The sequence below is a fragment of the Aliiroseovarius sp. D2-2 genome, from assembly GCF_055809455.1.
In genome coordinates this window covers 2,635,246-2,864,025 of sequence record NZ_CM147913.1, presented here as the reverse complement: position 1 = coordinate 2,864,025, position 228,780 = coordinate 2,635,246, and the positions used below count along the sequence as shown (strand labels likewise).

Sequence of the window (228,780 nt, the reverse complement as noted above, 5' to 3'; positions counted from 1 at the left end):
CCCCGGCGACGCCCAACATATGTGGGATCGTGCGTTTGAACCCAAAGTTCGCGCCTGAGGCCATAAGCATCAGGTTGTTTGGCCCCGGCGTGATGGACGAAACAAAAGCGAAAGCGACAAGCGCAAGAAGAAGATCATAAGACATGAGGGGATTATTGCAGTAGGGTGGCGCTTTGGGATTGCAAACTTGCGCGAATTCAGGGTTATTCTGCAATCTATGAAGATAAAAGACAAAATAGATCAGCAAATATTGCGCGAGCTGTCAGCGGATGGTCGTCTGCCCAATACGGAATTGGCAGATCGGGTGGGGTTGTCCCCCTCGGCCTGTCTGCGCCGGGTGCAGGAACTTCAGCGGCTGGGCGTGATCGCGGGCTATCGGGCTGTGCTTGATCCAATGGCGATGGGGGTGGGTTTCGTGGCCTATGTGACCGTAGGGCTGAATGACCACACCAAAGCCGCGCAGGAAGGGTTCGAACGGGCTGTGGCGCTTTATGATGAGGTGCGCGAGTGCCACAACATCACCGGCACCGTGGAATATCTTCTGCGGGTCGAGGCTGCAGACCTGATCGCATATAAACGTTTCCACACCGATAAGCTGGGGACATTGCCGCAGGTACATCAGATTGTGACCCATGTGGTGATGGGGTCACCAAAGGATGATCGCGCCTGAATTATTCGGTGCGAAGCATTCTGAACCCAACCAATCCAGCATGGCCCCTTGCCCCTTGTTGGCCGCTTGGGCTATTGATCCCCGAACGAATGAATTAGTCGGAGGTCGCCATGGCTGGCCACTCAAAATGGGCAAACATCCAACACCGCAAAGGTCGTCAGGATAAACTGCGCTCGAAACTGTTTTCGAAACTCGCCAAAGAGATCACTGTGGCCGCCAAAATGGGCGACCCCGATCCCGACAAGAACCCGCGTTTGCGTCTGGCCGTGAAAGAAGCCAAATCGCAGTCAGTCCCCAAGGATGTGATCGAACGCGCGATTAAGAAGTCCCAAGGTGGCGACGCCGAGAACTATGATGAGATCCGGTATGAAGGCTACGGCCCGAACGGTGTGGCTATCATCGTCGAGGCGATGACCGACAATAAAAACCGGACCGCATCGACCGTTCGGTCGACCTTTACGAAGAATGGCGGCAATCTGGGTGAAACCGGATCGGTTGGTTTCATGTTCGATCGCAAGGGCGAGGTGATCTATTCCACTGAGGCAGGCGATGCAGACACCGTGATGGACGCCGCGATCGAAGCTGGTGCAGAAGATTGCGAAACCGACGAAGGCGGCCACCGTATTGTTTGCGCGGATACCGATTTGAACGAGGTCTCGACCGCGTTGGAAACCGCCCTTGGTGAGTCGGATTCGACCAAGCTGATTTGGCAGCCGAACATCACAACCGAGCTGGACCTTGAGAACATGCAAAAGCTGATGAAGCTTGTGGATGCGCTTGAGGATGATGATGACGTGCAGCGCGTCACAACAAACTTTGAAGCTTCGGACGAGGTGATGGAGCAGCTTTAAGCAACATCCCATCTGATAAAAGAAAGACCCCGGTCCGTGGAAACGCGCCGGGGTCTCTTGTTTTCGCCGGCTATCCAGTGTCATGTCGCCGGATGACCGCAAACGCCTCCTCTGATCAACGGCCTATGCACGGCATCTTGTGGATGCTGGCGGCAGGTCTGTTTTTTGTGTTGATGAATGCGCTGGTGAAATATGTGGGGCAAGAACTGCCCTCATCCCAAGCCGCATTTCTTCGGTATGTTTTCGGGCTTGTTTTTGTGCTTCCTGCCATCGGGCAACTGACCAAGATCAAATTCCCCAAACGGGTGTGGCAACTGTTTGTGCTACGCGGGGTGGTCCACACGGGCGCGGTGCTGTGCTGGTTTTACGCCATGACCCAAATCACCGTGGCCGAGGTCGTGGCGATGAACTATCTGACCCCGATCTACGTCATGCTGGGCGCGGCTGTGTTTTTGGGTGAAAGCTTTTCGACCCGGAGGATGCTGGCTGTTGCTGCGGCCTTCCTTGGCGTGCTGATCATCCTGCGACCGGGACTGCGCGAGCTTGGGGGCGGTCATATCTCGATGGTGTTCACAGCGATCTTTTTGGGGGTTTCCTATTTGATCGCCAAACGGTTGGCGCAAGATGCGACTGCGGGTGTGGTGGTGGCCATGATGTCGCTAACCGTGACGATCGGGCTGGTGCCAGCAGCCTACATGGTTTGGGTGCCACCCACCTTGGTTCAGATGGCGTGGCTGGCTGTCGTGGCGTTTTTTGCCACCGCTGGCCACTATTCCATGTCGCGCGCCTTTGCCGAGGCGCCTGTATCGGTCACTCAGCCTGTGACCTTTGTGCAAATCATCTGGGCAGCTGCCACCGGCGCGATTTTCTTCGCAGAACCGGTGGATTTCTGGGTGGTGGTCGGCGCGGGTGTGATCATGGCGGCAGTCACTTATATTACGTGGCGCGAGACTATTCTGAAACGCCGCGTGACGCCGAACCCGAACGAGCCGAAGGGGTGATTAGTCGTGTATCCATTCGCGCACTTCGACACCCTTGGCTCTTAGGGTCAGTATCTGTTTGTAGTGCTCGGATTCTTCCCACTGTGCTTCGATATTGAGTTCTCTCAGGTTAGGCATCATTAACAGTGACGCGTAGTCTAACGGTTGAGGAATCCCAAACTCTAAAACCTCTATCGTCGGTTGGCCGCGTAGAGGGGTTAGGTTTTGTTTGTTTAAGCCATAGATTTGCAACTCCTTCAGTTTTGGAAGAGAAACGATTCCTTGAAGTTCGATGGATGTTTCGGCGACAAGTATTAGAACCTCTAATTGAGTTAGCTGACCGATAGGTGTGAGGTCTGGATTCTGCAGCCCCGACAAGTGCAAATGTTTCAGGGATGTATGTGAGGAAAGATTTGGTAGCTTTCCCAGTTTTGCAGTGCCAAATTTGAGATGTTTGAGCCAAGTCATTGGCGCCAACGCGCCGATCTCGTGAGACCTGACGTTGGGGAGTATGATCGAATTAACATGCTCAAGCTCAACAATGTCTGCGTAATTCTCAAGCTTTGCATTGGCTAAGTGAAGTGTAGTGCAACTAGTTTGCGCACACTTTTGCAGAATTCGCTCACCTTTGATCTCGAGAACTCGATCTCGTTCGGTTGGCTGGTGAGTTGTTTGGCATGCTTGTAGAATCCAAATGACAGTAATCGAAAAAGTAATTAGTCGTAGTGTCTTCAAAACACACCTCTCAAAGCGCATCGGGAAAGGACGGCGGCAATGTAGCCGCCGCCCATCAAAATCACTCAGACCAGCTTACCCCAGTCAAATCATTCGCCTGTGTGGGCGCGTTTTCCCACAACCCGTTGATCTTGGCATTCGCCACACCGGTTTTCGCCAGCTGGAACAGGTATCCGTTCACATAGTCATCCGCGATGATCTGTTGGGCCTGTTTGTTCAGGTCCGACCGCATGGCGGGGTCTGATGTGACCGACAGCTTCTCGATCAACGCTTGGAAATCTGCGTTGTCATACTGGAAATAGTATTCCGGACGGGCATAGATATTGATGTCCGCGGGTTCCGTATGACTGACGATGGTCAGGTCGAAATCCATGCCTTTGAACACCTGTTCAATCCACTGCGCCCATTCGAGGTTCGAAATCTCGGTTTTGATCCCAACCTCGCGCAGTTGGGCGGCAATGATCTCGCCTCCGCGACGGGCATAGGCTGGCGGTGGCAGCATAAGGCGCAAGGTCAGATCGGCCGCCCCGGCCTCGGCCAGCAGGGTTTTTGACATTTCGGGGTCAAAGGCCGAATTGCCGGTCAGGTCAACATAGTCCGGGTTATGCGGCGCAAAATGGGTGCCAATGGGCGTGCCATAGCCATGCATAGCACCGTCAATGATGTCCTGGCGGTTGATCGCGTGGGCAATCGCCTTACGCACGCGCACATCCGACAGAGGCCCGGATTTGTTGTTGGTGGATAGAATTGTCTCGCCCTCGGTCGAGCCGACGATCACGTTAAAGCGCGGATCGGCTTCAAACTGGCCCAGAGTTTCTGGTGCGGGGAAGTTCGGGAAGGCGTCCACGTCACCCGCCATCATGGCAGCAAATGCCGCGTTCGGGTCCGAGATGAACTTGAACGTCGCGTTCGCCAGCGCAGGCGCGTCGCCCCAATAGGCGTCGTTGCGAGTGATCGTCACGTGGTCGCCTTTGGCCCATTCAACGAAGCTAAAGGGGCCTGTTCCAACAGGATTTGTCGCTGCGTTTTCGATGCTTTCAGGTGCTACGATAATCGCATCGCCCCAAGCCATATTGAAAGGGAAGTTGCCGTTGGGTGCGGTTAGCTTCACCTGCACCGATGTCGGGCTAACGGCCGTTACACTTTCGATGTCCTTGAACAGCGCTTTCTGGGCATTGGTCGAGCCCTCAGCCCGCGCACGATCGATCGAGAACACCACGTCCTCTGCATCAAAGGCTGATCCATCGTGGAAGGTCACACCTTCACGAAGCGTGAACGTGTAGGACAACCCGTCCTCGCTGACGTCCCAACTGCTTGCCAAAGCGGGCAGCACCGCGCCATCAGGGCCGAACCGTGTCAGACCCTCGTAGATATTTGCATAGACAACTTCGTCGATGGCCGCAGCGGCCCCTGCGGTTGGATCAAGGTTTGGCGGCTCAAGCACCATTCCCAGCGTGATCGCATCATTTCCAGCCAGCGCGGTGGTTGCCATCAACGCCCAAGCGCATGCAGTAAGTTTAAGGTTGGTCATCGGGGTCCTCCTCTTCCCGTTTCGCGGGATATGCCCCATGAAACGCGGGAAATTCCCTTAAGGCAAGGAAAGAACGTTTCGTTATCTCCCCTTTGATTTTCTGCGTCGCAGCATTATATTGGCGAGAAGCGAAGTGGATCAGGGAGGGGAAACCATGAGCGCCTCGGCCAAAGTAACAGCACCGACGCCGTCGGATATTCGTAGTCGCAAAGGGGGCACGCCGCTGGTGGTGCTGACTGCCTATGCGACGCCCACCGCCCAGATGATGGACGCCCATTGTGACATGGTTCTTGTGGGCGACAGCGTTGGCATGGTTGTGCATGGCCTGCCTGATACGCTGGGCGTGACAATGGACATGATGTGTCTGCATGGTGCTGCTGTTAAGCGCGGTCTTAAGCAATCGATGATGATCGTGGACATGCCTTTCGGGTCCTACGAAGAAAGCCCAGAGCAAGCCTTTCGCAATGCGGCCCGTTTGATGCGCGAAACAGGGGCTGCGGCTGTTAAGCTTGAGGGCGGTGTCTCTATGGCGGAAACCATCCGCTTCCTGACAAGTCGCTCGATCCCTGTCATGGCCCATGTGGGTTTGACGCCGCAGGCGATTAACACACTTGGTGGCTACAAAGTTCAGGGTCGTGGTGAAGACCGCGACCGTGTAATGGGAGATGCGAAAGCCGTGGAGGAGGCAGGAGCCTTTTCGGTCGTGCTTGAGAAAGTTCCTGAAAGCCTTGCGAACGAAATTACCGAAGCAGTTTCGATCCCTACCATCGGCATCGGCGCCTCTGCACAATGTGACGGGCAAGTGCTGGTTGTGGATGACATGCTGGGCTTGTTTACAGCATTCAAACCGAAATTCGCCAAGCGATACGCAACCTTGGCCGAGGATGGCGAAAAAGCCATTGCTGAATACGCGGAAGAAGTGCGAAACCGCAGCTTCCCGGCGCCTGAGCACGTCTTTGCAGATGAGGTCAAAAAGAAATGAAGATCATCCGTTCCAAGGACGAGTTGCGCACCCTGCGCCGCAGCTGGATTTTCAAAGGAGAGCGCGTGGCCGTCGTGCCCACGATGGGCGCTCTGCATGCCGGCCATCTGTCTTTGGTGGAAGAGGCAAAGAAGCACGCTGACCGTGTTATCGTCACGATCTTCGTGAACCCAAAACAGTTCAACAATCCGGGCGACTTGGATAACTACCCCCGAACCGAAGAAGACGATGCAGAAAAGCTGGCGCCCTATGGCGTGGATGCGCTGTATGCGCCCACGCCTGATCAGATTTACCCCGAAGGCTTTGCGACCAATGTTCGTGTGTCGGGCCTGACCGAAGATCTGGAAGGCGCTCATCGTCCCGGCCATTTCGATGGTGTCGCAACTGTGGTCTCAAAACTGTTTTTGCAGTCACGCGCGGATGTGGCCTGCTTTGGTCAGAAAGACTATCAGCAGATGTTGTTGGTGCGTCGCTTGTCCGAAGATTTGGACATCGAGACCGAAGTGATCGGCTGCCCCACGATCCGTGAAGACGATGGGTTGGCGATGTCATCGCGCAATGTGCATCTCAGTCCAAAGGAACGCAAAATCGCGCCCGTGATGATCAATGCGATGCGCAAGGCGGCAAAGGCCATTCAGCGCGGCGCTGAGGTGCGTGTTGTTTTGGACAGTGCAGTGGCCCAGATCGAAAACGCGGGCTATCAGAAGGTCGAGTATCTGGAACTGCGCGACGCCGAGACTTTGGCCCCCGTTTCGGATTTGAAACGTCCCGCTAGGCTGTTGGCCGCCGCAATGTTGGGTGAAGTCCGCCTGATTGATAATATCGAGGTTTAGTCAGCGCTGCCCGTGATCGGCACGATGTTCTTTGCGGATCACCAGCTTTAGTCCGGACCAGACCGCGTCCACCGCACAGACCTTCACATCAACCAAAGTGGTTTTCAGGGCTGTGTCACGTATGGCGTCCTCGGCCATGTCCGTGGGCACCTTGGATGCTTTCTTGGGCCAAGACATCCAGATCATGCCATCCTTGTCGAGCGCTGAAAGCAGCTGGGGCAGGGCGGCTTCGAAAGTTGCGCGATCATCGGTGAACATGTGGATCACGTCATATGGACCCATAAGACCTTCGGGCGTTGTATCGTCCACGGCAATGAACGCGCGGCTGGTTGTAAGGTAATCTTGTGCGGCAGGACGATTTACCCAAGCAACGCGTTGCCCGTCCTTAAGGCCAAGTTTCTTTTCAAGTGGAGTGCCGGAATAGCCTGTCATGTCGTCAGGATATGTCCTGCCAGCCCCAGCGCAAAGCCCAGAATAGCGCCCAACGGGGGTGTCCAGTTACGCTCGATTGGAAGTTCAGGTGCGATGTCCTGAAACATCAAATACAAGATGCCGCCGGCCGAGAAGAGCATCAGCCAGCCAAGGATCACCGGGGCGGCTGAAAGCATCGTCATGCCGATCATTGCAGCAATCGGACCCATTGGAACAAGCAACGCGAACAGGGCCAGTCGCTTGCCGCGTGGCATTTGGCTACCTGCTTCCAGCTCTCTGTCTGCGTTGAAACCTTCGGGTAGGTTTTGTGCGCCGATTAGGGCAGCCAGCAGTACGGCAAGTTTAGGTTCGGCCGTTATCACCGCCCCCAGTGCAATGGTTTCGGGGATGAAGTCCATCAACATGGCCATGAATTGCGCACGTGAACCGCCCGTGCGTGACATGGCGATGTCGACGATCAGCGCAGCAAGTGCACCCAATAGTAAGGGTGCAAGTGCAGGCAAGCCGGAAACACGATCGAGCCCTTCAGGGATAAGAACAAGTGCAACGGCCGACAAAAGCGCGCCAGCGCCAAACGCCATGATCCAATGATTGGCCTGATCACGAAGCTTTCCGGGAAACAGGCCATCAAACCGCGCAAGCCAAGCCCCAAAAGGAATGGCCGCCCCGGCAAGGGCGGCCAATAAGATTGCATCGCTAAGGCCCTGCATCACAGGTGACGTTCGACCATCATTTTCTTGATCGAAGCAATCGCCTTGGCCGGGTTAAGGCCTTTCGGGCAGGTCTTCGAGCAGTTCATGATCGTGTGGCAACGGTAAAGCTTGAAGGATCTTCCAGCTCGTCAAGACGCTCGCCAGTGGCTTCGTCGCGGCTGTCGATGATCCAGCGATAGGCGTGCAGCAGAGCGGCTGGCCCAAGGTATTTGTCGCCATTCCACCAGTAGCTCGGGCAGGATGTCGAGCAGCTGGCGCACATCACGCATTCATAAAGACCGTCGAGTTTCTTGCGATCCTCAATCGACTGCTTCCACTCTTTCGCGGGGCGGTTGGTCTTGGTCTCAAGCCACGGCATGATGGATGCATGCTGAGCGTAGAAATGTGTCAGATCAGGGATCAGATCTTTCACAACCGGCATGTGCGGCAGCGGATAGATCTTCACGTCGCCCTTGATCTCGTCCATCCCGTAAATACAGGCCAGAGTGTTGATCCCGTCGATATTCATCGCACAAGAGCCACAGATGCCTTCACGGCACGAACGGCGGAAGGTCAGGGTCGGATCAACCTCGTTCTTGATCTTGATCAGCGCGTCCAGAACCATCGGCCCGCAGGCGTCCATATCCAGAAAATAGGTGTCGACCCGCGGGTTTTCACCGTCATCCGGGTTCCAGCGATAGATCTGGAACTTGCGGACGTTCGAACCCTCGGGCTTCGGCCATGTTTTACCAACGCGGACGGTTGAGTTCTTGGGGAGTTTGAATTGTACCATCTTCTCTTCTCCTTAGAACGTCCGCGCTTTGGGCGCGATTTTCTTGAGGTTGATACCGCCTTCGGCCTCGGTCGACAGCGGGTCAGTGATGACCGGACGATATGTCAGGTCAACCTTGTTGCCATCAACGCGGCTGACGGTGTGAACACGCCACTTCTTGTCGTCACGATCCGGGAAGTCCTCGTGCGCGTGCGCGCCGCGGCTTTCTTCGCGTGCTTCTGCACCGTGAATGGTTGCCAGAGCGTTCGGCATCAGGTTTGCCAATTCCAGCGTCTCCATCAGGTCCGAGTTCCAGACCAGCGAACGATCGGTGACGGCCAGGTCGTCCATCTTGGCGGCGACAGCGGTCATCTTCTCGACGCCTTCTTTCATGGTCTTGGCGGTACGGAAAACGGCGGCGTCAGCCTGCATGGTCTTCTGCATCTCAAGACGAAGCTCGGCGGTGGGCACAGTGCCCTTCGCGTTGCGCAGACCGTCGAAACGATCAAAGGCAGCATCAACCGAAGGCTGGTTCAGCACTGGGTTGGCGCTGTCTGCGTCCACAACCTTACCGGCGCGGATCGCGGCGGCGCGGCCAAAGACCACAAGGTCAATAAGCGAGTTGGAGCCAAGACGGTTCGCACCGTGCACAGACGCACAGCCCGCTTCACCAACGGCCATCAGGCCAGGCACGACAGCGGTTGGGTCTTTCGCGGTCGGGTTCAGCACTTCACCCCAATAGTTCGTGGGAATGCCGCCCATATTATAGTGAACGGTCGGCAGAACCGGGATCGGTTCCTTGTTCACATCAACACCTGCAAAGATTTTGGCGCTTTCCGAGATGCCGGGCAGACGCTCGGCCAAGGCTTCGGGGGGCAGGTGGTCTAGATGCAGGAAGATGTGATCACCCTCTGCGCCCACACCGCGCCCTTCGCGGATTTCCATGGTCATGGACCGGGAAACATAATCGCGTGGCGCAAGGTCTTTATACTGGGGCGCGTAGCGCTCCATAAACCGTTCGCCTTCGCTGTTCACCAGATAGCCACCTTCGCCGCGTGCACCTTCGGTGATCAAGCAGCCCGAACCGTAAATGCCGGTCGGGTGGAACTGAACGAACTCCATATCTTGCAAAGCCAGACCTGCGCGCGCCACCATGCCGCCACCGTCGCCGGTGCAGGTGTGGGCCGAGGTGGCCGAGAAGAAAGCGCGTCCGTAACCGCCAGTGGCCAGAACGACCATCTTGGCGTTGAAGACGTGCATGGTACCATCATCAAGCTTCCAGCAAACAACACCCTGACACTCGCCATCTTCTGACATGATCAGGTCAATGGCGAAGTACTCGACATAAAACTCAGCGTTATTCTTCAGCGACTGGCCATACAGCGTGTGCAGGATCGCGTGACCGGTCCGGTCAGCGGCAGCGCAGGTCCGCTGCACGGCAGGGCCTTCACCAAATTCAGTGGTGTGGCCACCAAACGGGCGCTGATAAATCTTGCCCTCTTCGGTGCGCGAGAATGGAACGCCGTAGTGCTCCAGCTCGTAAACCGCTTTGGGGGCTTCACGTGCAAGGTATTCCATTGCATCCGTGTCGCCCAGCCAATCCGAGCCCTTTACGGTGTCGTACATGTGCCACTGCCAGTTATCCGGGCCCATGTTGGACAGGGACGCGGCGATGCCGCCCTGCGCGGCCACGGTGTGCGAGCGTGTCGGGAAGACTTTGGTCACACAAGCGGTGCGCAGACCTTGTTCGGCCATGCCAAGCGTGGCCCGAAGACCGGCGCCACCGGCACCGACCACGACCACGTCATATTCGTGTGTTTCGTATTCGTAAGCTGCCATTTGGGTTGCTCTCCGGTCTTAAAAGGCGATGCGGGCAAGGCCATACAGGCCGATTGCCAAAATTGTGTAAGCCAGCGCTGTGCAGACGATCACAAGGACCTTCTTCGTCACACCGCGCGAGTAGTCCTCGATCACCACCTGAATGCCGTGACGGAAGTGAACCATGGCGGTCACAAGAGTCATGGCGGCAATGATGGCGGGGAAGGGGCGTTGGTAATAGGCGATAGCCTCGTCATACGGCATGCCAAGCGCGTGGCCAAAGGTCAGCGCGAACAGCGGCATCAGAATCAGAAGGCCAACAGCCGAAATAGCTTGGCCCCAGAAATGCGCGGTGCCGGATCCGGCGGACCCTTTGCCTACGGCGCGTTTGCGGTCGGTAAGATAGCTCATGTTTGTCTCCCTTACACGATCACGGCGACAAGGATCGCCAGAATGACGGACCCGAAGATGACCCCAAGGCCCATCTTCTCAGCCGTTTCAACTTCAAGTCCTAGGCCGATGTCCCAAACTAAGTGACGAAGGCCGGACAGTGCGTGATAGCAAAGCGCCCAAAGCGCCAGGAACATGACAATGTCCCCGATGAACGAGGTCATCAGACCGTTCACGATATCATAGTAACCAGCACCCATCGCGGCGGCAAAGAACCACCAAACGACCAATACCGCAGCACCAAGCAGAGCCACACCAGTGATCCGTGCAAAGATCGAGGTGATGGAGGTCAGCTGCGGGCGGTATACTTGCAGATGCGGGGAAAGAGGGCGGTTGCCTCTGTTCACGTCGGCCATGGCGGCCTCCTTCTGTCTATTTCGACTTTAACGACAGGAATAGCGCCCTTTGCGACCAAGAGTCACGCGAGTTCCGCAGCATTTATGATGAATTTTGCGCTAACAGAGACGAAAACGGCACGTTGTGATCACGCAATTTAGAAATGTGATCACAATCCGGTCGCGATGATACTCCGAGTGAAATTGTCGGAGATTAGTCCTGATTGTGGAGTTGGTTAACGGCAATCCCAGCAGGAAAGAATGGATATCGAACAAACGAGGGCTTGTTATAGAACTTCGGTGAAACGGTCAGGAACGCTCAGGCGCACTTCCTCGTCAACTTTTCCGAAGGTCATGGTCCATCCGGGCGCGTTGATTTTAGTTCTGGGTTCTCGGATCACGTTGTTGCGCATTGCATCCCAAAACTGAGGGACCGCCTTGTCCAGTTCAAGGATTGGCATCGCGGCAGACTGTCGATTCCGGTTCTGATACCGTTTCATATGCTTGGACCAAAAACCCTTAGAACGTTGATGTGCAGCATCTAAGTGCGGATTATCCACGAAGCTGGCAAGTCTCAGCCGACCGATTTCTTCATTAATAGTTCGATCAGCAAAGTGTAGGTGCACCAGATAGGCATCCTGCGCGAGCATTGGATAGTGGCTGGAATAATGGAAACCGGCTGCGAACTCAATCTGATCTGAAACGATCACGGGTTTGCAGAATTGATAGCGGCATCGTGCGAGATTGCGCTGTGCAAAAATCGGGCGGTCCATATCCAAGGGGCCGGCCTCTGGTGCGTCTAACAAGTCCAGATTGAACGGTTTCAGCGATCGGTTTAGCCCGCGATTGGCTTCGACATAATCAATAAGCTGCCCGCCCTTGGCAGGATCAATGATAACCATTTCATCGACGTCGCCAACGATTACAGTTTTGAATTCTGCCAAAAGGAATGACACTGTACCCGCTGCGAGATCAGACTTGCGACGCGCAAAAAAGGCATCGACACGGCTACGGGGCAACCCAAAAATTCTGCAGCCTTCTGCCACACGGGACACCATCGGATCCTCGCCGTGGGCAAACACAAATAAGTTCTCACGGCCAAGTTGCTTTCCGTAATACTCAACCCACTTTTTCAGATAGGCTTCCTCGTTCCAGACGAAAGTCACAACTGCAAGAGGTTTGCGTGTATCATTCTCGATGATCGGCGGGGCAGTTGGTCGAGCCATTTGGCCAAGATGCATATGCTTGCTAAGGCTTACAGCCCGTGAAGCAAGACGTTTCCATTGGGTCATGTGGCGAGTCCCGTTTTCAAGTCGATAAATGAGTTTTCGGGTGATGTGTGCCAGAACCGATGAAACTTGACCACAGACCAATCCTAAAAAGGAAACTCGAGAACGGTCTTTTATAGGGCGTCGGCCAATTGATGCGAGTAACAACTGATACTACTCGCAGATCAATCCATGCGTCACCTATTTCGGCATCAACGCCCAATAGTCCAGATCCAGCATAACTTCGGGCAGGTATTTCCCGTCTTCGCCCTTCAACGCAAATTCCGGCGCGCCGTGTTTTACGGCCACCAGGCGTAAACGGACCGCTCCGACACCGGGCGCGTCTGTATCCGCCTTGTCCAGAACCTCGGACCAAGCACGGATAGTATCACCCGAGAAACAGGGGTTCGCGTGTGCACCGCCATTCAAGCCGACGATCATCTGTGCGTTGGCAAGGCCGTTAAAGGACAGCGTACGCGCCATCGAAATCACGTGCCCACCATAAATCAAGCGTTGCCCATCGGGGCGGAAAGTGGCGTCGAAATGCACTTTGGCCGTGTTCTGCCACAAGCGGGTGGCCATCATATGCTCGGCCTCTTCGACCGTCACACCATCCACGTGGTCGATTTTCTCGCCGACCTCGTAATCACCCCAACGATGAGGTTCGCCGGCCAGGGTGAAGTCGTAGTCTTCGAATGACAGCCCTTCGGGGATCGAAAGATCACCTACATCAAGCGCGCCTTTCAATTCTGGGATCACAGTCTCGGGTGCAGGGGCGTCCAGATTTCCTTTGCGCACCATCACCCAGCGCACATATTCCATCACCGGCTCGCCCACTTGGTTGAACCCACGCGTGCGTACCCAAACAACACCCGATTTACCGTTGGAGTTCTGCTTCAGCCCGATCACCTCGGATTGCGATCGCAGCGTGTCGCCGGGATAAATGGGTTTCAACCAACGTCCCTCGGCATAACCAAGGTTCGCAACAGCGTTCAGAGAAATGTCGGGGACGGTTTTCCCAAACACGACGTGAAACGCAATCAAGTCATCAATCGGAGAGCCTTCTAAGCCGCAAGCCCCAGCAAATTCGTCCGAGGAATAAAGCGCATGCCGGGCGGGGTAGAGCGCATGATAAAGCGCGCGTTCGCCTTCGGCCACTGTACGCGGTACGGCATGGTCGATCACGTCGCCCAGCTTGTAATCCTCGAAAAAACGTCCGGGGTTGGTCTTAGCCATCAAAGCTCTCCAATTTTATGTCGGGGTTGTGTGCTGGGCAATTGTGCGATGCCCAGCTCACCAATTTGTGCGTTTGCGCCGTGTCACCAAACGCGGTGACGAATTCAGATACCACGGCGCGCAAATGCTTCATGTCACGTACCAAATGGGCTGGGACCGACCAGACCATGAATGTAACCAATGATCACCAGCAGAAGGATTGAGATGGCAAAGAACATGGCGTCTTTCGCAATCTTCCCTTTGGGATTTAGCTGCCAATCTGGTTCTGCGCGGTTGATCACGATCATTTCAAGAACGGCCCAAACCGTCAGCGCACCGAACAAGATCAACGAGGCTTGGTCCGGGTTAACCATCATATGAGCCACGGCCCAGATGATGAAGCCGGTCAGCATTGGGTGGCGCATCTTGTAAAACAGCGCCCCTTTCGACGGTCCGGGGCTGGTGAAATACAAAGCGATCAGCACCAGCAGATTATTCAGATGCTTCAATGCGGGTGGGTAAGTCCAGAAATCGTTGCTCTCGATGAGGCGGTAGCCGATCACCATTAGGACAATACTAATGACTATCAGGATTGCTGAGAAACCCTTTGCCCGTTGACCCATATTTGCATGTGGGCCGGGTAGGGCGCGTTTCCAGAAGTGGCCTACATACCATAGTACAAGGCCGAAAATTAGAAGTGTCATAGCTAGAGTCCTTTGACAGGGGCGTCAGCCCTCCATCGCGGTGATGGCATCGGCTTTGGCCAAAATGGATTTTGCCGTCTCAACATGCAGGTTTTCGACGATTTTACCATCCACAACAGCGACGCCTTGGCCGGATGCTTCTGCTTCTTCGAAAGCAGCGATTTGGCGCTGGGCCAATTCAATCTCGGCCTCGGACGGAGCGAAGGCTTCATTTGCGATTGCAAGCTGCGCGGGGTGGATCAGCGTTTTGCCATCCATGCCCATGTCGCGGCCTTGATCGCATTCGACTTTTAAGCCCTCATCATCCTTGAAAGCGTTATAGACCCCGTCAATGATCACGACCCCATGGGCCTTGGCGGCGATCAAGCACATATGCAGCCCACCCATCATGGGCAGACGGTCAGAGCGGAAGCGGGTGTTCAGCTCTTTCGCCAGATCGTTTGTGCCCATGACAAAGCCCTTTAGGCGGGGATGCGCTGCAATCTCAGCGGCGTTCAACATGCCGATGGGGGTTTCCATCATCGCCCACAGATCCACATCCGGGATCAGCGCGGCCAGTTCATCCAATTGCGCGGCGGAGCCTACTTTCGGCATCAGGATAGCGTCGATGTCTGCGCCCACGAAGGCCGCCACGTCATCCTTGCCCCATTCTGTGTCGAACCCGTTGATGCGTACGATCTTAGCGCGGTTGCCATAACCGCCTTTGTCGATCTCGGCTTTCAGAATGGCGCGTGCTTCAACCTTGGCCTCCGGCGCTACTGCGTCCTCAAGATCAAAAATGATGGCGTCAGCTTGCAGGCCACGGGCCTTTTCCAACGCGCGCGCTTTCGAGCCGGGAATGTAAAGGACGGAACGATAGGGGCGTGTGGTCATGATTCTGTGTCTCCGCAATATTGTTGCGCAAGGGATCACATTTGCGCACCAAACCGCAAGGTAAACTTTGCCGCAACGCAGAAATTTTTCGGACTTCATCGTCAATTGGGCTTCGTGATCGGCACGTTAACCACTTCTTTGATTTCAGGGCGCAGGCTTCCCTGACAACCGCCGAGTGACGGAAGGGTCCACAGTTGGCCACTGATGCAATGGAATGCAGCTCGCGCGACACGGAACACGGCCCTGATGCCCCGGTACGCCGGATGGCCCAGCAGATCGGCCCATTTGAAAGGACAGATCCATGAAGCAGGATATACTGGCCCTTAGTCTGGGTGTCGCCGCGATCCTTCTGTCAGCAGGACAGCTGCAAGCCCAGAACGCGAGCCGCTGTGCGGATCGAACGGCTGTGATGCAACGCTTAACCGAAACCTATGGCGAAACGCGGCAATCCATCGGGCTGGCGTCGGACCGTCAGGTGGTCGAGGTCTTTGCCTCACCTGAAAGCGGCACTTGGACCATCACGGTCACCACGCCGCAGGGTGTAACCTGTCTAATCGCTGCTGGCCGCGGATATGAGCAACTGAATGAAGAGCTGATACCAACACGGCTGGGAAAACCGGTTTAGGTCAGCCCTTCCCAGATCAGCTTCGTCCCAGTGAGAATCAAGAACAGATAGGTGAAGCCAAAAAACAGCCGCTCTGACATCTTGTGGTGCAGATGCACACCTATCCAGACACCGATAACGGCAAAGGGGATCAGCAAAAGATCAGCCTTTGCCGTTTGCCACGTGAAAATCCCCAAGGCGAAGTAGGGGACAAACTTCATCAGATTGATCGCCCAAAAACTGATAACCGTAGTGGCTTGAAACGTCGTTTTGTCTAACCGTCGCGATAACAGATAGACAGCGGCAGGCGGTCCCCCTGCATGGCTGATAAAACTGGTGAAGCCAGCGATCATACCCCAAAAAGCGCCAACCGGACCGGTCATGGGGTTTTGGGCAGGGGGGATCCAGCCCCTTGCGCGCGCCATTTGGAACAGGACGAATCCGACCGCAATCAACCCGATCAGCAATCGAAACACGTCGGGATTGGCAATTGTATAAAGCGCGGCCCCTATCGCCACGCCCGGTGCAGCCCCAAGTATCAGCGCCCAAGCGGACGGGCTGTCCCACTTGCGCCAATAGGGCTTTAGGGCAGTCACATCCATGAGCATCAAAAGCGGAAGCATCAGTCCGATAGCCGCACCTGGTTCCAGAATCAGCGCAAGCAAAGGAGTCGCCGCAAAAGCGGCACCAGAGCCGAAGCCACCCTTCGAAATCCCGGCAAAGATCACCGCCGGGATTGCAAAGGCAAAGAAAGTGAGGTCCAAAACCTCGGGCATCTGAAATCCTTCAAAAGTCTGGAAAATGGGCGCTTTAGCGCTACCGTCTGTCGCATTCTGTTGCAAGCCCAGTGTGATGCCGCAGCGCAGCGCCCTTGCGCGAAAGGCACTTTAGGACTAGGCATGCGCCCGAAAACAACTGATCGGAGATCACACTCATGGCCAGACCCAAGATTGCGCTTATCGGTAGCGGCATGATCGGTGGCACACTTGCTCACCTTGCTGCACTCAAAGAAATGGGCGACGTCGTCCTCTTTGATATTGCAGACGGCATCCCACAGGGTAAAGCACTCGACATCGCGGAAAGCGGTCCTGTTGAAGGGTTCGACGCAGCCCTTTCGGGGACCACCTCATATGCAGATATCGCTGGTGCCGACGTTTGTATCGTGACCGCTGGCGTTCCGCGCAAGCCGGGCATGAGCCGCGATGACCTGCTGGGCATCAACCTGAAAGTCATGAAATCGGTCGGCGAAGGCATCAAAGAAAATGCCCCGAACGCATTCGTGATCTGCATCACCAACCCGCTGGACGCCATGGTTTGGGCGCTGCGCGAGTTCTCGGGCCTGCCGCACAACAAGGTTGTGGGTATGGCTGGCGTGCTGGATTCAGCCCGCTTCCGCCACTTCCTGTCGGTCGAATTCGACGTCTCCATGCGCGATGTGAATGCATTCGTTCTGGGTGGACACGGCGACACGATGGTTCCGTTGCCCCGTTATTCGACTGTTGGCGGCATTCCTTTGCCTGACCTCGTCAAGATGGGTTGGACCAGCCAAGAGAAACTGGACGCGATTGTTCAGCGCACCCGTGACGGTGGCGCTGAAATCGTTGGCCTGCTGAAAACCGGCTCGGCTTATTACGCCCCAGCGGCCTCGGCGATTGAAATGGCTCAGGCTTACCTGAACGACCAGAAACGCGTGCTGCCTTGTGCAGCTTACGTTGATGGCGCTTACGGCCTTGACGGTTTCTATGTTGGTGTTCCGACAGTGATCGGCGCCAACGGCATCGAGAAGGTCATCGACATTGATCTGAGCAAAGATGAGCAAGCCATGTTCGACAAATCTGTCGACGCGGTGAAGGGTCTTGTCGAAGCCTGTAAGGGCATCGACAGCTCACTGGCGTAAGTCAGCAATCTAAAAAGTATTGAGTGCGCCTCCAGTTTTGGGGGCGCATTTTTTTGTGTGGGCCAGATCAGACCCTGACGGCCTAAGATCGAATTGGTGATCCTTTCAACTGGCATCTATTGGTCGAGAGGCGCACACGTTCTATGTAGTGTCGGTTTCGCCAATTTGAGATTCGCAAATGAGATGCAGAGTGGCAATTTGGCTTTTTGTGATCACACTTTTTGCGCTGTGATCACAAAATCTGCGAGATTGGACGAAAATCAGCCATTTTGTTAAAAAACATTTCAGCCTTCTGTTTCACTTGTGCATCTTGTCCGGGACCCATTGGACCAACTGGATAGGATGATTTCATGAACATTCATGAATACCAGGCGAAGGCCCTTCTGAAATCCTACGGCGCCCCCGTTTCGGACGGCCGCGTTGTATTGAGAGCAGAAGACGCCAAAACAGCCGCAGGTGAACTCGACGGACCGCTTTGGGTGGTCAAAGCCCAAATTCACGCAGGCGGTCGCGGCAAAGGTTCCTTTAAGGAAGCTGACGCTGGCGAAAAAGGCGGTGTGCGCCTGACCAAATCGGTTGAAGAAGCCGCTGAGGAAGCCAAGAAAATGCTGGGCCGCACCCTTGTGACCCACCAAACCGGCCCCGCTGGTAAGCAAGTGAACCGCATCTACATCGAAGCCGGTTCCGGCATCGAGCGTGAGCTTTATCTTGCTCTGCTGGTTGATCGCCAGACCTCGCGCATTTCGTTTGTCTGCTCCACCGAAGGCGGCATGGACATCGAGGAAGTGGCCGAGGCCACCCCCGAAAAGATCCTCAGCTTCTCGGTTGATCCGGCAACGGGTTACCAAGGCTTCCACGGCCGCCGCATCGCGTTTGCGCTGGGCCTTGAAGGCGCACAAGTCAAACAGTGTGTCGCCCTGATGGGTAAGCTTTACAAAGCGTTCACCGCAAAAGACATGGAGATGCTGGAGATTAACCCGCTGATCGTGTCAGACGCCGGTGACATCAAAGTGCTGGACGCTAAGGTCAGCTTTGACGGCAACGCGCTTTATCGTCATTCCGACATCTCGGAACTTCGTGACGTGACCGAGGAAGACGCGAAAGAGCTGGAAGCCTCGAAATACGATCTGAACTACATCACTTTGGACGGCGAAATTGGCTGCATGGTGAACGGTGCAGGTCTGGCGATGGCCACCATGGACATCATCAAGCTTTACGGCGCAGAGCCTGCCAACTTCTTGGACGTTGGTGGCGGTGCGACCAAAGAGAAAGTGACCGAAGCCTTCAAGATCATCACCTCGGACCCCAACGTGAAGGGCATCCTTGTGAACATCTTCGGCGGTATCATGCGTTGTGACGTCATCGCCGAAGGCGTGGTTGCAGCCGTGAAAGAAGTGGGCCTGAAGGTTCCGCTGGTCGTACGTCTGGAAGGCACCAATGTGGAAGCCGGAAAAGACATCATCAACAACTCAGACGTTGATGTGATCGCTGCCGACAACCTGTCGGACGGTGCAGAGAAAATCGTGAAAGCGGTGAAGGGCTGATGAAAGCAACCATCGCAATTCTTTCCATCTTCCTGACCGCGACATCTGCGAATGCCAAGAGCCTAGCAGATCGTGCAGCGGAGGTTTTCGAGAAAGCGTGTCTTTCTAAACCTGTGCTGGCGCTTGGGAATGGATCGAATGCCGGGGATGGAGCTGCTGCTGTGAACCACGTGGGTGATGTATTCGCTCAGTATGACGCAAAGGGTACAGCTAAGGGTTTGGCTGGAAGGCCAACTTACAAGCTGAGCAGTTCGCGGACACAAGGCAAATTTTCTTGCCATGTAAGTTCAAAACATCTTACGGCACGCGACGTTGTCAAACGGTTCAACCGCTTAGTGAAAATCGCAGGAAGTGGAGCTAAACCAACATTTATAGGACCGGCAAAGTTCGATGATAACCCTACGCGGTTCATCAAAGGCAAGCGCGCGGAATTCGAAAGTGAGGGTCGCAAGCTGCAGCTTGAGCTCTTTTACTACAAATCTGCAAAAGGTCCTGTTGGTTCTCTCTTCTTGACGCTTGAGCATAAGGCTTCTCGTTAATTCGAGGCCGCAACTAAGGAGACTACCACATGGCAGTCCTTATCGACGAAAACACCAAGGTGATCTGTCAGGGCTTTACCGGCTCGCAGGGGACCTTTCACTCGGAACAGGCCATTGCGTATGGCACCAAAATGGTCGGCGGTGTAACGCCGGGCAAAGGTGGCATGGATCATCTGGGCCTTCCGGTTTTCAATTCGGTTCACGAAGCCAAGCACGTCACTGAAGCCAATGCTTCGGTAATTTACGTGCCGCCGCCCTTCGCAGCGGACTCGATCCTTGAAGCGATCGACGCTGAGATGGAACTGATCGTCTGCATCACTGAAGGCATTCCGGTGCTGGACATGATGCGCGTACAGCGCGCGCTGGAAGGCACGGCTTCGCGTCTTGTTGGCCCGAACTGCCCCGGCGTGATCACCCCCGGTGCTTGTAAAATCGGCATCATGCCCGGCCACATCCACAAACGCGGCAGCGTTGGTGTTGTGTCGCGCTCGGGTACGCTGACTTATGAAGCTGTGAAACAGACCACCGATATCGGTCTGGGCCAGTCGACAGCTGTTGGCATCGGCGGCGACCCCATCAAGGGCACCGAGCATATCGACGTGTTGGACATGTTCCTGGATGACGATGAAACTCAGTCGATCATCATGATCGGTGAGATCGGCGGATCGGCAGAAGAAGAAGCTGCTGAATTCCTGGCGGACCAGAAGAAAAAAGGCCGCTGGAAGCCGGTCGCTGGCTTCATCGCTGGCCGTACGGCGCCTCCGGGACGCCGCATGGGCCACGCTGGTGCTATCGTTGCTGGTGGTAAAGGCGGTGCCGAAGACAAGATCGAAGCCATGCGTGCTGCTGGCATTGTGGTGGCAGACAGCCCCGCAACGCTGGGCGAGGCCGTACTGAAGGCCATCGGTTAATAAGACGACCCTCTCGCGCCCCTGAAACACGGGGCGCGCGTTTTCAAATACTCAGGTGATCCCATGAACGACCAGAGCCCCAACGACATCTTCCATGCATCAAGCTTCATGCAAGGGCACAATGCCGAGTATCTCGAGCAGCTTTATGCCCAGTATGTGAAAGATCCCAATGCGGTTGATGCCGCATGGCATGCGTTTTTCGCAGAGCTTGGGGATGATGCCCGTGACGTAACCGCCGAGGCCGCAGGCCCCAGCTGGGCGCGCGGTGACTGGCCCCCGATGCCGGACGGCGACCGGGTGCATGCTCTGGACGGTCAATGGCCTGAGGCTCCTGCCGAAGAAGGCAAGGCGGCTGCCAAGAAGATCGAAGCGAAGGCCGAAGAGAAGGGCGTTAAACTGTCCGACGATCAGGTCAAACGCGCGGTTCTGGACAGTATCCGGGCGCTTATGATCATTCGGGCTTATCGAATCCGGGGCCACTTGGCTGCTGATCTTGATCCGCTAGGCATGCAAGAGAAATCCTCGCATCCCGAGCTGGACCCGGCCTCATACGGGTTCACCGACGCCGATATGGATCGCCCGATTTTCATCGACAATGTTTTGGGTCTTGAGGTTGCCTCGATCCGCCAGTATCCTTGAGATCGTGAAACGCACTTATTGCGGCACCTTTGCGCTGCAATACATGCATATCTCGAACCCGGAAGAAGCCGGTTGGCTGAAAGAACGTATCGAAGGGTTCGACAAGGAAATCCGGTTCACGCAGGAAGGTCGTAAGGCGATCCTGAACAAGCTGGTCGAGGCCGAGGGCTTCGAGAAGTTCCTGCACGTCAAATACATGGGCACCAAGCGCTTCGGCCTTGATGGTGGCGAAGCGCTGATCCCAGCGATGGAGCAGATCATCAAGCGCGGTGGTGCGCTGGGTCTGAAAGACGTTGTAATTGGCATGCCGCACCGTGGCCGCCTGTCGGTTCTGGCCAATGTGATGCAGAAGCCTTACCGCGCGATCTTCAACGAATTCCAAGGCGGAAGCTTCAAACCCGAGGAAGTCGACGGGTCGGGCGATGTGAAATACCACCTTGGTGCCTCGTCAGACCGCGAGTTTGACGACAACAAAGTGCACTTGTCGCTGACCGCGAACCCCTCGCACCTAGAAGCCGTGAACCCGGTTGTGCTGGGCAAGGTTCGTGCCAAGCAAGAACAGATAAACGATGCGGATCGTGATCAAGTTTTGCCGATCCTGTTGCACGGTGATGCGGCCTTTGCTGGTCAGGGTGTTGTGGCCGAAGGGTTCGGCCTGTCGGGTCTTGTTGGACACAAAACCGGCGGCACGATGCATATCGTGGTGAACAACCAAATCGGCTTCACGACCGCGCCGCATTTCTCGCGTTCGTCGCCTTATCCGACGGATATTGCCTTGATGGTGGAAGCCCCGATCTTCCACGTGAATGGCGATGACCCGGAAGCCGTGGTGCACGCCGCCCGCGTCGCGACTGAATTCCGCCAGAAGTTCCACAAAGACGTGGTTCTGGACATCTTCTGCTATCGCCGGTTTGGTCACAACGAAGGCGACGAGCCGATGTTCACCAACCCGCTGATGTACAAAAACATCAAGAAGCATAAGACAACGCTTCAGCTCTATACCGAACGGTTGGTCAAAGACGGCCTGATCCCGGAAGGCGAAATCGAAGATATGAAGGCGGCTTTCCAAGCACGCATGAATGACGAATTTGAGGCCGGCAAGGACTATAAGCCGAACAAGGCCGACTGGCTGGATGGCCGTTGGTCGCATTTGGACACCAACAGCGACGAATACCAGCGCGGCAAGACCGAGATCGCGACCGAGACCTTTAACGAGGTGGGTCGCGCATTGTCGACCGCGCCGGACGATTTTCCGATGCATAAGACTGTCGGACGTCTTCTGGATACCAAAGCCAAGATGTTTGAAAGTGGCACCGGGTTTGACTGGGCCACGGCCGAGGCTCTGGCATTTGGTTCGTTGTTGTCGGAAGGGTTCCCTGTGCGTTTGTCCGGTCAGGACTGTACGCGTGGAACGTTTTCGCAGCGCCATTCGGGCCTAATCAATCAGGACACCGAGGAACGTTATTATCCGCTGAACAACATCCGCGAAGGTCAGGCGCATTACGAGGTCATCGACTCGATGCTGTCGGAATATGCGGTGTTGGGCTTTGAATATGGTTATTCGCTGGCTGAACCCAACGCGCTGGTGATGTGGGAAGCCCAGTTTGGCGACTTCGCCAACGGTGCCCAGATCATGTTCGATCAGTTCATCTCGTCCGGTGAAAGCAAATGGCTGCGCATGTCTGGTCTGACCATTCTTCTGCCGCATGGCTTCGAAGGGCAGGGGCCGGAACACAGCTCGGCGCGTCTAGAGCGTTTCTTGCAGATGTGTGGTGGCGACAACTGGATCGTTTCAAACTGTTCGACCCCAGCCAACTATTTCCACATCCTGCGTCGTCAGCTGCACCGGGGCTATCGTAAGCCGCTGATCCTGATGACACCAAAATCGCTTCTGCGTCACAAACTGTGCGTGTCGGATGCCAAGGACTTCACCGAAGGTTCCAGCTTCCACCGCGTTCTGTGGGATGACGGCGACCGTGATAACGGTACCGGTCGTTCGGATGCCAAGCTGGTGAAAGACGATAAGATCAAGCGCGTCGTCATGTGCTCGGGCAAGGTCTATTATGACCTGCTGGAAGAGCGTGACAAACGCGGCATCGAAGATGTCTATATCCTGCGCCTTGAACAGTTCTATCCGTTCCCAGCCATGTCCTGTGTGAAAGAGCTGGAACGCTTCAAGCAGGCGGAAATCGTCTGGTGTCAGGAAGAACCGAAGAACCAGGGATCGTGGTCCTTCGTCGAACCAAACATTGAATGGGTGCTGACACGCATCGGCGCGAAACACACGCGTCCGATCTATGCCGGCCGCCCCGCTGCTGCCTCGCCTGCTACGGGTCTGGCATCTGCACACAAAGCACAACAAGCAGCGCTGGTGGATGCCGCGCTGACCATGGAAGGGAAATAAGCCATGAGCATTGAAGTACGTGTCCCCACGCTGGGCGAAAGCGTGACAGAAGCCACGGTCGCAACATGGTTCAAGAAACCCGGTGACGCCGTTGCGGTAGACGAGATGCTCTGCGAGCTGGAGACCGACAAGGTCACCGTCGAAGTGCCGTCCCCTGCCGCTGGCGTGATGGGCGAGATCGTTGCCGCTGAAGGCGAAACCGTTGGCGTTGACGCTCTGCTGGCCATGATCGGTGAAGGCGAGGGCGCTGCCCCAGCCCCGGCCGCCGCCAAAGCTGCCCCTGCTGCTGCGCCCGCTGGCGACGCGGGACAAGCCGTTGATGTGATGGTCCCTGCGCTGGGCGAGAGTGTGTCGGAAGCCACTGTTTCGAGCTGGTTTAAACAAGTTGGCGATGCGGTCGCGCAGGACGAAATGCTCTGCGAGTTGGAAACCGATAAAGTATCGGTTGAAGTGCCTGCGCCCGCCGCTGGTGTGTTGACCGAGAATCCTTGCACCAGAAGGCACCACCGTTGACGCGACTGCCAAACTGGCTGTCTTGTCGTCAGGCGGTGCAGTGGCCGCCGCGCCAGCGTCGGCACCTGCCGCAGCTGCTGCCCCTGCGGCGGCTGGCAAGGACGTGGAAGACGCACCGTCCGCCAAGAAAGCCATGGCCGAAGCTGGCTTGAACCCCTCCGACGTGCAGGGCACTGGCCGCGATGGCCGTGTGATGAAGCATGACGTAGCTGCCGCCTTGGCCGCACCGAAAGCCGCAGCACCCGCTGCTGCCCCGGCCGCCCCGCGCGCTGCGGGTGATGCATCGCGCGAAGAGCGTGTGAAGATGACGCGCCTGCGTCAGACCATCGCGCGCCGTCTGAAAGACAGCCAGAACACTGCCGCCATGCTGACCACCTATAACGAGGTGGACATGACGGAAACCATGTCGCTTCGAAAAGAGTACAAAGACCTGTTTGAGAAAAAGCACGGTGTGCGTCTGGGCTTCATGTCCTTCTTCACCAAGGCGTGCTGTCACGCGCTGAAAGAAGTACCCGAAGTGAATGCCGAGATTGATGGCACCGACATCGTTTACAAGAACTACGTGAACATGGGTGTTGCTGCTGGCACGCCCACGGGCCTTGTGGTTCCGGTGATCAACGATGCCGACAGCATGTCTTTCGCCGAGATCGAAAAAGCAATTGCCGAAAAGGGCCGCAAAGCCCGAGATGGCAAGCTGTCGATGGACGAAATGCAGGGCGGCACGTTCACCCTGTCAAACGGCGGTGTCTATGGCTCGCTCATGTCCTCGCCGATCCTAAACCCCCCGCAATCGGGTATCCTTGGCATGCACAAAATCCAAGACCGCCCCATGGCGATCAACGGAGAGGTTGTGATCCGCCCGATGATGTATCTGGCGCTGAGCTATGACCACCGCATCGTTGACGGCAAAGGCGCTGTGACCTTCCTTGTGCGCGTGAAAGAAGCGCTTGAGGATCCGCGCCGGTTGTTGATGGATCTGTAAGGACAATCATCCACAGTGCTAGTTTATCCGCCAGTATCAGCAAGGGAGCGAAAGACGGCTCGTTTACGGTGCCTTCTTTTGCTTCCGCTCTTTATTTATTCCGTGGCTCATAGCCTTGCTCAGTTGCTCTTTGAGCAAGATGGGCTTTGGATTCCATGGTGTGGGGGCATTTACATGGGCATCTTTTATAACGATTCTTACGGTCTTTACCTTTAAGATTGAACTAATGGTTGCTGCCTTCCATATGAAAGTTCTTAGGGGGATCAACATGGTGCTTTTGGTGTCACTGGTGCTTTGTGTGCCGTTGTTTGTCTCTGCGGCAAACGCTGCTCACTATCATTTTCGCCATGAAGACACGGTTTTGCTAAAAGCAGCGGCTATGGCCAATGTTCCCTTCATGGGCCTAATGCTGGCTGGGTGTTTCTTTGGTTTGCGCGATCCATACTGGCCAGCGGCTTATCGAAAGCTCTTCAAAGAACGCCAAGGTCTAGCTTGAAGGCAAAAACCAGACAACGAAGCAGGTTTATCAGGGCCGAACGAACGCCTACTGGGAAAGGAAGCTAACATGGCAACTCATGTACTCTGGCAAGCCGATGTGGCCGATTTCGACGCTTGGTACACGGTTTTCAAAAAGGACCGGTTCAACCGCAAAGCCGTCGGCATCCGCGAGCTGCATGTCTGGCGCGACCCTAATCAGAAAAATCACGCGGTTGCGCTTTTCCAGGTCCTTGATCTTGAACGAGCCCGTGCGTTCTTCGAGTCCGAAGAACTTGCGATGCATATGGAACGCGATGGTGTGATCAATGTGAGTGTGAAGCTGCTGACCCCGGTTTAAGGGGCGAACCGCAAAGGTTTTCAGTTTCAATGCGAATACGCAAGTTGCGCAGATACGGCAGTCGGCCAGCGCATGGCGAAGAAAGAAGGATAGAGAGATATGGCAGACTATGACGTAATCATCATCGGTGGCGGCCCCGGCGGCTATGTATGCGCCATCCGTTGCGCTCAGCTGGGCCTGAAGACCGCTTGTGTCGAAGGACGCGAGACGTTGGGCGGCACTTGCCTGAATGTGGGCTGTATCCCCTCGAAGGCGCTGCTGCATGCGTCCCACAGCTTGCATGAGGCCGAGCATAACTTCGCCAAGATGGGTCTGAAGGGCAAAAGCCCCTCGGTCGATTGGAAAGAGATGCTGGCCTATAAGGACGACGTCATTGGTCAAAACACCAAGGGCATTGAGTTCCTGTTCAAAAAGAACAAGGTCGACTGGCTGAAGGGTTGGGGATCGATCCCCGCTGCCGGTCAGGTGAAGGTGGGTGACGAAATTCACACTGCCAAGAACATCGTGATTGCGTCTGGGTCCGAGCCATCGAGCTTGCCTGGAGTTGAAGTGGACGAGAAAGTCGTTGTGACCTCGACCGGCGCGCTTGAGCTGTCGAAGATCCTCGCAAGATGATCGTGATCGGCGCGGGTGTCATTGGCCTTGAAATGGGCTCGGTCTATGCGCGTCTGGGGTCGGAAGTGACTGTGGTTGAGTTCTTGAACGAGATCACGCCGGGCATGGACAAAGACATCCAGAAGACGTTCCAGCGCACGCTGAAAAAGCAGGGCTTGAACTTCATCATGGGTGCTGCCGTTCAAAACGTGGACGCGAAGAAAACCAAGGCGACGGTGAACTACAAGCTGCGCAAGGATGACAGCGAACACGCGATTGACGCCGATGTGGTGTTGGTTGCCACGGGTCGCCGTCCGTTCGTGGATGGTCTGGGTCTGGAAGCCGCTGGCGTGAAGATGACCGAGCGCGGTCAGATCGCCACCGATCACTGGAAGACGTCAGTGCCCGGCATCTGGGCCATTGGCGACGTGACCGAGGGCCCGATGCTGGCCCACAAGGCTGAAGACGAAGGCATGGCGGCTGCAGAAAGCATCGCTGGTCAATCTGGCCACGTGAACTATGACGTGATCCCCGGCGTCATCTACACCTCGCCCGAGGTCGCATCGGTTGGCAAGACCGAGCAAGAACTGAAAGAGGCTGGCGTCGATTTCAAAATCGGCAAGTTCAGCTTCATGGGCAATGGCCGCGCAAAGGCCGTGTTCCAAGGCGACGGATTTGTGAAAATCCTTGCTGACAAAGCCACCGACCGCGTGTTGGGCGTGCACATCATGGGCCCTGCCGCCGGCGAGCTAATCCACGAGGCCTGTGTGCTGATGGAATACGGCGGATCGGCCGAAGATCTGGCCCGCACCTGCCACGCTCACCCCACATTCTCGGAAGCGGTACGTGAGGCGGCTCTGGCCTGTGGGGATGGCCCGATCCATTCCTGAACGCCACGGAATACAGTTGCAAAGAGCGTCCACTGGGCGCTCTTTTTTTGTTCTGACGTTGTTTTCCGACAAAAATACTCAGAAGTGATCTGGAACTGTCCCTCCGTCGTATCCATCTTGGGTAGTTCAACAGGAGGAGTGCATGGAAAAAGTTATTGGCGTGGATGCAACGCTTGCATCTGGCATTGTTTTGGCCACGGCAGCCGTGGCGGGGTTGGCATTTGAAAACACAGCGGCGCTTCGACCGCTGTATGACGCAATGCTAACCACACAGGCCACTTGGGCCATTGGCGACCTTAAGGTCTCCAAGCCGCTTTTACTTTGGATCAATGATGGCCTTATGGCCGTCTTTTTCTTGCTTGTCGCACTAGAGATCAAACGCGAGATCCGTGAAGGAAGCTTGTCTAGTTGGCAGCAAGCCTCGTTGCCGGTCTATGGCGCGATCGGGGGTATCGTTGTGCCCGCGCTGGTCTTCTTGGGCATTGTCGGGATCGACAGCGCGGAAGCCAAGGGATGGGCCATTCCAGCGGCCACAGATATTGCGTTCGCCCTTGGTGTGCTAAGCTTGTTCGGTGATCGAGTGCGTGCACGTCTAAAAACTTTTCTGCTGACATTGGCTGTTGTGGATGATCTTGCCGCCATTGTGATCATCGCCCTTTTCTTCACATCCAGTTTGTCACTTTATGCGTTGTCTATCGCAGCCCTGTGTTTGGTGGTCTTGGTGACAATGAACGTTCGGGGGGTCTTCAATCTGACGGCCTACCTGCTGGTGGGTTTCATTTTGTGGTTGGCGGTCCTGAAGTCGGGGGTTCATGCGACCTTGGCTGGCGTTGCGCTTGGCTTTGCCATCCCGCTGTCCCCGAATGCCAAAGGTCGTTCGTTGGCTAAAAGCCTAGAGCATGATTTGCATCCAATCGTTAGCTTTGCAATCCTGCCCCTGTTTGCGTTCGCCAACTCAGGCGTGCCGCTGACTGGTCTTTCGGCTGAAACGCTTTTGGCACCTTTGACGCTTGCCGTAGCCGCGGGTCTTTTCGCCGGCAAACAGATCGGCATTTTTGGGTCTGTTGTTTTGGCTGAAAAGCTAAACCTGTCGTCGCGCGCGGACGGAGTGTCGTGGCGGATGCTGTATGGTGTTGCCTGTCTCGCCGGGATTGGTTTTACGATGTCGTTGTTCATTGGCGGTTTGGCGTTCGACACGGTCGACGAGCAGAATATGGTGCGGTTGGGTGTTTTGACTGGGTCGCTGTTGTCGGGCGTGGTCGGTGCGGTTTTGTTGTGGAGTGCATCTTCACCAAAGGCGGTAAGCTGGCTTCACAAATACGACACTGACAATCAATCACGCAAAGGAAAATCAGCACAGATTTGAACCGCTTCATAAGCCAATTGATGTCCACGTGTGGCAAACTTAGTTGAATTTGCCACACGCCGGCACACGTCAAACTTTTTTGATTGATGCAACCACATGCAAAAATACTACTTCCATGTGAAATTTTCGGATATGAGCGGCTAGAATGACATCAGGGCATGAGCATGGGGCAGCCCTGAACGGCAAATAAATGGTACACGAGTCGGAACGCAGGAAAAATGGCAATGAAAAGTTTTCTAAAAAGGGCATTGGGTCGAGGCGGCAATGGGCTATCCCCAACGCAGGCATTTCGTGCATCAACGTCTGACAAATTGTTTGAAGGCGACGATAAGTTATTCAAATCACTTGCATCGGAATGCCGTACATATTTCGAATATGGGTGTGGAGCGAGCACGCGCTGGATTATGGAGAATACAGACGCAAATATCCACGCAACGGACACCAGCGGAGCCTGGATCAAAGCGGTCTCTCAGCAAGTGCCAGCAGATGCAACTGATAGGGTCAATTTGATTCATGTTGATCTAGGACCATTGATGAAGTGGGGGCGCCCAACGACCTACACTCAAAGACACAAGTTTTCCGACTACACGGACCAAATGTGGAAACAGAGCGATACAGCACCGGATCTGGTTCTCGTCGATGGGCGCTTCAGAGTTTGCTGCTTTCTAACATCGTTGAGAAATGCAAAGCCTGGAACCAATATTCTATTTGACGACTATATGAACCGGCCCCGCTATCATTTGGTAGAAGAGTTCGCAAAACGCATGAAAACTTGCGGGCGGCAAGCTCTCTTTGTTGCACCAGAAAAAGGCGCACTGGACCTCGCCAAACTCGATGCAGAGATTGCCGCATTTCGATATGTGATGGACTAAAGCCAAAATCGGCTGACCAACTAAACTAGTGAGTTAGGTGGTCACCCGCCCAGCATCTTCAGGCTCTGTGTGACGTCGGTGCGTACCGCCAACCTAAGCGCGGGTTCGTCCCCGGCAGCAAGGGCGGAAAGGATCATGCGGTGGTGCCGTTGCAAGTCAGATCGCTGTCCTTTGGCGTATAGTGCCCGCATGGTGGGACCAAGCTGTAGCCACACGGTCTCGGCCATAGCTAGGATCGCCGGGGCCTGGGCGCGCAGATAGATTGTGCGGTGAAACTCAAGATTGGTGCGCAGGTAGCCACTGGCATCCTGATTGGCGACGCATTCTGATACACGCGCATTGATCGCGCGTAGACGGTCGATCAGGGTCATGTGGGCACGGGGCAGGGCGCGGGCGGCCAGTTCGGGCTCTAACAGGGCCCGCAGCGCGGCCAGCTCTTCTATTCGCTCAGCGGACAGGTCTGGCGCGGTGACGCGGCCAGAGCTTGACAGTGTTAACGCTCCTTCCGCTGCAAGCCGCCTTACAGCTTCGCGTGCAGGGGTCATTGAGACGCCGTATTCGCCTCCAATACCGCGAATAGTCAGGCTTTCACCGGGATCCAGTTCCCCGTGCATAATCCGGGCGCGTAAGTGGCGATAGACCCGTTCATGGGCGCTGGTGCTGTCAGGGGTTTGACGGGCTTGGTTTTGCATACCCTAACTGTGATCACAAAATTCCCGAGGGTCAATCACGAAAGCGAAAACGGTGAAGGGCAGTGCCGTGATCCCTTAACCATTTCCTTGGCGCGTCGTAGTTCGGAAAGATCGCATCCACTTGCGCCCAGAAAGCCTGAGAATGGTCCATGTGGACCAGATGCGATACCTCGTGGGCGGCGACATAGTTCAGTACTTCGGGTGGTGCCATGATAAGGCGCCATGAATAGCTGAGATTGCCACGCGAGCTGCAGGACCCCCAGCGGGACCGCGTATCGCGCAGGGTTATTCGCCCATAAGACCGACCGACCATTTCCGCGTAGTGATCACTGGCAGCAACAAGTGCCGCGCGTGCATTTTCTTTCAAAAAGGCCTCGAGCCGGATAATGTCATGTTGCGGAGAGTGCGGGGGTAGAAGCAACTTGTCCTGATAGGCCTCGACAACTCGAGCCTGCCCGCGAGCCAGCGACAGATCTATACCCCGAAATGGCAGCGTTGATCCGATCTGCGGAACCTCAGAGGGTGCGGTTTGCGCAAGATGCCCACGGATCCAGTCAAGACGCTCTTGTGCGAACTGCAGCACCTCGTCCTGGTTTGAACCGAATGGCGCAGTAAGCGTCACGCGCCCATCCAGTCTTGAGACACGCAAAGAAAGCCTGCGCGCACGTTTCGAAACTCGCAATTCAATCGCGACAGGATCTGGGGCGCCCAGATTCAGCGTTGTATTTTCGGTCAAACGGTGGCGCGAATTGCGAAAGAACATGCCCTTCATTGCGGCCTGAATGCCTAGAAGGTCAACCCTTTGCTGCAAAAGGCTTTGACACCCCCGCATCATTGTGGCAGTTGCCTGAAATCTCAGACGAGTAAGTATGAACGGAAAGGGTTTCAAATGCCCAAAGCTGAATGGGGCGTCAAACGTGTCTGCCCAACGACTGGAAAACGCTTTTACGATCTGAACGCCAATCCGGTGGTCAGCCCATATTCGGGCGAGATCGTGAATGTGGAGACCGGAAAAGGGTCGCGCACGATGGTTGCCGACAAAGAAGACAAAGCTGTCATGAAGGACGATCTGGTCGAAGACGCAGATGAAGTTCTGGAAGACGATGATGACGCATCCGATGTCGATCTGGGCGATGACGTTCTGGACGATGATGACGATGAAGAAGTGTCGTTGGAAGAGATCGCCGATATGCCGGCGAACGACGACGACTAAACGTCAAATAATTTTGTGCAAAGGCGCATTTTGTGGGTTGATCCCCTAGGCGCCTTTGCATAAATACCGCGCACGGACAGCATATGTGCTGTGTCGCATGGGGCCTTAGCTCAGTTGGTAGAGCGCTTGCATGGCATGCAAGAGGTCAGCGGTTCGACCCCGCTAGGCTCCACCAAAACTCTTTCCCAGATTAGATAATGGTTTGAACTGGTTGCGTGGTATCCGCTTACCGTTCGCACGTCTTGTCACCATTTTGCATGCAGTCCTGTGTCACTCGATTTGTGTGACAAATGTGATGAAAGCTTAAAAGGCAGCAATGCTGCCCGAACAAGCGAATGCTTGGAAAGGCAACTGTATTCATTGCTTACAGCCGAAGTGGCGAACGGAAAACATCGGCTACTGAATCTCTGGAAAATATCCAGAAGGAGATAGCGGTATATCCATCTTGCTTTTCTCGTCGTGAGTAAAGAGCCTGATTGTAGGCCCTTCGAGTCCACCTTTGCGACCAGTTTGCAGGAACCTTAGCACCTGATTGAGGGCAAGCTCTCCTTGTTGCACGGGGTCGTCGAATGGAACCGCCAATACTCTTCCGTTCAAGATGCTGCGCATGATCGTATGACTGATATAGGTCGAAACCAAATCCACATCGGCGTTCATGTCCGTAACCTTGCTTAAGCCAACGGTCGACTCCACTGCAGGCGCGCTGCCTATCAACAGGTCGATATCGGGAATGGTTGCGAAGGCGTCTTCGACTGCCTTGAGCTGCTGACGCAAGCCGGTATCTGCGCTGAACACACCGACGATCTCGATGCTGCTGTCCGATAGCCCTGAACGCAGGCCCAGCTCAAGCGGCGGGGCCCATCCGGATTCCACTGGACCGGAAATCAGAACCGCGCGTTTTGGCGGCGAACCAAAGGGATGCCTCAGAGCCAGATAATCCCCAAGCACCTGCCCCATTTGCTGCCAATCAACACCGATCCGCCCCGAGAGATCTTCACTGTGCAGTTCATTTACTAGCCCGAAGACAGGTAGCTTTTGCGAGACGCCACGGATTGTTGCCAGCATATCTGGATGGTCAGAGGAAACGGCACCGATGAGAATCGCATCGACCTGCCGTGCGGCACATTCGTTCAGCTGAGAGATTTGACTGTCCCGAGATTGATAGCCACCTGCCTCGAAGAACATCAGATCCAGCGAGTTTCCTTGCGCCTCATGCTCAAGCCCATAGCCCACACTCAGCCAGTATTCGTCCTTGAAATGCGGGACCAGAACACAAATTGAAAGTTCAGCTTCGTTGGTCTGAGCTTTCACGTCCTCGGCAGATAGACCGACCGCAAACGAAAGCCCGATGATTGCAGTTGCAATCCGCCGCGCGTAGGGTCGCGCTATGCGACGCCAGTCTTTTGACAAGAAATTAATGCTCGTTTTTTCGCTCATGGGCTTTCTGGCCGTCATGGTGGGCATCGCAGCTGTAGGCGTCAACCGCTATCTCATTCAATCCAACACCCGCCTCATAGAAGAAAATGGCCCGGTGATGGAGCTTTCCGGCAGGGTCGCGGCCGAGGCTGGCCTAGTACGCTCGCTGGCGACGTCATTTGTACAGGCCGATACACAAGCGACACAGGAAGAGCTTGCCGAGGCACTAAGACGGACGGTTGTGCGCATTCAAGACGGAATGCGCTCGTTGGAATCCATCGTCACAGAACCGTCGCCTGCCGGGGAACGGCCCGACATCGTCGCAATCGTTGTCAGCTTGGCGCAAAATGCACGCGACGCACTTGAGTTGACCACCTTGGTCCACGAGATCACGGCAACGTCTGGTCAAACCGGACGGGAGCTTGCCGCTTTGCTAGAGACAGAGCTTGATCTTGCCCGATTGAAAATCACCGCCACGATCGCCGATCTGTATTCCGAACATCAATCGGATGGGCGCGCCGAGCTTGACCGATTGGCTGATCGGGATTTCTTCGCGTTCGACAGGATGACCGAACTTTTACGCGCCTCAGAGGCGACACGCCTTACATTACAAGAGGTTCATCTTCTAAACACGCCAATGGACGTTGAAGAAGCAGGTAACCTGGTCAGACAAAATCAGGCGCTGTTCTTGCGCCGCATTCCTTTCCTGCCGACGAAGGCGGGTCGCGCAGAAGCGCGCAGGCTATTGCAGATGCAAAGTGACGTGCTTGAAGCCGGCGGGTTGCTCGATTTGTCAATACGTAGGCTGACCCTACGCGCGACGGTCGAAGCCGACAGCGCACGGCTGCTCGATGCGGTCGACGGACTATCGCGGCACGCGCAGATCGTGCGACGCGACGTGCAAGCCGCAAGCCTTCAAAGAATCCAACACAGCAATAAGTTGACCGGACGTTTGGCCAATGGACTGTTGGTTCTGGTGCTGCTGTCCGGGGTAGTGGCGGCGTTAAGCTGGGGTTATGCTCGGCGCGAGCTGATCACGCGACTTCGGCTGGTCGCTGACCGAGTCGTCGACCTGGCACGCGAGCGTTTCGGCACTCCGATCGAGATTACCCGTCATGACGAAATCGGGCGCATGGAAAAAGCCATCAATGTTTTGCGCCGCCGAACTATGCAGGCTGCCGAATTGCGCAGTTCACTCGAGGATGCGGTGCTGGCACGGACCGGGGAAGTGGTGCAAGAGATGAAGGCCTCGGATGCTGCCCGGACCGAGGCTGAAGCCGCCAACCGCAGTAAGTCCGAATTCCTGGCGCGGATGAGCCACGAAATTCGCACGCCACTGAACGGCGTGATTGGGATGCTCGACTTGCTATTGGCCGAAGTAGATGACGATGCTCAGAAAGCGCGCATCAACACGGCACTCGTATCAGCGCGCGAGCTTTTGGAACTTAGCAACGACATTCTGGTCTATTCCGGAAGCGAACCATTGGCTGCGCGCACCAGCCCGGTTCACTTCAACCTACGTGACTTTGCGGGACAGCTTAACCACCATTTGACGGGGGATGCACAGGTCAAGGGATTGGCGGCCTCAGTTGACCTTTCCTCGGACGGTCCTCCGGTTCTGTTAGGTGACGTTGTGAAGATCAGGCAGGTTCTGACCAATCTAATTTCTAACGCGGTAAAGTACACAAACGAGGGGGCGATCTCGCTGTCGATCGAGTGTGTGCCGACGGGGGGTGATGGTCAGATGCTCTTGTCCTTTGTATTGCAGGATACTGGCGTCGGTATGTCCAAGGACTTTCTGATACGCGCCTTTGATCCCTATTCCCGCACCGACGAAGCCAAAAGCAGCTGGATCGAAGGGGCAGGGCTTGGACTGCCCATTTCGCGCAATTTGACCGAGGCAATGGGAGGAGCGCTTAAGGTGGAAAGCGAACCCGGTGTCGGAAGCCGCTTTACCCTTAGCTTGCCCGTCATCGCCGGAGATCCCGAAAAGATCGAGCAGCATACGTTTGCCCCCGTCGGGGATGTCGGAAAAACGGTGCTGGTCATCGAAGACCACCCGGTCAATCGCATCGTCGCCCGCGGCTATCTTGAGCGTTTGGGGTGCCAAGTGACTGAAGCCGAGACCGGACGGGCCGCCCTTGCTGCGGTAAGGGAAAACCAATTTGATCTGATCCTTGTGGATCTGGGTTTGCCTGACATCAGTGGCGAAGAGGTTATCAAACGCCTTGCCCCCCTTCCTGAAACAACGGTGGTGGCCGCGTTGACGGCCCATGTCATAGAAGACAGTGTGACTGAACGTGAACGGTTGGGCGTGCGGCGAATTCTGGCAAAGCCAATCTCTCCTCGCAGGTTGGTGGATCTGATCGAATTGTTGCCTCAGGAACCAGAACCTGAAAACACAGGGGGCACCATGTTCGACGCCGTATTGCAAAGCATTCAAGACGATATTTCCGATCTCGGGATCGAAACGACAACGCAGGTTCTGTCAGAGCTTCAGACTGACATTCCGCGCACCATCGATCAGATCGAGGCAGCGGATGCTGATGAAAAGAAGCGGTTGGCGCACCGTCTGAAGGGCGCGGTGTCCAACTATCGGCTTGAGGCACTTTGCGATGCTCTTGCTGAACTCGAAGACACAGAGGGTGAAATCCCGTCAAAGCAGTGGGCGCATCTGTGCAAAACCGCGAAGGATGCGGAAGAGATGCTGAGCGCAGCTAATGAACAGGCCGGAATTCAGACAGTTTCGGGATCGACGAAGCGATAACCTTGCCCGTGGACGGTCAAAACCCAATCGGGATTGGTTGCGTCTTCTTCAATTTTTTTACGCAATCGACCAACCACCACATCAATGGTCCGGTCGCTGGCCCGCGTATGCTGACGACCAAGCAGTTCGTCGATACGAATGCGACTGAGCGTCACGCCGGGGTTATCAGTGAGCGCCTTCAAGACGCCGAACTCTATCCCGGACAATGTCTCTGACCGCGACTGACTGACCAGACGGCGACGAATACGGTCAAACCGCCAAGGTCCAAACGTGTCGATCGGTGGCGCCCCCTCGGGTGCTTGCCCTATATCGCTGATCCGAACCAGTAGGTTTTTGACACGCGCAGCAAGCTCGCGCTTATCGAAGGGCTTGGTGACATAGTCATCTGCGCCCATCTCTAGACCAACGATTTTGTCGACCTGATCGTTGCGTGCAGTCAGAAGGATGATTCCGATCTTGGACAAGGCGCGCTGCTCGCGTGTGATCGTCAGCCCGTCTTTGCCGTCCAGATTGATATCCACCAGCAGCAATTCGGCGGGATCGTATTCCAGCAGGTGTTCCATCTGCTCGGCGTCTTCGGTTTCAGACACACGATAGCCCAGCTGGCGCAGATACCCTGCCAACCGCATGCGCGAAACCCGGTCGTCTTCGACGATGACGATGTGCTGTGTCATACGCTCAAGTTACATTCATTTACAAATTTACACAAAGCAAATTGCTTGGAGTCAACGTGGCGGAACCCTCGTAGGCACACACTCGTCCCGAGATTGTCCAAGGAGGAAACCCAATGACACTCCAGAATCCAACCCGCCGTGCGTTCCTACAAGGGGGCGCTGCTGCATTCGGCGCGACATCCTTGTTCGGGACCACCGCGCTTGCTTCGATCGACCCGAACTCGTTCTCGGGTCGTACATTCCACGCCAGCCACTATGGCCCGTTCGAAGCCGTCGTGCGTGACGGGAAACTCGTCGGCATCAACACTATGATGGAGCTGGATGCCCGCCCGACCGAGATGCTGACCTATGGCGTCATGGACCGGACCTATGACAAAACCCGCGTCAATTACCCGATGGTGCGCAAATCCTACTTGGAAGGCTGGGAAACCGGCGACATCAAACCCGAACTTCGCGGCAAAGAAGAATGGGTTCGCGTCGACTGGGATACTGCATGGTCCCTTGCGGCCAAGGCACTTCTGGACACCGCCACAAACCATGGCAACGAAGCGATCTTCAGCTCGTCCTATGGCGGCTGGTCGAACGCAGGCGTGTTCCGCCCCAACGTGCTTCAGGGCCGTCTTTTGAACCTCATGGGTGGCTGCACCAACACCGCTGGCGACTGGTCTGCCGGTGCAGGTCAGGTTGTCATGCCGCATATCATCGGTGACATGGAAGTCTATTCCGCTCAGTCTGCATGGGAAACTATCCGTGACGAAACCGAAGTATTCGTGTTGGTTGGTTGTGACCCGATCAAAAACAACCGGATCGAATACCGCGTTGCGGACCACGGCATGTATGCCCACTGGGAAGAGATCCGTGACAACGGCGTGAAGTTCATCTCGATCAACCCGCAGCATACGGCAACCGACGAATACCTCGGTGCTGAGCGTACTGCGATCGTCCCCAACACCGACACCGCGCTGTTCCTGGCCATGGCCTATCACGCGCTTGAAAACGGCTGGGACGACAAAGAGTACATGGCGAAATATACGGTCGGTGCCGACAAATGGATTGCCTATGTGAAAGGTGAAACCGACGGTACACCGAAAACCCCGGCATGGGCGTCGAAGATTACCGGCATAGAAGAGCAGCAGATCAAAGATCTCTGTGAAACCATTGCCACCTCGAAAACTGCCATTGCAGGTTCGTGGGCCATCCAACGTGCGCAGCACGGTGAAATGGCATACTGGTCAATCGTCAATTTCCAGGCGCTGTTGGGTAAAATCGGTAAGCCGGGTCAAGGCGTTGGCTTCAGCTGGCATTATGGCAATGGCGGGATGCCCCAAGGTGGCAACGCCACGCCGGTTGGCATGAGCCAGGGCCGAAACTTCATCAAGAAAGTGGTGCCTGCTTCGCGTATCACCGAGGCGCTGGAAAACCCGAATGTAGACTTCTTTTACAATGGGCAGACCAATACCTATCCCGACATCAAGATGATCTTCAACGCGGGCAACAACTTCATGTCGCACCAGCAGGATACCAACCGGCTGATCCGCGCGCTGCAGAAAGTCGAAACCATTGTCTGCGTAGACGTCTGGTGGACGGCAGCAACCCGTTGGGCCGACATCGTGTTCCCGGCTTCTTCGACGCTGGAACAGGACGATATCACTTCGGGCGGCACATACTCGAACGATCGTGTTTACGCGATGAAGAAGGTGATTGAACCAGTTGGGGACAGCAAACCGGACTACGAGATCTTCGAGGGTCTGGCCGACAAACTGGGGCTTTGGGCACAGTTCACCGATGGCGAAGACAAGATGTACCACATCAAGCTCGCCTATGAAGCATCCGGCGCCGCGAAAGAGATCCCGTTCGAGGAATTCTGGGAAAAAGGCTATGCCCGTATGCCGGTGCCCGCCGAGGCCCGCAAATGGACCCGCCACGGAGCCTTTTACGAAGACCCCGAGGCGACCCCGCTGCACACAACCTCGGGTAAGATCGAGATGTTCTGCGACACCATCGCTGACATGGAGCTTGATGACTGCCCCGGTATGCCGATGTGGATGGAGAAACACGAATACCTCGGCAACGCCAAAGAAGGCCAGCTGCACGTCGTATCACCCCACCCGTGGTTCCGCCTTCACAGCCAGATGGCGAACTCGGAACGGCTGCGTGACCTCTATATGGTACAGGGTCGCGAACCGGTGCGGATCAACGCTCAGGACGCTGCGGATCGTGGCATCGAGGATGGCGATCTGGTCGAGCTTTACAACAAGCGCGGCACTGTCATCGCTGGCGCGGTTGTCTCGGACGGCATCATGCCGGGCGTGGTCTCGATCTATGAAGGGGGCTGGCCGCAGCTGGACAGCAAAGGCCGCGACAACTCGGGGCTGGCAAACTTCCTGACTTCGACCCAGCGTGCCTCGGGTTTGTCGGAAGCCACCACGGCCAACACCACGCTGATCGAGATGCGCAAATGTGAAGACCCGGAAGGTCCGAACATGGCGTATCACCCGCCAGCAATCATCGACGACATGGACGTCGCCGCGGTTGATGACGACAAGCTTGGTCTTGACCGTCTCGAAGCCCTGACGACTGCGCTCTATGCCGACATGACACCGGGCGAGAAGATGTTCTTCGAACGCTGTACGGTCTGCCACGCTCCGCGTGAAGTGACCCACTACACGCAGCAGCAGTGGAAAGGCATCGTGCCCTCCATGTTCGAACGCGCCGGTCTGGAAGACAGTGAACGCGAGATTGTCATGGAATACCTGATGCTGAACGCGGCGGATGCCAAGTAACAAGACCAGAGAGGGCGGCGTTGCTGCCCTCTCATTCCTACACCTGCCAAGAGCAGAATGAGACTGAAAGAGCCTGAGGACACAATGCTGGACAAGATGCAAGTTAAGGGGTGTGGATGCGACAGCGTCAAGCAGCACCTTATGCCGCTTGATGCCGCCATTTCACTGGCTCTGGACGGGATCAAGCCCGTCGCCGAGACTGAAGAAGTGACCATCTTCCAATGCGCCGGGCGCGTTGCCGCTGAAACCGTGGTGGCTGCCGAGGCGATGCCCTTCTTCGACAACTCCGCCATGGATGGTTTTGCCGTCAATACAGCGGATCTTCTGAATTCAAATCGCTTGCCGGTCTCGTCCGAGATTGCAGCAGGTGATGCACCATCCGACCTGAAACCCGGCACCGCCGCGCGCATTTACACCGGCGCGCCGATCCCTTCCGGGGCGTGTGCTGTCGTCATGGTCGAAATGGCCACCGTAACCGGTGAAACCGTAGGATTTTCCGTAGCGCCACGCGACGGAGACAACGTTCGCCGCGCCGGCAGCGACCAACCCAAAGGGGCCGTTTTGGTGTGCTCGGGTCAGCGCATCGCCGCGCGTCATGTTGGACTGCTTGCCGCCAATGGCATCGAAACCTGTGCGGTGCGCAGGCGCATCCGGGTTGGCGTCTTCTCAACGGGTGATGAACTGGCGACACGCCAACGCCGTCCGGGCCAGAATCCACGACGCGAACCGTCCGATGCTAATGTCGCTTTGCACGCAATTGGGCGCTGATGTGACGGATCTTGGCACCCTGCCTGACGATCTGAACAAGACCACCAATGCCTTCGAAGACATCCGGGACCGGTTTGACCTAGTGCTGACATCCGGCGCGGTTTCGATCGGAGGGCGTGACCACATCCGCGAGGCACTTGTTGCAGCGGGCGGCACGCTAGACGGCTGGCGCGTGGCGATCAAACCGGGCAAACCCGTTGCCTTCGGGCGACTGGGGCGCACCATCGTGACCGGATTGCCCGGCAACCCATTCGCGAGCTTTGTGGGCTTCCATCTGTTCGCTGCACCTCAGATTGCGCGGCTTTCAGGTGCCAGCCCCTCGAAGTTTGCACCTAACCGCGCCTGCTCGGGCTTCGATTGGGCGCGTAAGGCAGGGCGTGCAGAAGTCTTTCCTGTGAAGCTCACGGAACACAGTTCGGAAAGACTGCCGATACTGAAACGCCTTGGCGCTAGCGTTTCGGCCACGCTCTTTCCCCTGGCCGAAGCTGACGGTTTGGCCATCGTCCCGGCTGAAACCGACAGTGTCGCGCCAGGGGATTGCCTGCACTGGCAACCATTCTGTTCCGCAGGAGATTTACAATGACCTATCCCATGCTTGCCGCCATCCGCTTTGACACCGGCGACATTGACAGCCTTCTGGCTGATGTCGCAGCGACTCTATTGAACAATGGCTATCGTGTGCGGGGCGTGCTGCAATCCCGCGGAGAGATGCGAGGAGAGTGTCACTGCGCAGATATGGATCTGCATGCCATCGGCAAGGCACGGACCTTCCGGATATCGCAACCTCTTGGAAACGGCTCGCACGGATGCCGGTTGCATCCCGGCGCGCTTGCCGAATGTGCGGCCTATCTGCAAACGGAAATGGATCAAGGCACGGACCTTTTGATCCTGAACCGATTTGGGCGCGGTGAAAGTGAAGGGCGCGGTTTTCGTGATTTGATCGGCCAAGCCTTGATGCGGGGCGTTCCCGTGCTGAGCGCAGTGCGCCCGACATATGAAGCCGAATGGCGTGTGTTCGGAGAGGGTCTGTCCTGTGACCTTCCGATGGATCAAAGCACCATTTTGACGTGGTTCGATGATGTGAACGAGGCCCGTCATGCCGCTTGATGCCCGCACCCCTCAAACCCTGTCCGACAGCTTCGGGCGCAAGGTAGACTATTTGCGTCTTTCGGTGACGGATCGCTGCGATCTACGGTGCACCTATTGCATGGCTGAACGCATGACATTTCTGCCCAAACGCGAGCTTCTTTCGATCGAAGAGCTTGAGAAACTGGTGGGCGCCTTCATCGACCTTGGCGTGCGCAAGGTGCGGCTAACTGGTGGCGAACCCCTTGTCCGCCACGGGATCATGTCGCTGATCGAAACACTTGGCCAAGAGGTGGCAACTGGTCGGTTGGGTGAATTGACGTTGACGACCAATGGCACACAGCTCTCACGGTTTGCGCCTGCACTTGCCGCCAACGGCGTGCGCCGGATCAACGTCTCGCTTGATACGCTCGACCCCGAAAAGTTTGCTAATGTCACACGCCGGGGCCGTCTGTTTCAAGTTCTGCGAGGCATCGAGGCCGCGCGCGCAGCAGGGCTGCACGTCAAGATCAACACGATGGCACTACGCGGGTTCAATGACGCCGAAATCCCGGATCTTGTGGACTGGGCGTTGGAACGCGATTGCGATGTTTCCTTCATCGAAGTGATGCCAATGGGCGACGTCGGCAGCGAAGACCGGCTTGGGCAGTTTTGGCCACTTAGCGAGTTACGCACCATGCTGGAGAAACACTTCGCCCTGCGCGACACACCCTTCAGCACTGGCGGACCCTCGCGATATTGCGATGTACTTGGCACCCAGCAACGCATCGGGTTTATCACGCCGATGAGCCACAATTTCTGTGCAAGCTGTAACCGGGTTCGGGTGAACTGTCGTGGAGAGCTGTTCACATGCCTCGGCCGCGAGGATCCTGCGATCTACGGCCTGCGCTGCGCGATTCTGATGATGTTTTTGACGTCCACAGGGCGATCCGTGACGCATTGTGGTGCAAGCCAAAGGGCCACAATTTTTCTTATGGCGCGGATGACGTCTCGGGCGGTGTGTCGCGCGGAATGAACCACACAGGGGGATGACCATGGCTGTCTATGATGTTGTATATTTTGCGTGGGTTCGGGAACGGATCGGTCTGCCAAGCGAGAAAGTTGAGAGCACGGCGCTAAACGTATCAGACCTGATCAAAGAGCTTTCTGCACGCGAACCCCGCTATGCTGCGGCTTTTGCGGATCCGTCAGCCATTCGTGTCGCGCTGGACCAGGATCTAGCGCAGTTCGATGCCTCGCTTGAGGGCGTGAGCGAGGTGGCGCTCTTCCCCCCGATGACGGGAGGCTAAAATGCTGGACACCCCGCTTTCCGAAGGGCGCTATGCGGGCAGCACGTGCATCACTGAGTTGCTATGGCCAACGGCCGCAATGGACCCATAAGAAGACCTTGATTGTAGGTTGAAATCGACCCTTTGTCACTTCCTGGTCACCGCAATAAAACTTGGCGAGTTTCAACCAAACCCAATGAAATTTGACCTTTCACCGAGTTCTTCGGTCATTCTTAGATCGAGCGATAAATTCCAGTTCCGTTTGTTTTTCATCAATCACCTCAACTGGCCAGACAACCTAATCTCGCCCATGGCATGCAAGAGGTCAGCGGTTCGACCCCGCTAGGCTCCACGCCCTATTTAGAAGGCGAGCACCCCCAACCCCGCGGCCATTAGAACGGCCCAGATTTCACCTTTTTTCAGATACATCAGGACGAAGCAGGACAGACTGAAAATGGATGCCGTTGCCAAGAGGTTTGACGCCTCACTGGCGATCCCTATTAGAAGCGAAAGAGCAGCCGAGATGATCATTCCGAACACGGCCGTGCGTATGCCCGCTTGTGCGGCTTTGAAACGCTCCAAATGTCGGAAACGCTGCAACTGGTGCGAGGCTAGAATGATCAGGGCAGCCGGAGGCATGAATATTGCAATCGTCGCAATCACGGCGCCGGCGAGGCCCGCGACTTTATACCCGATGAATGTTGCGCTGATTAAAATGGGTCCGGGCGTTACCTGCCCGAGCGCAATACTTGCTGCGAAATCTTCGATGGTCAGCCAGCCGTGAATACTTACGACGGCCTCTTGAATCATTGGGATGAAAATATATCCGCCCCCAAAGAGCAGCAGGCTCATGCCGGAAAACACTGAAAACAACTGGACAAGGATCGAAGTGACATTCAATTGAGGAAGAAACAGAAACAGGCTGATGCACATCGTTAAAAACAGAGCGACGACACGTGACCCGATGCCAAATGTTGGTTGATGGCGCGTGTTTTCGGCCAGGCTATCCGCATCGGTTGACTGATGTCGCAGGATACCCACGGCCGCTGCGAACGCGAAAATTCCGATCACGATCCAGATGCCTCCGACGGTCAAAAGCAGGATGGCCGCAATTACCGCCATGGCAATGTCAACCGGTCCCTGAAGAGCCTTTTCGCGCATTTTCAGGCCCGCATTCAGGATAATCGCGGCAATCGCGGGCAGAACTCCGGCCAGCGCTTTGTCCGCAACAACCATCGTTCCCCAGGACAGGTAAAGGGCAGCGAAGCCTACCATCAAAAGGAATGATGGTAGGATCACCGCCACGGTGCATACCGCACCACCAAGCGGGCCGCGGATCTTGTCGCCGACATATGCGACGACATTCACCGCGACGGGTCCCGGAAGCAGCATCGCCAAGGCGACACCGTCCATGACGTCTTCATCCTCAATCAGACGGTGGTTCCCAACGATCTCGGACCGAACAACCGAGATCAGCGCCATATATCCGCCCCACGAGATGCACCCAATTTTGAAGAAAATTAGAAACAATTGAGCGAGCGAGATTTCCCCGGCAAAGGTGCTGGCTGACTTATGCGACATGGCGTTTTGCGTTGCTGTTGGCGAGACGTTCCTTGATCTCTTGCATCACCGAAGCCTGAGCCTTTCGTTTTTGCAAGTCATCGGGGTTCGCGTTTTCGAGAGCTTGCACCTTAAGGCTCTGGTTCTCATCGTCAAAATCGCTCATCAATGGGTAACCCATCTTATCCAGAGTATCGCCTGCGACGGCTTCGAACACCGCGATGTCATGTGGGCGCATCTCGCGCATGAACTTGTTTGTGTTCTGCGACATGACCGGTTTTTGCACATTAGACCACATCTGCCCGGCCACAGATGTGCTCGCAGCTTCGCGGGATTTATGGAACTCTAACATGTCGGGATAGAACTGGGTGTTCATAAAGTTGCACAACCGATAAAGCTCTGTTTCTGGACGCGTGATTAGATCGGAATATGCGACCGATATGAAGCGGTCGGCTGGTAGTTTCCGACCAAGTTCCAGTGCTTTCTCCTGTTCTGCACGCCATTGCTTTGCGATGTGATAGAACGACTTTTCGCCCACGATCGCCTTACGGAACGACAGTGCTGCATCCCGACCATCACGATGCAGGTGGATGAACTTGGCATTCTCACCGCCAAAGCGGTCAATCTCATCCGCGAAGTGAACGTTCGCTAGGGATTTGCACACCCAGTCCGTTGCCATGTTGTGGTGCGTCAGAAGGTTGTGGATCTCAAAATAAATGGCCACGAGTGAGTTCTCCGAGCAAGCTTGCTCCAAGGCTGCGCGATCAATCTGGTCAAGTTTCCAACTGACCGGGTTGGTCTCGACGAGCAAACAAACATCATCAACCAAGCGCGAGAACGCTTGTGGATCCTGCAAGTCGCCATAGTCGGCCAACAATGGCCAGAGTCTTTCCAGAATATGTGGCGGGTGAGGGGCAACAAGTTCGGGTGATTGATTCAACATGATACGCAGTAGGTTCGAACCAGACCTTTGCGTCCCGATCATGAAATATGGCATCTGCAGCGCTCCGTTTTGGGCCACCTACTCTGTTGTTTCAGAGTTGTGGCGGTAACTTCGATGATCAACTAAAGCGTGTAAATTATTTACGTTTCGTTAACGCAGATGAAAGGCCGTTTAACCTTAGGAGCCTCCTTTCTGCATGATGTGAAATTGGGAAAACCATCTGCGTAGTGAAAATATTAAGTAATCCACCCCAATCTCCGAAAGCGAACTCGCAAATGCATCGGCAGAGATGTTGATCGACTACGGACAACGTCCAAAGGGGCACACATGATCAAAAATATATTTCACTCATCATTTGGTGGCATATTTGGCGTGATGACCTTGCTGTGGCTAAACGCATCGCCACTTATCGCGCAGACCTACACATTCGGCATCGTTCCGCAATTCGAAGCGCGAAAGCTTGCACGGATTTGGGAGCCGATAATCAGCGAAATCGAAAAGCGCACTGGCTATGATTTCGAGATTGTCGGCGCTCCCCGGATCCCAGAATTTGAAACCAGCTTTATGAATGGTGAATTTGATTTCGCCTATATGAACCCGTATCACGCGATCATTGCCGCCCAAACACAGGGATATCAGCCGCTCATTCGGGACGGGGGTCGCGAACTGTTCGGCATTCTGGTTGTACGCGATGATAGTGAATATCAATCGGTTGAAGAACTAGAAGGTCAAACCATCGCGTTCCCGGCGCCGAATGCACTTGGTGCTTCGCTGTTGATCCGTTCCGACTTGACCAATCAACGAAATGTCGAGTTTTCACCGATGTACGTGTCGACACATGGGTCGGCATACCTAAATGTTATTCTGAACCAAGCTGCGGCAGCTGGTGGGGTGATGGGGACGTTCCGTTCGCAACCGATCGAAATATCCGAACAGCTGCGCGTCCTCTACAAAACCACCCGTGTCCCGCCACATCCCATAGCCGCTCATCCACGTGTTCCGGAGGAAGTAAAAAGACAGGTAACGCAGGCCTTTCTTGATCTCTGGAAAACTGGATATGGTCGTGAGTTGCTTGAACGCGTTCCGATCCGCGAGGTGATCGAAACAAGTCTGAAAGACTACACCGAATTGCAAGGAATGGATTTGGATGCGTTCTTTGTTGAATGACTCCCAACTTGTGGCGTCTGCCAAAGCGGCAATTGCCTCGGTTTTGGCACGCGTTCGCTTCAAGCTGCGCAGCCGCTTTGTGGCCCTGCTTGCCTGCATGATGTGCATGTGTGTACTGGGGCTGTCCTATATTTGGGAGCCGCGTTTGACTCGCGAGATGACAGTATCGCAGAATCCGGAATCTGGATCAGAACGTCGAAATTCTGTCAGATGCGCTTATCCCGTTTCTTCTGCAAAATCAGATCGGTGCAGTCTTCGAGACTCTTAGCAGCATGCAGGCGCGATACCAGAATTGGGAAACCGTTATCCTTACAACGCCTGATGGCACACGGCTGTATCCCCTGTCTAAGGCCGACCCGGTGGCCAAGCCCGACATAATTCAGACGTCGCGGGCCATCTCGTTCGAAGGAAAAGAGCTGGCGGCGCTTTCTGTTCGTGTTGATATCTCCGACGATCTCGGGCAGATCCGCCGGCAAGTTCGATATCTTACAATCCTGATCGCAGTATTCTTCCTTGGGGCGCTTGTAGTGGTCGGCGTTCTTCTGGAGCATTGGGTTGTGAAACGAGCAGCCCTGCTAGCTTCGGCAGCTCAACAGCTAGCCCGAGGCAACTATCAAGCCAAAATTCCACCCAGTTCAAAGGATGAAATCGGCGATCTGACTAATAGTTTTTCCACGATGCGGACGACCATCAAAGAAAACGAACAAAGCCTGATCGCATCTCGTGACGAAGCCCAGGCGGCGGCAGAGGCAAAATCACGTTTTCTGGCCACCATGAGCCACGAGATCCGCACACCCTTGAATGGGGTTATTCCGATTGCCGAACTTCTGTTGGAACAAGAGCTACCGAAAGAGCAGGCACAACTAATCGAAACGATACAGGAATCCGGAAAAGCGCTTAAATCGATCATTGATGACATCCTGGACATCACAAAATTGGACGAGGGAAAATTCGTCCTTCACAGCGATGAATTCTCAATCAGTAGCTTGGTTCAGAACGTCGTTGGTATCTTTCAAGTTGCGGCAAAAAACAAAGAGATTTCACTTCATTTTTCGGTGCAGGAAATTTGCCCCAAAATCGTCATGGGCGATGCAAATAGGTTGCGCCAAGTTCTGATAAACCTCGTTGGGAATGCTATTAAGTTCACTTCAGAAGGTGGTGTGACATTGCGCGTTACAACACCCGCTGGTCACACTTCTCCTAACTGCACCATTTGCTTTGAGGTTTCCGATACCGGAATTGGAATTTCGAAACCGGATCAAACTCAGGTCTTCGAACGGTTTGTTCAAGTGGATAATCGTAGCAATCGCGAATACCAAGGCACGGGTCTAGGACTGTCTATCTGCAATATGCTGGTGGCAGAAATGGGTGGCGAGCTATCGGTAGATAGTCGTGAAGGCGAAGGCAGCCGTTTTTACTTTTCGTTGCCGTTTAGCTCAGTTGAAGTTGAGAAAGAAACCAAAGCAGATTCTAGAGGCCAACCAGAATACTGTTTCGTTACCTCATCAGCCACAGGCAGCACCATCCAGTATTTTGGTGGTAGATGATAGTAAAACAAACCTAAAGATCGCCAAGGTTATTCTACGTTCTCTCGAACACGATGTAACCACTGCCGAAAGCGGCGAAATCGCCATCAATCTATTGAGAAAAGAGCAATTTGATCTAGTCTTTATGGATGTCAACATGCCGGGGATTGACGGGCTGGAAACGACGCGCCGTATTCGTAACGGGTCACAACAAATGTTCCAAACTCCAATTATCGGTTTGAGTGCGAGTGCCTTTTCAGAAGATATAGAGAACTGTTTGGCAGCCGGCATGAACGGCTTTCTAGCCAAGCCTCTATCGAAAACTGACTTGGTTGAGACACTATCCAAACATCTAAATCAAACTTGCAGGTCGTGATTGTCCATCGTCAAATCTTGATTGGGCCCAAACCCGACATCGAAAACGGCGAAAAATCAGCCTGATTTGGCTATTTATCTGATCTTTGACGTCGACGTGCCTATCCAGCTTTTGCACCATAAGCACCAGTTTGCGTGGAACTCTCAAACTACCTGGTGAATCCCTTCTACGGATGTTTGGTGTGGTGAACCTTTTGGTGCTGAATTTGTCGAAGTATCATCCCCTTTGATCACGCTGAAATCACCGCGCTGGCTTTGGAAACATCGCCGCTGAATATGAAATACATGGTTTCGAGGAGCCGGATGTGACTGAGGATTTGGCGCGTCTCTACTACATCTTCACAGTAGACCGCTCTTCAGTTGTTGTCCTTTTGAGATGCGCTTCGAAAAGAGATGCTGGCGGTGCCGAAACTCGATTCTCGATCAAGAGCTTTGCTTGACAACTAAAGATAGGATTACGGTCACGTGCGGCAGTGTTTTTGTGTCTGATATGGGCCACTATCTGATGCCGTCGCACGGGTGAAATCACCCTGTTTGTCACTCACCGATCACCATTAAAAAGCTAAACGGCCCTCAATAGGATTCAGCGAAATTGAACTGCTCACCCCAGTCGCCACATGCCCCGTGAACCCGCATTTTGTTTCATTCTCAGGCGTATCTGTCATCCCCCCCCCCCACCGGGCCTGGCAAATTGATCTCGCCTAAAACATGCGCATCTTGTAACCAATTCGCATGCAGTCCTGTGTCACCTCTATCTCACTCGATTTGTGTGACAAAAGTGAGGAAGGCCAAAGAGTAGAATTCGAACGGATCACAGCTATTGGCGGCTTCGAGCCCAAATTACAGGATGCTGAGTGGTGCCCCAATGGTTGCTTATCTAGCTACTCTACCCACGCGGCCTCCAGGGGCTCTCAAGTTTCAGCGGCAATATGATCGATCAGAAGACGTGTGAGCGAGCTACGGCGGCTGGTGTCGGGCCAGACACCATAGGTGCCTAGATCGGGGATCTTCCAATCTGGCAACAGTTCAACAAGGGCTCCGGATTTCAGGTCAGCGTCAGCAACCGATACAGGCAGTCGCTGGACGCCAAGGCCTGCGCATAGGGCTGATCTCAACGCCGCGAAGTTATCGACAAGAACGCGACAACGACTGGTGGACAGCACTTTTTCCGAACCTCCTTTGTGTAAGACGATTTGATCCGTCAGCATTTCCATAGAAACAAAGTCTGCCCCCTTTAGGTCTTCTGGCTCTCGGAGTTTGGGGAGGTCGCGCAGATAGGACGGAGCACAGACCAGCTTGCGCCCGAAACTGCCTAAGCGCCGCGAGCGCAAAGCAGAGTCTGGCAACTCTCCCATGCGCAAGGCCAGATCGATCCCTTCCGAAACTAGATCAAAGTTGCGATCGAGATATCGGACTGTGACTGCGACCGCCCGATGTTTGTTGGTGAAACCCCAAATCGCTTGTTCGTATGAGCTACCCGCCATGAACGCCGGTAAGGTAATGGTCAGTGCGCCCGCAGGTTCGTTGCTGATGTCTACGATGCTGTTCAGCCCGTCTTCTGCTGCAGTCATCATGCGTTGGGCATGATCCAGCAGGCGCTTGCCTTCATTGGTGAGCGAGAGAGAGCGGGTTGAGCGGTAGAACAGCGTGATACCCAGTCGATCCTCAAGCTTGGTCACATGTTGGCTGATCCCCGAGGTGGCCAAACGTAGCTGTCGCCCAGCCGCTGAAAAACTACCGGTTTCTGCGACAGTTGCAAAGATTGCCATCGCACGCAGGTCATCAATCATCTTTCATCCTGACTGAATAATGATTTCATTAACTGCCATGTTATTGAAAGGCGCTGGAATAGCTAGCTTGGTTTTACGAAAGGACGACCAATGATCATATCCACCAGCCGCTTAAACACCCAGTACGGCTTTGACTACCTTGAAGAGCTTTGCGCACATTTTGCGAAGCGAGTGCCGGTTCGCGCTGAAAGGACCAAAGCTCAGGTGACGCTTCCAATCGGGATTTGCGATCTGACAGTCAACGGAACCGAAATGGCGGCCCGCATCCAAACCAGCCCAGATCACGTTGATCGGATGGAAGAGGTATTCGGCGGATGGATTGAACGCATCGCTTTTCGCGAAAACGCACATCTGACGTGGCAGCGCGCCATACTTCCAACAAAGGACTAAACCATGCTTCACAAATCAATCTTGGCCGTAGCTGTAGCCCTATCGGCTGGTGTCGCTTCCGCAGACACCATGTTCACCGTCGCAAACACCTTTCAAGACCCCAAAATGACTGGCGGGGCAGAAGTCTCAACCATTGCCTTCAGTGCCGATGTCTATGCCAATCAGGCAGCTACGATTGGTGCAGAAATTGAGATTGCCAACTTCGTCAATTTCTATGAAATCGACGTGGCAGACGATATGTCCACCCTGATGATGACTGTGAGCGACACAGCACAGCCAGCGAACAACCCGATGCCTGCGGACCGCTTTGATCGCTATTACTTCACCTTCACGGGCGCAGGTCCAGCAGAGGCCGCTATCGACGCTGATGCGTCTACCGCTGCGATTGCTGATGGTGCGACTGTCACGGTCACAACAACAGGCCGCATTGTGGTTGCCTTTGGTAAAGGCGCTGATTTCACGCCGGGCAACAAGTTGGTTATCAACCTTCAATAACGTAACAAGCTGGTCCCAATCTTAGGGCCAGCATCAACGATACGGAAAACTTACATGACCCCCATGACCATTATTGTTGGCCTTTTGTCTGCCTTCTTCCTGTTCGCCAGCTCGATCAAAATTCTCGGCTGGCAGAAGATGATCTTTGAAACGCAGTTGGCGATGTTCATCAAATATGGGCTGAACCGACAGATCATGGCGCTGACCGGCTTCGCTGAGCTCTTCGGCGCGATTGCCATCTGGTTTCAGGGATCATGGGTCGGGACACTTGGCGCCCTGGCTTTGCTTGGCACGTCTGTTGGCGCAATCGGCTGTCACTTGATTTGGGACACTTGGAAAGAAGGCGTTCCAGCGATGATCACCGGCACATTGGCGGCTATCGTGGCTTGGTCCGGTCGGGCTGCTTTGCTTGGTTTTCTAGGCCTCGTCTAACCCAAAACTGGAGAAAACTCATGACGGACAGCATCCGCATTTCAAACGCAAAGGGCCTTTATCTTGAAGGCATTCGCGACGGCAACATGAATGAGGCCTTGGATAAATATACGGGCGACCGCTACACGCAGCATTCAACTGGTGTCCGCGATGGTAAGGAAGGGTTCATTGAATTCTTCACGCCGTTCTTAGAACGCAATCCAGTTCGTGACATTCAGGTCGTGCGCACGATTGAGGACGGCAATTTTGTCTTCTGCCATGTGTATCAGAACCTCGGTAACGGCGAGGCCCAGTGGGTCACTGCCGACATCTTTGACACCGATGATGAAGGACGTATTGTCGAGCATTGGGACGTGATCGCCGAATATAAATGGCCGACCGTCTCTGGTCGTTCCATGGTCGATGGCCCAACTGAGATTGAAGACCTCGATCAGACCGAGACCAACAAAGCCGTTGTGCAGGGATTTGTCGATAACGTATTGATGGGTGGCCGCGCCGACCTTGTGACCGATTACATCTCAACCGCGCAATACGACCAGCACAATCCCGAAGTGGGCGACGGTTTGGAAGGCTTTGGCAAGCACCTCAAACAAGTGATGGAGAGCGGTCAGGCCGCGCAATACGTCAAAGTTCATCACTTATTGGGGCAAGGCAATTTTGTCGTGATTTACAGCCATGTTAAACAGGGCGGCGATGATTGGGCGTTCTTTGATCTGTTCAGGCTCAAAGGAGGCAAGATTGTCGAGCACTGGGATGTTCAGGAAAAGATTGGGCCGAAAGAGACCTGGAACAACTCCGGCAAGTTTTGAAGGGGAAAGGCAACAAAGCCGCCGCTCGGTTGGAACCGATGAGCGACGGCTTTAATCGCATACTGGCCGCGCCCAATGGGGCGCGGCGCACGAGGCCGATCATTAGACTGGCTCGAGCTTCTTGTTGCCGCCGAAGAAGACATCGTACAGCACAGGCGCTGCGACCAGCGTGAGGATTGATGCAAAGGCGAGGCCACCCATGATCGTGACCGCCATTGACACAAAAAAGGCGTCCCCAAGTAGCGGGATCATTCCCATGATTGTCGTAGCTGCGGCCAGAAGCACCGGGCGGAGACGTGATGTGGAAGCTGTCACAATCGCTTCGCGCAATGCGGTCCCCTCCCGACGAACGATGTCAATTTCTTCGACCAATACGATCCCGTTTTTAATCAGCATTCCCGAAAGGCTTAAGAGGCCCAAAAGTGCTGTAAACGTAAATGGCAGGCCAGCACCCAAGAGCCCGAGAGCGGCCCCATTCACTGACATCGGGACAAGTAGCCAGATAATCAGAGGCTGACGCAGGGCATTGAACAGCAGGACTGTGACGAGAACCATGATCAAAATGGTCACGGGCAATTGCGCGCCAAGGCTGGCATTCGCATTTGCAGAGGATTCAAACTCTCCACCCCATTCCATTTTATATCCGGCGGGCAACGACATCGCCTCAATAGTGCTGCGCACTTCCGAGTGAACCTGTGCCGCAGTCTTGTCTGCAGGAATACTTGCACCGACTGTAAGCGTGGGCACGCGGTCTAGACGGCGAATGACCGTATTTTGCGGTTCATATGCGAAACCATCGACAATCTGTTCTATCGGTAGAAGCGATGATCCATCCTGTGTCCCAAGAACCTGATCCATGATCCCAACATCAGAACCGGGTGCAACACGTATCACGATTGGAATTGCACGATCGCCTTCTCGATATGTCCCGACCGCTACGCCATCGGTTGCGAACAAGATCGTGTCTGCTACATCATCCCGAGAGATTCCGGCAGCCTGTCCACGTTCAGTGACGTAGCGTGGCCGCAAGACAAGCTCCTGTTCGCGCCAATCAATCCTTGGCGCCAGAATATTTGAGGACGCTTCCGTCAATAACGCAATCGCTTGATCTGACAGGTTGCGCAGTACTTCGGGATCACTGCCGGAAAAGCGAACTTCGATTGGGCTACCACCTCCGGGGCCAAAGACGAGCCGCTCAGTGCGAAACTCTCCTTCTGGTAAATTCTCGGCTGCAAATGCTTCCAAATCAGCCTGCAACTGTGGAATAGGATCCAGGCTCTCAGTGCGAATGATCAGGTGACCGTAGGCTGGATTAGGTGGCTCGGCACCATAGGTCAGCAGGAACCGGGTCGCGCCTTGGCCGACAAAGGTTGAGACCGCAACAACATCTTTGTGTTCTGCCAAATATGACTCAACAAGCTCCATCTGATCGGCTGTGGTTGCGATGGGTGTTCCCTGCTGCATTGTATAATGCACAAAAAATAGTGGTGTGTTGGAGTTAGGGAAGAACTGCTGTTTTACCATACCAAAGCCGATATAGCAGGCTGCTGTGACTCCAATGAGGGCCGCAAGCACAAGCCAACGCAGCCGCAGTGCGCCGCGCAGAAGGGATGCGTAGCCTTTGAATATCCGCCCACCATAGGGGTCGCTTCCATCATCCAAACCCTGTTTGAAAATGTAGTGGCCCAACAGTGGTGTAACCGAAACGGCCAATACCCAAGACAACAGAAGGGAAATGCCGATAACCGCAAACAATGAGAACATGAACTCACCGGTTGAATCCGGACTCAAGCCGATGCCCGCAAACGCCATGATGCCGACAACCGTTGCCCCGAGCAGAGGAATTTGGGTTTTGCCAGCCGCCTCATCGGCCGCGTCTCGCGAAGATTTGCCGCGACTCATCGAGATCTGCATTCCTTCGGCCACCACGATTGCGTTGTCGACCAACATGCCCATCGCGATGATCAACGCACCGAGCGATATTCGCTCCATCTCAATCGAGAATAGGGCCATGAACAGCAACGTTCCAACCACTGTGAGCAGTAGCGTTGCCCCGACAACAATCGACGCCCGTACGCCCATAAACAGAGCGAGTACAAGCACGACGATTCCAACTGACATCGCGAGGTTGATCAGAAAGCCGGTAGAAAACTCATCAACAACAATGTGCTGTTGATAGATAGGATGCAATTCAACACCATATGGAATTTCTGACTCAAGTTCGGTGAGCAGGACGTCAACACGATTGCCAACGTCGACGATGTTTTCATTGCTGGCACCAGACACTCCGATGGTGAAAGCTGACTTCCCATTGTATCGGATAATTTGCGAAGGATTATCTTGCCGCCCGCGACTGACCTCTGCGATGTCGATTAGGTTTAAAAGATCACCACCGATACCCACGGTCAGTGCGGCGATTTCACTGACAGAATCTGACCCTTCCGCAGGCTGAATTTGAGTGCGTGTCTCACCTATGTTGACCGATCCTGCTTGAGAAATGGAATTTGATGTTGCAAGCGCTTGTCCAATGAGTTTTGGGTCAATGCCCAGCTGAGCACTTAGCCCAAGGTTGGGCTCAACAAAGATCGCCTCGGCAGGCAGGCCCGCGATATCGACGTCTGCGACACCATCAACGGTTAGGATTTCACGCCTGAGAAAGGTTGCCAGTTGGTGCCTTTCAGCGTCGCTGAAGCCTTCGGAAGTGATCGCAAAAAAGATTCCGTATACATCCCCAAACCCATCATCGACGAGCGGCGTCGTCGCCCCATTTGGGAGTTGATTCTGCACGTTTTGCAGACGTTCACGTAATTCGGTCCAGATCGCCGGAAGTTCATCCCCTTTGATCGTGTCTTCAACCAAGACATCGATACGAGAGACTCCAGGTCGGTTGACTGACCTGATCTCATCGACCTCGGCCATACGTTGAATAGCGGCTTCTAGCGGTTCTGACACTTCTTCAGCGACTTGCTGAGCTGATGCCCCGGGGTATTGGGTGATTACCACTGCTTGTTTGATGGTAAATGCTGGGTCTTCCAGTCGACCAAGTGAGTTAAATCCCCAAATGCCACCAAGCAGGCAGGTCAGAATAATAATCCAAGTAAAGATCGGGCGATCGATAGAGGCGAGTGCAATTCTCATCAGATCATCCCGCCTTAGTTCGCGTAGCCAGCAAAGCGGCGGACGGTTTGACCGTCAGCCAGCACTTGCGCGCCAATCCGGACGATTTGCGCCCCGACCTCAAGCCCCGAAACGATCATGAACTGCCCATCACGAGTCGCCATCACGTCCACGACTACCTTTTCGAGCGTACCCTTTTCGTCTTCTGTGGGGATAAACCGCAGGACGCTAGTTGAACCGTCATTAGCGATCTGAATGGCTGTGGCGGGCACGATCAAGCGCGGGACTCCGTCGTTTAGTGTTGCGAGGACTATGACAGAGCTGCCCGGCAAAACGCTGATACCTTCTGGCTGCTCCATCCCCAGAGTCAGTTGGAAGGTCTGCCCAATAGAAGACGCCTCTGCATTGAATTCTCGTATTTCGAGAGGATAAGTCGTGTCGCCGGTTGGAAAGCGTGCAAATAGAGATACAGCCGCATCTTGACCGGCGCGCTGAAACAATACCTCAGGCACGTCAATATCAATGCGCAGCTCTGACATGTCATGCAGTCTGACGACGGGGGCTCCTGCAGTCGTGGTTGTAAAATTCGCAACGTTCCGGCTTGCGACCAACGCATCAAAGGGCGCGCGCAGCGTCGCGTTTTCCAGCGAGCGCTCAGCATTTCGCAATTGGACGCGCGCGACGGCCAGCTGGGTTTCTGCATCTTGTTTGGAAACTTCCGAGGCAGATCCACCAAGGTTATTAAGACGTGCTACCAGCCTCTCTGCTTGCTCAACTTGCAAGGCAGCTTGCTGCTGTTCCAGCTCAAAGGGTTCTGTGTCCAATTTTGCAATTAGCGCATTCTTTGCGATGCCCTGACCCTCTGTCGTAGGAAGCTCGACAATCTGTCCGGATACTTGAAACGCAAGATCAACGGTCTGACGTGCCACAACTTGCCCAAAGAACTGCCTGGTCACACCGTCAGTTTCTGCGCCAACAATCATCAGCTTCGCTGGGCGGACAGGGTCATTCTGTGCAAACAGCGGGTTGCTGATTGCAATGTTCAATAGGGCAAGTAAGGCCAGAATGCGCTTCATGAGTTATCCTTCGCCGTCGGTATAAGTGGGTGTGTAGTTAAAGCGGGCTGCCACGCAAAAACAAGGAGGGCTTCCGAACTCAGTACAATCTTCTGCCCAATGTGCAATATCATTTGGCGCTCGTCACGCACTACGTTGGGTAAGATCAAATACAGGCAAGTGCCACTTATTGGGGTGCCGCCACGCAGCTTCCTGATCAGTGTCCTGATGGTAGCTTTAGACCATGTTTCCTTAAGCCAAGGTGTGCTTTCGACGGCTCGCTTCCCTTGGCGTCAATCACAGCATTCGGCATTTTGGAAACGATATACCTGATGTGATTGGACGGCATTTTTGATGCCTATGGCCGAGCGGCTTTCCCGCCGAAAATCATTTTTCGTTCAGCACCTCAGCTAAAACGCTTACCGCAAGTCGGCGCGCGTCCCGAACGGATGGGATCAGGCCAATAGGGCCTCTGATACGCTCAAGATCTGCCTTCGATACACCAAGTACTTCCAGCTCCAACTTGCGCATCTCTGCCGCGCGTTTACTTCCTTGCGCCCCGATAAAGAACGCCTGTGATAGAACGGACTGGCGCAAAATGGGTGGCTCCCACTCGTGGTCGTGAAAGAACAGCAGGATTGCCGAATGGGCATCCGGTTTCAGGTCATCTGGAAAATGGGCCGAGGTCAAATGGCGCGTTTCGCAACCCGCTTGTGTTGCGATGGCTAAGGTTTCGGTATCTGGGGATAATAGCAGGTTTGGGTAGCCTGCAGATTGAACAAGACCAGAAAACGTGGTGGCTTCGGGCCCTTTGCCGAACACATAGAAGAACAGCTCGGGCTCAATGCAGATGTTGAACATTTCGCCGTTACGACCAGTCGCGATGTCTTCGATGACTGATATCGCGCCCGATCCGAGATCTACCGAAAGCGCAGTCGTCTGCCGGGTGGCATGACGATCGCAGATCGTATCCAGCACGGTGTTTTCGGGTTGCGGGATCAGAGTGATCTCTAACCCCCCGCCACATGGCAATTGGATGTCTTTGTAAGGCGAGCCAAGGCCGTAGAGAACGGTCTTTTGCACACCCTCTTTCAACGCTTCAAGGGCGTGCAGAGCGATGTCTTCTTCGACGCAGCCAGAGGAAAGAGTTCCCACGCGTGTCTTATCTTCAAAAACCGCCATCATCGCGCCCAAAGGACGATAGGATGGTCCCTCAATATTGGTGATGATTGCCAATACGCCCGGCCGATCAGATGCAGCTAACTGCCGGATCGGTTCAATCACCGAGCTTGCATCAAGGGTTGGGACAGCCATGGGACCTCATCTATTTCGCAACTTGTGAGCATAAGGCACGGCAGGCACACCGCAAGCGGTTCCCGCGTGACAGACCTGTGCGCGGGTGCTTAAATGAGGCGAATTCTCTTGATGAGGTGGTGATATGGTTGGCAATCCGGCGAGCATTGATGACACTCTCGCGGGCTTGTCTGACCAAGGCTATGTCTGTGGGCGCGATCTGGGGACGGTTGTTTATCTGTCGCTGAAGCTGGGCAAACCACTGTTTTTAGAGGGTGAAGCTGGGGTTGGCAAAACTGAGATTGCCAAGGCTCTTGCAGCCATGCTTGGCCGGCAGCTTATCCGCCTGCAATGCTACGAAGGGCTGGACGCGGCTTCGGCGATTTATGAATGGAATTTCGCAGCCCAGATGATCGCCATTCGCACTGCAGAGGCATCGGGTGGGGCCAGTCGTGAAGATTTGCAGACCGAACTCTTCTCGCAAGATTACATGATCAAACGCCCGCTGTTGCAGGCGATGGAGCCGCATGCCGAGGGTCCGCCGATTTTGCTTATTGATGAAGTGGACCGGACGGATGAGCCGTTTGAGGCGTTTCTATTGGAAGCGCTGTCCGACTTTCAGGTGACCATCCCAGAGATCGGCACCGTAAAGGCCGAAGAACCGCCCATCGTCATTCTGACATCGAACCGCACCCGCGAGGTGCATGATGCGCTCAAGCGGCGCTGCCTGTATCACTGGGTCGACTACCCTGCGTTTGAACGTGAACTGGCCATCCTTCATTCGCGTGTGCCTGATTGCGCCGCTATGCTTTCGAAAGAGATTGTCACATTTGTACAAGCTCTACGCGGCGAAGACTTGTTCAAGAACCCAGGCGTCGCTGAGACCATCGATTGGGCGCGCTGTCTGATCGCATTGGACGCGGTTGCTCTGTCACCAGAAGTGATTTCGGAAACTTTAGGCGCGCTTTTGAAATACCAAGACGACATCGCCAAGATCGCAGGATCCGAGGCGACACGCATTCTGAACGAAGCGCGCCAGCAACTGGCGCAGGCGTCTTGATCAATGCAGGCTTTGCACGAAACGGAAGGTCGGCTGGTTGAAAACATCGTCCATTTCGTACGTGCGTTGCGAAAGGCGGGGCTGAAGGTCGGCACCTCGCAGGTCAAAAGCGCGATTTCCGCAGTCGCTGCAGCCGGGTTCACACAGCGAGAAGACTATTACTACGCCTTGCGCGCGACGTTGGTGTCACGCCCTGAGCACCTAGAGATCTTCCATCAGGTGTTTCAAATGTTCTGGCGCGACCCGGAGTTTCTTGAACGCATGGTGCGTTCGATGCTGCCTTTGATGCAGGTGATGGCGCAGGAGGACAAGTCTCCCAAGGCCGCCCAGAAGCGCGCGGCTGAGGCGCTGTGGGATGGCGCTTCGGAGCCGCAAGATCAGTCTGAGCGTGATGAGATCGAAGTGGATGCGCAGCTAAGTTGGTCACAAAACGAAATCCTTCGAACCCAAGATTTCGAGCAGATGAGCGTCAGCGAACAGGCGGAGGCGGCCAAGCTGATTCGCGCTATGTCGCTGCCGATTGCGCCGTTGATGACCCGGCGTTTTAAACCATCGCGAATTGGTCGACGCCCAGACACTCGCGCGGTTTTACGTCGCTCATTGCGTAAAGGCGGTGAGATTGATCGACTGTCATTGAAGGTTCCCAAACTTCGCCCCCCCAATCTGGTTGCGATCTGCGACATCTCGGGTTCGATGTCATCCTATTCACGTATGATGATGCATTTCCTCCACGCTTTAACCTGGTCGCCCGCCTCGGATTGGGGGCGTGTGCACGGCTTCACATTCGGCACACGGCTCACCAATGTCAGCCGGGCTTTGGCACATAAGGACGTTGACCAAGCGCTAGAGGCACTAGGCCGAGACGCCCCAGACTGGCAAGGCGGCACTCGGATCGGCGAAGCGCTTTTCCGGTTCAACCGCGACTGGTCACGGCGTGTGCTGGGGCAGGGGGCCGTCGTGCTTTTGATCACGGACGGGTTGGAGCGCGGCGAGACTGATTTGCTGAAGACCGAGGCCGCGCGCTTGGCCCGTTCTTGTCATCGGTTGGTCTGGCTTAATCCACTTTTGCGGTTTGACGGGTTTTCACCGCAAGCAGCTGGCATCCGCACGCTTTTACCCATCGTGGACAGCTTTCACGCCTGCCATTCACTGAACAGCCTTGCCGATCTGGGCGAGGCTTTTTCGACAAGTGGTGACAAGCGTCGTTATCAAGCGTTGCTGCGAACGTGATGATTGAAATTGAAAATTCTTGCTAAGAATCAATCGGTATCTATTATCGGTTGTCATGCACATATCTAATTTCCGCCACCCGTCATGGAGATGACTGGCAGCTATCGCATCGGGGCACCTCGTGAAGCCGTTTGGGCAGCCTTGAATGATGTAGAGGTTCTAAAGCTCTGCATTCCAGGCTGTGAAGAGATCGAACAGACTTCGCCCAATGAGATGACGGCGAAAGTCGTGCAGAAGATCGGACCGGTTAAAGCCAAGTTCGATGGCGCGATTGAACTTCTGAATATCGAAGCACCTGCCAGCTATACCATTCAGGGCGAAGGGCAGGGCGGTGTCGCGGGGTTTGCCAAAGGCGCGGCAGATGTCGTTCTGACCGAGGATGGCGACGAAACCGTGTTGGAATTTATGGCCAAGGCACAGGTGGGTGGCAAGCTCGCCCGTCTTGGCAGCCGTTTGATTGACGCAACAGCTAAGAAGCTGGCCACCAAGTTTTTCGATAATTTTCACAATCATCTAACTGGAACAGATCCGCCGGGAGATTGATCCCGACGGTCATTGAATACGCGGGCAACAAGACCCGTCCTTATAGGGAGGATCACATGACCAACATCAACATGACAGTGAACGGCAAGGCCGTCAGCCGGGACGTCCCCGACGAGACGCTTTTGTCGGAATTCCTGCGCGAATACCTGCGCCTGACCGGCACCCATGTCGGGTGCGATACCAGTCAGTGTGGCGCTTGCGTGGTTCATGTGGACGGCAAAGCCCTAAAGTCGTGTTCGACCCTTGCGGTGTCACTGGATGGTGCGGATGTCACCACGATTGAGGGTCTTGCCAATGGTGGTGATCTTCATCCGATGCAGCAAGCCTTCAATGACAATCACGGCCTACAGTGTGGGTTCTGTACTCCGGGCATGATCATGACCAGCGTCGATATGGTGAAACGCTATAAGGCCGAGGGCAAAGAGCTGACCTCGGACGCGATCCGTGACGAGCTGGAGGGCAATATCTGCCGCTGCACTGGATACCATAACATCGTGAAGTCGGTCGAAGACGCCGCCTCGAAAATGTGAACCAACCGGAGGACAAGAACATGAAAGATGGAATTGGAGCCCCGGTCAAACGCAAGGAAGATAAGCGTTTCACAACCGGAAAAGGCAAATACACCGACGACGTTCGTAACGACAATCAGGCCTATGCCGCCTTCGTGCGCAGCCCTTATGCACATGCGAAGGTGAAGGGGATCGATACCTCAAGCGCCTTGGCGATGGACGGCGTGATTGATGTGCTGAACGGCCAGCAACTGACTGGTGACGGCATCGGCAACATCATCTGCGGATGGGCGATCACGTCGAAAGATGGCAGCCCGATGAATATGGGCGCTTGGTCCGCTTTGGCGACCGAAAAGGTGCGCTATGTCGGTGACGCGGTGGCGGTTGTGATCGCCGAGACGCAAGCGCTGGCCCGGATCGCGGCAGAAGCGGTCGAGGTTGATTATGAAGAACTGCCCGTTGCCGCGCATATCAAAGCCGCGATGGCAGATGGTGCGCCAGAAATTCACGACAACGCGCCGGGCAATCAGATTTACGATTGGGAACTTGGGGACGAGGCCGCGACGGATGCCGGATTGGCCAGTGCCTCCCACGTCACCACGTTGAACATCACTAACAATCGCTTATCGCCGAACCCGATGGAACCTCGATCCGCGGTGGCCACCTATGACGACGCTGAGGAGCACTACACGCTCTACACCACCAGCCAAAACCCACATGTGGCCCGGCTGGTTCTATCGGCGTTCTATAATGTTGCCCCCGAACACAAATTGCGGGTGATCGCACCTGATGTGGGTGGTGGCTTTGGGGCAAAGATTTACATCTATCCCGAAGAAATTACCTGCCTTTGGGCGTCGATGAAGACCAACCGGTCGATCAAATGGACTTCCGATCGGTCCGAGGCCTTCCTGACCGATGCGCATGGTCGTGACCACGTGACGACCGCGCATATGGGTTTTGATGCTGACGGCAAAATCACCGGGTTCAAGATCGACACGCTCGCCAATATCGGCGCGTATATGTCGCTCTTCTCAAGCTCGGTGCCGACGTATTTGTACGCCCCGCTGATGTCGGGCCAGTACAACATCCAGAACATCCACTGCAACGTGCGCACCTACTACACCAACACGGTGCCGGTCGATGCGTATCGCGGGGCGGGACGGCCCGAAGCGACCTATCTGGTCGAACGAATGATGGAGACCGCGGCGCGTGAAATGGGCATGGACCCGGCCGAGCTGCGGCGACGCAACTTCATTCAGGAATTCCCCCATCAGACGCCGGTGCTTATGCAATATGATGCGGGCGATTTCCCGAAGATCCTGAAAATGGCGCAGGACTCGGCTGATGTGGCTGGGTTCCCCTCCCGCAAAGCCGAAGCTGCCAAGCGTGGCAAGCTGCGTGGTCTGGGATACTCGACCTTTATCGAGGCCTGTGGCCTAGCCCCGTCCAAAGCGGCTGGGTCGCTGGGCGCGGGTGTCGGACTTTGGGAATCTGCAGAAGTGCGGGTGAACCCTGTTGGATCAATCGAGATCCTGACCGGCAGCCACAGTCATGGACAGGGCCATGAGACGACCTTTGCCCAAATTGTTGCCGACCGGTTTGATCTGCCTGTCGAAAACGTCTCGATCGTGCATGGCGACACCGACAAGGTGCAATTTGGGATGGGAACCTATGGCTCCCGTTCCGGCCCAGTTGGTATGTCCGCCGTTGTCAAAGCGATGGACAAGGTCGAAGCCAAGGTGAAGAAAATCGCGGCACACACGCTGGAGGCCTCGGAAGACGATATCGTCATCGAAGGGGGTGAAGTGAAAGTGGCCGGGACCGACAAATCCATGGCTTGGCACGAAGTTGGATTGGCGGCCTATGTTGCCCACAATCTGCCGGACGATATGGAGCCTGGACTGAAGGAAACCGCGTTCTTTGATCCGGTCAACTTCTCGTTCCCGTCAGGCGCGTTCATATGCGAGGTCGAAGTGGACCCCGAAACTGGTGAAACAGACATCGTCAGCTTCACCTCGGCCGATGATTTCGGCACGATCATCAACCCGATGATCGTCGAAGGTCAGGTTCATGGTGGTGTCACCCAAGGGATCGGTCAGGCCATGTTGGAACAAGTCGTCTATGACGATGATGGCCAGCTGCTGAACGGGTCTTACATGGACTATGCGATGCCGCGTGCGGCCGATGTGCCGTCCTATTCGATCAGTCACCACGAGGATTTACCAAGCCCGAACAACCCATTAGGGGTCAAAGGCTGTGGCGAGGCAGGGGCCATTGGCGCCCCTCCGGCAGTTATCAACGCAATCACCGATGCCATCGGCACCAACGATCTGGCGATGCCAGCAACCCCGCAGGCGGTCTGGAACGCCATCCAGGCGGCGAAGTAAGGGAGGAACGAACAATGTATCCGACAAAATATACCAAAGCCGCCAGCATCGATGACGCCTTAGCAGCCCTTGCAGCTGGTGAAGATGCCAAAGTTCTGGCCGGTGGGCAGACGCTTCTCGCCACGATGAAACAGCACTTGGCAGCCCCCAGCGATCTGATTGATGTGCGCGCGATTGACGGCATGTCAGGGGTGTCCACGGATGGGGATACGCTTGTGATCGGTGCGGCAACAACCCATGCAGATGTCGCAGGCAATGGCGATGTGCAACGCCTGTGCCCTGCATTGGCATCCCTCGCGGGTGGGATCGGTGATCCGGCGGTACGTTACGCAGGCACCATTGGTGGCTCAATTGCAAACAACGATCCCGCAGCAGACTATCCAGCCGGATTGTTGGCGCTGGGCGCAACCATTGTGACCAATTCACGAGAGATTCTCGGCCGATGATTTCTTCGACGGCCTGTTCACCACAGCGCTTGATGAGGACGAAATAATCACAGCAGTGCGTGTCACAGCGCCTGCCAAAGCAGCCTATATGAAATTCCGCCAACCAGCATCGCTCTTTGCCTTGGTCGGAGTTTGTGTGGCCGATGGTGCAGGTGGCACGCGCGTTGCGATTACCGGCGCGGGCGAAGATGGCGTGTTTCGGCATGAAGGGTTTGAGGCTGCAATTTCGGCCAATTGGACAGCCGCCGCTGCTGAGAGCGTAAGCGTTGATAGCGACGGGCTGATGTCTGATATGCACGGAAGCGCTGACTACCGTGCGAACCTGATTAAAGTCCTGACAAAACGTGCTGTAGATGCCAGTTGAATGAAGCCCCCCCCTCCATCGCAACCCATGTTAGTGGATCGGCGGAGGGGGCCTTCCAATGAGAAATTATACAACGGAGTATTTCACTTCGGTTGTTTTTATCTGAACCGCAGTTGATCTGTGCTGCACACTTCGATGCATTAACCTTAATTGTGGTGTCGATCCAAACATCGCTGTCAATTGACGGCGTTTGCCGGTCTTGAGCCTCCGCAACTAATTCGAAGGTGGATTTCCAAAAGCAGTCCTTGGGGCAGCCGCAGCGAAAAGAGGTTTTGTCTGCCAACGGTGAGTTCAAGTCGGTTGAACCACTATGTCCTGCACTTTTCGCCGCGATGCGAGAGATTGGTGCCGCTGACAAGCAGGCAACTGATCGCTACCCGAACCGCCGGGGTAAGAACACATACATCCCATTTCGACGAAGAGAATGCCCTATGTCGCGCTTCTCACGCGCCGATAGGTGCCTTGAAAATCGAGAAAGCCGCTGGGAGAGGTGGTTAACTCCGCGTCAACACACCCCTAAATATTCCAATTATGACATATATCAAATTCGTATCAAATACAGAGTGATACAGTGAACTCAAGTGCTTTTGAGGGGTAACGAGTGGGATCGTTTTGAAAAAGCGAAGGGGAAACTATGACTTATAAAAAGACTTATTTCAGCACGGTTGCACCAGCAGCCTTGCTACTAACATGTGCTCCGTTGTTGGCGGACACATTGAGTGACGATTTTTTCGTCGGGACATATGGCGACGGATTGATCTATGTCGATACAGAGGAAGGCGTTCAAGAACCTGGAATGAAGGTCGTAACCTTCACCCGAACGCGCATAGACGATGGCTCGGGCGGCCATAGTTTTGTTGACCCCTACGAAGTAATCTTGACTGATTTCACGGGGCTTTCATCGCGCGGTGAGGTTACCAACTGCCTGATGGCCAGCAATCCCGGCGTATACTGCGATTCCGAACAGGGATCTGGCAAACGGATCAAAACCCAGCTGACGGGTCCGAACCCCTTTGGCATCACCATGCGGACAACAGCAAGCGCTGACTACCCGTCGGTCGACTATTTTACGTTTGCCAAAACGTCGAACTACACTGGTGCCCGGATGATCGGTTTCACGGCCGAGTTGCTGGATAAAAATGGCAATTCGATGGGGGATCTGACACCCGAGAAAGCGGTATTGTTCAACTTGGATGCCACCGATATCGGCCTGGGTGCCAAACTGCCCGAAGGGCTTTTCGGGGAAGGTGGTCACGAGGGTGAAATTGGATTCTTTTCGGACACCAAGGCCGGGTTTGCCAGCACGAAGCTTGATGACCGATTGATTTTCGGGGTGCTTTCGAACGCGGAATACACTGCAAATTTCGGCAACGCTTTGCTTGACAATACCATGACGCCAGATGGGTTGTTCTGGGATGACAATGGGGACCCTAGTGATGAGTTTTCATTGGTGGCTTGGAACAATTTGGCCGGGGACGGTTGGACCTATGGCACACTGGCTCTGCCCGCAAATGAAAGCGCAAGACTTGCCGAGCTGGCGTCAGCCCTTGGTGTGAAAGTCGCTGATTTGGGCTATGCGCCAGGTGCAGCTGTTCCGGATAAGATCGTTGCTTTGGCCGAAGAAAACGGATTGTTCGAAACGGACGAGATTGAGGACCTTCGCAACGCAAACCTGAACTTCACAATCACAGTTGGAAGTTTGGATGGCGGTGAGTTTACCTTGTTGTTTACGCCCGCTTTCGCGCCGATTGTCGAACAGGCCACGACGCCTTATCAGTTCAAGCTTGCCGGGCATTTGGACGCTGCAGCCAACGTTCCATACATGGATCTTGGTAATGCTGCGACCTATGGAACTGCCATCACAGATCTTCTGGCTATGAACAAAGCGGATCGTGCCGAGGCCTTGGAAAGAACTGGCTTCAGCTTCCTGCCCGCTTTCTCAAGCCTTGCCTTCGATTTTTCGCGCAGCCAAATCAACACGGTCACAGGTATTCTTCCGCAAACGGGGGATTCCCAAGTCGTCTCGTCGAATGCGGGGGCCGCCAGCAGTTGGGGGCTGGGGGAAGACACCAACTGGCTTCTCAGTGTCGGTGGCGGTCGGTCGTCTTTTGACACCGCCCCAAACAACATTGGGTACGATGCCGAGTTCACCACATTCTCGGTGGGTGCAGAAAAGCAGCTGGATAACGGGCGGTCGTTTGGTTTCCTGATCGGCAGTTCAAGCGGCACCGCCGACGCCTATAACGCGCGGGGCAGCATCGATGCGGACGGCGTGTCTGTGGCCGCATTTGGTCGCGCCAAAATCGGCGTACAGGGAATGATCCAAGGTGTCATTGGCTATCAGGATCTGTCCTTTGACTCGACGCGTTACGTGATGGGGCAAACTGCGACGGGTAGCTCCCAGGGATCGCAAGTGTTTGCTGCCATCAAGGGCGAATATATGCAGACGCAGGGCAACTTGCGGTTCGGTCCGACGGCGTCAGTTGAATACTATAACCTGTCCGTGGATGCCTTCAGAGAAAAGGGAGCCGGTATCTGGAACCTCGATGTTGGTGAGCAGTCAGGAAGCATGTTGCTTGGTTCGCTTGGGGTTCAAGGAGAGTATATGCTGCCCAAGGGTCCTAGAAACACAAAGCTGACCGGTAGCCTTTCCTACACGATGGCCTCTGGTGACGATATGATGGTCGAAAGTGGTTTTGCTGGTCTGCCAGGAGCCCTTCATCCTGTCGCTGGTGTTAATGGAAACTGGGGGGATGTCCAAGTCGGGTTTGAGACTGTTCTTGCCGATCATGGCACCACGCGCACCACGCTGGCAGGCGGCTACTTCGGGTCGTTTGGTAACGGGTACGAAAGCCACAAAATCCACCTTGACCTTAACGCGACATTCTAACTGGAGCATTATCCAAGTGAAGATAGAGCGGCCCCGATTGGGGCCGCTTTTGATTTAAAACTTGCTGGAGTTGTTTCAGGATTCTGTTGGCTCAATCTTTTCCTGAACGTCCCGGTGTTCGACAGTTTTACCGCCACGGCTCGCTTACACTCTCTTGATCGATTACGTCGCCCACTCCTCAGTTGTTACGATGAGCAACAAACTCTCTCTTAGCAAATACCCCTATATGGACCCATGGGCGTTGACGTCAGTAAGTGTCAGAGGGTGTTAACTCTGTACGATTATTCCGACTTAACGTCTGCACGCGTGGTCGCGGCTTCGATCAGTCCTTATCCGGCAGCACCCTGACCTCAAGAAACATCAATAGTCTCGGCGTCATTCTGCGCCATGGTAAAGGATTTCGGCCCATGAGTGTTTGACCCACTCCTTTGCGGCCAGATCATTGGTGGCCATGTCTTCCGTGGGGCGCGCCAAAGGTTTGAAATTTCCCTCAGTATCAGTACCGCGCATAAGCTGAGTTCCAGTTTCCATCACGGTTTGGCGAAGGTGCGGCGGGATGTAGGACTGTATGACGAACCCAATACGGCGGTCAGTGCTACGGTTGGGTTGCGATCTGTGGATCACTTGCGCACTGTCGAGTGACATCTGACCCGGGTGCAATGGCGTCGACACGGCCTTGCTTTCGTCAACATCAGGAATTTCCTGCCCGCAGGGTAAGAATGCTTTCTTCGCCGTAGGTGTCGTTGTGATCTTTGATTTCATGATGGCCGCCGGGGATCATCAGTATACAGACGCTTTTGTAATCGGGGGGAGCGCGCAACCCACGCTGTCATGCCCACAGGCGGCTTAAGCTCCATGTAGCGCGCGTCCTGATGCCAACTGAAAAGCCCGGATCTTTAGGCTCTTTAAAAAAAGATACTGTGCCGAAATTCAGAATACACGGCCCGATCAGGTCTTCGATCGCATCGACCAAATCCGAGTTATGGGCGATCTCATCAAGACAGGTGATGTTCAGATGGGCATTGTTGCACGCCGCACCCTGAAAGGCTTCCGGCCATCACTGTTCTGCGGCTTCCAGTTCTTGGCGCAGGTGCAGTGCCTCTACTTCGGTGAAGACACTAATAGGCGAGACAAAGCCGTCGCGGTGAAAGGCTTGGACTTGAGCTTCCGTCAGCTTCGTTGGCAAGTGTTTTCCCTTCTCATCATTCATTTACAGACTATGCCAAGAATGGCTTCAAGCTGAGTTGGGCGGGGACAGCCTGCCCTTCCACCATGACCGCGTAGTCACCAGTTTCCAGTACGTCTTTGCCTTCGGTAGTTGAGACAAAGCACAGGCCAACAGAGCTGTCTTGCGTGTAAGCAAAGGCACCGCTGGCGACATATCCAACAACCTTGCCGTCACGCAGGACCGGTTCGTTGTGGTGTAGCAACGGGTCAATTTCATTGAGCTTGATGTGGCACAGGAATGGACCTTTGCCTTCGGCTTTTCGTTTTAGATAAGCATCGCGGCCGATGAAGGGGATCGTCTTGTTTGGTTTGCAGGTAAACCCAAGGCCGACCTGGTGCGGCGCTTCGGTGTAGGACATGTCATGCCCCCAATGCAGGAACCCTTTTTCGATACGCAACGCATTGAGCGCCTCACCCCCCACAAGCCTTAGGCCAAGAGGTTCACCTGCCTCCATGAGCACGTCAAACACATGCTCCGCGAAGTCTGGGGTGATGAAGATCTCCCAGCCGTGTTCGCCGGTGTAGGACAGCTGCTGCGCAAAGACGGGTGCGTGACCGATGTGGAAGTGCTGCAAGCTATTGAACGGGAAGGCCGCACCCGACAGATCGATGTCCGTCACGGCAGACAGAAGGTCACGCGCTTTTGGCCCGGCAATAGAAAGCACGCCGTAAGAGGACGTCGCATCGCGCAGGCGGACATCCTCATTGGGCTGGATGTGGCGCGTCAGGTGGTCCCGATCGCGGCGAGTGTGAGAGATTGAGCTCATCACCATGAAGGTGTCTTCGCTGTGGCGCGCCACAGTGACGTCGCTTTCAATGCCGCCACGTTCATTCAGCATCAGCGAATAGGCCACGCGTCCAACGGGCATGGACATATCATTGGTGCAGACCCTTTGCAGGAAGACCTCGGCATCGCGCCCTTCGACCATCAGCTTTCCAAGCATCGAATAGTCAATCATCGCCACGCCTTCACGTGCGGCTTTCTGCTCTGCTTGCGCGTGTTCAAACCAGCTGGGGCGGTGGAAAGAGTAATCGTATTTCGGTTCTACACCGTCAGGGGCGAACCAGCCGGGACGTTCCCAGCCTTGCGCCTCGGCGTAGACCGCGCCGCGGGCTTTCATCGGGTGGTAAAACGGTGTGCGGCGCAGGTTGCGCGCGGCTTCGCGCTGACGGCCCGGCCAGTGCATGGCGTAGGTCAGTACCAGGGTTTCGGGGCAGCGTTCTTGCAGGTATGGGTCGCGCGCCTGCCAATCTTCGATGCGGGCCGGGTCCATTTCGGCAAGGTCCATCGACGGGTGGCCCGCCATGATCCAGTCAGCCAGCGCCTTTCCCGCGCCGGGGCCAGACTGAATGCCGGTCGAGTTGACGCCAGCTAGCACGTAATAGCCTTTCAGGTCAGGCGCCTCTCCAAGCGTAAAGCGCCCATCGTGCGAATAGCTTTCTGGCCCGTTAAAGAATGTGCGAATGCCGGTTTCTTGCAGGATCGGTACCCTGTTCATGCTGAGTTCCAGCACTTCCATCACATCATCTTCGACGAAGGGCAGGCTGTCGAACTCGAAGCTTTCGGGGATGCCATCTTTTGCCCAAGCCTTGGCGTGAAAATGGGCGAACCCAAAAAGCAGTTTGCCCGCGTCCTCCTTCCAGTAGGTGCCATCGCAATAGGACCGCAGCACTGGCAGATCAGAGGGCAGGTCGGGGATTGGTTCGGTCACGAGGTAGTAGTGCTCGCACGCATGCAGCGGCACGCCCACGCCGTTCTGGCGACCCAGTTCACGTGCCCACATGCCGCCGCAGTTGACCACAACATCGGCAGTAATCGTACCCTGATCGGTACGTACGCCCGTGGCTTTGCCGCCTTCAGTTAGGACCTCTTCAACCTTGATGTTTTCACGGATCGTAGCGCCGTGAAGACGCGCGCCTTTGGCCAGCGCTTGGGTCAGGTCAATTGGGTTGGCCAACCCGTCAGAGGGCATGTGGATGCCGCCCAATACGCCCTCGGCGTTCATCAAGGGCCAGCGTTCGGCGATTTCGGCTGTTTCCATGTGGTGCGCTTCGACCCCAAATAGAGATGCGAAATCCGCTTTGCGTTTCAGCTCTGCCAACCGCTCTTCATTAACAGCAATCGAGATTGATCCCGATTGGCGAAACCCCGGGTTCTGGCCAGTTTCTGCTTCGATCTCTTGCAAAAGCTCAACGCCATAGCTGGCGAAAGCTGTTGTCGAATGGCTGCCCTGCAATTGCCCGACAAGCCCGGCGGCATGCCATGTGGTGCCACTGGTCAGTGTTTTGCGTTCAAGCAGGATCACATCTTTCCAACCTGCTTTCGCGAGGTGGTAGGCCACCGAACAACCATGAATGCCGCCGCCAATGATCACAGCCTGCGCGTGGGAAGGAAGAGGTTTGGCCATGAAAAGGTCCTGTTCTACGAAATGTCTGAATTGAAAAGACGGCCAGCGTTTGGTGGGGCTTCGGGCAGCCCGGCAAGCCGCATCATATGCCAAGCGAGTACTTGGTTTGAGGAGATGACGGGCTTGTCGAGTATGGCTTCCGCTTTGGCGATCACTTGCATGGCCCGCAGGCTGGTGCAGGAAACAAAGACGCCGTCGCAGTCGCTCTGCGCCCCGATTTGCAGCACGGCTTTAAGAATGCTGTCGGCGCTGATCCTTGCCACAGTGAAATCATCGGATTGGTCAAAGGTCGCAACCGCGGTTGTTTCAAACCCAGCGGCGCGCAGGTTGGCCTGCATCTGAAGCGTGACATCCACCGGATACGGCGTGACCAAAGCGATCCGCATCAACCCAAGGGCCGACAATGCTGCCTTACAAGCGCTGATCGGATTTGTCGTCTTAACCTCAGGGTGCACGCCCCGGATGAGCGCATCAACGCGGTCTTCCCCGATCATCGTGGCGCCAGATGTGCAGGCGTATCCGATCACATCAAATCCGAAACTCGTTGGCAAAAGCCCCGCGGTGTGCGGAAGATCAGTCGCCATCTGCCGCAGAGTTTCAGGTGTGACGTCCATCGCATTTGGGATGCGGGACGCATAAATCGACACGCCATCTTGTGCACCAAAAATGCCTGCAAATTCATGCTCGATCGTTTGATCGGTTTGCAGCACAATCAAACCCAAACGCGCCCGCGCGCCAAGGCCATCGTCTGTTACAAAGTCGAGTGTTTCGACGTGGTCGTTTCCCGTCATGTTTCAGGCTCCTACGAACTGGGCCTCAGCCCATGTCCGCCCCTTCTTGTTGTGCGAAAAACGAAGTCGCCTTTGGCACAGCAGGCAGCTCCATCTCGTAGGGTGTGCAGCGCACGCGCCCGCTTGCTTCTCCGCGTACCAGCTTGTCAGCGTTGATCGCGTCTTCAATGACCAGCACGCCATCACGCCAGAAATTGTCCTTCTGTTCTTGTGTCAACAAGCCCATTTCAAATTCCTTCTGAAACTGGTATATACCAGATAACTGCCTCAAGTTAACGGGACCGGCTTGCTGCCTGTCAACAAAAAGAAATGCCTTGATCGATCTGGTATATACCAAATACCCTACCAGTCACGGCATGATTCGAGGATGCAGATATTGCTAGACAGTCGAAGCAAAAAGGACGGTAGCGAAGAACCTTCGACGCGCCCTCGTTTTCTTCAGATTGCCGACTATATCCGAGCCGAGATTGCCAAAGGCAACCTGATCGAACACGATATTTTGCCCTCTGAACGCAGCCTTTCAGAACAGTATGGGGTCAGCCGCATGACAGGTCGGCGCGCCCTTGAAGCCCTAGAAACCGAAGGACTTGTCTACAACGCCGACCGGCGTGGACGCTTTGTTTCGCCCAAGCGACTTAGCTATAATGTCAGCAACATGGTCAGCTTTGTTGCAACTGCCCAGACCAGTGATGTTGATCTTGAGATTGACGTAATTGAGACCGCTCAGATCGCTGCCGATAAACGCCTTGCTGCATTACTTGAACAGCCCGAAGGATGCGACGTTGTCAAATACACCCGGCTTTTTCATTCCGGCAACCATCCGATTTTCATCGAAACCGAATATCTGATCGCCGAACGCTTCCCAGGTTTTCTTGACCGTGATTTGCGGCAATCCACGACGCAGATCCTTGAGAAAAACTACGGTACGTCGGCAAACACTGGCGATATCGTGATCCGGATGCGGGGCGTGCAAGCATTCGAGGCGCAGCTTTTGAGCATCGCCGCCAGCCATACGGTGATCGAGCTGGAACAGGTTATCCGCGATGACAAGGGAACCCCGTTTTGTTTTGGGCGTCAGGTTTGGCGCGGCGAGATGGCCGAGTTTTCGGCGCATGCCATTGTCACCCGGCAAGACCAAGGTGAGGGTTGAGGAACAGAGTTGATGTGCAGGTCTTTACACATCTCCAAGGCGCGAGCTGCCGGTCATTCTGTGACCTGTGAATCAGAGGTATCAGGAGGAAGATCACAATACAGGTTGATGAACTCACATATCGTGATTGCAATTTAGTTGAAGCTAAATGCAGTTAATTCTAATTGCCCTGAAGCGAGTAGGTATTTAGCTTTGTAACGCGTTAAAGCGCCAAATAACCCGCTAAACTAGGGAAAATTGCGCGAATAGACCACCAACGGGAGAAAAATATGATTAAGTTTCTTAAGAATGTAAAAGGCATGGCGGCGGTTGCCGTAATGTCAACTGCGTCGGCAGCCTATGCTGATTGCGGTGAAGTTTCGATCACCGAGATGAACTGGCCGTCGTCCCAGATCATTACCCACGTGTCCAAGTTCCTGATGGAACAAGGCTATGGGTGCACAGTCGAATTGGTGCCATCCGCAACCGTAACCGCCGTTGCATCACTGTCAGAAAACCAAGAGCCTGACATCGTGACCGAGCTTTGGCTGAACTCGACCGGCGAAGCCTATGCGAAGTTGAAGGACGAAGGCAAAGTCAAAGAACTTACGCCAGTGTTCAATCCCGGTGGTGTCGAAGGCTGGTGGATTCCATCATACTTGGCTGAAGCACATCCTGAACTAAAAACTGTTCAAGACATTATGGCCAATCCTGACCTTGTCGGCGGTCGCTTCAACAACTGCCCAGTTGGTTGGGGGTGTCGTATTGTAAACGACAACATCATTACCGCCTTGGGTATGCGTGACAAGATGGAAATCTTTGACCACGGATCAGGCGAAACTCTGGCAACCTCGATTGCTGCTGCTTATGACGATAAGGAACCTTGGTTCGGATACTACTGGGCACCGACTGCTGTGCTTGGCAAATACCCAATGACCAAAATCGAAATCGGCCCAATCGACGAAGCTGTCCACAAAGCGAACGCTCAAGCGGACAATGACGCACCTGGCGTATCCGATTTCCCACCAGCACCGGTGTTGACTGTTGCGACGTCGGCTTTGGCTGAACGCGAGCCTGAAATCGACGCGCTGATGTCAAATGTCAGCTTCGACATCGACGTGCTGAACAGTGTACTGGCTTGGGCCGATGAAAATGGCGCTTCGACAGAAGAGGCAGCCGTTTACTTCATCACCAACAACTCGGACATTTGGTCGGGTTGGGTCAATGATGGCGCACGCGAAAAGCTTGCCGCATTGATCAAATAACACTGCAATCACATGGTATCGCCGGGCCACTTCGATGGCCCGGCGACATCCTAAGGTGATTTTCTATTTCCATGAGACGAGCCTGGCTCGTGTCATACACGGCGGAAGGGGCAGTGTATCATGGCGACTTATGACTTCCTGTTTGATGGGCTTGGCCTGCGTGACTGGTGCGATAGCGGAGGCAAAGGCGACGCCCCCAAGTCAATGGCTGAATTGCTGGCGCAAGCTGGTGTAGAGGAAAAGGAATCCGTACTGGATGTTCCTTTCCCGTCATTGGACGAATTGAACCAAGCCTGTGGGTCTTTCGCGCAGTCTCGTGATGTCACAAAGGGTGTGGAGAACGGATTTCTAGCAGCCAAAGATGCGCTGCGCTTTATCCTGGACCCAATCACGCAACCCTTGAGCTGGATGTTGGATTTCGCACTTACGACATTCGAAGTCACGCCTTGGTGGATCATGCTGCCGATCCTTGCTCTGATTGTTTACTACGCCTCAAAATCCGTTCGTCTGGTGGGCTTCGTCATGGTCTGTCTGCTGTTCTTGGCTTTTGTCGATCACTACGATCATGCGATGCAGACACTCGCGATTATTTTTGTCTGTGCCTTCTTATGTGTGTTGATAGGGGTGCCCATAGGCATTGCGATGTCGCGAAACGATCGGCTTCAGCGAATGACGATCCCGGTTTTGGACATGCTTCAAACGCTTCCGTCTTTCGTCTATCTGATCCCGCTGATCTTCCTGTTTTCTGTTACGGAACCAAAACTCTACGGTATCGCCATTATCCTTTATGCCATCGTCCCGGTCATTCGACTGACAGATCTGGGCATCCGGCTGGTGGATACAGAAGTGATCGAAGCTGCTGACAGCTTTGGCATGACCGACCGGCAGAAGCTATTCAACGTGCAAATCCCGCTTGCCCTTCCCAACATTATGGCTGGTGTGAACCAGACCATCATGATGAGCCTTGCGATGGTTGTTATCGCGTCTCTGGTCTCGGCGCCGGGACTTGGTGTGCTTGTGCTTCGTGGCATCCGTAACCTTGAGTTGGGTGTGGGGCTTGTGTCGGGTCTTGGAATTGTCCTTTTGGCAATCATCCTTGATCGCGTCACCAAAGCTGCACTTGACCGTGTCAACGCTTCGCAGAAACACTGATCGGGAAAATCAAATGACCAAAAAAATCAAAGTCTCGATCCGCAATCTGTATAAGATCTTCGGTGCTGACCCACAAAGCGCACTACAGCACGTTTATGATGGAACCTCTAAGGCTGATCTGTTGAAAGAACACGGCCACGTGCTGGGCCTGAAAGACATCAACGTCGATATGTGCGAAGGCGAGATCACCGTGATCATGGGGCTGTCGGGGTCCGGCAAGTCGACCCTGATCCGTCACCTGAACCGTCTGATCGAACCCACGGCCGGGCAGGTCGAAGTCGATGGCGAAGATGTTCTGTCCTATGACGAAGACCAGCTGCGCAACATGCGCCGTGAAGTCATGTCGATGGTGTTCCAGAAGTTTGCTCTTTTGCCTCACCGGACGGTTGCTGAAAATGCGGGGACCACATTGGCTGTGCGCGGTGTGCCCAAAACAGAATACCTGCCCGAGGCCGATAAGTGGCTCGATCGCGTGGGTCTGCACGGATATGGCGGGCAGTACCCGCATCAGCTTTCCGGTGGTATGCAGCAACGCGTAGGCATTGCACGGGCGTTAACTTCGAATTCGCCCATCATGCTGATGGACGAAGCCTTTTCGGCACTTGATCCGCTGATCCGAACCGACATGCAGGACCTTCTGTTGGAGCTGCAAAAAGAGCTGCACAAGACGATCGTCTTCATCACCCACGATCTTGATGAGGCGCTGAAACTGGCTGACCACTTGGTCATCCTGAAGGACGGTTACGTCGTGCAACAAGGCGAGCCGCAGCATATCCTGCTGAACCCGAACGATCCCTACATCGAGGACTTCGTCAGCGACATTAACCGCGCACGGGTTCTGCGTGTTCGGTCGATCATGACACCGCTTGAAGGCAACGTGGTGCCACCAGACGCGCATGGTGAGGTTGACTATGACGATACGTTGGAAAGCATGATCGCGAAGTCAGGCGGAGATACCTCGCACGCCTACATCGTCACCCGTGATGGCAGTCCCGTCGGTACGCTGGAAATGACCAGCCTTGTCCGGGCCTTGGTGCCCCGTATTGCGTCGGAAGCGGGCGCGCGGCAGTACTAACTTGCTTCGGAGGGGCTTCATGCCTCTCCGTTGGCAGTCCGTTCGCTCTTTAAGCTGGTAAACTGAAGCCAATCCATAGCAATTTGCGATCACCGACACTTACCAACTCGAAGAACTGTTCTACGACGAGTCCAAGTCCCTCTATGTGCGCTCATCACAGGAAACGGCCTTTTCAAGGTCGTTCGAATTCTATTGCACAGCGCGCGACAGTGGAAGGTGTCTTGATCAGGCCGTCGCCTCCACAATGCGTAGTGACAGTGGGCAACCGGCTTAAACCTCCAGCCTATTCCCCGTTTCCGGATCGAATAGATGGATATGCCCAGGATCGATCGAAAAGCGCCATGTCGCACCCTTGTCGCTAATCGCGTGCACCCCAGAGAGGCTGACGGTTATGACGTCTGCTGAATTGCTCAACCGACCATGCAAGAGTGTATTTGCGCCCAATGGTTCGGACATCTGAATGTGCGCTTCGATTGGACCTGTCTCGTCGGTGACAAGATGCTCCGGTCGCAGGCCCAACTTGACCTGACGGTCGGGGGTGTGTGCCGGACCGATTGAAGCGTCGCCCATCTTGACCATGCCACCCTCAACTCGGGCGTCGAATACGTTCATTGCCGGGCTGCCGATGAATTGCGCTGCAAATAGGGTGCGGGGGGTCTCATAGACTTCAAGAGGCGTACCGATTTGCTCTGCGATACCACCATTCATCACGATCATACGGTCAGCCATCGTCATGGCTTCTACCTGATCATGGGTCACATAAAGCGACGTGATTCCAAGTTTGTCCTGCAGCTCGCGGATTTCCAGCCGCATCTGGACACGAAGCTTGGCATCTAGGTTCGACAAGGGTTCATCGAAAAGAAACACGGCTGGTTCGCGCACGATTGCGCGCCCCATGGCGACGCGTTGGCGTTGCCCGCCGGAAAGCTCGCGCGGTTTGCGATCAAGAAGCGCTTCGAGTTGTAGAAGTTTGGCGGCGTCCTGAACCTTCGCTTCAATCTGGTCTTTGGGCAGCTTTGCGATCTTCAGCCCGTAGCCCATGTTCTGGCGTACCGACATATGCGGATAAAGCGCGTAGTTCTGGAACACCATCGCAATGTCGCGATCCATCGGCTCTTTGTCATTGGCCCGTGTCCCGTCGATCAAAACGTCACCCGAGGTCACGGTTTCCAGCCCACCGACCATTCGTAGAAGCGTGGACTTGCCGCAGCCGGAGGGGCCAACGATGACGATGAACTCGCCATCCTGAATGTCGACGTCGATCCCGTGGATGACATCCGTCGATCCAAAGCTTTTCTTGATGTTCTTAAGGGTAACTGTTGCCATCTATTTCTCGCTATCGACTAGGCCGCGGACAAAGAGTTTTTGCATCGATACCACCACGATCACCGGGGGGATCATTGCTAGGATCGAGGTCGCCATGATCACGGGCCATTCGGCCACGTCATCGCCGGATGGGAACATCTGTTTGATCCCCATCACGATTGTATTCATTTCCGGATCAGTCGTGATCAGCAGGGGCCAGAGATATTGATTCCAGCCATAGATAAAAAGGATCACGAAAAGTGCTGCAATGTTTGTGCGGCTCATCGGAACTACGATATCCCAGAAGAACCGCATCGGGCGCGCGCCGTCGACGCGGGCGGCCTCGGCCAACTCATCCGGGATGGTTAGGAAGAACTGTCGGAACAGGAAGGTTGCTGTCGCCGATGCAATCAGCGGGAAGATCAATCCGCCATAACTGTTAAGCATCCCGAAACCAGCGACGACTTCGAAGGTTGGAACGATCCGCACTTCGACCGGCAGCATAAGGGTGATGAAGATCATCCAGAAAAACGTCGTTCGCCCTGGAAAGCGGAAATAGACAATCGCGAATGCTGACAGAAGCGAGATGATGATCTTGCCCACTGCGATGCCCATGGCCATGACGAAACTGTTGAACAGCATCGTGGCCACCGGAACATTGACCCCAGAAAAAAGCGCGGCCGAGTAGTTTTCCCAGAACTGATCGCCCGGCCACAGCGGCATGGGGGGCGACACGATTTCGGGCTGTGTGACGGTGGACGCTACAAAGGCCAGCCAGATCGGGAAGAAGATCACCAGCACACCCAAGATCATCAGGATATGGGTCAGCCAGATGCCCGCGCCCCGTTTTTCGACCATGCCACTTCTCTGAGCCATCAGTAGTGCACCTTCTTCTCGACGTACTTGAACTGGACCACGGTCAGCAGCCCGACCACGAACAACAGGATTACAGATTGCGCAGACGACGAACCGAGGTCTTGCCCAACGAAGCCGTCCGAGAAAACCTTGTAGACCAGAATGGTGGTGGATTGCTGCGGACCGCCTGAGGTGATTGTGTGGATCACACCGAAGGTTTCGAAAAAGGCGTAGACCACGTTTACGACGAGAAGGAAAAACGCTGTTGGTGTGATCAACGGAAGCACGATGCCGAAAAAGCGGCGCCAGAAATGCGCACCATCAATGGCAGCAGCTTCAATCACGGATCGTGGCACCGATTGAAGGGCTGCAAAGAAAAACAGGAAGTTATAGCTGATCCGGCCCCAGGCCAACGCGACGACGACAAGCCCCATGGCCTCGCCACCATTCAGCACGTGGTTCCATTCATAGCCCAACTGACCCAGATACCAAGACACCACGCCTACACGCGTGTTGAACATGAACAGCCACAAGACCCCCGCCACAGCGGGTGCCACGGCATAAGGCCAGATCAACATGGTGCGATAGACCCCGGAACCTTTGATCAACCGGTCCGCAATGACGGCCAGAAACAAAGCCGGGATCATCGAGCAGAGCGTCACGAGAAGCGAAAAGATCGCCGTGGTCAAAAACGAGGTGCGATAGAATTTATCACCCAGCAGGAATTCGAAATTGCCCAAGCCTACAAATTGCGATGACAGGCCGAATGGGTCTGGGATGAACAGCGACTGCCAGACAGCTTGCGCGGCCGGATAGAAGAAAAACACTGCTGAAATGATCACCTGCGGTGCGATCAGCACAAGCGGCAAAAGCCAGCCGCGGAATGTAACGCGTTTTTCCATGATGTCTCCAGGTTGGAAACGCAGGCCCCGAGGGGCCTGCATTCAGTCATATCAAAGCTTACTGGTTGGCTTGCTCGAACCGGCGCAGCAACGCGTCGCCACGTTCCTTGGCGCTGTCCATCGCTTCTTGTGCAGTCTTGTCACCAGACCAGATACCTTCCAGCTCTTCATCGATGATCCCGCGGATCTGGTCGAAAGAACCAAGACGAAGGCCCTTCGAGTTGGCAGTTGGCTGTTTGGCGGTCATCTGGATGACAGCAATGTCCGTGCCGGGGTTTTCATCATAGAAACCTGCGGCGCGAGTTGCTTCACCCGCTTCAACCGTGATCGGCAGATAGCCGGTGTCTTGGTGCCATTGCGCCTGCACGTCCGAGGATGACAGGAAGCTTAGGAATTCACCCACGCCTTTGTATTCCTCGGCCTCATGGCCTTCCATGACCCACAGTGATGCGCCACCAATGATGGTGTTCTGGGGGCTTTCTGTAACTGCGGACCAATAGGGCAGCGGGCGGACTTCGAAGGCGAATTCGGCTTCGGATTTGATCCCAGCATACCCAGCAGAGCTTTCGGTAAAGAGGGCGCATTCGCCGGCACGGAAATTAGCGCCGCCTTCATTGCGCCGGCCTGTGTAGACAAATTTGCCATCCTTGGCCCATTCGCCCATCGCTGTCAGGTGTGCCACCTGCGCTGGGCCGTTCAGCATCAGCTCGGTGTCCAATCCTGCAAAGCCGTTGTCTTTGCTGGCGAATGGCACGTCATGATAGGCTGAGAAGTTTTCCAGATGGATCCAGCTTTGCCAGGCAGTGACCATTGGGCAATCTTCGCCGCCAGCTTTCAAAGCTTCCAGCGCGCCGCCAACGTTTTCCCAAGTCGACAGGTCCATGTCCGGATCAACACCTGCTGCTTCAAACGCGTCGCGGTTTACCCACAGGACAGGAGTTGACGAGTTGAAGGGCAGAGACAGCATGTCGCCATCGGTGGTGGTGTAGTAACCCTTGACCGAACCGATATAGGCATCGGGATCGAATGACGCACCACTTTCTGCCATCACCTCGTAGACAGGTTTGATCGCACCCTTAGCGCCCATCATGGTCGCGGTGCCGACTTCAAACACCATCAGTATATGTGGTTGTTCTTTGGCGCGGAACGCAGCGATGCCCGCGTTCAGTGTTTCCGAGTAGTTGCCTTTGTGGCTCTGAACCACTGTATAGTCAGATTGACCTGCGTTGAACGCTTCGACTTGTGCTGCGACAAGCTCTCCCAGACGGCCGGTAAAGGCATGCCAGAACTGAACCTCTGTCTGTGCGGACGCGGCAATGGGTGACAAAGCCGTGGTTGCGGCGATGGCACCGAGTAAGAACTTTTTCATGTTATCCTCCCATGCATCTTTTCGATGCGGTTTTTTTCGACCGGCAAGATGCCGAGTCGGTGAATTCAATGATGACGAGTGTATGAGCACATTTTCATAATTCAAACTGTCAATTTCCCTTATGACCATAACATTATGCTATGCTTCTTGTGCTTTGGTCGGTTAAAAGCGCTTATGTCTGATCGAAAAACACCCCGCTTCCGCCAACTCGAGGCCCTTATGGCGGTGATTGTTAATGGTTCTGTGACATCCGCTGCAGCAGACCTTGGGATTAGTCAGCCAGCGACCAGTCGGTTGCTTTCCGATCTGGCGAAAGAGTTTGACTTCCAGCTGTTTGACAAGCGGGATGGGCGGCTTGTCCCCTCACAAGAAGTACGACTTCTGGAACCTGACATTCGTCGCGTTATTGAATTGATGCGACAGATTTCAGATGTCAGCGCAGACATCACCAAGCGAAAAGCCGGACATATCCGCGTCGCCTGTTTGCCTGGGTTTGCGACAAGTCACTTGCCGAAGGTCGTGGCTGAATTTTTGCGCGATCGGCCTGGGGTCTCGATGACCATCGAACCAGATCGGCCAGAGCGCATTCTGGAATGGATGGTCACCGAACAGTACGACTTTGGCATCACCGATGGATTTTTCGGGCATCCCGCCGTAGAAAGCACCGATGTCAAAGTTCGGACCGTTTGTATTTTTCCCAAGGGGCATGATCTTGAACGACATCGTGAAATACGACCCAAAGACCTAGCCGGTGAAAAGATTATTCACACGAGGAAGGATAGCGTGTTCTTCCAAGGACTAGCGCGCCGGTTCCAGGATGATCAGATCGAACTGAATTCACATATCGAAGTCCGCCAATTCACCGCGGCTTGTGAACTTGTCTGCGAGGGTCTTGGGGTCTCAATCGTCAGTGAACTCGATGCCGCCAAATATGTAGATCGGGGTCTAAGTTTCCGTCCCTTCTATCCTGCTTTGTCACATGGCATTTCACTTGTTCGGCCTACTCACAAAACACCTTCGATGATCACATTGGAGTTTGTGGAGGCTTTTGAAGAGAGCCTGGCACCTTATGTGATCGAGGTTTGATTTTTCCACCTAAGTTCCAAGAACTCAAACCCGTGCTGCCTCCGAAAAGCCGACGAGTCTGTGCATTCCTTCGCGGCATTTCGGTACCCCCTTTTCTTTCTGTCTGCGGACACCCATGTTGTGGCCATTGAAACCACCATAAGTTGGACATGAAATGTCATCTGAAATTTGCGCACGCTCGTCTTTGGAATTTGCCTCTGATCCTGGTGCGGGACGATCAAAATGGGTTGCTGCCGGTCTGTTGCTACTCGTTATTGTTTGGATGGGAAGTGGGGTGGTGTTTTCTTCTGATCCAGAGCCGACCGAAAATGGAACAGAAGATAGGCAAGCTGTCGCGGTGCAGGTGAAACTCTCCGAAGCTGAACCAGTGACACAGCGTTTTGTGGCCAAAGGCCAAGCCAAGCCATATCGCGATACGCAGGTCCGTGCGCAAGCGTCGGGCAACATCGTTTCTGTGGCGTTGAAAAACGGCGCGCATGTTGAGAAAGATGACGAGATTGCACGGATCGACGACACCCAACATCAAAAAGCGCTTACAGCCGCAAATGAGGCACGCGACCGTGCTGCCCGGGAACTCAGCAATGCCAAAACTTTGTTTGATCGCGGCATTGCGACCTCTGACCGGGTGTTTGAGGCTGAGGTTGATCTTGCTGCTGCTGAAAGCACCCTGACGCAAGCGCTTGAAGCACTAGAGGATACGATCCTGACGGCCCCGTTTGCCGGTCAGCTTGAAGAGCTTCCACTTGAAGTTGGAGAATTTGTTGCGGCCGGAGAACCGGCTGCGCGCGTGGTCGATACAACCCCGCTTGTTGTGTCGATTCAGGTGCCTCAACAGTTCCGCAATCGCATGTCTGTTGGTGAACCTGCCCAAGTCGCATTCCTGACGGGTGAGACAGCTACGGGCGAGATCAGATTTGTCGGCACAGCCGCGGATGCCCAAACCCGGACCTTTGTGACCGAGGTTGAGGTTGCCAATTCCGACGGCGCGATTGCCGCCGGCGTCAGCGCTGAAGTTGCAATTGCGACTGGGGAAGTTACAGCGCATTTCATCTCGCCCGCAATCCTGTCCTTGGATGAAAAGGGAACGCTTGGGGTGAAAACGGTGGGCGATGAGGATCAGGTTTCTTTTCACGAGGTCGAGATCACAAGCGCCGGGTCGGGCGGGATCTGGGTGACAGGTTTGCCCGATAAGGCGCGTATTATCACCGTGGGGCAGGGGTTTGTGACTGCGGGTGACAAAGTTGCACCTCAGGAAGCTGCAAAATGACCAGTCTTATTGATTTCGCGTTTGCGCGCGCCCGCGTAATTCTGCTGGCTTTGGTGGCAATTCTGGCCTTAGGCACTTGGGCCTATAATGCCATTCCGAAAGAGGCTAACCCCGAAATTCCTATTCCTGTGGTCTACGTTGTCACGACGCTGGATGGGGTGTCGCCCGAAGACGCCGAACGTCTGTTGGTGAACCCGCTGGAAACTGAGTTGGGGTCAATCTCGGGACTGGATGAGATCATAAGCCACGCGGGCGAAGGCTACGCGTCGGTCCAGATGGAGTTCAACCCGGACCTGCCTGTGGACGAAGCGCTGGACAAGGTGCGAGAGGCCGTTGATTCCGCCAAGGGTGAATTGCCCTCGGATGCCACTGAACCCACTGTGCACGAGATCAACACGGCCCTGTTCCCGATTATGAATATCGTTCTGTCTGGTCCTGTGCCTGAACGCACGCTCAATGACATGGCGACGGTTTTGCAGGACGACATCGAAGCCCTGCCAGGTGTGCTTGAGGTCGATATTGGCGGGACGCGTGAAGACCTGCTGGAAGTTCTGGTCGACCCAACCGTGTTCGAGACCTACAACATCACCTTTGGTGAGCTGATCACTCAGGTGACGCAGAACAATTTGCTGGTTGCCGCAGGATCGATTGACACGGGCGCTGGGCGCATGGTGCTAAAGGTGCCCGGCCTGATCGAGGACGTGCAAAGTGTCATGGACCTTCCGATCAAAGTGTCCAATGGAACTGTTGTAACGTTCTCGGATGTGGCGACCGTTCGGCGAACCTTCAAAGACCCCGAAAGCTTTGCGCGCATCGATGGTCAACCCGCCTTGGTTCTTGAGGTCAAGAAAAGGGTCGGCGCCAACGTGATTGATACGGTGGTAGATGTGCGCGAAGTGCTTTCCGCGTCACAAGAGGCATATCCGGAAACCGTTCGCGTTCAGGTCACATATGATCAAAGCGATGATGTTGTGTCGATGCTGGACGATCTTGAAGCCAACGTCATAACCGCAGTGATCCTTGTGATGATTGTGATCGTCTGGGCGCTTGGTTTCCGTTCGGCGCTTCTTGTTGGCTTAGCCATTCCCGGCGCGTTCCTTGCAGGCGTAACCGCCATTTGGGCCATGGGGTACACGATGAATATTGTGGTCTTGTTTGCTCTGATTTTGGTGGTGGGGATGTTGGTGGATGGTGCCATCGTCACAACGGAACTGGCCGATCGAAAATTGCAGGAAGGCACGCCACCGCGCAAAGCATATGCCTTTGCCGCCAAGCGTATGGCTTGGCCGATTATCGCGTCGACTGCGACCACACTTTCTGTGTTCTTCCCGCTCTTGTTCTGGTCGGGCGTGATTGGCGAATTTATGAAATTCCTGCCGATCACAGTCATGCTGACACTGGGCGCAAGCCTGTTCATGGCGTTGATTTTCATTCCTGTATTGGGCGGGTTGATTGGACGCAGGCAACCGCAGACTGCCAGTTCCAAGGCCGCACTTTTGGCAGCTGAAAGTGGCGACCCCCGGGACATACCCGGTTTCACTGGGGCGTATGTTCGGCTGCTGAACTGGGCCATTCTGCACCCGGCTGCTGTTGTAATACTTGCGGTCGCAGCGCTGTTGGGCGGCTTCGGCGTCTATGGCCAATTCGGCAAAGGGCTGGCTTTCTTTCCAGAACCCGAACCAAGCGCAATGGTGATTGAAATCAGGGCGCGCGACAACTTCTCGATCTACGAAAGGGATGCGCTGGTCCAGAAAGTCGAAGACCGTCTGATCGGGCATCCAGAAATCGACAGTGTTTATGCCAGAACAGTATTGGACAACCGCGATGATCAAGAGGTCATCGGGACGTTGCAACTGCGTATGAATGATTGGGATACACGACGCCCTGTGGCTGAGATCATTCCGGAAATTCGCGCCAGCATGGAAGATGTGGCTGGTGTTGTTGTGCAGGTGCAGACCCAAAGCGAAGGGCCGACAGGGGGCAAGCCGGTACAACTGAAACTGTCATCAGATGATCGTGGTGACTTGGATGCTGCCACAACCAAGGTGCGTGACATCATGGGCAGTATTGGTGGGTTCACGGATGTGACCGATACCCGCGCGTTGCCGGGTGTCGAATGGGCCTTGCGCGTAGATCGGGAAGAGGCCGCCCGCTTTGGGGCTGACATCGCGATCTTAGGTCAAGCTGTGCAGCTTTTGACGCAAGGCGTGGGGGTGGCAACGTACCGACCTGATGATGTGGATGGATCGGTTGATATTCGCGTGCGCTTCCCTGCGCAGGACCGTACCCTTGATGAACTGCAGACCTTGCGTGTGCCGACCGGCGCTGGGTTGGTGCCGATCTCGAATTTCGTGCGTTTTGAACCTGTCCAGCGTTCTGGTCGGATCAGTCATGAAGATCAACAGCGGGTGATCTCGGTCGCAGCCGACATTGCCCCCGGTCTATTGGTCAACAATCAGATCATCGCGCTTAAAGACGCCATCACTCAGGCCGGGTTGCCCGGGGACGTGACCTTTGACTTTGGCGGTGAGGCCGAAGAGCAGGAAGAGGCAATGGTGTTCCTTGTCGGTGCATTCCTGACCGCCATCTTGCTTATGTTCGCGACGCTACTTTTGCAGTTTAACAGCTTCTATCAAGCCTTCGTGGTGATGAGCGCGATCATCTTCTCAATCGCAGGTGTCTTGATGGGCCTGTTGATCACCGGCCGTCCGTTTGGGGTTGTGATGGGGGGGATCGGTGTGATCGCCCTTGCCGGGATTGTGGTGAACAACAACATCGTTCTGATCGACACTTATAATGTGCTTCGAAGCGAAGGTATGTCTCCGCTGGAAGCCGCGCTGCGCACCGGAGCCCAACGTCTGCGGCCCGTCGTGTTGACCTCAATCACAACGGCTTTGGGTTTGATGCCCATGGTGCTGGCACTGACGATCAGTTTCGGAGCCCGGACAATTCAGGTTGGCGCACCGTCATCGCAATGGTGGACCGAGCTTTCAAGCGCAATTGCGGGTGGGTTGGTATTTGCCACGGTGCTTACTTTGATTGTCACACCAGCAATGTTGATGTTGGGCGAGAGGCGTTGGTTCAAGGAAAACCGCCGCGCATCCTGATGGGTAATGCTGATCTGTGAGAAGGCCGTCGCTGCTACAGGCTTAGTGATACCCATAGGACTTTGGCATCTTCTTCGCTGGTTGAGATCAAACCGTGACCCATTTGGGCATCGTAATAGATGGAATCCCCGGTCTTAAGATCTAAGGGGCGATAATGCTCGGTCACAAATGTCAGTTCGCCTGACAGGACGAACATGAACTCTTCCCCCGTGTGGCGCACCCAGTCGTCATATTCTGACACCTCGCGGGCCGTCACGGTCGAGATGTAGGGAACCATCCTTTTCGACGTAAGTTCGTTGCACAAAAGCTCGTGCGTGTAGGTCGGGGTCTTTTTGATCTCACCTTCGCCCGAACGTGTGTGGTCCCTGCGGCCAGAAATGTCTGATTTGGCGGATTGTAGGAACAGCTGCGGGGTCTCAAGCTCAAGCGTCTGCATAAGACGACGGATGATATCAAAACTGGGTCGGGTCTGATTGTTTTCGATCTTCGAAAGCGTCGAACGACCGATCCCAGCGGCGCGCGCTGTATCCTCGAGAGTTTGGCCTTTGGCTTTGCGGGCCTCACGAATCATCCGGCCCATCGCCTCGCCGTCAGGGGCTTCCGCGGGTTCGTTGCTTCCTTGCGGTGTGTTGCTTGTGTCGGTCTCCAAACCAATTTCTCCTGCTATCCCCTTGTTCCTTCGCAGCTTAAAAGCTGCTCCTGAAACTGTCAAAGTATCCCACTGCACACAAAACTTGCCTAACTCAGAAAAGTTTCCTATAGGGAACATGAAGTTTCGAATAGGAAACCAAGCTCGCAAATGGGAATTTGTGAATGCAAAGTTGGAGGCGGAGGGCAATATGTACGACCTTATTGTGATCGGTGCTGGTCCGGGTGGGTATGTCGCAGCAATTCGTGCAGCGCAGCTGGGTTTGAAGGTTGCATGTGTTGAAGGTCGCGGGTCGCTTGGCGGCACGTGCTTGAACGTAGGCTGCATTCCCTCGAAAGCGCTTTTGACCTCATCCGGGAAATACGCCGAGCTTTCGCATATGGCAGCCCACGGCATTGCAGTAGAAGGCGCGTCGCTGGACCTTCCTGCAATGATGGCGCGCAAGGACAAAGTGGTGGAGGACCTCACCAAGGGCATCGCATTCCTGTTTAAGAAAAACGGCGTGGATCACATTGACGGCTGGGCCACCATTCCTGCGCCCGGAAAGGTGCAGGTGGGCGATACCATCCATGACACCAATAACATCCTGATTGCCACCGGGTCTGAAGCCACGCCGCTGCCCGGCGTGACAATCGACGAAGAGAACATCCTTAGCTCGACCGGGGCCCTGTCCTTGGACGCTGTGCCTGAACATCTGGTGGTGATCGGTGCAGGCGTTATTGGGCTTGAGCTTGGTCAGGTCTGGGCCCGTCTGGGGGCCAAGGTCACCGTGGTCGAATACCTTGATCGCATCCTGCCCGGCATTGATGGCGAGATTGCAAAACTGGCGCAGCGCGCCCTGTCCAAACGTGGGTTGAAATTCCAACTTGGCCGCGCGGTGAAATCGGTTGAAGCGGGCGAGGGTGGTCTGGCCGTGACCGTCGAACGTGTGGGCAAAGACTCCATTGAGACGATTGAGGCCGACAAAGTGTTGGTCGCCATTGGCCGTCGCCCTGTCATTCGCGGGTTGGGCTTGGACGTGCTGGGTGTGGATGTGACCGACCGCGGTGTCATTACGGTAGACGCGCAGTTCCAAACCTCGGTTCCCGGCATCTACGCCATTGGTGACTGTGTGCCCGGCCCGATGCTGGCGCATAAGGCTGAAGAAGATGGGGTTGCCTGTGTCGAAGGACTGGCCGGTCTTGCGGGCCATGTGGACTACGAAAAGGTGCCGGGGGTTGTCTACACCGATCCCGAGGTCGCATCGGTCGGCGTCACCGAAGAAGCGCTGAAAGAGGCGGGCACCGATTACATTTCGGGCAAGTTCACCTTTATGGCCAACTCGCGTGCACGTTCTTCGGGCGAAACGGATGGCGCAGTGAAAGTGCTGGCATCGCCAGACGGTGTGCTTCTGGGCGCGCATATCTGTGGTGCCCACGGGGGCGACCTGATTGCCGAGCTGGTTTTGGCCATGGTCAAAGGCGCAACGCTGTCTGAAATCGCCGCAACCTGTCACGCGCATCCGTCGATGGCCGAAGCCGTAAAAGAAGCCTGTCTGGACGCGCTGGGCCGCGCCATTCACGCGTAAGGAGCTGTCGATGAACGCCGTACCCCGCCTTCGCCACCCGGAAAAAGCGCATAAGCCTGACACGGCCATCCCGCGCAAGCCCAAGTGGATTCGCAAGAAAAAGATCGAAAGCGCCGAGTATTACGAGACCCGGCGCCTGATGCGTGACCATGATCTGGCCACCGTCTGCGAAGAGGCCGCGTGCCCCAATATCGGTGAATGCTGGTCCAAGCGTCACGCCACCATGATGATCATGGGCGAGGTCTGCACCCGTGGCTGCAGTTTCTGCAATGTCTCGACCGGGCGGCCTGATGCGCTTGACGCGTTTGAACCGGGACGCGTGGCGGCTGCGGTGAAAAAGCTGGGGCTGCGTCACGTTGTGATCACTTCGGTGGATCGTGATGATCTGGATGATGGTGGGGCCGAACACATCGCGCAGACCATTCGCGCCGTGCGCCATCAAAACCCGGACACCACCGTCGAAGTGCTGACCCCGGACTTTCTAGGCAAAGGCGAGGCCGGGCAGGCGGTGTTCGAAGCAGCGCCTGATGTATTCAACCACAATCTGGAAACGGTCCCGCGTCTATATCCAACCGTGCGACCTGGTGCGCGCTACTATCAGTCGTTGCGCCTGCTGGATGACGCCAAACGCGCCAACCCAGAGCTTTTCACAAAGTCGGGCCTGATGGTCGGATTGGGTGAAACGATGGAAGAGGTGCGTCAGGTGATGGACGATTTGCGCGCCGCAAATGTCGATTTTCTGACCGTGGGGCAGTATCTGCAACCCACCGTTAAACACCACAAAATAGACCGCTTCTGGACACCGGAAGAGTTTGAAAAACTTGAACAAGTCGCGCGTGCAAAGGGCTTTCTTGGGGTGTCCGCTACACCGCTGACCCGCTCGTCCTTTCACGCGGACGAAGATTTTGCGAACTTGAAACAGGCGCGTCAGCTCGCGCTTGCTGCGGGGGCTGGTTGAGTGAGGGGCGAAATGGCACATCAAACGACGATAGCGGGCGGCAGAGTTCTCTGTCCTGGGGGCATGCCCAAATGTGCAGGTTTTGACCTACCTGTTCACAATGACGCCAGCAGCGTCTACCGTGAGATTCCGAAGATCGCCCGGAAATATGATTTTAACCGTCTCGTCGATGCCCCCGTGATCGTTGGTGTCCAGAGTTACGAGATGGGCCCGAACTTCGCCCGCGTTGAGCGCAACGCGTTTTGTACTGTTACAGTCGCATGCGACTGCACCTGAAACCTAAACCACAGGAGGCGCGGCTATGACCGACACCCCCAAACGCACACCGCTTTATGATTTGCACGTCGAACTTGGCGGCAAGATGGTTGATTTTGCTGGCTGGGAAATGCCCGTCCAATACCCAATGGGGATTATGGGCGAGCACAAACACTGCCGCGAGAAAGCCGCGCTGTTTGACGTTAGCCATATGGGACAAGTGATCTTGAAGGGCGACAATATCGGCGAAAAGCTGGAAAGCATCTGTCCGCAGGCCTATGCCTCTTTGAAAGAAGGCAAGGCGCGCTACGGTTTCTTCACCAACCCTGAAGGTGGCATCATGGACGACCTGATCGTCTCGAATGCCGGGGATCATTTCTTCGTTGTCGTAAACGCCTCTATGCGTGATCAGGACATCCCGCACATGGCCGCCAATCTGGACGGTGTCGAAGTGACCGAAGATCTTCGACCGTGCGTTGGTTGCCGTGCAAGGTCCCAAGGCCGAAGACGTGGTGGGTGCGTTGTGTCCTGCTGCCCGCGAGATGACCTTCATGGAAACCATCTTGGCAGATATCGACGGCGTCGAATGCCGCATCTCGCGTTTGGGGTATACCGGCGAAGACGGGTACGAAATCTCGATCCCTGATGACAAAGCCGAAGCCGTTGCCCGCGCCTTCCTGGCCCATGAAGACTGTGAGCCCGCTGGTCTTGGAGCGCGCGACAGCCTGCGTCTTGAGGCCGGGCTTTGCCTTTACGGCAATGACATCGACCAAACAACGTCGCCCATCGAGGCAAGCCTTGCTTGGGCCATTCAGAAACGCCGCAAGGAAGAGGGCGGCTTTCCGGGTGCAGACCGCATTCAACGCGAGCTGGCCGAAGGTGCTGCCAAAAAGCTGGTGGGCATCAAGCCCGAAGGCCGCGCACCAGCCCGCCAGCATGTGGAAATTCAAGCCGCTGATGGCACCACGATCGGTGAAATCACCTCGGGAAGCTTTGGCCCAACCGTTGGCGGCCCAGTCGCCATGGGATATGTGTCTAAGGGACACGGCGAGGTCGGCGAGAAGGTCAACCTTATCATTCGCGGCAAGGCCCAGCCTGCCGAAATCGTATCGCTGCCTTTCGTGCAGCAAAACTACAAACGCTAAGATCAACACCGGGAGCATCCTGACATGACCACCTATTATTCTGAAGAGCACGAATGGATCACTGTCGAAGGCGACATTGCCACCATCGGCATCACCAAACACGCAGCTGACCAGCTGGGCGAGATCGTGTTCGTCGAGCAGCGTGAAAGCGGTGACGATTTCGAAAAAGGCGACGAGATCGGCGTGATCGAAAGTGTAAAGGCTGCGTCAGAACTCTACGCGCCCGTTGACGGCGAAGTGGTCGAAGCCAATGGTGCGCTGGAAGAAAACCCCGGCGCATTGAATGAAAGCCCCGAAGGCGACGCATGGATCTACAAGGTCAAGCTGGCGGATGCCGCACAGCTGGAAGACCTGTTGGATCTCGACGGCTATAAAGCCCTGATCGGCTAACATCACATACCCGCCGGACCACCCGGCGGGTCACTTCGTTTACGCACAAGGATCACAGCATGGCCTTCAAACTAACCGACTACGAAGCCTATGATTTCGCCAACCGCCGCCATATCGGCCCGTCTCCGCAAGAGATGGCCGACATGCTGAAGGTGATTGGTTTCAAAACGCTTGATGAACTGATCGACGCCACGGTTCCCCCCGCCATTCGCCAGAAAGAGTCATTGGACTGGGGCCCAGCCATGTCAGAGCGCGACGCGCTTTTTTACATGAAAGAGGTGGCTTCGAAAAACAAGGTGCTGACCTCGCTTATTGGTCAGGGGTACTACGGTACGACGACGCCTGCGCCGATCCTGCGCAACATCCTTGAAAACCCCGCTTGGTACACGGCTTATACGCCCTACCAGCCCGAGATTTCGCAAGGCCGTCTTGAGGCGCTGTTGAACTTCCAAACCATGGTGTCAGACATGACCGGGCTGGAAATCGCGAACGCGTCGCTTCTGGATGAAGCCACCGCCGCAGCCGAAGCGATGGCCATGGCGCATCGTGGATCACGCTCGAAAGCCAACAACGCGGCTTTCTTCGTCGATAAAAACTGCCACCCGCAGACCGTCGCCGTGATCAAGACCCGTGCGGAGCCTTTGGGCATCGACGTGCAAGTTTCTGACCCCGACGATCTGGATCCGGGTGCGGTCTTTGGTGCGATTTTCCAATACCCCGGCAGCCATGGTCACGTGCGCGACTTCACTGCTGAAATCGCCGCATTGCATGAGCACAAGGCGATTGCCGTTGTGGCAGCCGACATCCTTGCGCTGGCGCTTCTGAAATCGCCCGGCGAAATGGGTGCGGACATTGCTGTTGGGTCGACCCAACGCTTTGGTGTGCCCATGGGTTACGGTGGTCCGCACGCCGCCTATATGGCGACAACCGACAAGCTGAAACGCAACATGCCGGGCCGTATCATTGGTGTGTCCATCGATGCGCGCGGCAACAAAGCGTACCGTTTGTCGCTTCAAACTCGCGAGCAACACATCCGCCGCGAGAAGGCGAACTCGAACGTCTGCACCGCACAGGCCCTGTTGGCTGTGATCGCATCTATGTATGCGGTTTATCACGGGCCTGATGGCATCAAAGCCATCGCGCAATCGGTGCACCGTAAGACCTCGCGTCTGGCCGCTGGTCTGGAAGAAAACGGCTTCAAGGTAGAACCCGAAGTCTTCTTCGACACCATCACCGTCGAGGTAGGCCCGCTGCAGAAAACCGTAATGGAGGCCGCCGTGGCCCGTGGGGTGAACCTGCGTGCCGTGGGTGAAGACCGGATCGGCATCTCGCTGGACGAACAGACCCGCGCCGAAACCATCGAAGCGGTTTGGGGCGCCTTTGGCATCGACAAGAAAGACGATAGTGTCGCCAATCGTGACTATCGCCTACCGGATTACGCGCTGCGTGAAAGCGAGTATCTGACCCACCCGATCTTCCACCAAAACCGTGCTGAGGCCGAGATCACCCGCTACATGCGACGTCTGGCCGACCGCGATTTGGCGCTGGATCGTGCAATGATCCCGCTGGGGTCCTGCACGATGAAGCTGAACGCAACAGTGGAAATGATCCCTGTGACATGGCCGGAGTTCGGCAACCTACACCCGTTCGTGCCTAAAGATCAGGCCCTGGGCTATCACGAGATGATTGACGACCTGAACGACAAGCTGTGCCAAATCACTGGTTATGATGCGATCTCGCAGCAGCCGAACTCTGGTGCGCAGGGTGAATACGCGGGTCTTCTGACCATCCGCAATTACCATGCTGCACGTGGGGAAGGGCACCGTAATGTCTGCCTGATCCCGACATCAGCGCACGGCACCAACCCGGCCACTGCACAGATGGTGGGCTATAAGGTTGTGCCGGTGAAATCGGATGACGAAGGCAATATTGACCTTGATGATTTCCGCGCGAAAGCGACGCAGCACTCTGAGGATTTGGCGGCTTGTATGATCACATACCCGTCGACCCATGGTGTGTTCGAGGAAACCGTGCAAGATGTTTGCCAGATCACCCATGATCACGGCGGTCAGGTCTATATCGATGGCGCTAACATGAACGCTATGGTCGGTCTGTCCCGTCCGGGCGACATTGGCGGTGACGTCAGCCACCTGAACCTGCACAAGACCTTCTGCATCCCGCATGGCGGGGGTGGCCCCGGCATGGGTCCCATCGGTGTGAAGGCGCATTTGGCAGAGCACCTGCCGGGTCACCCGGAATACGGCACTGCTGTTGGTCCGGTGTCGGCAGCGCCCTTTGGATCGCCTTCGATCCTGCCGGTCAGCTGGGCTTATATCCTGCTGATGGGCGGTGCTGGTCTGACACAGGCGACCCGCGTGGCGATCTTGAACGCCAACTACATCGCGGCGCGTCTGCAGGACGGCTACAACATCCTTTACACCTCCAAGACGGGTCGCGTGGCGCATGAGTGTATCCTCGATACCCGCCCTCTGGCGGATGAGGGCAATGTGACCGTGGATGACGTGGCCAAGCGCCTTGTGGACAGCGGGTTCCACGCTCCTACAATGAGCTGGCCTGTTGCAGGCACGCTGATGGTAGAGCCAACCGAGAGCGAACCCAAGGCCGAGCTGGATCGCTTCTGCGACGCCATGCTGTCCATCCGCGCCGAAGCGCAGGACATCATCGACGGTAAGATCGACCCCGAGAACAACCCGCTGAAACATGCGCCGCATACGGTGCTGGATTTGGTGGGCGACTGGGATCGCCCTTACACGCGCGAACAAGCCTGCTTCCCTCCGGGCAACCTTGGGGTGGACAAGTACTGGCCCGTGGTGAACCGCGTCGACAACGCCTATGGCGACCGAAACCTCGTCTGCACCTGTCCCCCGATGGATGCTTACGAAGAAGAGGCATAAATCATTCCCCCGCCCGGACTACAGCGGTTCGGGCGGGGTCTCATAATGTCGTACCAGATAACGGGATGCATCTATGAATATTCAGAACTCTTTAGTGGCCCGGTTTACCGACTTAGCGGCCATCGGACCCATTCAAGGCATCACCATTATCGTGCCCGATCGTAGCCATGTTGCTTTGGCAAGCGTCTTTCGCGATTTCTTCATTTCACTCGACCAGTTTACCAACGCTGAAGAGCCGCGAGATTTCGCAGTCTATTCCTTGGATGGATGCCCAACTCATGAACACGGCTATTGGCGTAATCGAACCGTCGTGTTCTGGAGCGACTTTCACGCGCGCTGGCAACTGACCTCTAAACAACTTCACCGCGCCCACCAACTTCTTCGCCTTTCGCGTCAAAGCGTGCTGGTCGGTGGTGGTGTGTTTGCGTTGTGCCGATCAGAGTTTGCAGGAAGATGCGAAGTTGCTGTGCACCCAAATCTGCGGTTTGTCGCGGAAGAGGAAGGTTTCCTGTGCACCGAAAGCGGTGCGCCGTTTGCGATAGATGGAAACATCTGTAGTGCGACCAGCATTTTCGCTGCATTGCGTCTTTTCCTGAAGCTTTTGGAAGCCGAGATTGGTGGGTTTTCGGCCGCCACCTTCGGTGATTACGTCGGGCTTGAAGTGTCGGGCGAGCCGTTTCAAGGCAAACAAGAACACATCATAAAACGTTATTCCGGTGGGGATCGCATCATCGGAGATTGCGTTGCCGTGATGCTGGAGCATCTGGAAAACACGTTATCTATTGTTCAGATCGCGAAGGTTATGAATGTTTCGTCGCGCCAATTGCAGCGCCGTTTTTCAACTCAGCTTGGTGTCAGCCCGTTGACGATTTATCGCAGTTTGCGCCTTGAACGCGCAAATCAGCTGGTGGAGCAAACCAGCTACTCAATGCACGAAATTGCCGCGGCCACTGGGTTTGGCACACGATCCAGCATGGTGCGTTCGTTCAAAAAGCAGTTCGGGATGTCACCATCGGACGCGCGGGCAAAAATGTTCTGATGCCTGCGACGGTGTTGGTTTAAGCAATATCGGCGCGGGCCCGGATCAGTTCCGCCACGCGTTCTTCATTGTTCTTGGCAATCGATCTATCCGCGTTTTGGCGTGAGTTTTCGAACCCGATCCGGCATTTTCCACCCGCTTGAACTGCGCGGATAAGGGCAGGGGTTTCGTTTTGACCAAAGGCGCAGACGGCCCAATCTGGGGACAAGCCAACTTCGTCAAGCCAGGTCAGAAACGGATTCAGCTCTTCCGGGTCTGATTTCTGATCAACCGCGTAGCGTCCCAGCACAAAGATCAGTTGCAAGTCGGCTGAGGTCAGCAGGTTTTCATCCAAAACGCGCGTCAGCAATTCCGCGTCGGCCACATCATAGAGAATGTGTTGCACGGCGACCCCGCGCTGGTCGCAGTCATTGTAAAAAGCACGCGTAATGTCGTGGCCGTCCCGGCACAGTTCGCGCACTGACGCCGAGACCATCGAGGCTCCGGAACTCAACGCGACGTGACGCTGATGATCTGGGTTATACATTCCAACCGCTTCGGTGGTGATCTGAACTGGGAAACCCGGCATCTCATCGTGAAACAAGGCAAGGGCATCTGCGTAAGCTCTCGCATCCAGAAGATGCTTCCCATCTTTATCGCGCAGATGCAGGTGCAGCCCGTCCACTCCCAGTTCGCGGCATGCCAAGGTGGTTTCCAGGATCTCGATAAGGAGTCATGGGGATGCCAGGGTGATCGGCTTTGGTCAGGCGCGCGCCGTTTGGGGCGAGCATAATGCCGGGGAGCCGTGTCACAAAACTTGCCCCAATGACCGGGCCAGCTTGCCCACCAATTCGTCGATCTGATCATCTGTAATGATGAATGGCGGGGCCAGTAGAACGTGGTCGCCATTCTTACCGTCGATTGTGCCGTTCATCGGGTAACAGATCAGTCCGTTCTCAAACGCCTGTTTCTTCAACCGGCCTGCAATCCCACGATCGGGGGAAAAGGGGGCCTTGGTCTCGCGGTCTGCGACGATTTCCAAACCTCGGAACATACCACGCCCCCGTATGTCACCGATATGGGCATGCTGGCCGAACTCGGCCTGCAGCGCGTCATTCAACCGCTCGCCCATTTTTGCGGCGCGGGCTACCATGCCGCCGGTGGTCAGTTTGTGAACAACAGCGTTGGCAGCGGCGGATGCAATCGGATGCCCCATGTATGTATGTCCGTGTTGAAAGAACCCACTGCCCGACGCAATGGCATCATAGATCTGACCGGTACACATCATCGCGCCAATGGGCTGATAACCCGCGCCAAGACCCTTTGCGATGGTGATGATGTCCGGAGCAATCCCATCATGCTCGCATGCAAACAACGTCCCCGTTCGCCCCATGCCACACATGACTTCGTCCAGTATCAGCAGGATGCCATACTTGTCGCAGATTTCACGGATGCGTTTGAAATACCCCTTCGCGGCAGGGACCGCTCCGGCGGTGGCCCCGACAACGGGTTCAGCCAGAAACCCGACAACGGTTTCTGGTCCAACCCGTAGCAATTCGTCCTCCAGAGCATTTGCAGCCCTTAGTCCGTATTGCTCTTCCGTTTCACCATCACGGCGCAGGCGATATTCATAGCAAGGATCGATGTGGCTGGCCGACATCATCAGTGGGTCAAATGGCTCTCGCCGCCACATGTTGCCGCCGGTTCCCAAAGCACCAAGTGTGTTCCCGTGATAGCTTTGCTTGCGAGCGATGAACTTCGTGCGCTGAGGCTGACCAATTTCGATCATGTACTGGCGTGACAGCTTCAGCGCAGCTTCCACAGCTTCGGACCCACCTGAAACAAGATAGACGCGATCGATTCCCTTTGGCGCGTGTTTGGCCAGCTGGTCAGCAAGTGATTCTGCAGGGTCAGATGTCAAAAATCCGGTATGCGCGAAGCTGAGTCTGTCGATTTGTTCATGCATCGCGCGGGCCACATCTGGGTCAGAATGACCTAGGCAAGACACGGCGGCTCCACCTGAACCATCAAGGTATTTTTTTCCTTGTGAATCAATAATGTAAATGCCATCTCCACGCTTCGCGATCGGTGGATTTGATTTGCAGTGCCGTGGGAAAATATGAGACATGATGCCCTCGCATGTGTCCGATTGAAACTGTTGGCATTGAAACAAAAATGTCAGCAATTGACAATATGTGAAACAAAAGGAACACTAATCTTGTCCAAGCAGGGAGGCACCTGGACGTGAACATGAGCGAAAGCTTCGAAAAGAGGCTTGCTGTGGCATATGGCGATCTGAGTGGTGCTTTACGTGCTGCGGCTGATTACCTTGTGTCCAATCCACTTGATGCCGTGTCGCGACCATTGCGCACCGTATCCGCTCATAGCGGTGTGTCTCCGGCTGCATTTTCGCGCCTGTCTCGGGCGCTGGGCTATCAGAATTTTGATGATCTGCGGGAAGAGATGCGGGTCAATATTGATCGCAAGGTGAACAACTTTGCGGATCGTGCCGGGCAGCTTCAAAGGGAACACGGAGAAGGAAATACGGATTTCGTTCAGTCCCATTTCGTGGCCTGCGAGCACAACCTGAGAAAGACAATGGCGGGGCTGGATCGAGACACAATTCGCGCCGTGGCAGACACTCTGGCCGGGTCGCGGAAAGTTCTTTTGCTTGGCGCATTGGGATCCACAGGTGTCGTCGAATACCTGTCTTATATGGCCAATTTCTGTGCTGATAACTGGATCTTGGCCAACCGTATGGGAGCTTCCCTAGGGGGAGCCTTGTCAGGTCTCGATAAACGTGATGCACTACTTATAGTTACCAAGCCGCCTTTTGCCGTTTCTGTGATCAAGGCAGCTAGGCTTGCGCGTGAGTTAGGGGTTTTTGTTGTGGTGATCACCGATACACACACATGTCCTGCATTGGAATATGCGTCGTCGAGCTTTGTTGTCTCGACCGAAAGCCCTCACTTTTATTCGTCCTATGTCTCAACTGTATTCCTGATCGAAGCCATCGTTGGATTGGTGGTGGGTCGCGCAGGAATTGCGGCACAGGACCGGATAGCCGAAATCGAACTCCATAACCGGCAACTTGCCGAGGTGTGGAGCGAGTAACCAAACATCAATCAAGGGAGATAAATGATGTTTCAAGGTATTAAACTGGCATTTGCAGGGGTTGCTGCCACAGCCGTGCTAGCACCCGCAGCATTTGCAGAAGAATTCATCACCATCGGCACCGGCGGTGTCACAGGTGTGTATTACCCAACTGGTGGTGCCATTTGCCGTCTGGTGAACAAGGGCCGTAAAGACCACGGTGTACGTTGCTCGGTCGAATCCACTGGTGGGTCGGTGTACAACATCAACACCATCCGCGAAGGCGAGCTGGAATTTGGTGTGGCGCAGTCGGATTGGCAGTACCACGCTTATAACGGTACGTCGAAGTTTGAAGATGCAGGTGCATTCCCAGGCCTGCGCGCTGTCTTCTCGGTACACCCGGAGCCCTTCACTGTGGTTGCACGTGCCGACAGCGGCATCAAAACCTTCGAAGATCTGAAAGGCAAACGCGTCAATATCGGTAACCCCGGTTCCGGTCAGCGCGGCACCATGGAAGTTCTTTTGGAAGCACTTGGCTGGACCACTGGCGATTTCGCTTTGGCAACCGAGCTGAAGGCGTCTGAACAGTCGGCCGCTCTGTGTGACAACCAGATTGATGCCATGGTTTACACCGTTGGCCACCCGTCGGGTTCGATCCAAGAAGCAACCACTGCATGTGACTCGGTTCTGGTTGAAGTGTCGGGCGACGTCGTCAACAAGCTGGTTGAAGACAACGCTTTCTACCGTACCGCAACCATTCCGGGCGGTATGTATCGTGGCAACGACGCTGACACCGCGACCTTTGGTGTGGGCGCAACCTTCGTAAGCTCAGACGCTGTGTCGGACGAAGCTGTTTACGCTGTTGTTTCGTCAGTGATGAACAACATCGAAGACTTTAAAGGTCTGCACCCTGCATTTGCCAACCTTGATCCCAAGGAAATGGCAACCGCTGGTCTGTCCGCTCCTCTGCACCCCGGTGCCGAGAAGTTCTATAAAGAAGCTGGCATCATCGAATGATCGCTTAGCAGCAAAAACAATCGAAGGGCGGCGTGCCGCCCTTCGTTTTCTGGATCCGACGCAAGATCGGACGACGTAACAGAATGAACAAGTTTGGTCGCTCTGGTGACCGAGGGAGATTATAAATGTCCACGAAAGAAGAACGCGCGCTTAGCGAAGAGGAGCTACAAGAGCTCGTCGCCGCCAGCGATACGGGTGCTCGAAGCCCACATGGGCCTGTCGGATTGATGATCGCCGCTGTGGCGCTGATCTGGGCGATCTTTCAGGTACTACTGGCCTCACCAGTCGCGCCTTATCTTTTACCCGGTGACCTGATCAACAACTCACGCCAAATCCACTTGGCGTTTGCAATCTTTTTGGCCGCTATGGCCTATCCGCTGTTTAAGTCCAGCCCGCGTGATTACATCCCGTGGTATGACTGGATTTTCGGTGTCGGGGGCGCTTTGCTCGCGATGTACGGCTATTTCTTCTACGAGAAAATCGTCGCAAATGGTGGTCTTGCTGACCAGTCCGATGCGTATTTCTCACTCATTGCACTAGGATTTTTGTTCCTGGCTGCGTACCGGACACTTGGCCCCGTGATGGTGGCCTTGGCTGTCGTTTTCCTTTTTTATGTGTTCTTCGGGTCCTCCGAAGTCGTACCGGACCAGATCCGTTGGGCGGGTGCATCGCTTCGCAAAGCCATGAGCCACATGTGGATCACGTCGGAAGGTGTCTTTGGCATCGCGCTTGGCGTATCGACAAAGTTCGTTTTCTTGTTCGTTCTATTTGGTGCTCTTCTGGATCGCGCTGGTGCGGGCAACTATTTCATCAAAATGGCGTTCGGCGCGCTTGGTCACCTTCGCGGTGGTCCGGCAAAAGCCGCCGTTGTTGGGTCTGCTGCAACCGGCCTGATTTCGGGTTCGTCAATCGCCAACGTTGTGACCACTGGTACATTCACCATTCCGCTGATGAAGCGCGTTGGTTTCTCGGCTGAGAAAGCTGGGGCGGTTGAAGTTGCGTCCTCAGTGAACGGTCAGATTATGCCGCCTGTGATGGGGGCTGCGGCCTTCCTTATGGTCGAATATGTAGGTATCTCATATGTCGAGGTGATTACACACGCGTTCCTGCCGGCGATCATCTCGTATATCGCTTTGGTCTACATTGTGCACCTAGAGGCGGTGAAAACCAAGATGCCGACCATCGGCAACAAGGTTGTGTCGATGGGCAAAACCATCGGTGGAATGTTTGCGTTCTTCGCAAGCTTTGCGCTCTTGTGTTATGCCACCCAGTACCCTGTCGGCTGGATCACATCACTGTTCCCATCGGGGTCAGGTTGGGTCCTGTCGCTGCTGCTGTTCGCGCTCTACATTGCTTTGATTTATGTAGCAGCTCAGGTTCCTGATCTGGAACCAGATGATCCGAATGCAAAGGTGGTTGAACTGCCAGACGTGGCGAAGATCTACAAATCAGGTCTTTACTACCTGCTTCCGATCATCGTTCTGGTTTACTTCCTGATGATCGAACGCAAATCACCCGGCCTGTCGGCCTTCTGGGCGACGTTCCTTCTGTTCGGCATCCTTTTGACGCAGAAATCGCTGAAAGCGATGTTCCGTGGTGAAGGTGATCCGATTGGTCGTATGCGCGAGGGTCTAACCGACCTGATCGAAGGTATGATCGACGGATCGCGCAACATGATCGGTATTGGCCTTGCAACTGCAACCGCGGGTATCATCGTGGGCACCGTGTCTTTGACGGGTATCGGTCAGGTGATGGCAGACTTTGTCGAATTCCTGTCGGGCGGCAATCTGATCCTGATGCTGATCTTCGTGGCGATCTTGTCACTGATCCTTGGGATGGGCTTGCCTACGACGGCGAACTATATCGTTGTGTCGTCGCTGATGGTGGGCGTTGTTGTTGAATTGGGTGCGCAGTCAGGCCTTGTTGTGCCGCTGATCGCTGTGCACCTGTTTGTGTTCTACTTCGGGATTATGGCGGATGTGACGCCCCCGGTGGGGCTTGCAAGTTTCGCGGCGGCAGCTGTGTCGGGTGGTGATGCCATTCGCACCGGTTTCACCGCGTTCTTCTATAGCCTTCGGACCGTGGCACTGCCTTTCGTGTTCATCTTCAATACGGATCTTCTGTTAATTGATGTGACGGTCACGCAGGGGATTATCGTGTTCATCGTGGCCACCATCGGTATCTTGGTGTTCACGGCGGGCACGATGGGCTTCTTCCTGACGAAATCGCGTATCTGGGAAACAGTTGCCCTTCTGGTCGTGGCCTTTGCCTTGTTCCGTCCGGGCTTCTTCATGAACCAGATTCAGCCTCCGTTCACGGAAATCGCTCCTGCTCAGATCGAGCAAGCGATTGGCGATGCCGCTCCTGGTGATCCGCTGCGTGTTGTAATTTCGGGTCCGGACTTTGACACGCTTGAAGTCAAAGATCTGACGGTTGTTCTGAATGTGCCAGAGGCCGAAGGTGGTGCAGCACGTCTGGATGCTTCGGGTATCGCGTTGATGCCAGAAGGGGACGTGATGCGTATCGATGAACCGATGTTTGGAACGCCGTTGTCGGATCAGCTATCGACTTTCGATTTCTACGGGGATGACCCGGTTCAGATTTCGGCTGTCCAAGCACCGTCAAACCAGATGCCAAAAGAGCTGATCTTTATTCCGGCGCTTCTGCTTCTGGGCCTTGTTGCCTTCTTGCAGTCGCGTCGCGCCAAGGAAGAAGAGATCATGGAAGGAGAAACGGCATGACCAAGACCATCCTATGTGCAGTCGACATCAACCGCGTTGATGATGAAAACGCCGTTCTGAAAACTGCGGCCGAGCTTGCAAGCCTGCATGATGCACAGCTTGACGTGATCACCGTCGTGCCAGATTTCGGCATGTCGGTGGTGGGTGCCTATTTTCAGGACCACCACGTCAAATCAGCGCAGAACGACGCAAGCGATCTTCTGAAAGCCATGACGCTCAAATCCTTGGGCGCTGATGCGGACAGCAAGATTCGGCATATCGTCGCCATGGGCACTGCCTATGAAGAAGTGCTGCGAGCAGCCGAACTGAACAAGGCCAACCTGATTGTGATTGGTGCACATCGTCCGGACCTAAAGGACTATCTGCTTGGTCCGAACGCCGCGCGCGTGGTTCGCCATTCAACGGCATCGGTTTATGTTGTTCGTAGCTAAAGCGACGTAAAGGTAAAACATTCGGAACGGGCGCGGTGAAGACCGCGCCCGTTTTGTCTTGGGCTTCTCATTAAGGCACTGTGGATTTAGAAAGACCAAACGGGTGGCAAACCCGCAACCGCAGTCAAGCAACCAAGGATCATGTGGCACCAATGTTTTTCCGGCAAGACATAAGCAGCAAGATCCTGTTGCCGGGCGAGCCGGGTTCGGCGCATGCAAAACATTCGGCGACCTCGGTTAGGCGAATAGTCGTTGGGCTGGGCGACAGTGCAAGTATTCGCACAAGCCAAGTGTCGGACCACCCTATCACCTTGTGGCACCCGGCCGATGGGCGGCAAGTGCTGCAATGCCAAAGTTCTGGTTCGAGCGGTGCCCCCAAAACTATCCAACGCTCGCCGGAAAGCTGGATTGCCAGCTTCGAGATTACGCGTACGCAGTTTGGAGCAGGCCCCGACACTCCCTACGCAGTACTAGGTTCGCCGGGGCATTCTTTGGTTCTGTTTGCCATTCTTGAAGCCCTGCATCTGGGGGCGGATTTGTCGGTCCAGTCGGGTCTGTCGCCACGTGCGCAGATTGCGGAAATGGGCAAGCATGCCGTGCAGGTTCTGTATGCCACTCCCACGCAACTACGCCTGTTGACGAAAGTGGGATCCGCGCCTTTGTCGCAGATGCGCTTGGTTTTCTCTAGCGGTGGAAAACTGGATCGGGATACGGCGGAGGCGGTGCAACGGCTGTTTCCAAATGCCAAATTGCACGAGTTTTTCGGCGCGTCTGAAACCAGCTTCATGACCATGGACACGTTGGACGCACCTCTGGATTCAGTTGGCCAAGCCTATCCGGGTGTCGAAGTTGAATTGCGTGCAGAAGACGGTCGGCTTGTGAAAACAGGGCCCGGTGAACTCTGGGTGAAAAGCCCGTATCTGTTTGAAGGATATGTCGAGGGCGACAGCACAGACACGCGCTGGCAGGACGAGTTCCTGAGTGTCGGCGAGATGGCCCAAATGGATGCTGATGGGTTTCTTTATCTGCTGGGACGTAAGTCGCGCATGATCACGGTGGCTGACAGCAACGTCTTTCCCGAATTGGTCGAGGCCGAGGTTTCCCGGATCACCGAAGGAGCGCGCTGTGCCGTCATTCCCGTACCTGACGCGCTACGTGGTCAGGTGCTTGTCGCTGTGGTCGAGGGGGCGAGCTCTCCTCAAATGACGGCGGCTGTTTTGGATGGCTGCCGCACGCAACTGGGCGTGCATTCAACGCCAAGGCGGGTGATCTATCTGGATGAATTCCCTTTGCTGCCTGCAGGAAAACCTGATTTGCTACTGCTTCAGGAATTGGTGAGGGACGGGGCATGACCCAAGCGTGCATCATAGCAGCCCGGCGCACAGCCGTCGCCCCGCGTGGGGGTGCATTTGCTGCGCTTGATATACACGATCTCGCCGCACCAGTGATCCGCGATCTGTTGGATCAATCGGGTTTGCAGCCTGTGGATGTGGGTGAGCTGATCTTGGCCAATGCCTTAGGGGCTGGGGGAAACTCTGCGCGGATCGCTGCCTTGGCTGCCGGCCTGCCAGAAACGGTGGGCGGCCTGACCATTGACCGTCAATGCTGTGGGGGTCTGGATGCAGTGATACTGGCGCAAGCGATGGTGGTGTCTGGCCAGCAAGATGTGGTGATCGCCGGCGGGGCGGAAAGCTATTCACGTAGGCCCCTGCGATATAAGACTTTCGCTGATGGGCGTGATCCAGAGCCATACGAACAAGCCCAATTCACACCGTGGCCTGAAAGAGTCCTGATATGGCGCAGGCAGCAGATGCGCTTGCACAAGACCTGCAGATCGGGCGGGAGGCACAGGACGATTGGGCGATTGGCAGTCATCAGGCCGCGCTCGCTTCGGATCAGTCTGATGAAATTGTGCCCGTGGCGGGGCTTCATGCGGATGCGTTTACACGCAAACTGACCGGGCGGCTTTGCGAGCGTGCAAAGGTCGTAGCGGGCAATGTCACGTCGGCAAATATGGCCGTCGCGGCCGATGGGGCCGCCTTTGTATTGGTCGTTTCCGACCGCATCGCACGCCGCTTGTCCGTGCCGACTGTGCGGATCGAAGTTGGATCGAGTATCGGCGGCACACCAGATTCTGCCCGGCATCGCACCCGTCGCTGCGATAAAGACTGCATTGCGGAGTGCAAACCTAACACCGAATGACGTGAAGGTTGCCGAGATCATGGAGGCCTTCGCGGTGCAAGCCATTGCCTGCCAACAAGGGGCAGGGTTGCCGCGCGAGATTGTCAATTTGAATGGTGGTGCTTTGGCTCGCGGCCACCCAATCGGCGCGTCCGGTGCTATTCTTGCGGTTAAACTTTATCACGCGCTTCTGCGTGACGGGGGGGCTGGGGTCGCAGCCATTGCCGCAGCAGGGGGGCTTGGAACCGCATTGGTGCTTTCCGCACCTTAGCCGTTATCTTCCGACGAAAACCCGCGAAAACTGGTGAACGCCTCCAGCGCGTCGCGTTCGGTGCGGAACTGGTTGACCGGCGCGCCTTGGTCTTTTTTGCCGATGGCGATCCCGCAGACGACCAGGTCTGTTTCGGGCAATTCCAGTTGGCGGTGGACGATGTGGGCGTAGTTGGCCAGCGCACCGATTCCGGTTGCTCCGTATCCCAGATACCTCGGCCGCCAGAAGCAGCGCCATCAACGACATTCCCAAATCCATGAAGCATCCGCTGCCCATGCGACGATCAATGGTCACCACAATTCCGACAGGTGCGTCGAAGAAGGCATAGTTTCGCGCAAACTGCATTCGGCGCCCCGCCACATCGCGCTTGGCAATCCCCAGCGCCTGATAAAGCGCATACCCAGCGGATCGCTGTCGTGCTTTCAGGTCTGCAGGCATCGTGGCTGGAAAATACGAATACTCAGCGACTTGTGGCTCGTTGTTTTCCAACGCCGTTTGTAAGACGGCCGTAAGTCCATTCAGTTCTTCCCCAGTCAGAACGTGGAATTTGCCGGGCTGAAGATTGGCACCGCTGGGGGCTTTCCGCGCGGCCCGGCAGATCTGCTCCAGGTCGGATCTGGGCACTGGATCAGAAGTGAAGGCGCGCACGGAATGGCGCTGATTTAGCAGAGTTTGAAACGGGCTTGTCATGATCTTGGGTGTGCCTTGCCGGACGCCAAACTGTCAAGAACGGGCGTGACTGCGGTAAATCGCCCCGCAGGAGGGTTAATTGCCCCGGATTCCAGCAGTCGATTCCGATTTATTGACGTAGAGTGAACTTTCCGAGGTGAAAGTGTAAAGGTGAAGTGCCGAATGTTTACATTTCACGAGGTACTGTATTATCAAAATTATCGATAAAAAACAATTAATTGAAGGTTGGGTGTCCAAAAAATTAACAGCCAGGGTGGGGGTTGTTAAACAAATTTACTCAAAATCTGTTGTTTAGATGTGTCTTATCCTCCAGTTTTCAAGGCAAGTGGGGGGCGAAACTCTGATGGTGCGTTCCCAACCCACGCGATCCGGTCGCGTTTGGAGGAAAAGCTGGGAGGAACCTGAATGTCGTCGCAAGCCACGGCTGATAAGACCTATGCTCCGTCTGCGGAGTTTGTCTCGAATGCACATATTGATGCCGCGAAATACAAAGAGATGTATGCCGCATCGATAAATGATCCCGAAGCTTTCTGGGCCGATCAGATGACGCGTCTGACCTGGACCAAGACACCGACTAAGATCAAGAACACCACGTTCGCTCACCCTGATGTGTCGATCAAATGGTTCGAAGATGGCGAGCTGAATGTCTCGGCCAACTGTATCGACCGCCATCTTGAAACCCGCGGTGATCAGGTTGCGATCATCTGGGAATCTGACGATCCCAATCTCGATAAGAAGATCACGTATAACGAGCTCCACCAGCAGGTGTCGAAGCTGGCCAACGTGATGAAGGGCATGGGTGTCAAGAAAGGCGACCGCGTCGTTCTTTACCTTCCGATGATCCCTGAAGCATCTTACGCAATGCTGGCCTGTGCCCGCATCGGCGCAATCCACTCGATCGTTTTCGCTGGCTTCTCGCCCGAAGCGCTTGCAGCCCGTGTTGAGGGCTGTGCAGCCTCGCTGGTGATCACCGCTGATGAAGCCCCGCGTGGCGGCCGCAATACTCCGCTGAAAACCAACGTGGACGCTGCTTTGGATCATGGTGATCTGGGGTCGACCCCGGTTCTGGTGGTTGAACGTACAGGTGGCGACGTGCCAATGGTGGCAGGTCGTGACCATTCCTATACCGCGCTGATGGCAGACGCTTCGGCAGACTGCCCACCCGAAGCGATGAACTCGGAAGATCCGCTGTTCATTCTTTATACTTCAGGATCGACCGGTCAGCCGAAGGGTGTTGAGCACTGCTCCGGTGGGTATCTGCTTTGGGCCGCAATGACCCACGAATATGTGTTCGATTACCATGAAGGTGACATCTATTGGTGTACCGCTGACGTAGGCTGGGTCACTGGCCACAGCTATATCGTCTATGGCCCACTGGCCAATGGCGCGACCACGCTAATGTTTGAAGGTGTTCCGACCTATCCGGACGCAGGCCGTTTCTGGGCTGTGTGTGAAAAGCACAAAGTGAACCAGTTCTATACTGCACCAACTGCACTTCGGGCGTTGATGGCGCGTGGCGACGAATTTGTGACGGGCTACGATCTGTCGGACCTCAAAGTGCTTGGCACAGTGGGCGAGCCGATCAACCCGGAAGCTTGGAATTGGTACAACAAAGTGATCGGCGGCGGAAAATGCCCGATCGTCGACACGTGGTGGCAGACAGAAACCGGTGGTCACCTGTTGACCCCGCTGCCTGGCGCAACCGCAACCAAGCCGGGTTCTGCCACAACGCCTTTCTTTGGTGTTCAGCCTGTGATCCTTGAGCCAACCACCGGCGAAGAAATTCACGAGACCGAAGCCGAAGGCGTTCTGTGCATGAAAGACAGCTGGCCCGGCCAGATGCGCACAGTTTACGGCGACCACGAGCGTTTCGTGGCGACCTACTTTTCCGACTACAAAGGGTACTACTTCACCGGTGACGGCTGTCGCCGCGATGCGGATGGCTACTACTGGATCACCGGCCGTGTGGATGACGTGATCAACGTGTCGGGTCACCGCATGGGCACTGCCGAAGTGGAAAGCGCTCTGGTTGCTCACGCCAAGGTCTCCGAGGCCGCTGTCGTTGGCTTCCCGCATGACATCAAGGGTCAGGGCATCTACTGCTATGTCACCCTGATGGATGGCGAAGAGTATACCGACGAGCTGAAGGTAGAGCTGCGCAACTGGGTCCGTCAGGAAATTGGCCCGATCGCCAGCCCCGACCACATTCAGTGGGCACCGGGTCTTCCGAAAACACGCTCGGGCAAAATCATGCGTCGTATCCTGCGCAAGATTGCCGAAGACGATTTTGGCGCGCTGGGCGATACCTCGACACTGGCCGATCCTTCGGTCGTTGACGATCTGATCGACAACCGCATGACCAAGGGCAACGCATGATGGACGGCGCAACGACAACCGCCGCGCCCGTACTGATCCTTCTCGGGCCTCCGGGCGCCGGGAAGGGCACTCAGGCTCGGATGCTGGAAGACAAGTTCGGACTTGTTCAGCTTTCGACCGGAGATCTTTTGCGCGCAGCAGTCGCGGCAGGGACCAAAGCGGGCCTTGCTGCGAAAGCCGTTATGGAGGCCGGTGAGCTGGTCTCGGACGAGATCGTCATCAACATCCTGCGCGACCGTCTGGCAGATGCAGATTGCGCCAAGGGCGTGATCCTTGACGGTTTCCCCCGCACCACCGTTCAGGCCGAGGCGTTGGACGCCCTGCTGGCGGAAAGTGGACAGAAAATCAACGCAGCCATCAGCCTTGAGGTTGATGACGCTGCAATGGTGACCCGGATTTCCGGCCGCTACACCTGTGGCGGTTGCGGCGAAGGGTATCACGACGAGTTTAAGCAGCCCGCCAAGGATGGCGTCTGCGACAAATGCGGCGGCACGGACATGAAACGCCGGGCCGACGATAACGCCGAAACTGTGGGAAGCCGCCTTGTGGCTTACCATGCACAGACGGCACCGCTTATTGCCTATTACGGGGGCAAGGGCAGCTTGCAAAAGGTCGATGCCATGAAGGCCATCGATACCATTGCGGGCAATCTAAATGGGATCGTTCAGGAGGCGATCACATAAGAAAGGGAAGGATGGGGTCGCATACGCGACCCTGTTGGAGGAACTTCAGAGGGAGGAAGGCTTCATGGCCGATAACTCATCAAACGACGCATATTGGTCCGCCAATTTGCGCATCATCAAGATCAGCCTAGTTATCTGGGCGATCGTTTCATTTGGATTCGGCATCTTGCTGCGTCCGATGCTGTCCGGCATCGCTGTTGGCGGGACCGATCTTGGTTTCTGGTTTGCACAGCAAGGATCAATCATCGTTTTCTTGATTTTGATCTTTAACTACGCATTCCGCATGAACAAGCTCGACCGTGAACACGGCGTAGACGAAGAATAAAGGGGCCAGAAACAGATGGATCAGTTTACGATCAACCTGCTGTTTGTGGGCGCGAGCTTCGCGCTTTACATCGGCATCGCAATCTGGGCCCGCGCGGGCTCTACATCAGAATTCTACGCCGCTGGGCGTGGTGTTCACCCGGTCACCAACGGTATGGCGACGGCTGCTGACTGGATGTCAGCCGCATCGTTCATTTCGATGGCTGGCCTTATCGCCTTCACCGGCTACGACAATAGCTCGTTCCTTATGGGTTGGACCGGCGGCTACGTGCTGCTGGCACTGCTGCTTGCGCCTTACCTGCGTAAGTTCGGCAAGTTCACGGTGTCGGAATTCATCGGCGACCGCTTCTACAGCCAGACAGCACGTATCGTTGCTGTTGTGTGTCTGATCGTTGCGTCTACCACTTACGTTATTGGTCAGATGACCGGCGTTGGTGTTGCATTCGGCCGCTTCCTTGAAGTGGACAACCAAACCGGTCTGTTCATCGGTGCAGCTGTTGTATTTGCTTACGCGGTTTTGGGCGGCATGAAGGGCGTTACCTACACTCAGGTTGCTCAGTATGTCGTTTTGATCATGGCCTACACCATTCCGGCTATCTTCATCTCGCTGCAGCTGACTGGTAATCCGATCCCGGCCCTTGGCCTGTTCGGTGATCACGCAGCATCGGGCGAGCCGCTTCTGGCAAAGCTGGATGCTATTGTGAAAGAGCTTGGCTTTAACGAGTACACTGCGCATCATGCTGACACGTTGAACATGGTACTGTTCACTCTGTCGCTGATGATCGGTACTGCTGGTCTTCCGCACGTCATCATGCGCTTCTTCACCGTGCCTAAAGTATCGGACGCCCGTTGGTCGGCCGGTTGGGCTCTGGTGTTCATCGCACTGCTGTACCTGACGGCTCCTGCTGTTGGTGCCATGGCGCGTCTGAACATCTCGGAAATGATGTGGCCAAATGGCGGCATCACTGGTGAGGCTGTAACAGTTGAGCAGATCGAGAACGACGAGCGTTATGACTGGATGGCAACGTGGCAGAAAACTGGTCTTCTGAACTGGGAAGACAAGAATGGCGACGGCGCAATTCAGTACTACAACGATAAGTCGGAAGCTATGCAAGCAATGGCTGCTGAAAAAGGCTGGACCGGTAACGAACTGACCAAGTTCAACCGCGACATCCTGGTTCTGGCCAACCCCGAGATTGCTAACCTTCCAGGTTGGGTCATCGGTCTGGTTGCTGCTGGTGGTCTTGCCGCTGCGCTGTCAACCGCTGCTGGTCTGCTTCTGGCGATTTCGTCGGCTGTATCGCACGACCTTATCAAAGGTGCGATCAACCCGCAGATCTCGGAAAAAGGCGAACTTCTGTCGGCACGTGTGGCGATGGCAGTAGCAATTGTTGTAGCTACCTATCTGGGTCTCAACCCTCCGGGCTTCGCAGCGCAAACCGTGGCACTTGCCTTCGGTCTGGCCGCCGCGTCGATCTTCCCGGCTCTGATGATGGGTATCTTCTCGACCAAAGTGAACAACACCGGTGCTGTTGCAGGCATGATCGCGGGTATTACTGTAACCCTGATCTACATCTTCCTGCACAAAGGCTGGTTCTTTGTTCCGGGTACCAACAGCTTCACCGATGCTGATCCGCTTCTGGGCACAATTAAGTCGACCTCGTTCGGCGCAATTGGCGCAGCGATCAACTTCACCGTTGCTTACGTTGTATCGGGCATGACCAAGCCTCTGCCGGCTGAGATCAAACAGCTGGTTGAATCGGTTCGCGTTCCGCGCGGCGCTGGTTCAGCTCAGGATCACTAAGATGATCTTGGCGGGTGGCCCGATGCGGCGACCCGCCCCCTTTTAAATTTGTCCCGTCCGGTGTCATATCGGGCGGGACTAACTTTTAATGAAGGCACCGAATATGCCCCTGAGCCAAGATCAGATCTTTCGTTTTCTGAAATCCGTTCACCCCTATGATGCATTGACAGCCGACGTGGTCGAACGGATCGTACCGGTGTTGAACGCCCGGGCCGTGGCGGCATCGGAAGATGTCTATCGCTTCGGTGAAACGCTTCCGGGGGTCTTCATCATTTACGAAGGTGACGTCGAAGTCGCGGACGAGAACGGATCTGTGGTGTCCCATCTTGGATTGCGGAACTCGTTCGGGGAACGTGGATTACTGCGTGACGGACAAGCAGTGACTTCTGCCCGCGCCGTTACCGATACGACTTTGCTGATATTGCCTGCCAAAGAATTTCACGCGCTGATTGCGGCAGAAGACAAGGTAAGGCGCTTCTTTGACCGGTCGCGGTCTGACCGCCCTTCTAAACAAGATCGACAGGACCTTGCGACAACGCAGGTTGATACATTGATGGCGGCCAATCCGGTCACCTGCACCCCAACGGCAACCGTGCAAGAAGCGGCTGTTCTGATGCGCGATCACCGTGTTTCGTCACTTTGCGTGACTGAGGGAGAGGTGCTGACTGGCATTCTGACCACACGCGACATCTCGGGCAAAGTTCTGGCGGATGCAAAGCCCGTGGATACGCCCGTGTCAGATATCATGACACACAACCCTATTACCCTTGCACCGTCAGCCATTGGCTCTGATGTGCTGCACGCAATGATGGAGCGGCGTGTCGGGCACGTCCCAATCGTTGAAGGTGGGAAATTGGTTGGTATTGTCAGTCAGACTGACCTGACCCGCTTTCAGGCCGTCAGCTCGGCCGAACTTGTTCGCGAAATTGCGCAAGCTAATACGCCAGAGCAAATGCGCGAGGTTACGGCCCGCATACCCCAGCTATTGGTCCAGTTGGTGGCTGGGGGCAGCCCACATCAAGTGGTTACTCGACTGATTACAGACATCGCGGATACGGCGACCCGTCGCCTTTTGAAGTTGGCTGAAGATAAATTTGGCCCTCCGCCCGTTCCATATCTTTGGGCTGCCTGCGGGTCGCAGGGGCGGCAAGAGCAAACTGGCGTGTCCGATCAAGACAACTGCATGATATTACACGATGATGTCACTGATGCAGATCGCGAAGGCTATTTCGCAGACTTGGCCAAGTTCGTGTGTGACGGGCTTGATGTCTGCGGATATTTCTATTGCCCCGGCGACATGATGGCGACCAACACCCGCTGGTGTCAGCCGCAGTCGGTTTGGCGTGGGTATTTCGACGGATGGATTGCGAAACCAAGCCCGGAAGCACAGATGCTGGCCTCGGTCATGTTTGATTTGCGTGCAATCTCGGGTGACGAAAGCCTGTTTGAGGGGCTGCAGAAAGATACGCTGAAAATGGCGGCCAAAAACTCGATCTTTGTGGCCCATATGGTGTCTAATTCATTGAAGCATACGCCCCCTCTGGGCCTGTTGCGTGGCTTTGCAACGATCCGTTCGGGCGAGCACAAAAATCAGCTGGATATGAAGCACAACGGTGTTGTGCCAATCGTCGATCTGGGCCGCGTTTATGCCATTCAAGGTAAGCTGAAGGAAGCAAACACCCGGGCCCGACTTGAGGCGGCAATTCATGCGGGCGGCCTAAGTAAGTCAGGTGGGCAGGATCTGTTGGATGCCTATGACCTGATCGCTGACACGCGGCTAGAACATCAGGTTGCAGAAGTAAAAGCCGGCGGAGCGCCAGACAACTACCTGTCCCCGTCTGATCTGTCTGAATTTGAACGCAGCCACCTTCGCGACGCCTTTGTGGTTGTCAAATCGATGCAAAGTGCCATCGGGCATGGCCGCGGAATGCTGGGGTGATGCGCGTGCGTAATACAGGAGGAATGCATGTTCTATGAAATGGTAGCGACGCTTGTCGCGGGCTTCGCTGGGGCGGGAATTGCCCTTCTGCTGAACAAACTAACACGGGGCAGAATGCCAAAGTGGGCAATGCCAGCTGGGGCTGCCTTGTCCATGATCGTGGCCACTGCCGCGAATGAATATGGTTGGTATGACCGCACGCAGCAGTCGTTACCGGAAGGTTTCAAGGTTGTCCAAACCGTTGAAAACCAATCGTTCTATCGTCCGTGGACCTATATTAATCCATTCGTGGAACGGTTCATCGCGTTGGACGAACCATCACTTCGAACCCACACAGCCCAACCCGCATTGCGCTTGGCTGACACCTATTTCTTCGGTCGCTGGTCTGCACCCGAAAAGATGGTGATCTTGGCTGATTGCACGACTGGCAAGCGTGCACCGCTGATCGATGGCGTGTCCTTTGATGCAAATGGAGACGTGAGCGGAATCGACTGGTTCTCGCCGGGTGAGGGGGATCCGCTGGTAACAGCAATCTGCAAGCTAGAGGTGTCTTGATGCAAATTCTGACAAAACTGTCCCTACGATTTCGGATTTTCCTGTTCTTTGCATTTCTGGCTGTGGCCTCGGTCGCACTTGTCATCGCAGCGCTGTTCGTCGGCGCAGCTCGCGCGACGCCTGAAGATGTGACGTCGGGGTTCGTGTTTGCAGGCGTTTTGTCGGGTTTCGGACTGTTGGCACTTGCTGCCGGAGTCTGGTTTCTGTTTGACGAAAATGTTGCGCGTCCAATTGAGCGTTTGGCGACGGGGTTGCGGTCTCGGGCGCATGCAGGCAGCGGCGGGGTGGACACTCATAGTGCCCGCTTTTTGGGGGATTTAGCACCCGCGGCTGAGGCTGTGTCAGAACAGCTGATGAAATCGACGATGGATCAGGCCAGCATTGTGGCTGCTGAAACACAGCGACTGTCGGCAGATAAAACTCGGTTAACGGCGCTTTTGTCTGAAATCCCGGTTGCGATGGTTTTGATCAACCCTGCGCATCAAATTGTTCTGTATGACAAGCAAGCCGCTTCCGTGTTGTCTCAGGTCAGCCCCGCTCGGTTGAACGCATCCATTTTTGACTATTTCCAGAAATCCGCCTTCATGGCGGCGTATGAAAAGATGATTTCGTCCGGGTTGGAGCAGAAATTTACAGACCTTTCCGCAGCAAACGGGCTTGAGTTTGATGCACGTCTAAAGCCCCTAGCCCCCGGCGAAGGTTATCTTCTGATGATCGACGAAGCCCATGCAATGATCGCGCCAGATGAGGGCCGCCCGGTTGTGTTCGACTTCGATCTGATGGAAGGGCAGGCGACCGATGATCTGATGCAGATGAGCTTGCGCGATCTGACTTACGTCGTCTTTGACACCGAAACCACGGGTCTTTTGCCGCATAAAGATGAGATCGTTCAAATCGGTGCAGTGCGCGTGGTGAAAGAAAAGATCGTTCCGGGCGAGGTAATCAACCAATTGGTTGATCCTGAAATGCCAATCCCGCCCGCGTCTACTAAAGTGCACAAAGTTTCCGACCACATGGTGGCCGGTCAGCCGACAATTCGCGAGGCGGGGAAATCACTGCATGATTTTGCGCGCGGCGCTGTGCTTGTGGCCCATAACGCGCCCTTTGATATGGCCTTTCTACGACGTCATGCAGAGGTTTGCGGGGTGGATTGGACCCATCCAATTCTGGACACTGTTTTGTTGTCAGCCGCCCTTTATGGCACGACCGAAGTTCACACGCTGGATGCGCTTTGTGACCGGTTGGGTGTAGTAATCCCACCCGAGCTGCGCCACACGGCCTTGGGCGACGCCCATGCAACTGCTGAAGTCCTTTGCAAGATGCTGGCAATGCTACACTCGAAAGGGATCGAGACCTTGGGCGGTGCCATCACTGAGGCCAAAAAACACAAACGTTTGCTGGAAGATCTGAACTGATTAACGGATGGCAGAGCTACCGGCTTTCGTCGGCATTCATACGCCGTTCAAGCCACCTTACCCCGGCAGAGATGATCAGAACCAGCACCAGATACTCGAGGATCAGCAGGGTATAGATCTCAAGCGGGCGGTATTCGGTTACGACCAGTTCATTGGCCCGGCGGGTCAGTTCCTGCATTCCAATGACAGACGCGAAGGCCGACATTTTAACGATGTAGATGAATTGGTTTGCCAAAGGGGGCAGGATGCGTCTGACGGCTTGCGGCAGGATCACATAGCGCATGGCCTTTGCACGGCTCAGACCAATGGTCTGCGCTGCTTCTGCTTGCCCTTTCGGGACGGATTGAATGCCTGCGCGGAAGATCTCGGCGGTGAAGGCGCTGTCGGAAAGGGCCAGGGTAATCACGGCCCCCCAAAACGGATCGATTGAGATACTGATCCCCATACTCCGCATGACGACCGGCAAGCCGTAGAAAACCCAAAACAGCATCGGAAGCAGAGGGATTGCGCGGATGAACTCGACATAAATCCGGTTGGGCAAACGAAGCCAACGGCTTTGCGCAAAAGCGGGAAGTGCCACCAATAGCCCAAGGATGATGGACGTGACTGCCGCAAGAACCGAGATTTGAATGGTCGAACTAAACCCGCGCATCAGAAAGCGGATATTGGTCCAACCATTTTCAGTTGTTGGGTCGATGACGTACCAACCCCAAGTGCCAGGGGCTGCAGAACAGGCGGTCAGCAGAAACAGAGATGAGATCAGGGCGATTGTTCGAAATTTCATAGCAGCCCCGTCAATGCTTCAAAATCTTGTCGAGGAATTGTGCGAAACGTTCACTTTTTGGCGCTTTGAAGACCTGCTCTGGCTGGCCAATCTCGACGATCTCCCCGGCATCCATGAAGGCGATCCGATCCGCCACTCGTCGCGCAAACCCCATTTCATGGGTGACGCAGATCATTGTCATTCCGTCGGCTGCCAAATCTTCCATAACCTCAAGAACCTCGGCGATCATTTCGGGGTCCAGTGCCGATGTGGGTTCGTCAAACAGCATGAGCTTTGGCTCCATGCACAAAGCACGCGCGATGGCGACGCGCTGTTGTTGACCACCCGACAACTGGGCAGGGCGTTTTCCAGCCTGTTCAGGAATGCGAACGCGCTCAAGGTAACCCCGCGCGCGGCTCTCAGCCTCAGAACGCGGCAGCCCCAACGCCTGAATAGGCCCCAGTGTCAGGTTGTCCAAAACAGACAGGTGCGGAAACAGGTTGAAGCTTTGAAACACCATCCCGATGTCACCGGGTTTATTGGCATCATGCAGATTGATGTCGCCAACCTGATGGGACTCCAGCCCGGATAGAAGACGAACAATGGTTGATTTTCCAGACCCGGAAGGACCACAAATCACCAATTTCTCGCCGGTACCCACGGTCAGAGAAATATCGCGCAAAACCTGAAAGTCGCCGTACCATTTCGATACATCTTTCATCTGCACGGCAGGATCAATTTGTCTTATGTTCTGCACTTGTTCTTCAGGCCGTTTTTTGTTCAACTGATTGTGACGAATGATCCACTCGGGTTTTTGTCCCGTAACCTATATGAACATGAGACCAAATTTATAACCACCAAAAGGACAAGGCGCGATGAACTTTTTGAGAACACTTGGGGCGGGGCTTCTGGCTTTGGCGACACTCACTGGGACGGCATCAGCGCAATCTGCGCTCAGCGACATTCTTTCGGGCGGTGTCCTGAAGGTGGGAACAACAGGTGATTGGAACCCAATGTCGGTGCGCGACCCGGCGACTGAAGGCTATAAGGGGTATGATATCGACGTCATGACCGAGCTGGCCAAAGACCTTGAGGTCAAGCTGGAGTTTGTTCCTACGGACTGGAAGACATTGGTGAACGGCATTGTGGCCGGAAACTATCACATGACCGGATCTGCTTCGATTTCGCCGTCACGTATGAAGGTGGCTGGGTATTCTGACCCGTATATCTCGGTTCAGATTATGCCATTCACAACAACTGAAAAGCTGTCAGGCTTTAGCGGTTGGGATGCCATCAACAAACCCGAGGTCAAAGTTGCAACCACGCTGGGCACATCGTTTGAGAAGATGGTGAAAGAATGGTTCCCAGATGCCGATATCAAAGTGGTCGAGGCACCAGCCCGTGGGTATCAGGAAGTCCTGTCAGGCCGTGCTGATGTCTTCATCACGTCGAACATTGAAGGCGCAACTCTGACAGAAAAATTCCCACAGGTTACAGCCATTCCGGTTGATACTCCGCGTGCGCCCACGCCGATTGCGATGCTGTTGCCACAGAATGATCAGGTGTGGATCAACTACGTGAACAGCTGGATTAAGCTGAAGCAGGAAAAGGGCTTCTTCGACGCAACCGCTGCGAAGTGGGGCCTGAACTAAAGCGTTCAATTGAATTGGAAAGGCCGGGCATCTGACCCGGCCTTTTTTATGGAAGAGGTGCCGTTTGATATAGCTTCACCTTGGTGCCGCCATGATCGATCGGAGGTCCAGGTGGCAGGAACGGCAAGGCGGTAGATTTTGCGAGCCCCCCGTCCGAGGTGATGATCCCAACGCGCCAACCTGAAAACCGTTCGCGAAACACTTTTCCCATCGTGCCGTAAAGCGCGAACAGCAGTTTCTTGTTGCCAATGCGCCCGCCATAGGGCGGGTTCACAATGATCAGACCCGGGGCGATATCTGGGCGTTCAAGATCGCTGATCGAGGCCTCAGTGAATTGGATGACGTCACCAACACTGGCGCTTTCCGCGTTCTTGCGGCCGTTGGCAATTGCGCCTGCATTTCGATCTGATCCGAAAAAGCGTATGGACCCCAAAGACGCAGGGGCGCTTGCGGCGCGTAGGGCTTCAAAGGCAGTGGGATCAAAGCTTGCTAGTTTTTCAAATGCAAAGCTGCGGCTGCGTCCGGGCAGTAACCCTACTGACATTTCAGCGGCTTCAATCAGGAATGTCCCAGAACCGCACATCGGGTCTATCACCGCCTCTTGCCCGTCATATCCTGCTGCTCGCAGAAACAGAGCGGCAAGATTTTCGCGCATCGGCGCTTTCCCAGTGGCGGTCTTGTGTCCGCGCTTGTGAAGGCTTTCCCCTGAGCTGTCCAAGCTGATGGTGACAAGGTTGTCGTCAATCCGAACCTTGATCGTCAAAGCCGCATCTTTTGACACCGACGCGCCCAAGGTTTCAGAAATTGCACGCTCGACCCGTTGTGCTGCACCTTTGTGGTGATAGATTTTCGAACGTTTGCAAACGGCCTCGACCCGAACCGGCACATCAGGTCGCAACACGTCGGCCCACGGGAACTTGCGCGCCCGTTTGTCCAGTTGCGCCATATGAAAGGCCCGAAACTCGCCCAAGCGAACCAAAACGCGCGTCGCACCGCGCAACGTTAGGTTGGCGCGCCATACCTCGGACCAGTTGCCGCGTGTGGTGACGCCTCCGGGGCTGGCTTCAGGTGTCGCAAAACCTGCGGCGCGCGCTTCTTCAGCCAGCACGCCTTCCAATCCGGGCGGTGCAACAAGGAATATCTCAAGATCATCTTTGGTCATGATGCCTTCTATCTCAGCCGCTTCCCCGCGGCGAGCGAAATGCGAAGGCAGTTTCAGCCAAGCTTATCTGTGGGGATCAGCGCAAAGAACTGTCCATCCGACCAGACGCCAAACCAAGATGTGCCGTCATGATCTTCTGCTACGCCTTGTTCAATCAGCCTATAGAAGGATTTACGATCAATGCGTGCCTCAAGGCCGGCGCGGATTTCAACGTAAGGGTTGGGCATGTCGTCAATGTGATCCAATCTGATCGGGTGCTCTGAGCCCGCTAAGACGGTGTCACCCACATGGGTGGTGAAGCGCAGGCATTGCTGTCGATCCTCACCCTCGACATCCATATCGGTGGCAACAAATGGGGCGTCGTCTACGGTGATGCCCCATTTTTCGACCGGGGTGACAAGAAAGAAACGATCGTCTTCTTTGCGCAGGATGGACGAAAATAGTCTTACCAAACCGTCCCGCTTGATCGGATCGCCTTCGTGGAACCAAGTGCCATCGCGGTCAATCCTGATGTCGATCTCGCCGCTGTAGTCTGGGGTCCACAGGTGCACGGGGGGCGGCGCCTTAGCAGAAATCGTTCCAACCGCCTTTGCCAAAGCTTCAGGGGCAGAGGGACGTGTTTTCGCCGATTTTCCTGCACTTGGCGCTTTTGTCATTTGTTCCCCATCTGAATCTGGCCTTTAATGATCCTATTACCCACGCGAAGGAAATGCCATGCAGAACGAAGACTTACTGAGTGATGTCGAAGCCTTGGGCGCGAAACTTGCTGAGGCGCGCAAGATGGTGGCGCGTCGGATCATGGGTCAGGATCAGGTGGTAGTATCTGACGATTGAGGCGATCCTGGCGGGGGGGCATGCGCTTTTGATCGGCCTGCCGGGATTGGGTAAGACGCGGCTTGTCGAAACACTCGGATCAGTCATGGGGCTGGATGATGGTCGCATCCAATTCACGCCCGATCTGATGCCGTCTGATATTCTGGGGGCCGAAGTGCTGGAAGAAAGCGACACGGGTGCGCGGTCTTTCCGGTTTATCAAAGGCCCGGTTTTTTGCGAACTTTTGTTGGCGGACGAGATCAACCGCGCCAGCCCTCGTACGCAGTCTGCGCTGCTTCAGGCGATGCAAGAGCATGAGGTTTCTGTCGCGGGGCAAACGCATAATTTGGGCGAAGTGTTCCACGTGCTCGCCACACAAAACCCATTAGAGCAAGAAGGCACATACCCGCTGCCCGAAGCGCAGCTGGACCGTTTTCTGGTTCAAATCGACGTTGAATACCCAGATCGGGATGCAGAGCGCGACATACTTCTGGCAACTACGGGCACCGAAGACGCCAAGGTGTCCGCAGTGTTCAACAAAACCGATTTGATTGCGGCACAGAAGCTTCTGCGACGGATGCCGGTTGGCGAAAACGTGGTCGAGGCCATTTTGGATCTTGTACGAGCATGTTGGCCCGATGATCCCACAGCCCCGCAGATTGTACGGGACGCTGTAAGCTGGGGCCCCGGTCCACGTGCAACACAAGCTTTGATGCTGCTGGCACGTGCGCGTGCCTTGCTGGATGGGCGGCTTGCGCCCGGCATTGATGACGTTCACGCATTGGCTGGCCCTGTCCTAAGCCACCGAATGGCACTTGGATATTCTGCGCGTGCCGAAGGCGTGGCGCTTTCTGATGTCATCGAACAAACCGTGGCTGAGGTGTTGCAGATCGAGGTTGCGGCGTGACCTCTCAAGACGCCTCTGCCATGCTCCGGCCGCGTGCCGAAGCGCTGGCAGCGCGTCTGCCGCCTTTACTTGTGGCGGCCCAACATCTTGCGCAGTCCATTGAACTTGGGGAACACGGCCGACGGCAATCAGGGCAGGGCGAAGCGTTTTGGCAATATCGGCGTGCGCAGCCCGGCGACCCCGCACATCGTATTGATTGGAGGCGTTCAGCCCGATCGGATAGTCACTATGTTCAAGAGAAAGAATGGCAAGCGGCACATTCGGTTCAGATCTGGATTGATCCCGCATCCTCGCTTGCCTTTGCGTCGGATCCTCAATTGCCACAAAAGCGCGATCAAGCGCGACTGATAGGGTTGGCTTTGGCTTCCCTTCTGTTGCGTGGTGGGGAGCGTGTTGGCCTGTTGGGCGGGGCGCAGCCTCCGGGACGTGGGCGTCTGGCGCTTTCGCGCATGGCGGATCAACTGCTGGCAAGCGGAGTTGATTTTGAACTGTCCCATGCTGCGGCTGTGCCACGCGCGCGGCAAATTGTGTTTTCAGATTTTCTTGGGTCACTGGAGGATACGCGCTCTTTCGTTCTTGCCGCACAAGGCAGGGGTCAGAAAGGTGTGTTGTTTCAGTTGCTTGACCCAATGGAAGAAGCGTTTCCATTCCAAGGGCGTGTTCTTTTTCAGGACGTTTCTGGTGGGTTGTCCCATGACACACGCGAGGCAGCGGATTTGCGCAACCGCTATCTGGAACGATTGGCACGTCGCAAGGCCGAGCTGTCGGATCTGGCAAAGCGTGCCGGATGGCGGTTCCATACCTACCACACGCATCAAGCGCCCAGTTCCGCCTTGCTTTGGCTATGGAACGCAATTGGGGGACCGTTGCGGTGAGTGTGTTTGGCATAGGCTTTGCCGCCCCTTGGTTGCTTCTGGGGCTGCTTGCACTGCCGGTGATCTGGTTGCTTCTCAGGGCGGTACCGCCAGCGCCGCGTAAGCAGGTTTTTCCAGCTGTCACGCTGTTGCTGGGGCTTGAAGACAAAACTGCACAAGCTGATCGCACCCCTTGGTGGCTTTTACTTTTACGACTTCTGGCCGTTGCTGCGCTAATTGTAGGATTTGCGGGTCCTGTTTTGAATCCAGATGACCAATCGACCCGTACGGGTAGGCTGTTGATGTTTGTGGACGATTTCTGGCCTGCCGCATCAGATTGGGCGCAACGCATACAGACCATCGAAACTCAATTGGACAAGGCGCAGTTAGCAGGCCGCCCGGTCGCCGTTGTTTTCGCAAGCAAAACAGCACTGAGTGATGTTGATCGAAGTGTCGACTGGCAAACCGCAGATGTTTGGAAATCGAACCTTACGGGTCTACGTCCGGTGGCTTGGGACGCTGGCTACGCAAAAGCCGAGGATTGGCTTCAGTCGGCACAGGCCGCAGATGTCTTGTGGTTTTCGGACGGGGTCAAACGGGATGGTCGCACAGCGCTGTTATCACAATTCGAACAATTGGGCGCGGTCGAGGTGTTGGAGCCTCCGTCCGCGCGCTTTGGCCTGTTGCCAGCTAAACTAGATGGTGGGGATTTGGTTCTTTCCGTCCTCCGATCGGGCAGCGGGGCTGTTGCTGATTTAACCATCGAAGCGATTGGCCCCGACCCCGAGGGTGTAGAGCGGGTTTTGCTTTCGGCCCCGACACAGTTTTCCGAAAACGCTGACCAGAACGAGCTTCGATTGGCGATGCCCACCGAGCTGCGCAACAGGATCAATCGAATTCAGATCGCGGATCACCGGGCTGCAGGTGCTGTAACCCTTGCCGATGACAGCCTGCGTCGTCGCCGTGTTGCGCTTTTGAACGCTACTGGTGAGCGCGAAGGGTTGGAGCTTTTGTCGCCTCTTCATTATCTGCGTGAAGCATTGGCCACGACGGCTGAGACGATAGAGCTTCCAACCTTGACTGGACTGATTAAAGCCAGCCCGGACGTTGTAGTATTGCCGGATGTCGCCACGTTCTCGGATGCTGATCGTGATGCGCTGACGAACTGGGTTGAACAGGGTGGGCTGTTGTTGCGTTTTGCCGGTCCATTGTTGGCTTCGGCTGATCTAGGGCAAGGCGTTAAAGACGAACTGCTGCCGGTCCGTTTGCGCGCCGGGGGACGCGTGGTGGGCGGCGCGATGAGCTGGGGTGACTCGCGTGCCATAGCTCCGTTCCCAGAAAGCTCTCCTTTTTTTGGCCTGCCTGTTCCAGATGATGTCAGGGTCGAGGCTCAGATTTTGGCCGAACCCGGACCGGACCTTGCGGATTTATCAATTGCCACATTGTCAGATGGAACACCGATCGTAACGCGGCGCGCTCTCGGCGCGGGCCAGGTTGTGCTGTTCCATGTCTCGGCCAATGCAGAATGGTCGTCGCTACCGTTCTCAGGCTTGTTTGTGCAGATGTTGGAACGTCTTGCAGTCTCGTCGCAAGGAAGCGCACGTGACAGTGAGGCTTTGGAAGGTACGACATGGGTGGCAACGCAGGTTTTGGACGCGTTTGGTCAATTGTCGCCTCAGGATTCCGCAGCAGGTGTGCCGGGGACGATGCTTGCAAACCCTGTTGGTCCTGACCTAGCGCCGGGGCTCTATGCAGACGGGGACCGCGTGCAGGCTGTGAACGTGCTGCAGTCTGACAGCACGTTAGAACAGGCAAACTGGCCCGCCCATGTGACGCCAAGCTGGCAGGTTGGGAAGAAGCAGCAAGAATTCGGACCGTGGGTTCTGGCCGCTGCACTGTTGTTGGGGGCACTGGATGTCCTGTTAACGCTGTTGCTGGCAGGGCGTTTAAGGCCAGCCGCGCGTCATGTCGCGATGGGGGCAGTAATCGTGTTTGCTCTTTTGACCGCCATGTCTTCGCTTGAGGCACAGACAGATACCGACCCAAACGTACTTGAAGCCGCAGGCATCGTAACGTTGGCACATGTTCTAAGTGGAGACGCCGAGGTTGATCGGGTCGCGCAGGCTGGACTTTTGGGAATATCAGATCAACTTTTCATGCGCAGTTCGGTTGAACCGGCACCACCTGTCGCGGTCGATATTGAAGACAGCGACCTGTCGGTTTTCCCGATGCTGTATTGGCCGCTGACAGACCAGACACCGATCCCCAGCCCGGATGCGATTGTGCGTGTTAAGCGGTATTTGGCGGCGGGTGGGTTAATCCTGTTCGATACGCGTGATGCCGGGGTTGGGGGCAATTCAGCGACCAGTCGGCGGCTTCGTGCTGTGGCGCTGCCTCTGGGCCTGCCGCTTCTAGCTCAGGTTCCACATGACCATGTTCTTACCCGAAGTTTCTACCTGCTGCAGGAATTCCCCGGTCGCTACCGTGGTCCGGTCTGGGCAGAAGCCCCACCCCCCGATGCCGAACGCGCCGAAGGGATGCCCTTTCGTAACCTCAATGACGGAGTGACGCCGGTCATCGTGGGCGGCAATGATTGGGCCAGCGCATGGGCGATCCGAAACGACGGGCGTCCAATGTTCCCAGTCGGTCGCGGGCAGGCAGGTGAACGGCAACGTGAAATGGCTGTTCGCTTTGGCGTCAATCTGGTGATGCATGTGCTGACCGGAAACTACAAATCCGATCAGGTCCATGTTCCTGCGCTGTTGGAAAGGCTGGGGGAATGAATGCGATGTCCCTTCAGTTCGCCCCCGGACTGCCTTGGCCATTGATTGGCGTGCTTGCGGCGGTGGTGGTGGTGTCAATAGGCGTGGCCCTTTGGCGCGGGCTTTCGGGCTGGGTATTGCGGGCGGTGGCGGCACTTATCGTGTTGGTAGCTCTGTGCGGGCCTTCGCTTCAGGAAGAAGACCGTGATCCATTGTCTGACTTGTTTCTGGTCCTTGTGGATGACAGCGCATCGCAGTCTCTGTCGGATCGGCCGATGCAAACGGCTCAGGCGCGCGATGGTGTATTGGCACAAATCGCGGCCCGTCCCTCGCTTGAGCCGTTGGTTCGCAACCTGTCGGAATTTGCCCCACCAAGCGATACGGAAGCAGATGAAAAAACCCGGTTGATGACAGCGTTGAAACAGGCGCTGGCCGAGCTTCCTGTAAACCGTCTGGCGGGTGTCGTTTTGATCACCGATGGCGTGGTGCACGATCTGCAAAACGCTCCGGGTCTGTCAGTCCCTTTACACGCGTTGGTTACGGGTCGAGACAGCGATTGGGATCGGCGGCTAAGTGTCGTGGAAGCACCCGCTTTTGCCATTTTGGGAGAAGAGGTTGAGCTGCGCTTGAAAATGGAAACGCTAGGCGCCCGTCCAGATGCGCTGCCTCCCGCTGTCTTAAGCGTTTCACATGACGGGCAAGCGATTGGAGAAATCCCGGTGATTGATGGACGGGAAGTCGTAATTCCCCTGACATTGGATCATGCTGGCCGCAACTTAATTCATGTGACCTTACCGGTTGAAGACGGTGAACTGACAGGCCGCAACAATGAGGTCGTGATCGAGCTGAACGGCGTTCGGGATCGTTTGCAGGTTCTTCTGGTCTCGGGCACGCCACATCCCGGAACGCGCACGTGGCGCAATTTGCTGAAATCAGACAGTGCCGTGGATTTGGTTCATTTCACCATTTTGCGCCCACCCGATAAGCAAGATGGCGTGCCTGTAAGCGAGCTAAGTTTGATCGCCTTCCCAACGCAAGAATTGTTCATCGACAAGATTGACGAGTTCGACCTGATCATCTTCGATCGCTATCAATTACGTGGCATTCTGCCTGGCGGTTATCTGAACAGCGTACGCGATTACGTTCGACGGGGTGGTGCGGTTTTGATTGCCGCTGGGCCATCCCTTGCGACCGCTGAAAGCATCGCGCGTTCCGGGCTGGCAGATATCTTGCCCGCCACGCCAACAGGGCGTCTGTTCGAAGAGCCGTTTTTGCCAGATGTGACAGATGATGGTCTGCGCCACCCGGTGACCCGTGACCTTTTACGCCACGCGCCCGAAGGCGGTTGGGGACCGTGGATGCGACATGTCGAAGTGGAACCTGATCGGGGCCACGTGATCCTTTCCGCCACGAACGGATCCCCGCTGTTGGTGGTCGATCGCAGTGACGAAGGCCGGGTGGCGCTTTTGGCCTCGGACCACGCTTGGCTTTGGGCGCGCGGCCATAAAGGTGGTGGTCCGCAATTGGAGCTTCTGCGCAGGCTGGCACATTGGTTGATGCGCGAGCCAGAATTGGAAGAGGAAGCCCTTTCCGCGCGCGCAACCGAGGCTGGCCTTGAGTTAAAGCGCAACACCATGCAATCCGACCTGCCCGAAGTTGTGGTGACGACGCCTTCCGGCGAAGAAATCCCAGTCGAGTTGATGCCGAGCGCTGATTTGGGCGTGTTTGAAGCGGCTCTTGCGACCGACGCCACAGGGCTGTTTCGGGTGACCCAAGACAGTTTATCCACTGTCGTCGTCCGAGGGGCCGCAACTTCGGAAGAGTTCAGCAATCCACTGGCACGTAGCGATCTTGTACTGCCAGTATTGACCGCCACTGGCGGGGCTGCGCGTCGGATTGAAGACGGCATCCCCGCGCTTCGATCAGTGCGCGTTGGGCGTCCTGCACACGGCCGTGGTTGGCTGGGGTACACGCCGCAAGAGGCCTATGTCACAACTGCTATTCGCCTGCGCCCACTTGCGCCTGCGGGTTTGTTTCTGACGCTTGCGGCGCTGGCACTAATCGCCGCGTGGCTGCTTGAGGGGAGAAGCCGAAAGCAGCCCGCCCCGTAATCACTTTGATTCTCGCTTGCGTCGGGGGTGATAAATTGGTTATATTTTTTTACCAATTAACGTTACGAGGTATGCGCCATGCAGATGCCTGCACCAAACAACAGTATTCTGTCGCGGAAGGACCAAATCGTGGCCCGGCTTCAGTCCGCGCTGCCCCAAGGTGCTGTCGTGCATGACCCAATCCAGACCCGCGCCTATGAATGTGACGCACTGACCGCTTACAAATGTCCCCCACTTTGCGTTGTGCTGCCAGCGTCGACCGACGAGGTCTCGGCCATCATGCGCATCTGCTTTGAGGAAGGCGTGCCGGTTGTACCGCGTGGTGCGGGCACCTCCCTTGCAGGAGGCGCGTTGCCAACCGCAGACAGCGTCATTCTTGGCGTTGCCCGTATGACGGATGTGTTAGAGACCAGTTATGAAGACCGCATCATTCGCGTGCAGGCTGGGCGCACGAACCTAGCGGTGACCGGGGCTGTTGAGGAAGATGGGTTCTTTTATGCGCCCGACCCCTCCAGCCAGTTGGCCTGTGCCATCGCGGGCAATATCGCGATGAATTCCGGCGGGGCGCATTGTCTGAAATACGGTGTGACCACCAACAATTTGCTTGGCGTGACAATGGTCATGGCCGATGGCGAAGTGGTTGAAATCGGCGGCGGACATATGGATGCCGCTGGGCTGGATTTGCTTGGACTAATCTGCGGTTCTGAAGGGCAGCTGGGCATCGTGACGGAAGCCACGTTGCGTATCCTACCCAAACCCGAAGGTGCGCGCCCCGTTTTGATCGGCTTTGATAGCAACGAAGTCGCAGGGCACTGCGTGTCCGACATCATCAAATCAGGCATCCTACCCGTAGCGATCGAGTTCATGGACCGCCCCTGCATTCGCGCGACCGAGGCCTTTGCAGGCGCTGGCTATCCCGATTGCGAGGCGTTGTTGATCATCGAAGTCGAAGGCTCTGACGTTGAGATTGACGACCAACTTGCCCGCATCACAGAGATCGCCAAGGCCCACAACCCGGTGGAGGTGCGTGAAAGCAAATCTGCAGATGAAAGCGCCAAAATTTGGCTGGGGCGTAAGTCAGCTTTCGGCGCAATGGGGCAGATCAATGACTACATGTGTCTTGATGGCACGATCCCGGTATCTGAACTGCCGCGTGTTCTCAAACGGATTGGTGAGATGTCGAAAGAATACGGTCTGGACGTGGGGAATGTGTTTCACGCAGGCGATGGAAATATGCATCCTCTGATCCTGTTTGATGCCAACAAGCCGGGTGATCTTGAGAAATGCGAGGCGTTTGGAGCTGATATTCTGTCCTTCTGTGTCGAGGTCGGTGGCTGCCTGACCGGTGAACATGGGGTTGGCGTGGAAAAACGCGATCTGATGACCAAGCAATACCAAGCTGAGGATCTTGAAATCCAAATGGCCGTGAAAGACGTGTTTGACCCAAAATGGCTTTTGAACCCTGCAAAGGTGTTCCCCCTTGAAGCCTCGGAAGGTCGGCGCGGATGACAAAACTGATCCCTCAAAGCGAGCAGGAGCTGGCTGATCTGGTGCGCGCGACCGATGGCCCATTGCGGATCATAGGCGGCGGCACGCGGCCCATTGGACAGGCGGCAAAGGGGCAGGAACTGTCGACCTCGGCGCTTTCCGGCATCACGCTATATGAACCAGGCGCGTTGACGTTGGTGGCCAAGGCGGGAACGCCCGTGGACGAAATCGACGCCGTTCTGAGGGCAGAGAACCAGATGCTGGCCTTTGAACCCTATGATTTGGCAGGTGTCACGCGTGCGAAAGGCGCATCGACCATCGGTGGGGTGATTGCGACCAATGCAAGCGGTGCGCGGCGGGTGCAGGCCGGTGCGGCGCGGGATTTTCTGCTTGGTGTTCGATTTGTCGACGGGCAGGGACAAATTCTGAAAAACGGTGGTCGGGTTATGAAGAATGTGACCGGATACGACTTGGTGAAACTGATGGCAGGCAGTTGGGGCACGCTTGGTGTCCTAAGCGAGGTCAGCCTGAAGGTCTTGCCAATGCCCGAGCATGTGATGACCGTCGGAATTACGGGGCTAAGTGACGACGACGCAATTTCGGCCATGTCGGCGGCGCTGGGGTCCCCGTTCGATGTGACCGGGGCCGCGCATGCCCCAGCCTGTATTGAAGAAGAGCCGTTTACAATGGTCCGCGTCGAGGGGTTTGAGGCCTCGACCCGATATCGTGCTGAGAAGCTGAAAGAGCTGTTCGGGCGCTTTGGCGAGGTGATGATCTCGGACAGCGCAGAGGGCTGGAAAGCTGAGCGCGAGATGGTCGCCTTTTCCCAAACGGTGCGTGGAGCAGGTGGGGCGCTTTGGCAATTGTCTCTGAAACCAAGTGATGCAGCGCCGGTTATGGCCGGGATCTTCGGATCGGTTTGACGTATTATACAGCTACGATTGGGGTGGTGGACGGGTCTGGGTTTGGGCCGGAGGGGATGTGGATCATTCCGCATTGCACGGCGCCCTTCAGGAGAGTGCTGCACGGGTTGGCGGGCATGCGACACTTATCCATAGCGATACCGAACTAGAAGTGCCAAAGTTTCAACCGTTGTCCCCGGTGTTGTCGCGGCTGACCCAAGGGTTGCGGTCAAAGTTTGACCCACGCAGCATTCTTAACCCCGGTCTGATGGGAGCCTGATCTATGCAAACCCATTTCACCGAGGAACAGTTGCGCGATCCCGCAATCAAGCGCGCCAATGAAATCCTGCGCTCTTGCGTGCATTGTGGATTTTGCACCGCGACGTGCCCCAGCTATCAGGTGCTGGGCGACGAATTGGACAGCCCGCGTGGCCGCATCTACCTGATCAAGGACATGCTGGAGGCTGGGCGGCCTGCTGATAAGAAAACCGTCGAACATGTGGACAAATGCCTGTCTTGTCTGGCCTGCATGTCGACTTGCCCATCCGGCGTGCACTACATGCATTTGATCGATCATGCCCGCGCGCATATCGAAAAAACCTACAAACGTCCTTTGTTTGACCGTGTGTTGCGCTGGACGCTGGCGCAGATCATTCCATATCCGGGCCGGTTCCGGCTTGCGATGCAGGGCGCGCGGCTTATGCGGCCCTTGCGCAAGTTCATGCCCGATCCAAGGCTTGCGGCGATGTTGGAGATGGCACCGCCGAAGCTGCCGCGCGCCTCGCAGAATGATCAGCCACAGGTTTTTCCGGCCAAGGGCGTGCGCAAAAAACGTGTGGCACTTCTGACAGGGTGTGCGCAGAAGGCGCTGGACACCGATATCAACGACGCAACCATCCGGCTTCTGACGCGGTTGGGCTGCGAAGTTGTCGTGGCAAAGGGTATGGGTTGCTGCGGCGCGCTGACTCATCACATGGGCAAAGAAGACGCGAGCCATGCGCAGGCTGCTGCCAACATCCATGCCTGGATGGGTGAAAAGCGGGCAGAGGGGCTGGATGCGATCGTCATCAACACCTCTGGCTGTGGCACCACGGTTAAAGATTACGGGTATATGTTCCGAAACGATGCCGCGCTTGCCGAAGATGCGGCAGACGTGTCCAAACTGGCTTGCGATGTAAGCGAGCTTTTGATGGAATTGGACTTGCCCGAAGCCGACATTGGCATGAGGGTGGCATATCATTCCGCCTGTAGCCTGCAACACGGCCAGCAGATCAAAACGCATCCCAAAACCCTTCTTAAACAAGCCGGTTTTGAGGTGGTAGAGCCCGCAGATCCCCATTTGTGCTGCGGGTCTGCCGGGACCTATAACTTGATGCAGCCCGAGATTTCACAAGAGCTGAAGCGCCGTAAGGTGACCAATCTGGAAGCCAAAACACCCCAGATCATCGCGGCGGGCAATATCGGCTGCATGATGCAAATCGGATCGGGTACGGGCATTCCTGTTGTGCATACGGTTGAGTTGCTCGATTGGGCAACAGGGGGGCCACAGCCGCGCAAATTGACGCCGCATGGATAAAATTCCTTTCTCTCGCCCCAATTTTCGCCGTAAACATGTGTGAGAGGGTGGATCAACCGCCCCGACTAAGGCAGTTGAGTATGAAACATTTTTTGGCACTACTGGTCGCAGCCTTATGGCTGGCTGGTCCTTTGGGGGCATCTGACCCTTCACCTTTGCGCACCCTGATGACGGGGGATGACAGCAAGGGCTGGGAAGCCGTTGGTCGTTTGAATATTGGCGGCGGCAGCTTCTGCACGGGTTCGTTGATCGACGAAAACCTGGTTCTGACAGCGGCGCATTGTCTGTTTGATCGTGATACCGGCGAGCGGTTCAAGTTGTCCGAGATCGAATTTCTGGCCGGCTGGCGAGGAGGGCGCGCATCCGCCTATCGTGGAGTCAAACGTGCAGTTGTTCATCCGGGTTACCAGTTCACCCCTTCCGAAAATCCAACCCGAGTGGCCGAAGACCTTGCACTGTTGGAGCTCGACACCCCAATTCGCAAAATGTCTGTTAAGCCCTTCAAGACATTCTCGCGCCCCCGCAAAGGGGCCGAGGTCGGCGTGGTATCCTATGCCCATGATCGCACGGAAAGCCCAGCATTGCAGGAGACATGCAAAGTACTGGCACGTCAGGGCGGTGCCTTGATTCTAAGCTGCACTGTTGATTTCGGATCTTCCGGCGCTCCGGTTTTCGTACTGGAAGGCGGAGAGCCGCGGATTGTTTCAGTGATCTCGGCCAAGGCCATGGTGCGCGACATTCCCGTGTCTCTTGGAACCGATCTGGAAACCCCATTGGCCGAGATGTACGAGATGTTAGCAGCCGGGGACGGTGTTTTTACCCGAGTTGAGACCGTGCAGAAACCGAAGGTCAAACAGTTGGGATCTGGCGCTGCGGGGGCAGGGGGTGCCAAGTTCGTCCGGCCCTAGTACTCTGTCCTATATGAAGCAGATTCTTTCATCATTTGTTGCGCTATTTCTTTTGTCCCACTCCCTTTTCGCGCAAGAGGGTGGCGCGTTGAAACGTCTGACCCTTCGCAGTGATCTTCTTGGATTGGAAGCGGTTGGGCGGCTCGATATGCCCGGGGGATTTTGCTCGGGTGTGTTGATCGCCAGTGATCTGGTTTTAACGGCTGCGCACTGTTTAGAAGATGCAGTTGCGGCGGGATCACTTGATGGCCTCAAGTTTCGGGCTGGTTTGCGGGACGGTCGGCATGTGGCAGCAAGTGCGGCCAAGCGGATTGTGATGCATCCTAGCTACGATACCGGGCCGAACCCGGACTTTCGCAATATTCGCTACGACATCGGCCTGGTGGAGTTGGCAAACCCAATCTCCACAGCAGTTGCAGCGCCCTTTGCCGTAGAGCCCTTGTCGCGCAAAGAACAAAACCTTTCAGTTGTGAGCTATGCGCGTGGGCGCGCTGATGCCCTGTCGCGCGAAGCACGATGCGCAGTCATTGATCGGGACACAGAGCTTATCATTTTTGATTGTGATATCTGGTTTGGATCCTCTGGGGCTCCGGTCTTCAACACATCCGGGCGACGTCCACGGATTGTGTCGTTGGTTTCGGCCGTCACGAACTATCGGGGTAAGAAAGCCGGGCTTGGTATGATGCTGCCAGCGCGCTTGTCCGAGGTGAAGCAGGCTCTGCGTGCAGGCCGGGGCGTGGTTGGCGGATCAACTGTGAAGTCGCGACGCATTGGGGTTGGACAGAAAAGCGGTGGCGGCGCGCGCTTTGTAAAGCCCTGAAGGGCTTGAACCCGGAAAAATCCCACATATCTTTATTCTACGGATGCCGCCTGGCGGGTCCGTGAACTGCCTGTCCCAGAAGGGAAGGCGCTAATGTATGTCGCTTTGTGAAAGGACACCCAATGCGTAATTTTGACCTGTCGCCCCTATACCGTGCCACTGTTGGTTTCGACCAGATTGCTGATCTGATGGACCGGGTTCTGACAAATGACGTCAGCCGTGACAGCTATCCCCCATACAACATTGAAAAAACGGACGAAGATGCGTGGCGCATTTCCGTCGCTGTCGCCGGGTTCACTGATGAAGAGCTTTCGGTAGAGCTGCGCGATAAAGCCCTGTTCGTATCGGCCAAGAAAGCTGAAGAAGACGAACGCACCTATCTGCATCGTGGGATTGCCACCCGCGCGTTTGAACGTCGCTTCCATCTGGCCGATCACGTCCGTGTGTCGGGCGCGGCCCATGAAAACGGCATGCTGCATATCGACCTCGTGCGCGAAGTGCCCGAAGCACTGAAACCCCGCCGGATCGAGATTGCTGGCAAACATGACGTCGAGGCTACGGCGATCGAAGCCTAAGCCGATGTGACCAATGATACGAAGGGCGCGGGATATCCGCGCCCTTTTTTTTAAGCGGGCTGACGTCGTTCTTGCTCAAGCAGCCAGAAGCTCGCCGCCAGAATGATGGCCGTACCGACCCACATTGACCCTGTGGGCAAGAAGCCAAACACGACGAAACCAAGCACCACATTGAACACCAGTTTCAGATGATCGAAGGGTTGTAGGTATGCGGCATCTGCCATGGAATAGGCGCGTGCCAGAACGTGCTGGGCAAAGGCCGTCACCAGCCCCGCACCCACCACCAACCAGATCGCATTGGCAGGCAATGTGAACCCAGTGCTAAGGGCCAACCCGGCGTTGATCGGGCTGAGCAGCAGCAGTAGGTAGATCGTGATCGTTTCTGTGCTGTCACGATGGGTCAGGAACTTCGTCACGACCGAGCTTGCAGCCCACAAACCCGCTGCACCAACGGGCAACAAGGCGGTCAACTGAAAGCGATCCGACCAAGGCTCCAAGATAATCGCACCACCGATGATGCCCAGCAGAACTGCGCCCCAACGATGGACCGACACATGCTCGCGTAGGATCAGACCTGCGCCAAGCGTCACAAAGAAGGGTGACAGCAGGATCAGCGCAATGGCTTGCCAGATTGGCACGTGTGCTAACCCAAGCGTCCAAAGTTGTACGCCCCCGGCGGCCAAAGCCACACGTAGAACCTGCAACCAAATCTGAGAGGTCTTCATCACCGCAGCACGGTGCCGAAACACCCAAGGCAGATAGAACCCCAATGCAATCAGATATTGCCAAAAAGTGACCGAAGGCGCGGACGCCCCCATCTTCATTGTGGCCCCTTGAAGGGCCGTGTTCACGACAGCGAAACTTGCGCCTGCCAGAACCATCAAACCAGCCGCCTTCACAGGCGCGGTCATAGTAAGCTGATGAGCCATTGCGTAGTGTCCTTTCTTCCTTACGCGTTGACCCAAGGCAGAAGGACAAGGCACACGGAAACGCCGCGCGCCTTAGACCATCCTCTTCCATCCGGACTTTAACCGTCGGCTCTGGAGTTGCACCAGATCTGCTGTCACCCCTTGAAAGGGGCCGCTCGCGGGCTTGGAACGCATAACGCTCCTTTACCGCCGGTGGGGAATTTCACCCCGCCCTGAGAATGTCGCCACCCCGGCAGGGGCAGCGATGGGGAAGGTAGGATGGGGTGTGAGGCGGGTCAAGTCTCATAGTATCGTGTTCATGTGAGGCTTGCGTCGAAACCAGCAACCACTATCTGTGTTAGGAACGTTCGCAATTAAATCTGAGCCAGGTCACAGAAATTGAGTGCAGATCCAAACAAAAACCTACGGCTGCGGGATATAGTGGTTGGCCAGATCGTTTTGTGGACCTTTCTTCCATTTGTGGTGCTCGATCTGTTACGCGTGCTAGAGCCTTTCAGCATTGATTTCCTGTTGAACGCGCTTGGCATGTCTCAACGATGGAGCATGGCTATCACCATTCTTGCTTATCCCTTGGCGATTGCCACGATACTTGAATTGATATGGCCGAGGCGTGGGCGCAACACCGATCAGTCTGGGTCATAAATGAAAAGAGGGAACCGGAGTCCCCTCTTGCTTGTTCCCACCAACCGAGAAGAACGCCATCTCGATCGTGTGTTTGTACTGTCCTAGTTGGACAGGCTTTCGGCCAACCGCATGAGCGTGACCGCCTCGGCGCGGTAACCATAGGGGTCATCGCCCTTCGCGCCGTTGGCCAGATTGATCGCGTCAGAGTATGTCCAATCGCCAAGGTACTTATCTTCGCGCAGAAGCTGCCCGAAGCCGGCGACTGCGGCGGCAAACTGTTGCTCGGTACCCGCATCACCAGTGCCCGCAGTAATGGCGGTTTCGATTAGAGTGCTGATATCTTCCCCCGGACGCTTATAGCGCAGCTTCAGGAAGCCAAGCTCCTCGTTGTCGGTGGTGACGGCCTCTGGCGCATAGCGCAGCGCGTCGGTCAGCACGGCATCGGACCCAACCGGGGTGACCTCGTAGATTGCGGTCACTTGGTGACCCGCACCAATTTCGCCCGCATCCACCTTGTCGTTGTTGAAGTCCTCGCGTTTCAACGCGCGGGTTTCATAGCCGATCAGGCGATATTCAGCGACTTGTGTGGGGTTGAACTCCACTTGGATTTTGACGTCATCTGCCAGTGGAAATAGCGCGCCGGACAGCTGATCGACCAGCACCTTGCGTGCCTCACCCAGCGTGTCGATATAGGCGGCCTGACCGTTGCCGTTTTGGGCCAGCGCTTGCATGGTTACATCGTCCAGATTGCCGCGCCCAAAGCCAAGGATCGACAGATATGTGCCTGTGTCACGTTTCTTGGCGATGTGGTCTTTCAGCTGATCTGGATCGTGAATGCCGACGTTGAAATCTCCGTCCGTGGCTAAAAGAACCCGACCCACTTCGCCGTCGTCAAACATCCGTTCGGCGACTTGGTAAGCAAGTTCGATCCCCTCAGCCCCGGCGGTTGAGCCACCAGCATCCAGCCGGTCCAGCGCTGCCAGAATGGTGGTACGCTCAGCCGCTTTGGTCGGCTCCAAAACCTCGCCCGCGCTGCCAGCGTAAGCGACAATGGCGACTTCATCCTCGGGACGCAGTTCAGACAGCATCATCCGCAAGCTTTGCTTCAGAAGTGGCAGTTTGTCGGGGTCTGACATCGACCCGGATGTATCGATCAAAAAGACGAGGTTCAGGGGCGGGCGTTCATCAACCACGTCGCCTTGAATACCGATCTGAACCAATTGCGTGCCTGCGTTCCATGGGGTTTCCATCGTCGAGACCGTCGGCGCAAAGGGATGCAGGCCTTCGGGGGCGGGATAGGCGTAGGGGAAGTAATTCACCATCTCCTCGATCCGTACGGCATCTGGATTGGGCATGTAGCCCGATTTTAGATCTCGCCGCACAACTGCATAGCTCGCCGTGTCCACGTCGATCGAGAAGGTCGAAACGGGTTCTTCCGCGGTGATTTTTAGGGGTGATGGGGCTTCGTTGGCGTATTCTTCACCACTGTTATCGGTTGGCATCGGAAGGACATCCGGTGCGACCTCGTGGATGATGAAGCTTTCGCTGTCCGCAAAAGTTGACGCGTTGGCCCCTAGCGGGGGTTCGGCAATCACTGCCGGAGCCTCCAGGCCAGCTTGAGAACGCAATTGGGCGGACGTGTCATCCCGCGTACGAGCAGGCTGTTGGGCAAGCTTGCCCAAGGCTTCAGGTGCAGGCTCTGGAGCAATCTCACGCTCGCGCAGCACCTCTTCGACCGTCGGTGTCGGGATCATCGTCACCTCTGGCATTTCCACCTGATCAGCATTTGGCATGACCACAAAAACTGCAAATCCAACGGCGACAATCGCAGTTGTTGCGGACAATCCACCGCGTGTATTCAAAGCGTTCAGCATTTTCGAAACTCCTTTTCCAATCACCCCAAATCTTGGGGCCTCGGAAGTAGGACGCGCGTCAGATCGCGATCCTTGGAAGTCGTCGAAATTTTTCATGGCAAGTGCCAGATCGACCTCTTTCTTCGAAGGCTCTGGCGCAGGCGGGGCCGCGCGCAAGGCGGCCTTCAGATCGTCAAGATCGTCGCTCATATCGCGTCCTCCTCTGCCCGCATTTCACGCAGGCGTTTCTTCACTTCGGACATCCGCCAGGCGATTGTCCCTTCAGACAGGCCCAATACCTCGCCTGCTTGGGCTTGTGTCAGTTCTTCACCCAAAACCAGCGCGACGGTATCGCGCAATTCATCGGGCAGGGCGGTCATGGCTTGGCTTAACCAATCCTGCGCCTCGGCTTCCTCACGGATCGCCTCGCGCCGATTAACCTCCCAATCGCCCCAACCATCTGCAGCTTTGGCATGCGTGGCGGTGCGACGGCGGCGATCATGGGCTGCGTTCACGGCAACACGGTAAAGCCAAGTCGTAAAGCGCGCATCCGCCCGGAAGCTTCGCAGTTTGGCGGGCAGGGCTGCGCAGATATCTTGCGTCAGGTACCTCGGCATCCGTTCGATTGCCAGTGAGGCGATAGGTGAACGCAAAAAGCCGATCATAATTGCGCGACAGAAGGGCCGCGAACGCAGCCCTGTCCCCCGTCGCGGCCGCAAGGGCCAGCTGTTCATCCTGTTCCGTCATCATCTTCACATAGAGTAAGACGCGGCCCGAAGGTCAATCCTTGGCGGGGAAATGAGCTTTTTCGAAGTTGGTCTTTCCAGCCGGTGACTGGCCGCTGATTTCGGAACCTAGGCAGATTGCAATTAGTACAGGCTTCCACGAAAGTTCCCACAGTTGTCGACAACATTCCAGTTCGTCTTGATGAAGCCATTTCCGGCGTCCATTTTCAGCTGTACCCATGCGCGAAACCGACCTTCGTTTCTGATCCAACCCTGAACCTCACGTTCCGCTCTCCATTCCGGCTCCTCGGGCGTAATCACCTTGCAACAGTCGGGATTGTTTTGAACGAAGTCCTCTACTGTTTCATAGGTAACATGGTTCTTGCCCTGGTATTCATCTGCAGCTGGTGATCTGGTGTAGGCGCGATAGCTGATAAATGCCGGCGTTTCCGCCAGTTTAGCAATCTCAGAATCGGAATATCTATGCAATTCGCTTACACACACGCCATTTGCATTTAGTGCCAGAAAGCCAACAATGGCGATCGGTATCGACATTAGAAATAAGAATGTCGGTCTCATGGAAGGCATTCACCCCTCAACTCGTAATTGAGGAAAGTTGGAGCACGCCGGTGCTTCGAAGGCAACCCAAACGGTGGTCAAAAAAAACGGAGGGTCGCCCCTCCGTTTTCCTGTTCATTCTGTAGGTCAGATCAGACCGACATGCAGATGTATTTCATCTCAAGGAAATCCTCGATCCCGTGACGCGAACCTTCGCGGCCGAGGCCCGACTGTTTCACGCCGCCGAACGGTGCGGTCTCGGTCGAGATGATGCCAGTGTTCACGCCGACGATGCCGTATTCCAACGCTTCGGCCACTTTGTAAACGCGGCTTAGGTTGTTGGCGTAGAAGTAAGACGCCAGACCAAAAATCGTGTCATTGGCCTGTGCGATCACGTCGTCTTCGTCCTTGAACTTGAACAGCGGTGCCATTGGGCCGAAGGTCTCGTCGGTCGCGACGTCCATGTCGCGGGAGGCGTTTTTGATGATCGTCGGCTCGAAGAACAGGCCGCCGTTTTCGTGCTCCTTACCGCCAAGGATCACTTCGCCACCTTTCGACGTCGCGTCGGCCACATGCTCTCGCACTTTCTGGACTGCGGCGTCCGAGATCAACGGGCCAAGGGCGATGCCTTCGTTCAGACCGTCACCGACGGGCAGGGCCGATACAGCTTTGGCGAAACGTGCGGCGAAGTCATCATAGACGCCTTCCTGCACGTAAATCCGGTTGGCGCAGACGCAAGTTTGGCCGTTGTTGCGGAACTTACAGGCGATGGCACCTTCCACGGCGGCGTCCAGATCAGCGTCGTCAAAGACGATGAAGGGTGCGTTACCACCCAGTTCCATCGAGCATTTCAGCACTTGATCAGCGGCCTGACGCAGCAGGATGCGGCCCACATTGGTTGATCCGGTGAAGGTCAGTTTGCGCACCAGCGGGTTCTCGCAGAACTCTTTCCCGATGTCCGAGCTGCGCGAGCTGGGCACGATGTTGAAGACGCCCGCAGGGATGCCAGCGCGTTCGGCCAAAACGGCAAGAGCGGTGGCGGAAAGCGGGGTCAGCTCTGCCGGACGTCCGACAAAACCACAACCGGCGGCGATGGCCGGACCACATTTGCGGGTGATCATTGCGTTGGGAAAGTTCCACGGGGTGATCGAGGCGACAACACCGATCGGCTGGCGGATCACCATCAGACGTTTGTCAGGTTGGTGGCCGGGGATGGTTTCACCATAGATGCGTTTGGCCTCTTCGCCGAACCATTCGATGAAGCTGGCGCCATAAGCGATCTCGCCCGTGGCTTCCGCCAGTGGTTTGCCCATTTCAGATGTCAGGATCACAGCCAGATCTGCCTGGTTCTCCATCAACAGCTCAAACCATTTGCGCATGATGTTGGCACGGTCTTTGGCGGTGCGCTTGGCCCATTCACGACCAGCTTTGTCTGCCACTTCAATGGCACGGGCGACTTCGGTGCGTGACAGGTCGGCCACCTGAGCGATAACGTCGCCACGGGCCGGGTTGGTCACGTCAAAGGTCGCGCCATCATCGGCGTCGATCCATTCACCATTTACATAGGCGCGGGTTTCAACTAGCGAGGGGTCTTTCAGCAGCTTCTTGAGCTCGGTGGCATTGGCAGCCATGGTCATCTCTCCCAAATCCTGTGCCGACGGGATCGGTGATCCGGTCGGTGATGTCATGATGTTAACATGTTAAGTAGTTTTGGCGCAAGCGCGCCGGTCCTCTTGGATTCGGACATAGCGCATCAAGGTCCGAAATTCATCCCGATTGGATACATTTTTTTGATCATTTTTTGGAGGGTTGCGCGGGCCTTCCTTTGCCCGCGCATGAATTCTTCGAAGATTCTCAGATTTTACCGCAAGATATGAGCGGTCTTGGCATTTCAGAAGACTGGATCAACGCCCGAAATCTTCCAACCCGCGGTGGTCAATTTCAGACAGGAGCGGCTTCATCACCTCTGGATCAGCGCCTGATGCTTGGATCAAAATGCGTCCGTCTACGATGCCCGACAATTCGCCATCTTGATTGAGGTACTTCAGACGGCCGACACGCTCTAGTTTCATGCCCATCAGGCCCGCATTGGCCATCATGCCAGAAAGCGCACCAACCATAGGGTTGTCGGCCATGATGGTGATCGAGAATTCTTCGCTTCCGTCGCTATAGGTGGCTTCAGCGCCTGCGCCCCCGCCAAACATAGCTATCCCAGCGCTCACCTCGGTCGATACCTCGCGGGTCCAGCCGTCAGGGGCTTCGGGCAAAAACTTTGCAAGGTTGGCGGTCTTCATCGACTGCATCAACTGCTTGGCATATTCCAGTTCTTCCAGCGCATATTGAACGTCGCCTTCTTCATAGGCGGTCAGCGCACTTTTTAATGTGTCCGAGACTTCATCAGCCGCCGCGAAGGTAGGCAGCGTAAGCGCTGTGACTAAGGCCAGTTTGGCGAAATGAGACATGTTAAACTCCTAAGTAAATGGCCGCTCAATTGGCCTTTTGTTTAAATGCATTTGCCCAGCAGGGTAATGTATCACCTGCGGCAGGACCAGCCGCATAGACGCCACGCGCAATGGCGCGCGCAAGGCAGGTGGTGGCCGCATGGCCCAATCGGAGTGCATCAAAACCCGGATCGGGCAAGGGTTTCGCGCCAGTCGCCGCAGCAAAGATCAGATCGCCATCAAACGGCGTGTGGCTAGGATGAATGGCGCGCGCCATACCGTCATGTGCTGCCGTGGCAAGGCGCGTTGCCTGTGCCTGCGTAAGATCCGCATCGGTGGCAATGATCGCGATGGTGGTGTTCTCACCAAGGCGCGCTTCGGGGCGGGGTTCATGGGTTGGATCATGATGGCCCATGCCGTGGCCGCCGAACTCGTTGTTCATCTCCCACGGGGCGGACCAAAACTCCGGTCCGTTGCCCATGGTGACAGATCCCAAGGCGTTTACTGCCACCAGAGCCCCCACGGTGATGCCGCACTCCAGCACAAGCGAGGCTGATCCAAGCCCGCCTTTTAGGTTGGCCGTGGTAGACCCGCTGCCCGCCCCCACGCTGCCAAGCGGGAATGTGGTCGCCGCCGAACCAAGAGCCACACGACCCAGAGCCTTATAGGGGTTCTCGGCCCAGTTTTTGTCACCGCCGTTCAGCAGGTCAAACAGGATTGCGCCGGGCACGATTGGTACGCGTTGGTCGCCGACTTGGAAGCCACGCCCCTCGGCGCGCAGTGCATCTGCTACGCCCGAGGCCGCGTCTAATCCAAAGGCTGACCCTCCAGACAACACCAGCGCATCCACCTGTTGCACCAGTTTGTCAGGGGCCAGAAGGTCGGTTTCGCGCGTGCCGGGGGCGCCGCCCATCACATGTACGGCGGCGGTAAAGGGCGCATCGCCAACCAGCACGGTTGCCCCGGTTTTGATGGTGTTGTCTTCCGCGTTGCCCACTCGCAGCCCCGCCACATCGGTGATAAGATTTTTGGCGCCGGGTTTCATCAGATGCACCGCCCGCCATCAACTTCCATCGCCACACCTGTGACCATGCTGGCTTCGTCCGAGCACAGGAAACACGCGGCGTTCCCCATATCCTCGGGGGTTGAGAAACGACCGATGGGAATGGACGAGACGAACTTTGCGCGCATCTCGGGCGTGTCTTCCCCCATGAAGCTGGACAAAAGCGGCGTTTCACCGGCAACGGGACAGATCGCATTCACGCGCACCCCATGCGGGGCGAGTTCCACGGCCATGGTCTTTGTCGCGGTGATCATCCAGCCCTTTGAAGCGTTGTACCAGTTCAGGTTTGGGCGTGGACTTAGCCCTGCGGTCGACGCGACGTTCAGTATGGAACCCGCCCCTGCGGCTTTCATCCCCGGTACGAAATAGCGCGCGGTCAGGTAAACAGATTTGGCGTTCACCGCCAGAACGCGATCGAATTCGCCCTCATCCACTTCCTCCATCGGCTTGGGCAAGTGGGTAATGCCCGCGTTGTTCACCACGATGTCCACATGGCCCCAAAGTTCATGGGCAGCGCGCGCCATTTGGGCCACGCTGTCGTTTGATGACACGTCAACATGATGGGCTGTACCATCGACTTCATTCGCGACCTCGCGTGCCAATTCGTCGTTCAGATCAGCCACCAGAACCCGCGCGCCCTCGGCTGCGAATTTGCGTACGATGCCTGCACCAAAGCCCGATGCCCCGCCGGTTACGATCGCCGTTTTATCCTGAAGCCGCATCACGTTCTCCCTATGACCTCGTGTAGATTGCGCCCATTTTTCGACCCATGCAAGTCAACCGCGCCCAACCTGCCAATCCGTCGCAGAGAGGCTGGCAAACCGTCCAAAGCGTGCAAGCTCTGCATCAAGTTTTCTGTGTCGTGCTGCCCCCCATTGCACACCCGGCTCTGGCCAGAAGCCGATCACAGACAACACGCCCGTCTTACGATCAGCCTTAAGTTCGACCCGGCCAACAAACCGGTCCCCTTCCAGCAAGGGATAGACGTAGTACCCCCAGCGACGTTGCGCCTTCGGAACGAACATCTCGTTTCGGTAATCAAACCCGAAGAGTTTCTCTAACCGCGCACGATCACGGATCGCTGGGTCGAAAGGGTTCAGGATCCGCAGGCGGGATGTGGGGGTGGGTAGGTTTGACAATCGCGCTTCGATATCGGCAGGCGCGTGTGCCAGATAGCTGCCACCGTCAGCTGTCTCGATTTCAACCGGTATCAGGCTGGCGGCGCTGCACCACTCCTTTGCCTCGCGCGCCGGCATGGCGTCCCAAAACCGCCCGACCTCTCCGGTAGTTGCAAAAGACAAGCGATCAATGGCATTTTCGCACAGCCAGTGAACGGCATCTGAATCAGGGACCGGATCATGCTGCGGAAACACGCGCGATCCTAGATCGTAAAACTTCACGAAGTTTTTCCGATGGCAGGTAGCCAGATCGCCCGCATACCACATTTGATCCAGCGCTTTTTTGTGCGGAGGGCGTGCCCACATTTCACGGCTGTCGGCCTTGGTATCGAATGCATGAGTGGACAGCGCGCCTTCGGCTTCGATACGCGCGCGGATCGTGGCGATCTGTTCCTGACCCAACCCGGATTGATACCACTCTGACCGCCCCATGTAAGCGCCCAAGCGGTCAAACTGGCGTCTCCAATAGGGAAGCACGCGCATGTCGATCAGGCTGGCATCATGTGTGAAGTGTTCAAATAGTTCGCGCGCACGCAATCGTTTCCATACCTCGCTTTCGCGTATGTTCTGATTGCGGCTCCACAAGATATGGTTGTGCGCTCGGGTCACGTTTCGGATCGTGTCGATTTGGACAAAGCCCAGCCGCCAGATCATCTCTTGCAAGTCGACCGATCCGGTGGGGGTGTCGGATAAAAGGTTGGTCCAAAGCCACAGGTGACGCGCATGTCGATTGGACAATCGAAGTGGGGTGTTCATGGTCTACCCGTGTTTCGCTGCGATGGTTTTGAGTTGCGAGAAACCGTAAAGCGCCTCGAACCCTTTTTCACGCCCGTGGCCGGATTTACCAACCCCACCAAAGGGCAGTTCGACACCACCACCCGCGCCGTAATTGTTGATGAAGACTTGTCCTGCACGTAGGCGTTTGGCCAGCCGCATTTGGCGTGCACCATCTGCGGTCCAGATGCTTGCGACCAGTCCAAAATCGGTGGCGTTGGCGATCTGCGCGGCTTCGTCTTCAGTATCAAAGGGGATGATAACCTGCACCGGGCCGAAGACCTCGTCGCGTGCGAGTGCGTGGTCGGGGGGCACATCTGAAAACAGGGTCGGGGGAACAAAATGACCACCCTTGGGCACCTCTGCCAGTTGACCTTGGCCCGCGATTTTCAAGTCATCACCCTTGGTCAAAAATCCTTCTACGATTTCCTTTTGTCGTGCTGAGATCAGTGGCCCAACATTCAAATCAGCCTCAGCCGTACCCACGCGCAGGGCGTCATAGGCTGCGCCCATTCGTGCGACCACATCGTCATAGACCCCTCGCTGGACAAGGATGCGCGAACTGGCCGAGCAGGTTTGGCCTGCGTTCTGAATGCAGGCCCCGACAAGAAATGGAAGCGCCGCGTCGAGGTCTGCATCGTCAAAAACCAGTTGTGGCGATTTACCACCCAGCTCCAGCGTAACTGGCACCACGTTTTGCGCCGCAGCCGCTTGTACAAGCCCGCCCACAGGAACGGATCCGGTGAAGCTGATGTGGTCCACGTCTGGGTGCGCGGACAGGGCTGCGCCGGCTTCCTCGCCCAAGCCGGTCACCACGTTCAAAGCGCCCTTTGGCAGACCAGCTTCTTCAGCAATCCGCGCGAAGGCGAGGGCTGTCAGGCAGGCCTCTTCGGCGGGTTTCAGCACGCAGGCATTGCCCATAGCGAGCGCCGCGCCAACAGAGCGCCCAATGATCTGCATCGGGTAGTTCCACGAGACGATGTGCCCCGTCACCCCATGCGGTTCGCGCAGAGTGTAAACGGTGTAACCGTCCAGATAAGGGATGGTGTCGCCCATCACCTTGTCGGCAGCGCCACCGTAAAATTCCATATAGCGCGCCAGAGCGACAGCGTCGTTGCGCGCTTGCGTCATAGGTTTGCCAACATCATGCGCTTCCATTTCCGTCAGCGCGTCAATGCGAGTTTCCACCAATTGTCCAATGCGGGTCAGAATGCGTCCACGTTCGGTCGCGGTCATTCGCCCCCAATCGCCGTCCAACGCGGTGCGCGCTGCTTTAACGGCGGCACCCACATGTGTGGCAGTTCCGCGTGCGATTTTGGCGAAACACTGCCCGGTCGACGGATCTTCGACGTCGATTGTCTGGTCGGTCTTTTGCCAAGTTCCGCCGATCAATACCTCTTCCGAGTTAAACCAAAGACTGTGCATTTAGGCCTCCTTCCACGCGGGCGGAATTTGCGGTGCCGCGTCGATCAGGTTTCGGGTGTATTCTTGGGTTGGAGCATCAAAAACGGTCTCTGTTTCACCTTCTTCGATGATCTTGCCCGCTCGCATCACCAAAACCCTGTCGGTGATGGATCGCACCACGCCAAGGTCATGGCTGATGAATAGATAAGCCAACCCGTGTTTGGTCTGCAAATCTGCGAGCAGGTCCAAAATATCTGCACGGATAGAGACGTCCAGAGCTGAAACTGCTTCGTCCAGAACAATCAGCTCGGGTCGCAGGATAAGCGCACGGGCAATGGCAATCCGCTGACGTTGGCCGCCTGAGAACTCGTGCGGATAGCGGGTCATGGCCTCTTCGGTCAAGCCGACCTCGGCCAGCGCATGGCGTACCCGCCCGCGCCAGTCATCGGGTCGGTTGCCCAACAGATGAAACGGTTCTGCGACCAGCTTCTCAACCGTCCAGCGTGGGTTGAAGCTGCCATAAGGATCTTGGAACACAACCTGAAGCCCGGTGCGACGGGCAGGGTCCATGTCTGGCGTGATGGGCTGACCGTTTAACAGGATTTCACCGGCTTGCAGTGGTTCCAGCCCTAGAATGGCGCGCGACAGCGTCGACTTCCCGCAGCCGCTTTCCCCAACCAATCCAAGAACTCTCACCCCGGTTAAGCGTGAAGCTCACCCCGTCTACAGCGCGAAACTGCGGGGCGGGGCCAAAGATGCGGGTGCGGGGCAGAGGGTAGTCGCGCACGGCGGCGCGGACTTCCAGCAGCGGTTTTTCCTGTGCGGTCGCTTGTCCGTCCGGCTGGTGTTCTGATGCCTCCAGAAGCTGCCGGGTGTAGGGGTGGGACATGGTGCGAAAAAGCGTTTCTGTCTCGCCCTGTTCCACCACATACCCTTTGCGCATGACCGCAACATGATCCGCCATGCCGGCCACCACGGCAAGGTCATGGGTGATCAGTAAAAGCCCCATATTCTCTTCCGCGACCAGTTCCTTTAGCAGATCGAGGATTTGCGCCTGCGTGGTGACATCCAACGCTGTGGTCGGTTCATCTGCGATCAGAAGGTCCGGATGCAGCGCGATGGCCATGGCGATGCAGACGCGTTGGCGCTGACCCCCAGACAGCTCGTGCGGGTATCGGTCCAGCGGGAAGCGATCTTGCGGCAGACCTACGCGGGTCAGCTTCTCGGCCGCGATGCGTAGGGCGTCAGAGCGGGTCGTGTCCGTGTGGATCAGAAGCGTTTCTGCCACCTGATCCCCGATTGTCTTCACCGGGTTCAGGGCCGTCATCGGTTCTTGAAAAATCATCGAGATGCGTTGGCCGCGGATGGCGCACAGCGCGTCTTCAGAAAGGGTTGAAAGATCCTGATCATCCAGCAGAAGCTGCCCTGAGGTCGCGGACCCGCCTGGCAAAAGCCCCATCAGGGCCAGTGCCGTCATGGATTTACCCGATCCGCTTTCCCCCACCAACCCAACCACCTGACCGGGTGCGATGGACAGGTCCACGTCGTGCAGGATGGGTGTGTCATGGATTGACAGCGAAAGGTTGCGGATCTCGATCATTCGCGCGCCCTTCGGATGCGGGGGTCCAGCAGGTCGCGCAACCCGTCCCCCATAAGGTTCAGACCCAGCACCATTGCAACAATCGCCAATCCCGGCGCGATGGCCAGACGTGGCGTGGTGTAGATCATGGTCTGCGCATCGGCGAGCATCCGGCCCCAACTGGCCGTGGGCGGCTGGGCGCCAAGACCCACATAGCTCAGCCCCGCTTCGGCCAGAATGCCTAACGAGAACTGGATGGTGCCTTGCACAATCAGAAGGTTGGCGATGTTGGGCATGATGTGTTCGACACTGATCCGCGCCTTACCTTTGCCAGCTACGCGTGCGGCCATGATGAACTCGCGCGTCCAGATGGTCAGCGCGCCGCCGCGTGCAACACGGGCGAAGACGGGGATGTTGAAGATGCCGATGGCGATGATGGCATTGGTGGCTGACGGTCCAAAGGTGGCCGTGATCAGGATCGCGATGACCAGCGAGGGGAACGCGAAGATTAGGTCGTTGCCACGCATGATCAATTCGTCCAGCCATCCGCCCCGATTGGCGGCGGCGACCAAGCCCAATGGCACGCCAGCCCCCATGCCGATGCCCACTGCCAAAACGGCGACGGCGATTGAGATGCGTCCGCCCTCCATCAACATGGACAGAAGGTCCCGGCCGAAATGGTCCGTGCCCAGCAGATACTCGGCTGATGGTGGCTCGAGTTTGGCCGCGATATTAAGTGCGGTCACGTCATAGGGTGTCCACAGGAATGAAATCAGAGCGGCCGCAAGCAACACGACGCTGAGGGCGGCACCGATCAGAAGCTGGGCGGGCAGACGGGTCATGCGCGCCTCCTGAGCCGTGGATCGACTACCGCATAGGCGATATCCACAAGGAAGGTCACAAGGATCACGGCGAAAACCAACAGCATGACCACGCTTTCAACAACCACAAGATCACGCTGGGTGATCGCTTGAAAGATCAGCCGCCCAAGACCCGGCAGGAAAAACACGTTCTCGATAATGATCGCGCCTGCCAGAAGAAAGCTGAATTGTAGTCCGATAATGGTCAGAACCGGGATGAAGGCGTTGCGTAATGCATGTCGCCGGGTGGCTTGCGCGACGCTCAGCCCCTTGGCGCGTGCGGTGCGCATATAGTCTTGGTGCAAAACATCCAAAAGCGAAGACCGCATGACGCGGGCAAGGATAGAGGCCTGCGGTAAGGCCAGTGCGATGGCTGGCAGGGTCAGTGCTTTCATTGCGGGGCCAAACCCCTCATCCCATCCGGGAAATCCACCTGCTGAAAACCAGCGCAGTTGGACGGCAAAGACCAAAACCAGAAGCATTGCGAACCAGAAGTTGGGAACTGCGATGCCCAGCTGCGTCACGCCCATGATGGCGTAATCCGATCCGTTTCCGCGCCGGCTGGCGGCAATCATGCCAACGGGAATGGCAATGAAGGTGGAAAGGGTCAAAGCGTAAAGCGCCAGTGGCAGCGAGACCTGCAGGCGCTCCAAAACCAATTCGGCGACGGGCACACGATAGGTGTAGGAGATGCCGAAATCACCGGTGATCAAACCACCGATCCAACTTAGGTATCGCGTCACCAGGGATCCGTTCAAACCAAGCTCGTCGCGCAACGCGGCGACGGTCTCTGGTTGCGCGTTTAGACCCAGCATGAAGGACGCCGGATCGCCGGGAATGACCTCGATCATCGCGAAGATCACCAGTGAGGCGACAACAAGGCTTAGGCCAAGCGACAAAGCGCGGGTGATCAGGTATCGCAACATGGGGCGAGCCTAGCTGTCACCAGCTTTCGCGGAAAGCGAAAACACCACGGGTTGGTGTTAGATTTTCACGTCGACCCCGGGCAGCTTCAGGGACTTCATCAGATCGCGCAATTCTTGTCGTGCGGCGACGTTTGAGATGTTCATCTGCCCCATGACACCAATGTCGCGCAGGTCCAGAAGGGTCAGGCCACGGGTGAAAAGTTCGCGGAAAATGACGCGTTCGTTAAAGCCCGGTGCAACCCGGAAACCGATGCGGCGCGACAGAGTCCTCGATCGCGTCCCCCATCTTTTTCTTGTTGTGCATCATCTGAGCACCAAGACGGTTGCGCACAACAATCCAGTCGACGGGTTTCAGCCCAGCTTTTGCGCGCAGCTGGCGGGCATTCCAAACCATTTCGGAATAGACCGAGGGTCCGGTTACATCGCCGGAAGAGGGATCGATATGGGCCAGAAGGTCGAAATCAACAAAGCTGTCATTCAGCGGCGTGATCAACGTATCTGCAAGCGAATGCGCCACTTGGCTCAAGCGTGTGTGAGAACCGGGGCAGTCGATCAAGATGAAATCCTGACTGTTTTCAAGCGACGCAATGGCCATGGCCAGACGGCGATCATAAGGATTTTCACCTTCTTTCAGATCTGCGGCGTCTACCTCGGGAAGGTCATGATATTCAGGGGTTGGTAGATCGACCCCGGCACGTTCCATCGAAACTTTTCGGTTTTCAATGAACCGGCCAAATGTCTTCTGACGTAGGTCCAGGTCCAGTACGCCAACACGGTGCCCCATGCGCGACAGAGACGTCGCCACATGCATGGACATGGTTGACTTGCCTGCACCACCCTTTTCATTCCCGACAACAATTATATGCGCCACGCCTGTATCCCCAGTATCTTGAGCATTTTTTTCTTCCGGCAACTATATGTCGGTTCCACTGCCGGGGGAAGAGGCTGCAGATCCAATTTTGTCAACTGAATTTCAAAGCTGGCCCTATGATCGGCGGCGCCATGCGCTATGGCTTAAGAAACCGGGAAGGAGCGACCATGGAAAAGAAACGTGTACTTGTCGAATTCGGCATGGGTACTTCACTGCGCCGCGAGGACTACACCGAAGCAGCAGCCCGCGCGATCCGCGATGCGTTGTGGCATAACTCGGTCAATATGGCAGAGCTGTTTGGGTTCGAGAAAACCGATATGATCGTGGATGTCGAAGTGGCTGTGCAGGCCCCGGATAAGGTAGATACCAGCCAACTTGCGCGCGACTTTCCGTATGGCAATATCTCGTTTGCGGTGAAGCACGGTGGGCTGGACATTGAAAAGCCCCATGGTGGCACGACAGTGATCGCCAATGTCGCCATTGCCGTGTCGTTCATGATGGAGGCCGCGTGATGGTGGAAAAACGCATAATCCTTGAGATGGGGATGGGCAACGATCTTTACGGTCAAGATTACACCAAAGCGGCGTGCCGTGCGGTGCAGGACGCGCTGCATCATTCGTCGATCACTCTGTTTTCAACGCTTGGGCTGGATCACAAAGACATGCGCGTGTCTGTGACCATCGGCGTGGCGGACCCTGAAAAGCTGGACCTTGAAGTTGTGCGGGCCGAACTGCCCCGCGGCCGGGCCGAGGTGCAGGTGGTGAAGGGCGGGATGAACACTGAAAGTGCCGGGCAGGTGCATGTGGTGGCAACGGCTGCGATTGAAGCATGGTTGCCGGATCAGGCGGGGAAGTGGGTTGCTAGCGTCGACGAATAGTTTGTCGGATGTTCGGTTCAGTGTTAGATCGGTGTTAGCAGAACGCCGGGTTCACGGCGCTGTTTACCTGAAAGACTGACTATGACGCTTATGACGTTTGCTGCTTACGAGCAGCCGTTGAAGTGGATCGCGTTTGGCCTTGGACTGGCCAGCACGATCTCAATCGTTCAAGGGTGGCAACTGGCCGCAATGTGCCTGAGCCTGCCCTTCTGCCTGATCTGGATATACTGCGCATGGCTGCGTACCGAGAGGCAGCTTAAGTACATCAATGTCCTGTTTGCGGCATTGTATATCTACGGCATCACCCGCCACCTAGTCTTGGCGCAATCAGCTTGAAACGAAAAACGCCGCTTCAAAAGAAGCGGCGTTTCTATTTCGAAAGAGGCGTGGTTTAGAAACCAAAGCCTTCGTATTTCGATTTGAACTTCGATACGCGACCACCGGTGTCCAGAAGACGGGTGCTGCCGCCGTTCCATGCCGGGTGTGCCGACGGGTCGATGTCCAGCGACAGCGTGTCGCCTTCGTTGCCCCAAGTCGATTTCATCTGAACGATGGTACCATCGGTCATTTTGACGTCGATCAGGTGGTATTCGGGATGCAGAATCCTTTTTCATATCGACGCTCCTTACGCTTGCTTGGGCTTGTATGTGGTGTCTTCGGCGATACGCGCCGACTTACCGCGACGGGTGCGCAGGTAGTACAGCTTGGCGCGGCGTACACGGCCACGACGTACGACGTCGATCGATTCGATGTTTGTCGAATGCAGCGGGAACACACGTTCCACGCCTTCACCGAAGGAAATCTTGCGAACGGTGAACGAGCCAGCAATGCCAACGCCGTTTTTACGGCTGATGCAAACGCCTTCGTAGTTCTGCACACGGGTGCGCGAACCCTCGGTCACTTTGAAGCCAACGCGAATGGTATCGCCGGCTTTGAAATCGGGGATGTCTTTCCCCAGGGCGGCAACTTGTTCCGCCTCGATCTGTGCGATCAGGTCCATCTGATCTTCTCCTATATGCTTGCGGTTGTTCCGCAAAGTTGGTGCCGTACAAGAGCTCCGCGTCTTCATCGGGTCCGTCACTGGTTTGCACCAGGCGCCCGCGGGAGTGTAGTCCGCCGTTTCTTTGTCATCTTCAACTACGCTTTTAGGATCGAAGAATGTGTCCCACGCAATAAAAAATAGTCCGTGAACCGATTCCGGCCCCAGACGAGCGGTGTATAGGGGGTCGTATCACTGGGAGCAAGTGCTTTCACACCTTGTTTCAAAGAGCTGAATACAAGAAAGCCGTGCCAGAGAATGGCACAGCTTTCGAGGCCTCAACAACCTCGTTTTAAAGCGGGCCTAAGCCACCCGGAGAGGGGAAGTGGTGTCGAGGCAGGCAGGTCGAAATTGGATGACCTGGCTAATAAGCATATTTACGGGACGTTTTGCGGGCATTGTCGTGGTGCGCTTACGTTTGACCGCCTTAAGGGCTTCGATCCGATTTTTCCGTACTGTAGTCAGCATATCCATGTCTTCCACCTCTTCTGATTTTATATTCACTTCAGCGAGAAACGAACAAACGGGCAGCGCCCAAATGGATGCGCAAGCAAGGTGATTGGCTATAACCTTCTTGCAAGAAAGACTTTTTTGAAATGCGTAACGTACTGTCGCACGTGTGAATTCGCCTACAAACACACCTTTCTCGCTTCCCCCAAAATGGCGAGTGAAGACGCTTTCGGTCACATTTTAGGGGGGTGATTGGAAACAATCACATCGGACAGACGGTTACTCTGCTCAGATCGGATACAACCACCTGATTCGCGGTGTTTCACGCTTTCAGCGTTCGCGATCCTCATGTTTGACCCAAAGATCGGGCCTACGCTCGCGCGTGATCTTCTCACTCATCTTGCGGCGCCACTGTTCAATCTTTCCATGATGGCCCGAGGTCAGCACATCCGGGATCGTCCGGCCCCGCCATTCTGCCGGGCGGGTGTATTGGGGATGCTCCAGCATTCCAGCCGAAAAGCTTTCCTCTTCGGTCGACGCCTCGTTTCCAAGTACGCCGGGCAATAGCCGCACGGTGGCGTCCAGCATGGCTTGTGCCGCGATCTCGCCACCAGTCAGGACAAAATCGCCAAGGCTGATTTCTTCGATGTCGTATTCTTCCAAAACGCGTTCATCGACGCCCTCAAAACGACCACACAGGATGGTCATGCCATCACAAGCCGCCAGCCGGCGGGCGGTGGCTTGATCCATAGGTTTGCCACGTGGCGACATGTAGACGATGGGCCATTTGGCGCGATCTGCAGGCACACCGCGCTGGGCCATGTCGATGGCACGGCCCAGAATGTCGGCGCGCAATACCATGCCTGCGCCACCACCCGCAGGCGTGTCATCGACGTTGCGATGCTTGCCTTCGCCAAAGATGCGCAGGTCGATGGGTTCCAAAGCCCATCCCCCGTCTTTCAGGGCCTTCCCGGTCAGGCTTTCGCGCAACACGCCCGGAAAAGCGCCCGGAAACAGCGTGATAACTTTTGCCGTCCACGTGCCTGCAATACGGGGCGTATCCGTCATCAGCTCGCGCGGTTTGAGCGATGCCGACACGGCAATGCGTCCGTGTGAGCGGGGCTTTTTCTCAGGCGTATCAGTCATGGTGCTGGCTTATCCATATGGGTCGGGATTGCCCAGCCCTAACGCGAGGGGCAGGGCGTGCGGGTCACTCGGGAAACACACCTTCAGGCGGGTCTGCAATGATCCGACCCGACGCCAGATCAACCGTTGGCACAGCTTCAAGCGTGAACGGAAGAAGAGCCGTGGCTGAACTGCCGGGCAACCGGATTTCTAACACATCTGATGCACCGTGATTGTGTACGGCATGGACCTTCCCCAGCTCTTGCCCGCCTGTGTCCAACACAGTCAGGCCCACAAGATCGGTGTGATAATACTCATCATCTGGAAGGGTGGGCAACGCATCACGTTGAACAAAGAGCTTCACACCCTTCATGGCATCAGCGTCTTCCTTCGTGCCAACACCATCGATCCTTGCCGAGAACCCATTTTTGATGGGGCGCAGAAGCGTCAGCGAAATGGACTGTTTTCCATCCTCAGACGCCAATGGGCCATAATCACCAATCGCTGTGGGTTCGGCACAAAAGCTTTTGATGCGCACATCACCGTGGACGCCGTAAGACCCCCCGATGCTTCCAACACAAATCCGATCATCACTCATTTTGCACCTATGCAGACACCTTGTTCCATTTTACCACCCCGGGTTTCACATTTATCGCCCAGGATACTGCGTTCAAAAATCATGCCGGCCGCAAAGCCTGCACTGACCAGTATGATCAACTTGACTGGATGAAATAGCAAACCCATTTGGAGTTACCTTTCCTCTAGCGGCAAGGCGCCGCGACGTGTTTCCCATCCGGCCTTTTCAAGCTCGGGACTGTCCGTGACATCTTCAGGCCAGCCTAGGCAAAAGTAGCCAACAAGGCTCCAGCTTTCGGGAACGTCCAGATCGCGTGCAAGCTGTTCGGGGTCCAATATGGACACCCAGCCCAACCCCAACCCGCGTGATCGAACGGCTAGCCAGAAAAGCATGATGGCCGACACCACCGAATAGCGGCGCATCTCGGGCATAGATTTTGCACCAAGTCCTGCGCCTTTGTCAGTCGAGTCGTCACAAAAAATCGCAAGCTGCACCGGGGCGTCTTCCATGCCCGACAGTTTCAGCCCCGAATATAACTGCGCCTTTTCGCCGGAATAGCCCGTCAGAGCCTCGGCGTTGGCGGCTTTGAAATTCTCCAGTGCAGCTTTTCGTGCGCCGTCACTGTTCACCCGGATTAAACGCCAGGGTTCAGACAGCCCCACAGAAGGGGCCATCAGAAATGCGTCGAGGCACCGCGTCAGCAATGCCTCGTCCACAGGATCCGTGCGAAAGCGGCGCACGTCGCGCCGCCAACGCATCAGATTCTTCAAGATCCGACTGAAACTCGTCTGAAAAGGCGTGCATGTCAGAATCCAACCCGCCGGGTTTATTCCTCGGCAGCAGCTTCTTCAGCCGGAGCTTCAGCAGGTGCCTCGGCAGGAGCTTCAGCAGCTTCTTTAGCAGCAGCGGCCTTTTCAGCTTTCTCTTCAGCGCGATCCTTGGCTTTCTGGCCAGGCTCGGCTTTCTTCATGTTGGCGCGTTCTTTTTTCTCAAGAACACCAGCAGCTTCCAGGAAGCGGCTTACGCGATCCGAAGGCTGTGCGCCTTGGTCCAACCAGTACTGAACGCGTTCCATGTCCAGTTTCACACGCTCTTCCGAATCTTTCGGCAGCAGCGGGTTGTAGGTGCCCAGCTTTTCGATGAAGCGGCCGTCACGCGGCATGCGCGAGTCAGCTGCTACAACGCGGTAGAAGGGGCGTTTTTTCGAGCCACCACGGGCGAGACGAATTTTCATAGCCATGAGAGTTTTCCTTTTTACTAGCTATTTGAGAGGGGCAGCGCCCCAGTCATTCCTGATGTTGTTTGTGATGCCTGATGACTTCATCAATGATGAAGTTCAGGAATTTCTTGGCGAATTCGGGGTCCAGATTGGCACGGTTGGCCAGGTCTTCCAGACGTTCGATCTGTTTGGCCTCACGGGCCGGGTCGGACGGCGGCAACGCGTGTTCGGCCTTCAACTTGCCCACGGCTTGGGTGTGCTTGAAGCGTTCGCCCAACGTGTAAATAAGGATTGAGTCGAGCCTGTCGATGGACTCGCGGTGATCTTTAAGGATGTCAGCTGCGCGGGTAGATGTGTCGGTCATGCGGTGGCCTCCTTTTGCAGGGCTAGCGCCCGTTTGGATGGGTGGCGATAGACGCGTTCAATCCCATGAGTGGGGCTGTCCCATTCGGCTTCCAAGGTTGCGCCCATGCGTTGGGCCAACGCAACCGAACGGTCGTTGCCGGGGAAGATGTTGGAACACAGCGGTCCCCAGCCCAACGTGTCATAGGCATAGTCGCGAACGGCACAGGCAGCTTCCAGCGCGTAGCCTTTGCCTTCGGAGCCTTCGAACATGACGTAGCCCAGCTCGGTTTCATTCCAGCCTTCGGGACCCCACAGGCCAACCATGCCAACGGTCTGCCCGTCAGCTGTGTCGAGGAACCAAAATCCGTGGCCTTTCAGGGCGAAGTGTCCAAGGTTCGACGCGAACCAGCGCCATGCGCCGGTGCGATCAAGCGGGCCACCAAAGCCCCAACTGCGCTCTTTCGAGGCAAAGAAGCTGGCGACCAGATCAAAGTCATCTTCGACCGGAACGCGCAATGTCAGGCGGTCGGTGGATAGGGTGGGAATGCCGGAAAGATACGTCATGCGTACGCCTCCGGTCCGCCATCTGCATCAGCTGCCGGGTGGCGCCAGACTTCCATCTTGCCAAAGCCGGGATGGTCGAAATGGCTTTCGAAGTCTGCGCCAAGGCGTTTGGCGACAGCTTTGCTGCCGTCGTTTTCCGGATCAATCAGCGATATGGCACTGGACCAACCCAATACATCATAGGCGTGCAGACGTGCAGCCAATGCGGCCTCGGTTGCATAGCCTTTGCCGATTGCATGGTTCATCAGCGTCCAGCCAATTTCCGGTTCTGGCCAACCCAAGGGGCACCACAGGCCAACATGGCCCAGATAAGTGCCGGTGGCCTTTTCCTCAACTCCCCAAAAGCCATATCCGCGCATCACCCAATGGCCCAACAGCATGGCAACCATGCGCCAAGTCTCGTCCTCGCGCTTGGGGCCACCGACGAAACGCGAGGCATCAGACGCGAAAAACGCCGCCTCGGCTGCCACATCTGCTTCGCAAGGTGCGCGCAGGATCAGGCGATCGGTTTCGAGCCGTGGGATATTGAGCGAAAGCGGGGTCACGTTACTTTTTCTTCCCAAAACCGGACAGGCCGGGGGGAAGGCCTGCGCCTCCCAATCCGGGAAGTTTGCCGCCCATGGCTTTCGCCGCCGCTTCAAGCGCCTTGGGGTCCATCGAGGACGGATCCATGCCCGCAGGCATATCGGGCATGCCGCCGCCTTTGCCGAACATGCCGCCCATGGCTTGTTTCAGCATCTTGCCTTTGCCCATCTTGCCCATCTTCTTCATCATGTCGCCCATCTGGCGCTGCATTTTCAGAAGTTTGTTCAGTTCAGACACTTCCATGCCCGCACCTTTGGCGATCCGTTTCTTGCGGCTGGCTTGCAGGATTTGCGGGTTGGCGCGTTCGCGTTTGGTCATCGACTGGATCAGCGCGATCTGCTGTTTCAGAACCTTGTCGTCCATGCCCGCGTCTTCGGCCTGTTTGGCCATCTTTTTCATGCCCGGCATCATTCCCATGATCCCTTGCATGCCGCCCATCTTGATCATTTGCTCCAGCTGCATTTTCAGGTCGTTCATGTTGAACTGACCCTTCTGGAAGCGCTTCATCATACGCTCGGCCTGTTCGGCCTCGATGGTTTCTTGGGCTTTCTCGACCAGCGAAACAATGTCGCCCATGCCAAGGATGCGACCCGCGATCCGGTCAGGCTCGAAGGTTTCAAGCGCGTCCATCTTTTCGCCAAGGCCGACATATTTGATCGGCTTGCCGGTGACCGCGCGCATCGACAGCGCTGCACCACCGCGACCGTCGCCATCCATACGGGTCAGAACCACGCCCGAGATGCCAACTTTGTCGTCAAATTCTTGTGCAACCTCGACAGCGACCTGACCGGTCAGACCATCGACCACCAGAAGCGTTTCGCGTGGGTTTACAACGGCCGAGACTTCCTCGACCTCGCCCATCAGCACTTCGTCGATGTGCAAACGACCCGCTGTGTCGAGCATATAGACGTCATAGCCGCCCATCGTTGCCTGTTGCTTGGCGCGTTTGGCGATGTCGACGGGTTTTTGGCCGGGAACGATCGGCAGGGTGTCCACGCCAATTTGCGTACCCAACACGGCCAACTGATCCATCGCAGCCGGGCGATAGATATCAAGCGATGCCATCAGCACGCGCTTGCCGTCTTTTTCCGTCAGGCGCTTGGCAAGTTTCGCGGTTGTGGTCGTCTTACCACCACCTTGCAAACCGACCATCAGGATCGGGGCAGGGGGGCTGTCGACCTTCAGTGCACCGGGTTCACCTTCGCCGGTCAGTACGTCGACCAACGCGTCATGCACGATCTTCACGACCTGTTGGCCCGGAGTGACCGATTTGGTCACAGCCTGACCGGTCGCTTTTTCCTGCACTTTCTTGATGAAATCACGCGCGACGGGCAGCGAGACGTCAGCCTCAAGCAGCGCCACTCGCACTTCGCGCAGGGCGGTTTTTACGTCATCCTCGGACAGCGCGCCCTGTTTCGTCAGGCGGTCAAAGACACCGGATAGGCGATCTGACAGGCTCTCGAACATATCTCGGCTCCTTTGCCGTTTCGTTTCCCCTAAGATAGGGGCGGGTTGCGCTTATCCCAAGGCCGAAACCGGGTGTCCAAACGATGAGCGCCCCTGTGGGCGTAACACGCTGACAGGGGGCGATCCCGGCTTGGGCCATGGGACCGGAAGTTTCGCACTTCCGAGATTTGCGGTGGAATTACGGGTTTCGCGGTGCAGAGTCAAGCTACATTGGGTCTGAAAGCCCTTCAAACCACACATTGATTGCATCCGCTGTGCGGCGTGGCCCAGAGCCGTTGGTGTAATAGGATACAACCGGCAGGTTCGGCTTCCCATCCATTATTAAAACGGGTCGATACATGGTGGACCCGTCGCTGCGGGTTTCCTCAAGTTCTGCACCACGAAGCGCGTCTAATGGATAGACATCCTGCGCATATCCCAGCACCGATCGCTTCCGTTTCACAATCTGCCCAGCCTGTACGTCAAAGATCAACTGCACCCGTTTGGCAAAGGCAAGAAAGCAGCCACCCCACGCCAGCGTCCCGATCCCAGCGAACATCATGCCGAATACCCATTCGCCTTGGAACAGCGCATTGACGCCAATTCCAACGAAGATCATTAGCCCAGCGATCATGCTAAGCGACAAGACCCACGGCTTGTGATCAAGGATCAGCATTTCAGATGTATTTGTCAGCGTTTTCATGACGGGCAGAGTAAACGGAAAATCAGGCCGGATAAAGCCATTGGGGTGTTTGACCTGTGTCATGGTAGGGCGCAGGCGCGCAAGGTATTCAAAAGGAAATGCTGAACACTGAAAATAAAGGAGCTTAGTGATGTATAAGAATATTCTAGTGCCCATCGCGTTGGATCACGACCGCGATACGTCTGAAGCCCTGCACATTGCCAAGGCTGTCGCGGCGGATGGTGCTAAGATCACCGCCCTGCACGTCATGGAAGAGGTGCCCGCTTACGTGGCGCAATACCTGCCGGAAGGTCAGCTTGAGAACAATATCCATGAACTTGAAAGCCGCCTGCAGGAGGCGCTGAAGGATTCGCCAGATGTTTCCATCGCGGTGGTTTCTGGGCATGCAGGCCACGCCATTGTGGATTATGCCAAAGAACACAAAGTTGATTGCATTGTGGTGGCCTCGCATCGTCCCGGTTTGACCGACTTCTTCCTTGGATCGACGGCTGCGCGCGTTGTGCGCCATGCACCTTGTGCTGTTCACGTATCACGCTGATTATTCCTCCCTTTAAGCGTGACCGATTGGCGGGCCCCTTGCGGCCCGTCTTTTTTTACCTAAGTTCAGTTGAAGACAGGAGGGTCGATGATGAAATGTCCAGTAGACGGAACCGAACTATTGATGACGGAACGCCAAGGGGTCGAAATCGACTATTGCCCCAAGTGCCGGGGTGTCTGGCTGGATCGGGGCGAATTGGACAAGATCATCGAAAAAGCGACCCCTGCGATCGAGTTGGATGATCCTGACCCGTATGTCGCACCCGTTCCGCCATCGTCAGAGCCCGTTCATCAAGGGGAACCTCGCCGTATGCGGTCACGAGAAGAGATGGAACGTGGGGCCGGGATGGAACCCGGTTCATCGCGAAAGCGACGGCATGATGATGACGACGATGACGATGAGGATTACCGCTACGCCAAGCGCTATAAGAAAAAGCGGCGTAAATCGGTATTGTCCGAGCTTTTCGACATATTTGACTGACCCTGAGGCAAGATCACATATTCATATGTGATCCAATAGCGGCTAGGCTTCTACTTACAAGGAGGAAGCCATGCCCAAAATCAGCAAAGCCCCCGATTACCAAACCGTCATAACCACGTTCGAAATGACACCTGGCACCTGTCAGGATCTTCTGGATTCGCTTCAGGACGCTTATGACAGTTTCATTTCAAAACAGCCCGGATTTGTCGGTGCAGGCCTACACGTGAATGATGCCCAGACGCGCATTGCCAATTACTCGCAGTGGAAGCGACGCGAGGATTTTCAAGCCATGCTTCGCACCGAGGAAATGCGCGAGCGCAATCGCAAAATTGCAACGCTGTGCAAAAGCTTTGAACCCGTCATGTACGACGTGTTTGAAACCTTCAACTAAAGCGTTTCGGGTTTAAACTGGCACAGGCAAAATCCGAAACGCAGTATGAATTAACAATGTTGTGGGCGTTTCGGCACAAACATGTGCCTCAAGTTTATGCAGAAACGCTTTAAGCCATTCGAGGATCCTGATGAAGACATTTACCACCGCAGCCGCCCTTCTTTTGATGGCCACACCTTTGTTTGCCGAAGGGGTTAATATCCGCCCTGATGTGTCTTCGGTCACTGTGGAAACCGAAAACGGTCCTGTAGAGATTGCGCGCAATTCGGATACCGCACATGAACTGTCGGGCGAATGGGCCCGCACATCCCGACCGTGCCCGAATTTCTGTGTCCAACCTATGGTCCCAGCGCCGGGTGTGACACCAATCGGAGAGCTGGAATTGCTTGAAATGCTGCAAGATCCGGACGCGATCGTTGTGGACAGTCGCGTATCGTCCGATCATGAAACAGGCACAATTCCGGGTGCAATCTCAATTCCTTATAACGAGGCGCCAGATCGCTTGGATGAACTTGGCTGCGAAGTTGATTTCGATGGATTTGACTGTGAAGCCGCCAAGCCGGTGGCGCTGTTTTGTAACGGAAACTGGTGCGGACAATCCCCAACTGCGGCCCGCCGCATGATCGAGGCAGGCTTTCCAGCCGACAAAATCCATTACTACCGGGGAGGCATGCATGCGTGGCGTATGCTGGGGATGACGGTCACAGGCGAGAGCTAAACAAGGTCAGGCGAGCCCCCATTGACCTTGGTCGTTGGGACCCCCATTCTTTGCAGGTGTCAGATAATGGCACGTGTTTTGGATCGGGATCATGGCTCGCCACTTTAAACTGTTGAAAACCAGTGTCTTGGTGTTTGGCTTTGCCATTGCCGCGCAAGCGGCGGCGGCCAATGAGCAAATTGGGTCGTTTACCGTTTTCATTGGCAAGCCCGATCTGTCCAATGCCAAAGGGGCCGCTCTGAAGGACCCCGCAAGCATTCTGCGTCAAGATCGCGCGAACTATCATCGTTTTGGTGTGAGCCAGCCTGGTGACGAATGGGACCCCTATTTCGGGTCCAACAAGAGCCGTAAAGGCATCAAAGCCTTGCTCGCAAATGGCTCTATTGGTCCGAAAGCGGCCAAACGGTTCAAAAATGGTGGGATCGTTCTGATCCGCGTCATGGGATCAGGCGGGAAACCGTCAGCGATCAAAGTTTCAGTTCCAAAATAGCAATTGCTTCATTCGCGGTAGGTACGAACACATGCCTCGCGCGCTGCAACAGCAGCCGGGGTAAGCTTGCTGCGATGGGCTTTCAATCGCGCCAACTTCTTTCGAACGTCATCCATGTCTACGGAAACAGGTGTTTCAATCGTGCGGAAACGTGTTCTGGGGCAGGGGAAGGGCTTCCTGTCCTTGGTGCGGCAGATACGGGTTGCGGTGTAAGGAATTGACTGCCGGTGCAGGGCGTATCCACGCGCCAGCGTTTCCTCAAGCGTTTTGATCTGCTTTGAAACGGCCCGGTATTCTGCCGTTTCGCGCGCAACGCATTGTTGTTGTGGTGTTGCACATGCGGAAAGCACAGCCAGCAATGATCCCAGGGCCACCGCACGAAACTTGTTTGCACCAAACATTATGAACTCTCCCGCTACTCGGTATTCTGGTGTTTCGAGCATAGCAGCAAAACTGCACCTACAAAAGCAGATCAGCTTGGGATGGTTGATTGCAATCACATTCAATCCTGCTTGTGTGTGTTGGGTGGTTTCGGTATCCGTGCTCCAAAGGAGCAGATTACATGGCAAGACAGGCGGACGCTTCCAGCGTCGAGATGGACGAACGCGAGAAATCCAAACGTATCGGTGCCTTGTCGGGCCTGTGGCCGTTCATGCGCCCCTACCGTATTTGGATGTTAGCCGCTTTTGTTGCGCTGGTGTTTACAGCCGGCATTTCCCTGATCCTGCCAATTGCTGTTCGTCGCGTTATCGATGGCTTCGGCGAAGCCACGCCGCAGCTCTTGGACAAATACTTCTTGGCGGCACTTGGGGTGGCATCGCTGCTCGCAGTGGGCACGGGGCTACGGTACTATTTGGTCACTCGGTTGGGTGAACGGATCGTCTCGGACATCCGCAAAGCTGTCTTTGATCGCGTCGTGGGAATGAGCCCTGCGTTTTATGAGAAAATCATGACCGGAGAGGTGCTGTCGCGCATCACCACCGACACCACATTGATCCTATCGGTTATTGGCTCGTCTGTTTCTGTCGCCCTACGTAATGTGTTCATATTCGTTGGCGGCATGATCTTGATGTTGTTCACGTCTGCCAAGCTAACAGGGCTTGTGCTGCTGATCGTGCCCGTCGTCATCGTGCCAATCATCGTTCTGGGTCGCCGCTTGCGCGTTCTGGGCCGCGAAAACCAGGAATGGATTGCTAAAAGCTCGGGCAATGCCTCGGAAGCTTTGTCATCAGTTCAAACTGTGCAGGCCTTCACACATGAAGACCTAAATCGCAAAGAATTCTCGGGTTTGACTGAAAATAGCTTCATCTCTGCCAAGCAGCGCATTGGCACCCGTGCCGTGATGACAGTGATCGTCATTTCGCTGATCTTCTCTGGCGTGGTGGGCGTGCTTTGGATTGGCATGCGGGATGTCACAGCCGGAAATGTCTCGATCGGGGCATTGGTTCAGTTTGTGATCTATTCGGTGATGGTTGCAGGTGCCGTCGGAGCCTTGTCCGAAATCTGGAGCGAATTGCAGCGCGCCGCAGGGGCCACAGAACGACTGGTCGAGCTTTTGAATGCGGAAGATCAGGTCAAAGATCCTGAACAGCCCATCGCGATCACCCAGCGTCCAACCGGCGCTTTGTGCTTTGACAATGTGACCTTTCACTATCCAGCGCGCCCCAATCAGGCAGCACTGGAAGAGGTCTCGCTTGATGTTGCTGCGGGTGAAACCGTGGCGCTTGTGGGCCCATCCGGCGCTGGTAAGACGACAATCATTCAATTGATCCAACGCTTCTATGATCCCGAGCACGGCGCAGTGACCATGGATGGTGTTGATTTGCGTGACATGCGGCGTGATGATTTCCGCAAATACGTCGCCCTTGTACCGCAAGACGCGGTGATATTTGCAGCCTCAGCCCGTGAGAACATTCGCTTCGGCCGCCCCGAAGCCTCGGACGCTGAAGTTGAAGCCGCGGCAAAGGCAGCCGCCGCACATGACTTCCTGTCCCGACTGCCAGACGGCTATGACACCTATGTGGGTGAACGCGGCGTGATGTTGTCAGGTGGTCAGAAGCAACGTATCGCCATTGCGCGTGCGATCCTGCGCGACGCACCGATCCTTTTGCTGGACGAGGCGACCTCGGCCCTTGATGCAGAAAGCGAACGTTTGGTTCAGGGGGCAGTCGACGAGCTTGCGCAAGGCCGGACCACGTTGATTGTCGCGCACCGTTTGGCGACCGTGAAGAAGGCTGACCGGATTGTGGTCTTTGATGAAGGTCGCATCGTCGCCCAAGGCACGCATGATGAACTGGTTGCACAAGACGGCCTGTATGCCCGCTTGGCACGCCTGCAGTTCACCGAAGGGCAGATTTAAGACGCGACAGCTTCCGACAAAGCCACTTGGTCTGGAACCGCCGCCAGTTTTCTGCCGCGATGGCGGCTGAGTTACCTTCCGTAAACGTCATTTCCACGTCACGTCAGACTTGCGGGATTTGGCTTTTGCGAGCATGCTTCCCACATAATATACGCCTGTAGAAACAGGCGAAGGGAGGATGACTAATGTTTGAATTTGGCTCGAAGTTTGATCGTGATGCGGTCGAAGCAGAAATGACGTGGGATGCGCGCGATAAGCCGAGCACTCTGTACCAGATGCTTGAACGAACTGCGAAAGCGTTCCCCGATCGGCCTGCGGCCTCGTTTCAAATCACATCTGGCCCGACCGACCCGAAAGAAACTGTGACATGGAGGGAGATGCTTGAGCGATCATGCCAGGCAGCGAACCTGTTTCGGTCATTGGGCATCGGCGAAAACGATGTTGTGGCCTATCTTCTGCCCAACTCGAACGAGACAATTTATACACTGATGGGTGCGGGGTTTGCCGGCATCGTCAATCCGATCAACCCTCTTCTGGATGCTGAGCAGGTCGCAGGCATTCTGAAGGAAACGGGTGCAAAGGTTTTGGTGACGCTGAAGGCCTTCCCGAAATCAGAAGTTGCACAATTGGCAAACGAAGCCGTTGCGATGGCCCCAAATGTCAAAACTGTGCTTGAGATCGATCTGAACAAGTATCTGAAGCCGCCCAAAAGCTGGCTCGTACCGTTGCTACGTCCCAAAAATCCACCGAAACACAATGCGAAAGTGATGGATTTTATTGCCGAAATGAAGCGCCAGAACACGACGCTTGATTTTGAAGACAAAACCGAAGATCGCGTCGCCGCCTATTTCCACACTGGCGGGACCACGGGCACGCCGAAAGTGGCGCAGCACAAAAACTCTGGCATGGTCTACAACGGTTGGCTGGGTGCCAATCTTCTGTTTGACGAAAAAGACGTGATCATGTGTCCGCTACCGTTGTTCCACGTGTTCGCAGTTCACGTGATCTGGATGTCTTGCTTGATGTCCGGAGCTCATTTCGTGCATCCCACCCCGGCTGGATATCGAGGTGAAGGGGTTTTCGACAATTTTTGGAAATTGATCGAACGCTACAAGGTCAGCTTTATGATCACAGTGCCAACTGCAATTTCGGCTATGATGCAGCGCCCAGTGGATGCTGATGTCTCGACCCTGAAAACGGCGTTTTCGGGCTCGGCCCCTTTGCCAATTGAATTGTACAATCGCTTTGTCGACGCCACGGGTGTGAATATCGTGGAAGGTTATGGTTTGACGGAAGCAACCTGCCTTGTGTCCTGTAATCCGCCGGTCGGGGCTAAAAAGGCTGGGTCTGTGGGGGTTCCATTTCCGTATACGGATGTGAAAATTCTGTCCTGCGATGACGCAGGGACAGTTCTGAAAGAACATGGCGTGGATGAAGTGGGTGAAATATGCCTGTCTAGCCCCGGCGTCTTTTCAGGCCACACCTACACGGAAGAAGCAAAGAATGCAGGGCTATTTGCACAAGGCAGCCATTTGCGAACAGGTGATTTGGGTCGTTTGGACGAGGATGGCTATCTATGGATCACCGGTCGTGCCAAAGACCTGATCATTCGCGGCGGCCACAACATTGATCCCGCCGAGATCGAAGAGGTTCTTGCCGGTCACGAAGCCGTGGCCATGGTTGGTGCGATCGGTCAACCGGACAGCTATGCTGGTGAACTGCCTTGCGCCTATGTTGAACTGGTCGGTGGAGCACAGGTCACAACTGAAGAGCTGATGGCCTACGCCAAGAAACACATCCACGAGAAAGCAGCGCAACCCAAGCACGTGGAAATTCTGGACGAGCTGCCGAAAACAGCCGTGGGGAAAGTGTTCAAACCCGATCTGCGCAAATCCGCGATCACGCGCGTCTATGACAAAGCATTGGCAGATGCGGGGCATGCGGCGCATATCTATGAAGTGATCGATGACAAAAAACGTGGCTTGGTGGCGCGCCTGAAAGCAACAGGTGATGTCGACTATGAGGCCGTAAAGCACTGTCTGGGAGAGTTCACACGTCCGTTTGAATGGATGGATTGATCCGCCGAATATTGCCTTCACGAACTATTCAGGGCGGCCAGTTGGTCGCCCTTTTTCTGACCCGGTAAAGCCCAGCTGAGAAGTGAATAGCCCAAAAGGCTAGGTCATGCCGCCCGGTGTCAGTGCAAGATCCGAGCAGAAATAGAAATTTCTGTCAATAGTTCCAAGCAGTTGCCAAAAATGAAGCAAAACCTATGAGTTAGCTTAGGAAGTGGTGCCCGGGGGCGGAATCGAACCACCGACACGAGGATTTTCAATCCACTGCTCTACCCCTGAGCTACCCGGGCACGGGTGAACGTTTCATCGTTCGGGTGGGCGGGTTTTAGACGCGGGGTGCAGCGGTGTCCAGAGGGAAAACGCTGTTTTCGCAGGTTTTTCAGTGCGGCTTCGAAGTTTCCTGTGAAAGCGCCTGAGACATGGCCTCGGCTGCTTCGTCCAGGTCGTCGGGACTGTTCGATGGGACCGCATAAGAGCCGTTCAGCCAGCGGCCAAGATCAACGTCTGCGCATCGTCGAGAGCAGAAGGGGCGATACTTGGGATCGGTGTCTTTTTCGCAGATTGGGCAAGCCATTAGCGGTCCTCCAGACAGCGCGACAGGGGCAGGCGTTCACGTTTGCGTTGCAGTTCAAACAGGCCCAACTGGGTCCAGCCGACCATTGCGGTTTCGATGCCCTCGGCCTTGAACGCTGCGCGAAGAACTTGTTCGATCTGTCGCCGATCTTTCTTAGGGCAGGGGGCGAAATCGACAATGATTTGACCACCCAATCCCCGGCACCTCAGCGCGGCAGGCAAGACGCGGGCTGCAGCGATATTGGCCTTTAGACCTGCCGCCGGGCTGGTGTCGCCGCCAGTGTTCACATCGACAGCCACAAGCGCGCGCGTGGGTTCAACAAACATCGATGCGCCGCCGGTCAACCGTTCATACGGGCCACTGGCATTGGCGATCATCTCGTGCACACCATGACGGTCAAACGCGTCCTTTTTGGTGTCCAGCAGATCGGGTTCAGCCCAGTCCCGCCACGCAAGAGCATGGGGATCGGGGCCATCGACCAGAAGTTCGGGATCACCGTCAGCGTCAGCCAGCACGGCACGGGACAGGTCAAGCATGGCAGCAATATCCGCGGCCACGTCTTCAAGATCAGCCTGAGCTGAAATGGAACGAATGATCAGGCCTTCTTCAGCTCCGTCCATCACCTCGTGGGCTGTTTCCAGAAGTTGTACGCGGATTTCTTCGTCGCGAATGGATCGACTGACATTGATGCCAGGCGCGCCGGGGGTCACGATGGCGTAGCGGCTTTTGAACAGAACTTTTTGGGTGACCGGTACAGCTTTGCCGTCCTCTCCAAAGCCTGTGACCTGCACCAACAAACGTTCACCGGGCTTCAACCCTTTGCCCTGCCTTAAGAATCCAGACTTGCCGTTCGGTAGCCGCAGCATCATACCGCCTTGACCCTTCAGCGGGCGGTCGCAGATGGCGCGAAAGATGGCGCCGGGTTGAACGACGCTTTCGGGTGGCTCGATCAGCAAATCCGTCAGCTTGCCATCAACAATCTGGGCCGCGGCCATACGGCCTTCGTAATGATCAAGCGCAATCACGCTGCCCTTCATGTCTTTGCTCCATATAAGGGGTAACCTGCGGCCACCAGAAGACCAGCAGTTTCCGCGATGGGAAGGCCGACAACCCCGGTATAGCTGCCTTGAATCCATGGAATGAAAGCGCCAGCTGGACCTTGGATGGCATAACCACCAGCCTTGCCTTGCCAATCACCGGTCGCGAGATAGCCGTTGAGTTCTTCATTGGACAGGCGCTTCATTTTAACGTCTGTCACCACATCGCGCGACCATGAGCTTGATGCGTTGCGCACAACCACGGACGTGATCACACGGTGGCGCCGCCCGGATAGGGACATCAGAAATTCGGCTGCTTGGCCTGCATCTTCTGGTTTGCCCATGATGCGACGACCCAATGCGACGGTTGTGTCCGCGCACAGCACGACTTCGTCTGATGCTACGGTCATTGCTGCAGCCTTTGCAGCTGCAATCCGACGGCAATAGCTCAGCGGCAATTCACCCTTCAGCGGCGTTTCATCCACGTCCGGTGGGCGCACGTCATCCGCAACAAGGCCGAGCTGCCCCAGCAACTCGGCCCGTCTTGGGCTTCCAGAGCCCAGAATCAGTTTGGGGCGCGTCATGCGCGACCGCGCTTACTTAAAGCGATAGTTGATCCGACCTTTGGTCAGATCATAGGGGGTCATTTCGACCTGCACCTTGTCGCCAGCCAGAACACGGATGCGGTTTTTCCGCATCTTGCCTGCCGTGTGCGCGATGATCGTATGGCCGTTTTCCAGCTCGACCAGAAATGTCGCGTTCGGCAGGAGTTCCTTTACGACACCGGGAAATTCGAGCAGTTCTTCCTTGGCCATGTTCACTCCTGTGTTTTCACCCACCTATTGTGGGCGCGCTATATGTGGGGGGAAACGTCCCGGTTTTCAAGGGAATTCGATGCTTACGTGACTTTTGCCGGTAAAGAGCTACTTTCGGGCCTTTGAGACAGCTAAAGTTCCGTGTTTGGCCGTCCGAAACGAGCCAAGATACGTTCCTTGATTTGGTCCCGGGCCTGACGATAGTTGACCAGCTTTTCTTCGCGTCGCGTGCCCAGCCCCGTAGGGTCCAAAATGGGCCAGTATTCCACATCGAGGTGAAACACCCGCGTTAGTTCTAGCGCGCGGCGTTGGCTGGCCGGGGACAGGGCAATTACCAGATCGAAACTGGACAAGTCGTCGCCCCATTCCTCCATCTGGTCAAAGCTACGAACGCGGTGGGCCGAAAGTTCAATGCCCAGCTCCTCGCATACCGAGATCGAGAAGCCATCGATGTCCAATTCACTGTGAACACCTGCGGATTGCACATAGATCTCGTGACCATAGAAAGCTTTCATCATCCCTTCGGCCATTGGTGAACGCACAGAATTGTGGTCACAGCAAAACAGCACGGATTGGGGACGATCTGCTTCCAAATTTATCCCCAGTGCAGCACGCAGATAAGGGTGAATAGGCGGCGGGCCGTGTCGATGTCGATATCGGCTTTGCCCTCAAGACGCTCTTGCAGCACGCGCGCGCCTTCGTTGTGAATGCCGCGCCGGGCCATATCAATCGCTTCGATCTGGCTGGGCGGCAGCTTTTTCACCGCGTCAAAATAGCTTTCACAGATTGCGAAATAGTCTTTCACCACCTGCCGGAAGGGTCCAAGCGACAGATGAAATTCGCCCGCTGGATCGCCCGCTTCGGTTTTGGCGTCTACCACCAGCCGTTTTTCACGAATGGCCAAACCCAGATGATAGGGTCCGTCCAGCACGGGCTGATCCCCACGAGAGGCCAACGCAAACGAGTTGTCTTCAAGCAGGTCGAAAATCGCGACTTTGCGCTCCTGCTCGATCTCGGGCGTGGGGGCGGCAAGGCCGGTGTCATCAATATCAATATGGGTGATGCGGTTTAAGGTCATTGTCACTATCTGAGGGTCAATCGTTAAGGGCGTCAAGTCTTGCGCGCACAGACAGGCCGTGGGCTTCAAGACTTTCGGAAATGGCAAGGGTTTCGGCGGCGGGGCCAATTGCGGCCAGCGCGCCGGGGGTCATGCGGGCAAGCGTGGTGCGTTTCAGGAAGTCCATGACCGACAGACCCGAACTGAAGCGGGCAGACCGGGCCGTGGGCAATACGTGGTTGGGGCCGCCAACATAGTCGCCGATGGCTTCTGGGGTGAATTGGCCCAAAAAGATGGCACCAGCATGCACACATTTATCCGAAAGCGCTTCGGGGTCGGCCACGCACAGCTCAAGGTGTTCTGGTGCGATGCGGTTCGACAGCGCGGCGGCCTCGCCCAGATCACGCACGGTGATCACCGCGCCGAAATCGCGCCAACTGGCGCCAGCGATCTGACGACGTTCAAGCGTTTCAAGACGGGCCTCAACGGCTTTTGCGACGCGTTGGCCAAAGGTCTCATCAGTGGTGATCAGGATTGATTGAGCACTTTCGTCGTGCTCGGCCTGGCTCATCAGGTCCAAAGCCAGCCAATCAGGATCGTTATCAGCATCTGCGATCACCAGGATTTCGGACGGACCTGCGATCATGTCGATGCCAACCTTGCCGAACACTCGGCGCTTGGCCGCGGCGACAAAGGCGTTGCCCGGGCCGGTGATCTTGTCCACGGGTGGGATTGTGTCGGTGCCATAGGCAAGTGCAGCCACGGCCTGCGCGCCGCCAATGCGGTAGACCTCCTCCACGCCCGCAATTTTTGCGGCCAGCAATACCAGAGGGTTGGTCACCCCGTCGGGCGTAGGCACGGTGATAGCAAGCCGTTCGACGCCCGCAACTTTGGCTGGAATGGCATTCATCAAAACGGACGACGGATAGCTTGCAAGCCCCCCCGGCACATAAAGACCGGCTGCAGACACAGCAGACCAACGCCAGCCTAGATCAGCGCCGCTTTCATCGGTCCAAAGCTGATCTTCCGGCATTTGGCGGCTGTGATACGCACGAATGCGGTCCGCGGCGAGTTCCAGCGCCGCGCGATCTTCATCCGAAACCTTCGCGCACTCCGCCTCGATTTCCGTCTCAGAGAAGCGCAGCGTTTCCGGCGTCAGGTCCAGCCGATCAAATTTCGAGGTCAGCGCGATGACGGCATCATCCCCACGCGCGCGCACATCCGCAATGATCCCGGCAACTGTGGCGTCCACATCAGGGCTGTCTTCGCGCTTCATTGATAGAAGTTCGGTGAAACGCGCCTCAAACTCGGCGGATGTGCTGTTCAGAAACTGGGGCATGGCGCTCTCCTTTGGTCTGCTCTTAGCCGCAGCGCGGCGAAGGCTCAAGCGGTGCAGAGTCGCGGGTTATTCAGGCAGGTCATGCTCTGGCGCATGTTTCGATGGCGCAATGTAGGGGCGCGTAACATCTTGCAGCGTCACATCCAGCGCCTCAACATCCAGTGCAATGGCGCCATCACCTGCCAGCACCAGCTCAAGACGGCCCATTCCGTCCTCGCCCGGAGCGAATGACAGAGACAAAACCGACAAGATCATGTCCTTGTCGCCCTTTTGAACGCCTTGGCTTTGCACTTTTAGAACATCCGAGATGGAAAGCACCGATTGCACCCGTTCGACGTCGCGGCCACGTGCATCCGCAGCTGGCTTGTCTTCCCAGCGGAAGCGATTGATCAGCAGAGCAAAGCGGCGACGGCCCGCATCCCAAGACATCTCATGTGCCGGGAACACGGCGTCCTGAACCAGCGCGGAAACAACCGCAAGGTCTTCGCCATCAAGGGCAACCAGCTTAAGTGCGGCTTCACCGCCATCTTCGAAACGGGCGTCTTGCATATCGCTCACTCCTTCACGCGCTCGATCTTGGCGCCAATGGATGACAGCTTGCGCACGACTTTCTCGTAGCCGCGATCAAGGTGATAGACGCGGTTGACCACAGTTTCGCCTTCAGCAGCCATCGCAGCAAGGATCAGCGAGACTGAGGCGCGCAGGTCGGTTGCCATCACCGGCGCACCTTTCAGTTTGTCGACACCATGTACGGTCGCGGTGCCGCCATGCACCTCGATATTCGCGCCCATGCGGATCAGTTCCGGCGCGTGCATGAAACGGTTCTCAAATATTGTTTCGTGCAAGGTTGATGTACCATCAGCGGTACAAAGCATTGCCATCATCTGGGCCTGCAAATCGGTAGGGAAACCGGGGAAGGGTTCGGTGGTGACATCCACAGCCGACACACGACCGTTTTTGCGTGCAACCTTCAGGCCTTTTTTGGTTTCTTCCACGTGAATGCCGGCTGCATCCAGCTTCTCGCAGAAGCTTTCAACCAGCGAAATACGTCCGCCGATGCATTCGACCTCGCCACCTGCGATGGCTGGGGCGAGCATATAGGTGCCAAGTTCGATGCGGTCGGTGACAACGGGGTGGGTTGCGCCATGCAGGCGATCCACGCCTTGAATGACAATCTCGGACGTGCCGTCGCCTTCGATTTGCGCGCCCATCTTGCGCAGGCAATCCGCCAGATCCACAATCTCGGGCTCGCGCGCTGCATTGCGCAGCACGGTGGTGCCTTTGGCCAACGTCGAAGCCATCATGATGTTTTCAGTCGCGCCGACCGATGCAAAGGCCAGTTCAATCTCGGCCCCTTTCAAGCCGCGCGGGGCTTTGGCGTGCAGATAACCTTCTTTCAGCTCGATCTCTGCGCCCAGCTTTTCCAGCCCGTGAATGTGCAAATCCATCGGGCGCGCGCCAATGGCGCAACCACCGGGCAGAGACACAACGGCATGGCCCAGACGCGCAAGCATCGGGCCCAGCACCAGATTGGAAGCACGCATTTTGCGCACGATGTCATAGTCCGCCACGTGATTGTCGAGGTTATGGCTTGAAAGGGTCAGCACTTGACCCTCTTGCATCGAAGTAGCTTCAGCGCCCAGGCTTTCCAGAAGCTGGGTCATCGTCTTGATGTCCGACAGGCGCGGCGCATTGGTCAGGGTCAAAGGCTCTTCAGAAAGAATCGTCGCCGGCATCAGCGTCAAACATGCGTTCTTGGCCCCCGCGATTGGAATTTCGCCACGAAGCTCACCGCCACCCGTTACTACAATCGAATCCATCTGCCTGCCTTACCTTTTATTCTGTTTGTTTTCCGCAGCTTCGTCGTCAGACGCAGCACGTGACCGGGCCTGCGCTTTGCGCCGCCCCATGTTTGCTTTCAACGCAGCTTTCAGCCGCGCTTCGCGTTCAGCCCCTTTTTTCCCGGGCTTTTGAGATGACTTGTTCTGCTCCATGGGGTCTTCTGTAACGTGGATTGAAAAAAGGGTCCAGAATACGCTTGCGTCCATCTGAGAATAGGTCTAATCACCCGCCCACGATAGGATGCTGTGGTAGCTCAGTGGTAGAGCGCGTCATTGGTAATGACGAGGTCGGGAGTTCAATCCTCCCTCACAGCACCATCCATTCCCCAGAATACATGATTGACTTCGACCTGAGGCGGGTGCTGAACCTGCGGTCGTCAATCATATCTGCCAACACGGTTTGTGTTGGCAGGGGCTGTTACATAAGAAACTAGCCGACGATCAACTGTTTTAGCTGCAAGGCTTCGTGTTCAACCTCGTTCAAACGATGGGTGATCACGTCACCGATGGTGACCATGCCAATTGGTCCTGCATCACCCATCACGGGCATGTGGCGAAAGCGTCCATCGCTCATCCGTTTCAGGACGGACACCAGTGGATCATCCATGCCGCAGGTTTCAACCTCTTTGGTCATGACGTCTTCGACCAATTGGGGCAGCGTCTGGCCCGGCGCGTCAGCAAGTTTGCGCACGATGTCACGTTCTGACAGGATTCCGCAAAGCGCGCCGGTGTTGTCAGTGACAACCAAAGCACCAATTCTTTTATCCCGCAAAATCTCAACCGCGTGCCCCAGCGTTTCACCGGGTCTGATCGCAATCACATTGCTGCCTTTGCGATCAAGAATGTCACCGACCACAGCCGTTTTTGCCTTAAGATTGCTGGCGGGGTCCTGACTGTGGCTTTGCGATCCTTTGCGGTCCTTGCGCATAGGGGCCTGATACGACGTAGGCATTATCTGCTGTCCTCCCTGAAGTGTTTGCTGTTCGCACACATAGATAGCATAACGCAGCAATTCGAATTCAGGAGACAAAAAATGGTCGCACTTACGCTTTCATCCCCGGTTGCAACGGTGATTTTCGTGTTGGCGTGCGTGTGCGGCTATCAATACCGGCGGGTTTGGAAAGCCGAAGGACCGCGGTATTTGCTTTGGATTTACGGAGTGTTGGCAGCAGTCGGGCTGCTTACATTGGGCTTTGTGCCGTTGGCCGCAGCCCAGTAGTTTCTTTTAGCTTTCGGCCTGCGCCTGTTCCATCATCTTCTTTTTGCGTGGGCATTGCGACAAACGCTCACGCAGAGGGCTGTTTGGATCAATTTCCTTGCTGCAAACAAGGCATTGATCCGCATCGCTGATGGCATTCAGGCCACCACAGCTGCCTTTGATCGTCCGGCCCGCCATGATCACACCAAGGGCCATGCCCAGCATGATGATAAGCAGGACGCCAAAGGTCAGAAGGAAGGTGGCCATGCTGATGCTCCGTTATCTTATGCCGACAAACGCGTGAAGGCGTCGCTTGATGCCGATTTGAACTGAAGTGACGCCGCATCAGTGTCACGTTCGACGAACAGGACAGCCACATCGTGGGTTGCAGCCACTTCCAGACCACGCTCACGGCCCAGAATAAGCATCGCCGTCGCCCAAGCGTCCGCCAACATACCGTTTTCAGCCAAGACAGTGGCCGAAGCGGTGCGGTGCGTGATGGGTTTACCGGTCGCCGGATCAATCACATGCGAATACCGCTCGCCGTCTTTCTCAAAATAGTTCCGGTAATCTCCGGAAGAAGCCAGACCCAGACCCGAAATGCCAACAACGTCAAATACTGCGTTGTTCAGGGTCGCAGGCGTTTCGATGCCAATCTGCCAGGGAAGGCCATTGGGGTTGCGGCCCGACGCGTAGATGTCGCCACCGATTTCAACCATATAGTCGGTGATCCCGAAGGTTTCGAGCGCTTGACCAACACGGTCCGCACCATAACCTTTGCCGATCGCGGCCAGATAAACCTGCGCACCAGTCTGCTTTTTCTGAAGCACGTCGCCATCTACGCTGATCGTGTTGTTGTGTCCCACAGCGGCAAGCGTTTGTGTGACTTCCGTATCGTTGGGCATCGACTGCGCGCCGGGGGCGCCGAAGCCCCACAGCTCGATCAGCGGGCCCATTGTCGTGTCAAACCGGCCGTCGCTGGCGTTGTGCACGGCGTCTGCGGCTTTCATCACGTGCGCCAAAGCAGGTGTGACAGAAACGGGATCAGTGCTGGCAGATGCATTGAAGCGCGAAATCTCGGACTTGGGATTCCAGTTCGACATTTGCTGATTCACCTCAGCCAACGCCGTATTGATTGCTGTCTGCAGTTCAGCTTCGACCGCGCCGCCAGAAGGCTCGATGGCCACAACGTTATAGGTCGTCCCCATTGTCAGCCCTGACAGGTTAAATACACGGGCGGCTCCTTTACACGCGGCCAAGGCCAGCGGCATGAACATTACGGAACGGCGTGAGAATTTGATCAGATCGGGCACTGGATGAACCTCTTTCAGTCTTTGAAGGGTCTGTCATTTGAATTCAGTCTGGCTTGTCTTAGACAATAATGGTCTTTTCAACAAGAAAATGGCATTCACAATGTAAAAAGGCCCTTTCGTCCGCCGCGCACACATTGCATATAGCGGCAAGTCAATCTGAAGAGGTGAACACTGTGCAGCGGTATAGGCTACGCAAAGGATTGAACATTCCGATCTCTGGTGCACCCAGTTCGGATGTGAAGAACGGCCCGAATCCGCAGTCGGTTGCCATTCTTGGAGATGATTACATCGGCTGGAAACCGCGAATCTTAGTCGCGGAAGGTGATGTGGTTGGCGCGGGTACACCGATTCTGTCCAGCAAGGATATGCCGGACGTACAGGTTGTTTCCCCTGTCGCAGGCACGGTTAAGGCCATCAATCGCGGCGCGCGGCGCAAGCTGATCAGCGTTGAGATTGAAGTGTCGAAAGACGCAGCTAAGCCGACTGACTTTTCGAAAGTCGGGGATGCGTCTACTTCCGAAGGGCTGGTGCAGAAATTGTGCGCCGCCGGTCTTTGGACGTCTTTCCGCACACGCCCCTATTCAAAAATACCCGATCCAGCGACTCGCGCAGCTGCGATCTATGTGAATGCGATGGATACCGAGCCTTTGGCCGCTGATCCTGCTGTGATCATCGCCGAAGAGGCTGATGCCTTTGCGAAAGGGTTGGAGGCCATTGCATCGCTGAGCGAAGGCAAAACTTACTTGTGTCAGGCCGACGGCGTGTCCTTGCCGGGGCAAGACATTGCCGGGGTTGAGGCTGCTGCTTTCGCTGGCCCACACCCCGCAGGTCTGTCCGGCACGCACATGCATTTCCTTGAGCCGCCACGCGCAGACAAGATTGTTTGGACGATCGGCTATCAGGATGTGATTGTTATCGGACGCCTACTGTTGACCGGCAAATACGATGCGTCCTGCATCATTTCGCTGGCTGGCCCGGCCTGTGCCAACCCGCGCCTGATCCGCACCATCGCTGGTGCGTCGATGCCCGATCTGGCCGCAGCGGACGCTCCCAGTGATATGCCAGTGCGCATGATCTCGGGCTCGGTCCTTAGCGGACGGGCAGGCGATGGCGCAGATGGCTATCTTGGCCGCTATGCCCGCCAGATCACCCTGATTGAAGAGGACACGAAGCAGATCCCGATGGGATGAATCCGCCCGATGTTCGCCAAATATGCGGTTCAGCCGGTTCTTGGCTCGGCTTTTGCCAAGCGCGAGTTCCCGTTGACCTCGAACATGAACGGCGGTCGCCGCGCGATGGTGCCAACCGGTACGTTTGAAGAGCTGATGCCGCAGGATTTCCTGCCCACGCAGCTTCTGCGCGCACTTTTGGTGATGGACACCGATCAGGCACAAGCGCTGGGCGCGCTTGAACTGGACGAAGAAGACCTTGGTCTTGTCGGTTTTGCCTGTCCCGCGAAATATGAGTATGGGCTGGCGCTGCGCGACAGTCTGACGAAGATCGAGAAAGAGGGGTAGACCTTTGGGCTTGCGTAATTTTTTCGATCGGATCGAACCGAACTTCGAAAAGGGCGGTAGATTTGAAAAGTACTTCCCCATCTACGAGATGGTGGAAAGCTTTCTCTATACGCCGAAGACGGTAACGACCGCCGCACCTCATGCGCGGTCTTACGTCGATATGAAGCGGATCATGACCTATGTGGTGATCGCGACGATCCCGTGCATCCTGATGGCGATGTATAACACTGGCTTCCAGACCAACATGGCAATTGCCGAGTTCGGCGCCTCGGGCTGGCGTGCAGCGATCATCGAGGCATTGGGCATCGGGTTTAACCCGGCCAGCGCCTTCGCCAACATGGCGCACGGGCTTCTGTACTTCCTGCCGATCTACATCGTGACGCTGGTGGCAGGTGGCATCTTCGAGGTGATCTTCGCCACCGTCCGCAAACATGAAGTGAACGAAGGTTTCCTTGTTTCCTCAATGCTTTACGCGCTGATCGTTCCCGCAACGACACCGCTTTGGCAGGTTGCGCTGGGCATCATCTTTGGTGTCGTGATCGGCAAAGAGGTCTTCGGCGGAACCGGTAAGAACTTCCTGAACCCGGCGCTGACCGGCCGTGCCTTTCTGTATTTCGCCTATCCGGCACAACTGTCGGGTGACAGCGTTTGGGTGCCGGTGGACGGGTTTACCGGCGCAACAGCGCTTGCCGTTTCAGCATCGGACGGTTTTCAGGCGCTGGCCACGCGCGGCATCACCTGGTGGGACAGCTTTTATGGCTTCATCCCTGGATCAATGGGCGAGACCTCGACCTTGGCCTGTATCATTGGCCTGATCTTCCTTCTGGCTACAAAGATCGCAAACTACCGTATGGTGGTGGGCTGTCTGGCAGGGATGATTGGCTTCTCACTGCTGCTGAATTGGATCGGTTCTGATACCAACCCAATGTTTGCAATGCCGTGGTACTGGCACCTCGTGCTGGGTGGCTATGCCTTCGGTCTGGTCTTCATGGTGACCGAGCCTGTTTCGGGCGCGCACACCAATATGGGCCGCTATATCTATGGCGCGCTGATCGGCTTCATGGTCGTGATGATCCGCGTCATCAACCCGGCTTTCCCAGAAGGCATGATGCTGGCCATCCTGTTCGGCAACGTCTTCGCACCGCTGATCGACTATTTCGTCGTTCAGGCCAACATCAAACGCAGGGCAAAACGCCATGTCTGATAACGATCTGAACACCAACAAAGGCCCCATACGCCGTTTCCTTGATGCGCCTGCTGACTCGGTTGGCAAAACGGTCTTCGTGGCTGTTGCCCTGTGTCTTGTCGCCTCGATGATCGTGTTGGCCGCAGCCGTGGCCTTGCGCCCGCTGCAAGAGGTGAACGCGCTGAAAGACAAGCAGATCAACATTCTGCAGGTCGCGGGCATCTATGATCCCAACCAAGATGTGCTTGAGTCGTTCCAGGCCTTTGAGCCACGCATTTTGGAACTGGAAACCGGTACCTTCACTGACGCGTTTGATCCGGCCAGCTTTGACGACCGTGATGTGGCGGATGATCCTGCGACCTCGGTTGTGCTGGATGACGACCCGGCAGGCATTGTCCGTCAGGGAAAATTTGTCACCGCCTATCTGCTGCGCGACGATGCGGGCGAGATCGACAAGGTGATCTTGCCGATCCATGGCTATGGCTTGTGGTCGACGCTTTACGGCTTCATCGCGCTGGAAGAAAACGGCAACGACATCTTCGCACTGCAATTCTATGAACACGCTGAAACGCCGGGTCTTGGCGCCGAGGTTGATAACCCGCGTTGGAAGTCGCTTTGGAATGGCAAGAAACTGGCGGATGAGAACGGACAGCTTCAGATCAGCGTCGCCAAGACGGCACCAGCAGCAGGTGCAGATTTCCACATCGACGCACTGGCAGGGGCAACGCTGACCACGGCGGGTGTTCACAACCTTCTGAACTTCTGGATGGGTGAAAGCGGTTACGCGCCCTTCCTGGCAAATCTGAAAGCGGGGGATATCTAATGGCCCATAAACGCAGAGAGATGCTGATCGACCCGTTGGTCGACAACAACCCAATCACCTTGCAGGTACTGGGTATCTGTTCGGCGCTGGCGGTGACGTCATCGCTTCAGGTGGCCTTCGTCATGGCCATCGCGGTGACCTTGGTGACGGCGTTTTCGTCCATGTTCATCTCGATAATCCGCAGTCAAATCCCCAGTTCGATCCGGATCATCGTGCAGATGGTGATCATCGCATCGCTGGTGATCTTGGTGGATCAGGTGCTGAAAGCCTTCGCATACGAAATCTCGAAAACCCTGTCGGTCTTCGTGGGATTGATCATCACCAACTGTATCGTGATGGGCCGGGCCGAGGCCTTCGCCATGAAAAACGGCCCCATAGACAGCTTCATCGACGGTGTGGGCAACGGTCTGGGCTATGGCCTGATCCTGATGCTGGTCGGCGTGATCCGCGAGCTTTTCGGCTCGGGCAGCCTGTTTGGCGTGACCATTCTGGAAACCGTAAACAACGGTGGCTGGTATGTTCCCAACGGCCTGCTGCTGCTGCCCCCGTCAGCGTTCTTCATCATTGGTCTGATCATCTGGGCGTTCCGCACATGGAAACCTGGTCAGGTCGAAGAACGTGAATACGAAATTCAAACGGCCGAGGCACACTAATGGAAGCGCTCCTATCCCTCGCCGTAAAGGCAATCTTCGTTGAAAATTTGGCCCTGTCCTTCTTCCTTGGCATGTGTACCTTCATCGCTGTCTCAAAGAAGATCTCGACCGCCATCGGTCTGGGCATCTCGGTCATGGTCGTGCAAGCGATCACAGTCCCGGCCAACAACTTGATCCTGACCTATCTGCTGGCCCCCGGCGCGCTCAGCTGGGCAGGGTTCGCGGATGTGGACCTGACCTTCCTTGGCCTGATTTCCTATATCGGTGTGATTGCCGCGCTGGTGCAGATCCTCGAGATGGTTTTGGATAAATACTTCCCGCCGCTCTACAACGCGCTCGGAGTGTTCCTGCCGTTGATCACGGTGAACTGCGCCATCCTTGGTGGGTCGCTGTTCATGGTGGAACGCAGTTATGACTTCGCTGAATTGGTGACATACGGCATCTCGTCCGGCTTCGGTTGGGCGCTGGCGATCACCGCGATGGCAGGTGTGCGTGAAAAGCTGAAATACTCGGACATCCCAGACGGCCTGCAAGGGCTGGGGATCACCTTCATCACAGCAGGACTGATGGCGATGGCCTTCATGTCCTTCTCTGGCGTGAAACTGTAAGGGGCAACACATATGGCAACCTTCAGTCTTGGTATCATCCTTTTCACCCTGATCGTTCTGGCGTTGGTCACGATCATTCTGGCGGCCCGTTCGAGACTGGTGTCCACAGGTAACGTGAACATCACCGTGAACGGCGAAAAGACGATTTCTGTCCCTGCAGGCGGCAAGCTTCTGCAGACCTTGGCCGAGCAGAAATTGTTCGTTCCGTCAGCCTGTGGCGGCGGCGGCACCTGCGCACAGTGTCGTGTGAAAATCCATTCTGGCGGTGGGTCGATCCTGCCGACCGAAGAAAGCCACATCACCAAGCGCGAGGCCGCGTGTGGTGACCGCCTATCCTGTCAGGTGGCTGTGAAACAGGACATGGAAATCGAAGTCCCGGAAGAGGTCTTCGGCGTCAAAAAGTGGGAATGCACTGTGCGTTCCAACGAGAACGTCGCGACCTTTATTAAGGCGCTTATTCTGGACCTTCCTGAAGGCGAAGATGTGAACTTCCGCGCGGGTGGCTACATCCAGATCGAGGCCCCAGCACATCAGGTAAACTACACTGATTTCGACGTGGAAGATGAGTATCGCGAAGATTGGGATAAGTTCAATCTGTGGCAATACAAGTCTGTCTTGGATGAGCCGGTTGAACGCGCCTATTCAATGGCCAACTATCCGGATGAAAAAGGCATGATCATGCTGAACGTCCGTGTGGCTTCGCCCCCTCCGGGATCAGAAGGCATACCTCCGGGCAAGATGTCGTCCTTCATCTTCAATCTGAAGCCGGGCGACAAAGTCACAATCTCGGGTCCGTTTGGTGAGTTTTTTGCACGCGAGACCGAGAAAGAAATGGTGTTTGTTGGCGGTGGCGCCGGTATGGCCCCGATGCGCAGCCATATCTTTGATCAGCTTAAGCGGCTGAAAAACAAAGATCGCAAGATCACCTTCTGGTATGGCGCCCGCTCAAAGCGCGAGATGTTCTTTGTTGAAGATTTTGACGAGCTCGCGAAAGAATTCCCGAACTTCACGTGGCACGTCGCGTTGTCTGACGCACTGCCGGAAGATGATTGGGACGGCTACACTGGGTTCATTCACAACGTACTTTATGACGAGTACCTGAAAGATCACCCTGCACCAGAAGATTGCGAATACTACATGTGTGGTCCGCCCATCATGAACCAGTCGGTTATCAACATGCTGCTGGATCTTGGCGTCGACCGCGAAGACATTATGCTTGACGATTTTGGCGGCTAAACACGCGATTAGTTCGCAAGCAGATGCACAAAAAGGCCTTGGGTGGGACACGCTCAAGGCCTTTTTATTTGCTTTCAGGTGTCTGAGCGCGTAGCGGAAAGCCCAGACATGGCCAACCAGATGAGGCTGGCTGGGTTTGTAGGTGAGGAACACATGGTATTTAACTCTCTTGGAGCAGGCGCATTTGAGCGACTGCGACAGCGTGGTCACAGCCGCGTCTTCAAGAAGAAAGATGTGGTGTTCCGGTTTGGCGATCCCGGACTGACGTTGCTGATCGTTGAAGAGGGGACCGCCGAGGTCAGCGTGACAACCGCGCTTGGTCAGAAATCTATTCTTGGATTGGCCGCGCCGGGGGACGTTCTGGGTGATATCGCGTGTTTGGATGGCGGACCGCGCAGCGCCGATGTGGTGGCGCTTGAAAGGCTGGAAACAATTGAAGTTCAGCGCGGCGACGTCTTGCAACTGTTCCGTGAAGATCCTGACAGCGCAATCCTTGTGATCGAAGCCCTTTGCCAGAAGGCGCGCAATGCATCCGAGATGTTCGAAGTCCAAACGATGCAAAGTGGTCAGGCACGACTGGCTGCGTGCCTTCTAAGGCTTCTGGCATCGACCGCGCGTGACAACACGGAACAGAACTTGGTGAAGGCCAGCCAAAGCTGGTTAGGGGCCTATGCTGGACTGACACGAGAGAACGTGAACAGGCAGCTTAAGGCTTGGGCACGTGACGGAATTGCGCGGTTTGAAAAGGGCCATGTCGTGATCGAAGATCGGGCGCGGCTTAAAGAGTTGGCGCAAGGCGACGACTGATAAACAGCTCAAATCATGAGCTTTATTGAAAATCCCCCATAGGTAGAAAATAGTGAAAATGTGAAGTAATTTGCCCAACTGTGATGTGCGTCACAGGTGACCCATAGGCTGCGTGCTATTCAAAAGGGGAAGACGCTGAAAGCTTTTGGGGAAAGTAATTTTAGCACGCTTAGATACTAAAAAGCTCGCTTTGGGTGGCGCTGTTTACGGCGTTTTGGAGTGAGTATTATGCCCGGGTTTCCGGGACGCCTAAGTGTCTTCCCCCGTCAGATGACGGACGGGGTTTGGTCATGCCATTATTGGCTACCGTGAGTGGTGAGGCGCTACGTCAGCTCTGGGAACTCAGGCCCAGAGGCGCCGACACACCAGTTTGAGTTTGCGAAAACTCTGTCCGTATTTCGCGGATGGAGTGGTCCCACTCATACTCTCCTACCTCTTCAGACAAAATTTCAGCCTGATCGAGAAGTGATTGTGACGTTTCCAGATCGCCATTCGCCAAATACGCTTTTGCCAAGGCCGCTTTATAAAATGGGGCGTTCAAACCGGCACCAATCATGCTGGCCTGTTCGACCATCATTTCCAAAGCTGCTGGGGTTTCGACGGTGTGCCCTTGATAGATCTGCACGATAGTCAGCCAAAGCCGACCGTTCAGTGACCAGAACTGCGCTTGTTGTTCGTCCGCAACTTCGATGCCTGCTTGGATTTCACGCGCAGCGAGGTCTAGATGCCCACCCGCAAGCAATGCTTGCCCACCGAAGATGTGAATCCACGGAATCTGGGCGACTGCGCCGATGGATTTCAGATGGTCCTGCGCTATTGCCATCGCCGCCAAAGCACCTTCAAGATCACCTTTACGCGCTAGCACATGCGCGTCAGCTGACAGAACCGACGCAAGTGGGTCCGCGCCAAGCTCTAAGAACAGTCGCCCATGGTCTTCTGTTTTATAGAGCGACTTGAGCATTGCACTGCCAGTGGCCGCCCGATCAAATTGACCTGAATACAAAGCATGCGCAGTTTCATTCACCAACCAAATGACCTTTAGCTCGTCATCTCCGTCCTCGGCCAAGGTTTTCATCATGTCGGCATATTCACCGCTTTCACGAACGCGGCCGTTGATGATGCGGTGTGCAAACAAACCATAAAGCGCAGTCATGCGTTGGCGGTCAGTGCCTTCTGCATGTCCAACGGCGTCTTCCAGAAGCTGATAGCGTTCAAGAACTATTGGGTGCGCAAACCCCATGCGTTGCACGGTTGCACTGGCCAGAAGCGACAAAACTGGAAGGTATTCCACGCGCGATGCTTTTTCTGGGGCGGCCTGGGCCTCCATATCGGTTCGTGCGTGGTCCAGATAGGCCATCGACTGATCAAAGTTCACGGCCATCAGCATATGAATACCAGCGTACATACATGCGGCTGGAAGCTGATCATGATCCCGCGCTGCAATGCGGTGATCCGCGATTAGATGGGGATAGGTCGCACAATAGGCCTGGTCCTGCACCTGCATTGCATCGGCGAATTTCTTGTGAAGGGAACGCCGGCGCTTTCCGGGGATCATTTCATACGCAGCATCACGCAGAAGGATGTGATCGAATGAAAGCCCATCAGCGCGTGGATTGAACATACCGCGAATGGTCAGAACGCGCAGTTCGTCTTCCAAGTTCTGGCGATCGGTTAACAGATGCGCCACATGTTCAGACTTGAACTCGCGCCCCAGTACAGAGGCACATTGAACCACGTCGCGCAGGGCTCCGAACCCATTGATGATCGCCTGGAATGTGGCTTCAATCGTTTGCGGAAGTTGTTGCGCTGCATCGCCAGATCCAAACTGACGGGCGTGGGTGGCCAATGCGGATAGAAACAGCGGGTTTCCTTCGGCAGCTTCAATAATCTGACCGCGTTGTGCGTCATCAAACTCCGGATACGAAGACAGCGCTGCTTGTGCCGCTTCGTTGCTGAGGGGTGCCAGATGAACCGCCTCGATGGATGTGCTGTCGAGCAACGCGTCGATCTTGTCTGACGGGCGGCTGGTGACCACGATACGCTGAGAGCTGCCTTCTGCTTTCAACAAAGATTCAAGCACCGCGATCGTGTCGTCGTCAAACCAGTGCAGGTCATCAAAGGTCAGCGCAGCGCGTCGTGTTTGCGCAAGCCCTGCAAGCGCACGGGTGGCCAACGCAATCCGACGAGACTGTAACTGTTCAGGGGTTAGCAAAACCGGCTGAGCAGCCTGTAAACCAAGAAGACCCGCCATCACCATTTGATCTTGGTCGGCCAAGGTGATCCCAATGGACTTTAGTTTCGCATCCTGATCCGACAGTTCGGATTGGCTTTTCAGGCTGAATTCGTGTCGAAGTGTCTCACTGATCGGAAACAACGCGGATTGCTGAAGGTTTGCACGCGCATCCACTTTGATCACGTTCGAGCCCTTCTGCGCACGATCAAACGCATCCAAAAGAACTGATTTTCCGATGCCAGCTGGGCCGATCAGAGCATGTGCGCGCGTGGCTTCACCTTTCAACAAAGCAAGCTCTTTATCACGCTCCAGCAGTTCTGACTGTTTGGTGTGATCTTCCTCAAAATGGAAGCCAGTGACTTCAATCAACTCAACAGGCTCGTCTATCCCTTTAAGTTTGCGCGTGTCTTGTACAGCCTCATCAAGCCGTGCAAGGCGCGACAGGAAGGATTTGGTCTGCCCCGAAATCACGACGCCGCCGGTTTTGGCCTGTTCCTGCAAACGTGCAGCCCTATTCACATGCAGCCCGGTCAGCTGCGGGAACAAGGTGCCTTGCTGGCCGACCCGACACATGATCTGCCCGGTATCGATCCCAACACGCACTTGCTGCCCATTCACACGCTCAGGCATTGCCTTCGCAATAGAGAGGCCCGAGGCGATCGCGGAAAGGGCTGAATCCTCTCCGTCGTGATCCAGGCCGAAGCAAGACAATACGCCATCACCATAGCGTTGCAGAACACGGCCCCTGTAGGTTTCCACCGTGTCATTCACCTGTTGGTGAAACGCAGCAATGGTATCGTCATAGGTTTCGAGCTCGGTCGAGCTGGCAAATGCAGTCGAGCCAACAAGGTCGATGAACTGAATGGTCAGGATCCGAAGTTCAGGGTTGTCGGTGTTTGCGATGACTTCAGTCCCGCAACTGCTGCAGAACCGCGCGCCCTCAACAAGTGGCTCTGCACATGACAAACAGTTGGTGGCCTGCATTCTTACCTCATCGATCTTTGTCGAACCCACTCCCTCGCCATAGCCGCATGACGTACCCGTTTTGAATCCAACGGGTTGGTCATCGCCCATGAGCACCAAACCCGGAATGCACCGGGAAGGCGATCACCAGTTTGCAACTGTAATGGGGCGGCGTCAAACTTTGTTGTCGGAAAACCTAGTGGATCCGGGTCTTTAACCTCGATCTGGGCAGAAACAGGGGCGACATAGGCACGATCAAGTTGCAGGTCGAAAGCGTTGTAGAACAATCGTCCAGAAGAGTTCCGAGTGACAAAGGTCATATTCAGAAGATTCGAAATCGCCTTTTGTGCCGGATGGCCGGGCAGGGGGTCTGGATCATGATGCTGCTGGAAGCTTGCTTCGATCTTCATGCCGCGCGACCCTGATGCGGTGAAGCGCGTGTTCTCGACCTTGATATCCGACCAGACCTTCGGCATCGCATAGAATACCTTTCCAGCCATGATTGCGGACTTGTTGTTTACGTAAAGCCTGCGGGGATAAAGCAGGGGTGCCTGACGTGCTTCGGCCGTGCGCGTATAGGGAATGGCAAAAGTTGCCTCGCCATAAGGTGACATGGCCAAAAAATCCGGCACGAACGACCCGCGCACATTGTGATAGTGGCAAAACGACATCCCAACAGGATGGTATCCTGGGCGGCTTAGCGGGCTTGGTCCAAGTTCAATCCCAGGGGGAAGCATGGCCTGAACCTCGGCGCGTGGCAGTTCATAAAATAGGAAGACGCCGCTCATCTCGCCCCGCGCAAAGAAGGGCGTCAGAGGCCACTTGGTTCCAGAAATCGAGTTCGTCTGGAACATTGCCTTCTCAGATACTGTTTCCTCGCGGGCAATATCTTCGGCCCCTACGTTTAGAAGCGTTTCGCCGGTTAGGGCCGAGGCACAGGCAATGCCTGACATGGTTGCCCCTTCGACGCAGCCCGCATTCAACCCGCATCGGGTCCAGTCGCCGGCCAAATACAGGTTTGCAAAGCCGCTCTGCGACGGGGCCAGCCGGTGGTAGACACTGTTGGCAACCGACAGCACGTAACGTTCGGATCCGAACATGTTGACGCGCGAGTATATCCCGGCTTCTTCGCTTTCATGCAGCAGACTGCGGTCAAACTTGCTGTCTTTTTCTGCGCCGGGCCACATTTTGACCAGATCTTTGTCCATCCATTTATGGAAACTGTCGCGGAATTCACTGAGGTCTTCGCCTTCCGGGGCAGGGGCGCAGAAATAAGCAATTGAAGTCGGTCGTTTGCCCTTCCAATCCTCGTGAGGGATCAGGTGGGACATGTCGGCCCATGTGTCCAGAGGTTCCGCAAACCCAGTGATCACAGTGCGCATAGGGGAAGGGGGGAGAGACTTTTGCGAGTTATGCGCCTTAACGCGTTTCTCCCACCCTAACTGTTTCGGAGTTTTGTTCAGCCACAGCTGCATGGCGTGCGTGCTGACGGTTTTTACACGGTCGAGCATGTTGCGCCAACGCTCTGACGCAATTGACAATTCTTGCGTCATATAGGGCAGCGATCCGATCGAAGCCCCAAGGATCACAAGGTCAAAATCTTCGCCTCGTGTCAGCGTATAGGCTTCCCCCGTGGGCGGAGTGCGTTCGCTTTCAAAATTGACGCCGCTTTCCTTCAGCTGTGCCCCGTCGACAAGCTGATCCCACAACGGTTCGGACGGCCAGCTGGGCAAGCCGTCTACATCAACCAGCGGATCATAGCTGCCCGATTTCACCTTGGCCTGCCGGACCATGCTGATGCGATCGATATGCGTGCGGTCTTCGTTCAGATGCAGGTTGCGGGCGGCGTTGAAGAACTCAAATTTCACCCCCAACTCTTTCAGCACCTGATAATAGGGTCCGAAAATCGTGTCGCCCATTCCCGCCTGCATCTTGTGAAAGATGGCCTTTGAGTAGGTGAAAATCAGACGTGTCATGGCACGTAAGGCCGTCCCTGCACCGGTGTCGCCCTGTCGATCGGTGTTCCCCATTGGGAAACCAAACACGAAGTCATAGCAGCCCCGGATCGAAGCCCATTTCAGAGCTTGTACGCTGGCCCCATTCATACGCAGCCAATCTGTAAACTCCCACTGATCCAAGACGTCATAGCCGCTGGTGAAAGTGTCCGAACTGATAACGCCGTGCATATAGGCCAGTCCGATATCCATCAGGTTCAAACCGCGCCGCACACTGTCACGCGCCAAGTTTTCGGGGGTTTGCTGTTTGTGCACCTCGGCCTGAGCATCTTCGATGATCTCAAGCAACAGATCCGAATTGTGAGGGCCAACCGGAAGGCCAGCACCGGGCAGTGCCTTCAGGTGCGACAGGATGCTTTCATGTCGATCCAAAAGACCATCTGGGACTTCGATCCCCAACGGGCCATCAGCACCGCCTTCGAGCTCGCCCCGACGCAGGAACTCCAGCATAATCTGAAGAATGCGCATCATCATTTCGAAAGGGGACGGGACCTCGGTCTCTTCTCCGGGCACTTGATCATTTTCGGGCAGATCTATTACCCATGGGCGCCACGGGTTCTCGTCGGGATCATCGGTTGGTACGTGCTCTGCAAGGAAAAGGTGCGACAGGGGTTTGAATGCTTTGTCCATCGTGCCAAGCGGGTCGCTTTCTTTGCGCAATCCAAGCTCGACCATCTGTTCATAGCAACGACGCATGTTTCGGAAGGCGTTTTGATAGAAGCCAGCCCAGACGTGCAGCCCGTGTTCTTCGATCCGCTGACCAAATTCAGCATTGCGCCCGCTGGCGCCTTTGCCGCCTGTACGCCAACCAAGTTGATAGACGGTAATATCGTATTTTTTTTCCCAATCAGCGGTTTGCGTGATCGCGTAGATGGCTGTCATAGCCCCCACGCCGCCGCCAATCACGGCAATCTTTTGCTTTTCCATCCCTGTATCCCCAATAATATGGTGGTTGTTCGCGATCGTTACAAAACTCGTTTTAGTTAATCACGTTAACCATTACCGATGCAGGACATTCCGCCAACACGGATCACGGCAAATTACAGACTAAGGATGTATTTTTTTTGGCAGTTTACCACTATGAATAGAAACACTTAGGGGAAGCGCATCCCTGAGGGTCTGTTGGGGGGTGATGGCGTGGGTTCATCATGAACCCATCGGCACGACAGATTTATCAGAGGGTCTGCAGTAGACAGGTCAAGAGAATGAGATACACAGGCCAGCCCAATGACCGCTTTCAGAAAGAAGCTTGGTCGAATTGGTGTGCATCCCGACGAACACGGCAATTTGGACGGTCAAAATGTCCAGTTCGCCGCTTTTGCCTAAGAAATCGGTTTTTCTGTTGCGCATGATATGGTTGATCAGTCTTTAGATGATCGGACAGTTTGGCCATGCGGGCCACGGTCCTGCAAAACGCGTTAAGGGATGACGTCTTGGAAATATGGTCCGGGATAACCGAGGCTTTCTGGTTGCTGATCACGTTGGATGCGGATCTGGTTGAGATCACGCTGCGGTCGCTCTACGTCACGCTGACCGCGCTTGTGATTGCTTCGGCGATTGCGCTTCCGCTTGGGGCGCTTTTGGCAGTGCGCCGGTTTCGTGCGCGGCGGGTTACCATTGCCGTTTTGAATGCGCTGATGGGGTTGCCCCCTGTTGTGGTGGGGCTGATCGTCTACGTCATGCTCAGCCGTTCAGGACCGTTTGGTGTGTTGGGGTTGCTGTTTACGCCGACGGCCATGATCATCGCGCAGGTCATCATTATCGTGCCGCTGATCGCATCAATTGCACATCAGGCCCTGCGCGAGCTGTGGTCTGATTATCATGACCTGCTGATATCGATGAATACGTCGCAGACCCAACGTGTTCAGGCACTTCTTTGGGACGGGCGGCGTGCGCTGCTGACCGCATCGCTGGCCGGGTTCGGCCGCGCGATAGGTGAGGTCGGCGCAATCATGGTTGTGGGCGGTAACATCGATCACCACACCCGCGTTCTGACCACAGCCATCGCGCTTGAAACCGGCAAGGGTGAGTTTGCGCTGGCCCTTGGCTTGGGCTTTGTTCTGATCGCCATGGCCATCGCCGTAAACCTTGCAATCCACATGATCGGACGCACGGAAAGAGGAGGCCGCTGGTGAGCAATCTCTTCCCAGTAAAACTCGAAGGCGCATTGTTACGCCGCGCTGGCAAAGTGCTTGTTGGCCCCGTGTATCTTGAGCTTCAGGCCAAAGGCGTGACCATCGTGATTGGTCCCAATGGCGCTGGAAAAACGTCTCTTCTGCGTATGATGCATGGCATTGCACGGCTTGGTGGCGGCAGTATTCATTGGGCGTGCCCACCCGAAGAAGCCCGTGCGCATCAGGCTTTTGTTTTTCAGCAACCGATTATGATGCGCCGAACTGTTTTGGACAATCTTGCCTATCCTCTTCGCTTGTCAGGTCTACCCCGAACCGAGGCTAAAGCCCGCGCAGCACGAGCTGCTGTAGACGTCGGGTTGAGCGAGATGCTGGATCGTCCCGCCCCGTATTTATCAGGTGGAGAACGCCAGAAACTTGCCCTTGCGCGGGCGCTTATTACCCAGCCAGAATTGTTGTTTCTTGATGAGCCCTGCGCGTCGCTTGATGGGCGAGCCACCCGTGAGATCGAGGAAATTCTAAGCCGTGCAGCGGCAGGTGGTACACGGCTCATCATGTCGACCCACGACATGGGACAAGCCCGACGCTTGGCGACAGAAGTGTTGTTCCTGTTGAACGGAAATATCCATGAACACAGCTCTGCCGAGGCCTTTTTTGGCGGAGCGTCCACCGCACAAGCCCAAGCCTTCCTAAACGGAGACATTGTCGAATGAAACGGACCATCTTTGCCGTTGTCACATCAACCCTTCTGGCCGGAGCAGCCTTCGCTGACGATATGAAGCTGGCGGTGACCACATCGTTTCACAACTCAGGCCTTTCGGACATTCTGCTGCCCCAGATCAAAGAGGATACCGGGATCGAGGTTCAGCTTTTGGTCGTTGGAACTGGGCAGGCCATCAAACTGGGCGAGGCGGGCGACGTCGATGCGATCCTTGTTCATTCACGCAAAGCCGAAGACACGTTCCTGGCGGGCGGGTTCGGCACCCATCGGCGCGAGATTATGTATAATGATTTCGTGTTCATCGGCCCTTCTGATGACGGTGCGAAATTGGGTGGCGCCACCAGCGCGAAAGACGCATTAACGCGGATCGCAGACAGCGCTACGCCCTTCGTCAGTCGCGGAGATGACAGCGGCACACATAAGAAAGAGCTTAGCTTGTGGGCTGCCGCCGACGTTGCCCCCGAAGGGGCTTGGTACAACGCAGTTGGTGCGGGAATGGGGGCCGCTTTGAACACGGCGGCCGGACTGAACGCCTATATCATGGCGGATCGCGCAAGTTGGCTGAACTTTGGCAATAAGGGCGGCTTGGCGCTGGTCTATGCAGGTGATCCTGTGCTGTTCAATCAATACGCCTTCCTGCCGGTGAACCCGGCAAAACACCCGCATGTGAAAACAGAACTGACCGCCAAGCTTGAATCCTGGCTTGTCTCTGACACGGCTAAAGCCTTGATCAACGACTATAAAATCAACGGCGAAACCTTGTTTGTGTTCAACGCTGAATAAACCTACGGGGCAGGGCCTGTCAGCCCTGTCCCATGACGTCTGCCACACGTGACTTACAGGCTTTTGTCGCCTCTTCCTTCACCGGGCCAAACCCGCGCACATCCATTGGGGCGGATAGGACTTCCTGAACCAAACCTGTGTCGAGATTTCCGGTCATACCAGGCAGCTCAGACAGGATGCCTTCAAACCAAGTGATCATCGCGCGTTCTTCGCGCCGTTCGTGTGTGTATCCAAAGGGATCAAAGGCCGTACCGCGCAAACCCCGCATACCGGAAAGCAACCGCATCGCCCCTTTCATCCACGGACCAAAGCTGCGTTTGGCAGGGCGGCCGCGCGCATCTTTTTTCATGGAAAGCAGCGGGGGCGCCATGTGATAGTTGATGCGGTAACCGGGTTCGAACTCTGCCTCAAGCTGCTGCGCGAAATCGGGTTTGGTGTGCAGTCTGGCAACTTCATATTCGTCTTTGAACGCCATCAGCTTGAACAAGGATTTTGCAGCCAGCTTGCACATTTCTTCCGCGTTGTCCGAAGGCAGGGCTGCGCGAAATTTCTCCAACGTGTTTTTGTATCGGTTTGCATAGCCCGCCGACTGATAGGCCGTCAGAAACTCCACATGCCTGTCCATTAGCGCCGAAAGCGAGGTGTCGGCAGGATCAACGGGCTCATCGTCAATCGCCTCTGGTTTCTCGGCAAGCACGCGGCCCAGATCAAAGGCATGGTTGTTCTTTTCGGTCGCGACAGCATTCAACTGGATCGCCTGTTTCAGGGATGACAGGCTGACCGGCACCAATCCTTTTTGCCATGCGTAGCCCAGCAGAATGACATTTGCGAACACGCTGTCGCCAAGGAATTTTTCAGCCAGATCGTTAGCGTCAAAGCTCCAAACCGCATCATCCCCGACAAGCGTACGGATCGCGGATTCGCGCTGATCGACTTTCAACTGGGCATCACGATGCAGAACAAGATCACCGGTGGGCATCTCGGCCAAGTTCAATACGACCTGAGTACCCGTCCCGTAATGCACCGACGCACGCGGGGCGGAAGACACCACCACATCGCACCCGATCACAGCATCCGCCGCGCGCTGATCAATGCGAACCTGATTGATCGCGGTGGGGGAGCTGCCAAGCCGAACATAGCTCAGCACAGTGCCGAACTTCTGGGCAAATCCGGTGAAATCCAGAACGCTAGCGCCTTTGCCTTCAAGATGTGCTGCCATCGTAATCAACGCACCCACCGTGACAACGCCTGTGCCACCAACGCCGGTGACAAGCAGGTCGAACGGGGTGTCCAAACGGTTCAAGGGTGGCGAGGGCAGATCAGCTGTCAGGCTGGCCATATCCAGCGTCTTGCCCGTTTTCTTGCGCCGTACCGCACCTTCAACCGTTACGAAGCTTGGGCAAAATCCGTTCAGGCACGAGAAGTCTTTGTTGCAGGTGGACAGGTTCACTTTCCGTTTGCGGCCGAATTCTGTCTCCAGTGGTTCGATGCTCAGGCAGTTGCTTTCGACCGAGCAATCTCCGCACCCTTCGCAAACATCGGGATTGATAAAGGCAAAGCGTTTGGGGTCGTCCATCTTGCCCCGTTTGCGACGGCGTCGTTTTTCTGTCGCGCAGGTCTGTTCGTAGATCAGGACGGTCACGCCGGGAATGTCGCGCAGCTCTCTCTGCACCGCATCAAGTTCGGTTCGCGGATGGAAACTGGTCCCAGCTGGGAAATCGGCGCGCTTGAATTTGGCGATGTCGTCCGAGATCAGCGCGATTCGCTTGATCCCCTCGGCGTGGCAGGTCTGGGCAATGCCGTGCACACTTACAGGGCCGTCGACAGGCTGGCCGCCGGTCATTGCGACGGCATCATTGTAGAGGATTTTGTAGGTGATGTTTGTGCCGGCGGCGACGGCTTGCCGGATCGCCAAAGATCCAGAGTGGTACCACGTCCCCTCACCAAGGTTTTGGAAGATGTGTTTGCCGCCATTGAATTGCGAGGCAACCACTTGCGGCACGCCTTCGCCGCCCATTTGCGCGTAACCAACAGTTTCTCGATCCATCCAACTTGCCATGACGTGACACCCGATGCCGGATGCCGCCTTGCTGCCTTCGGGCAGTTTGGTCGAGCTGTTATGTGGGCAGCCCGAGCAGAAATAGGGGGTGCGGTTTGCGCCCGAAACGCTCAGCAACGTTGGGGGGGTGTCGGTAAGCTTTTTGGCCTTCTGCAGAAGGGCTTCACCCGGAAAGAAGTGATCCAATCGTTCCGCCAATACCGGAACCAAATCCAACGGGCTAAGCTCGCCCGTCCAGGGCAAAAGCGGATCGCCCGCAGCGCGGTGTTTGCCCACCATTTTGTCCGGTTTGTCACCCGGCCAGTCATAGAAATACTCTTTGAATTGGCTTTCGATGATGCCGCGCTTTTCTTCGATGACAAGAACCTCTTTCTTGCCACGTACAAAGCCAAGCGCGTCACGTCGCGCCAAAGGCCAGACCATCCCGACCTTGTAAATGTCGATCCCAAGACGGCGGCAGGCGGCTTCGTCCAAGCCAAGAAGGCGCAACGCCTCCATCAAGTCCAGATGACCTTTGCCTGTGGTGACGATCCCAAACTCTGCGCCATCAATGTCATAGATGCGCTGATCAATCGGGTTCGCCTCGACAAAGGCTTCAACCGCGCGCAGCTTGTGTTCGATCCGGGTTTCAATCTCGGGGCTGGGAAGGTCAGAGTTGCGAACATGCAGCCCACCCGGTGGAAGGTCCAGATCAGGCATGTCGAAGTCGCGGTCACGCGGAAGTTCGACAGATTGGCCGGATTCCACCGTCTCGGAAATCGCCTTGAACCCAACCCATGTGCCCGAGAACCGGCTAAGCGCCAGACCGTATTCACCAAAGCTTAGATACTCACCGACGCTTGCGGGGTTCAGCGTTGGCATGAACCACGTCATGAAGGCGACGTCCGACTGGTGCGGCATGGAGGACGAAACGCAGCCATGGTCGTCACCCGCAACCACCAAAACGCCGCCTTTTTCAGAAGACCCATAGGCGTTTCCGTGTCTGAGCGCATCGCCAGATCGATCGACGCCGGGGCCCTTGCCGTACCACATGGAAAACACACCTTCGACGGTGCAATCTGGGTCCAATGTGGCTTGTTGTGCGCCAAGAACGGCCGTCGCGCCAAGGTCTTCGTTCACGGCGGGCATGAAGGTGATCTGGTTGCGCTCTGTCTCGTCGCGTGCGCGCCAAAGCTCAAGATCCAGTCCGCCCAGCGGTGATCCGCGATAGCCCGAAATAAAGCCCGCTGTGTTCAGCCCCGCATTGCGGTCACGGCGTGCTTGATCCAGCATGATCCGCACCAAAGCCTGTGTTCCCGTCAGAAAAACGCGACCGTCCTCGCGCGCATAGCGGTCTGACAAATTGTAGGAGGTGAATTGGTGAGATTGCTCGGTCATTATGGGTTCCTTGCTGGATTTACCCAATTTATCGCGATGACGGCGAATAAAGTGACCAAAATTGATCGCTTTATCGACTGAAATCGAGTAATCTTATCGGGTAGGTGAGGGAATAAGGATAAATCAACCAAATGGAACTGGACGCACGAGACCGGCAGATTCTGAAGCAACTTCAGGCAGATTGCCGGATATCGAACGCTGACTTGGCCGAGCAGGCCGGTCTTTCCTCGTCGGCGTGTTGGCGCAAGACACGGTCATTAGAGGAAAACGGCGTGATCGAAAGCTACCGCGCAAGTGTGGCCCCAAAAGCAGTTGGGCTGACGTTTCAGGCCTTGGTTCACGTTCAACTAACGCGACACAATCCCGAACGCTTGCAAGAATTCATCTCAGCCATCGAAGCGCGTCCAGAGGTGTTGGAATGTTATGCGACAACCGGGCAAGCGGACTATCACCTGCGGGTAATGTGTCGCGATATCACGGCCTACAATGCATTTCTGGAAGAGTTTTTGTTTCGTCTGACAGCCGTAGAAAGTGCACAAACCAATGTGGTTTTAAGAGAGGTCAAGCGAAGCTTCGAGGTGCCAGTATAACATCGCTGCGCGTGTTGGTCTGAGCGGGGCTACTCTAAATTCTGGAGCGTTTCCGCCCCGATCTGCGCCATTGCGTTGCTCATTTCGGCGCTAAGAACCTCCCACATCCGATGAAGTCCAGCTTCTCCACCTGCGGCGATTGCGAACTGAAGGGCGCGGCCGACGAATGTATAGTCAGCACCTTGCGACAAGGCCTTTAAGGCGTCTTCGCCAGATCGGATGCCGCTGTCATAGAAGATGGGGATTTCTGGGCCGAGCGCCGCGCGAATGTCCTTGAGTATCTCGATAGGGGCGGGTGCGCTTTCCAACTGCCGCGCACCATGGCTGGACACCTGAATGGCGTCCACACCTGCGCTGACAAGCTGCTTTGCGTCCTCGACATCCAAAACGCCTTTGATCACCAGCTTGCCGGGCCACGCATCTCGAAGCCGCGAAAGTGTGTCCCATGTGACATTGGCCCGTGTAGCAGTGCGATCAAACTCGAACCCGTCCAAGTCGAAATTCGCCATCTGCGGCTTGCCCGCGAATAGCGTGGCCAAGGACCATTGTGGATGCAGGGCAAAATCCATGAACTGGCGCGGGCCGATGCGGAAGGGCATTGTGAAGCCATGACGCAGCTCGCGGGGGCGACGACCAACTTCTGGAACGTCCACCGTCAGGACCAAAGTGGTATAGCCTGCCGCCTTCGCCCGCTCGACCAGCTTGAACGTGCCAATGCCATCGCCGCTAAAATAAAGCTGAAACCAGGCATGACCTTCGGCGGTCTCGATAATCTTCTCCATCGGGGTCGAGGCGACGGTTGAGACGCCATGGGGCACGCGGTATTGCGCGGCCAATCGGGCCAACATTAGATCAGCACCGGGGCGCGATAAGTTGCACATTCCCATGGGTGCAATGCCAAAGGGACGATCCGCAGGCGCACCGAATACTTCTTTGGCCAAAGACCTCTGGCTAACATCCTTCAGGATACGGGGACGCAAAGTAACAGCATCAAGGGCGGCACGATTGCGCGCCGCCCCTGTTTCTTGTCCGGCAGAGCCGTCGATATAGTCAAACACCATCCACGGCAGTCTGCGCCGCGCAAGGCGGCGGGCATCCTCGGCACAATGAATGGCATTTGCGCCCATCAGCTTGCGACCGCTTTCATAAAGCGATCACGGATGATGACCGGGTCCATCGTGATGACTGGCATTTTGGCATTGCCGCTGTCGCATTTCACGACCATGACTGTTGGCTTGCCTGCGTCGATAGCCTCTTGCAATGCTTTGCCGGTGTCTACGTCCTGCACTTCGACAACATTGTCGCTGCCTGCCGCGCGCGCCATGCCAGCAAGATCGGTTTTCATGCCGGTATAAGTCGGCTGATCACCGGTCGAGCCATAGGACCCGTTGTCGATGATCATCAGGATGTAGTTGTTGGGGGCGTTGTTGCCGATGGTCGGCAACGTGCCAAGGTTGGTCAGAACCGACCCGTCGCCATCAATCACGATCACCGTTTTTGGCTGTGCCAATGCAAGGCCAAGACCGATTGATGACGCAAGCCCCATGGTGCCCAGCATGTAAAAGTTTGACGGCTGATCGTCGATGGCATGCAGTTCTTGGCTGGGAATACCGATGTTGCAGACAACCAGTTGGTCACGAAGAATTGGCGCGATCTCGCGCAGGATTTCAGAACGGATCATTGGTCGCCGTAGCCTCCCCAAAAGTTGGCGTCGGTCAGGATCGCCACGGGTTTGTTGCACATGAAGGTGTATTTCAGGATGTTGTCAAATTCCTCGACATCGCTTTGCTTGTGGAAGTGATAGGTTGGGATATTGAGCTGCGCCAACAAAGCCTTTGTGTGCACCGCCATTTCAACCTGACAGGCCACGGGTTCACGCAGCTCTCCGCGATACGAGATCAGCATGGGCAGGGGCATCCGGTAAAACTGGGTCAGAGTGGCCAGAGTATTGATGGTCACGCCGATGGCTGTGTTTTGCATGATGATGGCCGGACGTTTTCCGCCCATCCAAGCACCAGCGCACAGGCCCATGCCTTCGTCTTCTTTGTTTGATGGAATATGGAAAATGTCGTCGCGCTGATCAACTTCTTCAATCACACCGGCCAGCTGCTTGCAGGGCACGGTGGTGATGAAAGAGACGTCATTGGCAACGAGATCATCCGCGATCTTTTTGTCGATGTTCATAAGTAGGCGTCCTGTTTGAGTAAAATCTAGCTGTCTCGGTGCACGTGCACCGCACAAGGGGCGTGACGCACCACCCGCGCGGCTGTGGACCCGATTAGGTAATCCGTAAGGCCGGGTTTGTGTGATCCGATCACAATGCAGTCGAAATCGTGGGACACGGCATATTCGATGATGGCCCGGTGCGCTTGACCGCGCGTGATTTGGGCATCCACATCGTCAAGCCCGGAGACCTTTTCCTGAAGTGATCTCGTTTGCACGCTCAAATCCGCGGCGCACGGTGTCTTCGCCGATGTACGTGCTGACCGATCCCTTGGGCACTTCATAGACATGCAAGGCGGTGATCTGGCCGCCAGATGCGCACAGGGCACGGGCGATTTCCAGCGTGTGCTGGGAAATCCCATGATCAAGGGCCATGGGAACGAGTATTTTGTTATACATAGCTAAATTCCTTTTTGGCTCGTTCAATTAGGACCACGGGTCGAGGATGATCTTCGGTGCTGCAACCGCGCCTTTGCGCAGTTCACGGAAGGCCTGCGCCCCGTCAGACAGCGCGCGTTCTTCGATCCAGTCAAGTGGTCCAAGGCGGTTTTCGAAGATCGCTTGCGCGGTGTTTCGAAAATCTTGTGACGTGTAGGTGTAGGTTCCGATAAACGTAATCTCTTGCAGCGTCATGCGGCGGATATCGAGACCACCAGTGTCTTCCCCCAATCCCACATGCGCAATCACCCCTCCGGGGACAGCAATTTCAGACGCAAGGGCGCGCGTGGCAGCATATCCGACCGCGTCGATTACGATGGTGGCAGGTTTGGTGGCTTTGTCGGTCACAGTCTGATTGCACCGTTCGGAAAGGAATGCGCGGCGTTTGGCATTCGGCTCGGCAATGGTGACGTCTTCCACCCCCATAGCACGCAGCGCAAGCGCTGCAGCCAGACCAATCGCCCCACCGCCAATGACAAGCGCTGAATGCTCCATCTTTGGATGTATCGCTTCCAGCGCCAGCCGCGCTGCGTGCCAGCTTACCGCCAGCGGTTCGGCAAGGGCTGCTTTGGCCAAGGAAATGTCACCCGGGACAGTCACAAGGTTGCTGGCGCGCATTGAAACATATTGCGCAAACGCACCCTCGCACGGCGGCATCGAGATGATCTGGCGTTCGGGGCATAAGTTTTCACGCCCGGCAACACAGGCCGCGCAAGTTCCGCAATTTACCAGAGGGTTGATTGTGACGCGGCGACCGTCATCGGGTCCACCCTCGATGATCCCAGCGGCCTCGTGGCCAAGGATCAAGGGGGCAGGGCGCCTGCTGTCATGTCCCAGATAGGCATGCATGTCAGACCCGCAAATCCCCGACGCCATAACGCGGATCAGGTGTTCGCCTTTTTTCGCTTCCGCCTTTGGGACGTCGCGATACCCAAGCGTTTCGATGCCATCGTAAACCAGAGCTTTCATTTCGCGGTGAACCCTCCATCAACCATTAGGACTTGGCCAGTAACGTACGAAGATGCGTCCGAACACAAGAAGAGGATCGGCCCGTCCATATCCTCAAGTCGTCCATTGCGACCGATACATGTTTGTGCGGCATTCCGTTGTGCGCGCGCATCGTCTTTGAATACGGCTTGCGTCAGTTCGGTCGGGAAAAAGCCCGGCCCGATGGCGTTTGCAGTGATGCCAAAGGGCGACCAGGCTTCCGCCATCGCGCGGGTCAGCTGACCGATGCCTGCCTTGCTGGCGCCGTAGGCGATGCCGCCCGGAAACGCGCGTGTGGTTTGTAGGGATGCATAGTTCACGATCCGCCCCCAGCCCTTTTTCTTCATGGCCGGCACGAAGGCTTGGCTGAGGAAAAGGGGGCCGAAAGGTTTAGCGCCAGCGTTTGATCCCACCCTTCTGGTGTGACCTCATCTGCGGGCTGGCGCGTGTTCACGCCCGCCGCATGGATCAAGATATCCGGCGATCCAAATGGGGCCGAGATCGCGTCACATAGCGCACCAAGCTTGTCCCGGTCGGCCACGTCCGCCACAACATGGGCAGCGTTTTCACCAATCTCAGCGGTCAGGCTGCGCAGCGCGTCCTCGCGTCGCGCAACGGACACGACACGCGCACCCGCCGCAGACAACGCAATCGCTGCCTGCCTGCCAAGGCCAGAACTGGCCCCGGTGATGCAGGCAACTTTGCCTGTTAAATCAAAAAGAGATCGCGGATCAGCCATTTGCGGTCAGATCGAAGGTTTCGTTCGGGAAGTATTTTTCCAAACGGACATCTGCCGCGCGTGCGTGTCCTTCCATGCCTTCAAGGCGTGAAATGCGGGCTGTTGCCTCGGCCACCGCTTTTGATCCTTCGCGTGTTGAACGCTGCCATGTGACGATCTTCATGTATTTGTGCACGCTCAGGCCACCGGTATAGCTTGCTGCACCCGATGTTGGCAGAACGTGGTTGGTTCCAGCCGCTTTGTCACCGTAGGAAACGGTCGTCTCTTCACCCAAGAACAGCGATCCATAGCACCGGAGGCGTTCCAGCCACCAATCCAGATCGTCAGCCTGAACGGTCAGATGCTCAGGCGCATATTCGTCCGACGTCGCCGCCATTTCTTCTCGGTCCGCGCACACCATGACTTCGGCATAGTCACGCCAGGCTGCTTCCGCATTTTCCCGGTTCAGTTCGGGCAAGTCCGCGATCAACCCCGGTACGCGCGCCAATACATCCTCGGCCAAGGGGCGGTGATCCGTCACCAGCCAAACGGGCGAGTTATATCCGTGCTCTGCTTGGCTTACCAAGTCGGTGGCAACGATATGTGGATCGGCATCCTTGTCAGCAAGGATCAGGCTGTCGGTTGGACCAGCGATCATGTCGATGCCGACACGTCCATAGAGGGTGCGCTTGGCTTCTGCCACGAACTGGTTGCCGGGTCCGACAATGATGTTCGCTTTGGGTTGACCGAACAGACCAAACGCCATCGAGGCAATGCCCTGAACGCCACCGATCGCCATGATCTTGTCAGCCCCGCTCGCGTGGGCGGCATAAACAATCGCCGGATATATTCCAACTCCGGGTTGGGGCGCTGAACACACGGTGATGTGCTCACAGCCTGCGACTTTTGCTGTCGTCACGGTCATTACAGCGCTGGCAATGTGGCGGTATCGCCCCGCAGGGACGTAGCACCCGGCGGCTGTGACGGGGATTGCCTTTTGGCCCGCGATCAGACCCGGATTAATCTCGTATTCAACATCTGCGACGGTTCCCTTTTGCACTTCAGCGAACCTGCGAACATTGTCATGTGCGAACAGGATATCGTCTTTCAGCTTCTGAGGAACCAAGGCGCAAGCCGCGTCAATCTCGTCTTGGGTAAGCTGAACACTCCCATCGTATTTATCGAATTGCGCGGCATATCTCAGCGCAGCGTCTTCGCCTTCGGTTTCGATATCCGAAAGAATTTTCGCTACAATTTTTGCGGTTTCACCTTCGTCCGAGCGGGACGTGAGCGTCGCCTTTTTCAGGTATTCGCGTGTCATATCTATAGATCCTGTAAGCTGCGAAAGACTATGCTTCACGCTTGTTGTGAATAATCGAGGCGTAGAAAGCCAAGGCGATCAGCGCCATGCCGATACCGCCGGTGATGAGTTCGTGAACGTGCACAAGGGATTGCAGGAACATCACAATCGAAAGCGCGAAGATGGAATAGAACGCACCGTGTTCCAGATACCGAAATTCGGCCAGCGTACCGCGTTCTACCAGCATGATGGTCATCGACCGCACATACATCGCGCCAATTCCCAAGCCGATCGCAATCAGAAGGATGTTGGTCGTCAGAGCAAACGCGCCGATCACGCCGTCAAAGGAAAAACTGGCATCGAGCACTTCGAGATACAGAAACGCCCCCAGACCACCCTTGGCACCGATCGCGGCAGTCGATCCTGCCATGTTGTCCAGATAGGTCCCAAGCCCGTCCACCATTGTGAAAACCAGCAGACCCATAACGGCTGAGGTCAGGAATGGTGCAACCTCAGGTCCGGGCAAGGACCGCGAGATCAGCATGACGATTACCAGAACCAATGCGATCTCGAACCCTCGGATGGACCCCCATTTCCGCAGACGTTTTTCAACCACTGTTATCCAGTCTATCGACTTGTCTTCGTCGATGAAGAACTTCAGCGCCACCATCATCAGGAAGGTGCCACCAAAGGCTGATATTGGTCCATGCGCGTGGCCGATAATCCGCGAGTATTCGTCTGGATCCGACAGGGCCATGTGCATTGCTGCAAACGGATTGATCCACGCGAAAATGGCCACGATGGCAAGCGGGAAGACAATTCGCATACCGAAGACCGCGATAAGGATCCCCCACGTCAAAAAGCGTTGTCTCCATACCGGAGTCATCTCTTCCAGCTTGTTGGCATTGACGATTGCGTTGTCAAATGACAGCGCAATTTCAAGTGCTGCCAACACGGCTCCGACCATCAGGAAGGACATTACCCCGGCCCAATCGCCTTTGGTCGCCCAGCCCAACCATCCGGTCAGACCAAGGCCAATCACGGTCGTGATCAATGGCCATTTTAGATAGGAAAGAGAACTACGTTGTGTGCTCATGATCTAGTTTCCTGACATTACGGCTGGCAGCCAAAGTACCAGCTGAGGGAAAAGGAACAGAAGGATCAGGCCCAAGAGCTGGACCAACATGAACTGCATCATGCCAAGGTAGATATCCTTGAGATCCCAGTTGGGTACGACGCCTTTAAGGAAGTATGCCGAAAGCGCGACAGGCGGCGACAACCAAGCGGTTTGCAAGTTCACCGCAACCAGTATGCCGAACCAAACCATCATGTCGTAACGCTCTAAGCCATACACATCCAAGGCTTCCACGGTCGGCAGGAGGATCGGCACCACGATCAACACGATCGGAACCCACTCCAACGGCCAGCCCAAGAGGAAGATCAAGGCCATGACCAGAAGCAAAATCAGATAAGGAGACATATCCAGTCCCAAGAGAAGCTCGGTCATCATCTTGGGCGTACCAAGTGCGCTGAATTCTGCCCCAAAGAAGTTGGAGGCTGCGACGAGGAACATGATTAGAACCGTGATCTCAAGCGCTTTGATAAGGCTGTCGAAGAAGCTTGGGATCGTGAACTTGCGATATCCGATGGATAGCAAGATCGCACCAAAGGCACCCATCGCAGCGGCTTCTGCAGGTGTGGCAAGACCAAGCAGGATCGAACCTAGCGCGAATGAGATCAGGATGGTGGGGGGCATAAGCCCGGCGAAAAACTCGTCCCAAAGGTCTGCGAAATAGAAACCACCTTCTGCGTCAGTGCGGTAGATCGGCCGCGCCAGGAACGCCAGGAGGCCGATGAAGGCTGCCAGTACGGTTGACCAAATCGGCAAACCACCACCACCCATGTTTGCGAAAATCATGTAGACATGGAACAGGACCGCAAGGGGCAGAACAATCCGAAGGATACTCAGTTTGCGGTAGGCCTGATAGGCGATGTAAAGAGTAGCGGCCAATATGATCAATCCGCCAAACGGAACGACCCCGCCAAAAGCGCCGCCTAAGCTCAGCCCAAATACGCGGCAAATTGTCAGAACGCCCAAGCAGATCAAAGCCACTTCAGCTCCATAGTAATTTGACGTGTCGGGCTGGTCTTCTTCATCCAAGATAGGGCCGAGTTCTGGGTTCAACCAGCAGCGCCCAAGTGTGTAGAGCAGATAGAGAGACGCCAGCAGCGCGCCGGGAATGAACGCCCCACGGAAGAGGTCAAGAGTGGACACTTCCAAGACGGGCCCCATCACGATCAGCATGATAGATGGCGGGATTAGAATGCCCAATGTGCCCCCGGCCGTAATCGTTCCTGCGGCCAGTTGCACGTTATAACCAGAGCGGCTCATTGTGGCGCCAGCCATGATGCCCAGAAGCGTCACGGACGCGCCGACGATCCCTGTTGCGGCGGCGAATATTGTCGAAACGATCAAGACCGCGATGAACAGCGCACCACGCACGCGTGCCATGATCATCTGGATGGATGCGAACAAGCGCTCCATTAGGCCAGCGGCCTCCATGACGATCCCCATCAACACGAACAGTGGAACAGCCATCAGCTGGTCGTTCAGCATTGTGGAGTTCGTGTTAAGCGTCAGAAGAAGAGTGGTCAGTTTGAAATTAGCGCCCCAGATGCCGAACACAAATGCCAAGAAGATAAGCGTGAACGAGATCGGAAAACCGATGAAGATCACGAAAAGCATCGCGCCAAGCATGATCAAACCAATAGTAGGTTTGGACAGATTAGGACGGGCTGACATCACGTCCGAGAACCACTCACCCCCCGGAACCAGATCAGGCTGGAACACAGCCAAGACAAGCCAAATCAGGGCGATCAGATAGATGGGCAGAGCACGGACAAACCAACGTTCACGCTCTTTCCCCATTTTGTGAAAAGCGCGGAATATTTCTGGAATACCTTGCAACGTCAGAAGTAAACCACCGATCGGCATCGCGATACGCGCAGGCCACAATAGCGGGCCCCAAGCGCTGTCGATTTGCATGGTTTCGCCTCTGGAGAACGCAAGCCACCAGAACTCGCTTGCGACCACGGTGAAGAAGATCATCGAGGGCATAAAGAAGAACATATACAGCGTCGCATCGACGGTGGCCTGCGTTTTGTCTGACCAGTTGCGATAAAGGAAATCTGCACGGATGTGCACGCCGCGCATCAGGCCGTACCCCGCGCCCGCCATGAAAAGGACACCCGCGATCATCCGGCTGGTGTCATAAACCCAAAGCGTGGGGCCAAGACCCATCGAGCGTGCGAAATCCGCAAAGCCTGCGTTTTGCAAGATCGCGAATGAATTGCGCGAGAAGACCTCGAACACCACCACGGCAATCAATGGTACCATCAAGATCGCGATAAGCTGGCCTGCGCGGTAGTTGATCACGTCAATCGCTGCGGTGATCGGGCGCTGCCAAGGCGTCATGTCCTCGGGCGTTTCGCCCGGCGCTTCAGCACGTCGTTCCGCGATCAGCTCGTCAGCTATTTCGAGCTCTTCGGGGTTAACCTCATCTGCGGCCATTCCCGCTCTCCCTTGTTGTCAGTGCCCATTTTGGGTCTTCATTTTTGAAAAAGGCAGGTGCCCTTATCGAAAATGAAGCGCGGGGCCATGGGGGCCCCGCACAAAGGCTGGTTCATTTCAGCGTGTCAGCGTGAGCTTTACCCAAGCTTGCGTTTGACGCCTGTGCGCCCGCCCAGAATGGAACCGCGACATCCGCGAAATCCTTCTGAGACTGCCACACTTCTGCGAAGAACTCGTTTTCATCCGCAGCGGCTTGCAGCGCGTTCTTGGCAGCGGCCATGTACTCGGTGAAGTAGTCGGCTGGTGTGTCCTCAAGGATAACACCGTGGTTGTCGGTCAGGTCCTTCAGCGCCTTACCGTTTTCATAGATACGGTAGGACATGGATTTGGACAGCGACGCGTTTGCCGCAACTTCCAGAGCTTTCTTTTCAAGATCGCTCAGCCCGTCGTAGAAATCGCCGTTCACATACATGTCGGCGTTCACGACAACCTGGTGCAGACCTTGCAGGTAGTAGTGCTTAAGAACCTTCTGGAAGCCAAAGACAGAGTTCTGGCTTCGGGCAGCACCATTCAGCCGCATCGATTGTGCCTTTTTCCAGTGCTGGCAGGATGTCACCGCCACCCATCGCAACGGCTGGAACGCCGATGTCAGCATAGGCTGCACCAACCATTCCGGGAGGCGCGCGGAAACGCATCTGGCGGAAGTCATCCATGGACTCGATAGGCTTCGGGAACCAACCCAGAGCCTCGGGACCAACTGGCTGCAACATGAAGGCTTTTACGTTCACGCCCATTTCATCCCACAGACGGTCATAAAGCTCGCGACCGCCGCCATATTGGAACCAACTCAGGAACGCGATGTTGTCAAGGCCAACACCCGCACCGGCAACCGGTGCACCAAAGAGGTTGGCTGCAACGTGCTTGCCACCCCAATAGTGTGTCCAGGCGAAGCCACCTTCAACAAGACCGGCATCAACCGCGTCCATGATATCGCGTGGTCCAACGACGGCGCCCGCAGGCAGCACTTCGATGGTTAGCGAGCCATTGGTCAATGCGGCAACGTCCTTACCGAATTCGTTCAGCATAAAGACTTCGTCAGCGGTATTTGGCAGAACCGATTGAATACGAAGTACTTTTTCAGCCATCGCAGCGGACACCGAAAGTGCCAATGCTGCAGCGCTGACGGCTACATGTTTTAGTTTGAACATTACTGTTCCTCCCTAGTTGTATTGCCTTCACGTTTGTTTTCATTGCTGCCAAAGGCGAAGGCATGATCCTGGCAGTTGTCGGTTGGCAAGTCAGATGCGTGCATCCGCATGCCAAAAGGTCTTTGTTCCTTGATTGGATCGTTCATAAGCTCGCATCCCTCAGAACAAGGTCACTGGCTTTCTCTCCAATCATGATGGCTGGTGCGTTGGTGTTGCCGCTTACGATCTGCGGCATGATCGAGGCATCGGCGACGCGCAAACCCCGAACCCCTTTGACCCGAAGGTCAGGATCCAGAACCGCCATCGGGTCGACGCCCATCTTACAGGTTCCGGTCGGGTGATAGATCGTCACAGACGAACGGCGCGCCCAATCCAGTGTCGCTTCCTCATCATCAAACGCGACGCCGGGCCCCGGCGCGTGTTCTTCTGTGATGTGAGATTTCAACGGCTCGGTGTGCGCGATTTTGCGTGCGATTTGAATGCCCTTCACAAGCGTCCGGCAATCGGTGTCGGTCGACAGGTAGTTGGGATGAATTTCCGGATGGTCATCCATGTTTGCAGAGGTCAGTGAAAGGTGGCCAGTACTTTCAGGACGCAGCTGTAAAACCGACGCCGTAAAGGCCGAGAACTTGTGCGGCCCATCGGCGGGTTTGTCTGCGCTCCACGGCTGAATGTGAAACTGGATATCAGGTGTCGCCAGATGATCTTCGGTCTTCAAAAACCCGGTGCCAAGGCTTGCCGCCATCGTCATTGGACCGCGTTGGGTCAGCAGGTATTGAATGCCAATCATCGCCTGTTTGAAGATATTGCTGGTCTCGGTGTTGATTGTGCTGAGATCGGTTTTGAACACAGGACGCGCCTGCAAATGGTCCTGCAGGTTCTTCCCGACACCTTTCAGGTCAACTTTCACCTCGATGCCGTGCGCCTTCAGTTCATCCGCATCACCAATGCCTGACAGCATCAGAATTTGTGGCGATCCGATTGCTCCGGCACTTAGGATCACCTCGCACCGGGCCTTTAGCTCTTGCATTTGCCCCTTGCGCCGGGTGCGTACGCCGACGGCACGTCCGTCTTCGATCAGAACCTTTTCGGTTTGAATGTCAGTGATGACATGCAGGTTCTTTCGATCGCGATAAGGTGTCAGATATGCCGCGGCGGATGAACACCGCCGCCCACCTTTCATGGTCAGCTGAAAGTGCCCAACGCCTTCTTGGTCTGCGCCATTATAATCAGGATTGCGGCTGTAGCCTGCCGCAACAGCGGCATCCACCCAGGTATCAACGATTTCACGCTTCAACCGGGAATGCTGGACCGAAAGCGGCCCATCTTTACCGCGCAGCCCCTTTGGGTCTGAACCTTCCCAGTTTTCAGAGCGCTTGAAGAAGGGCAGGACATCATCCCAACCCCAGCCGGTGCACCCCATTTGTGCCCATCCGTCGTAATCAGCCGACTGACCACGCACATAAAGAAGCCCGTTGATTGAACTCGACCCGCCCAAGACGCGGCCACGTGGCCAAGGGATCGAACGACCCGCGATGCCGGGATCGGTTTGGGTTTTGTAGCACCAGTCGCTGCGTGGGTTATCCATCGTCCGGAAATATCCAACAGGAACATGTATCCACGGATTGCTGTCCTTCGGCCCCGCTTCAAGCAGCGCGACCGAGTACTTTCCGTTCTCGGAAAGTCGATTGGCGAGTGCGCATCCTGCAGACCCAGCCCCAACAACAATGAAGTCAAACTCCATCAAAACCTCATAATTATCAAAAATTGAGACTTTAGGTCTCGTTTTTGGTAAAAAATGAGCCTAAGATGATTCGCGATAATTGCGCTATCATTTTTTCAGGGGACTTCTCAGGGGACTTCCATGGCTTCGTCAGAACGGATTCCGACAAACCTAAGGACACTGTTAATTCTTGAGGTGTTGGGGCGAAGTGATCAGCCCATGACGGCCACTGACATCAACGATGTGTTGGGTTTGCCCAAACAAACAGTCCATCGCTTGTGTGGAACGTTAGAGGAAGAAGGGTTCATCGCGCGCATAGGCAGCACGAAGCGATATCAGGTAACACGCAGGCTGCGCGAACTTGGATCGGGCCTTCTTCACAATTCAAGAGACCACATAGCCAGACGGCAAATTCTGAAAGACCTCGCCAACAGTGTCGGAGAGACGGTGAACTACGTAGTGCCGGAAGATGACGGTATGCGATATCTTGATCGGGTTGAAACCGATTGGGCCTTTCGCATTCAGCTGCCCATTGGGACCAATGTACCCTTTCACTGTACAGCCAGCGGAAAGTGCTTTCTTGCGAGCTTGCCGCCTAAACAGCGTGAGAACTTGGTTCGTAATTTGAACTTTGAACGAATGACAGATCGGACACATGTATCGGCAGATACGTTGCTTGAAGAATTGGCCGTGGTGAAGAAGCAGAAGTACTCGTTGGACCATGAAGAGTTTCTTGACGGAATGATCGCATTGGCTGTTCCGATCACGGATTCAAATGGCAGATTTGTTTCGGTGATCGCGATGCATGGTCCAACGCAGAGACTGTCGATAGACCTTCTGGTTTCTCAGGTAGGTTTGATCCAGAATGCAGCTTTGAAACTTAGCCGGGCGTTGTTTTCCGACTAAGGCCTTTTTCTAGCGTTTAAGCACTCTCTTGCAGGGCAGTTGGTCCTGTAAACTGACATTGCCTGCGCTTCAGGCTTTGATCATGGCCAGATCGCAAAAAAGCCTATACATTAGGGCTTCGATGCCATATCCGCAGCCTCTGTGCTGACAGAAGGCACCAAAATGCGCCAATCCAACGCGTTCGGCCCTTGCGGGATATCGGATGCGCCCTCCAGATACAAAGAAGACATGCTGTGAAAGAAGCCCTAAGAGCTGCGATTGAAGATCGTGGATACACCACGCTGACGCCCGTGCAGCAGGCTGTTCTGAAACCCGAACTCGCAGGAAGCGATCTGCTGGTGTCTGCCCAGACCGGATCAGGCAAGACGCTTGGGTTCGGGATTGCGATTGCAGAGACCATTCTGGGGGATGGTGAGAAATTTGATGGTGCTTCGGCACCCTTGGCCTTGGTCATTGCTCCGACCCGCGAACTGGCGCTGCAAGTGAAGCGAGAGCTGAGCTGGCTTTATGCCAACGCAAAAGCCGTGGTCGCGTCCTGTGTCGGCGGAATGGATATGCGTGACGAGCGTCGCGCGTTGGCACGTGGCGCGCATATCGTTGTGGCGACCCCCGGTCGTCTGCGCGATCACATCATGCGCGGCTCGATTGATCTGACGGCTCTGCGCGCCGTCGTTCTTGATGAAGCCGATGAGATGCTGGACCTTGGGTTCCGCGAAGATCTGGAATTCATTCTGGGCGAAGCCCCTGATGAGCGTCAAACACTCCTGTTCTCGGCGACCGTTCCGAAATCAATCAACTCTCTTGCCGCGAACTACCAAAAAGACGCGGTGCGCGTCGTTGCGAAGTCCGAGAATGATCAACACGCAGATATCGAATATCGCGCGATGTTGGTGGCCGAACATGACACTGAAAACGCCGTGATCAACACGCTGCGGTTTTACGAGGCTCCGAATGCCATCGTGTTTGCGAACACGCGTGCGATGGTCAATCGTATGACAACGCGCTTGTCGAACCGTGGGTTCCAAGTGGTTGCCCTGTCGGGTGAGCTGTCGCAAAGCGAGCGTACGCACGCCTTGCAAGCCATGCGGGACGGGCGCGCGCGCGTCTGTGTGGCCACCGACGTCGCCGCACGCGGGATCGATCTGCCAAATCTTGATCTGGTGGTGCATGCCGAATTGCCCTCAAGCCACGAGACGCTTTTGCACCGTTCGGGACGGACCGGACGCGCCGGGCGTAAAGGTGTTTCGGCTTTGGTCGTGACCAAGCGGTCGCGCAAGAAAGCAGAGCGGATCCTCGGCTGGGCCAAGTTGAAGGCCGAATGGGGAAATGCCCCATCATCAGAGGCCGTCAAAGCCCGTGACGAAGACCGAATGCTGGCAGACCCTGATTGGGATGCGATAATCGAGGAAACAGAACGCGCCTCGATCGAAAAGCTTCAAGAGAAGTTTTCGGCAGAACAAATCGCCGCCGCTTACTTGCGGATGTATCGGATGACACGTTCTGCCCCTGAAGACCTTGCAGATGTGGAAGCCCGTCCCGAACGGAAAGAATTTGGCAAGTCTGTCTGGTTCTCGGTCTCGGGTGGGCGTGACGCAGGTGCTGAACCGCGTCGACTGTTGCCGATGCTGTGCAAAGCCGGAGGTCTGAGCCGCGAAGACGTCGGCGCGATCCGGGTTAAGAATGACCAGTCATATGTGCAGATACTTGATTCAAGCGCGAAGAAGTTCTTGAAGAATATCGGTTCAGATATGACGCTGGAAGCAGGCGCAGTTGTCACCCAACTGGCCGAACCGCCCGCGTTTGAAACGTCAGGTGGTGGCCACAAGGGGTCCGGCGGCCCCGGCAAACACCGAAAGCCCGGTGGCAAGCCACGTCAAGATAAGTACGAGCGGAAGGGCAAGCCCGGTTCGTATGAAAAACGCGCGGGGCCTGGACCTAAGTCTGCAAAGCCTAAACCGCGCTTTGATAAGGCAGATGCAGGTGGTTCAAACGCCGATGCGCCGCCAAAGCGCGCAAAGGGTGACTCCGATCCGGCACATAAGCCACGCAAGCCGCGTACGCCCAAAGGCCCGCCTCCTCCTGCTGGTAAATCCAACAGCAAAAAGAACAAAGCCCGTGCAATAGCCGCGGGTGGGAAAGCTGCGCCAAAGCGTAATAAGCCGAAAAGCCCGAAGCGTACAAAGTCCTGAAACGGCTACCCAGCAGCGACGAACACAAACGCAGCCTTGATCAGCGTGCCTGACGCTGATCAAGGTTGATTTGTCTGTTTGAGCAAGGATCAAGCGGGATGGTGGTGTTTTGGTTTTGAAACCAAGCCCGATTGCCAGTGATCATTGGAACTGGCGGCCGATTAGGTGCTGAAGGCACCAATTAGCGATAGAACAAGAAACGGCGACCAAAAGATCAGTGCAGCGATGGCCTGCCATCCGAACCTTGAGTTACGCGACACCCACTTTGTGTTTGAAGCATTTTTGCGCAACACCTCACGTTGAAGCGGGACGACGACCAGAATTCCTAGGGCCGTACTAAGCAACGCATAATACACTGGCAGTTCATCCGATTTCTCAAGCAGTTGGCTAACAACGCCAGTTAGCAGGCTCAACACCGCGAGTGGCATCGCCCACTTCACAATGGACCTTGATCCAACGGGATCTTGTGACGCGATGCGCGAAAAGAGGCTAAAGTTCCAAATGGGGGAGAACGCAAGGCCACGCCAAAATGGCGAGACGTTTTGGTCTTCAATGTCACGCAGCCATCTCCAGTTTTGCCAAAACCAGTAGTATGTATAGAACCCCATCGTCCCCAGCGACATAGTGATGAATTTTAAGGTCGAAACCGGGTAAAGTACTTGGTGCACCATTTCAATTTGAAGAGGGCGTTGTGGACGATAGCTGACCACAACAAGTTGGACCAATACCAACGCCACGACATACAGACCTATCGCGGCTTCGATGTCGTGGTCTGACATTTTGTCGATGCCGAGAGCCATCCAAAATGGGTTCTCATCAGGTACGTCCATTCTGGTCCATTTGACTTCGTCAATTTGCTCTAAGGCATCGCGTGTTTGCTGCCAATTTTCAGGCATGATGCGATCTGACTTGGTCACGTAGGTGTAAGTCTTTGTTGATTTCCCCGGAATTCCGCGCGCAACCAATTTCACTTTAAATGCGGGGGTGTTTTTCACGAATGTGTTTCGCTCGTAGCCCCATGATTTGTCAGTAATCATGCGAATTTGGTGGCGAAATTTGACCGGATGAGCCACCGCAAATGGGGTTTCGCGTTGTTCGTCTTCTAATTGCGGGAGCTTTGAGAACAGGTCATCTGGGCTCATCCAGAAAACACGACCGTCAACGTCTTCATCTCGTGACCACGGGTCCGTCAGCTTATAGTAGGTTGTGACAGAAACGACTGCGTTCTTTCTGTCCACATCCAGTGTTAGTGGGCTTTCAATTTCGATGCTGGGATGCAGTTTTTTGAAGTAGTCCAAATAGGTTTCTTCAATTTTGGCTTCGCCATCTCTTTTGGCCCATCCTAGGATTTCGTCAGCAGCTTTGCCGGAATAGGTGGCTTCGGATGTAAGCATGATCGCCTTTGGGTCTTTGGTGAAGTCAAAGGTATCAACGATATCTTGATAAAACTTAGGTTGTGAAATCGGCGTATCAATCAGACCAACGCTATCCTTGGAGATGACCACCCCTTTTCCAAAAAGGCCTTGTTGCACATGAGCCAAGTCGCCAAGCTGTTCGCCTCGCGTGGGGTCAAGTATATAGCTTTTTTTGCCGATACTTGCCCGCACCACGACATGATCAAACGCTGCTATTCTTGGCCGATCGTCGGCGAAGCCCGGTCCCATATCGATACTGACAAGCAACGGAGTCGCCTCAATATCCAATTCATATAGGATTGAGTTCAACAGAACTGTCATGTCTTTGCAGTCGCCAAATCCACGGGCAAGCACGCGCTGTGGGGGGCGCGGAACAAATCCGCCGGTACCAAGCTGAACCCCAGTGTAACGCACTTCTTTTTGCACAAAGGCGAGCGCAGCACGCAGTTGTGCGCGTGTATCCCCAACACTAGCGTTGCGAATATCCTCGGCTATCTTCTTAACTTGTGGGCTTTGGAATTGAACAGGGTCATACAGCGGCGCAAAATGTGCCCCGACTTCGCTCCAACTGTCCACGCTACTTGCTGTGGTTCTAGTGTTAGATCTGTAGCCATTTGGAACGTTTGTTTCACCGGTTTGGCCGGGAACATTGCTCGCCACCCAAGCGTATTCAGTAAAGCCCTCGCGCGGCTTTATCGTCGGTTTCGGTGCGCCGTTATGTGACTTAAGAAACACCGGCATACTTTCATCAACTAAAAGCCTTCTGCGCAATTCTTGGGTCGGTCGTTGATACGCATGGTTAATTTTGTGTTGCCAATGCGGCCCCAAAGCAGGATTTCGGCCAACGAGAGTAAAGGCGTAATCTAGTGTGTCGCCTTTCTTTAGCTGCGGGACCAAAAATGCGAGCTCCAGGCGACCATTGTAGATCAGCTTTTCACGCTCGGTTTCCGATCGGTAGAGTTGCATCTCTCCCTTGGCAGTTACGTCGTCGGTTTCGCCGGATGCACGAATAATCCGAACGTGGTGGAGCTTGATGGTATTGTAGGCAGGATTGAGAGAGAGGGTAATGGTTCCATAGTCATCAACAGCTTCACTGCTGAGCAACGTAGTTACATCGCGATAGTATCGCTCGCTTGTCGTAGCCGAGACTTTGAGCTGTATGTCGACGAGCCGATATATCCTGTCCTCGTCATGACTCAATTCAAACGGACCATAGCCTGCCTGATGAATCTCGACCCAATCAGAAGGTGCAGTGACCGAGACATATTGCTCGATTTCTTGGGCAAGGATTGGAGTTGAAATCACGTTGATCAATAAGAAAAATAGAAAAAGTATCTTGTTCATAAATACATGGCTCCAATACCCATCGAACAGTTACTAAGATCACCCTTTGGTTGCAACCGAGATCAAAAAAGATGCGTTGCCTTGCATCAACATGACGCGTGCCAATGGATGCGATTGGGGCTGTCGAACGACGGTCAACTTCCGCTGAAAGGCGGCGTTTTCGAGTAGACGCAGGGAAATCCCACAGTTTGCCCTAAGTGGGATGCCGACTGGAGCGAGCGTGCAAAGCGTAACAGTCTTCTCACCACGTTAGATAGCGCAACACGAAAGGGTTTCCGCGACGCACAAAGACACGACGCAGCTCATCTCCAAACAGTATTAGCAGGGCGAAGGGGACTGAAAGCAGCAGGTGCCAAGCCGCAAGCGGTGCTGTGCCAAAGAACGTATTGAAGGCTGGAATATAGCTGATGCATGCCAGCAGCAGCAGTTCAAATGCAATCCCTACCAAGACCAAATTATTTGACAAAAGCCCGACAGTAAGAAGACTTTGCGTCCGTGTCCGGCAGATGATCACATCCGCCACTTGGCAAATAATAATCGAGGCAAAGAAACCGGTGATTGCCGTCCGATACAAAAGGTCCGAGTTGGCCAGCTCTTGCCCCCATTCCCAGCCCCCGGTGTAGAGGATGGTGAAATAGGTAAAGAACCCCGCAGCCGCTTGTAGCATTCCGATAATTCCATAGCTCATCAACAGAAGGTTACGGCTTAGCAACCGTTCGCCCCGTAGCCGGGGTTTGCGTTTCATCACGTCGGTTTCCGGCTTTTCCGCCCCCAGACCGAGCGCGGGTAGGATGTCCGTGCCCAGATCAATGCTGAGGATCAGGATCACCGTCAGCGGCAAGGGAATATCCAAGAGCACAAAGGCGATGAACGGCAAGATTTCAGGAATGTTGGATGTCAGAATATAGGCGATGAACTTTTTGATGTTGTCGAAGATTGTGCGACCCTCTTCAACTGCCGCGACGATCGTGGCGAAATTGTCGTCCATCAGCACCATGTCACTGGCTTCCTTGGCGACGTCGGTTCCCATCACGCCCATGGCCACACCCATGTCGGCATTCTTCAGCGCGGGCGCATCGTTCACGCCGTCACCTGTGACTGTCACGATCTCGCCGCTGGCTTGCAGCGCTTGTACGACTTGTAGTTTCTGGGCAGGTGCGATGCGGGCAAAGATGATCTCTGCCTCATCTTTCAAAACTGACTGCAGATCGGCGTCGGTCATCTGTGATAGCTCGTCGCCCTGCACCACGCGCCCATGCGGGCCCATCATCCCGATCTGTTGGGCGATGGTCTTTGCGGTCAGGCCGAAATCGCCCGTCAGCATGATCACCCGGATGCCTGCTGACACGCATCGCTCCAACGCGGTGGGCACTTCGGGGCGGGGAGGGTCGATCATCCCTGTCATACCCAGAAAGACGTATCCTTCCTCGGGCACTTCGTCGCGATTGCAGGCGCATGCGGCAAAAGCCAGCCCGCGTTCGCCGCGACCAGCCATTCTGTGATACGCATCCACGATGTCGCTTTGCCGGTCCGGGGTCAGCGCCAACTCTTCGCCATTCAGTGCAACCTTGTCGCACATGGCCAGCACCACCTCGGGCGCACCCTTGAGGTAGGCCTGCGGCCCGGTGCCGTCATCGGTGACTGTGATCATCCGCTTGCTGGTAGAATTAAAGGGCTGTTCGGCGATCTCTTCGATACGCCTCAGGGCGGCAGGGTCAGTATAGTGTCTTGCAAATAAAAGCAGGGCGCCTTCAGTCGCGTCGCCAGCATAGCCATCATCCGTCAGATAGGCGTTGTTGCAAACACTCATGACTCGAAGCAGTCGATCAAAGGCAGCCGCGTCCGCAACACTCCTGTCGTCGACGGCGTAAGCATCGCCCCCGACGACAACCGTGTTCACCCCAAGACGGTTTTGCGTCAACGTCCCAGTTTTGTCAGTGCATATGACAGTGGTCGACCCGAGGGTTTCGACGCTTTCAAGGTTCTTGATTAAAGCGTTCTTCTGCGCCATGCGGCGGCTGGCCATGGTCAGGCTAAGCGTAACAGTGGGCAGCAGACCTTCAGGGACGTTCGCCACAATGATGCCGATCGCAAAAATCAGGCTGCCAATCACGTTGTTGCCGATTGCGACAGACACGCCAAAGAAGCTGACCCCCAGAAAGATTGCGATGAAACTGATGACCTTGATGAAGTACTTCAGTTCCTGGTGGATGGGCGTCTCGGTCGCTTCAGTGGCCTTGGTCAATGCTACAATGCCACCGATCTGAGTGTTCATGCCGGTCTCGACCAGCAACACCTTGCCTTCGCCGTTTTGCACAAGGCTGCCAGAGAAAATCATGTTGGGGCTTTCCAACATCGCCTTGGATGACTTGCCTTGGTCCAGTAATTGCGGCTCGCTTTCACCGGTCAGGCTTGAATTGTCGACCTTCAGTTCTTTGGCTTCAATTAACCGCCCATCGGCAGGAACTTTGTCGCCTTCGTTCAGCACAATCACGTCGCCGGGCACCAACTCGCCGACAGGCACCTCTTGTGGATTGCCGTCGCGTAGAGCTGTGATCATCGATGGCAGCATATTCTTGAAGCTGTCCATGATGCGTTCGCTTTGGTGTTCTTGAAAGTACGTGAACGCCGCATTCAGGAACACCACACCGACCAGCGCAATGGCGATATACAGATTGCCAGTTCCGGGATCTAATTTCTCGGCCGTCATCGCCAGCGCGCCACCTGCGATCAGCAAAATGGCAAAGAAATTCTTGAATTGCAGAAGAAACTTAAAGATCTCGGGCGTGTCCTTCGAAACCTTCAACTCGTTGGCTCCATACTGCGCCAGCCGGTCTTTCGCATCTTCTGCTGTCAGGCCCTTAGCTGTACTGCCAAGTTCTTCTAAGACATCTTTTAGCGATCTGGTGTGGTAGTCTGCCATGTTTCCCGCCCTAATTCTTACGGGCGTAAGATCCACCCAATTCCCTCAAGTATCCGCCCAAGCGGGTTGAAAAAGAATGATTTAGATCATGACTAGGGTTGATTTGCCGGGGCATATGGCGGTGACGGAGACAACTTTTTCGCAGTCACGCGGTAGGAATACCCGGCTCAGATTCCGATTTCCTTCAATCATAAGCGAACTATTTCCTTATGCCCGTTTTTGCTTTTATTCGAAATCTGCTGCAACTATTGCAAAGGGTGCTCTCCGGTCTTCGTCCGCGCGCAGTGTAAACGTCCGCGTTGCCCGAAACTTTTTGACGAAGCTTGTCCCGATGAGAGGAGTCTCGATTAGATGGCTTAGTTATCGTTTGAAAATGCGATTCCGGTCGGGCAAGGGCGATCAAACTTGAGCCTATCCGAACACGATTTTCAGTGAGACAAAACTGAGACTGAAACCACCTTTTGGATGGGGGTTATGGCCTAAGTCATTGAAAAGATTGGAGGCGAGTACCGGAATCGAACCGGTGTACACGGATTTGCAATCCGCTGCGTAACCACTCCGCCAACTCGCCGTCCGTGGTGTCGAGCTTCTCTAGCGCCTTCTCTGGGGGGATGTCCAGCCCGGTTTCACGGTCAGATGTGTGATTTTCCGGCACGGTCTTTTCAAAACCGATTTTGGGTGCGACCAATCATACTCCTCGGCCTTGCGGGATTGCCGACAATTGATAACTGTGGCAAGAGAAACCAAAGACATCAGAAACATAGGTCAGCCATGACAGATTTCGCCGCACGCCGTACCATTATGGTGGACACGCAGGTTCGTCCATCGGATGTAACAAAGTTCCCGATCATCGATGCGATGTTGACCATTGCGCGCGAGGAATACGTGCCAGATGGCAAACGCGAGGCGGCCTATGTGGGTGAAAACATCGCGCTGGACGAAAATCGCGTGATCCTAGAGCCGCGAACGCTTGCTAAGATGTTGGATGCGCTAAGTATTCAACCAGATGAGCTGGTGCTGAATTCTAGGGTGCGGGCTTGGGTACAGCGCTGCGGTTTTAGCCCGTTTGTCAGATTTCGTTATCGCGGTGGAAGAAGATGAAAGCCGCGCCAACGAAGCACAAGAAATTCTGTCTGCTCAGGGTGTCGACAATGTTGCAGTTGTCGCTGGTCCGCTGGCTGATGGGAATGAAAAGAACGGCCCGTATGACGTGATTATGGTGCAGGGTGCGGTTGAAACTGTGCCATCCAAGATACTTGATCAGCTTAAAGACGGCGGTCGTATGGCCTGTATCTTTGCAGAGGGTATGTTGGGAACTGCAAAAATCGGGTATAAGATTGACGGAGAAATGGTGTGGCGGCATGGATTTAGCGCCGGCGCTCCTGTTGTAACTGGGTTTGAGGCTCTTCGCGAATTCGCGCTTTGATCAGGGGCATTGCATTAGGCAAGTCATTTTAAGCAGGAGAGTACCATGGGTGCTGGAGTAAAAGCGAAACTGACCAGATTGACTGCGGCCACGGCCTGCGCCTTTGTCATGTCCTCTGCAGCGATGGCAGAAAGCCTGTCTGACGCGATGGCGTCGGCATACAAGAACAGCGGGCTTCTGGAACAAAATCGCGCAACTTTGCGCGCCGCAGACGAAGATGTGGCCATTGCCCGTTCGGCGCTGCGTCCATCGTTAACTTATGCGTTAAACTATGGCCTCTCTGATCAGGATGCAGGCATCTCGAATAATGCAGCTTGGCGTACTTCGGCCACATTGACGGCCAACATTTTGATCTTCGATTTTGGCCGAAGTCAGATGGCGATTGAGCTTCAGAAACAGCTGGTGCTTGCAACGCGCGATAGTCTCGCAGACGTAGAGCAGCAAGTGCTTCTGCGGGCTGTGAAGGCTTATCTAGATGTTCGTTCTGCCGTCGAAAACGCACAACTTCAGAGCAATTCGGTCCGGGTTCTAACGCAGGAATTACGTGCTGCTAATGATCGATTCGAAGTGGGAGAAGTGACCCAGACTGATGTCGCGCTGGCGCGCGCTCGTCTTGCGGCTGCTCGTGCGAACGAAGCATCCGCCCGCGGAAACCTGGAAATTTCGCGCGAGGAATATAAGGCGGTGACCGGTGGCTATCCAAATACACTGTCCGCGCCGCCCGCCCCCCCCATGACCGCCAAAACTGTTGAAGCGGCGCAAGCGGTTGCACGCGAACGCCACCCGAATATTTTGGCTGCGCAACACAATGTTGCTGCCTCAGATCTAGTTATTCAGATATCGAAAAAGGCGATGAAGCCGTCAATCGCCGGTCAAGCTCAGTCGTCATGGACACAGGACGGAGCAACTCGATTTCAGAATGGACAGCTGAACACTGAAGATCTGTATTCCCACTCGGTCGGGGTCGTCCTTCAGGGTACGATCTATGCTGGTGGTCGCATGTCTGCTGAATATCGCAAGGCCATTGCTCAATCCGAAGCAGCGCGGGCGGGATTGCATCAGACACGTATCGCGGTTGATCAAGGCGTGGCAAATGCGTGGGCGCAGTTGGCGATTGCATCTGCTTCGCTTCAGGCGACTGATCGTCAAATTCGCGCAAGTCGCGTTGCCTTGCGTGGCGCACGTGAGGAGGCATCTCTTGGGTCGCGTACGACATTGGATGTGCTGAATGCTGAACAAGAGCTTCTTAATGCAGAGGCCTCGCGTATCACGGCGCAGTCGAATCAATACCTTGCGGTTTATTCGCTGCTATCCACGATGGGTTTGTTGACGGCTGAGCATCTGAACCTCGGCGTCGTCACTTATGATCCGGAAGCGTACTATAACACTGTGAAATCGGCGCCGATCCATCGTGTCAGCCCACAAGGCAAACGCTTGGACCTTGTGCTTGAAGCTTTGGGCAAGAAGTAAATCACCGAACTATCAGTGGTGAGACGCGGGTTTTGCCCTAATGTCCACAAGCTGTTTCCGCTTCTGGCTGTTGTCTGGACTGCCTGAACTGGCTAGTCTGGCAGGCAGAAAAGCCGGGTAACCGGCGAATGTGTGCAGTTAAACAGGAAGTACCCCATGTCGGAACCGGTCTCGAACGCAGAAATCGAAGATGTTCTGTCCTCGATCCGTCAACTTATATCTGCGGGCCAGTCGGACAAAGGCGACGGCGCTGACTCGCAAGGCTCAGCGGACAATAAGTTGATCCTTACCCCGGCTTTCCGAGTGTTTGATGGGGACATGGCGGAAGCCCAAAATAAACGCACACGCGATGGTCGGGACATTCCGGTCGAAAAGCTTGAGCAAGAAGATCTGGATGCAGATCTTCCAGAAGATGAACAGGACAAGCTTCTTGGGAATCTGGTCGAAACCTGCAAGAGTGGCGATGATGTTCCGGAACTGGATGATACCTCCGTAGTCTCGAACGACCCTCCTGTAGATTATGAAGATAATTGGGACGACGAAAGTGTCGGTGAAACCGCGCAGGTCGCATTCCTACACCAGCGGTTGACCCGCACAGAAGCTGAAGACCTGTCCGAGGCTGACGCACCAGAAATGCAAGAAGAACAGGAACTGGCTGCTTCTGAAGATTTGGTCGAAGTTGATGTCGAAGACGTTGATGCCTCAGATGCTGAACAGATCGAAGTTGTGGAAGCTGAGTTGGTAACGGATCACAGCAGTTCTGATGACATTGCAGAGGTGGCTGATCTAGAAGACGCTGGTCAGAGTGGTGATCTTGATGCTGCAGTCGAAGCGGTTGTTTCAGCCACCGATAATGCTTTCGACGAAGCCGAGGTCGACGAAGGCACCAAAGCGCTGAATGTAGAGGAACTCTCGGACACTGAAACAATCGTCGAAGATACCGTTTCGATTCTGGTTCCTGAAGTCACTCCGCAGGCTGAAATCGTTGAAGATGACAGTGAATTCATTGACGAAGACCACTTGCAAGAAATCGTGTCGCGCATTGTGCGCGATGAACTGCAGGGCCAAATGGGCGTTAAGATCACTCAGGCTGTGCGCCGCATGGTGCGCCGCGAAGTGACACGTGCTCTCACAATTGAGAAGTTTGACTAAGCCCACTTCGGCTTGCGATCAGCGGGCCAAAGCCAACAGCGCGTCTAAATCCAAATGCTCTTCCAGATGATCAGCCAGCGCGTCTAGGCTGGTTTCGATCTGCGCGTCGAAGCTTGTGTCTGAAACCTTCGCACCTAATCTCTTTAGGAAATTCCGGCGGAAGCCATCTGCCGCGAACAGCCCGTGCAGATAACAGCCCAGAACACGTCCATCCTTGTTGCCTGCACCTTCTGGACGGCCATCAACGGATAGCCAAGCGCGGTCGGTGTCTGGCCCTTCCGTGCGACCAAGATGGATTTCGTAGCCCTCCACGGCCTCGTTAGAAGGCAGGTGTTTGGCTTGTGTCAGGGCCAGGGTCTTGCGCGGCTCCAGGTGGGTCACAACATCAAGGTGACCCAATCCCGGCACCTGTGCCACGGGGCCTTCAATCCCATCTGCGTCGATGATCTCGTTCCCGAGCATCTGATACCCGCCGCAGATGCCCATGACATGGCCGCCGCGCCGGATATGAGCGCTTAGATCAATGTCCCAACCTTGGGCCCGGAAATCCGCCAGATCTGCGATGGTGGATTTTGATCCGGGGATCAGGACCAAATCTGCATCTCCGGGCAGGGGGCGACCGGGCTCGATGATCTCGACTGTGACGTCTGGCTCATTCACCAACGGATCAAGGTCGTCGAAATTCGCAATGCGGTTCAGTCGCGGAACGGCCACCTTAAACTGACCACCTTGGCGGGTGGCAATGTCCATCACATCTTCGGCAGGCAAGCGCCAAGCATCGGCAAACCAGGGCAAGGTGCCCAAATCAGCCCAGCCGGTCAGCCGGGCAATCTCGGCAGCCCCATCCGCAAACAGAGTGGGGTCACCCCGGAACTTGTTGACCAAGAAAGCCTTGATCCGGGTGCGGTCGGATTGGGGAAGGACTGCGTGCGTGCCAACCAACTGCGCAATCACTCCACCGCGGTCGATATCACCGGCGAGGACAACTGGTATATCTGCTGCTTCGGCAAAACCCATATTGGCGATGTCTCCTGCGCGCAGGTTGATCTCGGCAGGGCTGCCCGCGCCTTCGACCAACACAAGATCATATTGCGCACCAAGCCTGTGGAAGCTTTCCAGTACGCGCGGCATCAATTCGGCTTTCGCCTTTCCATAGTCGCGCGCCTTCATGGTGGCGAAGCGTTTACCCTGCACGATGACCTGAGCGCCCGTATCAGTCTCTGGCTTGAGAAGAACAGGATTCATGTCCACAACTGGATCCAACCGACAGGCCTTGGCCTGAAGCGCTTGGGCCCTTCCGATCTCGCCCCCATCAACAGTGACGGCTGCATTGTTGGACATGTTTTGCGGTTTGAACGGGGCCACGCTTAGCCCACGATTTACCGCCGCACGGGCGATACCCGCCACCAGCAGAGATTTCCCAACGTTCGAGCCCGCGCCCTGAATCATGATCGACTTGGTCATGGCCAAATCATTAGGGGGTTTTAGGGGCTGGCTCCAGCCCCGAACCGACCATCGCATGTTCCCTAACGAAAAACGCGCCCTCAAGGGACGCGCATTCCAAGGAGTATAATCTGTTAAAGCTTATGCAGCTTCTGCAGTGGCGGCGTTGCGACGCTCGCTTTCTTCGCGGCTCAATGCAACGGACGTCCGGATACCTTTGGACACGAAGTCCATCAATCCGCCTACAACGCGTTCGTTGGGGTCGATGCCTGCACAGCTCAGAACTTCACGGCCGTCGCGCGAACGCGCCCAGCGGGCAATCTGATCCGGGCCATTGCCGTACTTTTTGTCGTCAGCAATAGCATCATCCAAGGCAGCCAACACGACAGCGGCAAAAAGTTTGCGTGCGCGATTGCCTTGTTCGTTATTGAAAGCAGTACCGTCTACGGAGTCCAGCATGGTCGTCCTTTATTATTCTTGCTCTTGCGGTTTTTGGCGTAGCGGCCAATATGGCATGTTCCGAGCGATTCGGTATCCCCCTAATCACATGGCTGCCATGCGCTTGTTGCATGGCTGTTACGTAACTAGGTCGATTAACGCTCGGCTTGTCAGATAGAGACCGCCAAGATATAGGGTCAGACCAACAAATTTCAACCTTTTGCGAAGGTTTCAGGATATGCCCAAGATTAACGGTAATGAAATTCGTCCCGGCAACGTGCTGGAACATAACGGTGGCCTTTGGGCTGCGGTCAAAGTCGACCACGTCAAGCCGGGTAAAGGCGGTGCATTTGCACAGGTCGAAATGAAGAACCTGCGAAATGGTTCCAAACTGAACGAACGTTTCCGGTCAGCCGACAAAGTTGAGCGCGTGCGTTTGGAGCAGAAAGACCAGCAGTTCTTGTATGAAGATGACGGTATGCTGATCTTCATGGACACAGAGACCTATGAACAGAACCAAATTCCGGCAGACCTACTTGGGGAACGTCGCCCGTTCTTGCAAGATGGTATGACCATCGTGGTCGAGTTTTATGACGACGAGGCATTGAATGCCTCTTTGCCACAGAAAGTGACCTGCACCATCGAAGAGACCGAGCCGGTCGTGAAGGGCCAAACCGCCGCCAACAGCTTCAAACCAGCTCTTCTGGACAACGGCGTGCGGATTTCGGTGCCCCCGTTCGTTGGTCAAGGTGAAGCGATCGTCGTTAACACCGAAACGATGGAATACTCAGAACGCGCTTGATCCGCGGCTCAGCGATTACCATTTACAAACGTGCCTGTGCGATATGCCGGGCACGTTTTTTATTTTGTGCATCCGTGTTGGCGACAGGGAATTTGATCGATGAAACGATTAGTTTGGTTCTTGTCAGTTCTTACGTTGATCAGCCTTTCAACACTGAAAAATACTGCGACAGCGCAAGAGGCATCCATGGTAAGCGACCAGTCAGAGCTAGAAACCCTAGTCACAACACTTCAGCAAGAACGCGGCCGCGCCATCGGCATTGGGTTTCAAAGACTTGGTGAGGCACCACAGATTGCGACCGCTGGGCCTCGTTACAAACGGAAAGGTCAAGTGTCAGAAAAGTCGCGCTGGCATATCGGCTCTCTGACCAAGTCGATGACATCTGCGATGATATTGCGGCTGCATGATCAGGGCGTGCTCGATATTGACACGCCAATTGGAGAGCTTCTGCCTGCGTTCCGTTCAGAGATGCACACGGACTGGCAAAAAATTCGCCTATCTGACCTGCTAAGCCACACTGCTGGATTGCCCGCGAATGCGCGTCGGGATGGGCTGCCGGACGATGTCACTAAAGCGCGGTTGGCATTGATGCGTCAGCTTTGGGGGGAGTCACTTGAGAATTCAGAGCCATCCTTTGAATACTCCAACACGGGCTATGTTCTGGCCGGGGTAGTCGTCGAACACGTGACAGGAAAAAGCTGGGAGGATTTGATCCGCGCTGAAATCGCCACACCTCTTGGGTTAACAAGCCTTGGGTTCGGTGCACCAGATGGGTCCGAGGACGCTTGGGGTCACCACCGTTTACTTGGGTTCTCGTGGCCTGTGGACCCAACGGGAAATGCTGACAACCCCGCGTGGATGGGGCCTGCAGGGACTGTTCACCTTACGATGGGTGATCTGATGCGATGGGGCGCTGCGCAGTTAAACCAGTGCACAGGTGTGCGTTCAGATTTCTTGTCGAAAGAAAGCTGCGCGCGCTTTGTGACGCCGGTGAAACAACAGTATGCGCTGGGCTGGGTGATCTTGCCGCGTGACGATGGGGACGTACTGTTTCACAACGGCTCCAACACGATGTGGAGCGCGATGCTTTTTGTATCACAGACACGCCAATCGATTCTGGCCATTGCCATGAATGATGGGCGAATAGGGTGGTTGGAAAAACAACTCCCCCGGATTATTGAGGTCCTGCCAAAGTAATCGGCTCGGTTTATGCCGCGCGCCGGCAGCTCAAACTCAAAGGCGATCGCAATGACCACGATCCTGTTCAACAAGCCATTCAACGTGCTGTCCCAGTTCACGGACAAAGGGACCGAAGGCAGCGACCGGCAAACCTTGTCAGAGTTCATTGATCTGCCGGGTGTCTATGCGGCTGGGCGTCTTGATCGTGATAGCGAGGGGCTTTTGGTGCTGACGGATGATGGCAAGTTGCAGGCGAAACTTGCAAATCCGAAGCATAAGATTGCAAAAACGTACTGGGTTCAGGTTGAAGGCATTCCGGACGCTGCCGCCCTGCAAGCTTTACGCGATGGTGTTGATCTGAAAGACGGTCGCACGCGGCCCGCGAAGGTTCGACAGATGGACGAGCCGGCGGATTTGTGGATGCGTGATCCCCCCATCCGCGTGCGAAAATCCGTGCCAGATAGCTGGATTGAGTTGAAGATCACCGAAGGCAAAAACCGTCAAGTGCGCCGGATGACTGCTGCGGTTGGCCATCCAACCCTTCGGCTAATACGCTATGGGGTCGACGCTTATACTCTGGATGGGATTGGACAGGGAAAGTGGCGTTACGCCTGACTTGACCACGACACGTCTGCGTCGTCGGCCTTCATGTCAGTGCCCGCGCGATCAAACCGAAGATAGGCAATGGCCTGATCCCCTGATTGCGTGAAGAGCGTGCCGACCGGCTTACCGTCGCGCGTGATGGGCGTACCAGCGGGCACGGAACCGTCGATGGACACCAAAGCCAGCCCCTTCTTCAGCTCGGTTTTATGCTTCATTCTGGCGGTGACCTCTTGCCCGACATAGCATCCCTTTTTGAAATCGACGCCGTTAAGACGCTCAAATCCTGCCTCGAGAATGTAGCTGTCAGGCGTTAACTCGATTCCGGTCTGGGGAATTAGATGCGCGACGTAGACGGCCTCCCAATCCACGCCTGTGTCTCCGTCGCGCCCATCATAGGCGCGCCAGCCAAGGTCAGGGTGGCGGGGGTCGGCAAAGGCCCCATCGGGCGTGTCCCCAAGTCCCAATGCGGGTTGGGTTTCAGTGGCTTCGATCACCACATCCGCGCGCAACTTGTACATGGACAGCCGCTGGGCCAGCGGTTTTGCCAGTACCGTCGCCACGTCGATCAAGATGGCCTCATCTGCAGGAACCATGAAAAAGTCAGCCAGATACTTGCCCTGAGGCGTCAAAATCGCCGCATATACCAGCCCATCTTTCAGCCGTGCAACATCATTGGTGACCAGCCCTTGCAGGAAGCTTTCGCGGTCAACGCCGCTGATCTTTAGGACGGTTCGATTGGTCATTGTGGTCTCCTGTCGCCAAACCAATATAGGCGCGTGGTGCGGCGGTAAAAAGGATCAGTCGCGTTTGCGGCCCCAAAACCCACCGGTGAACAGCCGACGGAAGGACCAGCGGTCAGGGTTTTGGCGTTCGGCAGGCAGGGCAGGTGTGCGTTCTTCCCGCCCAATGCTGTGTTGCGCGCCGCCTGAGCCGTCTTGAAATTGAAGGTTGTAGAGTTGCGCATAAAGCCCGCCACGGGCCAGCAATTCGTCATGGGTTCCTTGATCAACCACACGCCCCTGATCCATCACGACGATCTTGTCGGCATCGCGGACGGTGGACAGGCGGTGCGCGATCACCAAGGTCGTGCGACCCTTCGACAGCGTATCCAACGCTTGTTGCACCAGCTTTTCTGATTTTGCGTCCAGTGCTGATGTCGCTTCGTCCAGCAACAAAACAGGCGCGTCGCGCAGAACTGCGCGGGCAATTGCAATCCGTTGCCGTTGTCCGCCTGACAGATTTGATCCACGCGGGCCGGCCGGGCTGTCTAACCCGTCTGGCATGCGCGGTAGGAAGTCGGAAACGTGGGCCGTGTCCAGCGCATGTTTCATGGCTTTCTCGTCCACGCCCTCGCGCCCCATCAAGATGTTGTCGCGTAGGGTTTCGTCAAACAGAAGGGCCTCCTGACTGACCACCGAAAACAGACCGCGCAACTGATCCAATGGAAGACTTGTGACATCTGCCCCACCGACCGAGACTTCACCTGACTTTGCATCCGCCAACCGGGTCAACAGATTGAAGATCGTGCTTTTGCCAGCACCAGATGCCCCAACAAGCGCGGTGGTTTTTCCAGCCTCAGCGATCAGCGTCGTTCCACGCAGGATTGGCGTGTCGCCATAAGCAAAGTTCACGTCATTAAGAACGATGTCGGCGGTACTTGCCTTGGCGGGCAGGGCTGCCGGTTTGGCAGGGGACAAGATCGTTGGGCGCTGGGCAAACACGTCGCGAATACGCGTAAGGCTGGCAATCGCCGCTTGCCACCCGCCCGAGACCTTGCCCAGGTTGCGCAAGGGATCAAAGACCAGCGCCATTGCGGTGAAAAAGCTCATGAACTCGCCCACGGTTTTCACGCCGGAATTGATCTGAAGCCCGCCATAAACCAGCACGCCGAAAAAGCCGACTGCAGCGATGATGTCGACCATGGCGACGATTGCCCCTTGGTTGGCTTGGCTTTGCAGGTGAGTTTTCGCAAAGGCGCTGATCTCGCGATCAACACGGGATTGTTCGTGGCGTTCAGTACCCGAAAGCTTGATCGAGTTAATGCCGTGAAAGATCTCGTCCAACCGGGTCGAGATCTGCGCCGCTGCGGCGCGGCTGTCTGTGGTGGTCCTGCGCACACGCTTTTGCAGAATGCCCATCGGGTAGGTCAAAACGGGGGCCGCTGCCACCGCGACCACAACCCATAGCCAGTCGATCGAAAGGGCCACACCTAAAAGTGCAAGCAATGATACAACATCGCGGGCGACGGCGGCCAAGACGACCTCCCATATCGTGGCGATGGCTTGCGCATCTCCGCGCACCCGTTCCATCAATGTGCCTGGGGAATTGTCGCGGAAATAGTTGCTGTCCAAGGTCAGCATATGGGCCACCATATCCGACTGCAGATTGGCCCCAACACGTTGGCCGACATGGATCATCAGCACACGATGGCCAAAGGCGGCGAACGCGCGGACGATGAAAATTCCCGCTACAATCACGGCCACCCAAATGATCGATGTCGTATTGCCCGAAGAAAACGCCACGTCGAACATGGGTCTGATCATGTAGCTCAGGCCGCCCAAGGCCAAGCCTTCCGCAAGCATCAGAAGCATCGCCAGCATCAGCGGCAGCCGATAGGCGCGCATGTAACCCTTCCAAAGCCAGCGGATCATCTGCTTCTGGTCGGTTTTCGCCGTGTCTGAGGTCATCGCTTATTCCGTTCGGCTTGAAATGCCTGTGTGATGGCGTCTGGGTCATAGTGGTGCGCGAACCAGTCCCTGATGGAAATTGGGTCGCTTTCGTAATGTGTAGCGTACGCTTCAATCAGCGCATCCAAAATACCAGCTTTGGACCACCGTTGATGTGCGTATTTCAAAGACAGTTGTGCGCGGGCCTCGTCCAAGGTCCCACCGCATTGATCCAAAAGATATAGTGCGGATGCAATACCTGTCCGATCCGCGCCGGATTTGCAGTGGATCAGAAATGGTTTTTCCACCGTTTCCATGATGTCGAGAAGCTCAAGATACTCTTCCGCGGTGCCCAGTACGCGAGCCAGTAAAGGATGGTCGATCAGCTTCATGCCGTAGTCCTGACAGGCCTCAACCTCGAACAGATAATACGAATACTTGTCAGCCCCACGCAGGTTGATCACGGTCTTGATATCGGCCTTTTGCAGCGCTGGGAAATGAACCGGATCAGGTTGATTTGAACGCCAAGCGTCTTTGGAAAGCTGATAGCGGTTTGGTAACACGCGACGAAGGAAAGCATGATCCACAAGGTTGTTATGGCGACGTGCTGCACGACGCCCCTCAGGGGTCGAGATGTCCATTCCGAACCCGTGTTTCCACGCACGCTCGCGTTTTTTGATCTCGGCAAACAGTGATTTGAACATTCGGTTCCTGTCCGGTGCTGACCCAAACCCAGTGAAAGGCTCTTACCGGGATGTAACTTGTCAGGGCGCTACAAACAAGAAGGGGGCTTCCTGACCCCGTTGACGCGATCCATATGTCGCTTTACCGCTTATGGCCTGAGAACAAAAAAGGCTTCCCATGACGCTATCACATGGCCGCACCCATCTTGCCATTCCCGGCCCATCCGTAATGCCTGACCGGGTGTTACAAGCGATGCATCGCGCCGCGCCCAATATCTATGCGGGCGAGGTTGTGGACATGATGCCCGGCTTGATTGACGGGCTGAAATCAGTTGCCAGAACGCGGCACCATGCGGTGATCTATATCGCCAATGGCCATGGCGCGTGGGAAGCGGCTTTGTCGAACACATTGGCCGCTGGCGATAAGGCGTTGTCGCTTTGTACCGGGCGATTTGGCCATGGCTGGCACGAGATGGCATCGGCGCTGGGTGTTGAGCCCGTGATCGAAGAGTTTGGTTTGAAAGCACCCGTTGAACCCAACCGGGTCGAAGAGCTTTTGCGCGCCGATGTTGCGCACGAATTGAAGGCCGTTTTACTGACGCATGTGGATACGTCGACCTCTGTCCGGAATGATGTTGAGGCTGTTCGCGCAGCAATGGATGCGGCCGGGCACCCGGCGCTGTTGATGGTCGATTGTATCGCCTCGATGGGATGTGACCGCTTTGAAATGGACGCTTGGGGCGTGGATGTCGCCGTCGCGGCCTCGCAAAAGGGCCTGATGGTCCCGCCCGGCATGGGGTTTGTGCTCTTTAGTGACAAAGCCGCCGCCGTTCGCGACACCCTTTCACGCGTGTCGCGGTACTGGGATTGGGCGCCGCGTGCCAATCCCGAGATCTTCTATCAGTATTTCGGAGGCACCGCGCCCACCCACCATTTGTTTGGGTTGCGCGAGGCTTTGAGGATGATTGAGGAAGAGGGTGGCGCTGAAAAACTCTGGTCCCGTCACGCCCATCTGGCCCGCGCCATTTGGGCTGCATTTGATGCGTGGGGTGCTGGTGGTCCGCTTCAGATGAATGTTGCAGAGCCAACGCATCGCTCCAATGCCGTGACCTCACTTCAGATCGGAGCACCTTACGGAACGGCTCTTCGAAACTGGACCGAGCAGAACACCGGGGTGACGTTAGGGATTGGCTTAGGCATGTCGACCCCAGACGACCCAAAAGGCGATGGGTTCTTCCGGCTGGGCCATATGGGGCATGTGAATGCGCCAATGGTGATGGGCGCATTGTCGGCCATTCAATCCGGACTGACGGCGCTGAATATTCCCCATGGCGCTGGTGCGCTTCCAGCCGCTGCCGAAGTCATAGCGCAGGCCTAAGCGCGGGCTGCTTTCAATGCCAATGGAAGGGCTTTTGCAAAGACGCCCAGTTCTTCAGCTGTCCCTGCAGAAATTCGGATGCAGCGGTTTTGCGGGGCGGCAAAAGGCATTCTGACAAACACATCCTGCGCGATGAGCGCATCCAGAACAGCCTTGGCAAACACAGCATCTTCTCCACAATCCACCGCAACAAAGTTCGTGGCCGAGGGCAGGGTGCTCAGGCCGTTCTCACGCGCGATTTCATCAATCCGCGCACGGGCATCGGATACGTTCTGGACGGTTTCGCGTAGATAGGTCTGGTCTTCCAATGCCGCCAAAGCGCCAGCTTGGCTAATGCGGCACATGCCGAAATGGTTGCGGATTTTATGGTGGGCGGTAATCAAGTCGGACGTGCCAATCGCATAGCCAACGCGCGCGCCCGCCATGCCGTAAGCCTTTGAAAAGGTGCGCATACGGATCACGCGGGGATCATCCACATTCAGCGTGGGCGCGGTGCTTTCGGGGGCAAATTCGATGTACGCTTCATCCAAGATCAACAAGCAACCTTCGGGCACGCTGTCGATCATGCGCTGGATGACCTCGGCCGAGTGCCACGTGCCCATCGGGTTGTCCGGGTTGGCGATGTAAACGAGCTTTGCACCCACCTCAGCCGCTTTGGCGATCAAGGCCTCTGGGTCCTCGTGGTCATCGCGATAGGGGACCGTTTCCAGAACGCCACCAAACCCGGTCACGTGATAGTTGAAGGTCGGATAAGCGCCTTGCGACGTGACGACCTTGTCCTCCGGCCCGATTAGCAATCGCACCAAATAGCCCAGCAACCCATCGATGCCTTCGCCGACGATGATATTTTCCGGTGAAATACCTTGATGCGCGGCAAGAGCCTGTCGCAGATCAAAGTTTTCCGGGTCGCCATACATCCAGACGTCACGCGCGGCATCCGCCATCGCGGCAATCGCCTTGGGTGAGGGGCCAAAGGTGTTTTCATTTGCCCCCAACCGCGCAGCAAAGGCACGGCCACGGGCGCGTTCCTGCGTCTCGGGACCCACGAAGGGCACCGTGGCGGGAAGGCTGTCGGCAAGCGGAGTCAGGCGGGCATAAGTCTTGGTCATATCGGCGTTAGAACAGGGCAGACGTGGGCAGGCAAGGTTGAAATTGCGCGGATCGTGATTAGTTAAGAATGGTTCTTAACAAGTAAGGAGGTCACCATGCCTCAAATGAACCGACGCAGTTTTCTTGTATCCGCCGCCGCTGCTGGGGCCGCCACGCGGCTTCCTCAGGTCGCTGTGCAAGCTGCGAAAACCCCGCCGATGCGCCGGGTTTTGACGCTGGTCTATGATAAATCCATGGGGATGATGCGCGCCGTTGAACGGCTGGTTCCGTAACGATCCACACTAAAGAAAAGGCCGGGTTGCCCCGGGCCTGTCCCTTAGATTTCTTTTAGCCGGTCGAGTGCGGCGTTCAGCGTCGCCTCTTCCTCTTCGCGGGCGGCAAGGTTCGCCTTGGTCTCGGCCAACACCTCGGGTGGGGCGTTTTCCGCGAATTTCGGGTTCTTCAGACGCCCGCGCAGCCCACCAAGTTCCTTGGCCAGCTTGCCCAGTGACTTCTCAAGTCGTGCGATTTCCTCGTCCACGTCGATGATCTCGGCCAGCGGCAGGGCGAAGATGCCACCCGCCACGGCGACGGTGATGCAGCCTTTGGGCAGATCAGCCATCTCTGTGATCGAGTCCACGCGCGCCATGCGCATCACCAGCGCTTGGTTGTTTTCCAAGGCGGTGCGCCCAGCTGCATCCAGTTCCTGCTGGATCACTGGGATTTTCAGACCGGCGGGCACGTGCATTTGAGCACGCGCGGAGCGGATGTTTTCGATCAGCGAAATCACCCAGTTCATCTCGCGTGCGGCGTCCTCGTCCAACAGCTCATCGCCATATTCCGGCCAATCGGCGTGGATCAGCATCTTCGGACGATCCGCGATCTGGCCCCACAGCTCTTCTGTGACGAAGGGCATGATCGGGTGCAGCATGATCAGACATTGGTCGATCACCCATGCCATCGTCGCACGGGTCTCGGCCAGAACGGCTTCGTCTTCTGAATTCAGAAGCGGTTTCGAGAATTCGACATACCAGTCGCAAACCTTGCCCCAGACATAGGCGTACAGCCCATGTGCTGCGTCGTTGAAACGATAGGCGGTCAGGGCTGCGTCCACATCCTCGCGGATTTTCGCGGTTTCCGAGATGATCCAGCGGTTCACCGTCTGCGTCGGGCTTTTCGGATCGAAATCAGCGACCGGTTTACAGTCGTTCATTTCGGCAAATCTTGCAGCATTCCAAAGTTTGGTACCGAAATTCCGGTATCCCGCGACACGATCCTTGGACATTTTCAACACGCCACCGATCGAGGCCATGGCGGTGTTGGTAAACCGCAACGCATCCGCGCCGTATTCGTCAATGATGTCCAGCGGGTCAATCACATTGCCCGTGGTCTTGGACATTTTCTTGCCCTTCTCGTCACGGACAAGCCCGTGCAGA

At 55.6% G+C, this 228,780-nt stretch carries 199 protein-coding genes, 4 tRNA genes, 18 pseudogenes and 1 riboswitch (2 of these 222 cut by a window edge); of the genes and pseudogenes, 112 read left to right on the top strand and 109 right to left on the bottom strand.

Features of this window, described 5'->3' with window-relative positions; all coding sequences use genetic code 11:
• Positions 1-145: the start of a LysE family translocator gene (locus AC0L6A_RS14065; protein ID WP_473290918.1), read on the bottom strand. It extends 449 nt beyond the left edge of the window; the window shows 145 of its 594 coding nt (coding positions 1-145); its start codon is at positions 143-145; its stop codon lies off the left edge, out of view.
• A gap of 72 nt (positions 146-217) precedes the next feature.
• On the opposite strand from AC0L6A_RS14065, the gene AC0L6A_RS14060 reads away from it, so the two are divergent.
• The 3 genes from AC0L6A_RS14060 (at position 218) to AC0L6A_RS14050 (ending at position 2,522) form a co-directional block, all read left to right on the top strand.
• Complete coding sequence (locus tag AC0L6A_RS14060) at positions 218-670, top strand: Lrp/AsnC family transcriptional regulator (RefSeq protein ID WP_473290917.1); 453 nt, start codon at positions 218-220, stop codon at positions 668-670.
• 110 nt (positions 671-780) lie between these two features.
• Positions 781-1,521 carry a YebC/PmpR family DNA-binding transcriptional regulator gene (locus tag AC0L6A_RS14055; RefSeq protein ID WP_473290916.1) on the top strand — a complete coding sequence of 247 codons (741 nt, stop codon included), beginning with the start codon at positions 781-783 and terminating at the stop codon, positions 1,519-1,521.
• 92 nt (positions 1,522-1,613) lie between these two features.
• Complete coding sequence (locus AC0L6A_RS14050) at positions 1,614-2,522, top strand: DMT family transporter (protein ID WP_473290914.1); 909 nt, start codon at positions 1,614-1,616, stop codon at positions 2,520-2,522.
• Here AC0L6A_RS14050 and AC0L6A_RS14045 read toward each other — a convergent pair whose 3' ends face one another.
• Complete coding sequence (locus AC0L6A_RS14045; protein WP_473290912.1) at positions 2,523-2,969, bottom strand: hypothetical protein; 447 nt, start codon at positions 2,967-2,969, stop codon at positions 2,523-2,525.
• Between the two features lie 328 nt (positions 2,970-3,297).
• On the bottom strand, positions 3,298-4,767 hold the full coding sequence (locus tag AC0L6A_RS14040; protein WP_473290911.1) for an ABC transporter substrate-binding protein: 1,470 nt from the start codon (positions 4,765-4,767) through the stop codon (positions 3,298-3,300).
• 154 nt (positions 4,768-4,921) lie between these two features.
• Here AC0L6A_RS14040 and panB point away from each other — a divergent pair, with 154 nt between their 5' ends.
• Positions 4,922-5,749 carry a 3-methyl-2-oxobutanoate hydroxymethyltransferase gene (panB, locus tag AC0L6A_RS14035; protein ID WP_473290909.1) on the top strand — a complete coding sequence of 276 codons (828 nt, stop codon included), beginning with the start codon at positions 4,922-4,924 and terminating at the stop codon, positions 5,747-5,749.
• Positions 5,746-6,582 carry a pantoate--beta-alanine ligase gene (gene panC, locus AC0L6A_RS14030; protein ID WP_473290908.1) on the top strand — a complete coding sequence of 279 codons (837 nt, stop codon included), beginning with the start codon at positions 5,746-5,748 and terminating at the stop codon, positions 6,580-6,582. Before panB ends, panC begins: the two co-directional genes overlap by 4 nt.
• Here panC and AC0L6A_RS14025 read toward each other — a convergent pair whose 3' ends face one another.
• From AC0L6A_RS14025 to AC0L6A_RS13980, 10 genes and pseudogenes are all read right to left on the bottom strand, one after another.
• The gene (locus AC0L6A_RS14025) at positions 6,583-7,014 is read right to left on the bottom strand and encodes a hypothetical protein (protein WP_473290906.1); all 432 of its coding nucleotides are present in this window, start codon (positions 7,012-7,014) and stop codon (positions 6,583-6,585) included. It abuts the gene before it with no gap.
• The gene (locus tag AC0L6A_RS14020) at positions 7,011-7,724 is read right to left on the bottom strand and encodes a ZIP family metal transporter (protein WP_473290905.1); all 714 of its coding nucleotides are present in this window, start codon (positions 7,722-7,724) and stop codon (positions 7,011-7,013) included. The genes AC0L6A_RS14025 and AC0L6A_RS14020 overlap by 4 nt, the downstream gene beginning before the upstream one ends.
• Positions 7,724-8,499, bottom strand: a pseudogene (locus AC0L6A_RS14015) (succinate dehydrogenase iron-sulfur subunit). Before AC0L6A_RS14015 ends, AC0L6A_RS14020 begins: the two are co-directional and overlap by 1 nt.
• A 12-nt stretch (positions 8,500-8,511) precedes the next feature.
• The gene (gene sdhA / locus AC0L6A_RS14010) at positions 8,512-10,317 is read right to left on the bottom strand and encodes a succinate dehydrogenase flavoprotein subunit (RefSeq protein WP_473290903.1); all 1,806 of its coding nucleotides are present in this window, start codon (positions 10,315-10,317) and stop codon (positions 8,512-8,514) included.
• Positions 10,318-10,335: 18 nt separating this feature from the next.
• Positions 10,336-10,707: a succinate dehydrogenase, hydrophobic membrane anchor protein gene (gene sdhD / locus AC0L6A_RS14005; protein ID WP_246928491.1), complete on the bottom strand. Its 372-nt coding sequence runs from the start codon at positions 10,705-10,707 to the stop codon at positions 10,336-10,338.
• An 11-nt stretch (positions 10,708-10,718) separates the two neighbouring features.
• The gene (sdhC, locus tag AC0L6A_RS14000) at positions 10,719-11,102 is read right to left on the bottom strand and encodes a succinate dehydrogenase, cytochrome b556 subunit (RefSeq protein WP_473290902.1); all 384 of its coding nucleotides are present in this window, start codon (positions 11,100-11,102) and stop codon (positions 10,719-10,721) included.
• 266 nt (positions 11,103-11,368) lie between these two features.
• The gene (locus tag AC0L6A_RS13995) at positions 11,369-12,373 is read right to left on the bottom strand and encodes a glycosyltransferase family 2 protein (RefSeq protein ID WP_473290900.1); all 1,005 of its coding nucleotides are present in this window, start codon (positions 12,371-12,373) and stop codon (positions 11,369-11,371) included.
• A 177-nt stretch (positions 12,374-12,550) separates the two neighbouring features.
• Positions 12,551-13,585, bottom strand: coding sequence for a MaoC family dehydratase (locus AC0L6A_RS13990; RefSeq protein WP_473290899.1), 1,035 nt, complete (start codon positions 13,583-13,585; stop codon positions 12,551-12,553).
• A gap of 134 nt (positions 13,586-13,719) precedes the next feature.
• Positions 13,720-14,268 (bottom strand): NnrU family protein, encoded by a 549-nt coding sequence (locus tag AC0L6A_RS13985; protein WP_473290898.1) that lies wholly within the window; start codon positions 14,266-14,268, stop codon positions 13,720-13,722.
• 24 nt (positions 14,269-14,292) lie between these two features.
• On the bottom strand, positions 14,293-15,141 hold the full coding sequence (locus AC0L6A_RS13980; protein WP_473290896.1) for an HpcH/HpaI aldolase/citrate lyase family protein: 849 nt from the start codon (positions 15,139-15,141) through the stop codon (positions 14,293-14,295).
• A 301-nt stretch (positions 15,142-15,442) separates the two neighbouring features.
• On the opposite strand from AC0L6A_RS13980, the gene AC0L6A_RS13975 reads away from it, so the two are divergent.
• Positions 15,443-15,766, top strand: coding sequence for a hypothetical protein (locus AC0L6A_RS13975; protein ID WP_473290895.1), 324 nt, complete (start codon positions 15,443-15,445; stop codon positions 15,764-15,766).
• On the opposite strand, the gene AC0L6A_RS13970 is transcribed toward AC0L6A_RS13975, so the two are convergent.
• The gene (locus AC0L6A_RS13970; RefSeq protein WP_473290894.1) at positions 15,763-16,521 is read right to left on the bottom strand and encodes a sulfite exporter TauE/SafE family protein; all 759 of its coding nucleotides are present in this window, start codon (positions 16,519-16,521) and stop codon (positions 15,763-15,765) included. The genes AC0L6A_RS13975 and AC0L6A_RS13970 overlap by 4 nt on opposite strands.
• Before the next feature lie 158 nt (positions 16,522-16,679).
• Between AC0L6A_RS13970 and mdh the strand changes: the two genes are divergently transcribed.
• From mdh to AC0L6A_RS13915, 11 genes and pseudogenes are all read left to right on the top strand, one after another.
• Positions 16,680-17,642: a malate dehydrogenase gene (gene mdh / locus AC0L6A_RS13965; protein WP_246928723.1), complete on the top strand. Its 963-nt coding sequence runs from the start codon at positions 16,680-16,682 to the stop codon at positions 17,640-17,642.
• Positions 17,643-17,992: 350 nt separating this feature from the next.
• A complete protein-coding gene (gene sucC, locus AC0L6A_RS13960) occupies positions 17,993-19,186 on the top strand; it encodes an ADP-forming succinate--CoA ligase subunit beta (RefSeq protein ID WP_473290892.1) in 1,194 nt (397 codons plus the stop codon).
• The gene (locus AC0L6A_RS13955) at positions 19,186-19,725 is read left to right on the top strand and encodes a hypothetical protein (RefSeq protein ID WP_473290891.1); all 540 of its coding nucleotides are present in this window, start codon (positions 19,186-19,188) and stop codon (positions 19,723-19,725) included. Before sucC ends, AC0L6A_RS13955 begins: the two co-directional genes overlap by 1 nt.
• 29 nt (positions 19,726-19,754) lie before the next feature.
• Positions 19,755-20,636 carry a succinate--CoA ligase subunit alpha gene (gene sucD / locus AC0L6A_RS13950; RefSeq protein WP_473290890.1) on the top strand — a complete coding sequence of 294 codons (882 nt, stop codon included), beginning with the start codon at positions 19,755-19,757 and terminating at the stop codon, positions 20,634-20,636.
• A 63-nt stretch (positions 20,637-20,699) separates the two neighbouring features.
• Positions 20,700-23,679 (top strand): annotated as a pseudogene (locus AC0L6A_RS13945) (2-oxoglutarate dehydrogenase E1 component).
• Between the two features lie 3 nt (positions 23,680-23,682).
• Positions 23,683-25,174 (top strand): annotated as a pseudogene (odhB, locus tag AC0L6A_RS13940) (2-oxoglutarate dehydrogenase complex dihydrolipoyllysine-residue succinyltransferase).
• Positions 25,175-25,313: 139 nt separating this feature from the next.
• Positions 25,314-25,670, top strand: a complete 357-nt coding sequence (locus tag AC0L6A_RS13935) for a hypothetical protein (protein WP_473290888.1) — start codon at positions 25,314-25,316, stop codon at positions 25,668-25,670.
• Between the two features lie 69 nt (positions 25,671-25,739).
• Positions 25,740-26,009, top strand: coding sequence for a hypothetical protein (locus tag AC0L6A_RS13930; RefSeq protein WP_473290887.1), 270 nt, complete (start codon positions 25,740-25,742; stop codon positions 26,007-26,009).
• A 99-nt stretch (positions 26,010-26,108) separates the two neighbouring features.
• Positions 26,109-27,493 (top strand): annotated as a pseudogene (gene lpdA / locus AC0L6A_RS13925) (dihydrolipoyl dehydrogenase).
• Positions 27,494-27,635: 142 nt separating this feature from the next.
• A complete protein-coding gene (nhaA, locus tag AC0L6A_RS13920; protein ID WP_473290886.1) occupies positions 27,636-28,859 on the top strand; it encodes a Na+/H+ antiporter NhaA in 1,224 nt (407 codons plus the stop codon).
• 224 nt (positions 28,860-29,083) lie between these two features.
• Positions 29,084-29,731, top strand: coding sequence for a hypothetical protein (locus AC0L6A_RS13915; RefSeq protein ID WP_473290884.1), 648 nt, complete (start codon positions 29,084-29,086; stop codon positions 29,729-29,731).
• Positions 29,732-29,772: 41 nt separating this feature from the next.
• Here the strand turns inward: AC0L6A_RS13915 and AC0L6A_RS13910 are convergent, their stop codons facing one another.
• Entirely contained in the window at positions 29,773-30,423 is a 651-nt protein-coding gene (locus AC0L6A_RS13910; RefSeq protein ID WP_473290882.1) for a GntR family transcriptional regulator, read from the bottom strand.
• 31 nt (positions 30,424-30,454) lie between these two features.
• Entirely contained in the window at positions 30,455-31,186 is a 732-nt protein-coding gene (locus AC0L6A_RS13905) for a M48 family metallopeptidase (RefSeq protein WP_473290881.1), read from the bottom strand.
• Between the two features lie 126 nt (positions 31,187-31,312).
• On the opposite strand from AC0L6A_RS13905, the gene AC0L6A_RS13900 reads away from it, so the two are divergent.
• Both AC0L6A_RS13900 and AC0L6A_RS13895 read left to right on the top strand, forming a co-directional pair.
• The gene (locus tag AC0L6A_RS13900) at positions 31,313-31,636 is read left to right on the top strand and encodes a TIGR02300 family protein (RefSeq protein WP_473290879.1); all 324 of its coding nucleotides are present in this window, start codon (positions 31,313-31,315) and stop codon (positions 31,634-31,636) included.
• A 99-nt stretch (positions 31,637-31,735) separates the two neighbouring features.
• Positions 31,736-31,811: transfer RNA gene (locus AC0L6A_RS13895), tRNA-Ala, on the top strand.
• 221 nt (positions 31,812-32,032) lie between these two features.
• Here AC0L6A_RS13895 and torT read toward each other — a convergent pair.
• Positions 32,033-33,073 (bottom strand): TMAO reductase system periplasmic protein TorT, encoded by a 1,041-nt coding sequence (gene torT / locus AC0L6A_RS13890; RefSeq protein WP_473290878.1) that lies wholly within the window; start codon positions 33,071-33,073, stop codon positions 32,033-32,035.
• Here torT and AC0L6A_RS13885 point away from each other — a divergent pair.
• A complete protein-coding gene (locus tag AC0L6A_RS13885; protein WP_473290876.1) occupies positions 33,072-35,819 on the top strand; it encodes an ATP-binding protein in 2,748 nt (915 codons plus the stop codon). The two genes, torT and AC0L6A_RS13885, sit on opposite strands and share 2 nt — an antisense overlap.
• Here AC0L6A_RS13885 and AC0L6A_RS13880 read toward each other — a convergent pair.
• Positions 35,789-36,493, bottom strand: coding sequence for a response regulator (locus AC0L6A_RS13880; protein ID WP_473290874.1), 705 nt, complete (start codon positions 36,491-36,493; stop codon positions 35,789-35,791). The genes AC0L6A_RS13885 and AC0L6A_RS13880 overlap by 31 nt on opposite strands.
• A 113-nt stretch (positions 36,494-36,606) precedes the next feature.
• Here AC0L6A_RS13880 and AC0L6A_RS13875 point away from each other — a divergent pair, with 113 nt between their 5' ends.
• From AC0L6A_RS13875 to moaD, 6 genes and pseudogenes are all read left to right on the top strand, one after another.
• On the top strand, positions 36,607-39,276 hold the full coding sequence (locus AC0L6A_RS13875) for a molybdopterin-dependent oxidoreductase (RefSeq protein WP_473290873.1): 2,670 nt from the start codon (positions 36,607-36,609) through the stop codon (positions 39,274-39,276).
• 57 nt (positions 39,277-39,333) lie between these two features.
• Positions 39,334-40,044, top strand: a complete 711-nt coding sequence (locus AC0L6A_RS13870; protein WP_473290870.1) for a MoeA family protein — start codon at positions 39,334-39,336, stop codon at positions 40,042-40,044.
• Positions 39,953-40,627 (top strand): molybdopterin-binding protein, encoded by a 675-nt coding sequence (locus AC0L6A_RS13865; RefSeq protein ID WP_473290868.1) that lies wholly within the window; start codon positions 39,953-39,955, stop codon positions 40,625-40,627. The genes AC0L6A_RS13870 and AC0L6A_RS13865 overlap by 92 nt, the downstream gene beginning before the upstream one ends.
• Complete coding sequence (locus AC0L6A_RS13860; RefSeq protein WP_473290866.1) at positions 40,624-41,151, top strand: DUF2478 domain-containing protein; 528 nt, start codon at positions 40,624-40,626, stop codon at positions 41,149-41,151. Before AC0L6A_RS13865 ends, AC0L6A_RS13860 begins: the two co-directional genes overlap by 4 nt.
• Positions 41,141-42,162 (top strand): annotated as a pseudogene (gene moaA, locus AC0L6A_RS13855) (GTP 3',8-cyclase MoaA). The gene AC0L6A_RS13860 and the pseudogene moaA overlap by 11 nt, the downstream one beginning before the upstream one ends.
• Positions 42,163-42,164: 2 nt before the next feature.
• Positions 42,165-42,419, top strand: a complete 255-nt coding sequence (gene moaD, locus AC0L6A_RS13850) for a molybdopterin converting factor subunit 1 (RefSeq protein WP_473290864.1) — start codon at positions 42,165-42,167, stop codon at positions 42,417-42,419.
• Positions 42,420-42,758: 339 nt separating this feature from the next.
• On the opposite strand, the gene chrA is transcribed toward moaD, so the two are convergent.
• Together chrA and AC0L6A_RS13840 are read right to left on the bottom strand one after the other, a co-directional pair.
• The gene (gene chrA / locus AC0L6A_RS13845; RefSeq protein ID WP_473290862.1) at positions 42,759-43,979 is read right to left on the bottom strand and encodes a chromate efflux transporter; all 1,221 of its coding nucleotides are present in this window, start codon (positions 43,977-43,979) and stop codon (positions 42,759-42,761) included.
• Positions 43,969-44,955, bottom strand: a complete 987-nt coding sequence (locus AC0L6A_RS13840; protein ID WP_473290861.1) for a sulfotransferase family protein — start codon at positions 44,953-44,955, stop codon at positions 43,969-43,971. The genes chrA and AC0L6A_RS13840 overlap by 11 nt, the downstream gene beginning before the upstream one ends.
• 273 nt (positions 44,956-45,228) lie before the next feature.
• Here AC0L6A_RS13840 and AC0L6A_RS13835 point away from each other — a divergent pair, with 273 nt between their 5' ends.
• The 3 genes from AC0L6A_RS13835 to AC0L6A_RS13825 all read left to right on the top strand — a co-directional run bounded on the left by AC0L6A_RS13835 (position 45,229) and on the right by AC0L6A_RS13825 (position 47,970).
• Positions 45,229-46,068 carry a phosphate/phosphite/phosphonate ABC transporter substrate-binding protein gene (locus AC0L6A_RS13835; RefSeq protein ID WP_473290859.1) on the top strand — a complete coding sequence of 280 codons (840 nt, stop codon included), beginning with the start codon at positions 45,229-45,231 and terminating at the stop codon, positions 46,066-46,068.
• Between the two features lie 359 nt (positions 46,069-46,427).
• Positions 46,428-47,615 (top strand): sensor histidine kinase, encoded by a 1,188-nt coding sequence (locus tag AC0L6A_RS13830; protein ID WP_473290857.1) that lies wholly within the window; start codon positions 46,428-46,430, stop codon positions 47,613-47,615.
• The gene (locus AC0L6A_RS13825) at positions 47,605-47,970 is read left to right on the top strand and encodes a response regulator (RefSeq protein WP_473290855.1); all 366 of its coding nucleotides are present in this window, start codon (positions 47,605-47,607) and stop codon (positions 47,968-47,970) included. The genes AC0L6A_RS13830 and AC0L6A_RS13825 overlap by 11 nt, the downstream gene beginning before the upstream one ends.
• A gap of 910 nt (positions 47,971-48,880) precedes the next feature.
• Here AC0L6A_RS13825 and AC0L6A_RS13820 read toward each other — a convergent pair.
• Positions 48,881-49,759, bottom strand: a complete 879-nt coding sequence (locus AC0L6A_RS13820) for a LysR family transcriptional regulator (protein WP_473290854.1) — start codon at positions 49,757-49,759, stop codon at positions 48,881-48,883.
• Positions 49,760-49,849: 90 nt separating this feature from the next.
• Here AC0L6A_RS13820 and AC0L6A_RS13815 point away from each other — a divergent pair, with 90 nt between their 5' ends.
• Genes AC0L6A_RS13815 through AC0L6A_RS13800 form a run of 4 tightly spaced genes read left to right on the top strand, consistent with a single transcriptional unit; the run spans position 49,850 to position 51,885 of the window.
• Positions 49,850-50,149 carry a DUF2218 domain-containing protein gene (locus AC0L6A_RS13815; protein WP_473290853.1) on the top strand — a complete coding sequence of 100 codons (300 nt, stop codon included), beginning with the start codon at positions 49,850-49,852 and terminating at the stop codon, positions 50,147-50,149.
• 3 nt (positions 50,150-50,152) lie between these two features.
• On the top strand, positions 50,153-50,644 hold the full coding sequence (locus AC0L6A_RS13810) for a hypothetical protein (protein ID WP_473290851.1): 492 nt from the start codon (positions 50,153-50,155) through the stop codon (positions 50,642-50,644).
• A 54-nt stretch (positions 50,645-50,698) separates the two neighbouring features.
• Positions 50,699-51,076 (top strand): DoxX family protein, encoded by a 378-nt coding sequence (locus AC0L6A_RS13805; protein WP_473290849.1) that lies wholly within the window; start codon positions 50,699-50,701, stop codon positions 51,074-51,076.
• Between the two features lie 20 nt (positions 51,077-51,096).
• The gene (locus tag AC0L6A_RS13800; RefSeq protein ID WP_473290848.1) at positions 51,097-51,885 is read left to right on the top strand and encodes a nuclear transport factor 2 family protein; all 789 of its coding nucleotides are present in this window, start codon (positions 51,097-51,099) and stop codon (positions 51,883-51,885) included.
• Positions 51,886-51,987: 102 nt separating this feature from the next.
• Here the strand turns inward: AC0L6A_RS13800 and AC0L6A_RS13795 are convergent, their stop codons facing one another.
• The 3 genes from AC0L6A_RS13795 to AC0L6A_RS13785 all read right to left on the bottom strand — a co-directional run bounded on the left by AC0L6A_RS13795 (position 51,988) and on the right by AC0L6A_RS13785 (position 57,371).
• Positions 51,988-55,023: an efflux RND transporter permease subunit gene (locus AC0L6A_RS13795; RefSeq protein ID WP_473290846.1), complete on the bottom strand. Its 3,036-nt coding sequence runs from the start codon at positions 55,021-55,023 to the stop codon at positions 51,988-51,990.
• A gap of 14 nt (positions 55,024-55,037) precedes the next feature.
• Positions 55,038-56,078, bottom strand: a complete 1,041-nt coding sequence (locus AC0L6A_RS13790) for an efflux RND transporter periplasmic adaptor subunit (RefSeq protein ID WP_473290845.1) — start codon at positions 56,076-56,078, stop codon at positions 55,038-55,040.
• 366 nt (positions 56,079-56,444) lie between these two features.
• Positions 56,445-57,371 (bottom strand): XdhC family protein, encoded by a 927-nt coding sequence (locus AC0L6A_RS13785; protein ID WP_473290843.1) that lies wholly within the window; start codon positions 57,369-57,371, stop codon positions 56,445-56,447.
• A 124-nt stretch (positions 57,372-57,495) separates the two neighbouring features.
• On the opposite strand from AC0L6A_RS13785, the gene AC0L6A_RS13780 reads away from it, so the two are divergent.
• The 7 genes and pseudogenes from AC0L6A_RS13780 to AC0L6A_RS13750 all read left to right on the top strand — a co-directional run bounded on the left by AC0L6A_RS13780 (position 57,496) and on the right by AC0L6A_RS13750 (position 66,779).
• Positions 57,496-58,410: an AAA family ATPase gene (locus tag AC0L6A_RS13780; RefSeq protein WP_473290841.1), complete on the top strand. Its 915-nt coding sequence runs from the start codon at positions 57,496-57,498 to the stop codon at positions 58,408-58,410.
• A gap of 3 nt (positions 58,411-58,413) precedes the next feature.
• Entirely contained in the window at positions 58,414-59,640 is a 1,227-nt protein-coding gene (locus AC0L6A_RS13775; protein WP_473290839.1) for a vWA domain-containing protein, read from the top strand.
• 84 nt (positions 59,641-59,724) lie between these two features.
• Complete coding sequence (locus tag AC0L6A_RS13770) at positions 59,725-60,183, top strand: CoxG family protein (protein ID WP_473290838.1); 459 nt, start codon at positions 59,725-59,727, stop codon at positions 60,181-60,183.
• Positions 60,184-60,239: 56 nt separating this feature from the next.
• Entirely contained in the window at positions 60,240-60,713 is a 474-nt protein-coding gene (locus AC0L6A_RS13765; protein ID WP_473290837.1) for a (2Fe-2S)-binding protein, read from the top strand.
• Positions 60,714-60,733: 20 nt separating this feature from the next.
• Positions 60,734-63,079 (top strand): xanthine dehydrogenase family protein molybdopterin-binding subunit, encoded by a 2,346-nt coding sequence (locus tag AC0L6A_RS13760; protein ID WP_473290835.1) that lies wholly within the window; start codon positions 60,734-60,736, stop codon positions 63,077-63,079.
• Positions 63,080-63,093: 14 nt separating this feature from the next.
• Positions 63,094-63,889: pseudogene (locus tag AC0L6A_RS13755) on the top strand (FAD binding domain-containing protein).
• Between the two features lie 715 nt (positions 63,890-64,604).
• Entirely contained in the window at positions 64,605-66,779 is a 2,175-nt protein-coding gene (locus AC0L6A_RS13750; protein WP_473290833.1) for a choice-of-anchor F family protein, read from the top strand.
• A gap of 375 nt (positions 66,780-67,154) precedes the next feature.
• Here the strand turns inward: AC0L6A_RS13750 and AC0L6A_RS13745 are convergent, their stop codons facing one another.
• The 5 genes from AC0L6A_RS13745 to AC0L6A_RS13725 form a co-directional block, all read right to left on the bottom strand.
• Positions 67,155-67,541, bottom strand: a complete 387-nt coding sequence (locus AC0L6A_RS13745) for a hypothetical protein (protein WP_473290831.1) — start codon at positions 67,539-67,541, stop codon at positions 67,155-67,157.
• A gap of 295 nt (positions 67,542-67,836) precedes the next feature.
• The gene (locus AC0L6A_RS13740) at positions 67,837-67,989 is read right to left on the bottom strand and encodes a hypothetical protein (protein ID WP_473290830.1); all 153 of its coding nucleotides are present in this window, start codon (positions 67,987-67,989) and stop codon (positions 67,837-67,839) included.
• Positions 67,990-67,996: 7 nt separating this feature from the next.
• On the bottom strand, positions 67,997-70,414 hold the full coding sequence (locus tag AC0L6A_RS13735; RefSeq protein ID WP_473290828.1) for a GcvT family protein: 2,418 nt from the start codon (positions 70,412-70,414) through the stop codon (positions 67,997-67,999).
• 14 nt (positions 70,415-70,428) lie between these two features.
• Positions 70,429-71,205: a maleate cis-trans isomerase family protein gene (locus AC0L6A_RS13730; protein WP_473290826.1), complete on the bottom strand. Its 777-nt coding sequence runs from the start codon at positions 71,203-71,205 to the stop codon at positions 70,429-70,431.
• Positions 71,206-71,230: 25 nt separating this feature from the next.
• Positions 71,231-71,431 carry a hypothetical protein gene (locus AC0L6A_RS13725; protein ID WP_473290824.1) on the bottom strand — a complete coding sequence of 67 codons (201 nt, stop codon included), beginning with the start codon at positions 71,429-71,431 and terminating at the stop codon, positions 71,231-71,233.
• Positions 71,432-71,572: 141 nt separating this feature from the next.
• Between AC0L6A_RS13725 and AC0L6A_RS13720 the strand changes: the two genes are divergently transcribed.
• The 4 genes from AC0L6A_RS13720 (at position 71,573) to AC0L6A_RS13705 (ending at position 75,826) form a co-directional block, all read left to right on the top strand.
• Complete coding sequence (locus AC0L6A_RS13720) at positions 71,573-72,355, top strand: GntR family transcriptional regulator (RefSeq protein ID WP_473290822.1); 783 nt, start codon at positions 71,573-71,575, stop codon at positions 72,353-72,355.
• Positions 72,356-72,624: 269 nt separating this feature from the next.
• Entirely contained in the window at positions 72,625-73,599 is a 975-nt protein-coding gene (locus tag AC0L6A_RS13715; protein ID WP_473290820.1) for an ABC transporter substrate-binding protein, read from the top strand.
• A 120-nt stretch (positions 73,600-73,719) separates the two neighbouring features.
• Entirely contained in the window at positions 73,720-74,751 is a 1,032-nt protein-coding gene (locus AC0L6A_RS13710; RefSeq protein WP_473290818.1) for an ABC transporter permease, read from the top strand.
• A gap of 13 nt (positions 74,752-74,764) precedes the next feature.
• Positions 74,765-75,826: a quaternary amine ABC transporter ATP-binding protein gene (locus AC0L6A_RS13705; RefSeq protein WP_473290816.1), complete on the top strand. Its 1,062-nt coding sequence runs from the start codon at positions 74,765-74,767 to the stop codon at positions 75,824-75,826.
• A 270-nt stretch (positions 75,827-76,096) separates the two neighbouring features.
• Here AC0L6A_RS13705 and ugpC read toward each other — a convergent pair whose 3' ends face one another.
• The 4 genes from ugpC to ugpB are packed head-to-tail and all read right to left on the bottom strand — an operon-like array spanning position 76,097 to position 80,257.
• Positions 76,097-77,152 (bottom strand): sn-glycerol-3-phosphate ABC transporter ATP-binding protein UgpC, encoded by a 1,056-nt coding sequence (gene ugpC / locus AC0L6A_RS13700; protein ID WP_473290814.1) that lies wholly within the window; start codon positions 77,150-77,152, stop codon positions 76,097-76,099.
• Entirely contained in the window at positions 77,153-77,989 is an 837-nt protein-coding gene (gene ugpE, locus AC0L6A_RS13695; protein ID WP_473293507.1) for a sn-glycerol-3-phosphate ABC transporter permease UgpE, read from the bottom strand.
• A 17-nt stretch (positions 77,990-78,006) separates the two neighbouring features.
• Entirely contained in the window at positions 78,007-78,888 is an 882-nt protein-coding gene (gene ugpA, locus AC0L6A_RS13690) for a sn-glycerol-3-phosphate ABC transporter permease UgpA (RefSeq protein WP_473290813.1), read from the bottom strand.
• A 58-nt stretch (positions 78,889-78,946) separates the two neighbouring features.
• A complete protein-coding gene (gene ugpB / locus AC0L6A_RS13685; protein ID WP_473290811.1) occupies positions 78,947-80,257 on the bottom strand; it encodes a sn-glycerol-3-phosphate ABC transporter substrate-binding protein UgpB in 1,311 nt (436 codons plus the stop codon).
• Between the two features lie 174 nt (positions 80,258-80,431).
• On the opposite strand from ugpB, the gene AC0L6A_RS13680 reads away from it, so the two are divergent.
• The 3 genes from AC0L6A_RS13680 to AC0L6A_RS13670 all read left to right on the top strand — a co-directional run bounded on the left by AC0L6A_RS13680 (position 80,432) and on the right by AC0L6A_RS13670 (position 85,717).
• On the top strand, positions 80,432-81,343 hold the full coding sequence (locus AC0L6A_RS13680) for a LysR substrate-binding domain-containing protein (protein ID WP_473290810.1): 912 nt from the start codon (positions 80,432-80,434) through the stop codon (positions 81,341-81,343).
• Positions 81,344-81,497: 154 nt separating this feature from the next.
• Positions 81,498-82,610: an efflux RND transporter periplasmic adaptor subunit gene (locus AC0L6A_RS13675; protein ID WP_473290808.1), complete on the top strand. Its 1,113-nt coding sequence runs from the start codon at positions 81,498-81,500 to the stop codon at positions 82,608-82,610.
• Positions 82,607-85,717 (top strand): efflux RND transporter permease subunit, encoded by a 3,111-nt coding sequence (locus tag AC0L6A_RS13670; RefSeq protein WP_473290806.1) that lies wholly within the window; start codon positions 82,607-82,609, stop codon positions 85,715-85,717. The genes AC0L6A_RS13675 and AC0L6A_RS13670 overlap by 4 nt, the downstream gene beginning before the upstream one ends.
• Before the next feature lie 34 nt (positions 85,718-85,751).
• Here AC0L6A_RS13670 and AC0L6A_RS13665 read toward each other — a convergent pair whose 3' ends face one another.
• Positions 85,752-86,288, bottom strand: coding sequence for a helix-turn-helix domain-containing protein (locus tag AC0L6A_RS13665; RefSeq protein WP_473293506.1), 537 nt, complete (start codon positions 86,286-86,288; stop codon positions 85,752-85,754).
• Positions 86,289-86,556: 268 nt separating this feature from the next.
• Between AC0L6A_RS13665 and lpdA (AC0L6A_RS13660) the strand changes: the two genes are divergently transcribed.
• From lpdA (AC0L6A_RS13660) to AC0L6A_RS13635, 6 genes and pseudogenes are all read left to right on the top strand, one after another.
• Positions 86,557-87,933 (top strand): dihydrolipoyl dehydrogenase, encoded by a 1,377-nt coding sequence (gene lpdA / locus AC0L6A_RS13660; RefSeq protein WP_473290804.1) that lies wholly within the window; start codon positions 86,557-86,559, stop codon positions 87,931-87,933.
• 10 nt (positions 87,934-87,943) lie between these two features.
• The gene (gene lipA, locus AC0L6A_RS13655) at positions 87,944-88,891 is read left to right on the top strand and encodes a lipoyl synthase (protein WP_473290802.1); all 948 of its coding nucleotides are present in this window, start codon (positions 87,944-87,946) and stop codon (positions 88,889-88,891) included.
• A 301-nt stretch (positions 88,892-89,192) separates the two neighbouring features.
• Positions 89,193-90,291 (top strand): annotated as a pseudogene (gene gcvT, locus AC0L6A_RS13650) (glycine cleavage system aminomethyltransferase GcvT).
• Positions 90,292-90,315: 24 nt separating this feature from the next.
• A complete protein-coding gene (gene gcvH / locus AC0L6A_RS13645; protein ID WP_473290800.1) occupies positions 90,316-90,681 on the top strand; it encodes a glycine cleavage system protein GcvH in 366 nt (121 codons plus the stop codon).
• 59 nt (positions 90,682-90,740) lie between these two features.
• Positions 90,741-93,596 carry an aminomethyl-transferring glycine dehydrogenase gene (gene gcvP, locus AC0L6A_RS13640; protein ID WP_473290798.1) on the top strand — a complete coding sequence of 952 codons (2,856 nt, stop codon included), beginning with the start codon at positions 90,741-90,743 and terminating at the stop codon, positions 93,594-93,596.
• 73 nt (positions 93,597-93,669) lie between these two features.
• A complete protein-coding gene (locus AC0L6A_RS13635; protein ID WP_473290796.1) occupies positions 93,670-94,635 on the top strand; it encodes a helix-turn-helix domain-containing protein in 966 nt (321 codons plus the stop codon).
• Between the two features lie 19 nt (positions 94,636-94,654).
• On the opposite strand, the gene AC0L6A_RS13630 is transcribed toward AC0L6A_RS13635, so the two are convergent.
• Positions 94,655-95,320 carry a 3-keto-5-aminohexanoate cleavage protein gene (locus AC0L6A_RS13630; RefSeq protein WP_473290794.1) on the bottom strand — a complete coding sequence of 222 codons (666 nt, stop codon included), beginning with the start codon at positions 95,318-95,320 and terminating at the stop codon, positions 94,655-94,657.
• A gap of 102 nt (positions 95,321-95,422) precedes the next feature.
• On the bottom strand, positions 95,423-96,742 hold the full coding sequence (locus AC0L6A_RS13625; protein ID WP_473290792.1) for an aspartate aminotransferase family protein: 1,320 nt from the start codon (positions 96,740-96,742) through the stop codon (positions 95,423-95,425).
• Positions 96,743-96,864: 122 nt separating this feature from the next.
• On the opposite strand from AC0L6A_RS13625, the gene AC0L6A_RS13620 reads away from it, so the two are divergent.
• From AC0L6A_RS13620 to AC0L6A_RS13585, 8 genes and pseudogenes are all read left to right on the top strand, one after another.
• Positions 96,865-97,728: a MurR/RpiR family transcriptional regulator gene (locus AC0L6A_RS13620; RefSeq protein WP_473290791.1), complete on the top strand. Its 864-nt coding sequence runs from the start codon at positions 96,865-96,867 to the stop codon at positions 97,726-97,728.
• Positions 97,729-97,755: 27 nt separating this feature from the next.
• Positions 97,756-98,724 (top strand): TAXI family TRAP transporter solute-binding subunit, encoded by a 969-nt coding sequence (locus tag AC0L6A_RS13615; protein WP_473293504.1) that lies wholly within the window; start codon positions 97,756-97,758, stop codon positions 98,722-98,724.
• A gap of 125 nt (positions 98,725-98,849) precedes the next feature.
• Positions 98,850-101,465 (top strand): TRAP transporter permease, encoded by a 2,616-nt coding sequence (locus AC0L6A_RS13610; protein ID WP_473290789.1) that lies wholly within the window; start codon positions 98,850-98,852, stop codon positions 101,463-101,465.
• A complete protein-coding gene (locus AC0L6A_RS13605; protein WP_473290787.1) occupies positions 101,462-101,896 on the top strand; it encodes a universal stress protein in 435 nt (144 codons plus the stop codon). Before AC0L6A_RS13610 ends, AC0L6A_RS13605 begins: the two co-directional genes overlap by 4 nt.
• A 152-nt stretch (positions 101,897-102,048) precedes the next feature.
• Positions 102,049-103,248, top strand: coding sequence for an AMP-binding protein (locus AC0L6A_RS13600; RefSeq protein WP_473290786.1), 1,200 nt, complete (start codon positions 102,049-102,051; stop codon positions 103,246-103,248).
• A pseudogene (locus tag AC0L6A_RS13595) lies at positions 103,245-103,604 on the top strand (thiolase family protein); the annotation flags it as partial. The gene AC0L6A_RS13600 and the pseudogene AC0L6A_RS13595, both read left to right, overlap by 4 nt.
• An 86-nt stretch (positions 103,605-103,690) precedes the next feature.
• Entirely contained in the window at positions 103,691-104,098 is a 408-nt protein-coding gene (locus AC0L6A_RS13590) for a thiolase family protein (protein ID WP_473290785.1), read from the top strand.
• Positions 104,001-104,348, top strand: coding sequence for a hypothetical protein (locus tag AC0L6A_RS13585; RefSeq protein ID WP_473290783.1), 348 nt, complete (start codon positions 104,001-104,003; stop codon positions 104,346-104,348). The genes AC0L6A_RS13590 and AC0L6A_RS13585 overlap by 98 nt, the downstream gene beginning before the upstream one ends.
• A 3-nt stretch (positions 104,349-104,351) precedes the next feature.
• Here AC0L6A_RS13585 and AC0L6A_RS13580 read toward each other — a convergent pair whose 3' ends face one another.
• Positions 104,352-105,038: a nitroreductase family protein gene (locus tag AC0L6A_RS13580; protein WP_473290781.1), complete on the bottom strand. Its 687-nt coding sequence runs from the start codon at positions 105,036-105,038 to the stop codon at positions 104,352-104,354.
• Positions 105,039-105,443: 405 nt separating this feature from the next.
• On the opposite strand from AC0L6A_RS13580, the gene acs reads away from it, so the two are divergent.
• The 7 genes from acs (at position 105,444) to AC0L6A_RS13545 (ending at position 114,134) form a co-directional block, all read left to right on the top strand.
• Positions 105,444-107,414 carry an acetate--CoA ligase gene (gene acs, locus AC0L6A_RS13575; protein ID WP_473290779.1) on the top strand — a complete coding sequence of 657 codons (1,971 nt, stop codon included), beginning with the start codon at positions 105,444-105,446 and terminating at the stop codon, positions 107,412-107,414.
• Entirely contained in the window at positions 107,414-108,097 is a 684-nt protein-coding gene (locus tag AC0L6A_RS13570; protein ID WP_473293502.1) for an adenylate kinase, read from the top strand. Before acs ends, AC0L6A_RS13570 begins: the two co-directional genes overlap by 1 nt.
• A 64-nt stretch (positions 108,098-108,161) precedes the next feature.
• Positions 108,162-108,422 (top strand): DUF4212 domain-containing protein, encoded by a 261-nt coding sequence (locus tag AC0L6A_RS13565; RefSeq protein ID WP_473290777.1) that lies wholly within the window; start codon positions 108,162-108,164, stop codon positions 108,420-108,422.
• Between the two features lie 15 nt (positions 108,423-108,437).
• A complete protein-coding gene (locus AC0L6A_RS13560; protein WP_473290775.1) occupies positions 108,438-110,225 on the top strand; it encodes a sodium:solute symporter family protein in 1,788 nt (595 codons plus the stop codon).
• Positions 110,226-110,328: 103 nt separating this feature from the next.
• Positions 110,329-112,164 (top strand): DUF294 nucleotidyltransferase-like domain-containing protein, encoded by a 1,836-nt coding sequence (locus AC0L6A_RS13555; protein WP_473290773.1) that lies wholly within the window; start codon positions 110,329-110,331, stop codon positions 112,162-112,164.
• A gap of 27 nt (positions 112,165-112,191) precedes the next feature.
• Positions 112,192-112,719: a hypothetical protein gene (locus AC0L6A_RS13550; RefSeq protein ID WP_473290772.1), complete on the top strand. Its 528-nt coding sequence runs from the start codon at positions 112,192-112,194 to the stop codon at positions 112,717-112,719.
• A complete protein-coding gene (locus tag AC0L6A_RS13545) occupies positions 112,719-114,134 on the top strand; it encodes a 3'-5' exonuclease (RefSeq protein ID WP_473290770.1) in 1,416 nt (471 codons plus the stop codon). The genes AC0L6A_RS13550 and AC0L6A_RS13545 overlap by 1 nt, the downstream gene beginning before the upstream one ends.
• Positions 114,135-114,150: 16 nt before the next feature.
• Here the strand turns inward: AC0L6A_RS13545 and AC0L6A_RS13540 are convergent, their stop codons facing one another.
• Both AC0L6A_RS13540 and AC0L6A_RS13535 read right to left on the bottom strand, forming a co-directional pair.
• Positions 114,151-114,918: an amino acid ABC transporter permease gene (locus tag AC0L6A_RS13540; protein WP_473290768.1), complete on the bottom strand. Its 768-nt coding sequence runs from the start codon at positions 114,916-114,918 to the stop codon at positions 114,151-114,153.
• 10 nt (positions 114,919-114,928) lie between these two features.
• Positions 114,929-115,618, bottom strand: a complete 690-nt coding sequence (locus AC0L6A_RS13535; RefSeq protein ID WP_473293500.1) for an amino acid ABC transporter ATP-binding protein — start codon at positions 115,616-115,618, stop codon at positions 114,929-114,931.
• Between the two features lie 154 nt (positions 115,619-115,772).
• Between AC0L6A_RS13535 and AC0L6A_RS13530 the strand changes: the two genes are divergently transcribed.
• A complete protein-coding gene (locus AC0L6A_RS13530; protein WP_473290766.1) occupies positions 115,773-116,549 on the top strand; it encodes a transporter substrate-binding domain-containing protein in 777 nt (258 codons plus the stop codon).
• Positions 116,550-116,595: 46 nt separating this feature from the next.
• On the opposite strand, the gene AC0L6A_RS13525 is transcribed toward AC0L6A_RS13530, so the two are convergent.
• Both AC0L6A_RS13525 and AC0L6A_RS13520 read right to left on the bottom strand, forming a co-directional pair.
• Positions 116,596-117,711 carry a THUMP domain-containing class I SAM-dependent RNA methyltransferase gene (locus tag AC0L6A_RS13525; RefSeq protein WP_473290764.1) on the bottom strand — a complete coding sequence of 372 codons (1,116 nt, stop codon included), beginning with the start codon at positions 117,709-117,711 and terminating at the stop codon, positions 116,596-116,598.
• 53 nt (positions 117,712-117,764) lie between these two features.
• A complete protein-coding gene (locus tag AC0L6A_RS13520) occupies positions 117,765-118,367 on the bottom strand; it encodes a DUF1285 domain-containing protein (RefSeq protein ID WP_473290763.1) in 603 nt (200 codons plus the stop codon).
• A 58-nt stretch (positions 118,368-118,425) separates the two neighbouring features.
• On the opposite strand from AC0L6A_RS13520, the pseudogene AC0L6A_RS13515 reads away from it, so the two are divergent.
• The 10 genes and pseudogenes from AC0L6A_RS13515 to AC0L6A_RS13470 all read left to right on the top strand — a co-directional run bounded on the left by AC0L6A_RS13515 (position 118,426) and on the right by AC0L6A_RS13470 (position 131,427).
• A pseudogene (locus AC0L6A_RS13515) lies at positions 118,426-119,431 on the top strand (AAA family ATPase).
• Between the two features lie 20 nt (positions 119,432-119,451).
• Positions 119,452-120,306, top strand: coding sequence for a DUF58 domain-containing protein (locus tag AC0L6A_RS13510; protein WP_473293498.1), 855 nt, complete (start codon positions 119,452-119,454; stop codon positions 120,304-120,306).
• Positions 120,276-123,068, top strand: a complete 2,793-nt coding sequence (locus AC0L6A_RS13505) for a DUF4159 domain-containing protein (protein ID WP_473290761.1) — start codon at positions 120,276-120,278, stop codon at positions 123,066-123,068. Before AC0L6A_RS13510 ends, AC0L6A_RS13505 begins: the two co-directional genes overlap by 31 nt.
• Positions 123,069-123,073: 5 nt before the next feature.
• The gene (locus AC0L6A_RS13500; RefSeq protein ID WP_473290760.1) at positions 123,074-125,158 is read left to right on the top strand and encodes a DUF7408 domain-containing protein; all 2,085 of its coding nucleotides are present in this window, start codon (positions 123,074-123,076) and stop codon (positions 125,156-125,158) included.
• Positions 125,159-125,236: 78 nt separating this feature from the next.
• A complete protein-coding gene (locus tag AC0L6A_RS13495; protein ID WP_473290758.1) occupies positions 125,237-126,667 on the top strand; it encodes an FAD-linked oxidase C-terminal domain-containing protein in 1,431 nt (476 codons plus the stop codon).
• A gap of 5 nt (positions 126,668-126,672) precedes the next feature.
• Positions 126,673-127,828 (top strand): annotated as a pseudogene (locus AC0L6A_RS13490) (FAD-binding protein).
• Between the two features lie 3 nt (positions 127,829-127,831).
• Positions 127,832-129,124 (top strand): glycolate oxidase subunit GlcF, encoded by a 1,293-nt coding sequence (gene glcF / locus AC0L6A_RS13485; protein ID WP_473290757.1) that lies wholly within the window; start codon positions 127,832-127,834, stop codon positions 129,122-129,124.
• Positions 129,125-129,204: 80 nt separating this feature from the next.
• A complete protein-coding gene (locus tag AC0L6A_RS13480) occupies positions 129,205-130,032 on the top strand; it encodes a trypsin-like serine peptidase (protein ID WP_473290755.1) in 828 nt (275 codons plus the stop codon).
• A gap of 13 nt (positions 130,033-130,045) precedes the next feature.
• Entirely contained in the window at positions 130,046-130,852 is an 807-nt protein-coding gene (locus tag AC0L6A_RS13475; RefSeq protein ID WP_473290754.1) for a trypsin-like serine peptidase, read from the top strand.
• A gap of 122 nt (positions 130,853-130,974) precedes the next feature.
• Positions 130,975-131,427: an Hsp20 family protein gene (locus AC0L6A_RS13470; RefSeq protein ID WP_473290753.1), complete on the top strand. Its 453-nt coding sequence runs from the start codon at positions 130,975-130,977 to the stop codon at positions 131,425-131,427.
• Positions 131,428-131,477: 50 nt separating this feature from the next.
• Here AC0L6A_RS13470 and AC0L6A_RS13465 read toward each other — a convergent pair whose 3' ends face one another.
• The 14 genes and pseudogenes from AC0L6A_RS13465 to AC0L6A_RS13400 form a co-directional block, all read right to left on the bottom strand.
• Complete coding sequence (locus tag AC0L6A_RS13465) at positions 131,478-132,356, bottom strand: DMT family transporter (protein ID WP_473290751.1); 879 nt, start codon at positions 132,354-132,356, stop codon at positions 131,478-131,480.
• Between the two features lie 75 nt (positions 132,357-132,431).
• Positions 132,432-132,580, bottom strand: a riboswitch (FMN riboswitch).
• A gap of 501 nt (positions 132,581-133,081) precedes the next feature.
• Positions 133,082-135,043, bottom strand: a complete 1,962-nt coding sequence (locus AC0L6A_RS13460; protein WP_473290750.1) for a vWA domain-containing protein — start codon at positions 135,041-135,043, stop codon at positions 133,082-133,084.
• Positions 135,040-135,580 (bottom strand): annotated as a pseudogene (locus tag AC0L6A_RS13455) (RNA polymerase sigma factor). The gene AC0L6A_RS13460 and the pseudogene AC0L6A_RS13455 overlap by 4 nt, the downstream one beginning before the upstream one ends.
• A 122-nt stretch (positions 135,581-135,702) precedes the next feature.
• A complete protein-coding gene (locus AC0L6A_RS13450) occupies positions 135,703-136,113 on the bottom strand; it encodes a hypothetical protein (RefSeq protein ID WP_473290749.1) in 411 nt (136 codons plus the stop codon).
• Positions 136,114-136,268: 155 nt separating this feature from the next.
• The gene (locus AC0L6A_RS13445; protein WP_473293496.1) at positions 136,269-137,747 is read right to left on the bottom strand and encodes an NAD-dependent succinate-semialdehyde dehydrogenase; all 1,479 of its coding nucleotides are present in this window, start codon (positions 137,745-137,747) and stop codon (positions 136,269-136,271) included.
• Positions 137,748-138,020: 273 nt separating this feature from the next.
• Positions 138,021-138,578 carry a hypothetical protein gene (locus tag AC0L6A_RS13440; protein ID WP_473290747.1) on the bottom strand — a complete coding sequence of 186 codons (558 nt, stop codon included), beginning with the start codon at positions 138,576-138,578 and terminating at the stop codon, positions 138,021-138,023.
• A 25-nt stretch (positions 138,579-138,603) separates the two neighbouring features.
• On the bottom strand, positions 138,604-139,602 hold the full coding sequence (locus tag AC0L6A_RS13435) for a P1 family peptidase (protein ID WP_473290745.1): 999 nt from the start codon (positions 139,600-139,602) through the stop codon (positions 138,604-138,606).
• The gene (locus tag AC0L6A_RS13430; protein WP_473290743.1) at positions 139,602-140,342 is read right to left on the bottom strand and encodes an SDR family oxidoreductase; all 741 of its coding nucleotides are present in this window, start codon (positions 140,340-140,342) and stop codon (positions 139,602-139,604) included. The genes AC0L6A_RS13435 and AC0L6A_RS13430 overlap by 1 nt, the downstream gene beginning before the upstream one ends.
• A gap of 54 nt (positions 140,343-140,396) precedes the next feature.
• Complete coding sequence (locus AC0L6A_RS13425) at positions 140,397-141,554, bottom strand: winged helix-turn-helix domain-containing protein (RefSeq protein ID WP_473290741.1); 1,158 nt, start codon at positions 141,552-141,554, stop codon at positions 140,397-140,399.
• 3 nt (positions 141,555-141,557) lie between these two features.
• Positions 141,558-142,997: an aldehyde dehydrogenase family protein gene (locus tag AC0L6A_RS13420; protein WP_473290739.1), complete on the bottom strand. Its 1,440-nt coding sequence runs from the start codon at positions 142,995-142,997 to the stop codon at positions 141,558-141,560.
• Positions 142,998-144,576 (bottom strand): annotated as a pseudogene (locus AC0L6A_RS13415) (ABC transporter ATP-binding protein).
• Complete coding sequence (locus tag AC0L6A_RS13410) at positions 144,573-145,397, bottom strand: ABC transporter permease (protein WP_473290737.1); 825 nt, start codon at positions 145,395-145,397, stop codon at positions 144,573-144,575. The pseudogene AC0L6A_RS13415 and the gene AC0L6A_RS13410 overlap by 4 nt, the downstream one beginning before the upstream one ends.
• On the bottom strand, positions 145,394-146,341 hold the full coding sequence (locus AC0L6A_RS13405; protein WP_473290735.1) for an ABC transporter permease: 948 nt from the start codon (positions 146,339-146,341) through the stop codon (positions 145,394-145,396). Before AC0L6A_RS13405 ends, AC0L6A_RS13410 begins: the two co-directional genes overlap by 4 nt.
• Positions 146,342-146,398: 57 nt before the next feature.
• Positions 146,399-147,212: pseudogene (locus tag AC0L6A_RS13400) on the bottom strand (division plane positioning ATPase MipZ).
• Positions 147,213-147,379: 167 nt separating this feature from the next.
• Between AC0L6A_RS13400 and AC0L6A_RS13395 the strand changes: the two are divergent.
• The 3 genes from AC0L6A_RS13395 (at position 147,380) to AC0L6A_RS13385 (ending at position 148,425) form a co-directional block, all read left to right on the top strand.
• Positions 147,380-147,724: a Lin0512 family protein gene (locus tag AC0L6A_RS13395; protein ID WP_473290734.1), complete on the top strand. Its 345-nt coding sequence runs from the start codon at positions 147,380-147,382 to the stop codon at positions 147,722-147,724.
• Positions 147,724-148,089, top strand: a complete 366-nt coding sequence (locus AC0L6A_RS13390; RefSeq protein WP_473290733.1) for a Lin0512 family protein — start codon at positions 147,724-147,726, stop codon at positions 148,087-148,089. The genes AC0L6A_RS13395 and AC0L6A_RS13390 overlap by 1 nt, the downstream gene beginning before the upstream one ends.
• A gap of 81 nt (positions 148,090-148,170) precedes the next feature.
• The gene (locus tag AC0L6A_RS13385) at positions 148,171-148,425 is read left to right on the top strand and encodes a peptidase (protein WP_246936175.1); all 255 of its coding nucleotides are present in this window, start codon (positions 148,171-148,173) and stop codon (positions 148,423-148,425) included.
• A gap of 55 nt (positions 148,426-148,480) precedes the next feature.
• Here the strand turns inward: AC0L6A_RS13385 and rpmE are convergent, their stop codons facing one another.
• The 12 genes from rpmE to AC0L6A_RS13325 form a co-directional block, all read right to left on the bottom strand.
• Positions 148,481-148,657: a 50S ribosomal protein L31 gene (gene rpmE, locus AC0L6A_RS13380; RefSeq protein WP_473290731.1), complete on the bottom strand. Its 177-nt coding sequence runs from the start codon at positions 148,655-148,657 to the stop codon at positions 148,481-148,483.
• A 57-nt stretch (positions 148,658-148,714) separates the two neighbouring features.
• Positions 148,715-149,089, bottom strand: a complete 375-nt coding sequence (gene rplS, locus AC0L6A_RS13375) for a 50S ribosomal protein L19 (RefSeq protein WP_473290730.1) — start codon at positions 149,087-149,089, stop codon at positions 148,715-148,717.
• A 342-nt stretch (positions 149,090-149,431) separates the two neighbouring features.
• Positions 149,432-149,815, bottom strand: coding sequence for a hypothetical protein (locus tag AC0L6A_RS13370; protein ID WP_473290728.1), 384 nt, complete (start codon positions 149,813-149,815; stop codon positions 149,432-149,434).
• Between the two features lie 93 nt (positions 149,816-149,908).
• Positions 149,909-150,724 (bottom strand): tRNA (guanosine(37)-N1)-methyltransferase TrmD, encoded by an 816-nt coding sequence (gene trmD, locus AC0L6A_RS13365; RefSeq protein ID WP_473290726.1) that lies wholly within the window; start codon positions 150,722-150,724, stop codon positions 149,909-149,911.
• A 64-nt stretch (positions 150,725-150,788) separates the two neighbouring features.
• A complete protein-coding gene (rimM, locus tag AC0L6A_RS13360) occupies positions 150,789-151,301 on the bottom strand; it encodes a ribosome maturation factor RimM (protein WP_473290725.1) in 513 nt (170 codons plus the stop codon).
• A gap of 152 nt (positions 151,302-151,453) precedes the next feature.
• Positions 151,454-152,038: a 5,6-dimethylbenzimidazole synthase gene (gene bluB / locus AC0L6A_RS13355; RefSeq protein WP_473290723.1), complete on the bottom strand. Its 585-nt coding sequence runs from the start codon at positions 152,036-152,038 to the stop codon at positions 151,454-151,456.
• Between the two features lie 68 nt (positions 152,039-152,106).
• Positions 152,107-152,520 carry a 30S ribosomal protein S16 gene (gene rpsP, locus AC0L6A_RS13350; RefSeq protein WP_473290721.1) on the bottom strand — a complete coding sequence of 138 codons (414 nt, stop codon included), beginning with the start codon at positions 152,518-152,520 and terminating at the stop codon, positions 152,107-152,109.
• Positions 152,521-152,566: 46 nt separating this feature from the next.
• On the bottom strand, positions 152,567-152,863 hold the full coding sequence (locus AC0L6A_RS13345; protein WP_473290719.1) for a chorismate mutase: 297 nt from the start codon (positions 152,861-152,863) through the stop codon (positions 152,567-152,569).
• Entirely contained in the window at positions 152,860-153,408 is a 549-nt protein-coding gene (locus AC0L6A_RS13340) for a GNAT family N-acetyltransferase (RefSeq protein WP_473290718.1), read from the bottom strand. Before AC0L6A_RS13340 ends, AC0L6A_RS13345 begins: the two co-directional genes overlap by 4 nt.
• Positions 153,405-153,953: a GNAT family N-acetyltransferase gene (locus tag AC0L6A_RS13335; protein WP_473290716.1), complete on the bottom strand. Its 549-nt coding sequence runs from the start codon at positions 153,951-153,953 to the stop codon at positions 153,405-153,407. Before AC0L6A_RS13335 ends, AC0L6A_RS13340 begins: the two co-directional genes overlap by 4 nt.
• A 1-nt stretch (position 153,954) precedes the next feature.
• A complete protein-coding gene (gene ffh, locus AC0L6A_RS13330) occupies positions 153,955-155,460 on the bottom strand; it encodes a signal recognition particle protein (RefSeq protein ID WP_473290715.1) in 1,506 nt (501 codons plus the stop codon).
• Positions 155,461-155,665: 205 nt separating this feature from the next.
• Positions 155,666-156,205 (bottom strand): hypothetical protein, encoded by a 540-nt coding sequence (locus AC0L6A_RS13325; protein WP_473290713.1) that lies wholly within the window; start codon positions 156,203-156,205, stop codon positions 155,666-155,668.
• 67 nt (positions 156,206-156,272) lie between these two features.
• Here AC0L6A_RS13325 and AC0L6A_RS13320 point away from each other — a divergent pair, with 67 nt between their 5' ends.
• The 5 genes from AC0L6A_RS13320 (at position 156,273) to AC0L6A_RS13300 (ending at position 158,759) form a co-directional block, all read left to right on the top strand.
• Positions 156,273-156,680: a universal stress protein gene (locus AC0L6A_RS13320; RefSeq protein WP_473290712.1), complete on the top strand. Its 408-nt coding sequence runs from the start codon at positions 156,273-156,275 to the stop codon at positions 156,678-156,680.
• A 90-nt stretch (positions 156,681-156,770) separates the two neighbouring features.
• Complete coding sequence (locus AC0L6A_RS13315) at positions 156,771-157,160, top strand: TFIIB-type zinc ribbon-containing protein (protein ID WP_473293494.1); 390 nt, start codon at positions 156,771-156,773, stop codon at positions 157,158-157,160.
• A 70-nt stretch (positions 157,161-157,230) separates the two neighbouring features.
• On the top strand, positions 157,231-157,551 hold the full coding sequence (locus tag AC0L6A_RS13310; protein ID WP_473290711.1) for an antibiotic biosynthesis monooxygenase family protein: 321 nt from the start codon (positions 157,231-157,233) through the stop codon (positions 157,549-157,551).
• A gap of 130 nt (positions 157,552-157,681) precedes the next feature.
• Positions 157,682-158,269: a rhodanese-like domain-containing protein gene (locus AC0L6A_RS13305; protein ID WP_473290710.1), complete on the top strand. Its 588-nt coding sequence runs from the start codon at positions 157,682-157,684 to the stop codon at positions 158,267-158,269.
• A 91-nt stretch (positions 158,270-158,360) separates the two neighbouring features.
• The gene (locus AC0L6A_RS13300) at positions 158,361-158,759 is read left to right on the top strand and encodes a hypothetical protein (RefSeq protein ID WP_473290708.1); all 399 of its coding nucleotides are present in this window, start codon (positions 158,361-158,363) and stop codon (positions 158,757-158,759) included.
• A gap of 8 nt (positions 158,760-158,767) precedes the next feature.
• Here the strand turns inward: AC0L6A_RS13300 and AC0L6A_RS13295 are convergent, their stop codons facing one another.
• Positions 158,768-159,160 (bottom strand): hypothetical protein, encoded by a 393-nt coding sequence (locus AC0L6A_RS13295; protein ID WP_473290707.1) that lies wholly within the window; start codon positions 159,158-159,160, stop codon positions 158,768-158,770.
• A 161-nt stretch (positions 159,161-159,321) separates the two neighbouring features.
• On the opposite strand from AC0L6A_RS13295, the gene AC0L6A_RS13290 reads away from it, so the two are divergent.
• Positions 159,322-161,118, top strand: coding sequence for an ABC transporter transmembrane domain-containing protein (locus AC0L6A_RS13290; RefSeq protein WP_473290705.1), 1,797 nt, complete (start codon positions 159,322-159,324; stop codon positions 161,116-161,118).
• A gap of 185 nt (positions 161,119-161,303) precedes the next feature.
• On the top strand, positions 161,304-163,196 hold the full coding sequence (locus tag AC0L6A_RS13285) for an acyl-CoA synthetase (protein WP_473290704.1): 1,893 nt from the start codon (positions 161,304-161,306) through the stop codon (positions 163,194-163,196).
• Positions 163,197-163,408: 212 nt separating this feature from the next.
• Here the strand turns inward: AC0L6A_RS13285 and AC0L6A_RS13280 are convergent.
• From AC0L6A_RS13280 to AC0L6A_RS13230, 11 genes are all read right to left on the bottom strand, one after another.
• Positions 163,409-163,483 (bottom strand) — tRNA-Phe (locus AC0L6A_RS13280).
• A gap of 89 nt (positions 163,484-163,572) precedes the next feature.
• Positions 163,573-163,767, bottom strand: coding sequence for a DNA gyrase inhibitor YacG (locus AC0L6A_RS13275; protein ID WP_473290703.1), 195 nt, complete (start codon positions 163,765-163,767; stop codon positions 163,573-163,575).
• Positions 163,767-164,804, bottom strand: coding sequence for a ribonuclease E/G (locus tag AC0L6A_RS13270; RefSeq protein ID WP_473290702.1), 1,038 nt, complete (start codon positions 164,802-164,804; stop codon positions 163,767-163,769). Before AC0L6A_RS13270 ends, AC0L6A_RS13275 begins: the two co-directional genes overlap by 1 nt.
• Complete coding sequence (locus AC0L6A_RS13265; RefSeq protein WP_473290700.1) at positions 164,801-165,388, bottom strand: Maf family protein; 588 nt, start codon at positions 165,386-165,388, stop codon at positions 164,801-164,803. Before AC0L6A_RS13265 ends, AC0L6A_RS13270 begins: the two co-directional genes overlap by 4 nt.
• A gap of 12 nt (positions 165,389-165,400) precedes the next feature.
• Positions 165,401-165,619, bottom strand: a complete 219-nt coding sequence (gene infA / locus AC0L6A_RS13260; protein ID WP_008186030.1) for a translation initiation factor IF-1 — start codon at positions 165,617-165,619, stop codon at positions 165,401-165,403.
• Between the two features lie 131 nt (positions 165,620-165,750).
• A complete protein-coding gene (locus AC0L6A_RS13255; protein WP_473290698.1) occupies positions 165,751-166,212 on the bottom strand; it encodes an arsenate-mycothiol transferase ArsC in 462 nt (153 codons plus the stop codon).
• Between the two features lie 2 nt (positions 166,213-166,214).
• Positions 166,215-166,697, bottom strand: a complete 483-nt coding sequence (locus tag AC0L6A_RS13250; RefSeq protein ID WP_473290696.1) for a UPF0262 family protein — start codon at positions 166,695-166,697, stop codon at positions 166,215-166,217.
• Between the two features lie 16 nt (positions 166,698-166,713).
• The gene (gene hisD / locus AC0L6A_RS13245) at positions 166,714-168,015 is read right to left on the bottom strand and encodes a histidinol dehydrogenase (protein ID WP_473290694.1); all 1,302 of its coding nucleotides are present in this window, start codon (positions 168,013-168,015) and stop codon (positions 166,714-166,716) included.
• Positions 168,016-168,081: 66 nt separating this feature from the next.
• Positions 168,082-168,564 (bottom strand): DUF2948 family protein, encoded by a 483-nt coding sequence (locus AC0L6A_RS13240; protein WP_473290692.1) that lies wholly within the window; start codon positions 168,562-168,564, stop codon positions 168,082-168,084.
• Positions 168,565-168,569: 5 nt separating this feature from the next.
• Positions 168,570-169,835, bottom strand: coding sequence for a UDP-N-acetylglucosamine 1-carboxyvinyltransferase (gene murA / locus AC0L6A_RS13235; protein ID WP_473290690.1), 1,266 nt, complete (start codon positions 169,833-169,835; stop codon positions 168,570-168,572).
• A gap of 9 nt (positions 169,836-169,844) precedes the next feature.
• The gene (locus tag AC0L6A_RS13230) at positions 169,845-170,009 is read right to left on the bottom strand and encodes a hypothetical protein (protein ID WP_473290688.1); all 165 of its coding nucleotides are present in this window, start codon (positions 170,007-170,009) and stop codon (positions 169,845-169,847) included.
• 90 nt (positions 170,010-170,099) lie between these two features.
• On the opposite strand from AC0L6A_RS13230, the gene AC0L6A_RS13225 reads away from it, so the two are divergent.
• Positions 170,100-170,174, top strand: a tRNA-Thr gene (locus AC0L6A_RS13225).
• A gap of 112 nt (positions 170,175-170,286) precedes the next feature.
• Here the strand turns inward: AC0L6A_RS13225 and AC0L6A_RS13220 are convergent.
• A complete protein-coding gene (locus AC0L6A_RS13220) occupies positions 170,287-170,808 on the bottom strand; it encodes a CBS domain-containing protein (RefSeq protein WP_473290687.1) in 522 nt (173 codons plus the stop codon).
• Between the two features lie 81 nt (positions 170,809-170,889).
• On the opposite strand from AC0L6A_RS13220, the gene AC0L6A_RS13215 reads away from it, so the two are divergent.
• Positions 170,890-171,075, top strand: a complete 186-nt coding sequence (locus AC0L6A_RS13215) for a hypothetical protein (RefSeq protein ID WP_473290685.1) — start codon at positions 170,890-170,892, stop codon at positions 171,073-171,075.
• Positions 171,076-171,081: 6 nt separating this feature from the next.
• Here AC0L6A_RS13215 and nqrM read toward each other — a convergent pair whose 3' ends face one another.
• Positions 171,082-171,321, bottom strand: a complete 240-nt coding sequence (gene nqrM / locus AC0L6A_RS13210) for a (Na+)-NQR maturation NqrM (RefSeq protein ID WP_473290683.1) — start codon at positions 171,319-171,321, stop codon at positions 171,082-171,084.
• A gap of 17 nt (positions 171,322-171,338) precedes the next feature.
• Positions 171,339-172,367 (bottom strand): FAD:protein FMN transferase, encoded by a 1,029-nt coding sequence (locus AC0L6A_RS13205; RefSeq protein WP_473290681.1) that lies wholly within the window; start codon positions 172,365-172,367, stop codon positions 171,339-171,341.
• A 173-nt stretch (positions 172,368-172,540) separates the two neighbouring features.
• Here AC0L6A_RS13205 and AC0L6A_RS13200 point away from each other — a divergent pair.
• The 7 genes and pseudogenes from AC0L6A_RS13200 (at position 172,541) to AC0L6A_RS13170 (ending at position 179,197) form a co-directional block, all read left to right on the top strand.
• Positions 172,541-173,884, top strand: a pseudogene (locus tag AC0L6A_RS13200) (Na(+)-translocating NADH-quinone reductase subunit A).
• A gap of 4 nt (positions 173,885-173,888) precedes the next feature.
• The gene (locus AC0L6A_RS13195) at positions 173,889-175,088 is read left to right on the top strand and encodes an NADH:ubiquinone reductase (Na(+)-transporting) subunit B (protein WP_473290679.1); all 1,200 of its coding nucleotides are present in this window, start codon (positions 173,889-173,891) and stop codon (positions 175,086-175,088) included.
• Positions 175,081-175,893: a Na(+)-translocating NADH-quinone reductase subunit C gene (locus AC0L6A_RS13190; protein ID WP_473290677.1), complete on the top strand. Its 813-nt coding sequence runs from the start codon at positions 175,081-175,083 to the stop codon at positions 175,891-175,893. Before AC0L6A_RS13195 ends, AC0L6A_RS13190 begins: the two co-directional genes overlap by 8 nt.
• Positions 175,893-176,546 carry an NADH:ubiquinone reductase (Na(+)-transporting) subunit D gene (locus AC0L6A_RS13185; protein ID WP_473290675.1) on the top strand — a complete coding sequence of 218 codons (654 nt, stop codon included), beginning with the start codon at positions 175,893-175,895 and terminating at the stop codon, positions 176,544-176,546. The genes AC0L6A_RS13190 and AC0L6A_RS13185 overlap by 1 nt, the downstream gene beginning before the upstream one ends.
• Positions 176,546-177,154 carry an NADH:ubiquinone reductase (Na(+)-transporting) subunit E gene (gene nqrE / locus AC0L6A_RS13180; RefSeq protein WP_473290673.1) on the top strand — a complete coding sequence of 203 codons (609 nt, stop codon included), beginning with the start codon at positions 176,546-176,548 and terminating at the stop codon, positions 177,152-177,154. Before AC0L6A_RS13185 ends, nqrE begins: the two co-directional genes overlap by 1 nt.
• Positions 177,155-177,166: 12 nt before the next feature.
• Positions 177,167-178,390 carry an NADH:ubiquinone reductase (Na(+)-transporting) subunit F gene (nqrF, locus tag AC0L6A_RS13175; protein WP_473290671.1) on the top strand — a complete coding sequence of 408 codons (1,224 nt, stop codon included), beginning with the start codon at positions 177,167-177,169 and terminating at the stop codon, positions 178,388-178,390.
• Positions 178,391-178,468: 78 nt separating this feature from the next.
• Positions 178,469-179,197 (top strand): Crp/Fnr family transcriptional regulator, encoded by a 729-nt coding sequence (locus AC0L6A_RS13170; RefSeq protein ID WP_473290669.1) that lies wholly within the window; start codon positions 178,469-178,471, stop codon positions 179,195-179,197.
• Between the two features lie 328 nt (positions 179,198-179,525).
• On the opposite strand, the gene AC0L6A_RS13165 is transcribed toward AC0L6A_RS13170, so the two are convergent.
• The 3 genes from AC0L6A_RS13165 to AC0L6A_RS13155 all read right to left on the bottom strand — a co-directional run bounded on the left by AC0L6A_RS13165 (position 179,526) and on the right by AC0L6A_RS13155 (position 185,758).
• Complete coding sequence (locus AC0L6A_RS13165) at positions 179,526-182,414, bottom strand: ATP-binding protein (RefSeq protein WP_473290667.1); 2,889 nt, start codon at positions 182,412-182,414, stop codon at positions 179,526-179,528.
• A 2-nt stretch (positions 182,415-182,416) separates the two neighbouring features.
• A complete protein-coding gene (locus AC0L6A_RS13160) occupies positions 182,417-185,335 on the bottom strand; it encodes an acetoacetate decarboxylase family protein (RefSeq protein WP_473290665.1) in 2,919 nt (972 codons plus the stop codon).
• Between the two features lie 270 nt (positions 185,336-185,605).
• Complete coding sequence (locus AC0L6A_RS13155; RefSeq protein ID WP_473290663.1) at positions 185,606-185,758, bottom strand: hypothetical protein; 153 nt, start codon at positions 185,756-185,758, stop codon at positions 185,606-185,608.
• Between the two features lie 41 nt (positions 185,759-185,799).
• On the opposite strand from AC0L6A_RS13155, the gene AC0L6A_RS13150 reads away from it, so the two are divergent.
• The 3 genes from AC0L6A_RS13150 to AC0L6A_RS13140 are packed head-to-tail and all read left to right on the top strand — an operon-like array spanning position 185,800 to position 188,044.
• Positions 185,800-186,543: an ABC transporter permease gene (locus tag AC0L6A_RS13150; RefSeq protein WP_473290661.1), complete on the top strand. Its 744-nt coding sequence runs from the start codon at positions 185,800-185,802 to the stop codon at positions 186,541-186,543.
• Positions 186,540-187,253, top strand: coding sequence for an ATP-binding cassette domain-containing protein (locus AC0L6A_RS13145; RefSeq protein WP_473290659.1), 714 nt, complete (start codon positions 186,540-186,542; stop codon positions 187,251-187,253). Before AC0L6A_RS13150 ends, AC0L6A_RS13145 begins: the two co-directional genes overlap by 4 nt.
• Positions 187,250-188,044: an ABC transporter substrate-binding protein gene (locus AC0L6A_RS13140; RefSeq protein WP_473290657.1), complete on the top strand. Its 795-nt coding sequence runs from the start codon at positions 187,250-187,252 to the stop codon at positions 188,042-188,044. The genes AC0L6A_RS13145 and AC0L6A_RS13140 overlap by 4 nt, the downstream gene beginning before the upstream one ends.
• A 19-nt stretch (positions 188,045-188,063) precedes the next feature.
• On the opposite strand, the gene AC0L6A_RS13135 is transcribed toward AC0L6A_RS13140, so the two are convergent.
• Positions 188,064-191,480 carry an indolepyruvate ferredoxin oxidoreductase family protein gene (locus AC0L6A_RS13135; protein WP_473290656.1) on the bottom strand — a complete coding sequence of 1,139 codons (3,417 nt, stop codon included), beginning with the start codon at positions 191,478-191,480 and terminating at the stop codon, positions 188,064-188,066.
• Between the two features lie 131 nt (positions 191,481-191,611).
• Here AC0L6A_RS13135 and AC0L6A_RS13130 point away from each other — a divergent pair, with 131 nt between their 5' ends.
• Positions 191,612-192,070, top strand: a complete 459-nt coding sequence (locus AC0L6A_RS13130) for an Lrp/AsnC family transcriptional regulator (protein WP_473290654.1) — start codon at positions 191,612-191,614, stop codon at positions 192,068-192,070.
• A 29-nt stretch (positions 192,071-192,099) separates the two neighbouring features.
• On the opposite strand, the gene AC0L6A_RS13125 is transcribed toward AC0L6A_RS13130, so the two are convergent.
• The 13 genes and pseudogenes from AC0L6A_RS13125 to AC0L6A_RS13065 form a co-directional block, all read right to left on the bottom strand.
• Positions 192,100-193,197 carry an alpha-hydroxy acid oxidase gene (locus AC0L6A_RS13125; protein WP_473290652.1) on the bottom strand — a complete coding sequence of 366 codons (1,098 nt, stop codon included), beginning with the start codon at positions 193,195-193,197 and terminating at the stop codon, positions 192,100-192,102.
• Positions 193,197-193,751 (bottom strand): sulfopyruvate decarboxylase subunit beta, encoded by a 555-nt coding sequence (comE, locus tag AC0L6A_RS13120; RefSeq protein ID WP_246936244.1) that lies wholly within the window; start codon positions 193,749-193,751, stop codon positions 193,197-193,199. Before comE ends, AC0L6A_RS13125 begins: the two co-directional genes overlap by 1 nt.
• The gene (gene comD, locus AC0L6A_RS13115) at positions 193,748-194,254 is read right to left on the bottom strand and encodes a sulfopyruvate decarboxylase subunit alpha (protein ID WP_108857162.1); all 507 of its coding nucleotides are present in this window, start codon (positions 194,252-194,254) and stop codon (positions 193,748-193,750) included. The genes comE and comD overlap by 4 nt, the downstream gene beginning before the upstream one ends.
• A gap of 26 nt (positions 194,255-194,280) precedes the next feature.
• Positions 194,281-194,692: pseudogene (locus tag AC0L6A_RS13110) on the bottom strand (universal stress protein).
• A 27-nt stretch (positions 194,693-194,719) separates the two neighbouring features.
• Entirely contained in the window at positions 194,720-195,700 is a 981-nt protein-coding gene (locus tag AC0L6A_RS13105) for an alcohol dehydrogenase catalytic domain-containing protein (RefSeq protein WP_473290650.1), read from the bottom strand.
• A pseudogene (locus AC0L6A_RS13100) lies at positions 195,697-196,457 on the bottom strand (SDR family NAD(P)-dependent oxidoreductase). Before AC0L6A_RS13100 ends, AC0L6A_RS13105 begins: the two are co-directional and overlap by 4 nt.
• Complete coding sequence (hisD, locus tag AC0L6A_RS13095) at positions 196,450-197,757, bottom strand: histidinol dehydrogenase (RefSeq protein ID WP_473290648.1); 1,308 nt, start codon at positions 197,755-197,757, stop codon at positions 196,450-196,452. Before hisD (AC0L6A_RS13095) ends, AC0L6A_RS13100 begins: the two are co-directional and overlap by 8 nt.
• 28 nt (positions 197,758-197,785) lie before the next feature.
• Positions 197,786-198,832 (bottom strand): DUF475 domain-containing protein, encoded by a 1,047-nt coding sequence (locus tag AC0L6A_RS13090; RefSeq protein WP_473290646.1) that lies wholly within the window; start codon positions 198,830-198,832, stop codon positions 197,786-197,788.
• 3 nt (positions 198,833-198,835) lie between these two features.
• The gene (locus AC0L6A_RS13085; protein WP_473290644.1) at positions 198,836-201,307 is read right to left on the bottom strand and encodes a TRAP transporter large permease subunit; all 2,472 of its coding nucleotides are present in this window, start codon (positions 201,305-201,307) and stop codon (positions 198,836-198,838) included.
• A gap of 112 nt (positions 201,308-201,419) precedes the next feature.
• Positions 201,420-201,887 (bottom strand): type 2 periplasmic-binding domain-containing protein, encoded by a 468-nt coding sequence (locus AC0L6A_RS13080; RefSeq protein ID WP_473290643.1) that lies wholly within the window; start codon positions 201,885-201,887, stop codon positions 201,420-201,422.
• A complete protein-coding gene (locus tag AC0L6A_RS13075) occupies positions 201,826-202,515 on the bottom strand; it encodes a type 2 periplasmic-binding domain-containing protein (RefSeq protein WP_473290641.1) in 690 nt (229 codons plus the stop codon). The genes AC0L6A_RS13080 and AC0L6A_RS13075 overlap by 62 nt, the downstream gene beginning before the upstream one ends.
• Complete coding sequence (locus AC0L6A_RS13070) at positions 202,515-202,661, bottom strand: hypothetical protein (RefSeq protein ID WP_473290639.1); 147 nt, start codon at positions 202,659-202,661, stop codon at positions 202,515-202,517. The genes AC0L6A_RS13075 and AC0L6A_RS13070 overlap by 1 nt, the downstream gene beginning before the upstream one ends.
• Positions 202,658-204,259, bottom strand: a complete 1,602-nt coding sequence (locus AC0L6A_RS13065) for a GMC family oxidoreductase (protein WP_473290637.1) — start codon at positions 204,257-204,259, stop codon at positions 202,658-202,660. The genes AC0L6A_RS13070 and AC0L6A_RS13065 overlap by 4 nt, the downstream gene beginning before the upstream one ends.
• Before the next feature lie 120 nt (positions 204,260-204,379).
• Here AC0L6A_RS13065 and AC0L6A_RS13060 point away from each other — a divergent pair, with 120 nt between their 5' ends.
• Together AC0L6A_RS13060 and AC0L6A_RS13055 are read left to right on the top strand one after the other, a co-directional pair.
• Positions 204,380-205,144, top strand: coding sequence for an IclR family transcriptional regulator (locus AC0L6A_RS13060; protein WP_473290635.1), 765 nt, complete (start codon positions 204,380-204,382; stop codon positions 205,142-205,144).
• A 233-nt stretch (positions 205,145-205,377) separates the two neighbouring features.
• On the top strand, positions 205,378-207,333 hold the full coding sequence (locus tag AC0L6A_RS13055) for a DEAD/DEAH box helicase (RefSeq protein ID WP_473290633.1): 1,956 nt from the start codon (positions 205,378-205,380) through the stop codon (positions 207,331-207,333).
• Positions 207,334-207,494: 161 nt separating this feature from the next.
• On the opposite strand, the gene AC0L6A_RS13050 is transcribed toward AC0L6A_RS13055, so the two are convergent.
• The 3 genes from AC0L6A_RS13050 to AC0L6A_RS13040 all read right to left on the bottom strand — a co-directional run bounded on the left by AC0L6A_RS13050 (position 207,495) and on the right by AC0L6A_RS13040 (position 213,586).
• The gene (locus AC0L6A_RS13050; RefSeq protein WP_473290632.1) at positions 207,495-210,092 is read right to left on the bottom strand and encodes a DUF3857 domain-containing protein; all 2,598 of its coding nucleotides are present in this window, start codon (positions 210,090-210,092) and stop codon (positions 207,495-207,497) included.
• 241 nt (positions 210,093-210,333) lie between these two features.
• Positions 210,334-213,015, bottom strand: a complete 2,682-nt coding sequence (locus AC0L6A_RS13045; RefSeq protein ID WP_473290631.1) for a cation-translocating P-type ATPase — start codon at positions 213,013-213,015, stop codon at positions 210,334-210,336.
• Positions 213,016-213,512: 497 nt separating this feature from the next.
• A tRNA-Cys gene (locus AC0L6A_RS13040) sits at positions 213,513-213,586 on the bottom strand.
• Positions 213,587-213,786: 200 nt separating this feature from the next.
• Here AC0L6A_RS13040 and AC0L6A_RS13035 point away from each other — a divergent pair.
• From AC0L6A_RS13035 to AC0L6A_RS13025, 3 genes and pseudogenes are all read left to right on the top strand, one after another.
• Positions 213,787-214,441: pseudogene (locus AC0L6A_RS13035) on the top strand (protein-L-isoaspartate O-methyltransferase family protein).
• 45 nt (positions 214,442-214,486) lie between these two features.
• The gene (locus AC0L6A_RS13030; protein WP_473290629.1) at positions 214,487-215,911 is read left to right on the top strand and encodes a TolC family outer membrane protein; all 1,425 of its coding nucleotides are present in this window, start codon (positions 214,487-214,489) and stop codon (positions 215,909-215,911) included.
• Positions 215,912-216,067: 156 nt separating this feature from the next.
• The gene (locus tag AC0L6A_RS13025; RefSeq protein WP_473290627.1) at positions 216,068-217,063 is read left to right on the top strand and encodes a tetratricopeptide repeat protein; all 996 of its coding nucleotides are present in this window, start codon (positions 216,068-216,070) and stop codon (positions 217,061-217,063) included.
• 18 nt (positions 217,064-217,081) lie between these two features.
• Here the strand turns inward: AC0L6A_RS13025 and AC0L6A_RS13020 are convergent, their stop codons facing one another.
• The gene (locus tag AC0L6A_RS13020) at positions 217,082-218,527 is read right to left on the bottom strand and encodes a cobyric acid synthase (RefSeq protein ID WP_473290625.1); all 1,446 of its coding nucleotides are present in this window, start codon (positions 218,525-218,527) and stop codon (positions 217,082-217,084) included.
• Between the two features lie 120 nt (positions 218,528-218,647).
• On the bottom strand, positions 218,648-218,965 hold the full coding sequence (locus tag AC0L6A_RS13015) for a DUF6280 family protein (protein ID WP_473290623.1): 318 nt from the start codon (positions 218,963-218,965) through the stop codon (positions 218,648-218,650).
• A gap of 217 nt (positions 218,966-219,182) precedes the next feature.
• Here AC0L6A_RS13015 and efp point away from each other — a divergent pair, with 217 nt between their 5' ends.
• The 3 genes from efp to AC0L6A_RS13000 all read left to right on the top strand — a co-directional run bounded on the left by efp (position 219,183) and on the right by AC0L6A_RS13000 (position 221,540).
• Positions 219,183-219,746, top strand: a complete 564-nt coding sequence (efp, locus tag AC0L6A_RS13010) for an elongation factor P (protein ID WP_473290621.1) — start codon at positions 219,183-219,185, stop codon at positions 219,744-219,746.
• Between the two features lie 99 nt (positions 219,747-219,845).
• Entirely contained in the window at positions 219,846-220,943 is a 1,098-nt protein-coding gene (locus AC0L6A_RS13005; RefSeq protein WP_473290620.1) for a serine hydrolase domain-containing protein, read from the top strand.
• A 51-nt stretch (positions 220,944-220,994) separates the two neighbouring features.
• Complete coding sequence (locus tag AC0L6A_RS13000) at positions 220,995-221,540, top strand: pseudouridine synthase (RefSeq protein ID WP_473290618.1); 546 nt, start codon at positions 220,995-220,997, stop codon at positions 221,538-221,540.
• On the opposite strand, the gene ygfZ is transcribed toward AC0L6A_RS13000, so the two are convergent.
• From ygfZ to AC0L6A_RS12985, 3 genes are read right to left on the bottom strand one after another with little or no spacing between them, the layout of a single operon-like run.
• The gene (ygfZ, locus tag AC0L6A_RS12995; RefSeq protein WP_473290617.1) at positions 221,531-222,271 is read right to left on the bottom strand and encodes a CAF17-like 4Fe-4S cluster assembly/insertion protein YgfZ; all 741 of its coding nucleotides are present in this window, start codon (positions 222,269-222,271) and stop codon (positions 221,531-221,533) included. The genes AC0L6A_RS13000 and ygfZ overlap by 10 nt on opposite strands.
• A 54-nt stretch (positions 222,272-222,325) precedes the next feature.
• Positions 222,326-224,215 (bottom strand): ABC transporter ATP-binding protein, encoded by a 1,890-nt coding sequence (locus tag AC0L6A_RS12990; RefSeq protein ID WP_473290615.1) that lies wholly within the window; start codon positions 224,213-224,215, stop codon positions 222,326-222,328.
• Positions 224,212-224,898: a tyrosine-protein phosphatase gene (locus AC0L6A_RS12985; protein WP_473290613.1), complete on the bottom strand. Its 687-nt coding sequence runs from the start codon at positions 224,896-224,898 to the stop codon at positions 224,212-224,214. Before AC0L6A_RS12985 ends, AC0L6A_RS12990 begins: the two co-directional genes overlap by 4 nt.
• A 157-nt stretch (positions 224,899-225,055) precedes the next feature.
• On the opposite strand from AC0L6A_RS12985, the gene AC0L6A_RS12980 reads away from it, so the two are divergent.
• Complete coding sequence (locus tag AC0L6A_RS12980) at positions 225,056-226,255, top strand: pyridoxal-phosphate-dependent aminotransferase family protein (RefSeq protein WP_473290611.1); 1,200 nt, start codon at positions 225,056-225,058, stop codon at positions 226,253-226,255.
• Here AC0L6A_RS12980 and AC0L6A_RS12975 read toward each other — a convergent pair.
• Positions 226,252-227,364 (bottom strand): pyridoxal phosphate-dependent aminotransferase, encoded by a 1,113-nt coding sequence (locus tag AC0L6A_RS12975; protein ID WP_473290609.1) that lies wholly within the window; start codon positions 227,362-227,364, stop codon positions 226,252-226,254. The genes AC0L6A_RS12980 and AC0L6A_RS12975 overlap by 4 nt on opposite strands.
• Positions 227,365-227,460: 96 nt before the next feature.
• Here AC0L6A_RS12975 and AC0L6A_RS12970 point away from each other — a divergent pair, with 96 nt between their 5' ends.
• Positions 227,461-227,637: a Tat pathway signal protein gene (locus AC0L6A_RS12970; RefSeq protein WP_473290608.1), complete on the top strand. Its 177-nt coding sequence runs from the start codon at positions 227,461-227,463 to the stop codon at positions 227,635-227,637.
• Between the two features lie 44 nt (positions 227,638-227,681).
• Here AC0L6A_RS12970 and AC0L6A_RS12965 read toward each other — a convergent pair.
• Positions 227,682-228,780 (bottom strand): annotated as a pseudogene (locus AC0L6A_RS12965) (valine--tRNA ligase) (it continues 2,043 nt past the right edge of the window).

Bases quoted from the DNA above. Each gene is read 5' to 3' on its own strand.
- AC0L6A_RS13520 (WP_473290763.1), bottom strand. From the start codon at position 118,367: ATGACAAAAGCGCCAAGTGCAGGAAAATCGGCGAAAACACGTCCCTCT.
- AC0L6A_RS13805 (WP_473290849.1), top strand. From the start codon at position 50,699: ATGACCCCCATGACCATTATTGTTGGCCTTTTGTCTGCCTTCTTCCTG.
- AC0L6A_RS13470 (WP_473290753.1), top strand. From the start codon at position 130,975: ATGCGTAATTTTGACCTGTCGCCCCTATACCGTGCCACTGTTGGTTTC.
- AC0L6A_RS13510 (WP_473293498.1), top strand. From the start codon at position 119,452: ATGCTCCGGCCGCGTGCCGAAGCGCTGGCAGCGCGTCTGCCGCCTTTA.
- AC0L6A_RS13440 (WP_473290747.1), bottom strand. From the start codon at position 138,578: ATGTCTCATTTCGCCAAACTGGCCTTAGTCACAGCGCTTACGCTGCCT.
- AC0L6A_RS13880 (WP_473290874.1), bottom strand. From the start codon at position 36,493: ATGACACAGCACATCGTCATCGTCGAAGACGACCGGGTTTCGCGCATG.
- AC0L6A_RS13185 (WP_473290675.1), top strand. From the start codon at position 175,893: ATGGCCCATAAACGCAGAGAGATGCTGATCGACCCGTTGGTCGACAAC.
- AC0L6A_RS13160 (WP_473290665.1), bottom strand. From the start codon at position 185,335: ATGGAAAAGCAAAAGATTGCCGTGATTGGCGGCGGCGTGGGGGCTATG.
- AC0L6A_RS13680 (WP_473290810.1), top strand. From the start codon at position 80,432: ATGTCTGATCGAAAAACACCCCGCTTCCGCCAACTCGAGGCCCTTATG.
- AC0L6A_RS13975 (WP_473290895.1), top strand. From the start codon at position 15,443: ATGAAGCAGGATATACTGGCCCTTAGTCTGGGTGTCGCCGCGATCCTT.
- AC0L6A_RS13300 (WP_473290708.1), top strand. From the start codon at position 158,361: ATGGCTCGCCACTTTAAACTGTTGAAAACCAGTGTCTTGGTGTTTGGC.
- AC0L6A_RS13150 (WP_473290661.1), top strand. From the start codon at position 185,800: ATGCGGGCCACGGTCCTGCAAAACGCGTTAAGGGATGACGTCTTGGAA.
- AC0L6A_RS13790 (WP_473290845.1), bottom strand. From the start codon at position 56,078: ATGAAGCGCATTCTGGCCTTACTTGCCCTATTGAACATTGCAATCAGC.
- AC0L6A_RS13580 (WP_473290781.1), bottom strand. From the start codon at position 105,038: ATGACAAGCCCGTTTCAAACTCTGCTAAATCAGCGCCATTCCGTGCGC.
- AC0L6A_RS13745 (WP_473290831.1), bottom strand. From the start codon at position 67,541: ATGAAATCAAAGATCACAACGACACCTACGGCGAAGAAAGCATTCTTA.
- AC0L6A_RS14045 (WP_473290912.1), bottom strand. From the start codon at position 2,969: ATGACTTGGCTCAAACATCTCAAATTTGGCACTGCAAAACTGGGAAAG.
- AC0L6A_RS13760 (WP_473290835.1), top strand. From the start codon at position 60,734: ATGAAAGATGGAATTGGAGCCCCGGTCAAACGCAAGGAAGATAAGCGT.
- AC0L6A_RS13530 (WP_473290766.1), top strand. From the start codon at position 115,773: ATGAACTTTTTGAGAACACTTGGGGCGGGGCTTCTGGCTTTGGCGACA.
- AC0L6A_RS13435 (WP_473290745.1), bottom strand. From the start codon at position 139,602: ATGAAACCCGGCGCCAAAAATCTTATCACCGATGTGGCGGGGCTGCGA.
- AC0L6A_RS13340 (WP_473290718.1), bottom strand. From the start codon at position 153,408: ATGACGTATCTTTCCGGCATTCCCACCCTATCCACCGACCGCCTGACA.
- rplS (WP_473290730.1), bottom strand. From the start codon at position 149,089: ATGGACCTGATCGCACAGATCGAGGCGGAACAAGTTGCCGCCCTGGGG.
- bluB (WP_473290723.1), bottom strand. From the start codon at position 152,038: ATGCGTTGGCGGCGCGACGTGCGCCGCTTTCGCACGGATCCTGTGGAC.
- sucC (WP_473290892.1), top strand. From the start codon at position 17,993: ATGAACATTCATGAATACCAGGCGAAGGCCCTTCTGAAATCCTACGGC.
- chrA (WP_473290862.1), bottom strand. From the start codon at position 43,979: ATGTCGCATAAGTCAGCCAGCACCTTTGCCGGGGAAATCTCGCTCGCT.
- AC0L6A_RS13555 (WP_473290773.1), top strand. From the start codon at position 110,329: ATGCCCCTGAGCCAAGATCAGATCTTTCGTTTTCTGAAATCCGTTCAC.
- AC0L6A_RS13785 (WP_473290843.1), bottom strand. From the start codon at position 57,371: ATGGCTGTCCCAACCCTTGATGCAAGCTCGGTGATTGAACCGATCCGG.
- AC0L6A_RS13220 (WP_473290687.1), bottom strand. From the start codon at position 170,808: ATGCCTACGTCGTATCAGGCCCCTATGCGCAAGGACCGCAAAGGATCG.
- AC0L6A_RS13000 (WP_473290618.1), top strand. From the start codon at position 220,995: ATGACCACGATCCTGTTCAACAAGCCATTCAACGTGCTGTCCCAGTTC.
- sucD (WP_473290890.1), top strand. From the start codon at position 19,755: ATGGCAGTCCTTATCGACGAAAACACCAAGGTGATCTGTCAGGGCTTT.
- AC0L6A_RS13215 (WP_473290685.1), top strand. From the start codon at position 170,890: ATGGTCGCACTTACGCTTTCATCCCCGGTTGCAACGGTGATTTTCGTG.
- AC0L6A_RS14050 (WP_473290914.1), top strand. From the start codon at position 1,614: ATGACCGCAAACGCCTCCTCTGATCAACGGCCTATGCACGGCATCTTG.
- AC0L6A_RS13600 (WP_473290786.1), top strand. From the start codon at position 102,049: ATGTTTTTCCGGCAAGACATAAGCAGCAAGATCCTGTTGCCGGGCGAG.
- AC0L6A_RS13270 (WP_473290702.1), bottom strand. From the start codon at position 164,804: ATGAAGGGCAGCGTGATTGCGCTTGATCATTACGAAGGCCGTATGGCC.
- AC0L6A_RS13305 (WP_473290710.1), top strand. From the start codon at position 157,682: ATGAAGACATTTACCACCGCAGCCGCCCTTCTTTTGATGGCCACACCT.
- comE (WP_246936244.1), bottom strand. From the start codon at position 193,751: ATGATCCGTTCTGAAATCCTGCGCGAGATCGCGCCAATTCTTCGTGAC.
- AC0L6A_RS13715 (WP_473290820.1), top strand. From the start codon at position 72,625: ATGATTAAGTTTCTTAAGAATGTAAAAGGCATGGCGGCGGTTGCCGTA.
- AC0L6A_RS13275 (WP_473290703.1), bottom strand. From the start codon at position 163,767: ATGGCTTGCCCAATCTGCGAAAAAGACACCGATCCCAAGTATCGCCCC.
- AC0L6A_RS13675 (WP_473290808.1), top strand. From the start codon at position 81,498: ATGTCATCTGAAATTTGCGCACGCTCGTCTTTGGAATTTGCCTCTGAT.
- rimM (WP_473290725.1), bottom strand. From the start codon at position 151,301: ATGAGTGATGATCGGATTTGTGTTGGAAGCATCGGGGGGTCTTACGGC.
- AC0L6A_RS13725 (WP_473290824.1), bottom strand. From the start codon at position 71,431: ATGGGCTTGTTGACACAAGAACAGAAGGACAATTTCTGGCGTGATGGC.
- AC0L6A_RS13665 (WP_473293506.1), bottom strand. From the start codon at position 86,288: ATGATTCGTGAGGCCCGCAAAGCCAAAGGCCAAACTCTCGAGGATACA.
- AC0L6A_RS13135 (WP_473290656.1), bottom strand. From the start codon at position 191,480: ATGACCGAGCAATCTCACCAATTCACCTCCTACAATTTGTCAGACCGC.
- AC0L6A_RS12975 (WP_473290609.1), bottom strand. From the start codon at position 227,364: ATGACCAAGACTTATGCCCGCCTGACTCCGCTTGCCGACAGCCTTCCC.
- AC0L6A_RS13980 (WP_473290896.1), bottom strand. From the start codon at position 15,141: ATGACCACACGCCCCTATCGTTCCGTCCTTTACATTCCCGGCTCGAAA.
- AC0L6A_RS13885 (WP_473290876.1), top strand. From the start codon at position 33,072: ATGGGCTTTCTGGCCGTCATGGTGGGCATCGCAGCTGTAGGCGTCAAC.
- lpdA (WP_473290804.1), top strand. From the start codon at position 86,557: ATGTACGACCTTATTGTGATCGGTGCTGGTCCGGGTGGGTATGTCGCA.
- AC0L6A_RS13495 (WP_473290758.1), top strand. From the start codon at position 125,237: ATGCAGATGCCTGCACCAAACAACAGTATTCTGTCGCGGAAGGACCAA.
- AC0L6A_RS13860 (WP_473290866.1), top strand. From the start codon at position 40,624: ATGACCTATCCCATGCTTGCCGCCATCCGCTTTGACACCGGCGACATT.
- sdhD (WP_246928491.1), bottom strand. From the start codon at position 10,707: ATGAGCTATCTTACCGACCGCAAACGCGCCGTAGGCAAAGGGTCCGCC.
- AC0L6A_RS13545 (WP_473290770.1), top strand. From the start codon at position 112,719: ATGCAAATTCTGACAAAACTGTCCCTACGATTTCGGATTTTCCTGTTC.
- AC0L6A_RS14025 (WP_473290906.1), bottom strand. From the start codon at position 7,014: ATGACAGGCTATTCCGGCACTCCACTTGAAAAGAAACTTGGCCTTAAG.
- AC0L6A_RS13500 (WP_473290760.1), top strand. From the start codon at position 123,074: ATGTCCCTTCAGTTCGCCCCCGGACTGCCTTGGCCATTGATTGGCGTG.
- infA (WP_008186030.1), bottom strand. From the start codon at position 165,619: ATGGCCAAGGAAGAACTGCTCGAATTTCCCGGTGTCGTAAAGGAACTC.
- acs (WP_473290779.1), top strand. From the start codon at position 105,444: ATGTCGTCGCAAGCCACGGCTGATAAGACCTATGCTCCGTCTGCGGAG.
- AC0L6A_RS13005 (WP_473290620.1), top strand. From the start codon at position 219,846: ATGAAACGATTAGTTTGGTTCTTGTCAGTTCTTACGTTGATCAGCCTT.
- AC0L6A_RS13285 (WP_473290704.1), top strand. From the start codon at position 161,304: ATGTTTGAATTTGGCTCGAAGTTTGATCGTGATGCGGTCGAAGCAGAA.
- AC0L6A_RS13450 (WP_473290749.1), bottom strand. From the start codon at position 136,113: ATGTCGATACCGATCGCCATTGTTGGCTTTCTGGCACTAAATGCAAAT.
- nqrF (WP_473290671.1), top strand. From the start codon at position 177,167: ATGGCAACCTTCAGTCTTGGTATCATCCTTTTCACCCTGATCGTTCTG.
- AC0L6A_RS13025 (WP_473290627.1), top strand. From the start codon at position 216,068: ATGTCGGAACCGGTCTCGAACGCAGAAATCGAAGATGTTCTGTCCTCG.
- AC0L6A_RS13410 (WP_473290737.1), bottom strand. From the start codon at position 145,397: ATGACCCGTCTGCCCGCCCAGCTTCTGATCGGTGCCGCCCTCAGCGTC.
- sdhC (WP_473290902.1), bottom strand. From the start codon at position 11,102: ATGGCCGACGTGAACAGAGGCAACCGCCCTCTTTCCCCGCATCTGCAA.
- AC0L6A_RS13165 (WP_473290667.1), bottom strand. From the start codon at position 182,414: ATGCAGGCCACCAACTGTTTGTCATGTGCAGAGCCACTTGTTGAGGGC.
- AC0L6A_RS13445 (WP_473293496.1), bottom strand. From the start codon at position 137,747: ATGGCTGCCAATGCCACCGAGCTCAAGAAGCTGCTGAAAGACCCCTCG.
- AC0L6A_RS13060 (WP_473290635.1), top strand. From the start codon at position 204,380: ATGGCTTCGTCAGAACGGATTCCGACAAACCTAAGGACACTGTTAATT.
- AC0L6A_RS13720 (WP_473290822.1), top strand. From the start codon at position 71,573: ATGCAGATATTGCTAGACAGTCGAAGCAAAAAGGACGGTAGCGAAGAA.
- AC0L6A_RS13670 (WP_473290806.1), top strand. From the start codon at position 82,607: ATGACCAGTCTTATTGATTTCGCGTTTGCGCGCGCCCGCGTAATTCTG.
- AC0L6A_RS13390 (WP_473290733.1), top strand. From the start codon at position 147,724: ATGGTGGAAAAACGCATAATCCTTGAGATGGGGATGGGCAACGATCTT.
- AC0L6A_RS13480 (WP_473290755.1), top strand. From the start codon at position 129,205: ATGAAACATTTTTTGGCACTACTGGTCGCAGCCTTATGGCTGGCTGGT.
- AC0L6A_RS13620 (WP_473290791.1), top strand. From the start codon at position 96,865: ATGAGCGAAAGCTTCGAAAAGAGGCTTGCTGTGGCATATGGCGATCTG.
- AC0L6A_RS13310 (WP_473290711.1), top strand. From the start codon at position 157,231: ATGCCCAAAATCAGCAAAGCCCCCGATTACCAAACCGTCATAACCACG.
- AC0L6A_RS13250 (WP_473290696.1), bottom strand. From the start codon at position 166,697: ATGACCTTAAACCGCATCACCCATATTGATATTGATGACACCGGCCTT.
- AC0L6A_RS13995 (WP_473290900.1), bottom strand. From the start codon at position 12,373: ATGACCCAATGGAAACGTCTTGCTTCACGGGCTGTAAGCCTTAGCAAG.
- AC0L6A_RS13635 (WP_473290796.1), top strand. From the start codon at position 93,670: ATGAATATTCAGAACTCTTTAGTGGCCCGGTTTACCGACTTAGCGGCC.
- lipA (WP_473290802.1), top strand. From the start codon at position 87,944: ATGAACGCCGTACCCCGCCTTCGCCACCCGGAAAAAGCGCATAAGCCT.
- AC0L6A_RS13460 (WP_473290750.1), bottom strand. From the start codon at position 135,043: ATGAGCGACGATCTTGACGATCTGAAGGCCGCCTTGCGCGCGGCCCCG.
- AC0L6A_RS13610 (WP_473290789.1), top strand. From the start codon at position 98,850: ATGTCCACGAAAGAAGAACGCGCGCTTAGCGAAGAGGAGCTACAAGAG.
- AC0L6A_RS13320 (WP_473290712.1), top strand. From the start codon at position 156,273: ATGTATAAGAATATTCTAGTGCCCATCGCGTTGGATCACGACCGCGAT.
- AC0L6A_RS14040 (WP_473290911.1), bottom strand. From the start codon at position 4,767: ATGACCAACCTTAAACTTACTGCATGCGCTTGGGCGTTGATGGCAACC.
- AC0L6A_RS13810 (WP_473290851.1), top strand. From the start codon at position 50,153: ATGCTTCACAAATCAATCTTGGCCGTAGCTGTAGCCCTATCGGCTGGT.
- panC (WP_473290908.1), top strand. From the start codon at position 5,746: ATGAAGATCATCCGTTCCAAGGACGAGTTGCGCACCCTGCGCCGCAGC.
- AC0L6A_RS13050 (WP_473290632.1), bottom strand. From the start codon at position 210,092: ATGAACAAGATACTTTTTCTATTTTTCTTATTGATCAACGTGATTTCA.
- AC0L6A_RS13815 (WP_473290853.1), top strand. From the start codon at position 49,850: ATGATCATATCCACCAGCCGCTTAAACACCCAGTACGGCTTTGACTAC.
- AC0L6A_RS13075 (WP_473290641.1), bottom strand. From the start codon at position 202,515: ATGTTCAAACTAAAACATGTAGCCGTCAGCGCTGCAGCATTGGCACTT.
- AC0L6A_RS13915 (WP_473290884.1), top strand. From the start codon at position 29,084: ATGAAAAGTTTTCTAAAAAGGGCATTGGGTCGAGGCGGCAATGGGCTA.
- AC0L6A_RS13505 (WP_473290761.1), top strand. From the start codon at position 120,276: ATGGAACGCAATTGGGGGACCGTTGCGGTGAGTGTGTTTGGCATAGGC.
- ygfZ (WP_473290617.1), bottom strand. From the start codon at position 222,271: ATGACCAATCGAACCGTCCTAAAGATCAGCGGCGTTGACCGCGAAAGC.
- AC0L6A_RS13105 (WP_473290650.1), bottom strand. From the start codon at position 195,700: ATGAAAGCTCTGGTTTACGATGGCATCGAAACGCTTGGGTATCGCGAC.
- AC0L6A_RS13835 (WP_473290859.1), top strand. From the start codon at position 45,229: ATGATCAAAAATATATTTCACTCATCATTTGGTGGCATATTTGGCGTG.
- AC0L6A_RS13765 (WP_473290837.1), top strand. From the start codon at position 60,240: ATGACCAACATCAACATGACAGTGAACGGCAAGGCCGTCAGCCGGGAC.
- hisD (WP_473290648.1), bottom strand. From the start codon at position 197,757: ATGACACGCGAATACCTGAAAAAGGCGACGCTCACGTCCCGCTCGGAC.
- AC0L6A_RS12980 (WP_473290611.1), top strand. From the start codon at position 225,056: ATGACGCTATCACATGGCCGCACCCATCTTGCCATTCCCGGCCCATCC.
- AC0L6A_RS13865 (WP_473290868.1), top strand. From the start codon at position 39,953: ATGAACTGGCGACACGCCAACGCCGTCCGGGCCAGAATCCACGACGCG.
- AC0L6A_RS13840 (WP_473290861.1), bottom strand. From the start codon at position 44,955: ATGCCATATTTCATGATCGGGACGCAAAGGTCTGGTTCGAACCTACTG.
- AC0L6A_RS13385 (WP_246936175.1), top strand. From the start codon at position 148,171: ATGACGCTTATGACGTTTGCTGCTTACGAGCAGCCGTTGAAGTGGATC.
- AC0L6A_RS13395 (WP_473290734.1), top strand. From the start codon at position 147,380: ATGGAAAAGAAACGTGTACTTGTCGAATTCGGCATGGGTACTTCACTG.
- comD (WP_108857162.1), bottom strand. From the start codon at position 194,254: ATGAACATCGACAAAAAGATCGCGGATGATCTCGTTGCCAATGACGTC.
- AC0L6A_RS13140 (WP_473290657.1), top strand. From the start codon at position 187,250: ATGAAACGGACCATCTTTGCCGTTGTCACATCAACCCTTCTGGCCGGA.
- AC0L6A_RS13345 (WP_473290719.1), bottom strand. From the start codon at position 152,863: ATGACCGACACATCTACCCGCGCAGCTGACATCCTTAAAGATCACCGC.
- AC0L6A_RS13315 (WP_473293494.1), top strand. From the start codon at position 156,771: ATGAAATGTCCAGTAGACGGAACCGAACTATTGATGACGGAACGCCAA.
- AC0L6A_RS13795 (WP_473290846.1), bottom strand. From the start codon at position 55,023: ATGAGAATTGCACTCGCCTCTATCGATCGCCCGATCTTTACTTGGATT.
- AC0L6A_RS13705 (WP_473290816.1), top strand. From the start codon at position 74,765: ATGACCAAAAAAATCAAAGTCTCGATCCGCAATCTGTATAAGATCTTC.
- ffh (WP_473290715.1), bottom strand. From the start codon at position 155,460: ATGTTCGAGAGCCTGTCAGATCGCCTATCCGGTGTCTTTGACCGCCTG.
- AC0L6A_RS13565 (WP_473290777.1), top strand. From the start codon at position 108,162: ATGGCCGATAACTCATCAAACGACGCATATTGGTCCGCCAATTTGCGC.
- efp (WP_473290621.1), top strand. From the start codon at position 219,183: ATGCCCAAGATTAACGGTAATGAAATTCGTCCCGGCAACGTGCTGGAA.
- AC0L6A_RS13615 (WP_473293504.1), top strand. From the start codon at position 97,756: ATGTTTCAAGGTATTAAACTGGCATTTGCAGGGGTTGCTGCCACAGCC.
- AC0L6A_RS13230 (WP_473290688.1), bottom strand. From the start codon at position 170,009: ATGGAGCAGAACAAGTCATCTCAAAAGCCCGGGAAAAAAGGGGCTGAA.
- AC0L6A_RS13770 (WP_473290838.1), top strand. From the start codon at position 59,725: ATGGAGATGACTGGCAGCTATCGCATCGGGGCACCTCGTGAAGCCGTT.
- AC0L6A_RS13030 (WP_473290629.1), top strand. From the start codon at position 214,487: ATGGGTGCTGGAGTAAAAGCGAAACTGACCAGATTGACTGCGGCCACG.
- AC0L6A_RS13550 (WP_473290772.1), top strand. From the start codon at position 112,192: ATGTTCTATGAAATGGTAGCGACGCTTGTCGCGGGCTTCGCTGGGGCG.
- AC0L6A_RS13065 (WP_473290637.1), bottom strand. From the start codon at position 204,259: ATGGAGTTTGACTTCATTGTTGTTGGGGCTGGGTCTGCAGGATGCGCA.
- AC0L6A_RS13775 (WP_473290839.1), top strand. From the start codon at position 58,414: ATGCAGGCTTTGCACGAAACGGAAGGTCGGCTGGTTGAAAACATCGTC.
- AC0L6A_RS13130 (WP_473290654.1), top strand. From the start codon at position 191,612: ATGGAACTGGACGCACGAGACCGGCAGATTCTGAAGCAACTTCAGGCA.
- gcvP (WP_473290798.1), top strand. From the start codon at position 90,741: ATGGCCTTCAAACTAACCGACTACGAAGCCTATGATTTCGCCAACCGC.
- AC0L6A_RS13870 (WP_473290870.1), top strand. From the start codon at position 39,334: ATGAGACTGAAAGAGCCTGAGGACACAATGCTGGACAAGATGCAAGTT.
- AC0L6A_RS13325 (WP_473290713.1), bottom strand. From the start codon at position 156,205: ATGACACAGGTCAAACACCCCAATGGCTTTATCCGGCCTGATTTTCCG.
- ugpA (WP_473290813.1), bottom strand. From the start codon at position 78,888: ATGGAAAAACGCGTTACATTCCGCGGCTGGCTTTTGCCGCTTGTGCTG.
- rpsP (WP_473290721.1), bottom strand. From the start codon at position 152,520: ATGGCTATGAAAATTCGTCTCGCCCGTGGTGGCTCGAAAAAACGCCCC.
- AC0L6A_RS13605 (WP_473290787.1), top strand. From the start codon at position 101,462: ATGACCAAGACCATCCTATGTGCAGTCGACATCAACCGCGTTGATGAT.
- AC0L6A_RS13425 (WP_473290741.1), bottom strand. From the start codon at position 141,554: ATGAACACCCCACTTCGATTGTCCAATCGACATGCGCGTCACCTGTGG.
- ugpB (WP_473290811.1), bottom strand. From the start codon at position 80,257: ATGAAAAAGTTCTTACTCGGTGCCATCGCCGCAACCACGGCTTTGTCA.
- AC0L6A_RS14055 (WP_473290916.1), top strand. From the start codon at position 781: ATGGCTGGCCACTCAAAATGGGCAAACATCCAACACCGCAAAGGTCGT.
- torT (WP_473290878.1), bottom strand. From the start codon at position 33,073: ATGAGCGAAAAAACGAGCATTAATTTCTTGTCAAAAGACTGGCGTCGC.
- AC0L6A_RS13910 (WP_473290882.1), bottom strand. From the start codon at position 30,423: ATGCAAAACCAAGCCCGTCAAACCCCTGACAGCACCAGCGCCCATGAA.
- AC0L6A_RS13125 (WP_473290652.1), bottom strand. From the start codon at position 193,197: ATGGGCGCAAATGCCATTCATTGTGCCGAGGATGCCCGCCGCCTTGCG.
- AC0L6A_RS14020 (WP_473290905.1), bottom strand. From the start codon at position 7,724: ATGCAGGGCCTTAGCGATGCAATCTTATTGGCCGCCCTTGCCGGGGCG.
- AC0L6A_RS13535 (WP_473293500.1), bottom strand. From the start codon at position 115,618: ATGAAAGATGTATCGAAATGGTACGGCGACTTTCAGGTTTTGCGCGAT.
- trmD (WP_473290726.1), bottom strand. From the start codon at position 150,724: ATGACTGATACGCCTGAGAAAAAGCCCCGCTCACACGGACGCATTGCC.
- AC0L6A_RS12990 (WP_473290615.1), bottom strand. From the start codon at position 224,215: ATGACCTCAGACACGGCGAAAACCGACCAGAAGCAGATGATCCGCTGG.
- AC0L6A_RS13240 (WP_473290692.1), bottom strand. From the start codon at position 168,564: ATGCAAGACGCCCGTTTCGAAGATGGCGGTGAAGCCGCACTTAAGCTG.
- AC0L6A_RS13820 (WP_473290854.1), bottom strand. From the start codon at position 49,759: ATGATTGATGACCTGCGTGCGATGGCAATCTTTGCAACTGTCGCAGAA.
- AC0L6A_RS13020 (WP_473290625.1), bottom strand. From the start codon at position 218,527: ATGACCAAGTCGATCATGATTCAGGGCGCGGGCTCGAACGTTGGGAAA.
- gcvH (WP_473290800.1), top strand. From the start codon at position 90,316: ATGACCACCTATTATTCTGAAGAGCACGAATGGATCACTGTCGAAGGC.
- nqrE (WP_473290673.1), top strand. From the start codon at position 176,546: ATGGAAGCGCTCCTATCCCTCGCCGTAAAGGCAATCTTCGTTGAAAAT.
- AC0L6A_RS13570 (WP_473293502.1), top strand. From the start codon at position 107,414: ATGGACGGCGCAACGACAACCGCCGCGCCCGTACTGATCCTTCTCGGG.
- AC0L6A_RS14060 (WP_473290917.1), top strand. From the start codon at position 218: ATGAAGATAAAAGACAAAATAGATCAGCAAATATTGCGCGAGCTGTCA.
- AC0L6A_RS13155 (WP_473290663.1), bottom strand. From the start codon at position 185,758: ATGCGCAACAGAAAAACCGATTTCTTAGGCAAAAGCGGCGAACTGGAC.
- AC0L6A_RS13740 (WP_473290830.1), bottom strand. From the start codon at position 67,989: ATGAATGATGAGAAGGGAAAACACTTGCCAACGAAGCTGACGGAAGCT.
- AC0L6A_RS12985 (WP_473290613.1), bottom strand. From the start codon at position 224,898: ATGTTCAAATCACTGTTTGCCGAGATCAAAAAACGCGAGCGTGCGTGG.
- AC0L6A_RS13085 (WP_473290644.1), bottom strand. From the start codon at position 201,307: ATGGCCGCAGATGAGGTTAACCCCGAAGAGCTCGAAATAGCTGACGAG.
- AC0L6A_RS13420 (WP_473290739.1), bottom strand. From the start codon at position 142,997: ATGCACAGTCTTTGGTTTAACTCGGAAGAGGTATTGATCGGCGGAACT.
- AC0L6A_RS13900 (WP_473290879.1), top strand. From the start codon at position 31,313: ATGCCCAAAGCTGAATGGGGCGTCAAACGTGTCTGCCCAACGACTGGA.
- AC0L6A_RS13070 (WP_473290639.1), bottom strand. From the start codon at position 202,661: ATGAACGATCCAATCAAGGAACAAAGACCTTTTGGCATGCGGATGCAC.
- AC0L6A_RS13295 (WP_473290707.1), bottom strand. From the start codon at position 159,160: ATGTTTGGTGCAAACAAGTTTCGTGCGGTGGCCCTGGGATCATTGCTG.
- AC0L6A_RS13800 (WP_473290848.1), top strand. From the start codon at position 51,097: ATGACGGACAGCATCCGCATTTCAAACGCAAAGGGCCTTTATCTTGAA.
- AC0L6A_RS13930 (WP_473290887.1), top strand. From the start codon at position 25,740: ATGGCAACTCATGTACTCTGGCAAGCCGATGTGGCCGATTTCGACGCT.
- AC0L6A_RS13730 (WP_473290826.1), bottom strand. From the start codon at position 71,205: ATGACGGGAAACGACCACGTCGAAACACTCGACTTTGTAACAGACGAT.
- sdhA (WP_473290903.1), bottom strand. From the start codon at position 10,317: ATGGCAGCTTACGAATACGAAACACACGAATATGACGTGGTCGTGGTC.
- AC0L6A_RS13465 (WP_473290751.1), bottom strand. From the start codon at position 132,356: ATGGCTCATCAGCTTACTATGACCGCGCCTGTGAAGGCGGCTGGTTTG.
- AC0L6A_RS13710 (WP_473290818.1), top strand. From the start codon at position 73,720: ATGGCGACTTATGACTTCCTGTTTGATGGGCTTGGCCTGCGTGACTGG.
- AC0L6A_RS13405 (WP_473290735.1), bottom strand. From the start codon at position 146,341: ATGTTGCGATACCTGATCACCCGCGCTTTGTCGCTTGGCCTAAGCCTT.
- ugpC (WP_473290814.1), bottom strand. From the start codon at position 77,152: ATGGCAACAGTTACCCTTAAGAACATCAAGAAAAGCTTTGGATCGACG.
- AC0L6A_RS13045 (WP_473290631.1), bottom strand. From the start codon at position 213,015: ATGGCAGACTACCACACCAGATCGCTAAAAGATGTCTTAGAAGAACTT.
- nqrM (WP_473290683.1), bottom strand. From the start codon at position 171,321: ATGGCCACCTTCCTTCTGACCTTTGGCGTCCTGCTTATCATCATGCTG.
- AC0L6A_RS13990 (WP_473290899.1), bottom strand. From the start codon at position 13,585: ATGGCTAAGACCAACCCCGGACGTTTTTTCGAGGATTACAAGCTGGGC.
- rpmE (WP_473290731.1), bottom strand. From the start codon at position 148,657: ATGACCGATGGTACCATCGTTCAGATGAAATCGACTTGGGGCAACGAA.
- hisD (WP_473290694.1), bottom strand. From the start codon at position 168,015: ATGCCCCAGTTTCTGAACAGCACATCCGCCGAGTTTGAGGCGCGTTTC.
- panB (WP_473290909.1), top strand. From the start codon at position 4,922: ATGAGCGCCTCGGCCAAAGTAACAGCACCGACGCCGTCGGATATTCGT.
- AC0L6A_RS13590 (WP_473290785.1), top strand. From the start codon at position 103,691: ATGGCGCAGGCAGCAGATGCGCTTGCACAAGACCTGCAGATCGGGCGG.
- AC0L6A_RS13935 (WP_473290888.1), top strand. From the start codon at position 25,314: ATGGGCTTTGGATTCCATGGTGTGGGGGCATTTACATGGGCATCTTTT.
- AC0L6A_RS13625 (WP_473290792.1), bottom strand. From the start codon at position 96,742: ATGTCTCATATTTTCCCACGGCACTGCAAATCAAATCCACCGATCGCG.
- AC0L6A_RS13970 (WP_473290894.1), bottom strand. From the start codon at position 16,521: ATGCCCGAGGTTTTGGACCTCACTTTCTTTGCCTTTGCAATCCCGGCG.
- AC0L6A_RS13090 (WP_473290646.1), bottom strand. From the start codon at position 198,832: ATGAGCACACAACGTAGTTCTCTTTCCTATCTAAAATGGCCATTGATC.
- AC0L6A_RS12970 (WP_473290608.1), top strand. From the start codon at position 227,461: ATGCCTCAAATGAACCGACGCAGTTTTCTTGTATCCGCCGCCGCTGCT.
- nhaA (WP_473290886.1), top strand. From the start codon at position 27,636: ATGGAAAAAGTTATTGGCGTGGATGCAACGCTTGCATCTGGCATTGTT.
- ugpE (WP_473293507.1), bottom strand. From the start codon at position 77,989: ATGGTCGAAAAACGGGGCGCGGGCATCTGGCTGACCCATATCCTGATG.
- AC0L6A_RS13290 (WP_473290705.1), top strand. From the start codon at position 159,322: ATGGCAAGACAGGCGGACGCTTCCAGCGTCGAGATGGACGAACGCGAG.
- AC0L6A_RS13265 (WP_473290700.1), bottom strand. From the start codon at position 165,388: ATGACGCGCCCCAAACTGATTCTGGGCTCTGGAAGCCCAAGACGGGCC.
- AC0L6A_RS13560 (WP_473290775.1), top strand. From the start codon at position 108,438: ATGGATCAGTTTACGATCAACCTGCTGTTTGTGGGCGCGAGCTTCGCG.
- AC0L6A_RS13955 (WP_473290891.1), top strand. From the start codon at position 19,186: ATGAAAGCAACCATCGCAATTCTTTCCATCTTCCTGACCGCGACATCT.
- AC0L6A_RS13525 (WP_473290764.1), bottom strand. From the start codon at position 117,711: ATGACCAAAGATGATCTTGAGATATTCCTTGTTGCACCGCCCGGATTG.
- AC0L6A_RS13475 (WP_473290754.1), top strand. From the start codon at position 130,046: ATGAAGCAGATTCTTTCATCATTTGTTGCGCTATTTCTTTTGTCCCAC.
- AC0L6A_RS13540 (WP_473290768.1), bottom strand. From the start codon at position 114,918: ATGAAATTTCGAACAATCGCCCTGATCTCATCTCTGTTTCTGCTGACC.
- murA (WP_473290690.1), bottom strand. From the start codon at position 169,835: ATGGATTCGATTGTAGTAACGGGTGGCGGTGAGCTTCGTGGCGAAATT.
- AC0L6A_RS13080 (WP_473290643.1), bottom strand. From the start codon at position 201,887: ATGCGGCTGAATGGTGCTGCCCGAAGCCAGAACTCTGTCTTTGGCTTC.
- AC0L6A_RS13905 (WP_473290881.1), bottom strand. From the start codon at position 31,186: ATGTTCTTTCGCAATTCGCGCCACCGTTTGACCGAAAATACAACGCTG.
- AC0L6A_RS13985 (WP_473290898.1), bottom strand. From the start codon at position 14,268: ATGACACTTCTAATTTTCGGCCTTGTACTATGGTATGTAGGCCACTTC.
- AC0L6A_RS13875 (WP_473290873.1), top strand. From the start codon at position 36,607: ATGACACTCCAGAATCCAACCCGCCGTGCGTTCCTACAAGGGGGCGCT.
- AC0L6A_RS13190 (WP_473290677.1), top strand. From the start codon at position 175,081: ATGTCTGATAACGATCTGAACACCAACAAAGGCCCCATACGCCGTTTC.
- AC0L6A_RS13735 (WP_473290828.1), bottom strand. From the start codon at position 70,414: ATGGCCAAACCTCTTCCTTCCCACGCGCAGGCTGTGATCATTGGCGGC.
- AC0L6A_RS13015 (WP_473290623.1), bottom strand. From the start codon at position 218,965: ATGCTGGACTCCGTAGACGGTACTGCTTTCAATAACGAACAAGGCAAT.
- mdh (WP_246928723.1), top strand. From the start codon at position 16,680: ATGGCCAGACCCAAGATTGCGCTTATCGGTAGCGGCATGATCGGTGGC.
- AC0L6A_RS13780 (WP_473290841.1), top strand. From the start codon at position 57,496: ATGGTTGGCAATCCGGCGAGCATTGATGACACTCTCGCGGGCTTGTCT.
- moaD (WP_473290864.1), top strand. From the start codon at position 42,165: ATGGCTGTCTATGATGTTGTATATTTTGCGTGGGTTCGGGAACGGATC.
- AC0L6A_RS13430 (WP_473290743.1), bottom strand. From the start codon at position 140,342: ATGCGGCTTCAGGATAAAACGGCGATCGTAACCGGCGGGGCATCGGGC.
- glcF (WP_473290757.1), top strand. From the start codon at position 127,832: ATGCAAACCCATTTCACCGAGGAACAGTTGCGCGATCCCGCAATCAAG.